169 protein-coding genes, 2 tRNA genes, 2 rRNA genes and 2 pseudogenes are annotated in these 209,200 nt (G+C 43.6%); 80 read left to right on the plus strand and 95 right to left on the minus strand.

Going from position 1 to position 209,200, the window contains the following annotated elements; all coding sequences use genetic code 11:
• Window positions 1–1,709: 1,709 nt before the first annotated feature.
• Together DV872_RS04245 and DV872_RS04250 are read right to left on the minus strand one after the other, a co-directional pair.
• On the minus strand, window positions 1,710–2,441 hold the full coding sequence (locus DV872_RS04245; RefSeq protein ID WP_114628614.1) for a LytTR family DNA-binding domain-containing protein: 732 nt from the start codon (window positions 2,439–2,441) through the stop codon (window positions 1,710–1,712).
• On the minus strand, window positions 2,423–3,412 hold the full coding sequence (locus tag DV872_RS04250; RefSeq protein ID WP_114628615.1) for a sensor histidine kinase: 990 nt from the start codon (window positions 3,410–3,412) through the stop codon (window positions 2,423–2,425). The genes DV872_RS04245 and DV872_RS04250 overlap by 19 nt, the downstream gene beginning before the upstream one ends.
• A 166-nt stretch (window positions 3,413–3,578) precedes the next feature.
• On the opposite strand from DV872_RS04250, the gene DV872_RS04255 reads away from it, so the two are divergent.
• Window positions 3,579–4,715: a polymer-forming cytoskeletal protein gene (locus DV872_RS04255; RefSeq protein WP_114628616.1), complete on the plus strand. Its 1,137-nt coding sequence runs from the start codon at window positions 3,579–3,581 to the stop codon at window positions 4,713–4,715.
• Between the two features lie 307 nt (window positions 4,716–5,022).
• Here the strand turns inward: DV872_RS04255 and DV872_RS04260 are convergent, their stop codons facing one another.
• From DV872_RS04260 to DV872_RS04295, 9 genes and pseudogenes are all read right to left on the minus strand, one after another.
• Complete coding sequence (locus tag DV872_RS04260; RefSeq protein ID WP_114628617.1) at window positions 5,023–5,652, minus strand: DUF4143 domain-containing protein; 630 nt, start codon at window positions 5,650–5,652, stop codon at window positions 5,023–5,025.
• 28 nt (window positions 5,653–5,680) lie between these two features.
• On the minus strand, window positions 5,681–6,061 hold the full coding sequence (locus tag DV872_RS27230) for an AAA family ATPase (protein ID WP_114628618.1): 381 nt from the start codon (window positions 6,059–6,061) through the stop codon (window positions 5,681–5,683).
• Between the two features lie 123 nt (window positions 6,062–6,184).
• On the minus strand, window positions 6,185–7,111 hold the full coding sequence (locus tag DV872_RS04270) for a metallophosphoesterase (RefSeq protein ID WP_114628619.1): 927 nt from the start codon (window positions 7,109–7,111) through the stop codon (window positions 6,185–6,187).
• A 127-nt stretch (window positions 7,112–7,238) separates the two neighbouring features.
• Entirely contained in the window at window positions 7,239–7,970 is a 732-nt protein-coding gene (locus tag DV872_RS26925; RefSeq protein ID WP_233516408.1) for an ATP-binding protein, read from the minus strand.
• Window positions 7,971–8,009: 39 nt separating this feature from the next.
• Window positions 8,010–8,396: pseudogene (locus DV872_RS27235) on the minus strand (ATP-binding protein); the annotation flags it as partial.
• Between the two features lie 60 nt (window positions 8,397–8,456).
• Window positions 8,457–9,842: an aminopeptidase P family protein gene (locus DV872_RS04280; protein WP_114628621.1), complete on the minus strand. Its 1,386-nt coding sequence runs from the start codon at window positions 9,840–9,842 to the stop codon at window positions 8,457–8,459.
• Between the two features lie 51 nt (window positions 9,843–9,893).
• Complete coding sequence (locus tag DV872_RS04285; protein ID WP_114628622.1) at window positions 9,894–10,973, minus strand: beta-propeller fold lactonase family protein; 1,080 nt, start codon at window positions 10,971–10,973, stop codon at window positions 9,894–9,896.
• Between the two features lie 66 nt (window positions 10,974–11,039).
• On the minus strand, window positions 11,040–12,035 hold the full coding sequence (locus DV872_RS04290) for an ABC transporter permease (RefSeq protein ID WP_114628623.1): 996 nt from the start codon (window positions 12,033–12,035) through the stop codon (window positions 11,040–11,042).
• A gap of 34 nt (window positions 12,036–12,069) precedes the next feature.
• Window positions 12,070–12,945 (minus strand): ABC transporter ATP-binding protein, encoded by an 876-nt coding sequence (locus DV872_RS04295; protein WP_114628624.1) that lies wholly within the window; start codon window positions 12,943–12,945, stop codon window positions 12,070–12,072.
• Between the two features lie 366 nt (window positions 12,946–13,311).
• On the opposite strand from DV872_RS04295, the gene DV872_RS04300 reads away from it, so the two are divergent.
• The 11 genes from DV872_RS04300 to DV872_RS04350 all read left to right on the plus strand — a co-directional run bounded on the left by DV872_RS04300 (window position 13,312) and on the right by DV872_RS04350 (window position 23,837).
• Window positions 13,312–14,481, plus strand: a complete 1,170-nt coding sequence (locus tag DV872_RS04300) for a molybdopterin molybdotransferase MoeA (RefSeq protein ID WP_158546825.1) — start codon at window positions 13,312–13,314, stop codon at window positions 14,479–14,481.
• The gene (locus DV872_RS04305) at window positions 14,465–15,268 is read left to right on the plus strand and encodes a GTP 3',8-cyclase MoaA (protein ID WP_114628626.1); all 804 of its coding nucleotides are present in this window, start codon (window positions 14,465–14,467) and stop codon (window positions 15,266–15,268) included. Before DV872_RS04300 ends, DV872_RS04305 begins: the two co-directional genes overlap by 17 nt.
• A gap of 4 nt (window positions 15,269–15,272) precedes the next feature.
• Complete coding sequence (gene moaC, locus DV872_RS04310; RefSeq protein WP_114628627.1) at window positions 15,273–15,731, plus strand: cyclic pyranopterin monophosphate synthase MoaC; 459 nt, start codon at window positions 15,273–15,275, stop codon at window positions 15,729–15,731.
• A 21-nt stretch (window positions 15,732–15,752) separates the two neighbouring features.
• A complete protein-coding gene (locus DV872_RS04315) occupies window positions 15,753–16,199 on the plus strand; it encodes an MOSC domain-containing protein (RefSeq protein ID WP_114628628.1) in 447 nt (148 codons plus the stop codon).
• Window positions 16,171–16,638 (plus strand): MogA/MoaB family molybdenum cofactor biosynthesis protein, encoded by a 468-nt coding sequence (locus DV872_RS04320; protein ID WP_114628629.1) that lies wholly within the window; start codon window positions 16,171–16,173, stop codon window positions 16,636–16,638. Before DV872_RS04315 ends, DV872_RS04320 begins: the two co-directional genes overlap by 29 nt.
• Before the next feature lie 25 nt (window positions 16,639–16,663).
• Window positions 16,664–17,095, plus strand: coding sequence for a hypothetical protein (locus DV872_RS04325; protein WP_114628630.1), 432 nt, complete (start codon window positions 16,664–16,666; stop codon window positions 17,093–17,095).
• Window positions 17,096–17,336: 241 nt separating this feature from the next.
• The gene (locus DV872_RS04330) at window positions 17,337–18,629 is read left to right on the plus strand and encodes an ABC transporter substrate-binding protein (protein WP_114628631.1); all 1,293 of its coding nucleotides are present in this window, start codon (window positions 17,337–17,339) and stop codon (window positions 18,627–18,629) included.
• A gap of 69 nt (window positions 18,630–18,698) precedes the next feature.
• Window positions 18,699–19,604, plus strand: coding sequence for a carbohydrate ABC transporter permease (locus DV872_RS04335; protein WP_158546826.1), 906 nt, complete (start codon window positions 18,699–18,701; stop codon window positions 19,602–19,604).
• Between the two features lie 10 nt (window positions 19,605–19,614).
• The gene (locus DV872_RS04340; RefSeq protein WP_114628633.1) at window positions 19,615–20,442 is read left to right on the plus strand and encodes a carbohydrate ABC transporter permease; all 828 of its coding nucleotides are present in this window, start codon (window positions 19,615–19,617) and stop codon (window positions 20,440–20,442) included.
• Between the two features lie 48 nt (window positions 20,443–20,490).
• Window positions 20,491–22,830, plus strand: a complete 2,340-nt coding sequence (locus DV872_RS04345) for a glycoside hydrolase N-terminal domain-containing protein (RefSeq protein ID WP_114628634.1) — start codon at window positions 20,491–20,493, stop codon at window positions 22,828–22,830.
• The gene (locus DV872_RS04350) at window positions 22,827–23,837 is read left to right on the plus strand and encodes a LacI family DNA-binding transcriptional regulator (protein ID WP_114628635.1); all 1,011 of its coding nucleotides are present in this window, start codon (window positions 22,827–22,829) and stop codon (window positions 23,835–23,837) included. The genes DV872_RS04345 and DV872_RS04350 overlap by 4 nt, the downstream gene beginning before the upstream one ends.
• A 31-nt stretch (window positions 23,838–23,868) precedes the next feature.
• On the opposite strand, the gene DV872_RS04355 is transcribed toward DV872_RS04350, so the two are convergent.
• Together DV872_RS04355 and DV872_RS04360 are read right to left on the minus strand one after the other, a co-directional pair.
• The gene (locus tag DV872_RS04355; RefSeq protein ID WP_158546827.1) at window positions 23,869–25,743 is read right to left on the minus strand and encodes an aldehyde ferredoxin oxidoreductase family protein; all 1,875 of its coding nucleotides are present in this window, start codon (window positions 25,741–25,743) and stop codon (window positions 23,869–23,871) included.
• A complete protein-coding gene (locus tag DV872_RS04360; RefSeq protein ID WP_114628637.1) occupies window positions 25,730–26,155 on the minus strand; it encodes a 4Fe-4S binding protein in 426 nt (141 codons plus the stop codon). The genes DV872_RS04355 and DV872_RS04360 overlap by 14 nt, the downstream gene beginning before the upstream one ends.
• A 462-nt stretch (window positions 26,156–26,617) precedes the next feature.
• On the opposite strand from DV872_RS04360, the gene DV872_RS04365 reads away from it, so the two are divergent.
• Window positions 26,618–27,916, plus strand: a complete 1,299-nt coding sequence (locus DV872_RS04365; protein ID WP_114628638.1) for an MFS transporter — start codon at window positions 26,618–26,620, stop codon at window positions 27,914–27,916.
• Between the two features lie 88 nt (window positions 27,917–28,004).
• Here the strand turns inward: DV872_RS04365 and DV872_RS04370 are convergent, their stop codons facing one another.
• Both DV872_RS04370 and DV872_RS04375 read right to left on the minus strand, forming a co-directional pair.
• Window positions 28,005–31,484, minus strand: a complete 3,480-nt coding sequence (locus DV872_RS04370; RefSeq protein ID WP_147283095.1) for a transporter substrate-binding domain-containing protein — start codon at window positions 31,482–31,484, stop codon at window positions 28,005–28,007.
• Window positions 31,485–31,693: 209 nt separating this feature from the next.
• Entirely contained in the window at window positions 31,694–32,371 is a 678-nt protein-coding gene (locus tag DV872_RS04375; RefSeq protein ID WP_114628640.1) for a hemolysin III family protein, read from the minus strand.
• A 266-nt stretch (window positions 32,372–32,637) separates the two neighbouring features.
• Here DV872_RS04375 and DV872_RS04380 point away from each other — a divergent pair, with 266 nt between their 5' ends.
• The 3 genes from DV872_RS04380 to DV872_RS04390 are packed head-to-tail and all read left to right on the plus strand — an operon-like array spanning window position 32,638 to window position 38,098.
• A complete protein-coding gene (locus DV872_RS04380; RefSeq protein WP_114628641.1) occupies window positions 32,638–34,515 on the plus strand; it encodes a hypothetical protein in 1,878 nt (625 codons plus the stop codon).
• Window positions 34,512–36,266, plus strand: a complete 1,755-nt coding sequence (locus DV872_RS04385) for a hypothetical protein (RefSeq protein ID WP_114628642.1) — start codon at window positions 34,512–34,514, stop codon at window positions 36,264–36,266. Before DV872_RS04380 ends, DV872_RS04385 begins: the two co-directional genes overlap by 4 nt.
• 2 nt (window positions 36,267–36,268) lie before the next feature.
• Entirely contained in the window at window positions 36,269–38,098 is a 1,830-nt protein-coding gene (locus DV872_RS04390) for an SUMF1/EgtB/PvdO family nonheme iron enzyme (protein ID WP_114628643.1), read from the plus strand.
• Between the two features lie 87 nt (window positions 38,099–38,185).
• Here the strand turns inward: DV872_RS04390 and DV872_RS04395 are convergent, their stop codons facing one another.
• The 4 genes from DV872_RS04395 to trxA form a co-directional block, all read right to left on the minus strand.
• Window positions 38,186–38,674 carry a flavodoxin family protein gene (locus DV872_RS04395; RefSeq protein WP_114628644.1) on the minus strand — a complete coding sequence of 163 codons (489 nt, stop codon included), beginning with the start codon at window positions 38,672–38,674 and terminating at the stop codon, window positions 38,186–38,188.
• Between the two features lie 73 nt (window positions 38,675–38,747).
• The gene (locus tag DV872_RS04400; RefSeq protein ID WP_114628645.1) at window positions 38,748–39,983 is read right to left on the minus strand and encodes an MFS transporter; all 1,236 of its coding nucleotides are present in this window, start codon (window positions 39,981–39,983) and stop codon (window positions 38,748–38,750) included.
• Window positions 39,983–40,396 (minus strand): response regulator, encoded by a 414-nt coding sequence (locus DV872_RS04405; protein WP_114628646.1) that lies wholly within the window; start codon window positions 40,394–40,396, stop codon window positions 39,983–39,985. Before DV872_RS04405 ends, DV872_RS04400 begins: the two co-directional genes overlap by 1 nt.
• Window positions 40,397–40,445: 49 nt before the next feature.
• Entirely contained in the window at window positions 40,446–40,763 is a 318-nt protein-coding gene (gene trxA, locus DV872_RS04410) for a thioredoxin (RefSeq protein ID WP_114628647.1), read from the minus strand.
• 156 nt (window positions 40,764–40,919) lie between these two features.
• Between trxA and DV872_RS04415 the strand changes: the two genes are divergently transcribed.
• Window positions 40,920–42,140 (plus strand): ATP-binding cassette domain-containing protein, encoded by a 1,221-nt coding sequence (locus DV872_RS04415; protein WP_114628648.1) that lies wholly within the window; start codon window positions 40,920–40,922, stop codon window positions 42,138–42,140.
• Here the strand turns inward: DV872_RS04415 and DV872_RS04420 are convergent.
• On the minus strand, window positions 42,091–43,305 hold the full coding sequence (locus DV872_RS04420) for an MFS transporter (RefSeq protein WP_114628649.1): 1,215 nt from the start codon (window positions 43,303–43,305) through the stop codon (window positions 42,091–42,093). The genes DV872_RS04415 and DV872_RS04420 overlap by 50 nt on opposite strands.
• A gap of 162 nt (window positions 43,306–43,467) precedes the next feature.
• Between DV872_RS04420 and DV872_RS04425 the strand changes: the two genes are divergently transcribed.
• Together DV872_RS04425 and DV872_RS04430 are read left to right on the plus strand one after the other, a co-directional pair.
• Window positions 43,468–44,463, plus strand: a complete 996-nt coding sequence (locus tag DV872_RS04425; RefSeq protein WP_114628650.1) for an arsenic resistance protein — start codon at window positions 43,468–43,470, stop codon at window positions 44,461–44,463.
• 194 nt (window positions 44,464–44,657) lie between these two features.
• A complete protein-coding gene (locus DV872_RS04430; protein ID WP_114628651.1) occupies window positions 44,658–46,613 on the plus strand; it encodes a long-chain fatty acid--CoA ligase in 1,956 nt (651 codons plus the stop codon).
• A 69-nt stretch (window positions 46,614–46,682) separates the two neighbouring features.
• Here DV872_RS04430 and DV872_RS04435 read toward each other — a convergent pair whose 3' ends face one another.
• The gene (locus tag DV872_RS04435) at window positions 46,683–48,050 is read right to left on the minus strand and encodes an MATE family efflux transporter (RefSeq protein WP_114628652.1); all 1,368 of its coding nucleotides are present in this window, start codon (window positions 48,048–48,050) and stop codon (window positions 46,683–46,685) included.
• Window positions 48,051–48,096: 46 nt separating this feature from the next.
• On the minus strand, window positions 48,097–48,909 hold the full coding sequence (locus DV872_RS04440; RefSeq protein ID WP_114628653.1) for a MerR family transcriptional regulator: 813 nt from the start codon (window positions 48,907–48,909) through the stop codon (window positions 48,097–48,099).
• A gap of 37 nt (window positions 48,910–48,946) precedes the next feature.
• On the opposite strand from DV872_RS04440, the gene DV872_RS04445 reads away from it, so the two are divergent.
• Window positions 48,947–49,834 carry a sulfatase/phosphatase domain-containing protein gene (locus tag DV872_RS04445; RefSeq protein ID WP_147283096.1) on the plus strand — a complete coding sequence of 296 codons (888 nt, stop codon included), beginning with the start codon at window positions 48,947–48,949 and terminating at the stop codon, window positions 49,832–49,834.
• 59 nt (window positions 49,835–49,893) lie between these two features.
• On the opposite strand, the gene DV872_RS04450 is transcribed toward DV872_RS04445, so the two are convergent.
• Window positions 49,894–50,775 (minus strand): ribokinase, encoded by an 882-nt coding sequence (locus DV872_RS04450; protein ID WP_114628655.1) that lies wholly within the window; start codon window positions 50,773–50,775, stop codon window positions 49,894–49,896.
• A gap of 21 nt (window positions 50,776–50,796) precedes the next feature.
• Window positions 50,797–51,816: a LacI family DNA-binding transcriptional regulator gene (locus tag DV872_RS04455; protein ID WP_114628656.1), complete on the minus strand. Its 1,020-nt coding sequence runs from the start codon at window positions 51,814–51,816 to the stop codon at window positions 50,797–50,799.
• Window positions 51,817–52,009: 193 nt separating this feature from the next.
• Between DV872_RS04455 and DV872_RS04460 the strand changes: the two genes are divergently transcribed.
• Window positions 52,010–52,342 carry a cupin domain-containing protein gene (locus DV872_RS04460; RefSeq protein ID WP_114628657.1) on the plus strand — a complete coding sequence of 111 codons (333 nt, stop codon included), beginning with the start codon at window positions 52,010–52,012 and terminating at the stop codon, window positions 52,340–52,342.
• A gap of 119 nt (window positions 52,343–52,461) precedes the next feature.
• Here DV872_RS04460 and DV872_RS04465 read toward each other — a convergent pair whose 3' ends face one another.
• From DV872_RS04465 to DV872_RS04475, 3 genes are read right to left on the minus strand one after another with little or no spacing between them, the layout of a single operon-like run.
• On the minus strand, window positions 52,462–53,397 hold the full coding sequence (locus DV872_RS04465) for a GGDEF domain-containing protein (protein ID WP_114628658.1): 936 nt from the start codon (window positions 53,395–53,397) through the stop codon (window positions 52,462–52,464).
• Between the two features lie 5 nt (window positions 53,398–53,402).
• Window positions 53,403–54,038: a chemotaxis protein CheC gene (locus DV872_RS04470; protein ID WP_158546828.1), complete on the minus strand. Its 636-nt coding sequence runs from the start codon at window positions 54,036–54,038 to the stop codon at window positions 53,403–53,405.
• Window positions 54,038–54,415 carry a response regulator gene (locus DV872_RS04475; protein WP_114628660.1) on the minus strand — a complete coding sequence of 126 codons (378 nt, stop codon included), beginning with the start codon at window positions 54,413–54,415 and terminating at the stop codon, window positions 54,038–54,040. Before DV872_RS04475 ends, DV872_RS04470 begins: the two co-directional genes overlap by 1 nt.
• 133 nt (window positions 54,416–54,548) lie before the next feature.
• Between DV872_RS04475 and DV872_RS04480 the strand changes: the two genes are divergently transcribed.
• Entirely contained in the window at window positions 54,549–55,196 is a 648-nt protein-coding gene (locus DV872_RS04480) for a histidine phosphatase family protein (protein ID WP_230391413.1), read from the plus strand.
• Here the strand turns inward: DV872_RS04480 and DV872_RS04485 are convergent, their stop codons facing one another.
• Both DV872_RS04485 and DV872_RS04490 read right to left on the minus strand, forming a co-directional pair.
• On the minus strand, window positions 55,197–56,792 hold the full coding sequence (locus DV872_RS04485; RefSeq protein ID WP_114628661.1) for a methyl-accepting chemotaxis protein: 1,596 nt from the start codon (window positions 56,790–56,792) through the stop codon (window positions 55,197–55,199).
• A 115-nt stretch (window positions 56,793–56,907) separates the two neighbouring features.
• Entirely contained in the window at window positions 56,908–59,142 is a 2,235-nt protein-coding gene (locus tag DV872_RS04490; protein ID WP_114628662.1) for an NADP-dependent isocitrate dehydrogenase, read from the minus strand.
• Window positions 59,143–59,322: 180 nt separating this feature from the next.
• On the opposite strand from DV872_RS04490, the gene DV872_RS04495 reads away from it, so the two are divergent.
• The 6 genes from DV872_RS04495 to DV872_RS04520 all read left to right on the plus strand — a co-directional run bounded on the left by DV872_RS04495 (window position 59,323) and on the right by DV872_RS04520 (window position 69,770).
• Window positions 59,323–60,999 (plus strand): EAL domain-containing protein, encoded by a 1,677-nt coding sequence (locus DV872_RS04495; RefSeq protein WP_158546829.1) that lies wholly within the window; start codon window positions 59,323–59,325, stop codon window positions 60,997–60,999.
• Between the two features lie 69 nt (window positions 61,000–61,068).
• The gene (locus DV872_RS04500; RefSeq protein ID WP_158546830.1) at window positions 61,069–63,843 is read left to right on the plus strand and encodes a response regulator; all 2,775 of its coding nucleotides are present in this window, start codon (window positions 61,069–61,071) and stop codon (window positions 63,841–63,843) included.
• Window positions 63,833–64,636 (plus strand): hypothetical protein, encoded by an 804-nt coding sequence (locus tag DV872_RS04505; protein ID WP_114628665.1) that lies wholly within the window; start codon window positions 63,833–63,835, stop codon window positions 64,634–64,636. The genes DV872_RS04500 and DV872_RS04505 overlap by 11 nt, the downstream gene beginning before the upstream one ends.
• Window positions 64,633–66,198 carry a response regulator gene (locus tag DV872_RS04510; RefSeq protein WP_114628666.1) on the plus strand — a complete coding sequence of 522 codons (1,566 nt, stop codon included), beginning with the start codon at window positions 64,633–64,635 and terminating at the stop codon, window positions 66,196–66,198. The genes DV872_RS04505 and DV872_RS04510 overlap by 4 nt, the downstream gene beginning before the upstream one ends.
• 203 nt (window positions 66,199–66,401) lie before the next feature.
• Window positions 66,402–68,324 (plus strand): methyl-accepting chemotaxis protein, encoded by a 1,923-nt coding sequence (locus tag DV872_RS04515; RefSeq protein WP_114628667.1) that lies wholly within the window; start codon window positions 66,402–66,404, stop codon window positions 68,322–68,324.
• Between the two features lie 105 nt (window positions 68,325–68,429).
• Window positions 68,430–69,770, plus strand: coding sequence for an APC family permease (locus tag DV872_RS04520; RefSeq protein WP_114628668.1), 1,341 nt, complete (start codon window positions 68,430–68,432; stop codon window positions 69,768–69,770).
• Between the two features lie 125 nt (window positions 69,771–69,895).
• Here DV872_RS04520 and DV872_RS04525 read toward each other — a convergent pair whose 3' ends face one another.
• Window positions 69,896–70,354, minus strand: a complete 459-nt coding sequence (locus DV872_RS04525) for a DUF4395 domain-containing protein (RefSeq protein WP_114628669.1) — start codon at window positions 70,352–70,354, stop codon at window positions 69,896–69,898.
• Window positions 70,355–70,418: 64 nt separating this feature from the next.
• Window positions 70,419–71,618 (minus strand): NAD(P)/FAD-dependent oxidoreductase, encoded by a 1,200-nt coding sequence (locus tag DV872_RS04530; protein ID WP_114628670.1) that lies wholly within the window; start codon window positions 71,616–71,618, stop codon window positions 70,419–70,421.
• Window positions 71,619–71,729: 111 nt separating this feature from the next.
• Here DV872_RS04530 and DV872_RS04535 point away from each other — a divergent pair, with 111 nt between their 5' ends.
• A complete protein-coding gene (locus DV872_RS04535; protein WP_114628671.1) occupies window positions 71,730–72,275 on the plus strand; it encodes a PadR family transcriptional regulator in 546 nt (181 codons plus the stop codon).
• Between the two features lie 56 nt (window positions 72,276–72,331).
• Here DV872_RS04535 and DV872_RS26480 read toward each other — a convergent pair whose 3' ends face one another.
• On the minus strand, window positions 72,332–72,553 hold the full coding sequence (locus DV872_RS26480; RefSeq protein WP_114628672.1) for a hypothetical protein: 222 nt from the start codon (window positions 72,551–72,553) through the stop codon (window positions 72,332–72,334).
• A gap of 168 nt (window positions 72,554–72,721) precedes the next feature.
• Between DV872_RS26480 and DV872_RS04545 the strand changes: the two genes are divergently transcribed.
• The 6 genes from DV872_RS04545 to DV872_RS04570 all read left to right on the plus strand — a co-directional run bounded on the left by DV872_RS04545 (window position 72,722) and on the right by DV872_RS04570 (window position 85,093).
• Window positions 72,722–78,214, plus strand: coding sequence for a carboxyl transferase domain-containing protein (locus DV872_RS04545; RefSeq protein ID WP_114628673.1), 5,493 nt, complete (start codon window positions 72,722–72,724; stop codon window positions 78,212–78,214).
• 467 nt (window positions 78,215–78,681) lie between these two features.
• Window positions 78,682–81,165 carry a CoA-disulfide reductase gene (locus DV872_RS04550; protein ID WP_114628674.1) on the plus strand — a complete coding sequence of 828 codons (2,484 nt, stop codon included), beginning with the start codon at window positions 78,682–78,684 and terminating at the stop codon, window positions 81,163–81,165.
• A 218-nt stretch (window positions 81,166–81,383) separates the two neighbouring features.
• Complete coding sequence (locus DV872_RS04555; RefSeq protein WP_114628675.1) at window positions 81,384–82,592, plus strand: iron-containing alcohol dehydrogenase; 1,209 nt, start codon at window positions 81,384–81,386, stop codon at window positions 82,590–82,592.
• 20 nt (window positions 82,593–82,612) lie between these two features.
• Window positions 82,613–82,846 (plus strand): MoaD/ThiS family protein, encoded by a 234-nt coding sequence (locus DV872_RS04560; RefSeq protein ID WP_114628676.1) that lies wholly within the window; start codon window positions 82,613–82,615, stop codon window positions 82,844–82,846.
• 35 nt (window positions 82,847–82,881) lie between these two features.
• The gene (locus tag DV872_RS04565) at window positions 82,882–84,855 is read left to right on the plus strand and encodes an aldehyde ferredoxin oxidoreductase family protein (RefSeq protein ID WP_114628677.1); all 1,974 of its coding nucleotides are present in this window, start codon (window positions 82,882–82,884) and stop codon (window positions 84,853–84,855) included.
• Between the two features lie 4 nt (window positions 84,856–84,859).
• Window positions 84,860–85,093 carry a 4Fe-4S binding protein gene (locus DV872_RS04570; protein WP_114628678.1) on the plus strand — a complete coding sequence of 78 codons (234 nt, stop codon included), beginning with the start codon at window positions 84,860–84,862 and terminating at the stop codon, window positions 85,091–85,093.
• A gap of 9 nt (window positions 85,094–85,102) precedes the next feature.
• Here the strand turns inward: DV872_RS04570 and DV872_RS04575 are convergent, their stop codons facing one another.
• On the minus strand, window positions 85,103–85,696 hold the full coding sequence (locus tag DV872_RS04575; protein WP_158546831.1) for a TetR/AcrR family transcriptional regulator: 594 nt from the start codon (window positions 85,694–85,696) through the stop codon (window positions 85,103–85,105).
• Window positions 85,697–85,831: 135 nt separating this feature from the next.
• Here DV872_RS04575 and DV872_RS04580 point away from each other — a divergent pair, with 135 nt between their 5' ends.
• Complete coding sequence (locus DV872_RS04580) at window positions 85,832–88,309, plus strand: Crp/Fnr family transcriptional regulator (protein ID WP_114628680.1); 2,478 nt, start codon at window positions 85,832–85,834, stop codon at window positions 88,307–88,309.
• Window positions 88,310–88,365: 56 nt separating this feature from the next.
• Here DV872_RS04580 and DV872_RS04585 read toward each other — a convergent pair whose 3' ends face one another.
• From DV872_RS04585 to DV872_RS04605, 5 genes are all read right to left on the minus strand, one after another.
• Window positions 88,366–91,251, minus strand: a complete 2,886-nt coding sequence (locus tag DV872_RS04585; RefSeq protein WP_114628681.1) for a molybdopterin-dependent oxidoreductase Mo/Fe-S-binding subunit — start codon at window positions 91,249–91,251, stop codon at window positions 88,366–88,368.
• Window positions 91,248–92,039: a xanthine dehydrogenase family protein subunit M gene (locus DV872_RS04590; RefSeq protein WP_158546832.1), complete on the minus strand. Its 792-nt coding sequence runs from the start codon at window positions 92,037–92,039 to the stop codon at window positions 91,248–91,250. The genes DV872_RS04585 and DV872_RS04590 overlap by 4 nt, the downstream gene beginning before the upstream one ends.
• Window positions 92,036–93,406, minus strand: a complete 1,371-nt coding sequence (locus DV872_RS04595) for an 8-oxoguanine deaminase (protein WP_114628683.1) — start codon at window positions 93,404–93,406, stop codon at window positions 92,036–92,038. Before DV872_RS04595 ends, DV872_RS04590 begins: the two co-directional genes overlap by 4 nt.
• A 169-nt stretch (window positions 93,407–93,575) precedes the next feature.
• On the minus strand, window positions 93,576–94,619 hold the full coding sequence (locus DV872_RS04600; RefSeq protein ID WP_158546833.1) for an asparaginase: 1,044 nt from the start codon (window positions 94,617–94,619) through the stop codon (window positions 93,576–93,578).
• Window positions 94,620–94,643: 24 nt separating this feature from the next.
• Complete coding sequence (locus DV872_RS04605) at window positions 94,644–95,078, minus strand: RbsD/FucU family protein (protein ID WP_114628685.1); 435 nt, start codon at window positions 95,076–95,078, stop codon at window positions 94,644–94,646.
• 142 nt (window positions 95,079–95,220) lie between these two features.
• On the opposite strand from DV872_RS04605, the gene DV872_RS04610 reads away from it, so the two are divergent.
• The 3 genes from DV872_RS04610 (at window position 95,221) to DV872_RS04620 (ending at window position 99,902) form a co-directional block, all read left to right on the plus strand.
• Window positions 95,221–95,619 carry a hypothetical protein gene (locus DV872_RS04610; protein ID WP_114628686.1) on the plus strand — a complete coding sequence of 133 codons (399 nt, stop codon included), beginning with the start codon at window positions 95,221–95,223 and terminating at the stop codon, window positions 95,617–95,619.
• 98 nt (window positions 95,620–95,717) lie between these two features.
• A complete protein-coding gene (locus DV872_RS04615; RefSeq protein WP_114628687.1) occupies window positions 95,718–97,886 on the plus strand; it encodes a hypothetical protein in 2,169 nt (722 codons plus the stop codon).
• A gap of 3 nt (window positions 97,887–97,889) precedes the next feature.
• Window positions 97,890–99,902: a hypothetical protein gene (locus tag DV872_RS04620; RefSeq protein WP_114628688.1), complete on the plus strand. Its 2,013-nt coding sequence runs from the start codon at window positions 97,890–97,892 to the stop codon at window positions 99,900–99,902.
• Window positions 99,903–99,957: 55 nt separating this feature from the next.
• Here the strand turns inward: DV872_RS04620 and DV872_RS04625 are convergent, their stop codons facing one another.
• The 4 genes from DV872_RS04625 to DV872_RS04640 are packed head-to-tail and all read right to left on the minus strand — an operon-like array spanning window position 99,958 to window position 105,467.
• Window positions 99,958–101,271, minus strand: coding sequence for a hypothetical protein (locus DV872_RS04625; protein ID WP_114628689.1), 1,314 nt, complete (start codon window positions 101,269–101,271; stop codon window positions 99,958–99,960).
• A 40-nt stretch (window positions 101,272–101,311) separates the two neighbouring features.
• Window positions 101,312–102,073: an outer membrane lipoprotein-sorting protein gene (locus tag DV872_RS04630; RefSeq protein WP_114628690.1), complete on the minus strand. Its 762-nt coding sequence runs from the start codon at window positions 102,071–102,073 to the stop codon at window positions 101,312–101,314.
• A gap of 2 nt (window positions 102,074–102,075) precedes the next feature.
• The gene (locus tag DV872_RS04635; protein WP_114628691.1) at window positions 102,076–104,829 is read right to left on the minus strand and encodes an RND family transporter; all 2,754 of its coding nucleotides are present in this window, start codon (window positions 104,827–104,829) and stop codon (window positions 102,076–102,078) included.
• Window positions 104,829–105,467: a TetR/AcrR family transcriptional regulator gene (locus DV872_RS04640; protein WP_114628692.1), complete on the minus strand. Its 639-nt coding sequence runs from the start codon at window positions 105,465–105,467 to the stop codon at window positions 104,829–104,831. The genes DV872_RS04635 and DV872_RS04640 overlap by 1 nt, the downstream gene beginning before the upstream one ends.
• A gap of 230 nt (window positions 105,468–105,697) precedes the next feature.
• On the opposite strand from DV872_RS04640, the gene eda reads away from it, so the two are divergent.
• Both eda and DV872_RS04650 read left to right on the plus strand, forming a co-directional pair.
• Window positions 105,698–106,357, plus strand: coding sequence for a bifunctional 4-hydroxy-2-oxoglutarate aldolase/2-dehydro-3-deoxy-phosphogluconate aldolase (gene eda, locus DV872_RS04645; RefSeq protein ID WP_114628693.1), 660 nt, complete (start codon window positions 105,698–105,700; stop codon window positions 106,355–106,357).
• 10 nt (window positions 106,358–106,367) lie between these two features.
• Window positions 106,368–107,465: a sugar kinase gene (locus DV872_RS04650; RefSeq protein ID WP_114628694.1), complete on the plus strand. Its 1,098-nt coding sequence runs from the start codon at window positions 106,368–106,370 to the stop codon at window positions 107,463–107,465.
• 120 nt (window positions 107,466–107,585) lie between these two features.
• Here DV872_RS04650 and DV872_RS04655 read toward each other — a convergent pair whose 3' ends face one another.
• Window positions 107,586–108,998: a nitronate monooxygenase gene (locus DV872_RS04655; RefSeq protein ID WP_114628695.1), complete on the minus strand. Its 1,413-nt coding sequence runs from the start codon at window positions 108,996–108,998 to the stop codon at window positions 107,586–107,588.
• A gap of 213 nt (window positions 108,999–109,211) precedes the next feature.
• Between DV872_RS04655 and fabF the strand changes: the two genes are divergently transcribed.
• Window positions 109,212–110,453: a beta-ketoacyl-ACP synthase II gene (fabF, locus tag DV872_RS04660; protein WP_114628696.1), complete on the plus strand. Its 1,242-nt coding sequence runs from the start codon at window positions 109,212–109,214 to the stop codon at window positions 110,451–110,453.
• A 72-nt stretch (window positions 110,454–110,525) separates the two neighbouring features.
• Window positions 110,526–111,692, plus strand: coding sequence for a zinc-binding dehydrogenase (locus tag DV872_RS04665; RefSeq protein WP_114628697.1), 1,167 nt, complete (start codon window positions 110,526–110,528; stop codon window positions 111,690–111,692).
• Window positions 111,693–111,928: 236 nt separating this feature from the next.
• Here DV872_RS04665 and DV872_RS04670 read toward each other — a convergent pair whose 3' ends face one another.
• Window positions 111,929–112,453, minus strand: a complete 525-nt coding sequence (locus DV872_RS04670; protein ID WP_114628698.1) for a cyclic nucleotide-binding domain-containing protein — start codon at window positions 112,451–112,453, stop codon at window positions 111,929–111,931.
• Window positions 112,454–112,761: 308 nt separating this feature from the next.
• On the opposite strand from DV872_RS04670, the gene DV872_RS04675 reads away from it, so the two are divergent.
• On the plus strand, window positions 112,762–113,007 hold the full coding sequence (locus DV872_RS04675; protein ID WP_114628699.1) for a hypothetical protein: 246 nt from the start codon (window positions 112,762–112,764) through the stop codon (window positions 113,005–113,007).
• An 85-nt stretch (window positions 113,008–113,092) separates the two neighbouring features.
• Here the strand turns inward: DV872_RS04675 and DV872_RS04680 are convergent, their stop codons facing one another.
• Together DV872_RS04680 and DV872_RS04685 are read right to left on the minus strand one after the other, a co-directional pair.
• Window positions 113,093–114,544: a sensor domain-containing diguanylate cyclase gene (locus tag DV872_RS04680; protein WP_158546834.1), complete on the minus strand. Its 1,452-nt coding sequence runs from the start codon at window positions 114,542–114,544 to the stop codon at window positions 113,093–113,095.
• Window positions 114,545–114,853: 309 nt separating this feature from the next.
• Window positions 114,854–115,189, minus strand: a pseudogene (locus DV872_RS04685) (ATP-binding protein); the annotation flags it as partial.
• Window positions 115,190–115,789: 600 nt separating this feature from the next.
• Between DV872_RS04685 and DV872_RS04690 the strand changes: the two are divergent.
• Window positions 115,790–117,058, plus strand: coding sequence for a hypothetical protein (locus DV872_RS04690; RefSeq protein WP_114628702.1), 1,269 nt, complete (start codon window positions 115,790–115,792; stop codon window positions 117,056–117,058).
• Between the two features lie 275 nt (window positions 117,059–117,333).
• Here DV872_RS04690 and DV872_RS04695 read toward each other — a convergent pair whose 3' ends face one another.
• The 10 genes from DV872_RS04695 to DV872_RS04740 form a co-directional block, all read right to left on the minus strand.
• Window positions 117,334–117,666 (minus strand): hypothetical protein, encoded by a 333-nt coding sequence (locus DV872_RS04695; RefSeq protein WP_114628703.1) that lies wholly within the window; start codon window positions 117,664–117,666, stop codon window positions 117,334–117,336.
• A gap of 78 nt (window positions 117,667–117,744) precedes the next feature.
• Window positions 117,745–119,064, minus strand: a complete 1,320-nt coding sequence (locus DV872_RS04700) for a D-tagatose-bisphosphate aldolase, class II, non-catalytic subunit (protein WP_114628704.1) — start codon at window positions 119,062–119,064, stop codon at window positions 117,745–117,747.
• 46 nt (window positions 119,065–119,110) lie between these two features.
• Complete coding sequence (locus DV872_RS04705) at window positions 119,111–120,157, minus strand: galactitol-1-phosphate 5-dehydrogenase (protein ID WP_114628705.1); 1,047 nt, start codon at window positions 120,155–120,157, stop codon at window positions 119,111–119,113.
• A 44-nt stretch (window positions 120,158–120,201) separates the two neighbouring features.
• Window positions 120,202–121,701: an FGGY-family carbohydrate kinase gene (locus DV872_RS04710; protein ID WP_158546835.1), complete on the minus strand. Its 1,500-nt coding sequence runs from the start codon at window positions 121,699–121,701 to the stop codon at window positions 120,202–120,204.
• A gap of 117 nt (window positions 121,702–121,818) precedes the next feature.
• The gene (locus tag DV872_RS04715; RefSeq protein ID WP_114628707.1) at window positions 121,819–122,838 is read right to left on the minus strand and encodes a LacI family DNA-binding transcriptional regulator; all 1,020 of its coding nucleotides are present in this window, start codon (window positions 122,836–122,838) and stop codon (window positions 121,819–121,821) included.
• 70 nt (window positions 122,839–122,908) lie between these two features.
• A complete protein-coding gene (locus tag DV872_RS04720) occupies window positions 122,909–123,742 on the minus strand; it encodes a carbohydrate ABC transporter permease (protein WP_114628708.1) in 834 nt (277 codons plus the stop codon).
• Window positions 123,739–124,638, minus strand: a complete 900-nt coding sequence (locus DV872_RS04725; protein WP_199563426.1) for a carbohydrate ABC transporter permease — start codon at window positions 124,636–124,638, stop codon at window positions 123,739–123,741. The genes DV872_RS04720 and DV872_RS04725 overlap by 4 nt, the downstream gene beginning before the upstream one ends.
• A 60-nt stretch (window positions 124,639–124,698) precedes the next feature.
• Window positions 124,699–125,949 carry an ABC transporter substrate-binding protein gene (locus DV872_RS04730; protein WP_114628709.1) on the minus strand — a complete coding sequence of 417 codons (1,251 nt, stop codon included), beginning with the start codon at window positions 125,947–125,949 and terminating at the stop codon, window positions 124,699–124,701.
• Window positions 125,950–126,018: 69 nt separating this feature from the next.
• Window positions 126,019–127,344 carry an alpha-glucosidase/alpha-galactosidase gene (locus DV872_RS04735; RefSeq protein WP_114628710.1) on the minus strand — a complete coding sequence of 442 codons (1,326 nt, stop codon included), beginning with the start codon at window positions 127,342–127,344 and terminating at the stop codon, window positions 126,019–126,021.
• 181 nt (window positions 127,345–127,525) lie between these two features.
• Window positions 127,526–128,596, minus strand: a complete 1,071-nt coding sequence (locus DV872_RS04740; RefSeq protein WP_114628711.1) for a GntR family transcriptional regulator — start codon at window positions 128,594–128,596, stop codon at window positions 127,526–127,528.
• Window positions 128,597–128,803: 207 nt separating this feature from the next.
• Here DV872_RS04740 and DV872_RS04745 point away from each other — a divergent pair, with 207 nt between their 5' ends.
• Window positions 128,804–129,607, plus strand: a complete 804-nt coding sequence (locus tag DV872_RS04745) for a DUF6675 family protein (RefSeq protein WP_147283098.1) — start codon at window positions 128,804–128,806, stop codon at window positions 129,605–129,607.
• A gap of 1 nt (window position 129,608) precedes the next feature.
• Here the strand turns inward: DV872_RS04745 and DV872_RS26485 are convergent, their stop codons facing one another.
• Window positions 129,609–129,833, minus strand: coding sequence for a SlyX family protein (locus DV872_RS26485; protein ID WP_158546836.1), 225 nt, complete (start codon window positions 129,831–129,833; stop codon window positions 129,609–129,611).
• 142 nt (window positions 129,834–129,975) lie between these two features.
• On the opposite strand from DV872_RS26485, the gene DV872_RS04755 reads away from it, so the two are divergent.
• A complete protein-coding gene (locus DV872_RS04755; protein WP_171832054.1) occupies window positions 129,976–130,860 on the plus strand; it encodes an NAD(P)-dependent oxidoreductase in 885 nt (294 codons plus the stop codon).
• Between the two features lie 243 nt (window positions 130,861–131,103).
• On the plus strand, window positions 131,104–131,397 hold the full coding sequence (locus DV872_RS04760; RefSeq protein WP_114628782.1) for a TIGR03905 family TSCPD domain-containing protein: 294 nt from the start codon (window positions 131,104–131,106) through the stop codon (window positions 131,395–131,397).
• On the opposite strand, the gene DV872_RS04765 is transcribed toward DV872_RS04760, so the two are convergent.
• The 4 genes from DV872_RS04765 to DV872_RS04780 all read right to left on the minus strand — a co-directional run bounded on the left by DV872_RS04765 (window position 131,367) and on the right by DV872_RS04780 (window position 135,292).
• Window positions 131,367–132,239 carry a xanthine dehydrogenase family protein subunit M gene (locus tag DV872_RS04765; RefSeq protein ID WP_114628714.1) on the minus strand — a complete coding sequence of 291 codons (873 nt, stop codon included), beginning with the start codon at window positions 132,237–132,239 and terminating at the stop codon, window positions 131,367–131,369. The genes DV872_RS04760 and DV872_RS04765 overlap by 31 nt on opposite strands.
• Entirely contained in the window at window positions 132,233–132,712 is a 480-nt protein-coding gene (locus DV872_RS04770) for a (2Fe-2S)-binding protein (RefSeq protein ID WP_114628715.1), read from the minus strand. Before DV872_RS04770 ends, DV872_RS04765 begins: the two co-directional genes overlap by 7 nt.
• Window positions 132,699–134,837, minus strand: a complete 2,139-nt coding sequence (locus DV872_RS04775) for a xanthine dehydrogenase family protein molybdopterin-binding subunit (protein WP_114628716.1) — start codon at window positions 134,835–134,837, stop codon at window positions 132,699–132,701. The genes DV872_RS04770 and DV872_RS04775 overlap by 14 nt, the downstream gene beginning before the upstream one ends.
• 269 nt (window positions 134,838–135,106) lie before the next feature.
• Window positions 135,107–135,292, minus strand: coding sequence for a histone-like protein (locus DV872_RS04780; RefSeq protein ID WP_114628717.1), 186 nt, complete (start codon window positions 135,290–135,292; stop codon window positions 135,107–135,109).
• A gap of 151 nt (window positions 135,293–135,443) precedes the next feature.
• On the opposite strand from DV872_RS04780, the gene DV872_RS04785 reads away from it, so the two are divergent.
• Window positions 135,444–136,640: a DUF4105 domain-containing protein gene (locus DV872_RS04785; protein ID WP_158546837.1), complete on the plus strand. Its 1,197-nt coding sequence runs from the start codon at window positions 135,444–135,446 to the stop codon at window positions 136,638–136,640.
• On the opposite strand, the gene DV872_RS04790 is transcribed toward DV872_RS04785, so the two are convergent.
• The 9 genes from DV872_RS04790 to recO form a co-directional block, all read right to left on the minus strand.
• Complete coding sequence (locus DV872_RS04790) at window positions 136,590–139,547, minus strand: insulinase family protein (RefSeq protein WP_114628719.1); 2,958 nt, start codon at window positions 139,545–139,547, stop codon at window positions 136,590–136,592. The two genes, DV872_RS04785 and DV872_RS04790, sit on opposite strands and share 51 nt — an antisense overlap.
• 124 nt (window positions 139,548–139,671) lie before the next feature.
• Complete coding sequence (locus DV872_RS04795) at window positions 139,672–140,130, minus strand: rhodanese-like domain-containing protein (protein WP_114628720.1); 459 nt, start codon at window positions 140,128–140,130, stop codon at window positions 139,672–139,674.
• A gap of 104 nt (window positions 140,131–140,234) precedes the next feature.
• On the minus strand, window positions 140,235–140,441 hold the full coding sequence (gene rpsU / locus DV872_RS04800) for a 30S ribosomal protein S21 (protein WP_114628721.1): 207 nt from the start codon (window positions 140,439–140,441) through the stop codon (window positions 140,235–140,237).
• Window positions 140,442–140,463: 22 nt separating this feature from the next.
• Entirely contained in the window at window positions 140,464–141,423 is a 960-nt protein-coding gene (locus DV872_RS04805; protein ID WP_114628722.1) for a M23 family metallopeptidase, read from the minus strand.
• Entirely contained in the window at window positions 141,420–143,543 is a 2,124-nt protein-coding gene (gene recJ, locus DV872_RS04810; RefSeq protein ID WP_114628723.1) for a single-stranded-DNA-specific exonuclease RecJ, read from the minus strand. Before recJ ends, DV872_RS04805 begins: the two co-directional genes overlap by 4 nt.
• Complete coding sequence (locus tag DV872_RS04815; protein WP_114628724.1) at window positions 143,533–144,840, minus strand: thymidine phosphorylase; 1,308 nt, start codon at window positions 144,838–144,840, stop codon at window positions 143,533–143,535. Before DV872_RS04815 ends, recJ begins: the two co-directional genes overlap by 11 nt.
• Before the next feature lie 117 nt (window positions 144,841–144,957).
• Window positions 144,958–145,530 carry an RNA 2',3'-cyclic phosphodiesterase gene (gene thpR, locus DV872_RS04820; protein WP_114628725.1) on the minus strand — a complete coding sequence of 191 codons (573 nt, stop codon included), beginning with the start codon at window positions 145,528–145,530 and terminating at the stop codon, window positions 144,958–144,960.
• Window positions 145,527–147,620, minus strand: coding sequence for a methyl-accepting chemotaxis protein (locus DV872_RS04825; protein WP_114628726.1), 2,094 nt, complete (start codon window positions 147,618–147,620; stop codon window positions 145,527–145,529). Before DV872_RS04825 ends, thpR begins: the two co-directional genes overlap by 4 nt.
• Before the next feature lie 75 nt (window positions 147,621–147,695).
• Entirely contained in the window at window positions 147,696–148,430 is a 735-nt protein-coding gene (gene recO, locus DV872_RS04830; RefSeq protein WP_114628727.1) for a DNA repair protein RecO, read from the minus strand.
• 180 nt (window positions 148,431–148,610) lie between these two features.
• On the opposite strand from recO, the gene lon reads away from it, so the two are divergent.
• Window positions 148,611–150,956 carry an endopeptidase La gene (gene lon, locus DV872_RS04835; protein ID WP_114628728.1) on the plus strand — a complete coding sequence of 782 codons (2,346 nt, stop codon included), beginning with the start codon at window positions 148,611–148,613 and terminating at the stop codon, window positions 150,954–150,956.
• Window positions 150,957–151,020: 64 nt separating this feature from the next.
• Here the strand turns inward: lon and DV872_RS04840 are convergent, their stop codons facing one another.
• The gene (locus DV872_RS04840; RefSeq protein WP_114628729.1) at window positions 151,021–152,136 is read right to left on the minus strand and encodes a plasmid pRiA4b ORF-3 family protein; all 1,116 of its coding nucleotides are present in this window, start codon (window positions 152,134–152,136) and stop codon (window positions 151,021–151,023) included.
• Window positions 152,137–152,283: 147 nt separating this feature from the next.
• Between DV872_RS04840 and DV872_RS04845 the strand changes: the two genes are divergently transcribed.
• Window positions 152,284–153,729: a M20/M25/M40 family metallo-hydrolase gene (locus DV872_RS04845; RefSeq protein ID WP_114628730.1), complete on the plus strand. Its 1,446-nt coding sequence runs from the start codon at window positions 152,284–152,286 to the stop codon at window positions 153,727–153,729.
• 48 nt (window positions 153,730–153,777) lie between these two features.
• Window positions 153,778–155,268, plus strand: coding sequence for a YfcC family protein (locus DV872_RS04850; RefSeq protein WP_114628731.1), 1,491 nt, complete (start codon window positions 153,778–153,780; stop codon window positions 155,266–155,268).
• 136 nt (window positions 155,269–155,404) lie between these two features.
• Here the strand turns inward: DV872_RS04850 and DV872_RS04855 are convergent, their stop codons facing one another.
• Window positions 155,405–156,346, minus strand: a complete 942-nt coding sequence (locus DV872_RS04855) for a tocopherol cyclase family protein (protein WP_114628732.1) — start codon at window positions 156,344–156,346, stop codon at window positions 155,405–155,407.
• A 134-nt stretch (window positions 156,347–156,480) separates the two neighbouring features.
• Between DV872_RS04855 and DV872_RS04860 the strand changes: the two genes are divergently transcribed.
• The 13 genes from DV872_RS04860 to DV872_RS04920 all read left to right on the plus strand — a co-directional run bounded on the left by DV872_RS04860 (window position 156,481) and on the right by DV872_RS04920 (window position 170,468).
• Complete coding sequence (locus DV872_RS04860) at window positions 156,481–157,284, plus strand: HTH domain-containing protein (RefSeq protein WP_114628733.1); 804 nt, start codon at window positions 156,481–156,483, stop codon at window positions 157,282–157,284.
• On the plus strand, window positions 157,271–157,831 hold the full coding sequence (locus DV872_RS04865; RefSeq protein WP_199563427.1) for a biotin transporter BioY: 561 nt from the start codon (window positions 157,271–157,273) through the stop codon (window positions 157,829–157,831). The genes DV872_RS04860 and DV872_RS04865 overlap by 14 nt, the downstream gene beginning before the upstream one ends.
• Window positions 157,832–157,851: 20 nt before the next feature.
• Entirely contained in the window at window positions 157,852–158,598 is a 747-nt protein-coding gene (locus tag DV872_RS04870; RefSeq protein WP_199563428.1) for an energy-coupling factor ABC transporter ATP-binding protein, read from the plus strand.
• Window positions 158,583–159,365, plus strand: a complete 783-nt coding sequence (locus tag DV872_RS04875) for an energy-coupling factor transporter transmembrane protein EcfT (protein ID WP_114628736.1) — start codon at window positions 158,583–158,585, stop codon at window positions 159,363–159,365. The genes DV872_RS04870 and DV872_RS04875 overlap by 16 nt, the downstream gene beginning before the upstream one ends.
• Before the next feature lie 67 nt (window positions 159,366–159,432).
• Window positions 159,433–160,992 carry a nif-specific transcriptional activator NifA gene (gene nifA / locus DV872_RS04880; protein WP_114628737.1) on the plus strand — a complete coding sequence of 520 codons (1,560 nt, stop codon included), beginning with the start codon at window positions 159,433–159,435 and terminating at the stop codon, window positions 160,990–160,992.
• 209 nt (window positions 160,993–161,201) lie between these two features.
• Window positions 161,202–162,515 (plus strand): ammonium transporter, encoded by a 1,314-nt coding sequence (locus DV872_RS04885; protein ID WP_114628738.1) that lies wholly within the window; start codon window positions 161,202–161,204, stop codon window positions 162,513–162,515.
• 18 nt (window positions 162,516–162,533) lie between these two features.
• Window positions 162,534–162,875, plus strand: a complete 342-nt coding sequence (locus DV872_RS04890) for a P-II family nitrogen regulator (RefSeq protein WP_114628739.1) — start codon at window positions 162,534–162,536, stop codon at window positions 162,873–162,875.
• A 100-nt stretch (window positions 162,876–162,975) separates the two neighbouring features.
• Window positions 162,976–163,320 (plus strand): MmcQ/YjbR family DNA-binding protein, encoded by a 345-nt coding sequence (locus DV872_RS04895; RefSeq protein WP_114628740.1) that lies wholly within the window; start codon window positions 162,976–162,978, stop codon window positions 163,318–163,320.
• A 61-nt stretch (window positions 163,321–163,381) separates the two neighbouring features.
• Complete coding sequence (locus DV872_RS04900; protein ID WP_114628741.1) at window positions 163,382–164,797, plus strand: diguanylate cyclase; 1,416 nt, start codon at window positions 163,382–163,384, stop codon at window positions 164,795–164,797.
• Window positions 164,798–164,956: 159 nt separating this feature from the next.
• Window positions 164,957–166,945, plus strand: a complete 1,989-nt coding sequence (locus DV872_RS04905) for a methyl-accepting chemotaxis protein (RefSeq protein ID WP_114628742.1) — start codon at window positions 164,957–164,959, stop codon at window positions 166,943–166,945.
• A 283-nt stretch (window positions 166,946–167,228) separates the two neighbouring features.
• Window positions 167,229–169,355 (plus strand): glutamine synthetase III, encoded by a 2,127-nt coding sequence (locus tag DV872_RS04910; protein ID WP_199563429.1) that lies wholly within the window; start codon window positions 167,229–167,231, stop codon window positions 169,353–169,355.
• Between the two features lie 175 nt (window positions 169,356–169,530).
• A tRNA-Asn gene (locus DV872_RS04915) sits at window positions 169,531–169,603 on the plus strand.
• A gap of 82 nt (window positions 169,604–169,685) precedes the next feature.
• Window positions 169,686–170,468 (plus strand): hypothetical protein, encoded by a 783-nt coding sequence (locus DV872_RS04920; protein ID WP_147283100.1) that lies wholly within the window; start codon window positions 169,686–169,688, stop codon window positions 170,466–170,468.
• 4 nt (window positions 170,469–170,472) lie between these two features.
• Here DV872_RS04920 and DV872_RS04925 read toward each other — a convergent pair whose 3' ends face one another.
• Window positions 170,473–170,682: a hypothetical protein gene (locus tag DV872_RS04925; RefSeq protein ID WP_114628745.1), complete on the minus strand. Its 210-nt coding sequence runs from the start codon at window positions 170,680–170,682 to the stop codon at window positions 170,473–170,475.
• 307 nt (window positions 170,683–170,989) lie between these two features.
• On the opposite strand from DV872_RS04925, the gene rbsD reads away from it, so the two are divergent.
• The 3 genes from rbsD to DV872_RS04940 all read left to right on the plus strand — a co-directional run bounded on the left by rbsD (window position 170,990) and on the right by DV872_RS04940 (window position 172,903).
• Window positions 170,990–171,409, plus strand: a complete 420-nt coding sequence (gene rbsD, locus DV872_RS04930; protein ID WP_114628746.1) for a D-ribose pyranase — start codon at window positions 170,990–170,992, stop codon at window positions 171,407–171,409.
• A gap of 71 nt (window positions 171,410–171,480) precedes the next feature.
• Complete coding sequence (locus DV872_RS04935; protein ID WP_114628747.1) at window positions 171,481–171,756, plus strand: HU family DNA-binding protein; 276 nt, start codon at window positions 171,481–171,483, stop codon at window positions 171,754–171,756.
• A complete protein-coding gene (locus DV872_RS04940) occupies window positions 171,749–172,903 on the plus strand; it encodes an HU family DNA-binding protein (RefSeq protein ID WP_114628748.1) in 1,155 nt (384 codons plus the stop codon). The genes DV872_RS04935 and DV872_RS04940 overlap by 8 nt, the downstream gene beginning before the upstream one ends.
• Window positions 172,904–172,907: 4 nt before the next feature.
• On the opposite strand, the gene DV872_RS04945 is transcribed toward DV872_RS04940, so the two are convergent.
• A complete protein-coding gene (locus tag DV872_RS04945) occupies window positions 172,908–174,761 on the minus strand; it encodes a BRCT domain-containing protein (protein ID WP_114628749.1) in 1,854 nt (617 codons plus the stop codon).
• A 158-nt stretch (window positions 174,762–174,919) separates the two neighbouring features.
• Between DV872_RS04945 and DV872_RS04950 the strand changes: the two genes are divergently transcribed.
• From DV872_RS04950 to DV872_RS04965, 4 genes are all read left to right on the plus strand, one after another.
• Window positions 174,920–174,992, plus strand: a tRNA-Cys gene (locus tag DV872_RS04950).
• Window positions 174,993–175,164: 172 nt separating this feature from the next.
• Window positions 175,165–175,602 (plus strand): CGGC domain-containing protein, encoded by a 438-nt coding sequence (locus DV872_RS04955; RefSeq protein ID WP_114628750.1) that lies wholly within the window; start codon window positions 175,165–175,167, stop codon window positions 175,600–175,602.
• 17 nt (window positions 175,603–175,619) lie between these two features.
• The gene (locus DV872_RS04960) at window positions 175,620–176,453 is read left to right on the plus strand and encodes a maleylpyruvate isomerase N-terminal domain-containing protein (RefSeq protein ID WP_147283101.1); all 834 of its coding nucleotides are present in this window, start codon (window positions 175,620–175,622) and stop codon (window positions 176,451–176,453) included.
• 21 nt (window positions 176,454–176,474) lie between these two features.
• Window positions 176,475–176,912: a GNAT family N-acetyltransferase gene (locus DV872_RS04965; protein WP_114628752.1), complete on the plus strand. Its 438-nt coding sequence runs from the start codon at window positions 176,475–176,477 to the stop codon at window positions 176,910–176,912.
• Between the two features lie 28 nt (window positions 176,913–176,940).
• On the opposite strand, the gene DV872_RS04970 is transcribed toward DV872_RS04965, so the two are convergent.
• Window positions 176,941–177,288, minus strand: coding sequence for a cupin domain-containing protein (locus tag DV872_RS04970; RefSeq protein ID WP_114628753.1), 348 nt, complete (start codon window positions 177,286–177,288; stop codon window positions 176,941–176,943).
• A gap of 86 nt (window positions 177,289–177,374) precedes the next feature.
• Here DV872_RS04970 and DV872_RS04975 point away from each other — a divergent pair, with 86 nt between their 5' ends.
• The 4 genes from DV872_RS04975 to DV872_RS04990 are packed head-to-tail and all read left to right on the plus strand — an operon-like array spanning window position 177,375 to window position 179,458.
• A complete protein-coding gene (locus tag DV872_RS04975; protein ID WP_114628754.1) occupies window positions 177,375–177,836 on the plus strand; it encodes a hypothetical protein in 462 nt (153 codons plus the stop codon).
• A 6-nt stretch (window positions 177,837–177,842) separates the two neighbouring features.
• Window positions 177,843–178,301: a DUF1284 domain-containing protein gene (locus tag DV872_RS04980; RefSeq protein WP_114628755.1), complete on the plus strand. Its 459-nt coding sequence runs from the start codon at window positions 177,843–177,845 to the stop codon at window positions 178,299–178,301.
• A gap of 24 nt (window positions 178,302–178,325) precedes the next feature.
• Window positions 178,326–179,135 carry an ornithine carbamoyltransferase gene (locus tag DV872_RS04985; RefSeq protein WP_114628756.1) on the plus strand — a complete coding sequence of 270 codons (810 nt, stop codon included), beginning with the start codon at window positions 178,326–178,328 and terminating at the stop codon, window positions 179,133–179,135.
• Window positions 179,132–179,458, plus strand: a complete 327-nt coding sequence (locus DV872_RS04990) for a YkvA family protein (protein WP_114628757.1) — start codon at window positions 179,132–179,134, stop codon at window positions 179,456–179,458. Before DV872_RS04985 ends, DV872_RS04990 begins: the two co-directional genes overlap by 4 nt.
• On the opposite strand, the gene DV872_RS04995 is transcribed toward DV872_RS04990, so the two are convergent.
• Window positions 179,455–180,027, minus strand: coding sequence for an NUDIX hydrolase (locus DV872_RS04995; protein ID WP_114628758.1), 573 nt, complete (start codon window positions 180,025–180,027; stop codon window positions 179,455–179,457). The two genes, DV872_RS04990 and DV872_RS04995, sit on opposite strands and share 4 nt — an antisense overlap.
• Complete coding sequence (locus DV872_RS05000; protein ID WP_114628759.1) at window positions 180,027–181,049, minus strand: KamA family radical SAM protein; 1,023 nt, start codon at window positions 181,047–181,049, stop codon at window positions 180,027–180,029. Before DV872_RS05000 ends, DV872_RS04995 begins: the two co-directional genes overlap by 1 nt.
• A 67-nt stretch (window positions 181,050–181,116) precedes the next feature.
• On the opposite strand from DV872_RS05000, the gene epsC reads away from it, so the two are divergent.
• On the plus strand, window positions 181,117–182,028 hold the full coding sequence (gene epsC / locus DV872_RS05005) for a serine O-acetyltransferase EpsC (RefSeq protein ID WP_114628760.1): 912 nt from the start codon (window positions 181,117–181,119) through the stop codon (window positions 182,026–182,028).
• 13 nt (window positions 182,029–182,041) lie between these two features.
• Here epsC and DV872_RS05010 read toward each other — a convergent pair whose 3' ends face one another.
• Window positions 182,042–184,537: a PQQ-binding-like beta-propeller repeat protein gene (locus DV872_RS05010; RefSeq protein ID WP_114628761.1), complete on the minus strand. Its 2,496-nt coding sequence runs from the start codon at window positions 184,535–184,537 to the stop codon at window positions 182,042–182,044.
• Window positions 184,538–184,717: 180 nt separating this feature from the next.
• Here DV872_RS05010 and DV872_RS05015 point away from each other — a divergent pair, with 180 nt between their 5' ends.
• Window positions 184,718–186,283 (plus strand): hypothetical protein, encoded by a 1,566-nt coding sequence (locus DV872_RS05015; protein ID WP_147283102.1) that lies wholly within the window; start codon window positions 184,718–184,720, stop codon window positions 186,281–186,283.
• A gap of 165 nt (window positions 186,284–186,448) precedes the next feature.
• Window positions 186,449–189,958: a pyruvate:ferredoxin (flavodoxin) oxidoreductase gene (gene nifJ / locus DV872_RS05020; RefSeq protein WP_114628763.1), complete on the plus strand. Its 3,510-nt coding sequence runs from the start codon at window positions 186,449–186,451 to the stop codon at window positions 189,956–189,958.
• A gap of 211 nt (window positions 189,959–190,169) precedes the next feature.
• Here nifJ and DV872_RS05025 read toward each other — a convergent pair whose 3' ends face one another.
• From DV872_RS05025 to DV872_RS05045, 5 genes are all read right to left on the minus strand, one after another.
• Window positions 190,170–190,880: a TrkA family potassium uptake protein gene (locus DV872_RS05025; RefSeq protein WP_114628764.1), complete on the minus strand. Its 711-nt coding sequence runs from the start codon at window positions 190,878–190,880 to the stop codon at window positions 190,170–190,172.
• Window positions 190,877–192,211: a TrkH family potassium uptake protein gene (locus tag DV872_RS05030; RefSeq protein ID WP_114628765.1), complete on the minus strand. Its 1,335-nt coding sequence runs from the start codon at window positions 192,209–192,211 to the stop codon at window positions 190,877–190,879. Before DV872_RS05030 ends, DV872_RS05025 begins: the two co-directional genes overlap by 4 nt.
• A 16-nt stretch (window positions 192,212–192,227) precedes the next feature.
• Window positions 192,228–192,731: a YtfJ family protein gene (locus DV872_RS05035; RefSeq protein WP_158546838.1), complete on the minus strand. Its 504-nt coding sequence runs from the start codon at window positions 192,729–192,731 to the stop codon at window positions 192,228–192,230.
• 63 nt (window positions 192,732–192,794) lie between these two features.
• The gene (locus DV872_RS05040; protein ID WP_158546839.1) at window positions 192,795–193,652 is read right to left on the minus strand and encodes an HU family DNA-binding protein; all 858 of its coding nucleotides are present in this window, start codon (window positions 193,650–193,652) and stop codon (window positions 192,795–192,797) included.
• Between the two features lie 4 nt (window positions 193,653–193,656).
• Complete coding sequence (locus DV872_RS05045) at window positions 193,657–194,376, minus strand: hypothetical protein (protein ID WP_114628768.1); 720 nt, start codon at window positions 194,374–194,376, stop codon at window positions 193,657–193,659.
• A gap of 93 nt (window positions 194,377–194,469) precedes the next feature.
• On the opposite strand from DV872_RS05045, the gene DV872_RS05050 reads away from it, so the two are divergent.
• Window positions 194,470–196,215 carry a substrate-binding domain-containing protein gene (locus DV872_RS05050; protein ID WP_114628769.1) on the plus strand — a complete coding sequence of 582 codons (1,746 nt, stop codon included), beginning with the start codon at window positions 194,470–194,472 and terminating at the stop codon, window positions 196,213–196,215.
• Between the two features lie 2 nt (window positions 196,216–196,217).
• On the opposite strand, the gene DV872_RS05055 is transcribed toward DV872_RS05050, so the two are convergent.
• The 12 genes from DV872_RS05055 to DV872_RS05110 form a co-directional block, all read right to left on the minus strand.
• The gene (locus DV872_RS05055; protein ID WP_114628770.1) at window positions 196,218–197,387 is read right to left on the minus strand and encodes a uroporphyrinogen decarboxylase family protein; all 1,170 of its coding nucleotides are present in this window, start codon (window positions 197,385–197,387) and stop codon (window positions 196,218–196,220) included.
• Between the two features lie 124 nt (window positions 197,388–197,511).
• Complete coding sequence (locus DV872_RS05060) at window positions 197,512–198,819, minus strand: hypothetical protein (RefSeq protein ID WP_114628771.1); 1,308 nt, start codon at window positions 198,817–198,819, stop codon at window positions 197,512–197,514.
• A gap of 53 nt (window positions 198,820–198,872) precedes the next feature.
• A complete protein-coding gene (locus tag DV872_RS05065; RefSeq protein ID WP_114628772.1) occupies window positions 198,873–199,196 on the minus strand; it encodes an L-rhamnose mutarotase in 324 nt (107 codons plus the stop codon).
• A 63-nt stretch (window positions 199,197–199,259) separates the two neighbouring features.
• Window positions 199,260–200,363, minus strand: a complete 1,104-nt coding sequence (locus tag DV872_RS05070) for an ABC transporter permease (RefSeq protein WP_158546840.1) — start codon at window positions 200,361–200,363, stop codon at window positions 199,260–199,262.
• Window positions 200,356–201,432, minus strand: a complete 1,077-nt coding sequence (locus tag DV872_RS05075) for an ABC transporter permease (protein WP_158546841.1) — start codon at window positions 201,430–201,432, stop codon at window positions 200,356–200,358. Before DV872_RS05075 ends, DV872_RS05070 begins: the two co-directional genes overlap by 8 nt.
• Entirely contained in the window at window positions 201,419–202,942 is a 1,524-nt protein-coding gene (locus tag DV872_RS05080) for a sugar ABC transporter ATP-binding protein (protein ID WP_233516409.1), read from the minus strand. Before DV872_RS05080 ends, DV872_RS05075 begins: the two co-directional genes overlap by 14 nt.
• A 181-nt stretch (window positions 202,943–203,123) precedes the next feature.
• Complete coding sequence (locus DV872_RS05085) at window positions 203,124–204,302, minus strand: sugar ABC transporter substrate-binding protein (RefSeq protein WP_114628775.1); 1,179 nt, start codon at window positions 204,300–204,302, stop codon at window positions 203,124–203,126.
• 188 nt (window positions 204,303–204,490) lie between these two features.
• Complete coding sequence (locus DV872_RS05090; RefSeq protein WP_114628776.1) at window positions 204,491–205,540, minus strand: uroporphyrinogen decarboxylase family protein; 1,050 nt, start codon at window positions 205,538–205,540, stop codon at window positions 204,491–204,493.
• A 98-nt stretch (window positions 205,541–205,638) separates the two neighbouring features.
• Window positions 205,639–207,216, minus strand: a complete 1,578-nt coding sequence (locus tag DV872_RS05095) for a helix-turn-helix domain-containing protein (RefSeq protein WP_114628777.1) — start codon at window positions 207,214–207,216, stop codon at window positions 205,639–205,641.
• Between the two features lie 189 nt (window positions 207,217–207,405).
• Window positions 207,406–208,653 (minus strand): uroporphyrinogen decarboxylase family protein, encoded by a 1,248-nt coding sequence (locus DV872_RS05100; protein ID WP_114628778.1) that lies wholly within the window; start codon window positions 208,651–208,653, stop codon window positions 207,406–207,408.
• Between the two features lie 237 nt (window positions 208,654–208,890).
• Window positions 208,891–208,999, minus strand: a 5S ribosomal RNA gene (gene rrf, locus DV872_RS05105).
• Window positions 209,000–209,089: 90 nt separating this feature from the next.
• A 23S ribosomal RNA gene (locus DV872_RS05110) occupies window positions 209,090–209,200 on the minus strand; the annotation flags it as partial.

The raw sequence follows: 209,200 nt of genomic DNA on the forward strand, positions 1-209,200 counted from the left end.
ATCTGAAATTGGTCTGTTGACCGGTGGTAAAACTTTCCTTAACTGTGATTCTCTGAATCCTAAACTGTATCTCATAATTGAATATCTCCTTAAAAAGTTGATGCTTCAACTATGTTGACACATAGGGAAAGCGACCCAGTCAGGAGAATAAAATACCGTACTGACAATAAATTTCCTCCAAAACAGAGTTCCGCATTATAAATGTTGTTCTAATATACGATTCTATAAAGATGTTGCTTCTAAAATCCAGATTCCACCTGCTTGAGTTTTGTCTCTTCAACATCATCAAAAAAAATTCATTGTCCCGATAAATGCTCTGATCCTTCCTAATTCCACCAGAGCTGGGCAGTTGTTTCCAAAAAAAAGGAACAAAATGATCCACCCCTTATCGTCTAATGGTTCCATTCAACCTTTCAACATAGGCATTCATAATAGGTGCTGAGGTACATATATTGACTCCCTTGATGCTGTTCCAGCTATAATCAATTGATGTGAATTGTAGGGTGTTGTCAAAGATTATGTCTTTTTCTCTTCAAGGCCCTCTGAAAACAAATCTATTCTTTATTTCGAAAATTCTATACAGGAATTTTCAGTTAAATCATACCGGATAATCCTCCGGGTTTTCAGTTCCATGATATTCAATAGATATAATCTCTTGCCAAACAAAGTATCAATTGTCATAAAATCCATTGCGAATAACGAATTTCAGTGTACTTTTATGAATCTGATCCATGAACCATTCGGTTGAATAAGGCCTTGCTTCCGGACAGTTCTGATTATTCTGTTTACTGCAATGTAATGAATATCAATATTGATTTTCTTTATTTCATCTGTAATCTTTTTTCAGCCCCTGAGGTTGTGATTCTGTTTCATTTCAAAATCAATTTTTTAACTTCTTTGATGACAGGATCACTACCAGATATTTTATGTTTAAAACTCCAGAAGCTCTTAATTAATTTGCGTTGCCAGTTAAGAAGAGTTTCGGTTTAACTATTGTCAGATGATTTATTACCTTCTATGACAAAGCTTTGATCATCGAGAGGCTGAACTTGTCGTTTTCCCTGAATTGCAGCTCTTTATTCTGGAGATTCAGATGCCGATGATAAATCTCGTTTTCTTTCTTAAGGCACAGTATTGTGAAGATGATATTTCTCCGTTTTCGAAACAAAGTACTGAATATCGAATTGAGTAGAGAGCAGAGGAAATTGAACATGATACTATCATAGTATGTACTTGGAATGAGGCAAATTTACCATATTGCAGCTATATTATGTTCGCGGATGTAAAAAAATAACTCACACTCACCACAATATAAATTTGGATGAAATCATTGATCTATTTAAATCTATTAATTCAAAAATTCATCAATTTTAGCTCCACTCTGATTTTATTGCTAACAATAGATATAAAAAACACGGGAATCCTTTTATTAAAAACAAAATTGAATAGTTCTCACTTTCTCTCCGTTATATAAATTTCATCAAAATTGAAGACTATATTAAATAAGCATATTCCAGAAGTTTGTATACATATTATAGATTTATGAATTCAATAAAGAAAAAGCAAGTAACTTCCCATGATATAGTTTATTCAGTCCTCTTTGAATGAAGGGAATCTAAGACGCAAGCTTCTATACATCGACCTCTTGAATCAAAGCTACACCACTTTGGAGATTTGAAACACTTTATCATTTATTATGTAAATAGGTTTTAACTGATCAGCTCTTTCAGCCCCTGGATTCGTCTCCTTGAAATGCTTATTTTGTCACCACCCTGCATCTCTACAATATACTGCCCCTTAAACATGGGATGCAGTTTATTGATGTATGTCAGATTGATTAAGTCTGTACGGCTTATGCGGTAAAAACCCTTCTCTTCCAGCAATTCCTCATAGGCATTAAGGGATTTATCGGAATACAGAGTCTCCCCTCCCGTGTGGATAAAACTGAATCCTTCTTCAAAACTGATCCGGGAAATTGTCTGAATTTTAATGATCCTGATGGATTCTCCTGATTTAACAGACAGAACATCCCTGGATGTGTGTTTTTGGGGTTCGAGTTGAACTGAGGGTTCCCGGTTCAGAATAATAAGAAGTTTATCAAGTGCCTGATTGAATCGTTCCTGACTCACCGGCTTCATCAGATAATCAATGGCATTGATATCAAAGGCTTTGACCCCATACTCGGAGTATGCCGTCTGAAAGACAATGAGGGGAGGATTTTTCAGGGAGGGAATAGTAGTAAAAACAGACGCTCCGGGCATATTAATATCCAGAAAGACTACATCCGGAGATTTCCCGATAATCTCTGTGAGAACCTGATCCCCGTTAACCGCTTCCGAAATAATTTTGAAACCTGGATATTCTGACAAGAGAGACTTCAATCTTTTTCTGGCATGAGCTTCATCATCGGCGATGAGTACAGTTATCTCATGGGTAGACATATTTGGATTCCCCCCTTCTCTATCCTGAAGTCACCACCAAAGAGTTCCACTCTTCTTCTTGTCAGTTCCAGTCCGGTGCCGACACCTATCATCTCACTTTTAAGCCCCCCTATTGAGTCTAGAACTGTGATATACAGCAGCTTGTTATCTTCCATGATAGAAATAGTGATCTCAATGGATTCACCATGATCGAGATTATGTTTTATCGAATTCTCAACAAGGGGTTGGAGCAGTAGAGGGGGAACCTCACAATGAGATTGACCCGTAATTTTATATTCAAGACGTTTTCCAAAGCGCTCTTTCTGAATAAAGAGATATTTTTCCACACTGTCGATCTCCTGAGTCAGAGGGATACTGACTTTCTTTGAAGCATCCAGATTATAGCGCAGCAGTTCGGACAGCCGAATCAGTACATCCTCGGCTTTCTCCTTATCATCTAATAGCGAGATCATAAGGTTCAGAGAGTTGAACAGAAAATGGGGATTGATTTTCGATGAAAACATCTGCCGCTCCATCTCCTCTCTCATCTTCTTTTCTGTTTCTTTATCTTTTCTTTCCCTATCAACTATTGTTTGATAATTGAAGAACCCGCTGCTGAATAGACTGAGAGAAGTGATGATGATAAAAATTATCAGGATATAGGAGATCAGCACCTCGATGCCATAAAGAAAAAACAGGGGATAATTGAGGGTAATGTAGATAAATCCACTGATGGAAAACCCTGCGGAAGTGAGAACAATAAGAAGGATTATGACAGAATTTCTAACCTTTCCTGACAATTGTCTGAATACGAAAATGTTAAGCAGCATGCCTCCGGTCATGATGAAACTGTTGACCAGACTCAAAGGGATCAGATCCGATGAGAAATCGCGCTTCACCAGTATGAACAGAAGAGGGAGGAGAAACAGGGTCATCAAAAAAACCGGAATGAATAGAGATCTCCATAATTGTGAACTGGTTTTCAGTTTCATACAAATAAAGAGTACTCTATCCCCAGAAAGGAGACAACGAAAAAATACCACTGAAAGGTCCTGAAGAACCGCTCAAGGGGATAAATCGTCCACTCAGTCTAATCCCTTTTGACTGGGTTCATTTTGGGTTTATATTTTAGGCAGAAACAAATCAAGGAGTAATATGATGAGAAAAACATTAATTACCAAATGCCTTTTAATGGCTTTATTTATCGGTTCAGCATCAATAGCAGCGGCAGAGGATCTTAATTTTGATGCCGGAAGCATATACATCTCTGCCAATGAAGAAGAAAAATCGGTTTTTGAATCCAGAAACTTCGATGGAGACTATTTTGCAGGTGGAAAAAATATCAGTTTTTCCGGAATTGCAGATGATCTCTATCTGATGGGAAAAAGTATTAATTTTGATGGAGAGTCCTCCGGGGGATTGCTGGCGTTCGGGGAAACCGTGGAGCTTAACGGCATCATTGCCAAGAATTTCCATAGTATCGGTAACTCGGTCAGAATTACAGGCCATGTTCTGGAGACTGCTTTTATAGGAGCTGAGACGATCATCATCGCCGAAAATGCCGTAATGGACGGGACCCTCCTGACTGGTGCCAGTAATCTCCATATTATGGGGCAGTTAAACAATGGCCTGTTAGCAGGAGCCGGTGAAATTATCATTGACGGTCCTGTTAAGGGAGATGTCAATGTCAGAACCGGAAAGCTGATCATTACTGAAAGGGGCTCCATCGACGGGAACCTGATCTACGGCAGTGGGAAAAAAATATCTGAAAAAGAGAGTGCCCGGGTGACTGGCTCTGTAAAATATGAGATTAAGGAAAAATTTAAGAATACGGGCTTCAGAACTTTCCGTATTGTTGCATCGATAATTTTCTTTCTGGCCATTGCTGTGAGCGGTCTGCTGCTCCTTCTGTTCCCCGGTGTGAAATCTTTATTCACACAGGAAAGAGATCCCGGAAGTTATGGAAAAACCCTGCTGTGGGGACTGATTCCTGTGTTTATCTTCCCCGTAGTCATAATGTTCACCATTCCCCTGCTTCCCTTATCAATTGCCCTGGGACTTTCGGTATTTCCTCTGATGGGACTGACAGTACTGTTGGGATTGGCTCTGGCAGGTCAGCTACTGTTCAAATTGTTTAAATGGACAAACAACAGCATCTACCTTCAGTTTCTAATGGCCTTTGTCTTCTTTGTCCTTCTGGTTCTTATACCCTTTGTTAATATTCTGGTTCTGATGGCTGTGACAGCAACGGGTGCTGGTCTCATTATCAGTAAGTTGTTTAAAACAGAGTTTTAGTAATCTAGAGTTGTGAATAGAAATCCATCAGTTTGTAAACTGGTGGATTTTTTTATTGACAATTGATCTGCAAACAGAAATGTTCAATCTACAGATATTGTAATCCTTACACCTTCTTCACTGAAACCTTCTTCACTGACAACTTCAATCTGGTCATCGCTAAATAAAGCGCATTTTAACGCTTTGTTTCTACTCATCGATAAGACGAGGACTCTGAGATCTCAGGGGGCTGACAAATAAAAAGCAAAACTCCGGCCAGATTCTATATGTCGACGGTGTGTGGATGTAATCCCTGTGCTTCAGAAGTTCATCTGAATAATTCATTTATACTGTATAAAGGAACAAAGCGTATTCCATCTGTTTCCCTGAGTTGTTCTCTGTTAAAACAATAACTAAGTTCAGGGGCTTTTTCGTTAATGAATATCTGCAGACTTTTCATTTTCCCTTTTAAGCCCGATTTGACTTCTATTGGGAGGATTCTGCCATCTGATTCGATTATATAATCGACCTCTGCATTACTTGATTTGGCTTCTCTATGCCAGTAGAACAAAAATCCTTTTTCCCGACAAGAGGAATAAGCCAGAAGTTCCTGCCCCATAAATTGTTCTGCCAGAGCACCTTCATTTACCTGGGTTATATCATCGTTAAGCAGCAGTTCTTTAATTGGGATTCGGAGAATCCGAAGAGCAAGACCTATATCGAAAAAGATAACTTTGAACTTTTTAAAATTCTTTTCATGTTCTAGTGGAATACCGTTTGCACTGGTATGATATACCGGAATTACAAGTCCGGCTTTTTCCAGAAGTTCAAAAGCTGTTCCCAATTCTCTGGCTTTGTAAAGATTTGAGATATTAGTGTATTTAAATTTCCGACCGAGCTGAAACGGTATTGCATTAAAAACAGTAGACAGATACTTTATCTGATTTTTTTTGCATATTTGGGAAAGTCAGCCTGAAAGGTCTCGATTATGGAAGATTGAATAATTTGACATTCAGCAATGTCTCCTGTTTCAACATATTCTTTAACAACCTGAGGCATACCTCCGAGAATAGTATAATCTCTGAGCAGGGATAATAACTGTTTATGAATAGCCTGTGGATATGTTTTATTATGAATTCTATAAAATTGAGAGGGTATAGATAATAGAAATCAATGCGGCCGACAGGAAAAGAGATAGATTCAAGTTCAAAATCAATGAGGGAACCGGCAGCAAGAAGATGTAATTCCGGACGTTTTTCAAAGAAATATCTGAGAGATAGTAAAGCTCTCGGACAGGCTTGAATCTCATCGAAAAACAAAAGAGTCTTACCATTTTCAATTGTTACATTCAAATAGTTCTGCAACATTGGAATAATATCATCGGGATTCAGACTCCCATCAAAAAAAGTTGCTAAATCAGGAGATTCTTCGAAATAGATTAAAAACCCAAAAGAGTGAATAAAACACTATATGAGCTAAAATCAGGCTGATTACAACTGTTCAAAATCCGTAAGTTCATATTGGGATGAAGAATAATTCAGGCGATAGGTATAGCACCAGAGACTGGTGTCATCCATAAGATAGAACATTAAAAAAGTACTTCTGGAACCTGTATCAGCTATCCCTCTGGCATGTCCTGCATCAATCTGCCAAACAGAATCCACTTTGGTTTTACTGTAATTGTGAGTGTGTCCGCAGATATAAGCCATTACATCATTGTCTCTTAACAGTGTCCAGAACCGATCCCTGTTCACAGGATATTTATCTAAAGAATCTCCAACATGTCTTATCCTTCCGCTCTCTTCATCAGCCAGGGGGAAAGCCGGTTCATGACCGATAACCAGGGTCACAGATTTACTATAAGTCGTCAGATCATTAACGAGCCAATCATACAGGGGATCGGTAATATCACCATCAGTAGCAATATCCGATGTACCATCATAGTATTCATTCAGAACAATAATGTGCAGATTACCATAATCAAAACTGTATGTTGTCTCCACACCATTGTCTGGCCCCAGGTGTACGATACCGGGCAGACTGTCTCCATTAGGATTGTGTTCTCTCAACCAGTTCATATCCGATACAGTTTCGGCTTCATGGTTGCCCACAACGGGATACCATATATAATTTTCTCCCAAATAATCTTGCAATGCTGAATAGGCCTGGTCGGGAGGATCAATATCTCCAGGGGAAATCATAAAATCCCCGGCACCTCCGAATGAAAGCCGCTCACAGACTCCCCTGAAATAATTGATATCGTTAGAGGTATATTCTCTCATGTCTGCTGTAACAGAAAATGATGTAAGGATATTTCCTTCGGGAACAGTAAAGGGAGATGTGATTTTCTCGGCGGGTGAACAGCCTATAAATAAGAAGGAAACAATAATGATGTTTAAAATATGATTCTTTTTCATAAGATCTCCACTACTTCAGCTACTGTCTCATCTTTCATTATAGCTAAAGTCATATTCCCCATCAAACAGAGTTTCAACCCAAGAGACTGGAAGCAGGATAATAAGTAATGAATGACACTTCAGGACTCTATGATTCAATGATCTCCTTGATATTAGCAGCAGGTAAAACCTTAACACCATCAACAGACATTACTTCATTCCCCGAGTACACAAGAAACAGTTCTACAGGAGTGGAAAATAGTTTTGCGGCTGTATGTAGATTTTTATGAAATTCCTTATTCCATGTTGCTGAAGATTTTATCTCTACGAGCTTAATTTTCCCCTGTTGTTCTATGAGAAAATCAATTTCAAATCCTTTTGAATCCCGTAGAAAGTATACTCGTGGGGTTATGCCCTTGTGATATAATTCTTTTAGCAAATCCATTATTACATAATTTTCGAATATGTTACCTCGTAATGGATCTCTCTTCAGTTGTTCCGGATTCTCTATTCCCAGCAGGCTGCAGAGTAACCCTGTATCTGAAATATATAACTTTGGTGACTTAACAAGCCGTTTCCGTATGTTTTTAAAATAAGGAGGTAGAGTGTAGATAATATAGGAAGCCTCAAGGATGGATAACCATTCCTTTATTGTGTTATTTGATACACCCGTATCTGCTGCAATGGAATTTAAATTAATCAATTGCCCGATTCTTCCAGATAGAAGCCCAATAAAAATCTGGAATTGCTTTGAATTCTTTAAATTTATAAGTTGGCGAACATCTCTTTCCAGATATGTTTGATAATAGTTGGGATAAAATAATGATGGAGGGATATTCTCAGAATAGATCACCGGATAAAAACCATTGAAGCAGCTCACAAAGGGATCCTTATTCAGGAGCCCGGATATTTCTGATTGTGTAAAAGGGTATAATCTTAAATTTCCCGATCGGCCGCTTAATGATTGAGAAATTGCCTGCACCAATAGAGGTTGATGACTGCCGGTCAGTATAAAGTCTGCTTTTTTCTTTCTCTGATCTACAATAGTCTGAATATATGACAGCAATGAAGGGACTCTCTGAATTTCATCAATGACTACCGAACTACTGTATTTATTCAGAAAATCCCTGGGATCAAACTCGGCAAAGCGTCTGGTATCTGGATCTTCAAGCGAGCAGTATTCATACTCTGGAAAGCACAATTTAGTAAGGGTTGTTTTTCCTGATTGACGAGGTCCTGTTATCGTAATGACTGGAAAGTACTTTGCCAGTTCAGCTATATAATGTTCTGCATTCCTACTAATCATGAATTCATTATACTATAGAACAATATTGAATACAAACTTCAATATTGTTCTATAGTATATTCACAAGCCTTTCTCTGCCTCCACATCTTCTCTGGTTTTAGGCTTCTGTTTTCCCAGCAGTCTGGCTCCATTATCCGTTATTACAAAATTCTCTTCATTACGGATTCCACCGAATTCTTTGTATGTTTCCACTCTATCATAGTTGATATAATCACTGAACTTATTTTCTGTTTTCCACAGATCAATCAGGGTCGGAATAAAATAGATTCCCGGCTCAATAGTTAATACAAAACCGGGTTTCAGCTCCTTGGCCAGCCTGAGTGATTTCAGGCCGAACTGCCTGCTTTTCGGCTGCCCGTCATACCCGACATACTCCTCCCCCAGGTCTTCCATATCATGAACATCCAGGCCCATCTGGTGGCCCAGTCCACAGGGAAAAAACAGGGCATGCGCCCCCTGTATCAGAGCCTCTTCTGTATCTCCTTTCATCAGACCAAGGTCTTTCAAGCCGTTCACAATCGTCCGGGCTGACTCATAATAGATATCTTTAAAGGGAATACCGGGTTTTAAGGCAGAAATTGCCGCTTCATGAGATGCCAGACTGATATCATAGATTTCACTCTGGCGCTGGGAAAAAGTGCTGCCTACAGGAATGGTACTGGAAAGATCACCGGCGTATCCCATGGCTGATTCGGCGCCGCTGTCCAGGAGAAATAACTGCCCCTCCTTAAGTTCGTTGCCATGATAATGGTTATGAAGAGTCTCTCCATGAACCGTAGCGATTGCCGGAAAAGAGAGGCGCCCACCTGCAGCAACGGCGATTTCCTGAACCCGGGCCGCCACCAGGGCCTCTGAGATTCCCGGACTGACCATATTCATGGCCGCCACATGCATATCCACACTGGTATTGACCGCTGTTTCAATTTCTGCCAGTTCTTCCTCTGTTTTCACTTCCCTCTGGAGGATCACCGCTTTTATCAACTCCAGAGAAGCAGAATCCTTAATATTATCAGGATCAATTCCCAGCCAACGCCACAGTTTTAGACTGTTTTCAGGCCTGTAGGGGGGAAGGAAATGAATCTGACGATTCTGAGACCGGGCTTTCTTTAGTAAATCATGGAGAGCCTGATTATTGCCTGTATTTGTCACCCCGGCCCGCTGGGCCCTCTCCTTCACAGTGGGCTGTATGCCCATCCAGACAATGTGATCAATTGTCAGATCATCTCCGAAGAGAAACTCTCTGTCTTCATCCACATCGATGATCCCGGTTAAACCGGCCTGATTGAGGCCGAAAAAATAGAGAAAGGAACTGTCCTGGCGGAATGGATAAGTATTATCCCCGAAATTCATGGAACTCTCTTCATTTCCTAGTAGTAAAATGAGTCCGGATCTGACCTTCTTTTTCAGGGTTTCTCTTCTTAGAGCATAGGTATTTGGTTGAAACAACAGAATCTCCTTATTTCCCCGGCTGAGGATTGTATTATAATATTTGTGACATCATAGAGGAACGAGACAAACCGGAGTCCCTATCTTTAAAGCAGGGGTCCACTCATTCAGGGACAGACCTGTCTCAGGATCGATCCGGCAACATTGGATATCACTTGAATCCTGATTGCCAATGAGAAGCCATTTCCCGTCGGGACTGAATGTAAAATCCCTGGGTGTCTTCCCGCGGCTGCTGAACTCATCCACTTTATGAACCGAAGCTGAATTATCAGACCGATCCAGGCTGAATACAGTAATGGAATCTACAAAGCGGTTGGAGACATAAAGAGTATTTCCAGAGGGGTGAATCTTAATGGCGGCAGGAGCCGCTTTTGCCCTGTCATCCACTGCGGCAGTATGATGCTCTTCAAGGATTTCCATCCTCCCCTTCTCTTCTCCATCTTCAAATATGTGGGCGACAAGGAGCTTAGGCTGTAATTCACAGAGAATGTAAGCCAGAGAAGACTGTCCATCCATCACCATATGACGGGGACCATAACCCTTCGGAACTTCCAGTGCAGTCTCCTGCTTCAAATCAGGAGACTTAAGATCATGCATCCAGATTCTGTCACTGCCAAGATCGCAGACATAGAGTTTATTCTCATAATTATCAGGACACAGCTGATGGGCATGGGGTCCTTCCTGTCTTTCAAGGTTCGGACCATTTCCTTTGTATTGAAAGATATGCTGCCGTCTTTCGGGGAGACTGTTCTTTAATTCAAAGCCCTCCAGAGTACCACTGATATAGGAAACAGTAAGAAGTAGATTCTGCTTTGAAAGGGTTAAAAGATGACAGACTGCATTGCCTGGTCCTCTCTGACGACTCAGCTCTGTCAATTGTTTTTCTGAATTGTAATTATAGCTGACAAGCTCTCCGTCATCACCGGAATTCTCGGTAGCGGCATAGAGTTTCTTTCTTCCGGAATCCCAATGTACCCAGCTTGGATTTTCAATGTCTGTCATTCTGGATTCAATGGATAAGAGTCCTGTTTCTCTATCCTGGCTAATTATATATATCCCTTCTCCGCAGGCATGTGGAGCATGACCCTGAACTTCTGTATAAGAACCAATGAAATAGATATTTTTTCCCAAGTTATCCTCTCCGACTGCTTTTGCTCGAACCCTATCTTTCTATGCTGAGTTATACACCAGACAATTCTATTCCCATTTAAAAAGGACTGAAGAGACCGCAAGAAATAAGAGTGTCATTCCAGCTAATACTATAAGATTCGGCAGGATCTGCATAAATCCGGCTCCATCTATCATAACAGCTCTGGATGCTTCTATAAAATGGGTTAATGGAAATACCCTGGAGGCTGTCTGCATAAATTGAGGAGTCCCTTCCAGAGAAAAGAAAACTCCGGAAAAAATGATCATAGGAAAGGTGAGCAGGTTCATCAGTCCACTTGCAAGTTCTTCACTTTTCAGTCGGGAAGCAAAGATAAGACCGAAAGATATCATACACAGTATCGCAAGAGCGGTGATCAGAATCAGAAGTAGATATGATCCGTTCACCACAAAATGGAGAAATATATTAGTCCCGCCGAATACTGCAATGGAAGTTAGCAGTACAATAATAAAACGGCTGGCCATCTGAGCTGTAATGAAAGTGAAGGGACTCACAGGAGTGGCCTTCATACGTTTCAACACACCATTTTTTCTGTAACGGACAATAACAAAGCCGACTCCGAACATGCAGCTGAAAAGCATATTCATCCCGATCACTCCAGGAACAAGCCAGTCAACATAACGGATTGCTTTACCGCTGATCTCGTTTTCAGTATATCCGGAAAAATCAGATACACTTAAAGTTCTTAAGAGCTCTGAAGAGGCGGATTCCTTATTAAGGTAATAGGACTTGGAATCAAAATCGACAATCATATCGATCTGATGCCGCCTGAGTTTTTCAAGACTCTCTTCAATTTCAATATCATAGGGGATGGTTTCGATTACATTCATCTCCAGAAATGTTCCATTGAGTGATGAGTCATCACCCATAATACCTACTTTGAACATGGAGTCATCTCCACCGCTGAAAGCGACAGAGAATCCAACAACCAACACAATTGGAAAGAGAAGATTCCAGAAAAAGGTTCCCCTGTCCCTTATAAATTCCATAGTTCTTGCATATACAATTGCTGTAAATTGATTCATTAAATATTCCTTGCTGTATGAGCCTGTTCTTGATTTATGAGCGTAACAAAGTTCCAGTTAACTTAAGAAAGAGATCTTCAAGATTTGGTTTTTTTATACTGAGCCCCTCCAGATTTAACTGAGAGGCGAGTAGTTCTCTCATTGTTTTATCCAGATTTTGTGTAGTGATCTCAAGAAGATCTCCCTTCAGGAGTCCCCCCTCAAGATCCAGATCTGTGCGTCCTGAATGAGGAACAGAGACCAGGGCTCCATCAAAATGATTAAGAAGCAGCTGCTCGGGAGTGTCGATCTCCATCAGTTTCCCATGATCCATAATAGCAATCTTATCACAGAGTATTTCTGCTTCTTCCATATAATGAGTCGTGAGGAGGACCGTCGTTTTCTCCGCCTTGATCCTCTTAATAAGATCCCAGAAATTTCGTCTTGCCTGAGGATCGAGACCCGTTGTGGGTTCATCAAGAAAAACCATCTCAGGTCTGGGAATAATCGCCAGCCCAAGGAGCATTCTCTGACGCTGCCCCCCCGAGAGTTTTCTGTTATCCCTGTCAATGATATCCGACAGAGAGCAGATCTCTATAACTTCGTCCATTGTTCTGGGATCAGGATATAGAGATCTGAACAGTTCAAGAGTCTCTTTAACAGTGATAAATTCAGGTAAAGCTGTGTTCTGAAACTGTATTCCAACTTTTTTCTTAAAATTCTGATCGATAATTTTATCTCTGAAATAAACTGTCCCGCTACTGGGAGATAAAATTCCCTCCATCATCTCAATAGTCGTAGTTTTTCCTGCACCGTTGGGACCGAGAAGCCCGAAGCAGATTCCTTCTTCTATGTCAAAACTGATACCGTCGACAGCCTGGACTGTGCCGTAGTTTTTCTTCAGATTATCAATATGCATTATTGTATTCATAGTTAGAAAATAAGCCTCCCGCTGCCCCAAGGCAACATAACTCTGATTTTTTCACAGAAGTCATCAGTTTAATTATTCTGACAATCTGCGAGGATCTTATAGCACATATATTAGTATTTTAATATTATATAAGATAATACTATTTTCACAGTGAAACAATTATTATTGATCGAATTTAATTACTACCCTGAAGACATCCAATTAATCTCTCCCGGGTAAGCTCAAGGAATGGTATAATTGCTGAAAATGAAATTCTGCTGAAAGGTTAAATTTTTATTATCCAAAGTCTTTTAAGAAGGCCGTTTTACCCTTAACATAGATTTCGGACTCATACTTAAAGTAATAATGCAAAAAAGGACTGAAAGAATGATCGGACTGCATGATATCTACAAAATTCTGGACGAGCAGGAAATGAAGGTAAAATGTGAAAAAGTACCCCTTCATAAGGCTGCCGGCCGTTTAATTAATAAAACTGTCTACTCAACTCTGGACTCTCCCCCCTTTGATAAGTCTGCCATGGACGGCTGGGCTGTCCCTACGGGTGATGAGAAAGGTCCCTGGAAGGTAATGGAGACTGTCGCCGCCGGAGACGTTTCTAACAGACCTGCCCTCAAAGTCGGAGAATGTGCCGCTATCATGACAGGGGCAAAAATTCCTGAAGGCTGCGGCAAGGTTATCAGAATAGAATATACCCGCAGGGAAGACGACACTGTTTACCTTGAAACTGATGAGCCTCTGGAAAACATCATATTACAAGGTGAGAATCTCAAAAACGGAGATGCCGTACTGAGCCCCCGCAGACTCTCTCCCGGAGATATCGGTATTCTCGCATCCCTGGGGATGGCAGAAGTAGAAGTAGCCCTTCCTCCCCGGATTGGAATCATTACAACTGGCTCTGAGATAAAAGAACCCGGAGAGCCTCTGGGAGATGGAGAGATCTACAACAGTAACGGCCCTCAGCTTATGGCCCAGACGGCTTCAGTAAACTGCCCCGTCCACTATTACGGAATTACAGTGGATGACCGGAAATCACTCTATGAAATAATCAGAAAGGGAGTTGAAGAAAATGATATTCTTCTTCTCTCAGGGGGAGTCTCCATGGGTGAATTCGACTTTATCCCCGAAACCCTTGAGAAGCTGGGAGTAAGAAAATTCTTCCACAAAGCAGCAATAAAACCGGGACGTCCCATATGGTTCGGCCGCAATGACAGCTGTTTTGTCTTCGGTCTGCCTGGAAATCCCGTCTCCACATATGTCCTTTTTGAAGTATTTGTAAAACATCTGATCTACAGATATTGCGGCCTCGATTACAAACCCGATGTATTAAGAGGAGTACTTGGTAAAGGGATAAGACGACGGACATTCGAAAGAACAGAATTTCTACCTGTCTGTTTCAAAGATGAAAAGGTCTATCCTGTCTCCTATCACGGCTCCTCTCACTTGAATGCCATGGGAGAGGCAGATGGCCTGATAATAGTGGATCAGGGGATCGAAATAGTGGACGAAGGAGCGGTGGTCAATGTTAGACTCCTTTGAACGTGAAATATCTTACTTAAGAATATCAGTTACAGACCGCTGCAATCTGCGATGTATCTACTGCATGCCCGAAGAAGGTGTGGAAAAGAAAAGACACGAAGACTGCCTCAGCTTTGAACAGATAACAGAAATTGCTAAAGAGGCAGTTGCTCTGGGAATCAGTAAAATCCGTCTCACTGGAGGGGAACCTCTTGTCCGGAAAGGTATCTGCGCTCTGGTAGCACAACTTAAGGGGATTGAAGGACTGAAGACTCTCGGTATGACCACAAACGGTCACTATCTGGAACAGTATGCCAAGGGGCTGAAAGAATCCGGACTGGACAGTCTGAATATATCTCTGGATACCCTGGACCCCGAACGCTACTCCTATCTGACCAGGGGTGGGAACATTGAAGAAGTATTGAAAGGAATCGATGCGGCACTGGCTCAGGGATTTCCCGTCAAACTCAATATGGTTGTCTCCGATGATACCGGCCGGGAAGAGATGGAGAGCATGAAGCAGTTCTGTCAGGACAAGGGGATCACTCTCCAGAGAATCAGAGAATATGACCTGAAAGACAACAAGTTCAAAGATGAGGAGATCATCTACCACCGCCCTCCCCCCTGTGCGGCCTGCAATCGTATCCGCCTCCTCTCCAACGGCAAGCTGAAGCCATGCCTTCATTCAGATAATGAAATTACAATTGATATGAACAATATAAAAGAGGGCCTCAAAAAGGCTATTACAGAAAAACCCCGCTGCGGCAGCAGCTGCTCCACCAGAAATATGGTGGAAATCGGAGGATAATAAAATGAAACTCAGTCATATAGATGATGCCGGTCAGGCTCGCATGGTGGATGTCTCGGCCAAGCCGATTATCCACAGAACAGCCACCGCCACTGGAAAAATATTCTGTGCTCCCGAAACTATGACACTGATCAAAGACAATCAGATAAAAAAGGGAGATGTTCTCACCACCGCGAATATTGCAGGAGTCATGGGAGCCAAGCAGACCTCGAGTCTGATTCCCCTCTGTCACAATATTGGGATGGATCAGGTAGTCCTGAATCTTGAAGTGGAAGAGGATGGTGTCAGGATTACAGCTAGAACTGTCTGTTCAGATAAAACCGGGATCGAGATGGAAGCTTTGACAGCGGTCTCTGTTGCGGCTTTAACAATATATGATATGTGCAAGGCCGCCGACAAAAAAATGAGAATAGGCGATATTCATTTGTTGGAAAAGACTAAAACCGAGCTGCCTAATCAATAATCACCAATTAGAGGAATACAAATGAGCGACATGACATCATTCAAAATAGTATCAATAAATATATCAACAAAAAAAGGGGAACAGAAAGTTCCCGTGGACAGTGCCGAACTTAAGGTGGATCACGGCATTGTGGGTGATGCCCATGCAGGAAACTGGCACCGTCAGATCTCCATGCTTGCAGACGAAGATGTTGAAACCATGCGCGGCAAGGGTGTGGAGCTGAACTTCGGCGACTTTGCAGAAAATATCACCACTGTGGGAATTGATCTTGCGGTTCTACCCGTTGGAACAAGAATCATGCTGGGAGACTGTGAAGTGGAAGTCACACAGATTGGAAAAGAGTGTCACCATGGCTGCGCCGTTTTTCAGGCGGTTGGAGACTGTGTCATGCCCCGGAAGGGTATCTTTGTTAAAGTAATAAGCGGAGGAAACATCAGCTGTGACAGTAACTGTACTTACCGTAAGTGACCGGGCAAGTCGGGGAGAATATGAAGATCTTTCCGGGCCTGAAATAGAATCTATTATCAAAGAGAGATATCCGGACTGCAGAGTCCGCCGCCGCATAGTCCCAGATGATAAAGAGCCTATAAAAAAAGCTCTGGAAGATTTCCTGGGGGACGATTACATTATAACGACCGGAGGCACCGGAATTTCTCCAAGAGACATCACCCCTGAAGTCTCTAAAGATTTCTGCAGAAAGGATCTTCCGGGCATTGCCGAAATATTAAGAAGTGAATCTTATAAAGAGACCCCCATGGCCATGTTGAGCCGTGGATATGCAGGATTCATAAATCAGACCATCGTGGTCAATTTCCCCGGTTCCGTAAAGGCTGTCAGACTCTGCACCAAAGTGCTGCTGCCCGTTATGGATCATAGCGGAAAGATGTTTCGAAGTGAGGGCCACTAGCCCCCCTATAAAAAGGAGTATATTCATGGGACATGTGAGTGCAATTTTCATCAAAAAAGACAGGGAATCGCCCCGCCAGGAAATAACTGAGGGAGAGTTTAAAGAGAACTATGGTCTTGTGGGAGATGTAAACTCTGCCGAAGGTCCCAGACAGGTCTGTCTCCTCCGCAAAGAAGACAGAGACCTGGTCACCTTAGACAGCCGCAACGGCCTTTGTTTCGGGCGATTCCTAGAGACTGTTCAGATAGAAGGGATTCCACTGGAGACTCTTACTAAAGACAGCTGGTTCCGCATCGGAGATGCGATCCTCAAGGTGACAGTCATAGGTAAAAAATGCTGGCCTGACTGTGAGATTATTCATAGCAAGTCGACATGTGCTCTCCCTAAGGCCGCCCGTTTTATGGGAGTTCTGGAATCTGGAATTATCCGTGTGGGCGATGAAGTAACCGCAATATAGAAGGGTATATGTTACTTTTCTAATTAAACGTGTTCATATTACTTTATTTCTAATAGCGATATATCATCCTATTACAAAGGATATCCCTTAAGGGTTTAAACACAAAGAAATGAAGACAAAGGACGTCAAAAGCTCAATAATGCCTTAATTTACACAATTACGACCTTTTTTCTTGACAGATATTTAATTCAACAATAACATCCTTAATTGAACATGTTCATTTTCTATTAAGGAGTTATTAATGAAGAAAGTTGTATTATCAGTTTTATGCCTGACTCTGGCCTCTGTTTTATCCTGGTCATCAGGGCAGAATGAAGAAGGACCTGTTGAATTGAATTTCTGGACCTGGCACCCTTCAGCCGAAATTCATCAACCAATCATTGAACAATTTGAAGCAGAAAATGAAGGTGTTACAGTTAATCTGACTGTAATGGAATCCACAGTCTTTCAGGAAAAGTTACCCATAGCTCTGGCCTCTGAAGAGGATCTTGATGTTATTGGTATTCAGGCTGGACTTATGCCCTCTCAGCTCAAAGGTTATATGACGCCTCTGGATGACTATTTTGCATCCGTAGCAGGAAGTGACTGGGAAAAAATATTTAATCCTCTGGATCTCGCAATATCTAAAAATCAGACTGAATCTGATGAACTTCTTTTTATCACCAATGGCCGATATGGTTCAGCAATAGGTCTCTACAATGTTGATATTTTCAATGAATTAGGACTGACAGTTCCAACAACTTATGAAGAGATGAAAGCTGTAGCAGCCGTAATTCAGGAAAAAAGACCTGATATACAGCCGGTTGTCTTCACAGGAGATACATGGTTTCTTGATGAGATGGTTCTGACTATTCTCAGCCAGGAGTCTGATCTTTTCAATGACATAAGATATGCCACAGGCGGTCGATGGGATGATCCCGCCTATGTACAGGCTCTAACAGATTTTAAAAAAATGTTTGATGACGGAGTATTCCAGAATATGAATGATGTCGGATACGGCAGAGCATCCGAACTCTTTGATACAGGTAAAGCAGCGATTTTTTATCAGGGTACATGGGAAGCTCCCAGACTATCCTCAAAATTCAGAAACGACAGGGGTATTGAGCTTAATAATGTGGGTGCCATGCCCATGCCTGTAATGCGAGCAGGTGGTAAAGCTACCCTCCGGGCCTTCCCCGATGGCGGTATGGCAATTCCCGAGTACAGTGAGCATAAATCAGCTGCTGCCAATTTTATATTTTATATGAATGGTGGCGATGGTTTTGACATGATGAATACTGATACCTTCCTTGTTCCCAACAAAGTGAACTCAAAACTACCCGCTGAATTGTTTAATTCTGCTGAAGGAAGAGAGGGATGGGACCTTGTAGTCAAACTGGTTTCGGAATCAACATCACACAGAAATAATATGTCTGCCTTCAGTTCTGTACTGGGCCAGTATATTCAAAAAGTAATCGGCGGTGATTACGGAGATGATATTCAGAGGGCCTGTGAAGAGATACAGAAAGAGTTCGCCACAGGAAAATACGAATAATTAAAACAGAATCTATTGATGGCGAAATACTCTTTCAGGGTATCCGCCATCATCAGGAGAATAACTGCAGTGAGAAGTAAAGAAGTATTAAAAAAAGAAACATCCATGAATGGCAGTAAAACAGCATTTCTATTTCTGTTACCCCTGATGCTGATCCTGGGTGTTTTCCTTATATTCAGTATTCTGTTCATCCTGAAAAACGGATTTTACAAATTGGATTTATCCTTTCGATCTCCCGTATTTGTGGGACTTCAAAATTATAGGATTCTAATCTCTGACTCTCATTTTTTCTTAAGTATTTTAAATAACATAATCTTTGCCAGTGTCGTAGTTCTTTCAGGAATTACACTGGGATTCCTCCTGGCAGTCTTATTGTCATTGAATATTCCTTTCAGTAAAACAATCTTTGCCCTGGTGTTCATCCCCTCTATTTTACCGAGAGCCCTTATAGCAACTGTGTTCAGACAGATGTTTGAACACCATACTGGAAGTGTAAACGGATTCATTTCATTCCTTGGTTTAAGTACCGAAAAACTCATGTGGCTCACCAGTCCCCCGCTTGCATACCTGACTGTTATGGGCCTGTTTGTATATATGATAGGTATCCCTCTTCTCTATTACAATGCCGATCTTGCTTCTATTCCACAGAGTATATTGGAATCAGCCCGTATTGATGGCGCCGGTTTATTTACAATAATGTTCAAAATTATCTATCCACTTGTCTCAAGCAGTCATAAAACAATAATAATTTCATCAGTTCTGGCAAGTTTCAGAATGTTTGAAGTTATCTTCCTCCTTACCCAGAGCGGGCCGGGATTCACGACAGAAATAAGCGGAACCTATATATATAGGTTTACCAGACAGGGTTCTCAGATAGGTTATGTATGTGCTGCATCAACAGTAGTTCTGTTCATCGCACTTCTCATCGCTATTGTACAGACATCCCTGCTTTATAAAAATAAGAAAAAACCATAAGGACTGAAGAATGAGTTCAAATAACGGAATATTAAAAGTAACAGGAATAACAAAACTTCTTGTAAGTATATTTCTTCTCACAATTACAGCTGTCTGGATATTTCCAATGGCTTCAGCCCTCTTCAACTCAATGAAGTTTTTCGGCTTAAAAAATTATGCTTACGTTTTGAGCAGCAAGATGAATGGAATTTACTTTATCCAGGCCCTGCTCAATTCTTTTATTATTGCAGGCATTGCAGTATTTCTGACAACATCTGTTTCCGCCCTTGCAGGATTCTGTTTCTCAAAGATAGATTTCCCTTTCAGAAATGTTCTTTATATTACAACATTGAGTCTTCTCTCTATTCCAGGAGTCACAATCCTGATACCCCTGTTCTTTACACTGAAAAAGATCGGTCTAAATAATACTTTTTTTGCGGTTGCCCTCCCCCAGGTTGCTCTTACACTCCCCTTCGGAGTTCTCTTGATGAGAAATGCCTTTGATGCAATCCATAATGACTATATGGCAGCAGCCTCTATCGACGGTGCGAATATATTTCAGGTCTTCTGGAAAATATACCTTCCCCTAAATGCACCGGCAGCTATTAATCTGGCTATCCTTCAATTTGTATGGTCCTTTCAGGACTTTTTACTTCCCTCTTTCATGTTGTCTAAAAGAAGACTGATGACCGCTACCCAGATGATAAGCAGCTTTAACAGAACCCAGACTATTTCCCCAAAAGACATTGGTGGTTACAACGCAGGAATTGTTTTATTAGCCATCCCGGTCATTATCATTTTCATTATCTTCAGCGGATATATAAAAAGAGGTCTCACTTCAGGCGGTCTGAAAGGATAGTTACGATTTCCCCGAAAATAAAGATTTTTCAAACAAGGAATAACAACAATGAGTAACATGCTATTCAATGCACCTGCAAAATATTGGGAAGAATCAATCCTCCTGGGAAACGGAACGATAGGGATATCAACCTGGGGTGGTTTAGGTCACGAAAAGATTCAGCTGAACCACGATTGTTTCTGGGCTGGAACAGATGATTTCGTTGAGAGTGAACTAAGCAGAGAATCTCTGAAAGCAGTGAGAGAGCTGATTCAGAACAAACAGTTTCTGGAAGCCGAAAAAATCCTCATCGATACAATCACAGGCCCGTTTACATCTCCCTATCAGCCCATGGGGGAGATCAGCTTTAATTATGATGTTTGTGACAAAACAGTAAAAAAAGAATCATACAGACGATCACTGGATCTGGATAATGCAATGTACTCACAGGAATTTTCATGTGGCTCAGGTTCTTTTCAAACTGAAGGGTTTGTAAGCTATCCGGCATCCATAGCTGTATTGAAATTCTCATCTGAGAATAATAGTAAGTATGATGGAAGACTGAAATATGACTCCCCTTATACACAATTTAAACAGACATGCATATTTCAGCAGGAAAATGATTGGCTGAGCTATTCCATAAGAGCACCCTATAAATATGATGGTTTTCTGGGTCAATCAGATCCTCAATTTTCTGATACAAAGGGAATAAAGGGCTTTATCAGAATCAGAATAAAAATGGATGATGGAAAATGTGTTTTCAAGGATGACTGTTTTGAAATTCAGGACTCCACGAGCTTCACAGTTTTTATTCAGACAGATACAGATTGGAATAACAGTGAGAATAATGGGGCAATGGATAAGTTCCTGGATCTTACAAATATTGGTTATCTCAAACTAAAAGAAGAGCATCTCTCTGACTATCATAAGCTTTACTTAAAAGTAGAATTATCACTGGGATCAGATAATGATGAGCACTTTGTTCTTCTGGACAGATTACTTACCAGGGATGGGATTCCGGACAAGGCTTTAGTTGAGCTGTTATTTAATTATGGACGATATCTGCTGATTTCATCTTCACGACCCGGTAGCCAGCCTGCCAATCTCCAGGGAATTTGGAATCCACATATCAACCCACCCTGGTGGTCAAATATGACCCTGAATATCAACACGGAAATGAACTATTGGGGAGCATGCCTTTCCGGACTTTCCGAATGTGCTCTTCCTCTCTATGACTTCATGATGAGGTTAATGGAGAACGGCAGGATTACTGCAGAGAAGAATTATCACTGTGACGGCTGGTGTGCCCATCATCAGTCAGACATCTGGGCGAAAAGCAATACAAGAGGAAAAACTGATATAGAAACAAGTCCTGAGAGTGCACAATATTCTCTCTGGCCTATGAGCGGCTTATGGTTGTCTCTTATGGCATGGGAACAATTTGAATTTACAAATGACTTGGATTTCCTCAATAATAAAGTCCTTCCTTTACTGGAAGGCAGTATACAGTTCCTCAGAGATTTCCTTATAGAGGATGCAGGTAAAAATCTGACAACCAATCCATCGACATCTCCAGAAAACAGATTTCTTTACAAGGAAGAATATCCGGCAGTGAGTCAAGGTTCCACTATGGATTTATCAATCTCTCTGGAAGCCGTTACGGCTTACTTGAAAATGAGTACGATCTGCCCATGCGATGCAAAACTGGTCAGCTGGTGTAAGGATGCACAAAGCAGAATTAAACCCTTCAATATAGGCAGACTGCATCAACTGCAGGAGTGGTCTGGAGACTGGGACAGAGAAGATGATGTGCATCGTCATGTTTCACATCTCTTCAGTCTGTTTCCTGGAAGTATCCTTATGAAACCCGAAATGGCAGATTTTCGGAAAGCTGCAGGCAAATCTCTTGAAATGCGCGGACTGGATGCAACCGGCTGGAGTACAGTCTGGAAAATTGCCTTGATGGCAAGGTTAAATAAAACCGATGGAATCAGAGATCTTTTCGGTAAACTACTCACTCTGGTTAAACCGGGAGACGAAGAGGTATATTTTACAGGAAGCGGAGTCTATCCGAATTTGATGTGTGCACACCCTCCGTTTCAGATAGATGGGAATCTCGGAATAGTGGCTGCTATTTCAGAAATACTGATACAACAGACCGGTGATACTATATCGATCCTGCCATCTCTGCCTGAAGACTGGGAAAATGGCTGCTTTAAGAATGTACACTGCAAGTCAGGAATCAATATCAGTCTTGAATGGGGACAAGGGAAACTTACATATGTTAAGATAAAGGCATCAAAATCAGGAACATTGGAATTATGCTATAAAGAGAAGCAGCAACTCGTACCTTATACTTCGGGTGAAACTCTGACCTTTGACAGCAACTTAATTCAAAAGAGAATATGAGTATTACATTAAGGGATCTATCCAGACATACAGGTGTCTCTCTAGGCACTGTCTCACGGTATATAAATGGTGAAACTGTTCGTGAGAAAACACGAGAGAAGCTCGAAGCCGCAATAAAAGAGCTTGGGTATAAAGAGAATATTGTCACCAAGGCCAAAAGAACGGGCTCTTCAATGACGATTGCTGTGGTGCTGTCAGCTCTAAATGCCGAGTTTGTAATGAAGATTGTTGAGGCTCTGGATAATGAATTGAGTCCTCATATGTTCAGCCTCCTTCTTGTAAACTTTCATGAAGATCCAGCATATCTTAAAAAACGTTTTGAAGAATTGCGGTTCAGAAAAATTGACGGACTGATATTCTTCCCTTCCGGTCTTGAGGGAGATATTGCAAATGAAATTAAGACATTTTTAGATGCAAAAATTCCAGTTGTTGCGATCGATGATTTTGTACACGGACTGGAAACAGATGCTGTTGTTGTAGATAACCGGAATTCAACATTCAGAGCCACTGAATATCTTATTCAACAGGGACATAGAAAAATTGGATTTCTGGCAGGACGAAAAAATTCATTTGTTGCTCAGAATAGATATAAAGGGTGCAGGGAAGCATTTGAGGCCTATGACATTCCATGGGATGAGTCACTGGTCAGATGGGCTGACTTTGAGATGAATAAGGCCCGTAAAATGTTTAATGAACTTATGAAAAGTCCCGATCCTCCAACAGCAGTATTTCCAACCAATTATGATATGACTATTGGGACCCTTCTTTCCATTGTGAATAAGAAGATATCCATTCCTGAAGATCTTTCTCTCTTCGGATATGACCAGTTTTCCGGAACAGAAGCTGTTTCTCCCAAATTATCCCTTGTAGTTCAGCCTGTGGATAAAATAGGAAAGACAGCTGCCGAAATCCTTCTGAAAAGAATCCGGGGGAACTGGGATGACTTCCCCAAAACAGTTGAATTGAATACAAAAATGATTATCAGAGATTCAATAAAGAAAATCTGATCACCGGGAAAAAAACTTTTCCCGGCAGATCTCAGGCATTCATTATTTTCTTAAGATCCTTATCCGAAGGGCCGCCGCTGCCATCGTAGCGCCGAATCTTATAATACTGCTTCACCATTTTATCAATAGGAACAACTGTATTCTTACCCTTGAAAGGGGTCTCTTTTTCTTTGGTAAAACGATCAGGCAGTGTATCGTCAGCAGCGATATGTCCCATCTGCACATTCATCCAGCGTTCGAGTTTGTTGATTCTTTCTCCAGCCTTGATAAATCCCCATTTCCCCATCTTGATACCAGTAATAGACCAGAAGTATTTACTTAAGATACTCCAGTCCATCAAAGCCATGGCAACCTTGGGCATGGTGATTGTGGCAATTTTCAAGAGGAAGGTTGGCAGATACTTGGGGATCGCCGGTTCTGTCATAATTCCGATAACAGAAAACAGACAGACCTGAAGAGAGTTGACTCCGCTGTACATATCTTCCATAAAGGCAACCCAGGATGCTTTCCCCATACTTACATGGGGAGGCATATATCCCAGAAGCTGCTCCAGGACGATCAGATAGGAACCCAGATGGCAGCCTCCCTTATTATGAACAGCATAACCTAAGCCATGTCCCCAGCTTGAACGGGGATCATAGGCGGCGACTTCGATCCCTTTTACCTGAATAGCAAAACCGGAACCGCCGTATTTACGGCTCAGATTACGGGAGCCAAGAGAAAGATCCTCCCCTTCTCCCTTTTTGACAGCAATATCTCTGAGAACTGATTCAATATTATCGAACCTGCCGAATTTCAATTCAGTTTTCCGAAGCCCCTTTTCACCGGCTTCCATAGCCCAGGCTAATGTACCTCCGGCGGAGATGGTATCCATCCCCAGCTCATTCATCACTTCATTCCACTGACCGACCAGATCGGGATCATAATTATCGATATTACTTCCAAACATTCCCATTGTTTCATACTCGGGAATTTGTCTCATCTTACCGTCGGGATAATGTCCTTTGTGGCCGCATAGAACAGAACAATGCCGGCAGGCTGAGTGGCGTGATTTGTATTTCTCAGCCATCAACTCTCCTGAATTTTTCACAACATCCGGATGAGTCCGGTCTCTGAAGTTATGAACAGGAGCAAAACCTTTTTCCATTCCTAGTTTGACATTGATATTTGTACCGTAGAGCCTGTAATCTTCAGTCATCTTATTTCGAAGAATATATTTTTTTGCCTTTTTGACTGTTGCTTCAAAGAGCTCAGGATTCACGGGCTCATAAGAAATTTCTTTACCTCTGGCCACAATTGCTTTGAGATTCTTTGAACCCATAACAGCACCGACTCCACCTCTTCCGGCAAAACGGTGACCCGAGCAGATATTAGCGAAAAGGACCTTATTTTCTCCGGCGGGGCCGATAACCGCAGCACCTTCCTTGGGAGTCAGTTTAAGTGATTCCTGAACCTCATGAGTTCCCTGTCCCCAGAGTGCCTGGGCCGATTCAAAACTTACACCGTCTTTATCAATCCTGAGAATCGTCGGAGCTTCCGCCTGACCCGAAATAATAACCCCGTCCCATCCGGCAGTCTTACAGGCCTCTCCAAAATACCCCCCACAGGAAGAACCCACCATCAGGCCGGTCAATGGGGAACGAGTGAGCACCTCAAAACGTCCTGTACAGGAGGCTCCGGATGTGAGCATGACCCCCATGGAAAAGATAAGCAAATTATCAGGTCCCAGAGGATCAATTGATCCAAGATCTTCTTTGGAAAAACGATCATGATAGATTTTCAGGGCAAGACCTTTCCCACCGATGTAGGCCCCAAGATCTTTCTTACTGACCTCATAGAGAGACCAGCTTTTATCATTCAGATTTATATCCAGATATTTATTAGATGTACCTTTAATTGTCTGCACCGGGGACCTCCATGGTAATGGCATCAAATTGGCAGTTATCAAAACACCAGCCGCAGGAAATACATTTTTCAGGATGGGCCAGAACGGCATAATTTTCCGTCAGGGGAAGATTCTCATCCTTCATGGCAAGGGCATCCACCGGACAGGCTACGACACAGTTTTCACAGGCATAACATTTTTCTGTATTTATTGACGGCTTAAGCCATTCAGCTTTTTTGAGTCTTCTAACAACAGTATTCTGTTCTGTGCGCACAGCTTCCTTGGGACAGACCCGACCGCATGAACCGCAGTCAATACAGAGTACTGGATTGATAATATAAAGTTCTTTCATTTCGCCTGAGATGGCGTTTGTCGGGCAGATCCTTTTACAGGCACCGCATCCAATACAGCCTGAGACAATTTGATGAGCCATGATTCCTCCTGGAATTCAGCAGCATTCTGCTGACAATGATAAGTACAAAAAATATATATTTATTTCTGCACTTCAGGTTCTGCGGTCCTCTCCTGACATTAAAAAGAGAGCATTCGCTCGCATTCATTGTAATAGGAGATTTGGATTCTTACAATGTAATAAAAATCTAATTTTAAAGATCCACTCAAATGAGAGATACAGGCTGGATCATACTGATTGTCGGCTATCCTCTCTCCCTGATCATAAGAGGATTGAGGGCTCTCGCAAAACATCATCTGAATCATTAGATCAAAAATTCGAAGTTCATCAAAATAACCATACATTTTTGATTTATTCGTTTATATAACAAGATTTATACACGTTTTTCGAATAATGATCGATTATTTTATCTATTTTAATTAATTTTGATTGCTTTATTCAGAAACTGGCTACTAGAATAAATCCAATCAAAAAGGAGAATAAATGGAACAGAATAAGGTTTATAAATATCGATGGGTTGTTCTTTTGGCCTATTCACTCATCAATATCACAATTCAGATTCAGTGGCTTACCTTTGCTCCCATTGCCAGGGCTGCAGGATTTTATTACAGGGCTCAACTCATTCCCGGATCTATTCTAAACATTGACCTCCTGTCAATGATCTATATGTTTGTATTTCTTATATTATGCATACCTGCCTCCTATATAATTGATACATACGGGATTAAAACAGGTATCAGCATCGGTGCTTTTCTGGCTGCATTTTCGGCCCTGGGGAAAGGATTTTTTGCCCATAACTTCATACTGGTCCTGATTTTCCAGGCAGGTCTGGCCATAGCACAGCCTTTTATACTGAACTCTGTTACGGCATTGTCGGTTCGCTGGTTTCCTTTGAGAGAGAGGGGAACAGCCGCGGGACTGTCTGCCCTGTCTCAGTATCTTGGAATCATTATCGTCATGATTGTGACTCCCCTTCTTATCACAGTATCTTTTGACAATGCAGGGAATATCAACTCGGTTACGGGAATCAAATCCATGTTGATGATCTATGGTATTCTCACATTTATTGCAGGTGTAGCATCTATTTTACTGATAAAAGAACGTCCCCCGACGGCGCCGTCATCAGAAAGTATGCATCGTCAGAAATTTACTGACGGGCTGAAAAGGATTCTGAAGCTCCGTGATATGCAGATACTTCTCCTTCTCTTTTTTATCGGTCTAGGGCTGTTTAATGCAGTCTCCACGGTCATTGATTCCATATGTGCATCAAAGGGCCTGACCATGGATCAAAGCGGATTGACCGGAGGAATCATGCTCTTCGGTGGAATCATCGGGGCAGTTGTCATGCCTCTTCTGTCCGATAAAATGAGAAAGAGGAAGGTTTTTCTACAGATCTGCATGGTGGGAATGATTCCATCCATAGCGGGTCTTGCTCTATTTACGGCTTTCACTCCTGTCCTGATCAGTTCCTTTTTTCTAGGATACTTTGTAATGAGCGCGGGCCCTCTTGGTTTTCAATATGCCGCCGAAATAAGTACTCCTGCCCCTGAATCCACTTCTCAGGGAATCATTCTCCTGGCCGGTCAGATCTCCGGCTTGATCTTTGTTGCACAGATGAACAGTGAGGCGGGAATGAAATTATGGATGATGATATTTATCGGCCTGTCTGTAGTGGCACTCTTTCTGACAATGATGATCAAAGAATCTCCCATGATCATAACGGAGGCTGAAAAATACAGCGAACAGAAAATTTCACCGGTTCCGACGGAACTGAAGGTTTAAAGAAAAATAATAGCTAAAGCTCCCTCCGTCTTCAGCCGGAGGGAGTCTATTCGGTCTCAAGCACCCTTTATCTACCCAAGATTTTTTCCTATAAAACTCGATTCAATAATGCACTCAGTGATTCTATCGTATAGGGCTTTTGGATCTCACCATTCAGCCCCATATCTCTCATTTCCAGAATATCCTTATTTTCATAAAAACCTGATGCCAGAATGATTTTACATTCAGCATTTATCTCTCTCAATTTTAAAAATGTTTCTTTACCGTTCATACCGGGCATCATGAAATCGAGTAAAACAAGATCAATCTTCTGGCGATTCTCCCTGTACAGATCTATGGCTTCTGATCCGCTGGAAGCCAGAAGAACTTCATAACCTATAGACTTAAGAACATCCCGACCCAAAAATCTATTCATCTCTTCATCATCAACAAAAAGGATAAAACCATTCCCGCTTTCAATTGAGATTTCTTTAACCGGGGTTTCATGTTCCTGAGTAATTGGGAAGAATAATCTGAATATAGTCCCCTTATTCTGGAGACTATCGACCTCAATCATCCCATGATGGTTCACCATAGACCCATATACGGCAGCTAAACCTAAGCCCGCACCCTCGTCCTTATTCTTAGTAGTAAAGAAAGGCTCAAAAATCTTGTCCAGATTCTTCTTTGGAATACCGATTCCTGTATCCGTAATTTCCAATATTATATAATCCCCGGGGGTTATTTCAAATAATGGATTCTGACAATTATCCTCGTTGATAAAACGATTTTCTGTTCGAATAAGCAGATTTCCTCCTGCCGGCATCGCCTGGGATGAATTGATACACAGATTTAGGAGACAATTGTGTAATTCTGTATCATTTCCCAGTATTTTTGAATCTTCAGAGTTCAGTTCTGTTATAATATTGATATTTTTATTCATTGTTTTATTAAGAATCTGAACTACATCCCTTATGGTGATGTGGGCATCCAATGGACTTAACTTCAGATCATTCATCCTGCTGAAGGAGAGTAATCTCGACACTAAATCTTTAGCCCGGTCGGAAGACTGCAGAATGATATCTAAATACTTCAGATTCTTGTCATTCAGCATTTCCGGTTCGCTTTTAATCAACTGAGCAGAACTGACTATACCGCTTAAAACATTATTGAAATCATGGGCGATGCCTCCGGCAAGCTGACCGACCACATCCATTTTACTTTTATGAAACAACTGCTCATGAAGCTTTCTATTTTCATCATTTTTCTTAAGAAGTAACGTAATATCCTGCTTCGAAGCAATGAAGTTGGTTATTTGATTATTTGAGTCTTTAATGGGAGAGATCTGAGCATCCTCCCAGTATGTCTCTCCATTTTTTTTCCTGTTTAAAAATCGTCCTTGCCATTCATTGCCGCTCTTGATAGTAGCCCATAATTCAGAATACACAGAACTATCGGTTTCCCTGCTTTGAAAGATACTGGTCTTCTCTCCTATCAGTTCGTTTTCAGAATATCCGGACATTGTACATGCCTTCTTGTTCACATATTCAATTGTGCCGTCCCAGTCAGTGATGACTATAGAAACAGAACTCTGATCAATCGCCTTGTTCAACTTGATAAGATCCTGATCCTGTCTTTTTTTATCAGTAATGTCAGTAGAGTTTCCAATGATAACAGGCTGATCAAACATCTTATCTTCAATCCTCTCAAGAGATGTGTGCAGCCACCGTTCTTTATGATCCTTATCCAGATATGGAATATCCTGTAATTGTATATTTTTCAAAGATGAATCTGAGAAAAAGGCATCGAGCTCAGAAGGATCAAGAATGTCTTGAAAAATCTGATGATTGTATGGTTTACCGATAAGATCCTCTTTCTGGACTCCCAGGTTTTCAATCATGGTTTCATTGACAGATAAAAAATTTCCCGTTGAGTCCAGGACATATACAAATGACGAGAGATTATTCATGATACCGTTTAATTTCTGCTCACTGAGCTGCAGCTCTTTAGTCCTTGATTGTACTAATTTTTGCAGGGAAAGAAACCAGATGAAAACAATTATGATTATGGAGAGAAATGGTATTATGATAATAAAATTAAAACGGATCATCTCCCAGATGCTCATTATGTTATCAGCTTCATACCTGCCAAGCCACTTGGAATAGATTTCCTGTTGCTGTCCATTGGCCATCAGAACTGACAATCCTTCCTGAAATGGCAACAATAGATTGCTATTCTGCTCCAGGACTCCATAATTATATTCGGGGCTCAGTAAAGAGTGTGTCCCGAAGACAAGATTATTCAGCTCAAATTTCGTTATCCAGTAGTTAGAAGGGATCTGAGCCAACAGAGCACAATCCCCTTCACCCGATGCTAAGCGTAACACAATGGTTTTAATACTATCTTCAGTAATTATGTTTGCATCCACTTTTTCTTCAATCAGGTAGCTATGGGTAACATCCTTTTCAACGACAAAGACATCCAGGCCCTTGAGATCGGCAAGCGAATCGATTGTTTTGGAACCCTCTCTTGTGACTACAACATTACTCACTACAGAATGTGCCTGAGAAAATGAAAATATCTTGTCTCTCTCCTGAGAATAAAAAATACCTTGCAGCAGATCGACATCCCCACTGATCAGTTTACCGTAGGCCTCATTCCAGGGACCCAGCTCAATACGAATATTCAAATCCATAAATTCGGCGATGGCCCTTGTCAGGTCTACAATATAACCTGCGGGATTCCCATCTTCATCAAGATATTCAAAGGGGGGGAAATTGTCATCCCCCCCGATGATCAACAGATCCCCCGACTTTCTCTGGGCTCCATCTGGAGTGAACCACTCTGAACGCAATCGATCAAATGTTCCATTGGAGATTACAATGGCAAGACCTTCATTAAGCTTTTCCAACAACGCCCTGTTTCCCTCGGTGACAGCAAAACAGAATGACTGTTTAAAATCCTGCAGGATCTGTTCATTTACATGCAGATTCTCCAGATTGAGTGAATTGATGATTTGATGTGCCACAAGTTTTTGTAAAATCACGGCATCCACATCACCTCGTGATAGGAGGAGAAGAGCCTCTTCAAAAGTGTCTGTCAGAACAAGATCCACTTCAGTTTCCTGATTAGTAACATACTCCTCTGCATTATCAGCTCTCATCACGGCAACTTTTTTATTTTCCAGGTCCTCAAAGCTATCAGCCGTAACACCTCCGGTTCTAAGGACAATGGTCCCATGCATGGTGAGATAGGGAAAAGTAAAATCATAAAGATCTTCACGCTCGGCCGTCCGTCCCACCAGGGGTAGGATATCTATGTCTCCATTCTCCAAGGCGGATCGGACCTCGGCCCAGGAAGCGATTTTATAATGATGCTCCAGATTCATAAGCTTGAGAACAGAGTTCAACAGTTCTACAGAAAAACCCGAAGCATTGCCCTTTGAATCTACAATGCAATAGGGAGGATAGGAATATTCAGAGCCGACTAAAAGGGATTCGATTTGTACCAGATTGTCCGCATGGACATTGATATTGATGCTGAGACATAGAAGGAGTAGAAAAACACATGTTAAATAAGATTTTTTCAATGAAAATATAACCAAAATGGACTTCCAGTAATTTAAAATTGATTATTGAAAAAGCAGCTTCAGAGTTCTCTCAAATCGAATGGCAGTATTCCTTTTAAACTCTTCTGAAGCCTTCCCTCATTATAGTCTTTCTACATGCATTTGTAATTAAAAAATATTATTTAGCAAAATGACTGTAAAGCAGAATATCTTGAATATACTGCTCCAGATCAGGAAAGCATTGGCAGAACGTAAAGATAGACTCCACCATAAAGGAAGGCACTACCGGCCAATACAAAGAGATGCCATACCGCATGATAATAGGGCATTTTTTTAGATGCATAGAAGATTGTCCCGATAGAATAGGAAAGACCGCCACCCAACAGCCAGAAAACAACCTGAACAGGAAGAACAACTCTGAAGTCTTTTATAAAGAATACAATCATCCATCCCATTGCAAGATAGATAAGGGTATGCAGAACCTGCACCTTACCCCAGAAAACCAATTTGAATACTGTTCCCAGGACGACTACTGACCATACGAGAATCAGCAGCCTGTTTCTCTGCTGTGGTGGTAGAATCATACAGTAGGGTGTATAGGTACCGGCAATTAAAATATAGATATTTACATGATCCAGTATCCGCAGAAAACGCTTCCAGCTGGAGGGCTTTATAAGATGATAGATTGAAGAGGATGTGTACATAAGGATCATTGAAACACCGAAGATCGTAAGGGCCAGAACAGCTCCGGAGGAGACTCCCCGGGACTTCAATAACAGTAGAATCAGCCCTATAAGGGACAGCACTGCACCTAACCCGTGAGTAATGCTGTTTGCCAGCTCCTCTTTCGGAGAATCATGAGAATGGAGAGTAATATGGGCTTCAAGCCAGGCTGAGATAGATGACATTATGGACCTCCGAAAAACCTCATATTAGACCGGATGAGAAAAAACAAACAGTCAGTATTCATTGAATATTGAAATATGATATTAAAACACATAAATCACCATCCCCACCCCACAATCCCATTGACTCATAAATGAACAATTAGAAGTAATCAATTGTTTTTTATCTGTGTTTTGATGTATAATTATAAACTCATGTAGACCAAAGACTACTGAAAGCAAATGAAAAAAGGCTTCAGAAAATTACTGAGGCCGCCAAGGGGAAGTAGATGAGAAAATTAGCAATATCCATTATTGCAGTGCTGATCTTATTAACATCCTGTACCAGCGTACAGCAGAATGAGATTTCCAGCTATTATTCAATGATATACGATATAGGGTTTGATGCATTCAATCCTATAGCAGAGCAGTATATCGAAACAGGTGACAGAGTCCTGATTGTAAATACCGGACAGGGATTTGACGGAACCATAGGAAGATACAGCTTCAAACAGAACAGCGAAGCCGAAGCATTCTCCCTTGATACATATCTGGATGACCGGCCCTTCTTTACCGAGTATTTTGAAAAAGGTCTTGTAAAGTCCGTTCTTCAGAATCAGGGGAGAGGTTTTGAAAGAATGAGCCTGGCGCCTTATATGAAAGGCTATTCAGATTGGCTGATCGAAACAGATTATATTTTTAACACCAGCCCTCTGGACTACAATACCTGGGAAGAACTGAAAGAAGATTTTAATGTAAACAAGGTTCTCACCTATACCATCAACAGAGTAGTTGATAAAGACAACGACTACATAGGTATTCAGATAGGGATGAAACTTCTTGATGTGGATGAGAAAGGACAGATTCTGCATGATTCAATCGAAAATGTAGTATCCCTTGATTTTCCCGATGATAAGATGGAGCTCCTTAACCGCTACTTCCTGGATATTCCTACCGACTCAATTACAGAATTTGAAACAAAGCTGTCTGAAGTCCTCAGTGATGAGGGAATCAATGGTGGTCTTGATGCAGTCATGATGAAGAATGACGATATCCAGACTCTGGGTAACTATCCTGTAACCATCGAAGATTTCATCCTTGAACAGAGCCTGACCAACAGACTCGGTTCAAGTGAATCCATTAATATTCTTGAAAAACTGTCTAAACGCCAGTACAAGAAAAACTGGCAGCTGAGCAATGCCATATTCAACATCAATCCCTTTATGGGTGGTGAGTACAGTGAGTTTGAAGGTTACTACAATACTCAGTACATGCTCTCTTATAAGACACTCTTTGCAGAACAGACTGGTGAGATTAAAGATATTACCATGGATAAGGTCAGTCTTAATAAGAAGATTCTGGGTGTTCACCTTAAACTGATCGATATGAATGATCATGGTAGAATTGTATTAAGCCATTTTCTACCCTTTGCTTCTCAGGGAGACCTTGATGCGAACTTCCTTTACAAGAGCTTCACACGTGTTAATCAGCTGGAAAATATTGTAGCTGCCGTTGATGAACAGAGTGTTATTTCAGATTCTGAAAAAACCGTTGTAATCAATGAAAGAATGGAGATATTCAAACACCATCTCCTGAACAATTACAGCGAGTATGAAGTGATGTTCAATCTGTTCCAGAATCCCAACAATTCAACAATACTCACACAGTATGATAAACTGTATAAACTTCTTGATTTTGATACAGCCAACCAGACCAAGGGTGATATCTACTACATCATGGCTACCCATATCATGAACAGCTGGTTTGAAGAAGGTCTGAATGATCTTCTTGTAAACAACGGCTATTATGTAGTTGATAAACTGGAATCCTTCTATTCCCGTTATCTTATTACAGAAAAATATAAAACCGGAAGCACAAGTACTAATATTTTCCTATCTCCCCTTCTGTTGGAAGACTGGGGATCTAACATCAAAGATGTCTATGATATTGACAAAATAATCTATTACATCCCGATGGAAAAAGCAGTCAGGGACGGTGACTTTGTTACACCTGAAACTGTGGCCAGCTCGACAACTTCAGGAGAAATATCACAGTACTATCCTATTCTCTCCTATGAACTGGAGAGGATGCTCTTTTCAATACTTGATATTCAGACTGGAGATTATCTCTTCAACAGAAACTTTGATCTGGAAGGAGGAAAAAAATGAAACGATTATTATTGATAACATTATTACTAAGTACGTTTATTTTTTCAACATTCGCCAAAGAATACAGCTATCTTGAGCCGCCATCAATTTCCATCATGGACTTTGATGTAAATATGGAGACATCTCAATACGTTATAAACGATGATGTCGTAAGATATGATCAGGATTACTATGGACAGCTTATCAATCAGACCTTGCTGACCATATTAATACAGAAAAACAGTGCCAACGATGTATATATTGCACAGGATAATATTGCTGGATTTCACTCTAATGATAAGAGATTTAATGAAGCCAGGTATTTCCCGACTCTTCTGAAGATCTATGATAAAAAATACGTTGAAACTGCACTGGGCAATAACAACTATACAGTCAATGATCTTTACTCCAGAAATGCAGCTGCCTTTGACTATGCAGACCTGGACTTTGTTGTACTGGGAAATGTCTACAGATCCTCTGATAAAATAATACTTAATGTCAGAGTGCTCAGTACGACAAGAGGAGAAGAGCTTTTCTCATATATCGGTACCATAAACAGTGATATGTCCAACCTTAACAGTGTATGTAATGCTATTGCCGGAAACATCATCACCGATCTTCTTAAAAACTACTGTTCCCAGTTTGTCATCAAAGTACAGGAAAAAGATGAGGACGGAAAAGATGTCAGAGTAGATGCAGATAAGCAGGCCTTTTATTTCTGTCAGTCCAGAGAGGAATATGATAATGAAAACGAAAAGGTCTCCTATAACGATACTTTCAAAAAAGATGTATATACTGACTACTACTACTGGATTCTGCCGGGAGACTATGTTTTCACTGTATACAGTAAAGTGAATCAGACAGTTCACGAAATACCTGTAACTATTGATCCCCGTGAAATCAAATTAGTTGAGATCACAGAAGATCATTTTGAAGTGGAAAAGGGATCTCTCACTGTGACCGGGATTTTCCCCACAGATGGTTACAACTTCAGCATCAAAGAAAAAGTCAAAGATGTAAAATATCTTTGGGAAATCAATCAGAATAATGATGACGCTACCAAAGAGTATAATTTTACATTCATAGATGGTGAAATCGAAGACAACGATGATTTTGACAGCTGGGATATAGAGAAAGAGAACGATGACGAACCCAAAATCAGTTATAATTCATTCACCAATGAAATAAAGATAAGAGATCTTAATATCTCTTCTTATGATGTAATTGTTACTCCTGTAGCTAAATCAATACAGAGAAAAGGTGTTACGGGTATCGTTTATATATCTTCCAGAGAGATTGAAACCAGTGATGAAGTTCTAGCCGACTTGAATACGGAGAAAGATGTAATCATAGATATCAAAGATTTTGGTATTAAAGAGTTTAACCCGGGTGATGCTTTTCAGCAGACAAGGCTGACCTTCCTCTTTGATAAGGCTTTTGATGATAAGACAGTCCATCTCTATGTAACAAATCAAGACGTCGAAGGATATGTTCCAATCAGAAATATTGAAAAACTGATTATTGAGGATGAATATTCTGAGGAAGAATGGGAAGCCCTGTCTGGACAGTCCTTTATGGTAACCATGATCAGAGAAGGGATTGTCTACTTCAGATATATCAGCTTCGAAGAGATTAAAGCGTCCAATGATAAGATAATCATTCTTGACCTTTCAAAGGCATCCGGTTCTGTTGAACTGAGTGCGGATTCATCTGATAAATCCGGCGGTGGTATTGGAGGATTCATGAGCAACCTCTTCAAGGGAGATAAATAGCCATGAAACAGTTTCCGGTGTTTCTATTGTTAATCGTCCTTCTGAGTCCTCTCGCAGGACAGAGTAATCAGTCCAGAGGACTGGGAATCATCAATCAGACGGAGATTAAGAATACCGCCGGAAACAATGGAAAACGCTATGCCATATGTATCGGTATCAACCAGTATGAGCATAGCATCATCCAGAATCTGAACAATGCCAGAAACGATGCTCTGGCATTGGGAAAGATTTTTGAAAGGGAGGGGCAGTTTGATCAGGTCTTTATAATGACCGATGATATTGACCCCCGTAATGATAAACAGAACAACTACCCCCGGCTGAGAAACATCGAAAGCCGTCTAGCCTACCTGAAAGACTTCATCAGGCCGGAAGATCTGGTGGTCGTCTCATTTTCCGGACATGGGATATCCAACGATGAGGGAGAGGGATTTCTGATTGTAGCCGATACGGATATCAATGATGTCTTCAATACAAGCTTTCCTGTAAAAGACCTGGTTAAATGGGTTGATGACCTGAAAGTCGAAAAATCACTTTTTCTCATTGATGCCTGCCGGGAGCAGATCTCCACCAATACAAGCCGGAGCCTTTCTAAAAATACATTGACCTCTCAGCGCTATACCTCCTCTAAACTGGGAGCCATATTCTACTCTACCAAGACAGGATGGCTCAGCTTTGAAGATCAGGAATCAGACTACGGTGTATTTACCCGCTTCCTCCTTGAAGGACTTAAAGGAAAAGCAGATTACCAATATGGTGACAGCGACAGCATAGTCACCTTCAGAGAGCTTTCTGTCTTTGTAGAAGAAGCAGTCAGCAACTACTCCATGACCCTCGGACTGAAACAGAAACCATACACCGACATCCACGGTGAACTGTCCGGAGATATAGCAATCAGCTCCTATTCTGCAAGTATTGATATGCAGACAAGGGCTAATGTGGATGAGTTTCAGGAAGTAAACAAAAATGCCTTCGGCTCTCTGTCTCTCTTCACAAATGTCAGTGGAACTGTTCTTATTGACGGTGCTGATATGGGTGAGATTGATACGGGTGAAACAAAAATTTTCGAAGACATATATGTGGGTATCCATTTTGTCGAAATAAAACACGAATACGGTCGTTACAGAAACGAATTCGGTATTAATGAAGACGAAACCAGTGAATTGGCAAATGTCATTGTGTTGAGTGATCAGGATATAAAAAGAGTCAACGGTATCAATTTCATCTACATAAAAGGCCGCGGCTCTATGGATGGCTTCTGGATGAGTGATACAGAACTGACACTGGGCCAATATGCAGAATTTATAGAGAAGAGTGAATATAAGACTGTAAATGCCTGGAACCAGTACTACAAACCCAATTATGACTACTACCCTGTCCATAATGTCAGTAAGATTGATGCTGTGGAGTTCTGTAAATGGTTCTCAAAGAAATACAGGGTATCCGTAACACTGCCTACCTTAAAGCAGTGGCAGTACGCTGCCGGCGGAAAATACAGCACGACCTATCCCTGGGGTAATTACTGGAATGTAAAAAACTGTCAGAATAAGAATTCCACACAGCCGGGGATTCTCCCCATCATCGGGACACAGGGTCCCATGCAGATTCAGGACTTTCAGAGAGATATAACTCTGGACGGCATCACAAACCTGGCGGGAAATATGAGGGAATGGTGTCTGGATGAATCAGTTAACAGCGAAGGGACAACCATTGCATCCATTGCCGGCGGCAGCTTTAAACTGTCCCGCTCTAAAAACTTCAAGTCCATGTATACCAGCAAAAAACCGGCACACCAGGCGGATGTGGATCTGGGATTCAGACTGATATTGAACTAACACTCATGATAAAACTGATCAGCAGATTCAGTGAATCAGCTGCCCATGGTATCCAGTAAGGTACCGTCTATATCAAAGAGCCGGGTTTTATATTCTTTCATTATGAACAGGAATCAGGCGGACCCATGCGGCGGCTCTCTCTTCCTCACCTTCTCTCAGAGGCCCCTCGGTATCATGCACAAAGAACCCTTCATGCTTCAGGATAAGGAGGGCACCCTTTTTTACAGACCAGGTTTCTATTTTCTCAGCGGCATAGCCCAGAATCCGCACAAGAAGCTCCAGAAATCTGGAGTTTGAATCTTCAATACACATCCTTGTGTCAAAGACAGCCAGCTCTTTCCCCTTCAATCCCTCTCTGGGTAAAGATTTCAACAGCTGCCTGATAGATTTGGTAGGATTAAACGCTCTTGTGGGGGAACCGATAATAATCAAATCCACTTCAGTCAGCTTTGCAGGAGTGACATCATTCACATGAAGAACAGAAGTCTGTCCTTTTTCTTTGAGGGTCTCTCCCATAATTTCAGCTATTTTCTTTGTATTGCCGAAAACAGAATCGTAAATAATCAGAGTATCCATAACAACTCTCCTCAATGAGGATTTTCTATTCTAATTATCCTATCATAAAACAGTTATGACTGCAGATGCTACTTCACTTTCCCTGAGTCCCGTCACCCCGTGCATCACTTATATCTATGAGTCGCATGCAGAGAGTTGCAATAAGACCGATCCCGGCAACCAGGAACCAGCTGAATGAGAATCCCCTTGAATCAAGAACAGAACCCATAATCACCGGCCCTGCTGCAAATCCGGCACCCATAATAATAGGCAGAATAGAGCTCATACGACCACGATGGGTGGCAGGAGTATGATTCATAATAAAAGGCATTACTGATATGGCTTCCAGAATCTCACCTAGAGTAAAGATCAAAACAGATATAAAAAAAGCTGTTTTAAAGGATACAAATCCCAGAAGGCCGAAACCCAGGGAAAAGAGTATACCTGCATAAAAGACTTTTCTGACATTGCTTCTATGGCTGAAAAAAGAGGTCAGAACGGGTGTCATGACTACAACAATTATTGCATTGAAGCTTCCAAGTATTCCGAATATTTTTGCACCCTCACCCGGAAAAAGGCTCTCAAGATGGAGGGGAATCATAAAAGGCCACTGTGAATAGAGAAATCTGTAGGCACAGATGGACAGGGAGAAGAACAGAAGAAGGGGTTTTGCTGCCAGTATGGCAAATACCGATTTCTCAGGAACCGCCCCACTCTCCTTAATCCTGGACTGAGAATCTCTATCAACTCCCGGTTCATGAACAAAAAAGGCAATAAGTGACAGACCGGCCAGAGCCGTCAGAGCATCAATGAGAAACATCAGCTCAAGGTGATTATGGAAGAGCATACCAGCCAGAACCTGAGCAAAGGCGAAGCCCATATTAAATCCAAGGTAATTAAGGGAATAGGCACCCTGCCTCTGATCTTTTGTTGTCAGGTCTGCGGTCAGGGCATCATGAGCCGGGCCTGCCATTCCAAAGAAGAATGAAGCCGCCATAAGCATATACACCATGGGCATGCCGGGAGTCATAAAAAAACAGATTAAATAGGCGGCAGCGGCTAAAATCTCTGCCGTAACCAGGACAATCTTCCGACTGTACATATCACAGAGTTTACCCCCGATAAGGCTGGCAGGGCCCCAGGCAAGACCGGTCATGGCCACATAGAAACCAGTATCCGATCCTGATAATCCTATTTTTGAACTAAGAAGAAGAGTCATAAACGGGAAGATCATTGCTCCCATGGCATTTATGGTTTTAGAGATGAAAATGATATAAATGTCCCGCTTCAGACCTCTGTATGGTTTAAGAAAATCCCTTTTCCCGTACATCAATCACTCTCTGCTAAAGCTGACTCAATAACTGCTGCAACTGCATATGCACGATAAGGCTTTATAAGAAAATTACGAATACCCAGATTATTCATTTCCCGGGTCTGGGATTTACTGAGGAGCCCGGAAGTCACTATAACTTTGGCAGAACCGTCAAAGTTAAGAATCTTTTTAATGGTCTCCTCTCCATCCAGAACAGGCATATTCATATCCATTATTATGAGATCAATTTCATCTGTCCGGGCTTTATACAGGTTTATTGCCTCCATCCCATTGGATGCGGTAATGGCTTCAAAACCGAGACGCTTTAAAACAGTTTGACCTACAACAAGATTAATATGCTCATCGTCAACAAAGAGAATTGTTCCCTTAACAGATAAAGGAGCATCATGTTTTATAGTATTTTCATTCATTCCAAAGTCTATTATAGACTCAAGAGCCCATATTGGAACAGTAAATAAATCAGTTAGGAAGAGCTCTTTCCAGTTCAGACTTCAGGGATTCATAGGGATGAGCCCCCTGCAGGCGCATAAGCTGCTTTCCTCTATGGAAAAGCATGATTGTCGGTATTGACTGAATGGCATAACGCCGGGCCACATCCTGTTTCTTTTCAGTATTGATCTTAACGGTAACCATTCGCCCCTTATACTCTTTGGCAAGCTGAGCAATCACAGGACTTACCATTTTACAGGGTGCGCACCAGTCGGCATAAAAATCAACAAGGACGGGCAGATCACTGCCATTAATTAATTCTTCAAAACTCGGGGGCAATACAGCCATGGTGTTCTCCTGATTCTGCAGTATGTCATCAAAAATAATATAAAATAGTTCCTGAGGCAAATTTAAGCTTAAAACCGAGTTATACAAGAAAAAATTTGACTTTATAGTATTCTGTTATAACATGTTATAACAGAGAGTATCTTAAGGAGAGCTGTTATGATTCATAAGGATAAATCACTGACCATCAAAGAAGTAGCTCAGTTTCTGAATATCTCAAATCAGATGGTTTACAACCTGATACGAGACAAGAAAATTGAAGCATTCAAGATTGGATCTGCCATACGGATTCTCTCCTCCGATCTTTATGCCTATATTGAACGGCAGAAAGAGCTTTTTCACTCTCCTGAAGAAAGTATTGAAAACTCCGATGAGAATATTTTTCTGGTTAAAAATATCTGTTTCAGAAGAGAACAGTTTCAACTGGAAAATATAAGCTTTGAAATCCCCAGGGGAAAGATACTTTCGGTCATAGGCCCCTCGGGATCAGGCAAGACCATGCTGCTGAAATCTCTTGCAGGATTAAATAAACCCGAAAAGGGAGCTATTTTCCTGGGCTCCAATCGTCTGGATACTATTTCACCAAGAGAGAGGAATATCGGTTTTGTCTTTGAAGACTATGCCCTTATGCCTAATAGAAAGGGCCGCGGCAATATTCGTTTCCCCCTTGAAATGATTAAAAAACTGAGAAAAGAGGATATTGACCCGGCAGTGACAGCCCTTGCTGAAGAACTTAATCTCAGCGATGAAAATCTGGATACGATCATATCAGAACTCCCCGAGGGAGTTAAACAAATGATAGCAATCGCCAAGGCGGATATTCGCAATATAGACTTACTGATTATGGATGAACCCCTTGCCCGGCTGGATGCCATGGTAAGGCTGCAGATGCGCAGCTTTCTGAAAGAACTGGTAATAAAACTTGGAAAAACAACAATCATAAGTCTCCATGATCCGGAAACGGCTCTGGCAATGAGTGATTACATCGCAGTACTGGATAAGGGGAGACTCGTACAGTTCGGCAGCGCACAGGAGGTGTACAAACATCCCGTATCAAAGATTGTCTTCGAAATGACATCCCGATATGCCATAAATGAAGTGGATATCAAAGTAAAAGATAAAAAAACTTATCCCTTTGAATTAGAAACAGAAAAAGAGGATGGGGATTACAGGCTCATTTTCAGAGCGGATGAACTCAAGATCTCTGACAGGGGAATGAAGCTGAGCATTAACAGGAAGCATATTCTTGACGGCAACAGAATACTTGCTGAATGCAGCAGTGAGAATGACGACCTGGAACTGGTACTGCCCTCTGAAACAGAAGATGAATTCAGATTTCTACCAACATCCTTTGGTCTTTTTTATCCAGAGAATTCATAGCCATAAAAAGAAAGAATCCCAGAAAAAGACAGAGCCCCCAGATATAGGAGATCCCGAGGCTTTCAAGGACAAGACCTGAAATCAGAGGTGCCAGAGAACGTCCGGCTCCCTTTGATATGAGAAAGAAACTGTTAAACCGCCCTCTATGATTCCTTGGGCTGTGGTTGGCAACAAATACTCCGGAGTTCGTCGCATCCAGAACTTCTCCGCAGGTCCATATGAAAGTTGAAAAGAAAAACCAGGATAATGTGTGAACCGGTACTATAAGCAGTCCAAACCCAAGTGAATAAAGAACCTGTCCCAGTGCAATACGTCTCAGGGGCCGGATATCTTTCATATAATAATTCTGCAATGGTGTGACGATCAGAACCACAACAGCATTAAAGGACATAATCAGTCCGAATAAGCGCGGTCCTTTCTCATCAAATACATGAAGCATCTGCAGAGGAAGAGTAAAAGTGGTTTGAGCATAGATTAGTGCTGAAAAGATACTGAGAATTGTGTATATCGCCAGGATAGGTCTTCCAAGAAGTGCTTTCAGGCTGCTTCCCTCTTCCACATGTTCCCCGGCCTCAGTCTTTCCGCTGCACTCTTCGGGTTCAGGTATAAGAATAAGGATAAGAAGGATAGTCAGAAGAGTAGTCAGACCATCTCCCCAGAATATCCAGCGTCTATAATTATTGAATAGAAATCCTGCGAGAATGGGTCCGGCGGAAATCCCGATATTGATCCCCAGATAAAGGAGTGAAAAAGCTGCTGCTCTGTTTTTCTGTGTTGTTAAATCGGTAAGCAGTGCCGTATTAACTGGACGGACAGCACCGTTAAAGAAAGTAAAAAGTATAAGGAGTCCCGGTAAAGCAGGACTGTCGGGGATAAATCCACAGATAAGCACCGATGCAGCAGCCATAGCCTGAAGCCCCAGCATTATCTTTTTTCTTCCTGCCAGATCAGTCAGCTTACCTCCGAGCAGAGCTCCGCTCATCATACTTAAACCAACAAGAGAAAGAATAAGACCGGTCTGTTTCTCAGAGAATCCAAGATAGCGGCTGAGATAGAGGGTCAGAAAAATGCTGACAAAGTCTCCCATCCTGTTGATGATTCTGGAAACAAAGAGTACATAGACAGGAACAGGAAGTCCCCGATAAGGGGCGATAATACCTTTCATGAGATTATTAAAACAGATATGTGAATCTGTGGATAGGTGAAGATCTATCTACTATATTTGGATTTATGAGAGTAGATGGAAAGAATACTTTTACAAGCACTGGACTTTAGTGAAAACTTTATATATATTTTCTAATATATATAGAATATATGGAGTTAAACTATGTGGAAACTACTTTCATCCCTTCAGAAGAATCTCAGCCTGGCTGTACCTGTCTTTATGGCAGCCGGCTTTATCACAGGGCTGATCCTTGATGACCCGACCCACCTTAAAAATCTTATCCTTCCATTAACATTCCTCATGGTCTATCCCATGATGGTAACCATGCAGTTCAGGAAAATATTTGAGACAGGTGACAGTAGACTTCAGATAGTTACACAGCTGATCAATTTTGCCCTTATCCCTTTTATCGCATTCCTCATTGGAAAGCTGTTCTTTGCTGAACAGCCTTATCTGGCTCTGGGCTTTCTTCTTGTGTCACTCCTGCCCACTTCCGGGATGACTATCTCCTGGACGGGGATGTCCAGGGGAAACATGGAAGCGGCGGTTAAGATGACAGTATTCGGCCTCCTGGCAGGTTCACTGCTGACACCTTTCTATATAAAAGGACTGATGGGTGCGACCATCTCCATCCCAATGGCTAAAATTTTTATTCAGATAGGGACAATCGTTCTGCTGCCGATGATTCTGGGTGCTCTGACACAACATCTCATAGTCAAAAACAAGGGAAAAGAAGCCTGGCAAAAAAATATCAAAAAGAGATTTCCCCCTGTCTCCACCCTTGGTGTTCTCTCCGTTGTATTTATTGCTATGGCCCTTAAAGCGAAATCCATAATGGCCGATCCTGTGGCATTTATCTCTTTAATACCGCCTCTTCTTATCCTTTATATAATCAATATTCTGATCAGTACCTTTGTGGGAAAGAAGTTCTTCAACCGAGCGGATGGTCTGGCCCTGGTCTATGGTACGGTTCTGAGAAATCTATCTATCGCCCTGGCTATAGCAATGACATCTTTTGGAAAAGAGGGTTCCGGAATAGCATTGATAATAGCTCTTGGTTACATTGTACAGATCCAGATATCAGCCTGGTATGTCAAGTTGTCAGATAGGATCTTCGGAGCTCCCGAGGAGCCTGTTGTAAATTGTAAATCAGCCTGAAACTGAATTAAATCAAAGCTGGAGAACCTGGGATCAGAATTGTAGGATATACAAGAAAAAGGAGAAAATGAAGATTTAAGACAACCATATAGGTTACAGATGGGATATAATTATACATAGAGAAAAACTTTTTGACTTTTCCAGCTCACCGTGTGAAGGTAAGCCGGAAGATATATAAAATAAAGGAATTGAATATGTATAAGTCCATTCTGGAAATACCTTTTGAAACAGCAAGGAAATTTCCCGATAGAATTTCTCATCAGTATATGACCCGTGATGGAGAGAAAACTCTTACTTTCAGAGAATTTGAACGCTATATAAGAGTACTCACTGCCGGTTTTGCCGAAGCCGGAATAGGGCGGAAAGATCATGTAGGATTCTTCATGAATAACCGATACGAATGGATTTCAACAGATATGGCCATCATGGCTCTGGGTGCAATCACTGTCCCCCGTGGTTCTGATACGACTCCCAAAGAACTCCATTTCATCTATGGGCATTCAGATTCAACATACCTGATTATTGAGAACATGAAACAACTCAATGATATTCTTCCCGTTTTCAGTGATGAAGACTGGAAAAGCTGTAAAAAAATATTCATTCTTGATCGGCCAAAGGAAGACACTCTTCCTGATAATATCAAAGACAAAACCTTCTTCTATGATCATATCCTTGAAGAGGGAGAAAAAAGACTGGCAAAAGAGCCGGATCAGATAGAAACCCTGATAAAAGAGATTAAGAAAGAAGATCTTCTGACCATAGTCTATACCTCAGGAACGACAGGAAATCCCAAGGGTGTAATGCTCACTCATAAAAACTTCCTGCAGAATGTAGTTGCCAATACTCCCCGACTTGAAATCGATTCATCAAGACAGGAGAGAACTGTTGTTATGCTCCCCTCCTGGCATGTTTATGAAAGAGCCTTTGAGTATTGTGCCATGGATTCGGCTCTGACCATTGTATATTCTTCCGCCGGGCGTTTTTCAGCGGATCTGCTCAGAATCAAACCGGAAATACTGATATCCGTACCACGGGTCTGGGAATCAATCTATCAGAAGCTGATCAGAGTTATCAGCAAGATGCCGGCCTTCAAACGCAACCTGATTTTCTTCTTTATTAAACTTAATCAAAGCTATTTAACATCAGGATTTTATATGAAGGGTTGTTACATCTCCCTGAAAAAACGTTCTGCCCTGCGCCGCGGGATTACCTGGTTCATACACATGCTGCGCTGGATATTCCTGATTCCGGGACACCTGCTGGCCAATGTCCTTTTTAAACCCTTCAGAGAAAAGGTCGGAGGACGCCTGAGAGGAGCCACATCAGCTGCCGGTTCTCTCCCTAAATATCTTGACGAACTGTTCAATGCCATAGGGATCACCATCGTCAACGCTTACGGAATGACCGAATGTGCACCGGGTATACTCTCCCGGACCTTCCCGCGGAATACCTTCGGTACCACGGGTATTCCATTTGATAATACGGAAGTTCAGATCAGAAGGGATGACGGAACTGAAACAGAAATTGGTGAAAAGGGAATTATCTTTGTTCGGGGTCCTCAGGTTATGCTGGGTTACTACAAGAATCCGGAGGCCACTGAAGCAGTTCTTGATTCTGAAGGGTGGATGAATACCGGAGACATAGCTGTCCGCTCTGAAAATGGAGAGGTTATCATAGCCGGAAGAGCCAAAGACACCATAGTCCTGATGAGTGGAGAGAATGTTGAACCCGAACCTATCGAAGACAAAATGAAAGAGAGTCTGTATATCGATCATGCCGTAGTTATAGGGCAGGACCAGAAACAGCTTTCTGCCATTGTAGCGGTCAATGAAGAGGAGCTGATGAAACTGGCCTCCGAACTGAAGCTTAAAGATTTTGATATTCAGATGTCAGGAAAAGATTCTATTGAGCACGATCATATATACGAAGTGATTATGAAGGAAGTGAATCAGCTTATCTCAAGGGAACAGGGATTCAAACCATTTGAGTTTATTACCAAGATCCTGCCTGTGAAGAATGATTTCTCAATCGGAAAGGAGTTAACTCAGACTCTCAAGGTCAAGCGAAAATTTATTGAAGAGAAATACAAGAACATGATAAGCCGCCTGATGGATGAAACAGACAAAATGAGGAAAAAAGACAAGAAGTGATATACGGTCCCCGGAGCAAAAGCTTCGGGGATTTTTCACTTATACAGGACCTGATCTTAGAAGTTTCAGTTATGAAGCTTTCTGAAGAGAGGACCTGAGACGGTTGACCTGATCTTCATTAAGGGGTCTGAACTTAACAAGCAGCAGAGCTGTTATCAGGGTAAGCGATTCAGCAAAAACAGTAGTCAGCCAGAGTCCGTTATCCCCGAAAAACATAGGTAGAACAAAAAGCCCCAATAGAAAAAACAGAAGGCTCCTGGAGAACGCAATTACTGCAGAATCCGCCGCACGATGTACTGCCGTAAAGAACATGGAAAGTACAAAGTTAGATCCTGTAACAAGCAATGAAAAGCTGTATAACAGAGCAATCTTTACGGTGAGCTCTACAACCTCTGTCTGATTTCCGGCAAAAAGAACAGCCAGAGGCCTGCGCAGTACCAGCATGGCAACAAAGGCAAGCACACCTGTAACCAGATTGACTCCCAGCCCAAGCTTCAGAAAGGCTTTAATCCGTTTCAGATTTCCAGCCCCCAGATTATAGCTGATCCCCGGCTGTACGGCCTGTGCAACACCTCCGAAGATCATCTTGGCCAGCATGGCTCCATAGCCCACAACACTATAGGCTGCGACTCCGATACTCCCCAGACGGCTTAATAGGATATAGTTGAAGACAAGGGTGGAAATCCCCAGAGAGAGTTCATTGATCAGCTCGGATGAACCGTTAAACAGCATCTTTCCCAGACGTCTTATTTCAAAGCGGGGGTGCACCAGCTTATACCTTGTCTTTCCTGAAATCATATAAGCCCAGAGGAATACCACGGCTATCAGCTGGCTGAATCCCGTAGCAAAGGCGGCACCTCTCAGTCCCCAGCCGAAACGGGCGACAAAAAAATAGTCCATAATAATATTCAGAACAGACGAGCCCAGAAGTATAGCAACTGAGAAGACAGGCGAACCGTCGCTGCGAATAAAGGAGTCCAGCAGAAAGCTGAGCATAAAGAAGAGAAAGAACAGGATAATAGATCCCAGGTACTCTTTCACATCAGCAGCAAGTGCACCCTCTGCCCCCAGCATACGGACAATAGGGTCGATAAAAATAAGACCCGCAACAGTAATAATCAGAGCAAGGACCGTAATCAGCAGTATAGTAACTGTATAACTGTTTCTGGCCCCTTTTACATTTCCGGCTCCCAGCTCAGCCGCCGCAGTTGTGGCACCTCCCACACCGATCATTATACTGAGACCGATAGCAAGGGAGGCAATGGGATTGATCAGATTCACAGCTGCCAATGCGCTAGTACCCACATATCGGCCGATAAAGATTCCATCTATAATTCCGGCCGCTGACATGGCCATCATTCCCAATACACCGGGGATGGCATATCCGGTAAATATCTTTCCTACGGGGTCTTTCCCCAGATCAAATGTCTTAGTCATACCCCAAAGATAAACCTTGAAGTAACTCCAAGGTCAAGAACAGGATTTAGCTTACAAGAAAAATCTGCATTTCATTGACCCAGTCTTCCCGGCGATGGGAATGAAAATCATCGATCTGCCAGAGCTGATAAACCGGACCTTCCACTTTCAGACCCTCTTTTTCAATCCAGCGGATCATTTTATCCCGCCTCTCACGGAAGCTGCTCTCTTCAACTCCTTTATACAGATAAGAGACATAGGAGCCCGGGGGAATATGACGATCTGCCCCGGGGAAATCTTCATAACAGTAATAGGCAAGATGATAATAACCGGAATCATCAGAACGAAACTCTGTCCCCAGATGACCTGAGATATACCAGTCTTCAGGAATCTGACCCTCGGCAGCCGATTCGAGGTAGTCTTTGACAAGAGCCATATCATCAATATCTTCACTGATGTGAAGATCCTTTTTTATAATAAAAACGGAATGGATTCTGTTGCTCTGCCGGATGGTGATCTGCCCTGCATTGTCCCGGTAATCCTTAAGATATGACATCTGATTGCTTACACTGTCCCGGACATATTTCAGCTCCTGAATCTGACGATCCAGCAGGACTTTGCGGGACTCCAGCATGGTCATGGTGTCATCAAAACCGTAATCCTCCAGAAAAGCGGCAATCTCGTTGAGGGGCACTTCCATCTTACGCAGGAGAAGTATGGCAGTCAGACGGGATACATCCTGATATGTATAGTAGCGGTAGTTATTGCCCCTGCGCTCGGAGGGAGTAAGTATGCCCTTCTTATCATAAAACCTGAGAGTATCAGTGCTGATATGAAAGAGCCGGGCCAGCTCACCGATCAAGAGACCTTTGCTTTTCATACCCTATGATAATAGAGAAACCCTGGAGTTGACAAGCTTGAGTATACGGGTTGATAATCAACAGATCCATGATAGACACACTATCAATATAAGGCAAACAAGGATCAGTCATGAGGGATTCAACACGGCATATATCGGGAAATATCATCTTGACGGAGGGGACTACTTCGGCTGTAACAGTTTTGTAGATGCCCAGATAGGAAGAGTTCTTGAGGCTGTGGAAAAGTATGCTCCCCATGCTCTTATTATCTACACCTCGGATCATGGAGACTCTCTCGGCTCACACGGCTTCATCAGCAAGGGACCCTCCATGTATGAGGAGACCACCAATATCCCGTTTATAGTTCGCTGGCCGGGAGAGAGCCCTGAGAATGAGAGCAGTGAAAGTCTGGTCTCTCATATTGATCTGGTCCCCACGGTTTTGGATTATGCCGGTCTGGCAGCGCCCAAAACTCTTGAGGGAAAGAGTCTTCTGAAACTTTTCAGAGATAAAGATGCTGCTGTGAATAATGAAGTATTTATAGAATATGGACGCTATGAAGTTGATTTGGATGGATTCGGAGGCTTTCAACCTATTCGCTGTGTTTTTGACGGTCGGTATAAACTGGTAATCAATCTTCTTGAGACAGATGAGCTTTATGATCTTTCAGAAGATTCTGCAGAAGAGATCAATCTGATTGAAAACAAACTACTGAAGGAGATAAGGAACAGCCTGCATGACCGCCTGCTTGAATGGATGAATGAAAGCAGAGACCCCTTCCGGGGGTATCACTGGGAATGCCGTCCCTGGAGGGATGATGCCCGGAAGCCCAGCTATATGTACACTGCGATGACCCGGCAGAAATTCCCGGAACATGGAGAAAAAATACAGCTGGACTATGCCCACAGGAATGGAGATCCTGGAGTATATCCGAAAGAGCATTAGCATCCTGTAAAAGGCACTTAGCTTGACAGAGGAGATGGACCCCTAGGTACACTGACAAGTTATTTCTCTAAAAGCTCCCTGATATAAGGAATTGATTCCATTGCCCCCGGACGGGAGACTGTGATGGAAGAGGCTTTTGTGGCCAGCTCCATGGCAGCTTTCACAGTCATCCCCTCCAGACGACCTGCCAGAAAATATCCGAAAAAGGTATCACCCGCAGCCGTTGTATCAACAACAGGAGAATCAAAGATGGGAACATATTCCCTCATCTTATCCTTGGCGAAATAGGCACCCTCTTTTCCTGCCGTCAGAAGGATACTCATCCCGGGATACATACGGGTCAGCTCAGTCAGAGTCTCTTCAAAACTACCTTCCAGACCTGTCAGATCCCGGCCTTCAATCTCATTCACAACTAAAAGGTCAAGCTTACTGAGAGGCCATGATTTAACCTCCTCTGTATAAGGAGCTGGATTCAGGCAGATTTTCATCCCCCTGGCATGGGCCTTTTCAATAATATAGGGAATAAGATTGACCTCATTCTGCAGAACAAGATAGTCACCTTCACCAAATTGAGACAGGGCATTATCTATAACTTCTTCAGTATTACTCTGATTTCCACCACCAAACAGGAAAATGGAATTCTGTCCTTCCTCTGAAACCTGAATGATCGCCTGACCTGAGGAACCCTCATAGTGACTGACAAGTTCTGTATGAACCGAGAATTTCTGAAGAAGATCCAGCAGCCATAATCCATCCTGTCCAATCGTTCCTGCATGCCAGACAGGAGCCCCTGCTTTAGCAAGAGCCACGGATTGATTGGCCCCTTTTCCACCTGCAAATTTCATCACATCAGTAGCTGATATGGTCTCTCCAGGTTTAACAATATGAGGAACCTGATAAACCATATCTATGTTGAGTGACCCGTAGTTTAATATTTTCATGTATACGTCCTTATCTGAAATTTATTTTATATCACCAAGACTGTCTCTTAAAATGAGTTCACTCCCGATCAGCACTTTCTCATATGGAAGTGTTCCAGGATCATTTATCCTTCTCAGCAGCAATTGGAAGGCCCGTCTTCCGATTCTGGACTTAGAGACTTTTACAGAACACAGAGGGGGATCCGATAGTTCACTGGAGGGAAGATTATCAAAACCGACAAGGGATATATCCTCCGGAATGGATAGTCCATGATTCTTCAATGCCTTCATGCAGCCCAATGCAATAATGTCACAAACACAGAAAAGGACTGATGGAAGCACAGGATCATCACTAAGAATTTTTTCCATATCCAGGAAGGATTGCTCAAATGTAGAATCTGTAGCAAATATCCAATCATCACGGATTTCAAGCCCATAGTATCTTAGAGCCGTATAGAAACTATCCTCCCGAGCCTTAAAATTTCTAGTTTCTATGGAAGACTTGATCAAACCTATTTCCCTGTGCCCTTTCTCTTTCAGTGTTTTAATAATTGAAAAGACGGCTCCCTCATTATCCATATCAATATAATCAAAAGGAGCTACAGGATGAGTTGCATCAATAAATGCCAGAGGAGTTGCCAGATTTTGAAAAGGTGGGATATCTTCCATATGCAACTCAGTAGCCAGAACGAGAGCTCCTGCAACTCCAGATCGTTCTAAATCCCGTATTAAGCTGTTATGATCAAGGCCTGCATAACTCTGAACTTCTAATGCATAACCATGAAGGCGAGCTTCCTGTTCAATACCGTCAATATAATCTGAAATAAAAACATTATGATCTCGATTAACAATATGCCCATGCCTGGCAATTTTAAGAAGCCTGATTGTTTTGTCATTCTTCCTGTTGCTTCTCCTTCCCCCTTTGTATTCCATTTCATCAGCAATTTTAAAAACCAGAGCCCTGGTCTCATCACCTACCCCGGATTTATTATTCAATACAAGAGATACTGTTGATGGAGAAACACCAGCTTTTTCAGCAATGTCACGAATTGTTACAGACATCTTAAGAGATTAAATTACATCTATTTCAAATGTCAACGACTTCCTCAATATTTTACTAAACAAACACCATATATTTAATAAATATTTTCACTCAAGATCTGAATTACCCGTTCAGAAGAATATAAATATATATCTTTGATTGACATGAAGAGTCATCTGACGAATAGTACAGAAAAACGATGAGGAAAAAATCATGAATAAAAAAGTTATCCGCTCAAACGAAACCAGAAATCTGCTTGAGGGTGAAGAATTCACAAAAGTCTATTTTCATACTGACAAGCTTATTTTTGCAGTCAGCACAATGCTGCCCGGGCAGAGAGCCTGCCTTGACAAAGGGCATGAGGATGCAGACGAAACATGCTATGTCATTGAAGGGCATGTGGCAGTTCATCTGACCTCTCTGGATGAAGTGCACGAGCTTCAGAAGGGAGACTGTATCCTGATTCCTCAGGGAGAGCCTCATTACACCGTGAATATCGGTGAGATAAAATCCGTAACAGCCTGGGCCTGTGCCCCCCATCTATAAACGAGTTCCCTATAAGTGAATCTTTTATTCTCTGGAGTGACACACGATGGCTCTCTATGTGGATCCCTTTTTTAATGGCCTTTTCGAACTGAATCCCGGTAGGATTCTTTTCAATCATATTACTTTAGAGAATTTTCATTATGAATTTCAGGATCGTAAACGGTCACACAGTTCTTACCGTTTTTCTTTGATGCATACAGAGCCTTATCCGCATTTTCAATCAATGAAACTGCCGATAATATATCATCCGAAACTGTTGCTGCACCGAGACTGACTGTCACCGAGAGGCTTACTCCCTCTTCGTTGGTCACAACCATCTTCTCTATTTCCCTACGGATACGCTCAGCAAAGATCATTGCTCCATCTACGGGTGTATCAAGGAGAACAACAGCAAATTCTTCACCACCGAACCGGGCGGCTATATCACTGCCTCTGATGATTCCGGAACACACAGATCCCAGATTTTTTAAAACATGATCTCCAAAGGGGTGTCCGAATTTATCATTAACCAGTTTAAAATTATCAATATCCAGCATCAGTAGACTGAAAACTCTCCGACTTCGTTGAAAACGTTTTAGCTCCTCATCAAGCCTGATGTCCAGATATCTTCTATTATATAAACCTGTCAGACCATCCTGTCGTGTCATAATCTTCAGGTTCTGTTCCAGATATACACTCTCTGTAACATTCTGCACAGTAAGGACAATTTTATCCTCTTCCCCTTCAATTTCAGAGGCAAGAGGAACGAGAGAACAGCTCTGCTGCATAAATTCAAACTGCTTTGCATAAATGCCTTTAGCCGGAAAAGGAAAGAGATAGGTGTGTAGTTTCTGTGAAAAGTAGACATAATTCCCGAATTTCAGGACAGATTTAATACTGCGGGTAAAAAAGGGGGTGTTCAGTTGGGGGAAATGATTAAAAAGATGAGTACCTTCAATTATCTCCTTTTCAACCTCACTATTGATTTCCATCCACTGATTCCAGAGAACAACATTGTAATGACTGTCCAGAATGACAATACCCGTATTCAGGACGTCCAGTATCTTTCGTTCCAACTTAATTATTCTCCAATAAACTGTGAAAGTGCTTTTTTAAGATGAGGAATGGAGCTCTGACTATTAATCAATATGAGATATCCCTTGGTGTTTCTGTCTTCAAAGCTGAAAAAGGTTTTCATGGTTATTGCCAGATCCCTGCTATCAAATTCTGAAGAAACATAGGTTCTGTCAAAATCACTACCAGAAATTATCTGGGGAGGTTGATAGCTGATACGGCTGTTCAGCATCTCGAAAATTCTTCCAATACAGGCTCCAATCAGGATATTACTGATCTCCAGCAGAACTTCTCTCTCAAGATCTATCAACTGATCCGATTGAAAGAAATCAGTTCCGGAACTCTGAAAATAGGATATCAGGTCCCTCTCATTACCGTAGGGGAAAATAAGAAAAGCCATACCCTCAAAATCGCCATAATATTTCTGCTGAACAACACTGCATGTGGCAAAATCTGAAATTTCCCTATTTATATAATCAGGGAGATCATGAATTTTCACAGAAGAGATATTCGGTACTGTCAGCTGAATAAAAATATCCATGATCTCAGCAAGATCTGCTGCGGCAGAGCCAAAAGAGATATTCATGGTTTCCTGAAGAGCATCCAGTTCCATTTCAGTTAAAAGGACCTGTTTCTCATTCATCATGCAGGACCCGAAATCATCTCTTTGATTTCATCAACAAGGGCATAGACAATCTTTTTATCAGGAAGTTTTTTCAGAACTCTAAAGGCTCCCAGTTCCATGCATCGATCAACAGATTTCTTCTGAATATCCGCAGTCAGAACAACGACAAGGGCCTTCGGATTTATCTCTATAATCTTCTCCAGAGCTCCATAACCGTCAAGAACCGGCATGGTTAAATCAAGAAAGACAAGATCCGGTCGTTTCTCAGTATAGAGCTCTACGGCAATAGCGCCGTTTTCAGCTTCAGATAAGTCAAGCTCAGCATCATAATCAAGGAGAATAGATTTTATCAGCATTCTAGCTGCCCGGGAGTCATCAACAATCAGTAGTTTCATGAACCGTCCTTACAGGGCGCTCCTCAATAAATCAGAGCAGTATCATATATTACTAATACTATGCGAGTATTCAAAGATTGTCAAAAGATCTCAGGGATTTTAGCTCTGGAACAGATTAATAATAATGTCTAAAATGTTGAAAAAAAACGGCGGTGATTTAATGAGTGAACTGTATCTGATCAGACATGCACAGAGCAAAGCTAACAGTCAGAGAATAATGGCAAGCCGTCAGGCTTTTCCCCTGACAGATGCGGGTAAGGCGGATGCAGATCTTATTGCCTCCCAGCTATACGAAACTATTCAGATTGACAGGATAATATCCTCTCCCCTTAACAGAGCCATGCAGACCGCTGCCTCATTTGCGGATCTATACAATCTTGAAATAGAAGTGGATGAGAGGATCTCGGAACAGGAACTTGGAAAGTATTCAGGAATGACATACGACCAGGTCAAGAAAGAAGAGCAGTACGAGACAGTGACATCCAGGCGCTGGGACTGGGTACCTGAAGGCGGAGGAGAATCCTACAGGATGATTGCCGACCGTGTACGGTCATTCTTTGATTCATTTTCAATGGATGCCCCTGATAAAATACTGATAGTCACCCATGCAGTTACATTCAGGCTTATCAGGGCTGTGCTGGAAAACACATTACCCGAGTATCCCGAGAGCTTTCCCAACAATGGAGAGATATGGAAGGTAGATTTTAAGGGTATTGGGCAGCATCACAGCATTGAATCCCTGCTGCTTGGAAACAGCAGAGACTTTGCTCATAATCCCTGATCAGAATTCCTTTTTTAGAATCTCTGACTGCTCAGCCAGTGAATTAGCCATGGTGAGAACCTTATCGGATGATAATTTAATCTCATCTGCATCCTTTTTGATTTCATGAGCGACCTGCTCAAGATCTGATGAAAGCTGCTGATTATTCCCCAGATTACTGTCTATGGTTCTCTTATCCTCATCAACCTCATTAACACTGTCCATAACATTGCTGGTCAGCTCATTCAGGCTGGTTGTGGAGCGGAGGATTTCTTCACTTCCTGTATTCAATTCTTCGGTGCTGTTATAGATATCATCCATTGCACGGGCTACAGTATCAACCTCTTCCCGAATCTCTTCAAAGGAGTGACCCGACTGTTTAACCTGGGCTCCCGTATTCTCAATGGAAGCGATCATGGTCTTCAGATTTTCAGAAATTTTCTTGGCATTTCCTGAACTGCTCTCTGCAAGTTTACGGATTTCATCGGCAACTACGGCAAATCCTCTACCGGCATCACCTGCATGGGCGGCCTCAATGGCGGCATTCATGGCAAGAAGGTTGGTCTGGGCGGCAATACTGCTTATAAGACTGGTCATATCCCGGATACTGCTGATCTGATCGATAACTTCATTAAAGGAGCTTTCTGTCTGTTTAATAACTTCTTCACCGTTTTTTGAAGTATGGATAAGACTCTCAACACTCTTTTTACGAACCTGAATTGTTGTAGAGACACTCTTTATGGAAGCAACCATCTCTTCGATAGCTGCACTGGACTCAGTCACATTGGCAGACTGATTCTGGGCATTATTTTTCAGTTCTTCCACACTTCCACCGATGGCATCCAAAGCTATTTTTGTGCTTGTAAATCCATTATTCAAATTCTTGATGGATTTCATAATTCCGTTGACTCTGTTTTCAATCAGAACGACAGCCATACCGGTCTCTTCGGCAGATTCTCGGAGTCCCAGAGCCTGATCAATCTGGTCTGAAACTGAACTTATCAGTGAGATCATCCTGCTGCTGTGAACCTCGCTCTCCTTATACTTATTCATTGAATCTTCAGTGACCATGTTGAATACGATTTTCTGTACTGTCACCAGAGCAAGTCCGATTAACATCAGAACGGTTCCTGTGACGAGCTGACCGGAGAGGGGCTTGGGATCAACCTTGTAGGCAGCAGTGATTATAATAAAAGCACAGAAGACAATATAGGAGAAAAGTGCTGCTGCAACAGTGATCTGTACATGTTTTTTATTTCTGATCTGGAAGGCAGCCACCTGACTGACAATAAGAAACATCAGGGCAGTCTGAGTGAAAGTATTGGCTCCGTGATATCCCCCGGAGAAGCGTTCGGCCAGTATCAATACAAACAGAGCAATGCTGAACATATAGGATGATAAATCATATTTGCCTTTTCTTAACAGAAACAGAGTTACCATAAAAAAGACATCCATCACCAGAATAGTAAAACCAATGACAGTTTCTCCCTGATTAAAGACAAGCAGAGTCAGGGGTATAAGCATTACAATTATAAACAGTTGTAAGAAAAAATTAAATCCAGCCTTTATACTCACCTCATAGCTGGCATCCTTATAGGCGCCCAATAACAGTTTCATATTATCTCCAATTCCGTTTTTTAATATTGATTATGATAATTAAAGCTCTAGAATAAACTCTGCCTCTGGAAAAAGCCAGTTTTTAAATCTGGTTTTCCCGGAATAAAGGTCAAAACTAGAGTGTTTGTCCGGCGATAGAGTCAATAAGATCGTTAAAAGTGGCAGAAGGCCGCATTGCATTATCAGCCAGTTTTTCGTCGGGAAAGTAGTATCCGCCGATGTCCACAGAACTGCCCTGGGCATCAAGGAGTTCTTTAAGAATCTTATCTTCCTGGGCTTCCATCTTTGAGGCAAGGGCAGCGAAAGTTTCTTTTAAAGGAATATCCAGATCCTGCTGTCCAAGGGCTTCAGCCCAGTACATGGCAAGGTAAAAATGACTGCCCCGGTTATCCAGTTCATTGACTTTTCTGGAAGGAGACTTTCTCTGATCAAGAAGTTTTGCTGTAGCCTGATCCAGAGTATCTGCCAGAATCTGAGCCCGCTTATTACCAAAAACTGAAGCAAGGTGTTCCAGAGAGACAGCCAGTGCCAGAAACTCACCAAGAGAATCCCAGCGGAGATGACCTTCCCTGTTAAACTGCTGCACATGTTTGGGTGCAGAACCTCCGGCTCCGGTCTCAAACAACCCACCTCCGTTCATCAGGGGAACTATGGAAAGCATTTTTGCACTTGTTCCCAGTTCCATGATGGGAAAAAGGTCTGTGAGATAATCACGCAGTACATTTCCGGTAACAGAAACTGCATCTCGTCCCTGACGGATCTCCTCCAGAGAGAAGAGAGTAGCCTCAATGGGAGACATGATTCTGATATCCAGTCCTTCTGTGTTATGAGAAGGGAGATACTTTTTTACCTTATTTATCATCTGTGCATCATGAGCACGGGCAGGGTCCAGCCAGAATACAGTAGGAACCATTGTGGCTGCGGCTCTCTTTACAGCAAGTTTAACCCAGTCACGAACAGGAGCATCCTTGACCTGACAGGCTCTGAAAATATCACCTGATTCCACATTTTGAGAGAGGAAAACAGTACCGTCTTCATCGCTTATTTCTATCACACCATCAGCAGGGGCACAGAAGGTCTTATCATGAGAACCATATTCTTCCGCCTTCTGAGCCATCAATCCTACATTGGAGACAGAGCCCATTTTAGAAGGATCGAAAGCTCCGTGTTCCCGGCAGAAATCGATGGTGCTGCTGTACACACCTGCATAGGAGCGGTCGGGAATAATAAATTTGGTATCCTGAAGCTTTCCCTCTTTATTCCACATACAGCCTGAAGTCCTGATCGCAGCAGGTAAGGAGGCGTCGATAATCACATCACTGGATACATGGAGGTTGGTAATGCCCTTATCAGAATTAACCATTGCCAGATCGGGACCTTCCTCCAGAGCCCGAGCAAGATCCTGTTCCACAGACGCTCTGATATCATCATCCAGACCTTCAATTTTATTGTATAGATCACCCAGCCCCATATTGGCATCGATACCGAGGGCAGAAAACTGATCCGAGTATTTATCAAAAACATCAGCAAAAAAAACAGATACGGCATGACCAAAAATGACAGGATCGGAGACCTTCATCATTGTTGCCTTCAGGTGTACAGAAAACAGAACTCCCTCGGCTTTTGCCTGATCAGCCTGTTTCTTAAGAAAACTGCGGAGGGCATTCCTGCTCATAACCGCAGCATCGATAATCTCGGATTCAAGAAGGGGGAAACTCTCTTTCAGAACGGTTTCACTGTCTTTCATGCCCCTGAAGATTATCCGCACTGAAGCAGCCTTTTCCATGGTCACTGATTTCTCACTGCCGTAAAAATCACCTTCACTCATACTGACTACATGGGATTTAGAATCGGAAGCCCAGGCACCCATGGAATGGGGATTATTTTTTGCATAGTTTTTAACAGAGCCGGGAGCCCTCCTGTCTGAGTTTCCTTCTCTTAAAACAGGGTTGACTGCACTTCCCTTAATTCTGTCATAACGGGCCTGTATTGCCTTGTCTTCGGAGCTTAGAGCCTCCTCCGGATAATCAGGAATGTCATAGCCTCGGGCCTGAAGTTCCAGGACAGCAGCTTTCAGCTGAGGAATAGAAGCTGAAATATTGGGAAGTTTGATAATATTGGCATCTTTCTGATGAACCATTTCACCAAGTTCTACCAGAGCATCAGAGATTTTCTGCCCATCCTTCAGATTTTCCGGAAATGAGGCGATGATTCTTCCGGCCAGTGAAATATCTCTGGTTTCTACCCTGATTCCCGCAGCTCCTGTAAATGCCGAAATGACGGGGAGAAGGGAGCGTGTAGCTAAAGCCGGTGCTTCGTCTGTTTTTGTATAAATTATTTTTTCTTGCATGATTATTCCTGATTTTTTCGCTGTGATTGATAATATAATATCAGCTATGTTTGAACTCATATTATCATATAGAACTAAACAATTTAAATAGGAGGCCGTAAAAAGAGAAATCATAAATAAATTCTATTTATTTTGCGTTTACTGTTCGCAATGGAAATGAATGCGTATATACTTATAAACATGCCTGGCAGAGAGAAAAAATATAAATACATAATCAACACTTCTTCCGATTTGATAACACTGATAAACAAGGACTACTGTTACGAAGTGGTCAACGAATCCTACTGCAATATGCTCGGTAAAAATCAGGATGAGATCCTGGATACTCCTGTATCCGTCGTTTGGGGTGAGGATAGATTCAAGAATGCAATTAAAAGTTATCTGGACCGCTGTTTTGAGGGTGAAGAGATTCACTATGTTGACCAGTTCAATTTTGGTGATTCAACCAGATATATGCATGTATCCTTTTACCCTTATAATGAAGAAGATAACGAGATTACCCATGCACTTGTTTTTTCCCACGACATCAGCAAACTGGGAGAAATCGAATCCAAACTTCTGAACTTTGAATTCCGAGATCCAGTCACAGGGCTCTTTAACGACCGTTCTCTTGATATTATTCTGGATATGGAGCTTGAAAAGGCCAAACGGTCACAGGCAGAGAACAAACGCTGTCTGCTAATACTCTCCATGGATAATTTTCAAAAGATCTGTCTGGAGCATAGTATAGCCACAGGCAATATGCTGCTGGAAAACACAGGTATCCGGGTTAAAGAATGTCTTAGAACCACCGACTATGTTTTCCGTTATAATGGAAATGAGCTGGCCGTTGTTTTAACTGGAATGGCCAGGGAGACGGAGCCCCTTATCGTAGCCCAGAAACTGATTAATGCGGTATCCATTCCCTACCGTAAAAGCGAAACCAATATCACCATGAACTGTACCATAGGAATTGCGGTCTTTCCCGAAGACGGGAGCAATTGTGATGATCTTATCCGCAATGCCTCCAAAGCACTCTCATCCGCTCTGAGCCAGGGAAAGGAATACCGCCTTTATGATCAGGATATTCAGAAGGTGTCCATGTCCAGGCTCGAACTTGAAAATGACCTGAACAGAGCCTTCGACCTGAATCAGTTTGAACTCTACTATCAGGCCATTGTGGATGAAAACAGAGTTATCAAGGGCTGCGAAACACTGATCCGCTGGAATCACCCGTCAAGAGGAATGGTTCCCCCCTCTTTGTTTATACCCATATCAGAACAGACCGGCATTATTTCAGCCATATCCAAATGGGTTCTTTTCAAAACAGCCCGTCAGATTAAAGAATGGAGTGATAAATACGGCATCTACACATCAGTCAATCTGACAGCCAGAGAATACGGCAATCCGGACCTCCCTGCCATATTGGCATCAGCCCTGAAACAGGCGGATAAATTATCTCCCCGGTTCCTCCATCTGGAAATCACAGAGTCCGAAACCATGGAGAATCCGGAAAACAGTATCAAACAGATGCAGGCTATCAGGGAAATGGGATTTGAAATTTTCATGGATGACTTCGGCACAGGGCATTCCAGTCTGAGCTACCTGAAAAATATTCCTGCAGACACCCTGAAACTGGATAAATCCTTTGTGGATAACATCACCACTGACAAAGACAGCCGTGACTTTCTTGAGTTAATCACTCATCTGGCCAGAAACAGGAAAAAATCACTGATAGTCGAAGGTGTGGAAACTGAAGAACAGCTTAAAATTCTTTTAGAAGCGGGCTGTAAAAAATTCCAGGGATATCTTTTTTCTGCTCCTATTCCACCGGCTCAGTTTGAAAATCTTTTGAAAAAAAATCAGAAAATCATTTAGCTCCTTTATAGCCTGAGACAGAATTAAAAAACAAACAAAAAAGAGAAATAAATGTGCTATATTTGGAAAATGAATTATAGACGAAGACTGATAACTCTATTACTTCTTTTACTCATCAGCTTTCAGCTGCAGTCACAGAACAGATCTGAAATCAATGTACGGAATGTAAAGATAGGGATCTTCTCTTTCAGCCCCATCAATTTTATTAATGATTTCGGTCACTCCGATGGCTTATACCCTTCCCTTGTTAACGGAATAACCAGGGAATCAAGATGGAAAGTAAGCTATATCGATGGAAGCTTCAGCCAGGGGCTGGAAAGACTTCAAAACGGTGAAATAGATCTGATGATGTCTGTAGCCTGGTCCGAAAGCAGAGCAGAAATCATGGACTACAGCAAAGAACCGGTCGTAGATTTATGGGGGCAGGTGTATATAAGTCCCGACAGCAATATTACAAATATCAATGATCTGCAGGGTAGAATAGTCGCAGTAATGAAAAGTGATATCACTGCTCAGAATCTTATAAAGACAGCAGAATCACTGGGAGTGTCCTTCACAGTTCATGAATACAGAGATTTTTTTGAGGCTTTTCAAGCCGTTGAAGACGGTGAGGCTCATGCAGCTGCAGCACCACAGCATTTCGGATTGCGTAATCTTTCAGCTTTCAATCTTGTGGGGAGTAATATTCTCTTCTCACCCTTTTCAATCTATTTCACAGTAAAAAAAGGCGCTAATCAGGATCTCCTGGAAGACATTGACAGGAATCTTTCAATATGGAAGAAAAACAAACAATCAATTTACTATAAAAATGTTCAATTCTGGATGACCCCCGAAGATTTGAGAGAGGAAAGAATTCCCCTGTGGATAAAGATTGTCATCTCCCTGTCACTTTTTCTGATCCTCCTTATCCTGGTAACAGGTTTTTTTATACGAAACACTCTGAAGAAAAAAATAACTCAGACCTTAAAAAAGGAGTACCGATACCGCAGCCTTGTACAAAAACTACAGGCCATTGTACTACGCCTTACTCCTGAGGGTTCTATCACAGTTGTTAATGAATATACCCTCTCTCTCCTGAATCAGAGCAGACAAACAGTCATGGAAGGCAGCGTTTTCGACCTGGGTATTCTGCCTGATGGAATAGGCAGAGATGAATTACAGAATATTGAGGCAGTTCAGCAGATAAATTTGATAAGTAAAATCAAAAATTCTGACTCGGAACAGTATTTCCAGTGGTATCTGAACAGAGTGAATACCGATGAATCTGATAATATAATCTGCATTGCTTTAAATGTAAGTGATAGAGTTGAGATAGAATCCGCCCTTCAGGAGAGTGATGAAAAATTTACTTCATTTATGAACAACATTCCGGCATTCGCTTTTATCAGTAATAAAAAAGAACAGATGATCTATGCCAATCCGGCAACACTAGCACTGCTGAAAGAACCTATAGAGAATCCAGTCTTTGAAGATTTCATAAAAGAAGAGGAAACACTAAACAGGATAAAGGAAGCTGAATCCAGGATTCTATACGAAGGTTCAGAAAAAGAGACTATAGAATTTGAAACACAGTTTCCCAGTGATAATCAGCCCAGAATTTTACATCAAATACAATTTCCAATAAATCTCTCGAAAAATGAGATATGGCTTGGAGGTTTCACTCTGGATATCACAGAAACCAGAACTATTGAAGAGCAGCTGAATCAATCCCGGAAGATGCAGGCTATCGGTGAACTGGCAGGAGGAATCGCCCACGATTTTAATAACCAGTTGGCCGGAATAATGGGGTATACCGATCTTTTGTGCCACGGAGTCACAGATGAACGGATGGAAAAATATGCAGCGAAGCTGAAAGCCTCAGTGGAAAGAGCCTCCGATGTGACCCGCCAGCTTCTCAGCTTCAGCAGAAAAGGGAAAAAGGAGAATATAGCCGTCAATATCAACAATATCATTGATGAACTTTCGAGTCTCCTTTCCCACAGCCTGAATAAACAGATACATATCCATTTCAATGAAAAAGCAGATAATTCTGTTATTCAGGGTGACCCCAACTTAATACAGAACGCCCTGCTCAACATATCCATCAATGCACGGGATGCCATGGATAATAAGGGAGATCTCTATTTTACAACACAGATTATAAATGTCGATGAAAAAATGAGTGCTCTTCAGGGTTATGTACTGACTCCGGGTCCCTACCTTAAAGTCTCTGTTGAAGATACGGGAAGCGGAATTCCAAAAGAGATAAGAGGCAAGATCTTTGAACCCTTCTTCACGACCAAAGAGGTAGGCAGGGGGACAGGAATGGGACTCTCCATGGTCTACGGAACCATGCAGGAGCATAAAGGAAATATCACCGTACAAAGTACCCAGAACAGGGGTACCGTATTCAGTCTCTATTTCCCTAAAGATGGAAGTGAAAATCAGGAACGGTCAGATGACACAGAAATTGTCGACGAGGGCGCAACATATAATATTGCAGTAGTGGATGACGAATCCATGATCAGAGAATTCCTGAATATAAGCCTAAAAGGGAAAGGTCATAAACTGGATCTATTTGAAGATGGTTCCCATTTTATTCAATCTCTTAAAGAGGAAGGAAAATCATACGATTTCGTAATACTCGATATGATAATGCCCGGGATGAACGGTATTGAATGCTATAGAGAACTTATGAAAATACATCGCAAGATCCGGGTACTTCTCTCCAGCGGATACAGCAAAAAGGATGACGTACAGGAGATAATGAAAAATTCGAATGTACTTTATATTCAGAAACCCTATAGTATAAATGAGCTGGGTAAAGCAATTCAAAAACTGATGGCAGGTTACGATGGTAGTTGAAGCTCCACAATATAATGAGAAGATAAGCAGAGAACTGAATAAGGTACTCACCCACTCCCTATTCAAAGGGGCCAGGCGTTCCTGCAGCTTTCTTCGTTATGTATGTGAAAAAACTCTTGCAGGAGAGAGCAACCAGATAAAAGAATTTTCCATCGCCGTAGATGCTTTCGGTCTTGAAATGACCTTTGATCAGCAGATTGATCCGAGAATCCGGGTTGAGGCCAAAAGACTGCGGGATAGACTCAGACAGTATTATGATGGACCAGGCTGTAAAGATCCTGTGATGATCCATATGGAAAAAGGATCTTATATCCCCTGCTTTCTGCTTCTCGATGAGGAACAGAATCAGGAAGCTCAGATACAGGAAAATGAGAAGACGGAGAAGAAGAGCGGGGAAATCGGACAGTCAGTATTAATGGATCAGCGTTTCCTGATTCAACTTGACCTACAGAGCCCTGCTGAAGAAGACACAGAGGGAATAAACCTGTTTTCCGACATTCTTACACATCAGCTCTTCAATCTGGGACAGAAAGATTCTGAGACAATTTCCCTGACTAAGCTCATAGAACTTCAAAACACAGCTTTTCCTCTGATCCTGACAATAAGACATCACAAAGTATCCGATAAAATTCATATTATCCTGAGACTGAAACTGAAGCAAAGCGGAACCCTGATCCGCATCGAAGAACTCAGTCTATCTATATCAGATCTTCAGAATGAACAGCTTGTAAAGACTACAGTACTCAGGGAAGCAGAAGGACTTCTGAAATTCTGCAGGAGTGTACAATTATGACCAAAGAAAAAGCAAAGATTCTTATTGTTGATGACAATGAAGTAATAAGAGAAGTTCTTGAGGATATACTGACCCTGGAAGAGTATGATGTAAAATGCTGCTCAAACGCTCTGGAGGGCCTTGAAGAGGGACTTAGCAATCCCCCGGATCTATTTCTATTAGATATTACAATGCCCGATATAGACGGGCTGGAACTCTGCCGCCGGTTGAAAGCCGAAGCCAAGACCGAAGCTATTCCGGTAATTTTTATCAGCGGGCTTTTGGGAATGGAAGAGAAAGTCGCAGGCTTCAAGGCAGGTGCTGTAGATTATATCACCAAACCCTTTCAGAATATTGATATACTTGTCCGTGTTGAAACTCATGTTCAGCTCAGAAAAAAAACTCTGATTCTGGAGTCAATGAATGAATGGCTTGAGGAGAAGGTTGAACAGAGAACAAGAGAACTCAGACTGGCCAAGGAATTTGCCGAAAAAGCAAATAATGCAAAATCTGAGTTCCTGGCAAATATCAATCATGAAATAAGAACCCCTCTCAATGGTGTACTAGGCATGTTGAAGCTGATGAAACATCAGGAAATGAATGATGATCTGGAGATGTATCACAATCTTGCCGATTTTTCAGCCCGTCATCTTTCAGCAGTCTTCTCAGATATACTGGACTACACACAGCTGGATTCGGACTCTATGAAGTTCAACTATGATTCACTGGATATTCCAAATATTGTTGAAAATGTCTGCCGTCTGCAGAAAGAGTATGCCGAGGCCAAAGGACTGGAACTGAGCTGGGAGCTTCCTGATAGTGACAGGAGATTTGTCACAGATGAGGTGAGACTCGTACAGATTCTGACAAACCTGATAGGCAATGCCGTAAAGTACTCCAATAAGGGAAAGATTAACGTCCGCTGCAGAATCTCTGACACCCTGGAAATTGAAGTGGAAGATACGGGTATTGGAATACCCGCAGGAAGGACGGAGGAGATCTTCACACCCTTTCTGCAGCTGGAATCACCATACACCAAAGTACACAGTGGAACAGGACTGGGTCTGGCCATCAGCAGAAATCTCTGTCAGGCCATGGATGGTTCAATAGCTGTCCGTTCAGAACCGGGAAAGGGCAGCTGTTTCAGCCTGACCCTGCCGGAGCACAAGGCCCGTTTCCCCCGTCCTTCACGCCTGGACAGTCCGGCAGAAAAGAACAAACTCAAGATACTGGTTGTGGAGGATAACACGATAAACCTTTTCCTCCTGGAAAATATTCTTGAATCGGCAGGATGGGAAGTTTTTCAGGCGGTAAATGGAGAGGAAGCCATTGAAGAGCTCGAACTGTCAGAACCTGATATTGTTCTGCTGGATATGGGACTCCCCAAGAAAAGCGGTCTGGAAGTGATGAAGGAAATACGAAAAAGAGATAAATTCAGAAATTTGCCTGTTATCGCAGTGACAGCCTACTCACATAAAGATGATCTGGAACGTTTCGAAAAAGCCGGAATCAATGCCGTAATAACCAAGCCTATAGCAGAAGATGTGCTTCTGGACACCATAATGCTTCATACCCGTGCCTGAAATGTAACCATTACACCTTATTATAAACTTCTCATCATTACTGAACAGCGATACTAAAGGTTCCTATATTTTACGATTGTTTCACAGAAACATTAACTAATCAGAATTTACTATTACATTTGAATATTATGTTCTGATGACCTATAATAAATGTTAATAAAGGTTTATTTTTTAACAGAAATTCTAACAATAGGAGATGGGTTGTGAAAGGTTGGAAAGATATAAAAATAATGGGAAAACTGCTAATAGGTTTTGGAACTGTAATGTTTCTTCTTATTATTGTCTCTGTATGGACCTTTATCGGAATATCCCAAATTGTTGAAAATGCTAAAGAAGTAATATTGGGAAACCAGCTCAACGGGAATCTTGCACAGCAAGAAGTCGATCACCTTAACTGGGCCAATGATGTCAACCGTCTCCTCACTGATGATGAAGTCACTGAAGTAAATGTCCAACTGGATGATCACCAGTGTGCCTTTGGAAAATGGCTCTATGGTCCCGAACGTGAAGCTGCAGAGACCCTGATGCCGACTCTTGCCCCCCTTTTTAAATCAATTGAAGAACCCCATATGCACCTCCATGAATCTGCTTCAGAAATACAGGATGTATTCGTCCAGGCTGATAATCAGCTTCCTGCTGAAATCAGTCGGAGAGAAATTGAACACCTCTACTGGGCCTCATCAATAAGAGACAGTCTTCTCATGGGAGAAAAAAGATTATCTGTTGAACTGAATCCAGATAACTGTAGTCTGGGCCGCTGGGTAACATCCCCCGAAGGACAGAATCTATATAACAGCAAAAACTCCGAATTCCAGGCTATCTGGGATGAGATGCTTAAGGATCATAGAGCACTTCACGAATCTGCTGCCGAGCTGAATACTATGATGAGCGGCAATCAGAGCCGAAGCCGGGCATTTTTCAGCAGTTCAGTTCTCCCCCATCTTTACAGCACTATAGGGGGACTTGATGATCTGAAAGAGATTGCCGAAGAGGATATACGCCAGATGGGAAAAGCCTTTAATATATACAGCCGGAAAACCAGCCCTGCCCTCTTTAAAGTACAGAAACTCCTGAATGAAATAAGGGGCGGTGCCGCCGCCATGATCATGACTGATGCTCAGATGCTGGAAGCCGCACAACGTACCAGACTGCTGATACTGATAATCAGTGCAATAGCTGTTATAACTGCAATTCTTCTTGCACTGATCATTTCCAAAGGTATAACCAATGCCATGACAAAGGGTATCAAATTTGCCGTCAGCCTCTCAGAGGGAGATCTCACAGCCACCATAGATATGGACCAGAAAGATGAAGTCGGACAGCTGGCCGAAGCCCTTAAGGAGATGCGGAACAGTCTGAACCATATTGTAACCCAGGTACTGATCAGTTCCAGCAATGTCAGTGCCGGCTGTCAACAGCTCAGTTCTACTTCCCAGCAGCTCTCACAGGGAGCCACAGAACAGGCGGCATCTGCTGAAGAAGTATCCTCCTCCATGGAAAAGATGATGTCCAACATTGAACAGTCTTCAGAGAATGCACATAAAACCGAACAGATCTCACAAAAGGCAGCCATTCAGATTGAAGATAGCGGTCAGGCTGTTATGAAGACTGTAGAAGCCATGAAAAATATTGCAGAAAAAATATCTATTATTCAGAATATTGCAAGTCAGACCAATATGCTCAGCCTAAATGCAGCCATCGAAGCTGCCAGAGCAGGAGAACAGGGTAAAGGTTTTGCCGTTGTAGCCGCAGAAGTGGGAAAACTAGCTGCAAGCAGTAAAAAAGCCGCAGAGGAGATATCGGAGCTCACTTTCAGCAGTGTATCCCAGGCGAACAGCAGCGGTGAACTGATGCAGGAGCTTGTACCTCAGATTAAAAACACAGCCAGTCTGATACAGGAAATATCCTCATCCAATAAGGAACAGCGCATCGGTGCTGAGCAGATATCCCTTGCTGTAACCCAGCTTGATACGGTTGTACAGCAGAATGCCTCTGCTGCTGAAGAATCTGCGGCCATGGCGGAAGAACTGTCATCTCAGGCAAGCCATCTGTCACAGCTTATCACTTTCTTCAAACTGGATGAGCAGGCCGGTTTAAACCCCGGAGGGACAAAACTTCTGGAATAAGACTGAGAAACGAGGGGCAGATATCAGACAAGAGAATACCTCTATTGCCAATATCGGGATCATACGTTACCTTTTTCACGATACTCGCTTACTAAGGATAACTGTATGAATGAAATTTCGGGAGATTCCATCCCAAAAAGATACGGATTCTGGACCGCCTCCGCCATGGTTGTGGGGATCACCATCGGCTCAGGAGTTTTTTTTAAGGCCGATGATGTCCTCTCCGCTGCCGGCGGCAGGCTGCCCATGGCACTCCTGGCCTGGCTCATAGGCGGATCAATCATGGTTATTACAGCCTATGTATTTTCCCGCATAGCTTCTCAGATTGAGAAAGTCAACGGCATGGTGGATTATTTCGAAGCCGCTTACGGTGAGAACGCAGCCTATCTTGTTGCCTGGTTTATGACTTTTATCTACTACCCGGCTCTCGTTGCCGTTCTATCCTGGGTTTCTGCCAATTATACGGTAGCCCTTATGGGTTGGGAACAGGGTCTATGGGGGCTGGCTCTTATTTATATGCTCCTGTTTTTCCTCCTGAGTATTCTCTCTCCTATGCTGGCAGGACGATGGCAGGTGAGTGCAACAATTATCAAACTGATTCCCCTGGCTCTTATCGGTATTACAGGTACCATCGGGGGGCTCATCAGCGGACAGACCTTTGACAGTTTTACAAGAACCGCGGGAACCCTGGCTGCAGATGGCGGAGGTCTGGCCCTGGCAACAGTATCAACTGCCTTTGCCTATGAGGGATGGATCATAGCCACCTCCATCAATGCTGAAATAAGGGATGCAAAAAAAACCCTTCCCCGGGCCCTTGTCACAGGTACAATAGCAATAATGCTGATCTATATGTTTTATTACATGGGTATTTCAGGAGTATTATCCAATGAAGCCATACTCCAGGCGGGAGACAATGCCCCTGTGCTGGTAATCTCAAAGATTTTCGGAAATATAGGAGGCTCTCTGCTGACAGCCTTTGTAGTTATTTCCTGTCTGGGAACTCTTAACGGACTTATCATGGCATCCGCGAGAGGAATGTACTCCATTGCAGCCAGAAACAGAGGGCCCGGAGTGAAGTTCTTCAGCAGCATCAACAGCAAAACAGGATCTACCCTTAATTCCGCTCTGGCCGGTCTTGCAATCTCCCTCTTCTGGCTGATGATCTGGTATGGGAATTTTCATGGCTGGTGGGGAGGATTTATGGATATTTCCGAACTGCCCATAGTATTCCTCTACTCTATCTATATATCTCTTTATGTCTGGTATATACGCCATTTCAAGGAGTTCTCACTCTTTCAGCGCTATGTTGCACCCACACTGGCGGGAATCGGCTCTGTCTACATAGTTATCGGTGGACTGAAAAAAGATATGGTTATTCCTTTTCTGATTCTTTCGTTATTTATCTTCGCAGCAGCCCTTATTCTTGATATCAAGAGGAAAAAATAGCCTTCAATAAAGAATTTATTGAACCCACTATTAATGCCATCGGGGACATGACGCCATCCGCTGAATCCTGATCTGAAAAATATAAAAACAGTCCCCCGGCTTAAAGCCTGCAGGACTGTTTTTAATTAATAGGCACAGTCGCTGCAGTACTTTGTGGGTATCCACCCTTTATGCATCAGAAAACCGAAGATTTTACATCCGGCACAAAAGTCGAAACCAGACTCAAGAAAAGAAAAGAGTCCAAGAACAGCAATAAATACCAGGGATGAGTCAGTCAAAGAGACAATTGATAGGATTAATGCTGTCAAAGAGAGTATCAGTCCTATAAGGGCTGCAAATCTTTTTGGTGCAAAGAATATTGGGCGATTTTTCAGGCCGAAAACTTTGCTGATAAGAATGGCAGTCTCTGCAAGCAAGCTGAATCGTGGGTATCCCGATGCTCTGATTGCAAAATCAATTGCCAGAAATGCAGGAATAAGAGCCCAGTCAGTCAGAATATATAACAGGGACAGGAGGAATACCTGGCCTCCAACCAGCCGTACAACGGTCGAATTTACTTTTTTTGGTATACTTATAGTTTTCATATACTAGTATTATGATAGTATTACTAGTATATGTCAATATTCATTCATCACACTGCCAATGATTTCATATAAAAGAAGAGGCCAGTGATTCCGCCGGCATCCCCTGATGTATCCCCTTTTCCAGGATTTTTGAATCATCTTTACTGAGACCTTCCATCAAAGCGGCAACACTACGTCCTTCCCTCTCAAAAATCTTAAGGTAGCCTCTCTTATCATCAAAGAACACAGTACTCTTATCATCTTCATTTACATCCGGCAGAGCCATTGAAAAGTAAAATTTGCCGAAGGGCTCACATTTAAGTCTGGTTGGAATATTCTCAATTTTCTGAGATTCACCACTCATATTCATCCCTGCGGTTCTGCCCTGATATTCCGCCCAGTGCCATAACCCCCGAGGCCATCCGGAAGGAACCTCAACCGCATCCCCTGCAGCATAAATATCCTGAATACGGGTTTGAAGAGAGGTATCACAGGCTATCCCTTTTTTGCCGTATATCCCGAGGGCTTCCGCCAGTGCCGGATTTCCCCTGATTCCTGTAGAGGCGAGTACAATATCAACCTCAAGGACCTCTCCGGGACTATGTACCCGGTAATGATCCCCCTCCTTTGTGATATTACTGACATCCCGGCTAAAGCTGCAGTGAACACCTTCGGATTTAAATAGACTCAGGAGTTTTCCAGACAGCCTCTGGTTCAGCCATCGCTGCATCAGACGACTGTCCCGGCCGGTCAGATGAACCTCCAGCCCCATCTTCCTGCATTGTTCGGCGATTTCAACACCTTCAACACCCTGCCCGATCACTGCAACCCGCCTGCAACTCAGCAGCTCGGCTCTGAGAATCTCAGTATCTGCAGCGGATCTCAGATGCTTAACAAACTCTCTTCCAGGTATGTCCACCTGAAAAGGGATGGCCCCTGTCGCTATAAGGAGCTTTCCCCAGACTGCGGTTCTACCGTCAGAACAGATCAGTTCATGCTTTTCCTTATCAATCTCAAGGACCCGGGTATTATTCCACAGCTCGATAGAATTATCTGAATACCACCCTTCATCTTTGAGGGAAAAATCATCGGGTGAAAAGCCTGAGGCCAGTTTTTTAGTCAACTGAGTTCTCTTATAAGGGAGTCTGTCTTCTCCGTTGATAAGGAGTATAGATGCTTCAGGAGCCCTTTCCCGCAGAGTCTCTACAGCAGTCAGTCCGGCCTTACATGCCCCTATCACCGCATAATCATATTTCATTGTTTTTGATCCAGTTATTTTACTCATGGATTTCAATTTTAAAATTTTCCTGAAGTGAATACCAGTTTTTCATTGACAGATATAATAACATAGGTTATTAATAACATAGTAACGACAGAGCTAAACAGGAGAACACATATGTCCATAGAATTAACCATACTGGGATTTCTCAGCTGGAACCCTCAAAGCGGATACGACCTGAAAAAGTGTTTTAACGGAGTGGATTTCATTCCCTGGTCCGGCAACAACAACCAGATATACAGAACCCTGATACGCCTCCACTCTGAAGGGCTTGTGATCTCAACTCTGGAACAGCCGAAGAGCGGCCCGGCAAAAAAGATATACAGTCTGACAGACAAAGGTTATACAGCACTGAAAACAGAACTGCTGGCACTGCCTGAACTGGAACAGGTAAAGAATACCTTTCTTGTACAACTGGCATTCACAGAAATACTGGAAACAAGACTGATTCTGCAGCTGCTGCAGGAATATGGAAATCTAATATCAGAAAGAGAAGTCATTCTGAGGGAGGAATTCCGCAGAAAAAAGGGCTTCCCCGAGCGCTCAGAACGGGAAAGACTGATATGGAAAAGCATCACAACCAGACGCTTAAAGGCTCTGAAAGAGGAAAAACTCTGGGCATCGGAACTAAAAACCACTTTGGAGGAGAGGTTCAATGAATAAGGTTAATCTGGGGGACAGTCTCTGGGAGCCTGGGCATCTCTTCGATTTGCGATGGATCATCTCCAAAAAGTAAAGACTGTTTTACTTATAAGTCCTTCAGGTCTGGCTGCTGTCAGAGGAGGATATCTCTTTAGACTGCTGTTCTCCCTGATAAAAGGAGACAGAGGCATCAAATCCCTGATCCGGAAGATGCACAACTCAATACCGGAAAAAGCGCTGACCGGCTGAAAAGACTCATCCCCGAAGCAGGGTGTATAATCTATCCGGAGGGAGGACATGCCCTGACATCCTGGATCAAAGACTTTTCAGTCTTTGATTGTTAGGTTATTGACAAATCTCCAAATATTGTCAAAATAAAGATTGGATAAAGAGTCCCACTACATAGATTATAGGGACTCTACGGCAGACTCGGACAGTCTGCCCTTATCAGAACCAAAGGACGGTATATGCAGAAGGTTATCCTTAAAGACAATGCACGAATCGGAATTATCAACAGAGGCGAAGCAGCCCTGCGTTTTATCAGGGCGGTTAGAGAGTACAACTCACTCCACGGAACAGAACTGACAACAGTAGCATTCTATATAGAAGCTGAAGAGGAAGCACCCTTTGTCAAAATGGCGGATGATGTACTCCTCCTTTCAGATCTGCCCGATTTTCCGGGTAAACAGAAATCGCCCTACCTTGATCATGAACTGATGATTCAGGGTATTCAGACAAAAAATTGTGATTCAATCTGGGTCGGCTGGGGATTCGTCTCCGAAGACGCACCCTTTATCGAAAAAATTGAGGCCCTGAATATCTCATTTATGGGTCCCTCCAGCGAGGCGATGGCTCTTCTGGGTGACAAGATCCAGGCAAAAGATCTGGCCGAAACAGCGGATGTACCCATCCTCCCCTGGAGCCGCAGAGCCGTAAAGGATATTGATGATGCTGAAAAAATCTCCCTTGAGATCGGTTATCCTGTAATAGTAAAGGCTTCAAATGCCGGAGGCGGCCGGGGTATCCGTTTTGTCAGAACCCCCGAAGAACTGGCATCCCAGTTCAAGTCGGCACAGGAAGAGACAATTCGTATAACCGGAAATGATATTGTATTTATAGAAGCTCTCGTAGTGAGAGGAAGACATCTTGAAGTTCAGTGTCTGGCTGACAGCCACGGCATAGTTAATACATTTGGAGTCAGAGACTGTTCGGTTCAGAGAAAAAACCAGAAAATAATAGAAGAGACTCCCCCCGTCGGACTCCCCTCAGAAGTTCTTAAAGAGATGGAAGAGGCCGCTCAGAGACTTATCAGGGCGGCAGACTATGTGGGTGCCGGTACGGTGGAGTACCTCTATGATCTGAACCGTAATGAATACTACTTCATGGAAGTAAATACACGTCTTCAGGTGGAACATCCCATTACAGAAACACTCTACTCTGTAGACCTCGTAAAGGGACAGATTGATGTGGCCAGGGGAAAGACAGTAGACCTGAGAGACAGAAAGCCTAACGGCGCTGTGGTCGAAGTGCGTCTGAATGCAGAAGATCCCGACAGGGATTTCAGCCCCGCTCCGGGACATGTAAAACTCTTTAAAGCTCCTTCAGGCCCCGGTATACGTGTGGACTCGGGAATTGAGGAAGGAAGTGAAATCCCCTCGGATTTTGACTCAATGGTTGCCAAGATCATTGCCCATGCCCCCACCCGCCCCGAAGCACTGGCCAGACTTGAACAGGCTCTTCACTCCCTGCGGATAAATATCCACAACGGAACCACAAACAGGGCCTTCCTTCTGGAACTGCTCAATATGAAGGAGATCAAGGAAGGCGGAGTTCATACCGGTTTTGTTGAGACACTTCTGGAAGACCGCATTGTAATATGTGAAGATAAAAATACACGAGCCGCACTCCTGGCAGGTGCCGTTGAACTCTATAATGAGCAGTTCAACACGGACTACCTGAATTTTGAAGAAGAGATCAACCGCATAGGCCGCCCCAGGACCCTGGCCGGAGCCAAAGGATATGATATAACCCTCTCCAACAGAGGAAACAGCTATAAATTCAAGGTCCGGAGTGTGGATAACGACAGGTACCACATTCAGTATGAAGGACAGGAAATCATCTGCAGCTACCGAAAAGGAAAACAGGAATCCCTGCTTATCTACAGAGGAAAGCGCTACAACATCCTGATGGTGAACAGAGCGGATATGCTTCAGTGCGAAGTGGATGGATATCCCGTCATGCTGGAAAGTGACTCCGGTGGTTATGTAAAATCACCCTCCCCTTCCATCGTTCTCTCTCTGCAGTGCAAAGAAGGGGATAAGGTTAAAAAAGGTGATGTTCTCGTTGTCCTTGAAGCCATGAAAATGGAAATGCTTGTTGAATCTCCGGGAGACGGAATCGTCAGTGAGATCTGTATTACAGACGGTGCCCAGATAACAGCGGGTCAGCCTCTGGTTCTTCTTGATATAAAAGAACAGAGTGAAGAAGAGGAAGAGAGCAGCTGTGAAGCCGTCAGCTTCCCCGTATGTGAAGAATCTGTTGATGAAAAGACAAATAGACTCCTTACCGAACTGGATGCCCTTTTCAGAGGTTATGACTACAGTGGTTCTATTGATGCAGCCTATGAAAATATTGTCTGTCACCTGGAAGAAAATCCTTCTCAGATGGAAAGGGTAATTGATCCTATAGTCAGGATTATCGGCAGCTTCAACGCCGTTGAAAAACTGTTTACCACAATTGAAATCAGCTCCGAAAGCTTTGCCCGTCCTGTTAGCTATCAGGAGATGCTGACCCATTACTTTCTCAGACACGATGATAAAAAGAAGGGTCTTCCCGAAGAATTTATCAAAGACCTTGAGAACTGTACTGCCTACTACCATAAGGATGATGCATCCAAAGATGAGAGCAATAGAGCCCTGTACAGGATTTTTCAATCCCATAACAAACTCAACAGCAAACTGGATGTTCTGAAAAATATACTCTTCTCTCTTCAGGATCTGAAGATTCCTCAGGAAAAACTTAGCGAACTGTCTGCATTGGTCAGTGCTATCGTTGAACTGACACAAACTAAAGATCCCTCTACCGCCGATGCCGCCCTCTATGCCAGGTATAAGATTATCGATGCCCATACCGTGACAAAGATGAGGGAAAAGCAGAGTCAGGCCATCGAGAGAATGCTTGCTGAGATGACAGAGACCGGAGCTTCAAAAAAGAAGATATCCGAAGATATGCGAACCATAATCGATTCATCCGCGGAGATAAAAGATCTTCTATGTAAACAGGCCCTGAGCTCTGATGAGAAGAGAAAAGCCCTGGGAGTAGAATCCTTGGGACGCAGGATGAACAGAGACAGAGAGTTCATAACCGGCCGGCTTCTGCAGAATGAACACTACAATGCCTATTACTGTGAGAGTAGAAACCTGGATCATGACCTGATTCATAAAAATATAACCACTGTCATCAGGGAAGAGGACCTCAGACTGAGCGTTGTAGAAGATCTTACTGATCTCTGCGGAGAAGAGGGAATCAAGATCAATTGTTTGATCATCTCTGATAAGGAAGCTGATATTGTCTACCTCAACAAGGCTCCCTGGAAGCTGGACCAGAGAGTAAAAGCTCTTCGCATAGGATGGTTATGTCCCGGGGAACCCAAGTTCTATAGAAGCTACGACAACAATGGCACAAGCTGGGAAGAGAATGTTCTGTATAGAGGATTCAGTCCCCTTGAGTTCAGAGAACTCAGAGTCATCCGCTTCAGCAATTTTGATAACAAAATTCTATACAAATCCGATACAGTGACTCTTCTGGAGTCCGTCGAAAAGAACAATCCCAAGGATAAGAGACTCTTTGCACTGGGAAGCTTTTCTGATCCTAAACCGGAATGGGAAGATAAGAGCATCAGCCGTATGATCATGTTCGAATCGGTCTTTATGGACTGTGTATTCGCAATGAGATCGGTTCAGGCACGTTACAAATTCCGTCTTCAGTGGAACAGAATTATCCTGCATAACAGATCTCTACAGAATCTCAAACTGATGCAGATGCAGGATTATGGAAAGAAGATTATTCCCCTGACTCATGACCTGGGTCTGGAAAAAGTAGTTGTCTATACAAGACGTAAACGTTGGAGTGAAGATGCTGTAAGAGAGCTGGAACTGAATATTTCCAATATCTCACAGGATCAGTTCACCATGCGTTCCAGAAAACCCCAGGATTCTCCTCTGCTGACTCAGAACAACTATACCAGCAAGGTAGTCCGGGCCCGTCAGAGGAATATGGTTTATCCCTATGAGTTTATCAGAATGATTACCTATGCCGGACTGCCCCTCTACAAAGGATTCCCCAGAGGTGATTTTGAAGAGTTTGATATAGAGGTTGATAAAGAGGGCTCTCAGAAAGTTGTTTCAGTTAAAAAAAGGGAGTACGGAGAGAACAAATCGAATGTTGTATTCGGTCTTATCCGCCACCCTCACCCCAATCAGAAGGCACAGCTTGAACGTGTTATCATACTCTCTGATCCCACAAAAGACCTGGGATCTCTGGCAGAACCTGAGTGCCGCCGTGTAATTGGAGCCCTGGATCTGGCAGAAGAGAGACAGATTCCCGTTGAATGGCTGCCCATTTCATCGGGTGCAAAAATTGACATGGAAACAGGTACTGAGAATCTGGACTGGACGGCATCAGCTCTGCAGCGGATAATCCATTTCACTCAGGCGGGGGGTGAGATAAACATCATCGTTCCCGGGGTCAATGTGGGTGCTCAGTCCTACTGGAATGCCGAAGCCACCATGCTGATGCATACAAAAGGTCTACTGATCATGACCGACGATGCCTCCCTCCTCCTTACAGGAAAGAGGGCTCTGGACTTTTCCGGTTCCGTATCGGGAGAGACAAATCTTGATATTGGCGGTGCCGAAAAAATCATGGGTCCCAACGGGCAGTCCCAGATCAGGGCACGCAACCTTGCAGAAGCCTATGAAATACTTCTGGATCACTACGGATATACCTACAGGGTTGCCGGAGAGACTTATCCTCCCCGTATGGAAACTTACGACCCCATAGACAGGGATGTAACAAAAGAGAGCTATAACGACTTCCTGGATCAGGGATTCAAGACAATCGGTGATATATTCAGTCATGAAAAAAATCCCGAAAGAAAGAAACCCTTCGATATACGTCAGGTTATGAAATCGGTTATCGACAGAGATGCCGGTTACTTCGAACGTTGGCAGAGAATGAAGGATGCTGACACCTCTATCATCTGGGAAACCAGAGTGGGAGGAATAGCAACAGGTATGATAGGTATAGAGAGCCGCCCCCTTAACAGAATGGGTGCGATCCCCCATGACGGACCCGAGATGTGGACCGGCGGAACCCTCTTCCCCCAGTCGTCCAAAAAGGTCGCCAGGGGTATAAATGCCTTCTCAGGAAGGATACCCCTAATTATCATGGCTAACCTTTCAGGATTCGACGGTTCTCCCGAGAGTCTGAGAAACCTGCAGCTGGAATACGGGGCGGAGATCGGAAGAGCCATCGTCAACTTCAAGGGACCCATAGCCTTCCTGGTTGTTGCACGCTACCACGGCGGAGCCTATGTGGTATTCTCTAAATCCCTGAACCCCAATCTCAGAGCCGCGGCTCTGGAAGGCTCATTTGCCTCGGTTCTGGGTGGAGCACCTGCAGCGGCAGTAGTATTCCCCCGGGAAGTGCAGAAGGAGACATACTCTGACAAGAGAATCACCTCAATGCTGGACTGTCTGAACAAGGGAAGCTGTTCCCAGAAGGAATACGATGAACTTGTAGGGAAGGTCTACAATGAAAAACAGACTGCTCTTGGTCAGAAGTTTGATCAGATCCACTCTGTAAACAGGGCAAAGGAAGTTGGTTCAATCGACGATATTGTCAAATCAAATGAAATTCGTCCTTATCTCATAAAGACGATAGAGAACGGAATGAAATAATTATTCCGGGAACGGTTCATCCCTTAAAATGCCGTTCCCGGTTTTTTCTGTCAAAATAAACGTAAAAATACACAAATTCGCCAATCCCCTTCAAAAGAACTCCATCTTTTTCTTAATTTCATGAAAGAAGAATGAAATCTCAATAATCATCAACTATAATTTTTTATAGATTAACCCTTTCTCCTTCGATTTATCAGCTTAGAGCTCATTCTTAGCATTTAGGAATAATCGCTTTAAAATTATTGATAAAAAATAATCGAAACCTATTGATCAGTATTAATGTATATAGTATTTTATATATTGATTAAAATATATCTATAATTTTAGAACGAATACAAAACAGGCCCTCAGGCCTCAACATAGGAAATACAGGGACTGCAAATCAGTTCCTGTAGAATAGGCCCTTAGGACTTAACAATAAACATGCAGGAATTGCTAATCAGTTTCTGTAGAATAGGAGACAATATATGAAAGTACTGATAATCGGTGGTGTTGCAGGGGGAGCTACTACGGCGGCCCGTCTCAGACGCCTGGACGAAAAAGCCGAAATAACTATCTTTGAGCGTGGAGCCTATATCTCCTACGCCAACTGCGGTCTTCCCTACTACATCGGAGGAACCATTGCCGAAAGAGATAGACTCTTTGTGCAGACTCCCGAAAGCTTCTCCGAGCTTCTTAATGTAAATGTAAAAGTAAGACATGATGTTATCGCCATTAACAAAGAGCGTAATACAATCACCGTAAAGAACCTTGATACCCAGGAGATCAATGAAGAAGCCTACGATAAGCTTGTCCTCTCTCCCGGAGCAGAACCTCTGAGACCCGGAATCCCCGGAATAGATTCAGAGAAGATATTCACTCTCAGAAATGTTCCCGACACAGATAAGATCAAGTCTTTTATTGAAAATAATAAACCCAAAAGAGCCGTAATTATCGGCGCAGGTTTCATCGGCCTGGAAATGGCGGAAAACCTCCACCAGCTGGGTATCTTTGTTACAATCGTTGAAGCTGCCGAACAGGTAATGAATATTCTGGACTATGAAATGGCCGCGGAAGTGCACCAGCACCTCAAGGTTAAGGGTGTGGAGTTCTATCTTAAAGACGGTGTCTCCTCATTTACAGAAAAAGACGGCGGTGTTCATATCGCCCTGCAGAGCGGCCGAGTTATCGAAGCAGACCTGATAATCCTGTCTATCGGTGTCAGGCCCGATGTCAAACTGGCAGCGGATGCAGGACTTGAAATTGGAAGCACCGGTGGTATTAAAATCAATAAAAATCTCCTGACCAATGATGAAAACATCTATGCTCTGGGAGATGCGACAGAGTATCCCAACCCCATTACAGGAGATCCTTTAAGAGTTCCCCTGGCAGGCCCCGCAAATAAACAGGGTAGAATGGTTGCGGACAACATAATAGAAGGCAATAAGAGAGAGTACAGAGGAACCATTGGAACAGGAATCGCCAAGGTTTTTGACCTGACTGTTGCCTCAACAGGGCTCTCTGAAAAACAGCTGGCCCGGATGGGTAAGGTAAAAGGTAAAGACTACAGATCTCTTGTAATCCATGCCACAAGTCATGCCGGATACTATCCCGATGCAGATCCTATGACCATCAAGACCATTTTCAATGATGACCGTAAACTTCTGGGCGCCCAGATTGTCGGTTACAGCGGTGTTGATAAGAGAATCGATCTCTTTGCTGTCATACTCGGCCACGCCGGAACTATTGATGATCTGCAGGAAATTGAACATGCCTACGCACCTCCCTTCTCATCTGCAAAAGATCCAATCAATATTGCCGGTTTCGTAGCTGAAAATATCCTGAACGGCTCATCCCGCCATCTGTGCTGGAATGAACTGAGGGATCTCAATAAGGAAGATCTATTTGCTATCGATGTCCGTACGGAAGATGAATTCGGTATCGACACCCTTGACGGCGCAGTGAACATTCCACTTCCCACGATTCGCAGCCGTATGACCGAAATCCCCAAAGACAAAAAGATCGTTGTTTTCTGCGGTGTCGGCAAGAGAGCCTATATGGCTGAACGTATTCTCCGTCAGAACGGCTTTGATGATGTGTACAATCTCTCTGGAGGTTTGAAAACCTACGAACTTTCCACACAGCAGCAGAGCAACGAAGACATCTTCGAAAAAGACTTTATCGGTCATGATGATAATATCTATCAGGCCGATCCCAATGCCCATAAGGAAGAGGGTCCCATTAAAACCATCCAGGTTGATGCCTGCGGTCTTCAGTGCCCCGGTCCTGTCCTTAAGCTGAAACAAGAGATGGATATTCTGAAACCAGGTGAAATGATTCAGGAAACTGCCACAGATCCCGGTTTTGCCAAGGATGTATACGCCTGGGCCAAGATGACCGGAAACTCTGTTGTCTCAGTTGAACAGAACGGCCCCAAGGTTGTTGCTGTCATCAAAAAAGGCGGTGCTCCCAAGGCTGCAAGTATGGGCCGTGGACCTCAGGATGGAACCAGTCTGATTATGTTCTCTGATGATATGGATAAGGCTCTGGCCACCATGGTCATCGCCAACGGTGCAATTTCCGCAGGTAAGAATGTAACTATATTTTTCACATTCTGGGGACTATCCTTCCTGAAAAAACATACAAAAACCAAGGGTGTCAAAAAAGACTTTATGGGTAAAATGTTCGGCATGATGCTCCCTGATCACAGCGGAAAACTTGGCCTCTCCAAGATGAATATGGGAGGCATGGGAGCCTGGATGATGAAGAAAAGAATGAAGGCTCTCGGCATCGACAGTATAGAAGAGATGCTGGCATCAGCAATGAAAAACGGCATCCGCCTTGTAGCCTGCCAGATGTCCATGGATGTTATGGGTATTCAGGAAGAGGAACTGATGGAAGGTGTAGAGATCGGAGGAGTAGCCTCCTTCCTTGGTGCCGCCGATGATTCCCAGAGCAATATGTTTATCTAGTTGTATCTGATTACTTAATCTTATATTCGAGGGCTGTCTTCCTTTTCGGTGGCAGCCCTTATTTGATTAATCAGAACCACCACAAAGAATTAAATATCGGAACTATTTGACAGCAGGTCTACTCAGGTTTATCATGCAAAACAGAACGCGTTCTATTTTATTATTTTACACAGTTAATTACAAAATGAAGTTAATATGATGTATCAAGGAGACCAATGATGAATGGAATTAAAGTCAGCGGGATAAAAGCCTATCAGAAAATAGTTAAAGTTCTGATTGCCGCACTCAATTTTGTAGAACCGGAAACTCTGACAGGACCCGGGTCCGTACTCAAAATATCTGATTATCTCAAGAAGAATAACTTTAAAAAGCCTCTTATCGTTACAGATGAGGGGATTGTAAGAGTCGGCCTCCTAAAGGGAATGCTGGATAACTTTAAAGAACAGGGTATCGAATATGCTGTGTATGATAAAATAATTCCCAATCCGACTATTCAGGTTATTGAAGAAGCCAGAGAGATGTTTATTGAGAAGAACTGTGATTGTTTTATCGGATTTGGTGGAGGGTCCTCCATGGACAGCGCCAAGGTGGCCTCGGCCAGAGTGACGAATCCCCGAACCAGCATTATGCAGATGACAGGGTATTTTAAAATTAGAAAAAAAATAAAACATCTCATAGCCGTACCGACCACTTCCGGAACAGGCTCAGAATGTACAGTTGCAGCAGTAATTACAAATCCGGAAACCAAAGCAAAATATGCAGTTGATTCACCCAAGCTGATCCCCTCCCTGGCGGTAATGGACCCTGAACTGTCTTACGGCCTCCCTCCCCATATTACATCCACTACCGGAATGGATGCACTGACCCATGCGGTTGAAGCCTATATCAGCACCATTCCAACAAAATTAACTGATGACTATGCCCGCAGGGCTGTAAAAATAATCTTTGAGGACCTTGAAACCTGCTTCAAAGATGGAAAAAATACTCAGGCGAGAGAGAACATGATGTGGGCCTCCTACTATGGAGGTGCTGCCTTTACGAGAGCCTTAGTTGGAAATGTACATGCCATAGCCCATAACTTCGGTGGTCTTTACCATGTTCCTCATGGACTTGCCAATGCAATTGTTCTGCCCCATGTTCTGGAAGCATCCATTGATAAATGCGATACACGTCTTGCCGAACTGGCAGAGGCAGCAGGATTGAAAAATGAGGGTAAATCAACTAGAGAAATGGCAGAGGCTTTTATACAGAAAATCAGAGATTTGAATAAGACCTTTGAGATTCCGGAAACAGTCAGGGAATTGAGGAAAGAGGATTTAACTTTACTGGCCGAACGTGCCAGTAAAGAAGCCTTCTATTTTTATGCTCCCCCCAAATACTTTTCAGCCGTAGAGATGGAGAAAGTACTTGAGCCGATGCTTGCCTGAAAAGGGTCTATAATTTAGAGATGAAAGTAAAAGTTTCTGTATCCGGCATTGCCGACTACTCAGTACTGGATGACGATGAAAATCTGGAACTCAATGAAAAGGCAACGATCTGGACTGTCTATTCCAGGCTGCGGATACCCATGCATTTAAGACCATTTTATAAATGCTATCTGAATTACAAGCCTGCCCGAATGAGAGATAAACTGAAAGACGGTGATGAAGTCTTCTTTATGACCCTTGCGGCGGGGGGTTAATGATTTTTGAATAACAAGCAAAGGAGCAATACTCTATGAAAGCTGTAATGGGAAAGATCCTGAAAGTCGATCTGACAACAAAGGAATGCACTGAAGAAGTCATGGAGGAACAAATTTATGATCAGTTCCTGGGAGGCATTGGACTTGCCAGCTACATCCTTCACAGAGATATAAAAAAGGGGGCCGATGCACTGGGTCCCGATAATGTTCTGGGCTTTGTACCGGGAGCTCTTACGGGTACGGGGAGTTTTGTTACAGGCCGCTTTCTGGTTACCGGTAAATCCCCTCTCACAGGAGGATGGGGTGATGCAAACTGCGGAGGCACATTCTCTCCCGGGATCAAGCAGGCAGGATATGACGGAATTTTCTTCAAGGGGATCAGCCCCGAACCCGTATATCTTTACATAGATAATAAGGGAGCTCAGCTCCTTGATGCTGCAGCTTACTGGGGCAGAACTGATGCCGTAGAGACAGAAAAACAGCTTATTGAGAAACACAATGTTAAGAAGAAACCCGTCTGTGTGACTATCGGTCAGGCAGCGGAAAATCTGTCTCTGATTTCAGGAATTGTCAACGACAAGGGGAGAATCGCGGCAAGAAGCGGTCTGGGTGCTGTAATGGGCTCCAAGAAACTGAAGGCCATTGTACTGGCGGGATCAAAGAACATCCCTGTGGCAGATCCTGATAAAATGAAGGAGATATCCATAGGCTATGCCAATAAAGTCAGGCTGATGAATCTTCCCGGCTTTGTGAAAGGAAACATGCTTCCCACAATAGGAAAAGCCATGGGCATGAATGTAAGAACCCCTATGAATGGAATAACCTTTGCTGCCATTTTTAAAAAATACGGCACCATATTTGCCAATCTCTCCGGCCTCAACGGTGACCTGCCTGTTAAAAACTGGGCAGTGAGTACCAGGCAGTTCAAAAAGAAAGCCAAAAAGACAAATCCTGATTTGATGCTGAAAAAGGAGACAAACAAATATCATTGTTCCTCCTGCAATATTGGATGCGGAGGAGAAGCTGATATTGCCGGGATCAGAGACGGAGCCTACAAAACGACTCATAAACCCGAGTATGAAACAGTTGCCGCCTTTGGAAGTCTGCTTCTAAATAATGACCTGGACGGAATCTATTATATAAACGAACTTTGCAACAGAGCTGGGCTGGATACCATCTCTGCCGGAAACACCATGGCCTATGCCTATGAGTGCTACGAAAAAGGGATTATCACAAAAGAGGACACCCGAGGTCTGGATCTGAAATGGGGACAGGTCGATACGGCTATAGAAGTTCTAAAACAGATGATCAACCGTGAGGGCTTCGGTGCCCTGTTGGCAGATGGGGTCAAGGTCGCTGTAACAAAGATTCCGGGATCTGAGGACTGTGCAATGCATGCCGGCGGTCAGGAACCTGGAATGCATGACCCCCGGTTTGAAAGTGGGATGGGCCTTCATATGTCTGTTGATCCAACCCCGGGTAAACATACTGTGGGTGCCGAAACCTACTATATGACTACAAATATCTGGAACTACTGTTCCTGGGCTCCCAAACAGAAACTTGAAACCAAGACTCATGAAAATGAAGCCACCGAGGAAGGGGCCTTGAAGAATGTTGCCATGTCGGCGATGAAACAGCTTGTAGACTGCTCAGGAGGCTGCCTTTTTGCAATGCTGACAGGATTTCAGAACTGGAAAATGTTTGACTGGCTGAATGCAGCGATGGGAACAGAAAAGAGCGGTGATGAGTTTATGGAAATAGGCCTGAGGGTTCAGACAATGAGGCAGATGTTCAATATCAGAGAGGGAGTTGATCCCTGGAAGAACAAGATGGCCGACAGAGTCATCGGAAGACCCCCTCTGACAGATGGACCGACAGCAGGCAATACCTTTGATCTGGAAGGTCAGATGCAGCTGTACTGGGAGAAAATCGGATGGGACCGGGAAAGCGGTATGCCTAAATCCGAAACCCTTGAAAAACTTAAAATTTCAGAATATGTAGGGGTATAAGAAAATGGCAAAGGTTAAAACAATTCCACATATAGATTATTCAAAATGTATGGCCTGCAAGGAGTGCATCACATTCTGCCCTTTCGGCTGTCTGGATCTGGTAGTCAAAGGCATTGATAAATACAATAAGGAATACCCCGGACTGACTGATAAAGGGTTGGCGGAGTGCACAAGCTGTGGAATCTGTGCAAAAAAATGCCCCATAGGCATCATTGAAATGAAAGAGCTCACCGGCTGAACAAGCTGATCAGCAGAGTAAAGTACTGATAAGAACCGACAAGTTCTTCCGGTACTGCTCAAGCTCTTCCTCACTTTTCCCTGAATCCCTGAGAGATGACCAGAACGAAAGATAACCGATAACCATGGTAGCCAGGATTTCACAGACATAATCCGGACTCTCAACACAACGGAACTGCCCTGCTGCTTCTCCGTCATGTAGAAGAGCTCTAAGGATTTCTCTGACATTATATACCTTGAAAATATTCTCAGGCTGGGGGTTTGTCATATTTTTGGCAAGAAAAGCAGCCATAAACTCCTTTCCCTTCAGTTCAATATACTTGAAGAGTATCTCGAGAAGCTTATTGATTTTTTTTATGAACGAGGGATCTTCATACTCGGTGATTTCTTTTAAAATCTCTTCCTGTTCAAAGGCAATAAACTCGTCGAGGATATCCTGTTTTGAACTGAAATAATGATAAAAAGTACCGACTCCCACAGCAGAAGCCCTGCAGATTTCCTTGATGGTGGTTTCTTTGTACCCCAGCTCTTCAAAGAGTTTAATGGAGTTATCCAGAATCTTAAGACGGGCGGCTTTGCCCTTTTTTGTAATGCTTCCTGCCATAGATCTGATCCTAGCTAAACAGAAATCTCCTGTCAATGAGTCTGGTTCTGTAATATAATGAGAATCAGTCATTCACTGTAGAATGTGGTATAAATAATCTCTGAATTGTAAATATGGAGATGGAAACAGCTTAGTATGGAAGTATTGAATTTAAATAAACAGATAATGAAAGAGACTGTCCCCGGCGGAACCCTCGTCTTCAGGCAGGGTGAAGAATGCAAGACCTTCACGGTTCTTCATTCAGGAATGGTGGAAGTTCTCTATACCGAGAGTGCAGATCCCGGCAGCTCTACCAGCGATATAATTGACAGCAGCCTCCGTATAGGCCTTGTAAAAGGGGAAGCCATGATCGGGAGCATGGGACTCCTGAGTGATCAAAATACTCATGAAATATCAATGCGGACCGTATCAGAGTGTAATATAAGCACCCGGCCCATGAAGAGAGAAGATCTGATCACTCAGATTCACAAAGACAATACTTTGAACTTCAAACTCCTGCGGGATCTATGTACCCGTGTGGATTCTGCTGTTTATCTTTATACGAATTATAAATATCTCTGGCATAAGTATGCTTCCATAACCGACTCCCTGGCTCTCGGTATCCCCGGTAAAGCCGGATCTCTCTACGATATTAAGAAGAGGACCATCTCCCCTATAGGAGAATATTCAGCCTATCTGAAGGCTATGATCAAAGAGGATGAACATGCTTCCGTTCCTGAGACATGGGATTACAATCTATTTCTGGGAAAGATTCAGGACAGTCTGAATCTCTATGATGACCACGACAAAATCAGGGTAGAAGATCTTATTGATCATCAGCAATACCTGTTTATCAAACGCCTTGTATCAAAAAATGATAAAATTCTGGCGGCAATATTTAATAAAGATGAACCTACAAACCAGTATATCTTCGATTTTCTGGGGCGGACCATCGACCTCCTGATTAAAGCCAATAAAAATATTGCACGGGAGATAAAGGTATTAATGGATATAATCTATTCCGACAGCGGCTGGGCTGTGCAGGTTATTTCCGGCTCAAAGAATGATAATCTAAAAAAGAAAAACTTTATCCATTTTCTGTCAAAATTCAGCTGGCGATGCCGTAAGGATACCATGACTCTTCTGGGAAAAGATCTCTTTACAGAATATAAAGTATTCTCTGCTCTAAAGCGTTTTCAGACTTTTATCGACCCCGAAGCTGAAAACAAAGAAGATTCATCTACTGCCGTAAAGACAGAGGATATGAAAAAAAGACTAGCCAAATACAAAGGGATTTTCCTGAAGATTCTGGACTTCTCATCTCTTGGGGATGAATTTAAAGAAGAGTTTAAAACCCTTATGGACAGTCTGTTGAAAATTGAGAATAAGCATGATATTGATCCGGCTGTATTAAAACTGAGGGAAGAGATCTCGGTAAAATACTGGCAGCTGTATGAAGACTGTTTTCTAAAGGTAATAGATTCGGACCTCAAAGGCTTTATTCCGGGAATCATGCTCCATTTCGGTGTTTTAGATGAGCGCTTTATCACAGAGGATGACCTCCTTGTGATCGATGATTATTACGCCGGAAACCTGATCAGCGATGAAGGGATTCCCGTCATGACCCTCCCCTACTTCCTTGAGAAAATTTACAAATCAGAGCTTAGCCCCTCCATGACCGAGATGGGAGACCTTTTCAAAACGGTGCTCAGAGCTCAGGACAAAATGACAAAAAAAGAGCGGGATGGAGCATATATATTTAAAGATACACCCGAGGACAAGATCCGTTTCGAAATAAGAAAGATTGCCGTAGAATTGAATAAAATGCTTTTCGGTAACAAGAAAAAGGCCCTCCCCTTTCTCTGCAGTGAATCTCTGACAGGCAGTCTGAACCGCATATTCATTGAACCTGATAATTTTGCCCGGACTATCCGGAAGTACAAATCCCGGGACTATTCTCTTTTCTACAGAGAAGTACTTCTGAAACATGGTCTGGGTTCTGATTTCATCCAGAGAGAAGTACCCCCCAATTTTATCTTCTATCCAGTTTACGGCTCCAGAGCCATTATGTGGCAGGAGATGGACGGTAACAACAAGAGCAGCCCGGGGCGTATTTTCTTCCCTCTCTATTTTGGGGAGAAGCTGCTTGAAACGACTCTTACTCAGCTTGCTTATTTCCGCTGGGAACTGCAGAAGAGTATTGCCGGTTACAACTGGACTGACCCCGTTGAAGGGGGACTTGTGGGCATATATTACGATTACATCCGTTATTTCAAGAAGAATCACGATATCACACCGGAAGCCAAAGTACGTCTGCAGGAATTTATCAAGAAGACAAAATCAGACAAAGACCGATTTGCCAGGGAATATGCCTTGTGGGTTGAGTTTGAATACGAAAATAAGATGCGACTGAACAGCTATGTACGGGATATATTTTACCGCTACTGCCCCTTTCCCGGAAAGAAGAGGGAAGAAATGTCGCAGAAACCGGACTTTAAGATTATGGAGAACAAATTACAGAATCGCAGGCAGAAGGAACTCATCAAAATGAAATCAAAGATGATAAAATTTGAAAAGAAGAAGATGAAATTCCCTGCCGAACTTCAGCATTACATCAAATTTCTGGAGATGTAAAAAAATCCCCGAAAGCTGAAAACTTCCGGGGATAATAATTACTGAGTATTCTTTAATTAGATCTTTCCAAGACCCTTGAGGATCTTTTCAGGAGTCAGCGGCCAGGTTCGAAGCCATACACCGCAGGCATCATGGATAGCGTTGGCAATAACCGGCGCTGCACCATTCACAGCAATTTCGGAAATTGATTTACCACCAAAGGGACCGAAGGGATCATCTGTCTGTATGAGGTGAACCTGAAAGTCTTCGGGAACATCACCCATCATGGGTACACCGTATGATCTCAGATCCGTATTGATACAGCGTCCCCGATCATCAAATACCATCTCTTCATACATGGTATGACCGATGGACTTCATCACTCCCCCGTATATCTGACCCATGGCCAGTTCAGGGTTGATGGGAGTTCCGCAATCCTGCAGAGCATAGTATTTCTGAAGCTTAATGGCTCCCGATTTAATATTAACAGCCACCTGACAGAAGTGAGCTCCATAGGGGAAAGCCGAATCCTCTGTTGTATAGGAGGCAGAGCCGATAAGCTGTCCCCGGCCTTCTCCGGTCAGGCAGTCCCGGGAAATATCTTCAAAACTGACAGAGCCTTTCCTTCCCTTCACCATTGAGGGAAGCTCCAGAACAAGATCGGACTCAGGTTCCTTCAGCATCTCTGATGCCGCTTTCAGAATCTTTTCTTTCAGATTTTCAGATGCCTTGACAACTGCATTACCTGAAAAGTAGGTACCACTTGAAGCATAGGCTCCTGTATCAAAACTTGTGGAGTCTGTATCACCCGAAACTATGGCAATCTCATTCATGGGAACAGTCAGGATTTCCGATGCAATTTTTACACACATTGTATCCAGTCCGGTTCCAAGATCGGCACCGCCGCTGCGAACAAGAAGAGTTCCATCAGTAAGCAGTTTGACCTCAGCATTGGAGTGATCCAGTCCAGGCAGTCCGGACCCCTGCTGTATGATGACAACACCCTTACCGATTTTTACATCGGGATCATGGGAGATCTCTTTCTTACCCCATTCGATAAGCTCGGCACCTTTCTCAAGAGCTCCATCCAGTCCGCAGCTTTCAACCCTTGCAGCAGATCCTTCACGTCCTTCTCCTAGACATTTCAGGATTTCCAGCATTGAGCCTTCACGGACCCTGTTCTTTTCAATCAATTCCAGAGGATCGATTCCAAGCTCTTCGGCCAGTTCCGCCACGGCCATCTGCAGGGCGTAGGAGCCCTTGGGAGCACCGTATCCCTGGTAGGCACCGGTAGGTGCGATATTGCTGTAGTAAGTGGTCACATCAAAGTGGAAATGATCACAGAGAAACAGCGGAAGAGACTTGGAACAGGCATTCATGGGCACTGTGAGACAATGGTTCCCGAAGGGGCCTGTATTAGCCTCAACTGTCATATCGATGGCAGTCATGGTACCGTCTTTCATGGCACCGATCTTCACCTTGATCCTCATCACATGGCGAGTAGAGTTAGAGGTAAACTCCTCCTTCCTGCTGTATCTGTAATAGACAGATTTCCCTGTCTGCCAGGTTACCCAGGAGGCAAGTTCTTCCAGAAGAATATCCTGCTTGGAGCCGTAACCTCCGCCCACTCTCTCTTTGATAACGTGTATATTACTCTCTTTAATACCGAGCACTCTGGCTACGATACGGCGTAGATGCCAGGGAACCTGGGTCGATGCATGGATAACCAGACGGTCACCCTCCATCTTTGTATAGACGCTGTGAGGCTCAAGAGGGGTGCACTGAATCTGTGATGATTCATATTCCCTTTCGAGAACAACATCTGAACCGGCAAAGCCTTTATCCACATCACCGATACCGCCCTCAACATAGGAAGCAATATTCTTATGAGGTTCGCCGCCGATGGGAAACTGATAAATAACTTCTCCGTCCCGTTCATCGGCATCCTTGTTCTGTGCATCAAGATCATCGGGAGCACCGGCCTCATATTTAATAACTCCGTTCTGAACAATGGGAGCATCAGGGGCCTTGGCCTCATCAATACTCATTACAACAGGAAGAGCTTCATATTCAACATGAATCAGGGCCAGGGCATCCAGAGCAATCTGCTCGGATTCTGCAACCACAGCCGCAATCCTGTCACCCGCATGCCTTATCTTTCTGTTGAACATTCTTTTGTCATAGGGAGAAGGTTCGGGGAATCCCTGACCCGCTGAGCCGTAATAGACATCAGGGCAGTTTTCATGAGTGATAATAGAGAGAACACCCGGAAGGCTTTTGGCCATGGATACATCGATACTTGTGATATAGGCATGGGCGAAGCTGCTCCTGAGAACTTTCATATGAAGAGCTTCAGGATCTACACGGTCCTCTACAAATGCTTTTCGTCCCATGATCAGCTGGGCTCCGTCCACCTTACGCCGGGGAGTTCCCACTTCTCTGAGATCTTTACGGAACTCGGGAGCAATTTCAACATCGGCATTGCCATGTGTATACTCAGGATCATCCATATAGGCCAGAGCCAGCTCTACTGCTTTGAAGAGAGCCATATAACCGAAGTCTCTGACAAAGAGTCCGGAATAGGCATCACGGATATCCTCTTCTGTAGGTTTCTCAACTCTTTCGAGAAGTTCCTTGAGAATCAGGGCGGCAGCACCGGCATTGTAACCGGACTGTACAGCACCTGCATCCACAAGAGCAGCCTGCAGATATCCCATTTTATTCCCTGTATTCAGAGACTCAACTGTTTCGACACTGTGACCGTCCAGCTGACCTGCAATAAGAAGACCCGCATTAATGGCTTTTCCGTCCAGGAGAATTGTATCGCTGCCTGTAAAACCGGCATGATCGTCACTGTCTCTGACAGAGAGGACCCCCTGTTCTTTCAGGAATTCCTGAACATTCTTAAAAGGATTTACTTCAGAAAAAAGAGCTTTACCGTTTAATGTCCATTCAATTGTCATGATGATGCCTCCAGAACGCGGCTGACACAGTCCTGTACAGTCACTCCACAGATGTATTTTTTATATTCGGCAGATCCCTTGAGATCATCTTTTGTACTTACTGCGTCTGCAACGGCTTTTTCAAGATCCTTTCCGGGTTTGATATCTCCTGAAACGAGTGCTTTTTCAATTTCTGTGAGACGGAAAACCCTCTCCCCCAGGCCGCTGACAGCAATGGCTGCTTTTTTAATTACATCCCCTTCCCTCTCTATGGATACCGCTGCGGAAAGGACAGAGAGTCCTCCTGAGCTGCGAAGTACATTCTTAACAGCAGTGACTCCGGAGTTATGAGCAAAACGGATATTGATAATAAGATTCTGTCTCTTCTCTTCCACATACCTGGTAACAGGAATAACCTCATCATTACCCAGCTCCAGGTCAGCATCCAGAACCATCAGGATAGGAAGCATATATGAATCAGGAAGATGAGCGCCGATATTTCCACCCAGGGTTGCCTGATTTCTTACATTTCTGGAAGAGAGAAACAGGGCCGCTTCTTTCAGTGATGCGGGACACTCATCCCAGCCTATAAGTTCCTGGAAGGTCGTGCAGCCTCCCAGTATGGTTGTATGTTTTCCTCTGACACATGCCTTAAGGTTCAGAGCTTCCAGTGAGATATATACATCCGAAACTGCCTTTGATGAGGGGTTGTTTAATTCGCTTCCTCCACCCAGATACAGACTCCCGGGATTCTCTTCTTTAAGCATTACCGCATTTTCAATTGTCAGGGGTTTTAAAAACTGACTCATATTTGAACTCCTCCTTTTTTCCATAGTTCAGCAGAGAGGCGCATGCATGAATTCTTCAATTCTACTTCATCCACACCCGTCAGCTGACCCTTATCTACAGCCACATGACCGTTGACAATGGTATATTCGGCTTCGTGATTATATCCCGAAAAAATCAGAGCCGCCACAGGATCGCTGAGGGCTCCGGCATATTCCAGTTTATCCATATTAAAGACTGCCATATCGGCGGCCATTCCCTCTTCCAGGCGTCCTACTTTCTCATAACCCAGAAGTCGGGCACCATTTTCAGTTCCCAGTTTGAGAACATCTGCAGTATTTACTGCCCCGGCACCGTATTGGACCCTCTGGAGCATCAGAGCATTCCTGACCTCACCCAGCATATCCGATGAATCATTGGAAGCTGAGCCATCCACTGCGAGTCCCACATTGATATTTTTCGGTATCATTTCGGTCACACGGCAGATCCCGGAACCCAGTCGCATATTGGATGTAGGGCAGTGAGCGATATGAGAGCCTGTTTCCGCCAGAATATCCAGCTCTTCATCATTAAAGTGAATACCGTGGGCAAAAAAAACATCCTCACCCAGAAAATCACAGTCCGCCATGACCTGTAACGGACGGCGTCCATATACTTTTAGGCAGAAATCATTCTCATCTCTAGTCTCAGCAAGATGTGTATGCAGGCGTACTCCATATTCCCTGGCCAGAGCGGCAGAATCCTTCATCAGGGCTTCTGTTACAGAGAAGGGGGAACAGGGTGCCAGAACAATCTTCTTCATAGAAAAATCGCTGCTGTCATGATAGGCCTTGATAACCCGTTCAGAGTCTTTAAGAATGGTCTGTTCATCCTGTACAACAGAATCAGGTGGAAGTCCTCCATCCTTCTTGCTCAATGACATTGATCCTCTGGTGGGAGAGAAACGCATGCCCAGGGCATCTGCCGCGGCAAACTGGGTAGCCATGATATCACCGTCAATATCCCGGGGATAGAGATAGTGGTGATCCGTAGAAGTAGTACAGCCGGTTTTTAACAGTTCTCCCATTGCCAGGAGGGAAGAATTATAAACAGATTCGATATCCAGATGTTTCCAGATATCATAAAGATAGATCAGCCATTCAAAAAGCTCGGCATTCTGAACAGCCGGTAGGTTTCTGGTAAATGTCTGATAAAAATGGTGATGAGAATTAACCAGACCCGGGATAACGACCCTGTTTCTGCCGTCAATAATCCTTTCGGCCTGAACATCAAGGTTCCTGCCGATCCGGGAAATAATATTTCCCTCAATAAATATGTCATGATCCTTCAAAACACCTTTTTCAGCACTTTGAAAGACACTCCCGCAATTCCTTATCAGAATTGATTCCATGGATACTCCTTGTTAAAAGAGACCCCGTTGTTTCTGGTTAAAAACTGTCTGTTGAACAGGATCGTGATTTGTTATTTAATTATATCACGGACAGCTGCAGATCATAAGAGATTCATTGACCAGGTCAGACATCTATGACTATTTAAGAGAAGTATTTCCGGGGACTTTTTTACTCAGAAACGCGCAGTGATTCATCCATATCCATGGAAACAGAAGCAGTCAAAAGATCATAAAGAGCCTGCTGTCTCGCAGGACCCTGCAGACCCGGTTTTTCATTCTCAATCCGTCCAAGAGCATACATCATCTTCTGAACGGCAGCCGAAGGAGTCAGATCAAGACCTTCCCTTGCTCCCGCGTTATAGACCTTCCGTCCTGAGGCATATAATGAAAGAATTGTATTCCCCTTCAGGCAGGTTGTAATCACCAGAACAGGAACTCCCCGGGCAAGAATCTTCTTAAGCGCCGGGAGCTCATGAGCCGGCAGATTTCCGGAACCGAAACAGCCCAGCACCAGACCTCTAAGATCAGCTGCACCCAGGAGTGATTCAAGAATAGAAACCGTAGTCCCCGATGTCAGGGTGACATAGAGAACTGAGGAATCAAGATGGGGATAAAGGGAGGGGCTGCTCTCTCGGCGGTGAATACGGTGATCCAGAAGCTGAACCGTCACTCCCAGCTCCCCCAGTGCAGGAACTCTGAATGAATGAAAAGCATTAAAACCGTGTACATTTTCCTTGAGACTGCGGTTTCCCCTGAGAATACGGTCACCAAAGCAGATGACCACTTCACCAAGATCCATGGAGGCGGTCTGTACTGAATAAAAAAGATTATTCAGTCCGTCAGGACCGGGTGCAAATATGGGAAGCTGGGCTCCTGTGAGAACAACAGGTTTACCAAGATCCTGAAGCATATAACTCAGAGCCGCCGCCGTATCAACCATGGTATCAGTACCGTGGATTACAACGAAGCCCTCATAATTATCATAGTTTTCATAGATAAGCCGGGCCATCTCCATCCGGAGGGCCGCGGTCATATCACTGCTGTCCATTCTCTCAAGACGCAGAACTTCCAGACGGGCAATTTCATGAAGACGGGGCACCATCTCAATATACTCTGTGGAACAGGGTACCAGAGAACCGTCGGCTCCTGCAGTCTGACTGATGGTTCCACCGGTATCCAGGATTAGTATCCTGGGTAATTCTGAAGATATCATCCCCATTCTCCTTGTATAGGAGTCCTAGTCTAGAACGACCCCTTTTCTAATAAGAATATTAGCATACAGAGCAGCTTCTCCGGTAGCAATAACTCCGTAGGCTTTTTTAGATCTTTCATAGAATTCGAATCTCTCAATAAAGTTGAATTCCCTGATATTGCTGTTATGCTTCAAAACGATATCCTTATACTCATCCCAGATAGGAGTTTCGACTTTATCTCCGGGAACTTTTTCCATCAGAGAAACAGGAATCTCATCTCCGTAGGGGTCCAGGGGAAAGAGTTCGAGAATGGCATCAAGAATTTCAGTTCCGCTATGGCCGTCTGCACGAACAAGTCTCTGAGAACATGTGGATGAGGGGAAATTTCCGTCAGCAATGATCACCTCATCACCGTGGCCCATTTCCATCAGAAATTTAACCAGTTCAGGTGAGAGAATTCTGGGTATTTTATTAAGCATAGCTTCCTCCGTTTTTTATTTGATTTTATGGGTCATTCACAATAGACCCCTTTAGTGTTTTAGAACACCAATGGCCGTTTGTCAACACTTTTCTTTACCCTGTCTGCTCTTTCGAAAATGGAAATAGACTATAATTTCTGTTATGAAGAAGTTATTAATCTATACAGTACTGATACTGTCAACTCTCAGTACCCTATATTCTGAAGAGGTATTTCAGGCTGATGACAATCTGGATTTCGCACAGGTCGTAAAAGCAAAAGCCATACAGAATTCGAATGGATCATGGACCTTCTCTGTAACTATCAGACATAAAGATGAGGGCTGGGATCACTATGCAGATATATGGATAATAGTGAATCCGGATACAGGAGAGATCCTGGGGTCAAGGATACTGGCTCATCCACATGATAACGAACAGCCCTTTACACGGTCCCTCTCGGGAGTCACCATCCCGGCAGATTTAAAGGAAGTGGAGATAAGAGCAAAGTGTACAGACCACGGCTATGAAGGAAAAAGATTCCTGCTTATTCTAAACTTCTAGACAAATCAATAAAGATCCAGTAAAAATATAAGTATACTGATAATATATCAACAGAACTTCAGTTTTAAAATAGGTATATTCAAAAAAGGTAGGATCTCATGAAAAGAATCTCAGCCTTCATTCTTATTATAGTATTATGTACAGGACTACTGTATGGAGAAAGTTCGAAAATCAATTATAACAGTTATTATCGCTCACCTCTCTCTCTAGGGGTCAGTTATACAAGTTTTAGTCCTCTGTCCGGATTTGATAGTGGAACACCCTATAGTATTTTTGATCTTTCAGCAAATGTGAGATACACCCCTCAGAGCATTCCCTGGCTTCAACCCGAAATCATAGGCGGAATGACAAAATTCGACAGTCAGAATAGTGTAGATGCCCTGACTTGGGATAGCAGCAACTACTTTGGAATGGCTGGTGTCAGATTTATCCGTAGAAGTTCTAAAACCTTTGAGTTCGGCTTCGGTCTAAATGCCGGTATAGCTCAGGGAGTCTATAAGAACCTGTCAGACGAAGCTGCCGGAACGATATATGCCCTGGGACAGGGGACAGTTTACCTGGGACTCAGCCCCAGCTACAATATGGCACTGGAACTGGCCCCTGCCATTCGATACCAGCACTCCACTGATCCCAAATTCACAGAAATGAACGGTTTTCTTTTGGGTATAGGAGGGACTCTCTCCTTCCGCTTCGGCAAAGATCCCGACTCTCCTGATGCAGCAGTAAAAAGCATCCGATTTAAAAATTTGCAGATTGATCCCCTCTTTGCAGCTATGCAAAATTATTATAGAAAGAATCCTCTTGGAACTGTTACCATTGAAAACACTGATAGGGTCGCTCTTAAAGATCTGACAGTTTCGTTCTATCAGTCAGGTTATATGGATGCACCCACAATTGTTCAGCAGATTGATGAACTTAAAAAAGGTGAGTCTATGGACGTTCCCCTTACAGCTCTTTTTAATAAAGAGATTTTTCTCACAGAGGGAATAACACCCCTGAGCGGAGAGATTAAGGTCTCCTACATGTACAATAACAGACCTGTTGAACAGAGTTATCCGGCCTCCTACGACCTTTATGATAAAACATCACTCATATGGGATGATGATAGAAAAGTTGCTTCTTTCATCACCCCTTCAGACAGTGCACTTCAAAATTACAGCAGTTTTATCCGTAAGAGTTGTAAGGATGATCTAATTCCCAATTACAACGATAGACTGCAGGGAGCCATTCAAATTTATCAGGCTCTGAAAGAGATCGGTATCATATATCAGGTTGATCCTCAGCAGCCATTCGCCACCGTATCAGACAGCAAAAGTATGGTAGTGGACTCCATCAGCCTCCCTCGTACAACTCTAAACAAGTTGACAGGAGACTGTGATGACCTGACAGTTCTCTACCTCAGCCTACTGGAAACAATCGGTATTGAGACAGCATTTATCACAATTCCGGGCCACATCTATACTGCATTTAATACAGGAGAAGATTCCAGGTCCTTTGGAAAAATCAATCCGGATAGAACAAAGACAATTGATATAGACGGAAAGCTCTGGATACCCCTGGAAATTACACTCATAGGAAAAAGCAGTTTTATGAATGCCTGGAATAAGGGGGCCGAAGAGTGGAAATCCCTGGAAGAAAGCCCTGAAAAAAGACAGATTTATATCACTGCCGATGCACGGCAAACATACCGCCCCATAGGCCTGACAGAGAAAGACCTGGGACTGCAATACGGTAACGCCGAATATATATCAAAAGCTTTTTCCGATGAAATGGAAGACATAAGCAACCTGATTCTCACAGCTTTTTACCAGAAAGTTGAAGCGAGACCAAGCAAACAGAACTACAACCGTCTTGGTATTGCTCTGGCAGGGTTCAATAAACTCTCCAAGGCTGAAAAAGCCTTTCGTGAAGCCATAAAACTGGACAAGAACTACCTCAGTCCAAGAGTGAATATCTCTAATCTCAAATATCTTAATAAAGATTATTCAGGTGCCGCCGGAGAGCTGGATTCGGTTAGATCCATTCTGGAAAAAAGTGGAAAGGGGAGAAGTAATTCTGCCATGGTAACAAACCTCAACCTCTCCAAGGTCTACTATGCCATGAAGGATTACACTAAGGCTGAAGATTACTATAAATTAGCTCAAAGCATCTCTCCTGAAAAAACTGAGGGATATGCCTATCTGGCATCTATTGCCTCAAATTCAGAAGGCAGTAGAGCCGCCGAAGTGATAGAAGATCAGATTATCTTCCTGGATGATGAGGAGTAAATCATGAAAAAGGCAAAATATATAAAACTATGTACCACCATTATGGTGGTGATTCTGTTCTCATCCTGTGTTCAAAGTATTTCTCAACAGATGCTCTCACAGGCTCATGATGATGTTCCACCGGAGTTTACAAACGTTACACCCGAAAACGGTTTTGCCTATGGGGCATACACTCAGATAAGCGGTACCGTAACTGACCTGGATAGTGACGGAGAGGCTGGAAGAGTAGACTCAGTGACCCTGGAAGTTGTTGGAATATCAGAAGCACTTGTGCTGGACGTCGATGAAGACGGCCGATTTGTAACAGAAATGCTGAAAACCTACGGCGATGCCTATGTGGGTCCGATCAATATCAAAATCACAGCCCTGGACTGGAAGGGAAACAGTAAAGAATACAATCTGAACTACTCCAAATCTGATGGGGAAATTACCAGTTTCAGCCTGGAGAGAGGAAATAAAGAGCTGACACTGCATTGGAGCGGGATACCCGGAGGTGGTGGAACAGTTTATGAAATTAGAGAACTTTTCTACGGTCTTGGTACTCAAAATATTGAATCCAGGGAATCTGAGGTCAGTTTAATATGGGATGGGCTTGAAAATGGTAAAAACTACAGCTTTATCATCTCAGCTGTATCTGCAGAAGAGAGTGAGAAAGTCTTCAGTTCCTCAATAAAAAGTATGATGCCCCTATCCCCCTTAAGCTGTACACCTGTTGTTACTGTAAATGAAAATAATATTGATTTATTATGGCCCCAACTGACAGATGTGGATAAGTATGTTGTTCAGAGATCAAGCTCTTTAGGTGGTTCCTGGGAAACCATCGGCATCACAGCCAATAATTTTCTCCGTTATAATGAAAGTTCTGAAACAATCTATTACTTTAGAGTGTATCCGTACAGCCCTGATGCACCCCTGGAAGAGGAACTGCTTAACAAACTGGCCGCAAGCAATATGAAAACCTATCATTGGAATACAGAACCGAATCCAAGTTCCGTAGGCACATATGCAGATAATTCAGGTTTCACAGGAATAAAAGAACAGGGAGACTTTGCCTATTTGACAAAGGATGACGGCAGTGTAGTGATTCTCAATATTTCCAATCCTGCCAGCCCGACTCTTGTAAGATCTTTTACTGACGTTGAGAGCGGAACTCCAGTCCACCTGACAGTACACGGAGACTATGGTTTTCTATCCTGTGAAACATCAGACCTGATAATCCTGGATCTCAGTGACCCGGGGAATCCTTTAAAACTAGGACAGCTGAAATTTACAGCCATGTACCCCAAGAAATCATATCTTTACGGATCTTATCTGTATCTCATATTGGAGGCTGACAGTTCACCTGGAAACACTGCCCTGGCCATTGTTGATGTATCTGATCCAGCGTATCCGGAATTGATTGCCAAAAACAGCACATTCTCTTCCTATTTATACGATATAATCTTTTTCAGACAATATAATCTGAATGAAAACCTTGCCATAGTAAGCTATTCTGATACAGAAAGCAGAATCAAAGTTTACGACCTCATCAGTCCAAATATTTTTAACAATTCCACCATATCAACGGATCAGGTCAATATTTATGAAAATTCCAGCAGCATCAGTGTAAAGAGTTTTTCATATACGAATTCAAAACTGTTTTGTTTAAGCAATACAAACGCCCTCACGGGAGATGCTGATAATATTGGTGCCTTTGACTTCTCACTGGCGATTCCCTTTCATACTCAAGGAGGGGGAGATGATCCTATCGGCGCCATGACTGCTTCCAAAGACTGGGCCTATGTCCCTAATAATATTATTGCCCTGGGAGATTATGCTATCTATAACAGCAGGCACGGCCTCTCCATATTTAACTATGGGGTGAGGACTACTTTGACTGTGAATGCAGGAGTCAACTCATTTGATCCAAGCGATACCCCGGGTAATAATGACATAACCACAGATATAGCGATCCAGGGAAATTACGCTTATCTGACCACATCAAAGGGATTGGAAGTTTTCAGTCTCATCCCCTAAAAAAAAGCGGAAGAGATATAAACCTTCCGCTTTTCAATCCATTGAAATCAACAGGCTAGTAATAATACCTCAAATTCAGCAGGATGCTATGATTCACAGGAGAGAGCCAGGCCTCGTTTTTTTTACTGTCATCCAGACTGTACTGACCGCTATACCAGATTTCTGAAACAAGGGTTCCCTCATAATTCAGATTGAAAACGGCTGAAGGAGTCACAAACAATGCCTGGGAGTCAGGAGAATAGATGAAGTTGGCATTGAAGCTGCTGTCCCTGGCATACCAGGGGAGCATCAGATTAAGAAGAATATAGTGCCTGGCAAAATACTGGGGAGTATAGAGCCCCATATAATCTCCATCGGGACCTGTGCTCAAAAGATCCAGAGCCGATGCATAATCATCCCTCTGATCATCATCCCAACCCTCTCCATTATAGAAGTACTCCACAGCTCCCACCAGACCGGAACTGAAGTAGTACTCCATCCCTGCCAGAGCTGAATACACGGCTTCATTCTCAAGCATAGAAGGAGCAGCCGATGCATGGGGAACATTCCTTCTGGATCGAGAGCGGACAACACCCTCCCCGTATACACCCAGACCAAAGAGATCAATAAAGAAGGCCGCCGCCCCTGCATGGGGATACAGATCATACTCATCTGAATCCTTCTCCACTCCTCCGTATAGACCAGACAGTTTAATCTCCAGGGCTGTTGCCTGAAAAGTCACTTCAGCCCCAGCCAGTAGTTCATCATAATTCCAGCTGAATCCCTGGGAAGGGAGAAGACCATAGGCTTTGATCCCCATCCAGGAGAGGGGATCAGCCTGAAAAGTCAGCCCATCCACACCGCGAAGGTAGGCCTGAGGATCTGTGGGGTCCTTGGGAGGGTTGGCCAGATCCGAGGGGTTCCAGCCATAACCGTAACCTGTAAGATAACTCTGCCGTCCGAAAGTAAATTTCAATTCCGATGCTGGCATCCATGAGGCGTTGGCTCTGAGGAGACTGGCGGTATAGAGGTATGAATCCGAGGCGTATGCAAGGTCCGCTACAGCAGAGCTTAATGCAGGACCGGCTGGATCAGTGGAAGAGAGAATAGCTGCTGTCCCTGCCAGCATATCGGCGATGGGATACTGCCCTATCTGAAGCCATAGATCCAGGGCGGCAGATTCACTGTGCTGATCAAGCTTCAGATGAATCTCGTTGCGGAACATTACATCTCCCATGCCCAGAGCATTTCCGGGATTCAGGGGAGATTCATAACCATCCTCTCCGGGGATATTGAAAATAACTTCCGGTTTCAACTCACCGCTGAAATTAACCTCAGCAAAGAGAGAAACAGTGATTGTCATTAATATAAATATTATCACTTTCTTCATTTATCTTATCCTTGTTTAATCATGCCTGAAGGCCTGAGGGTTAGCGAATTGATTCCAGGTAGGATGTAGAGAAGAAATTATCCTGAATCCTGTCACTGTTGTATTCAATAAACTGGGTCTCCATCACCGAAACAGAATTCCTGGTCAGACTGGTCATGGTGATCTTATTGGGATAATCCACAGCTCCGAGCTCTTTATAATCTTCCAGCATCATATATTTAATGGGAGAACCCTTGTCATGGTATTCCACTTTTATATACCGGGAATCAGCTTTGCTTACCCAGACAATCATCTTCTCGTATACAGCATCCTTCTTCTCGGGACTGAGAACAATACGGTGGCAATCCACAGCGTCAATCTTCTCGGAGCCATCCAGTTCAGGACTGTAATCACTTGTAAAACTGTCGCCCCCCTCACCCATATCCGCATAGGAGAAATCACTACCGGCGGCTGAGTTTTTCTTGGCAGAGGAACTCAGTTTGCGGATGCGTCCTGTTGATGCAAAACGGACCCACAGGTCATCACCCAGCATAAGATATGCAGTACCCGAAACCCGGGGGGGATCTTTAAAAATACTCAGAGAACGGGCAGTACCATCCGCTCCATCCAACTCATAACCCACCATCACCTGTGGTGCCTGGGGTTTTCCGTTCTTATAGACTGTGAGAGTGCTTTCTGAATACAGTCCGTTCAGCTCAAAACTCTTGTCAGCTTCATCCAGGATTGCCTGGGCATCCTGGGCCGAAAGAGTCGATGTGAAAGCAAAAAGTACCAAAGATATGATTAACATAGTTTTTTTCATGGTTATTTATCTCCTTTTTTCCATGGGTTCAGATTCCATCCCCACTTTTCATTGGCCAGAACAAGAACGGCCGGATGAAAACAGATTGAAAATACAAAAGCCAGGGCCATCGCAAGGGTCAGAACTATACCCGTACTCCTCATAGCCCGCATAATAGAGGGAATAAAGGATGCAAAACCGATCATGGTTGTCATTGTAGTCAGAGCAACAGCCGATCCGGTTTTAGCCAGAGCTGTGTGCATCTCACCTTTTCCTTCCAATAGATAACGGTGGTTGATATGCACCGAGTCATCTATCCCTATTCCAACCAGCAGAGGAATGGAAATGATATTAACAAAGTCGAATTTGATTCCAAAGATTGCCATCAGTCCATAGAGTGAAACAAAGGACAGTAAAAGGGGAACAAAGGTCAGTGCTGTCAATTTCAGGTTTCTAAAGTCAAAGAGCAGAATGATAAAGACAGCTATCAGAGCGGCAATCATGGCCCTTTTACCGTCACTGTCGGCAATCTGAATCAGCTGGTCCGCAGCCAGGATCATTCCTGTTCCACGGTCTGTCACAGTTCCTACCTGGGCAGAAAAGATATTTCTGAACTGTCCCTCCCAGGGATTCATGCGGGGGGAGATAGAAACCAGAGTAGAGGCATCTTCCATGGAGAGGAATGAATCCCGAGTCATCGCCGGCAGGTCTTCAAGTTCCACTTTATCCGAGGAAGCCATCCCATGTATCCGCTCAGCCAGGAGGGGTGAAAAATTCTTCTGAAAGGTCAGAAGATCGGCTTCATCATAAGATTCCGATTCCATAATCTCAAAAAGACGGTCAAATACAGAGTCTGCAATTTTATTCCCGTCATTATCCAGTCCGGTGACTCGGTTCAGAACATAGGCAAGACGTTCAGTACCTCCAAGAACAGCCATGTCTCCCATCTCAACCAGGTTGGCTTCCAGGCGGTAAAGTTCTTCCTGCAGCAGCCAGGCATCTGTCTCTCCTGAGCTTTCCCACTCTTCCAGTCCGGTCTGAATATTCTGCAGATGAGGGAGACGCTCATTTCTCTGGGAGTCAGTAGGCCACCACTGAGTTATGGCACTCACTTCTTTGACAGAATCCAGATCCTTCAGAGCCCTTACCATTTCTGGAAGCTCATCTCTGTCATCCGATATTACATAAAGGACATCCGGCGCAGCACCGAATTCATCGGTCATTACATCCTGGAGTTCCACAGACTCAAGACCTTCTGCCTCCATGTTCATAAGATTGTCTTCAAGTTTCACTTTGTGAGCCTGGGTTCCCAGAAGAACTCCAAGTACAAGAAGAGCAGCCATCCAGAGCCCCGGACGGCTGGTAATTTTTTTACCGAGCCCATCCGCAAAGTCCGAGCGTATTCTTGATTTCCTTACCAGCATGGGGTCTGTCTTTCCCTTCTTCTCCAGACGTTTCTGTCTCCAGCCGAGAAAAGCGGGAATAAGCATCATCATGGCAAGTAATTCACAGAGGATACCCGTACCTGCCACAACAGCAAGTTCCCTGACCAGATCACTCTCGGCCATAAAAAGGGCATAAAATGCTGCAGCAGTTGTCAGGCCACCTGTAATAACACCCTTACCGCCTTTAATAAAAGCAGACTGAAGAGCCGGGATAAAGTCCAGCCCCTGGTCACGTTCCTGAACATAGCCAGTCATCAGGTGGATGCCATAATCCACACCCAGTCCCATAAGAGCGACCATATACATGGCTGTCATAATATTCAGACGATGCAGAAGAAATCCCGTCATCCCGGTAGTCCATAAGAGTCCCAGGATCAGAGGAATACCTATCATCAGAGGAGTACTGCGGATTCGGAAAACAATGATCATCAGGGCCAGTATTAATACCATGGCCAATACCATGGAGAGGGCCAGTCCCTGTTCTGAGGTCACCATCTCATCCCGGCCCACAACCAGAATGCCTGTCAGTCCGGCAGTAACTCCATTGGCCTCGGCTATTGCCTTAACCCTCTGTTCAATTCTACCGGTCTCTTCCACCAGGGGGCCCAGGTCATTAATTGTATATGTGGGATTTAAAAACATGATTCCAAGGTTTTCTTCCCTGCTCAGGTAGTAGCTCTCGCCAAGAAGATAGGCATCCATTGCTTCCTGAACAGCCTTTAGATCCGGAGTAGTACCCTCCATCGATTCAGCAAGTTCTCCGAGTATCCGATCTAGACCATCCACCCATGCACTGAGCTGAGTCTCATCGTCATCCATGGCTTCACCATCCCCGGAGTATTCTCTCTCCAGATCATCATTAAGAGCTGTCAGAAAAGGAAGAATATCTGTATCTGCATACATATCTTCCATGCGCTTCAGATCTTTGGCCTCAGTAAGGAGAAAGCCATGCTCTCTGATGAAATTCTGATCAACCTTGCTGTAAACACCGCTTATGGCAGAGGAAAACTCATCCGACAGGAATACAGTTTCCATCTCATCAATGGTTTCCTTTACAGTGGCTTTGGCCTCTCCCTCAGGGAGTCCGCGTCCATCAATGACAACAATCATTGAAGAAGCAAAAGGATAGTTTTCGGTTATTCTTTTCAAATCCTGCACCTGATTTGACTTCTGGGGCATGATCGAATAAAAAGTCATCTCCATCTTCATATTAATGGTCCCGATGATCATCACAATTGTGATCAGCAGGACTGCCAGGAAGACCTTTCCCGGATTTCCACCGGCCCAGGCGGCCCAGCTGCCCAGATATGATTTGTTTATTGAATCACCCATTATTTCCTCCCCTCTATCGCAGCCACAGATTCAACAGCAATCCGTTCCCAGATTGACTGACAGACTCGTGGTCCCAGAACTATATAATCTTTCTTATTTGAAAAGGCTCCCAGAAGAAGGGCACCCTCATAGAATGCTGTTATTTCATAGGCTATGGCCTTGCTGTCCACATCCCTGCGTATTTCTCCCCTGACAATCCCGGCATTAAGCAGATCCTCCAGAGAATCTGTAAATCCGGAATACAGGGCATCTATGCGTTCCTGCAGATCTGGAAACTTCTTTATGCCTGTCAAAAAGAGGTAGAGAATATTTTTATACTCATTAAGGCCCTCTTCCAGACCCAATGATCTGCTGACCTCCACCATCATCTCTTCCATATGAAACAGATTATCCAGGAGGATATTGATAGGAATATCCCTGGGGAGTCCCTGGCCGAACATATCCATCATCATATCCAGCAGCTGATTAACAGCGGCCAGAAAGAGATCCTCTTTACTGCTGAAATAATGATAGATTGCTCCCTTGGTCACTCCCAGGGCTTTTGCGATATCATTGAGATTGGAACGTTCAAAATCGTTTCGGGCAAAAAACTGAAGGGCTTTCAGTTCAAGCTGCTTCTTTGTATCAGATGTACCCATTCTTAAAACCTACCTTAAGTATGTCTTTACATACCTAGAGTATGCAACCTTGATTCATTTGTCAAGGTTCCCTATATGAAAAAGGAGGAATTCACTATGAATTGCGATAAATCCTGATAAAATTGTTAAAAATTGGTTTTTGAAACCCTGTTTCATTTTATTAAAACATGATATAAAAAGTAGTCCAAAACACAATGAATACTAAAAAATAAGTCCATATAGGAGATATCATGAACGATTATAAGAAGAAATGTGATACCGTTGTAGAGGCATTAGCAAAAGTAAAAGTTGTTCCCGTTCTTGCCATTGAAAAGGTAGAAGACGGAATCAAAATGTGTGAGATTCTAAACGACTGCGGACTGAAAGCTGCAGAAATTACATTCAGAACCAAAGCCGCCGAAGGCATCATAAAGGAAGCTGCTATACGCTTTCCCGAACTTGTACTCGGTGCCGGAACCATTCTTACTCTCGATGAACTGCACAGAGCATTCAATGCTGGTGCACAGTTTGCAGTAGCCCCCGGACTCAACCCTGTAATTGTTGATGAAGCAGTTAAATCAGATTACCCCTTCTTCCCCGGATTCTGTACTCCCTCTGAACTGGAACAGATCATGCAGTATGGTATCAGAATGATGAAGTTCTTCCCTGCTGAAGCCATGGGCGGAACCAAAATGCTCGCCAACTTCATCGGTCCCTATAAACATATGGGAATAAAAATAATGCCCACGGGCGGTGTAAATACTGCTAACCTGGGTGATTATCTCTCAATCCCTCAGGTTCCCTGTGCCGGTGGTACCTGGGTAGGAAAGGCTGCTGATATTGAAGCCGGAGAATGGGACAAGATCGCCGGTATCGTAAAAGATGCCGTAACTCTGGCCGCAAAGTACTAGGAGGCAATATATGGCAAAATTAAACATTAAAACTGCAGAAGAGTGCAGATACGATATCCTTTCACTCGGTGAAGTCATGCTACGTCTTGATCCCGGTGAAGGAAGAATCCATACAACAAGAACTTTCGCAGCCTGGGAAGGGGGCGGAGAATACAATGTGGCCAGAGGACTGCGCCGCTGTTTCGGTAAGAGAGCCGTTGTAGTTACAGCACTCGCCGACAACCCCGTAGGACGTCTTGTAGAAGACCTTATTCTTCAGGGCGGAGTCGATACGTCCTATATTAAATGGGATAAATATGATGGTTGCGGGCGTGATGTCAGAAACGGTCTGAATTTCACTGAGCGCGGATTCGGAGTCAGAGGAGCCGTAGGCTGTTCTGACAGAGGAAACACAGCTGTCAGTCAGCTTAAAGAGGGCGATATTGACTGGGAAGGAATCTTCTCACAGGGTGTCCGCTGGTTTCACACCGGAGGAATCTTTGCAGCACTCTCCGAAACTTCACCTGCCGTAGTTATGGAAGCCATGAAGGCCGCCAAGAAATACGGAACAGTCATCTCCTACGACCTGAACTACCGCCCCTCCCTCTGGAAGGCCATCGGTGGAGAAGCCAAGGCCCGGGAAGTAAACAAAGAGATAGCAAAATATGTTGATGTAATGATCGGAAATGAAGAAGACTTCACAGCCTGTCTTGGATTTGAAGTTGAAGGAACTGATGAGAATCTGACAGATCTGGAAACTGACAGCTTCAAAAAAATGATCAATAAGGCCGTATCTGCATTCCCCAACTTCAAGGCCACTGCCACAACCTTAAGGGGTGTTAAATCAGCCACAGTCAATGACTGGGGCGCCATCTCCTGGTATGACGGAACTATCTATGAAGCTCAGCACAGACCCGGTCTGGAAATTATGGACCGTGTCGGTGGAGGAGACAGTTTTGCCTCAGGTCTAATCTACGGATTTCTGACCTACAACGATGCAGATAAAGCTGTTAATTACGGTGCTGCCCACGGCGCTCTTGCAATGACAACTCCCGGGGATACCACAATGGCTTCTCTGGCGGAAGTTGAGAAGATTGTCGGTGGCGGTGGAGCCAGAGTCGACCGCTGATCCTTTTACAAATGTAAGTATATTATAAATCAAAAAACCGGAAGCAGTCCCAGGGGAGCTTCCGGTTTTTTATTTACTATTCAGATACACCCTCACAACTCAGAGCGGGCATTTCTGATTTTATTTCATGATATAGTTGATTACATCTCTGGCAGTAAAATCCATTTTTTCCTGCACAAGCTGTTTCAATGACTCCATATGAGAACCAAGGGTAACCAGGGGCTTCTCCTGCTCAATATCAACTGTTGTGCCGGGCAGACCGACTGTCGCCAGAAGAGCATTACAGAGGCAGCATTTCTTACTCGCTGCTTCGGTGGGATTTCCTCCCTTCTGTACAAAAATCTCCTGCTTTTCGGCAGAACATCTGTAACCGATACTTCCATCGGCCTTCTTATACATGTCTCTCAGATAGCCCAGATTACATGTTTTCTTTCTCATTTCCAGGACTTTACGATCACCGATGGTATCTTTCAGTTTCATCACCTTAAAAGGAAATCCCGTAGGAGAAGCTTCAGCATCCGTAAATATTGAACTGTCTCCACGGCTTATGGCGGATACAATCTTTTTTCTGAGATCAGGGAAAATACCGGACTCTCTACAAAGAGCAAAGGCGGAACCCACCTGAATCCCTGCAGCTCCGGCCTTCAGAGCTGAGCGGAATCCCTCAGGACTTCCATAGGAACCGGCCAGCCAGAATGGAAGACCGATCTCTTTCAGCTTTTCTGTATCAACAGCATCCCTCTCTCCGTATACAGGCTCTCCGGACTCATCGAGTACCATCTTTCCACGGGGAGGTGCATTATGTCCGCCGGCCTCATGACTCTCAATAATCAGGCCGTCAATGGGCCCTGAAGCTTTCTTACTCATCAGTGTTGCCAGAAAGTTGGAAGAGACGATAGGCATAAAGCGTGGCATCTTCAATGCAGGAAGTTTACTGCCGAACAGGGCAGAAGGATCAAAGCTTGAAAAGAAGCTGTCATTCTTGTCCGAATCCTCAACATTAAGCTTGAGGTTTGTTTTCTCATTCTCAGTCAGTTTTTTAAGAATAGCGGGAATCTCCAGAGGAATACCGGCGCCCATGATGACATAATCGATTCCTGCAAGGAGTGCTCCGTATATGGAAGAGAGAGTTGGAAGCTGTACCTTGGCAAGATAGTTAACCCCTACCGTACCTTCATGTCCCTCTTTAGCCAGATAGGTTTCTGTAAAGTTGGCTGCAACCGAAAGCTCATCCAGGGTTTCATTGTTTTTGATTGTGAAGAAAGGGAGCTGAATATAGGGTTTGTTCAATCGTCCACCGGGGATAAAATACTTATCAACGATTCTCCTGGCTGTATCCTGAAACGGGAAGGCTGCAAGAGCTCTTCTCATATGACCGCCGGGATCTCCATCCTGAAGTCTTCTGGCAAGAACTGAATCCAGGCTTGTTCCGGATATAACTCCCAATTGACCGCTTGCCGATACTTCTCTGGCAAGGTTCCAATTGGATACTCCTATTCCCATTCCACCCTGAATTAATTGGGGCTGTGTCATATTAGACTCCTTTCTACCTTTCATATTAAATATCTATGTTAAATTCATTGATTTTTTTCTGCTGATAAAATTATATAAATATTAGGACATGCATTCAAAAGAGTAAACATTATTTTTGACAATATACCTATTAATGTCATAAATAGTACCTTTACACTAGAGCTTTTAGCTGACATTATTATGCGTAATGTCATAAAAGAGAGGAAAAACCCAATGAATCATCCCGAAGATATCGTCGTAACAGGAATAGGAACACTCACCCCCATCGGACTGAATAAGGATGATTTCTGGAATAATCTATTAAACGGAGTATCCGGAGCAGCAGCCATCGGTTCTTTTGACACAGAGGGTTTTGCTACTAAAATAGCCTGCGAACTCAAGGATTTCAAAGCTTCTGATTTTATGGATAAGAAGAATGCCCGTAAGATGTCCCGCTTTTCACAGCTGGCCGTATGCTCAGCCCTGGAAGCTGCCAAAGATGCCGGTCTGGATTCAGATAATATAGACCCACTTCGTACAGGATGCATTATGGGTTCTGCAGCCGGTGACTATGAGATACTGGAAAAACAGTTTGCCATCCTTAATGAAAGAGGTCCAGGTAAAGGACACCCCCTGGCTGTTCCCAGGATCATACCCAACATGGCAGCAGGAAATATCGCCATAGAACTGGGCATTCATGGTCCCAATATGGCTGCTCTCTCAGCCTGTGCCACAGGAATCCACTCCATAGCTTCCGCCATAAATATTCTTAGATGCTCCCAGGCCGATGTTATGATCGCAGGAGGAACAGAATCAACCATTACCCCACTGGTTGTTGATTCCTACAGCTGTATGAGAGTTCTTTCCACCAGAAACGATAATCCCGAGGCCGCAAGCCGTCCCTTCGATCAGGATAGAGACGGTTTTGTCATTGGCGAAGGTGCCTCCAGTCTTGTTATTGAAAAGAGATCCCATGCAGAGAAAAGAGGAGCCCGAATCTATGCGGTCCTTGCCGGTGTGGGTATGACAGCTGATGCATCCAGCATTGCAGCTCCCGATGAAAACGGAGAATGGTCGGGATATGCAATGGAACTGGCCATGAAAGAAGGCGGTCTGAACCCTGAAGATATCGGATATATCAATGCCCATGGAACATCCACAAAGGCTAATGACAGAACAGAAACAAAAGCCATCCAACGTATATTCGGCAAAGGCAGCATCCCTCCTGTCAGCTCCAGCAAATCAATGATAGGACACACCCTGGGTGCAGCCGGTGCCATTGAAGCAGCCGCGACTATTCTGAGTATCTATAATGGAGTACTACACCCCACTATAAATCAGGACACACCAGACCCCGAATGCCTCCTGGATACAATTCCCGGAGCAGCTAGAGAAGCTGATATAAAGGCAGCACTCACCAACTCATTCGGCTTTGGTGGACAGAACGCCGTACTTGCAATCAAAAAAAATAACTGAGTGCCGATTTGATTGACAGCTTATCCTGATGGGGATGATAATCTTATTATCACTCCCCTAAGGATAAATAAGATGCAGAAAACAGGTAAAGCAGCTGTCTGGAAAGGCCGATACGACATAGAAGTTCAGGATCTCCCCATACCCGAAGTCAAAAAAGACGGACTCCTTATCAAGGTTGAAGCCGCAGGGATCTGCGGAACTGACGGCCATCTGATCAAAGAAGTTCCACCCTACAATGCCATTATGTGCCATGAAGTCACAGGGACAATTGTCTCCATGGGCTCAGAGGCCAACAGCAGCCTCAATGTATTCGGCGGCCCCATCTCTGAAGGCGACAGAATTGTCCTCTACCCCTGGATAACCTGTGGAAAATGCGCCGGATGCCTGGCCAGCAGACCCGGTACCTGTACGGTCTGCGACAACTCTTTTGTCTACGGGGTTCCCTACTCCCAGCTGGGACTGGAAGGAAAAGAGACAATAAGCTCTGACATCTCCAACTGGCCCTACTTCATGGGCGGTTTTGCCGAATATGTTTATGTCTTTCCTGAAACATATGTGTGGAAAGTACCCGACACCATGCCCTCGGAAATAGCCGTACTTCTGGACCCCATGGCCGTGGCCATGAGAGCACTTGAATTAACCCTTACAGGCCCCGGAATAATGGAAGCTGGCCTCACGACCGATTCCAGAGTCGCAGTAATTGGATCAGGTCAGGTTGGTGTCCTCTCGGCCCTCCTCGCACGCCTGATGGGAGCCAGACAGGTAATAATGATAGGAAGCCGGGAAACCAGACTCCGTCTGTCAAAGGAGATAGCCGGTGTGGATCATCTTATCGATTATCATGAGTACAGCCGTCAGGAGAGGATAGATATGGTACGGGATCTGACATCGGGAGGAGCAGATGTTGTGATTCAGTGCTCCAACAATGTGGATACATTTATAGACGGTCTTGAAATGATGCGCCGCATGGGAACATTTGTAGAAGTGGGCAATATGGTTAACCAGGGAAAAGAGGTTTCCATTGATCCTGCACGCCTTATATGCAGCAAGCACGCAAGGATTCTGGGGATGAGCGCAAACCACCCTGCGGCCTTCAATAAGGCATTCGGAATACTGGAACGTCATGAGGCTCTCGGGCTTGGAAAAATGTTCACACACAAGACAGACCTTAACGGATTATTAGTAGTTTTAAAGAAAATGGGTGATCATGATTACCTCAAGGGATTGGTCATTCCTTAATAATTAAACATGTTTCATTATTTTGAAAATTAGGACTTGTCAGGAATCAAAATCGGGAGCACAATGAATCTTCCGGTTTCGATTCCCGGGAGTCTCCGTCGGTCCAGTTGATCATTCCTGCCCGACGGAGTTTTTTAGTACAAATGCACTATTAACTTACATTAACATAGTATAAGACAATGTAGCTCAAAGAGCAAATGCCACAGGTATGAAGCTATCCTTTTGATAAGGACAAATTATCCGAGCATATCCTGAACAAGAGAATCTATATCATCCTGACCAATATCTTCCTTTCTCTCATAAGCCAGTTCCTGGTTAACTTCCTTGAGTTTCCGCAGCAGACTGAAGATAATCATCATCAACACTCTATTACCATCTGAAGGGAATATTTTAATAAATTTGAGGAGATTGGGTCTTGTGATCATCACAACATCACTCTCATCAGCACAGATGATATTGGCAGTACGGGGAACCTTGAGAAACATCCCCGCTTCTCCGAAGATTTCCCCCTTTCCAATGGTACATATATAGCTTTCACCACCGTCAGAGCCTCTGTGTACGGTCACTTTGACACTTCCTTTCAGAATGCTGTAGAAGGACTGATTCATATCACCCTGGGTGATGATGGTTTCTCCTTCCTCAAAGCGGATAACATTGGAGAGCTCCAGAAGATCTGCGGCTCTCTTTTTTTCCAGAAACCGAAAGGGTAACACGGTTTGTATTGTATTTAAGGTATATTCACCTGATTTCAGCTCTGTCATTGCATTTACTCCTGAATCTGTCTCTCTATGAATAATAAATCGACAATGACTTTATATCCATCAAATTAAGTTTAAACTCATTTAGGAAATTCAATAGTTAAAAAATATTCATTGTGAATTTCACATTTCCGATGTATTTTTGAAAGACAATTATTTTAGGAGAAAAAATGAAAAAGATTCTTTGGCTTGCTTTAGCACTACTTATGTCCTTCGCTTTTATTGGATGTAGCGAAGATGGTGCATCTATGAATTAGGATTATGCTGGGACATGGTATTTTGACTTAAGTTTTAGTGCTATTCAATATGACATGACAGATACAAGCTATGTAACATCAACGTACACTGGCATATTTGGTTCAATAAATTTAACAAAAGGTACAATAAAAAAATTAACAGATACAACATTAGAAGCACAAGAAACTCACGAATGGAATGGATTATCCTGGGATGAAGTGGATGTCGAATCAGATGAAGTGACTTACTCCCTTTCATCTGACGGTCATACTCTGACATGGGACGGAATTAATTTAACTGATTCAGAACCATCATATTAATCTGAAACTTTAAAATAGAAATAACAATCCGGGTATTCGCCCGGATTTTTCATTTATAAGAATATGAAAGGCATTGGTCATATCATCAATCTGATAGGGTCACACAGTTTTTACCCTTTGCCTTAGAATGAAGCAAAGCTTTATCAGCTTTTTCTATTAATGATTTAAGACTGTCTCCTTCCTTGAATACTGCAACTCCGGCACTGATAGATACTGGCACTTCTTTCCCGTTATGTACTACATTTGACGGTTTATCAAAGGAATGAACCATCCTGTCGGCTTTAAGGGCGGCTTCATCTCTGGGAGCCTCAATCAAAATAACAAATTCATCTCCTCCCCAGCGAGCCAGAAGGTCTATCGGCCTTATGGATTTCTGCAGAGTGAATGTAACTTCCTTCAGAACCGTATCTCCGGCAATATGGCCATAGTTGTCATTGATGGATTTAAAATCATCTAAATCTATGAGTATCAAACTTAGATCAGAGTTGAATCTTTTGCTTCGATACTCAAGCAGTTTAAATTGTTTTTCCAGTTCCCTGCGGTTTGCAGCGTTCGTCAGGCTATCAGTACTGGCAAGAAGTTCCATTTGCTGTTCGAAAGATTTCAGGATTTTATAACTGGCAATGATAAGTAAAACTGTAATGGCCGCCGTCAATAATAAGTTGATGAAAAGACTTCTCTTAGCAAAAAAAGAACCCCTCTCTTCATTTTGCTCAACAATGACATGCCAGCCAATCTCAGGTATGGACTTCGAACTTACCAGAAAATGATCATTTTTCTTTTTATAGATTAAATCGATAGGAAACTCTTCCGTCTCCATTAATTGCTCAGCAACAGATGAAATACCTTCTTCTTTAAAAATATTGATTTTCTCAATTAAACTCAGATCAGAATGGACTTGAATAATTCCCTCTTCATCAACCAGATAAATATCTCTGTCATATTGAGTTTTCTTCTGCTTAAGTAAATCCGAAAGTTGATCCAGCCTTACACCTACTCCCACAACACCCAGAAAATTGCCTGAAAAATCTTCTAACCTGTAATTTATAAAAACAGTTAAAACTCCATTACTGGCCTGATCTGTATCTACATCCAGATCAAGCTCTTTTTGACTGTTGATAAAATCGTAATACCAGATATCATGACTGTCATAAGGGCTTATCTGTTTCAGGATTCCATCATAATAGTAATAATTACGGCTGCTGGAAGAAACAAAGAACGTTGAAAAAAAACCATATCTGCTTTTTAGATTCCCAAGATACAGTTTAATATCCTCAATCTCATTTTCACCATCCAGGACCCAATTCATTAAAAAGGAATCCCTGGCCATAGAAGATGATACGTTTATAGGTACAGAAAGCTCATGCCTGAGCTCTGAATATATATTCTCACTGAGAAGAGGAAGAGAAGAAGACAAAATTTCATCCCTTAAACTCTGTTTTGCCTGAAAATATGAAAATAAACTGGAGAAGAGAAAACTGCTGGTAATTACCATGATAAGAATCTTTATAGAAATTCTACTTTTTGTCATTGTCATCAAAAAAGATATTAACATATTAGTAGAAATGATGCATTTTATATTACTTTTACTAAATTTCATAAATAACCCATTAACCAAATTGAATTGAGACCCTTAAGCTGAAATATCATATTTTCTACAAAAGATCATTATGATTAAATAATGGAAAAAAATGAAGATATTATTACGGATGCCCCCCTTTTAAATTGGCTCCGAATATATGGTGCGGATTCCAGCGAAATCAGACACTCATTCCTGTGTTAACCGGACACTTCCGGTAGCATGAAAAATCTTCTGATTTAATACTGTGGGGTGTCCGGGGAAATGTCAATCAACAGAGTACATTTTCTTACGAACAGACTCTCCATTAAGCTCAATTCTATGTGATTTAAAGGCTATTCTATCCATGATGGCATCAGCAATTGTTGGATCACCAATAATTTCATGCCAGAGAGCTACAGGCATCTGAGAAACAATGATTGTAGACTTCCTATTATGCCTGTCTTCAAGTATTTCCATAAGAGCCATTCTTGCGGTCAGATCAAGAGGTTCAAGGCCAAAATCATCTAAGATAATGACACTGTTTTTCATCACTTTATATAAGTATTTCAAGTACAGTCCATCGCATTTGGCTCTATCTATTTCCTGGAATAATCTGGAGGATAAGTAGAAATTACTTGAAGAACAAAGCCGAGATCAGGGCACTGAGTACAATCCTGATGATTCCATACGTCTGTTATTTGAGAAAGATTCAAGCTCCCTGAATTTTAGCAAGCATATGGGCAGCAAGGCACAAAAAATCAACGGAAGAATAGCACTGAAGAAGAATAAATCTCTTTTCAAGGGCGGATTAATGTTTATATAAGGCCAAAAAGGCTGGTCGAGATAAAATATTGCATTGTACTCATTAATAAAACACCCAGACAGCCCACCAAGGATATTCATATATAAAAATGTAATTAAATTTAGTCTGAAATACTTTTATTAGTCAAAAATATGGTCCCAGCATTCTCTGGTGGAACATTGGAGATGTATTTATTCATGACTGTGAGACACAAAGAATCCTATTCTGAAGAGACAGTAGAGATCTTTGATCTTGGCTCCAACCTCTTCATAAATTCAAATTAGATATTTTTCATTAATTCCTATAAAATAAACGGGTGATTATATAATAAGTTTATTAATGAACATTAACAACCTTTACAAATATTCATCAACAGCTGTATTCTATTATAAAACTATCAATAGAAGAGGTTATATGATATGAAATTAACCAAATTGATGATGCCGGTTTTATTTGTATTACTGTGTATTTCTCTCCTGATTGTTTCCTGTGACGATGGATCAACAGATCCAGCTGCTGATGATCCCCCAACAGACACAGATGAACCGGACGTTATTCCCCCTCCTGAGAATCTAATGGGAACCATTGCTCTGGCAAATGGTGAATCTGCCATCATGGATATCCAATTTGATGATATGGCTGGTGGAGTAAGAAGTACAACTGTCGGAGTAAGTGGCACTATCCGATACGATGAAAAAAACTATATTGTTGGCGGTCTTTACGATTACTCTATTGGAGCCATTGATATTTTTGCGAAACATGAGGTTTCAGGGATGAAATTCATATTCTCAGGAATTTATACCAAAGGTGATGGTTTCTCGGGAACAGTAATACTCTATGAGTCAGATGGTGTTACACAAAATACATCTGGAACATTTTCTGCGATTGAAGCTGATGACGATGAAAGAAGTGGTATTAAATTTTATACTGGTATTTTTGGTGGCGATGCATGTGGTGTCTGGAATGGAACTCTTACTACAACAGAATTTTACGGTAACTATGCACATTATGGAGACAGCAGTATTTCGAGGAAGTTCTCAATGGATCGCTTAGAAACTGAATTAACAATGAATATTCACGAAGAAAATGCCTCAGGAATCGGAACTATAAGTGATGACGGCAGTTACATAAGCGGTTACTGGGGAGTATCTGGAGATCACGGCTATTGGAATGGTATGCTGGTAGATTCAAATTATGATACCCCAAAACTCAATGATGACAGCCCTCTTGGTCTTATTGCGAATACTTCTCTCCAGGCAATAGAAAATATCTATTCTATTGGAGAAGGTATACTAGAGGATAGTGATCCTACCGTTACAGGATTAGATTTTACAAACTCAACGGACGATGCAATGGTTGTTATCATCAATAACTTCACAGAACCTGTTACTGGGCTTAATGTAACAGGGCAAATGGTTGTTGTCTATGATGCAGATGGGGATGATGATGATACAGAATTTGATATCTCCATTTTGATAGACTCAGATGTTAGCGGATTAGAGACTAGTAGTTATTCAGAAGGAACTGGTCTAACAATAACATTCGAAGGAAGTAGTACAATTAGCCTATATGTTGATGTAACTTGGAATGAAAATACAGGGGTTTTTACTAGTGGTTTAGGAGGTACAACACAATGGAAACTCAATACTGATAGTGTTCTAAGCTCTGTACAACTAATTTACAATTAGTAATTTCAAAAAGATCAATTCTTTGAGTAAAATAAAATACCTGGTCTAATTCAGTCCAGGTATTTTATTGCAGGATACAATTTGAACTGCACCGGGTTTTCCGGAGACACAATTATGTGAGAGAATTGTGTTATGGAAAAGAGGTACAACAGAGAGCTATCAGATTAGTATTTGAGAGCTATGGAGAGTACGGTTCCCAATGGAAGCCAATTAGTTCGGTTGCATCAAAAATAGGATTTTAATCTAGAAAACAGATCCAGGATAAGATATTCTAATTAAGGATCACTATTTAGAATTCCTGGTCTAATATTAGGGTCAAATGAGAGAATACAAGAAGGAGAAATCAGCTTCATTACTTCCTGAGATATTAAATACATCTCCTTATTAAAGATTGATGATCCCATAATATGAAATGTACCAATATAATCATCTCCCACAGCAGAGAGTATTGTGGCAGGAGCATCGAGTTTTGCCACCTGATCAATAAAAATAACCGGGGCTCCACTGGCATAGGGACCAGAAAAATGACCTGTTGATAAAAATGATTGATCCATTTCATCTGCCTTAACTTCAACAAGGATTTCTCCAATAACGAGTACTTTCTTCACAGGGAGAATCCTTAGTTTCTGACTTAAAATAAAAAGACCCGAACACATGACCCGATTTATTCAAGAGTTATTTAGATATTAACAGCATTTCCCGAATCCGCAGGCCCGGGCATAGATCCCGGCCACGTCTCTAATGCGGCTGATAATAAGATCTTCTGCAGTCAATTTGATCTGTCCTTCCTGCAGGGCGTTGTACTGGTTGGGCATAGACTGACTTAAGAGACTCAAAGACATACCGTGATCATTGAGATTCCTCTTCAAAAGCTCTACAGATGCATTGAGGTTTTTATCGGGCCAGTAGTAACGGCTGCGGTCACTGAAGCTGTATTTCCGTTTGAAGAACTGCTGTGATTCATTGCCGGGATAATACTTCTGCCAGTACCCGGGCTTATCCAACATGGTCTTTTCAAGAATCTCTCTCAGGCCGGAAAGTTTGGTATCAGTTCCGCCAAGGAGTTCTTTCTCCATATCTTCAAGAGCAAAGAGTGCTTCCCTGTAGGCAAATGTCAGCCAGGGGCCTACTTTCAAAATACAATAGTGGTCCTTAACCAGCTGAGTCAGACCGGATTCGCTTTGGTAGTCAGTGGAGTGGGCTTCGTAAACAAACTGATCATTCCCTTCAATCATGGCACTGAGGTCGGCAGCAGCCTTGCTGTCGTAATGGAACACCTGATCGTCTCCAAACTCAACACCCGGCTGAACAACCAGTCCGATTACACGTTTCCAGGCGTCCTGCAGTCCCTGAGCATCAAAGGCTGCCCTGGTGAGGGCAATTGTGTTCTTTGCATTGGATGCGGGTGTGGGAGTAACTGTGTCCTCTTCTTCCTGCGCTCCTCCGGGGATGGGAACTTCTGTACCGATGACATAGATAATATCAGAGCTTCCGCCGAAGGATTCAGCATAGCTTTTTTCGGCTACAGCACAAAGCTCTGCGGCTCTTGCGGAAACTACTTCATCTGCCAGGGGCTGGTGACGGTCACCTTCATCGTCGGCACAGAACATGGAGGCATCCAGGTGGATCTTCTTGTATCCGGCCTTAACATAGGCAGCAATCAGGTCACGGGCTTTGGACATGGCCTCGGCTGCGGGTTCATTCTGCCAGGCATTGGGTCCCAGGTGGTCTCCGCCAAGGAGTACTTTCTCAAAGGGGAAGCCTGTTTCAGAGGAGAGTCCTTTAACATATTCTACAAATTCAGATGGAACCATGCCCGTATATCCGCCAAACTGGTCCACCTGATTACTTGTAGATTCAATTAGTACGATAGAACCGTCTGATTTTGCCTGAAGCATGCAGGCTCTGATAACATCCGCATGGGCGGAGCAGACTGAATACAGACCTGTTCCCCTACCGGCTTTGTTATCTTTCATTAGCTGTAAAAACTCGCTTGTTGCACTCATATTATTCACTCCTGGCGGTCAGCCTATCGGGGTAACCGCATAATTTCTATTTTTCGCAATCGAAAAGGATCTTTCCTTTCACGGCTCCCGGAACCAGTAGATCAGCAACTGCCGAAGCGGCCTGACTCAAGGGAATCTTCCGGTCAATCAGTTGGTCTGTTTTAACCATATCCTTGCTGAAAAGGTAGTTGGCCATTTCCCACTCCCATCCGGGGAAGGGTGCAGAGTAATTCATCCAGCTTCCTGTAACGATCAGTTCTTTACGGTTGATCCATTCAAATTCATCAGGCTGCATGGTCACGGGTTTATGGGGAGTTCCCACATACATAACAGTTCCCTTGGGAGCCGCAAGTTCCAGACAGAGTATCTCGGTGATGGGAACGCCGCCGGTTTCAAGACAGACTTCGTATCCATTGCCATCGGTAAAGGCCATGGCCTCATCTTTGAACCCTTCTTCCAGAGTGTTGAGGCAGAGGTCTGCACCAAGCTCTTTAGCCAGTTCAAGACGGCTGTTGTCGATATCAAATACTGTTATCTTACGGGCACCCATGGCACGGACACACTGCAGGGCAAGGAGACCGATGGTTCCCATACCTGTAATGGCAACATCTTTGCCGCCTTCGAAGTTCATAATATTGAGGGCATGAAGGGCTACAGTGATAGGCTCAAAAAAGGCTCCTTCCGTGTAGCTGACAGAATCGGGAAGAACTACTGCATTTTCCCAGGGCATGACCACATATTCCGCCCAGCCACCCTGAATACGGGAGCCGATAAACTTATAGCCCTTGGAGAGGGAGTAATTACCTTTCTGACTCTGAGGATCTTTCATATCGGGAATAAGGGGAACACAGGAGATGCGGTCTCCCACTTTACGCTGTGTGACGCCTTCACCAACTGCTGTGATTTCACCGGAAAACTCATGTCCCAGTACGATGGGGTAAAAATGGGCTCCGCTGTGAATGGTTCTGGGAATATCAGAACCGCATAGTCCCGATTCTTTAACCTTCACAAGGACTTCCCCCGCACCGGCTGTGGGTGTTTCCCAGTCCTCATATCTGATGTCGTTATCGCCGTATAATACTGCTGCTTTCATATGATCTCCTTCCTGCGGCCAGGCCGCTGCACCCATATCAGGGATTATTTTTGAAATTTGTCTCTTATATCATCCAGTTCTTTATATACAGGCCCTACGGCCTCATACAGATTAATAAATGCCTTTGACAGAGCGTTGTAGTAATCTGATTTTTCCTTATCGGGAAAGTGTGCGGCTCTGACTGACTGCACAGCAAGAGCGGAATCAAAATCGGGATAAAGGCCGATTCCCACGCCGGTCATAATGGCGGTTCCCAGGGGAGCCACATCCATTTCGCCGGGAAGAATAATGTCCTTGATCAGGATATCACTGAAGATCTGTGTCCAGATCGGGCTGTTGGCACAACCGCCGGTCATTACGATCTCTTCGATGGAATAGCCCTTCTCCTCCATCATACGGAAGACATTTCTGACACCCATGGCGATCCCTTCCATGATCATGCGAATCATAGCCTTACGGCTTGTGTCGGGATTCATTCCAAAGGCGGCGGCTCTGGAGTGGGGGTCCCAGAGAGGGGCTCTCTGTCCAACCATATAGGGGAGATAGAGGAGTACATCATCAAGATAGCCGGCTTCTTCGGCTAAACGGTCAATTTCTTCAAAATTCTCTTCTTCGATCAGCGCCTTGAACCAGCGCAGACCGGCTCCGCCGTAATCCACACCGCCGTTCACAAGATAGAGTCCCGGTACGGCATGATGATAGTTCAGCATACTGGGGTCTGAGGGGACCGAAGCCATACAGGCACCTGCATTGGTGGCCGTACCGGCAGAGATATAGGCCTGACCGTCATGACGGAGTCCCAGTCCCAGGGTGGCGGCTACATTGTCCATGGCTCCTGCAATTACGGGAGTCCCTTCCTTGAGTCCTGTGGCTGCGGCTGCGGCGGCAGTAATGCCTCCGACAACATCGGTACAGGCATATATTTCAGGAAGTTTGGATTTATCGATACCGCTTGCCTGGATCAGTTCATCCGACCACTGTCCTGTTCTGATATCACAGAGCTGGGACATTCCGGCTTCCGAGAGGTCCATGCTCATCTTGTCTGTCAGGCGATAGACAAGGTAGCTGTTGCAGTGAAGGAAAGCAGCAGTCTTTTCATATACTTCAGGTTCATTGTTTTTCATCCAGAGCACCTTGGGTGCAAAGTTGGAAGGGTCTGAATCGTTGGAGTTTATTTTTTTTTGAAGATCTCCATATGTGCCTCTGATCCAGTCAGATTCTTTCTGGGCACGGCGGTCAAGCCAGAGGAGACCGTTCCGGAGAGCTTTGCCTTCCTTATCCATGGGAAGAGCCATGCTGGACATGGCGTCCACACCAAGACCGGCAATTTCTGCAGGATCAATGCCTGATTCTTTAAGGATTTGTTCAGTTGTGGAGATCAACGCCTTCCACCAGTCTTCCGGGTCCTGTTCGGCCCATCCCTGTTTGGGATAAACAGTGGGGTATTCAGCCCTGGCAGAAGCAACCACTTTCATCTTTTCATCAAATAAAACAGTTTTTGTACTGGTGGTTCCGAGGTCCACAGATAAAATATATTTTGACATTCTAAACTCTCTCCCTTCAAATGTCCGTTTTGTAAATACTTCGAACATAAGAGTCGTGTGTTTTAGAACACTAGAATATCTTAGATATATTTATTTGTCAATTCTAAAAGTTGCCCATCAGATAGCCCGGCAACTTTCCCGAATAATTAATTCAGGATTAAATATAAGCTTTCGTGGATAGGGATTGTCATGTTTCAGAAGTTGAAGCATCATTTCAGCAGCCTCAAATCCCAGACGGGGAGGATTCAGATTAATTGTTGACATGGCGGGCTGAGAAATTTTGGAAATATAGGTATTGTCATGAGCCAGAAGAGAGAGATCACCGGGAATAGAGAGATTAAGCTTTCTGGCAGCATTAATAACACTCACTCCCATGAGTTCATTTGATGCAAACACGGCACTGGGCCTGTTTTCAGAATCCAGAATTGGTAAAATTAACTCTTCCGCCTTTTGAATTGCCGTAAAATGATCCGGATCAGCCAACTCCACTATTATAGCATTCTTCCGGGGTAATCCGGCTTCTTCCATTCTTCTGAGAAAAACCTTCTCTTTGACATCAAAGGAATTACTACCCAGGAGACCCCGGATAAAAGCAATTTTTTTATGATTCAAAGAGAGGAGATAATCCATAGCAATCTCCATTCCTCTCTTCTGATCAACCATTACCAGATTAGAATCATCCCGGTCAGGATTTCCATTGACAAGTACAACAGGTATAGATTTATTCAGGTCTCCATACACTCCCATATTCTCTTCTTTGCTGTTTACATCCACCATAATAAGACCATCAACACCGGAATCAAGATAGCGGTTGAGAATATCACGTTCACTCTGTCCACGGTTTATAGCGCTGGAAAAATAACAAAGATAGTCTGCCTCTCTCATCCGTATTTCCAATGTATTCATAATAGAACTGAAATAAGGATTTTCCATATAGGGGACAACCACCCCGATTCGGTTGGAAGTACCCTTTATCAGACCCCTGGCCGTGAGATTCGGACGGTAATCGAGGCGGGCTATGGTATCTTCCACATGGAGACGAGTCTTCTCTTTCACCGGATGATTATTCAAAACTCTCGAGACTGTAGCAATGGAGACACCGGCTTCCCGGGCGACATCTTCCAGTTTTATTTTCAAAAGAAACTCCTGTAGAAATCAGAGCCAGTGTATCACATGATGATATCTGACTCCATAATCTGATTTAAAACTACCCTTTTACGGCACTATCCACCATTCCCTGTATAAAAAATCTCTGTAGAAAAAGAAACATAAGTGCCACAGGCAATACAGCAATGATGGCAGAGGCTGCGGCGGCTCCCAGATTGGATGAGGACTGTGCGAAAAAGGAGGAGACAGCCAAAGTTACAACCTTCATCTTTGGAGACTGCAGAAGGAAAAGGGAAAACTGATAATCGTTCCAGATAGCCACACCTGTCAGGATAACAACGGTGGCAGTTACCGGCTTCAGCAGTGGGAGAATGATCTTATAAAAAATGGAAAACTTACTGCATCCGTCAATCAGGGCCGCTTCATCCAGCTCCCCCGGAATTGTGCGGATAAAATTGGTATAAAGAAAAATACTTATGGGCAGCTGAAAAGTCACCAGAACCACAATGATACCCCAATAGCTGCTCACGGCTCCCATACGGGTCATGATAGTGACCAGGGGGACGAGCATACTCAGGGGAGGAACCATCATGACAGCCAGAACAAACTGAAGGATTCTGTCATTGAAACGGGATCGGTTTCTAGCCAGAGGATAGGCCGCCATCCCCCCGATAAGAACGATCACAGTGATACTGAGGACCGTTATGATCAGACTGTTCTGGATGGCCAGGAATATTTTTGCCTTTTCTGCCGCAAAAATGAAATTATCAAGATACAGCTTAGTGGGAATCATCCATCGTGATGAGAGATCGGTCTTTGGTTTGAAGGCCACATTAATAGATATGTACAAAGGAATAAAATGAAATAGACCGATGAGGATAGTCAGAATTCCCCATAAAATCTTTGATGAAAGTGTTTTTTTACCTGCAATCATAGGATCACCTCCTGTCTGGCGGATAACTTCTGAATAATGAGAGTAAACACCAGAATCATGACAAAGAGAAGAATACCCATGGTAGCCGAATATCCGGCCGACTGAGATCTGAAATAGGTATAGTCAATCAATGTGGACAGGGAATGGGAAGCATAGCCGGGACCGCCGTTGGTCATGGCCTTGATGGCATCAAATAGCTTGAGTCCCCCGATCAGGTTCAATGTCACTGATGTAATAAAGGCGGGTCTCAGCAAGGGCATTGTTATATGCTTAAACTGTTTCACAGGGCTGGCACCGTCTATCTGACTGGCCTCATAATACATGGTCGGTATAGTCTGGAGTCCCGCCAGATAAATAACCATGGAGACACCGCAGAACTGAACAGTATTCACAAAGACGATAAGAGATATGGCCCGGCGCCCCTTAGCCAGCCAGTCCAGAGGATCCATTCCCACAAGAGCCAGGACATCATTGAGAGCCCCATAGCGGTACTGAAACATGAAGTACCACATATAACCCATAATAACGGGAGCGATAAGAACCGGAAGATAGATAAAGGTCCGTGCAAAATTCCTTCCGAATATCATCTTATTCAAAAGAAGAGCATAGAGCAGACCGAGGATCTGCTGGAACAAAGTACTGCCGAATCCATAGATCATGGTATTCCAGGATGCAGTGTACATATTTTTATCCTGGATTAGATAGATGAAATTCTTAAACCCCACATAGTCATAACTCTGGGAGAATCCATTCCAGTTGGTAAAGGCGATTCTGATCCCCTCCAGAAAAGGATATACGATAAAGACAGTAAAAAGCAGTACCGCCGGAATGTACATGAAATTGGTAAAGTGTGGATGCTTAGATAAGGCTCTGGCTTTATTCTGAATCAGATTCATTCATCATTTCCTTGAAATTGTTATTACCGGGAGATACAGGCTCCCCCGGTAAAGAATAGGTTATTTATACATCCTGGTGAAGTCTTCCTTCATTTTGGCTGCAGCGTCTTCGGTACTCATGTCACCCGAAAGTATTCCAGCTCCGGTAGAGCACATGGTGTCCCACATCCCGCTGGGGAGAAAGGCTCTGTCAAAGTAGGGAAAGGCGGAAGCATCGGCCCATTTAATATAGTCAGCCTTCAGTTTACCCGTATCGCTTTCCGCATCGATCAGGCCGGCAGGGATTCCATTTGATCCCGCAATTTTAGCCGCATTTTCGGCAATTGCCAGAAAGTCCAGGAATGTTTTACAGGCTTCTGCATTGGGAGTATCTTTCCAGATTCCGACAGTGCTTCGTTCACCGGAAATCAGACTGGGAGAATCACCTTCATAATAGGCGGGAACGGGGAAGAATCCCAGATCGGCCTTGGGATTAAAGGTCCAGGCTTCTGCCAGAACATAATTTCCAAGGAAGGTGAAAGCTGCATCACCCACGGCAAGGGCTCTTGCCGAATCACTGTAGGTGGATGTCAGGTTATCGACATTAAGGTAACCATTTTCATTCATTTCCTTCATCAGACCAGCCAGGATTTCCCATTTATCCGTATCAAAGCTTCCGTTGACCAGTTCATCACCACTGTAATTATTGGGGTCGGTAACATAGACCGCAGGAGCAGCCCAGTCAAAGAAGTTACCTACAGTCCAGGAATCTTTTCCACCGATATGAACAGGAGTAACACCCATGGCCTTGACCTTGTCCATGGCGGCATATAGATCTTTCCATGTTTTTAAATCTTCCACTTTTACTCCGGCATCAGCCAGAATTGTCTTATTATATGCCACACCGGCCATGTCTACATCGACAGGAAGAACATAAATATGTCCCTGATCATCAGTGACAACAGGTTTGATTGCGGGATGAAGCCTGGAGACCCACTCCTGATCTTCCAGAGGCATCAGGTATTCGCTGTAGCGGAGTACAGACCATCCATGAGTAGACCACATATCGGGCAGATCATTGGTGGCCATTTTGGACTTCATAAGTGCTTCATAGTCGGAAGTACCGGAGATCAGGTCAATTTTGATACTTGGATTGGCACTGTGGAAATCTGCAATCACTTCTTCAAAGGCCGCCGTTACGGCTTCGGTGGACTGAAAGTTCAGCATCAGAGTGAGAGTAGTTGCCTCTGAATCCTGCTGTCCTGCAGCAAATACGGTGCTTCCTGCCATCAGGCAAAGAGCAATAAGCAAACTTGTTTTCAATATCTTCATAGAAACTCCTTTTTCCGGTTAAACCGGATTATCTTCACCGGGTCGAAATATACCCGGTAGAATACTTAATTACTGATACTCAGGCATCCAGGGCCTATGAGCATCGAAGAGCTCGTCACAGAGATCAATGATTTTCTCCGGTGGCAGCTCCGCAGATGTATGAGGGTCCAGAAGAGCAGCCTGGTACACTGTCTCCTTTTTCCGGGTAAGAGCGGCTTCAATTGTTGTGAGGTGAACATTTATATTGCTCTGATTCAGGGCAGCACACTGTACAGGAAGTGCTCCCGATTCTACCGGCTGGATACCGTTTCCATCGATAAGACAGGGGACTTCGACAACTGCTTCAGCGGGAAGATTTGTAATATAATTCTTTTTGTTCAGAACATTCCCATGAATACATATGGCCTGGTCTGTAAGAACGGCATTCATTATGTCGGCCCCATATTCTGAGGTTTTCAGATGCTCAGGGGTTTTGCCGCTCAGGAGTTCACTCCTTCGTTCATTCCATTCTTCAATCTGAGTGATACAACGCCGTGGATATTCATCCAGAGGAATGTTGAAATCTTCAATAAACTCGGGGGATCCGGATCTGATCCAGTATGGAGTATATTCGCTGAAATGCTCTGAGGATTCTGTGATGTAATATCCGAAATATTTCATCATCTCAAATCGGATCATATCGTCATGGGTCTCATCCCTGTTTTTCTTCTCAGCCCTTGCTTTTATTTCAGGATAAAGATCTTTACTGCCATCCCGGATATCCAGAAGCCAGGCCATGTGATTGATCCCGGCGATCTTCCATCTGAGGTCATTTGCCTTCATACCCAACTCCTCAAGGAGATGAGAGGCACAGACCTGTACGGAATGACAGAGTCCCACAGTTTGAATTGTTGAAACTTTCTGTACAGCACCGGTGACGATACTCATGGGATTGGTATAATTCAGCAGTAATGCATCAGGGCAGACTTCTTCCATGTCACGGACAAAATCCAGCATAACAGGGATGGTTCTGAGTCCTCTGAAAATCCCACCGATGCCTATGGTGTCGGCAATTGTCTGACGGAGACCATATTTCCGTGGAATCTCAAAGTCGGCAATTGTAGCAGGATCATAACCGCCGACCTGTATGGCATTAAAGACAAAATCAGCCTGTGCCAGTGCTTCCTTTCTTTTAGCTTCCCCCAAATAAGTACGGACAGATGCCCTCCCATCATTGAGGCTGCGGTTCAAGGATTCGATAAGTATTCCTGATTCTTCAAGACGCTGTGCATTAATATCATAAAGGGAGATTTCGGCATCTTTCAGACTTTCAAACAAGAGAGCATCCCCAATCACATTTTTTACAAAGATTGTGCTGCCTGCTCCCATAAATGTTATTTTTGTTCTTTTATTCATATATTTTTCTCTTACTGTAATATTTCTGTAAACGTTTTAAGGTATTTTACATACCATTTAAAAATCTGTCAACATAAAGAATTTCAATGAGTATATAATCAATAGAACTCTGGATTGGAAATCAGGAAAAAGAGCTGTATAAACTTAAATATTTTATTTACGTGAAAGGAAATAGTATAAATCAGGTCTTGCGGCGAATAAATTCGGTGGCAACGATCTTCTGAAGGGGATTTTCTTTTTTTCCGGCCATATGCAAGACCATCTCCACAGCCTGACGGCCCATCTCTTCCAGATTTTGTTTTACAGTTGTCAGGGGAAAATAGATCGTTGTTTTATCTGTCATATCACCATAGCCGATAAGCTGTACGTCACGTCCGGGAAGAAGTCCATTCTCAGTCAGAGCACCGACAACACCGATGGCTTCATAATCATTGGCGCAGAAAATAGCGGCGGGGGCAGAATGTTCCTGCAGAAATGCAGAGACTGATTGATACCCTGAATAGGCGTCAAAGTCAGTATCCAGGAAAAAGAGAGACTCCCCTTCCTTCCATCCTGCTTCGGCGGAAGCTTTCTTAATCCCGGACAGCTTGAGATTGGCATTGTATTGATAATCCCGGCCCTTGAGGACCAGCAGAGAGCTGCAGTTCTTCTCCTGAGCAAGATAGCGTACAACTTCAGCGGTAGAGTGCTCATAATCATTAATAACAGCACAGGCACCGTCAAGCTGCCATTCAATAGTAACAAAGGGAATTTGCCTGGCGGCCCGCAAACAGGCGGTACGTACCGAGTCAAAGGCCTCTTCAATAAAGATGACCCCGTCCTGGCACTTAACAGCCTCTTCCAGGTCCTCTATGGTTTTCCAGTCCCACACCAGTTTATCAGTATTGAGACTGTGCATTTTAATTTCAATGGATTTTTCGGCCAGGGCTTCATAGATTCCATTCAGGATTTCCATAAAAAAGGAGAGCCTGGTTGATGGAAGAAAGATGTGTATGGCCTTGAGTCCGCTGTCCTCTCTGGGAGAGATAAAACTCCCCTTTCCCGGGAGGCTGTAGATCAGACCCTCATTTTTGAGTTCATTAAGAACACGCTGGGCAGTTGCCAGGGAGACTCCGGTAATAGATACAATTTCCCTGGCTGATGGAATAGGATCATTATCGGCGATATCGCCTCTGGTTATGCTTTCCCGCAGCTGTCTGACGATCTGCTGGTAGGGTGGAATGCTGATACTTCTGTCTACTTCCAGTTTCATGACCTGATCCCCGGGCGCTTTGAGCCCTGATTCAACATTTGTTGCTTCAATAATAATAAATTGTGTTCTAAAACACCAAATTAGATCATCCCGGAATAAATGTCAAATCTTATAACAAAGTGTGCCTAAGTTGTGATTTATGTGATTTTTTGGATTAACTAAGATTTTTTCCGGGAAATCCTTTTAATTATTAGTTATATTGTGGACATGAAAAGAACGATCTCAATACTTTTAACACTAATGATACTGGCCGTACTGCCCCTTTCCGCGGACAGTGATCTTTTATCCTTCGATGAGCTGACATCATTCCTCAGCCGTGACGATAAAACAACTCTCCTCAATGACGGAGAACTGACCCGTTTCCATTTTTCTACATTTGACCCCCTCCTCCTGCCTCCTGTGGACCTGAGTGATGATCTGAGAAAAAAAACCCTGGAAAATGATCTGAATATGGGAATAGAAGGTCTATTCCTGTTCAAAGATTTTGATGTTGATGCCTATAATGCAGATCCTGAAAAAGTAAAACTGAAACTCTATAATATACTGCGATCCGTAAGCACTCTTGAAGGGACACAGTACTATTCTGCATCCCGTGGCGAAATGCGCGATCTTTTTGTGGAATCCTGGATGATTCCCGATCTGAAATCTAAAAATAAAATGATGGATGACCCCATTGTCAGCACCATTCCTGCGAGTGACAGCATCTTTATCCATCAAAAAGATAAGAGTTTCGGTAAACATGAGTCTGAGATGGAGTATATCTATGACTCCCCGGTAATCTGGTCTGTCATTATCAACCAGACTCCCATGTACTATAAGGGATTTTTGAAAGCAATAAATCCGGAGAAGATGCAGATCCACCTTCTAGCCATGCCGACGGATGAGGGACTATTGTTTTATGGAATAACAGCAGCGGATACATTAAATATAAAAGCCTTCAGAGAGAAGGCGAACAACTCATTCTATAACAGGGTCAAAGCCCTGTATGCCTGGTATATTTCGAATCTCTAAATCAATAATGGGGAGGCCGTTCCTCAGAAGCATCAGCTGAGGCACGGTTCATCTTCCTCTCATCCATATCCTTAAGTTTATCTTCAAGGCTTGCTATTTTAAGCTGCATTATCTCTATAAGACGATCTTTCTTCATAAGCTGAAGACTCATCTGCTGTATACTGTCCTCAAGATACATTATCCGGCTGTCCAGATTGATCATCTTGTCATCATGCTCGTTATCCATCTGACACTCCTTAAGATAATTACGGCAAAACCAATCCAATATTAGCGCCGTCTCAGGCTTATCATATTGAATTAGCTGATAATCTCCAATAGTATAAATATTGATTAGTTCTATTTTTAAAAAATTACAGCCGGAGGAATAAATGAATATAAAGAATATCGCCTGGATTGGTACAGGAGTCATGGGACGTTCCATGTGTCTTCACCTTATGGATAAGGGTTATGAAATATCTGTCTATAACAGAACAAAATCCAAGGCAGACGATCTAATTGCCGCAGGGGCAAAGTGGTGTGATTCACCGGGAGAGGCTGCATCAGGTGCAGATGTTATTTTTACAATTGTAGGATATCCGAAGGATGTGGAAACCGTCATTCTCGGTGAAAACGGAGTCCTTGATAATGCAAAAAAGGGTGCTGTCATTGTAGATATGACCACCAGCGAACCTTCACTGGCTGTTAAAATTGCAGAGAAAGCTGCTGCCGTGAACGTAGGTTCAATTGATGCACCCGTCTCAGGCGGAGATCTGGGAGCCAGAAACGGAACCCTGGCTATCATGTGCGGCGGGGATAAGAATGTATTTGATACGGTCCTTCCCCTGATGGAAGCCTTCGGAAAAAATATAAAACTTATGGGTGCCGCCGGAGCCGGTCAGCATACAAAGATGTGCAACCAGATTCTGATTGCCACAAATATGATCGGTGTTGTTGAATCACTGCTTTACGGGCATAAGGCCGGAATGGATATGAATGAGATCATTGATGTTATCGGAAGCGGTGCAGCTGCATCCTGGTCCATAAACAATCTTGGACGCCGTATTGCCGATGGAAATTTTGATCCCGGTTTCTTTATCAAGCATTTTGTCAAAGATATGGGGATAGCACTCAAAGAAGCTCAGGCCATGAATCTCTCTCTACCCGGTCTTGCCATGGCCAACCAGTTCTATACTGCTGCCATGGCTCAGGGTCTCCAAGACATGGGAACTCAGGGGCTCTACAAGGTCTTTGAAGGCATGAACAGTCCCGGGTAGCATGGGCGAGCAGCAAGCGCAGCTTGTGACCAGCCCCCGGCAGCATGGGCGAGCAGCAAGCGCAGCTTGTGACCAGCCCCCGGCAGCATGGGCGAGCAGCAAGCGCAGCTTGTGACCAGCCCTGCCTGACAGAACAGATATTTGAAAAGATTTACCATATGACATATTTCTCTGTTGATCCTGTATGGTCTTGGTGATTATTATAACGCCAATATAAAAAGTAATGAGGAAAATATAATAATTATGGAAAAAATCGAGTATACCCCGGAAGGGACCTGCTCCAAGAAAATCAGTATCGTCCTTGAGGACGATCGGGTAACATCGCTTGATTTTAAAATGGGCTGTCCCGGCAACCTGCAGGCTGTTAAAGCCCTGGTTGAAGGGATGAAGAGAGAAGATGTCATAGCCAGACTGAAAGGGATCAACTGCTATGGAAAAGGGACATCCTGTCCCGACCAGCTGGCAATTGCCCTTTCAGGACAGGATGCAAAGGATGCTCAGAAAGATCAGGACACTGACGAATCAGAAGCCTGCTGAATAAAGGCATCCAATAACTTGAGGGCCGTACGTTTCCGATAGAAGGCAGTTGAACGCTGATCATCTATGGGCCGGACGGCCTTTTCAAATTCAAGGCGCACATCTTTCCACACAGAACCCAGTTCATCCAGGCTGACACCCTTTAGTTTATCTTCGGCATCCTTTAGACGGACAACAGTGGCTGCAACGGCACCCAGGGCCATACGGATATCCTTTAAACGGCCGTCTTCACACTCCGCCCAGAAACAGACAGAGAGCTTGGAAAGGGCGTTGGCCTTTCTTGTTCCGACTTTTCTATAACTCAGGATACCCTGCTTTTCTTTCTTAATAAAATCGAGAGGGATACGGACTGATTCAATCAGTTCATTATCTTTCAAATCTGTCTTACCGGGACCCGTAATAAAATCCCGTATAGACACAATCCGGCTGCCATTCTGAGAAATCAGATTCACTTCCGCATCCATAATCAAAAGAGGAGGGATGGAATCGGCAGCTGGAGAAGCATTCTGAATATTGCCCGCAAGTGTCGCCAGGTTCCTCAGTGAGGGAGCGGCAATTTCATCCAGAGCCAGGGCCAGACAGCGGGGGATTCTTTCATCCTCGATAACAGAGTTGAGAGGCAGAGCTCCGCCGATACAAAGATATCCCTCTTCTTCTCTTATATAGTGCAGATCTTTCAGCTGCTGCACTGACATTACAGATCCGGGAATATTTGCAGGAAGACTGCTCCAGTTCTCATATCGGACCATAAGATCTGTTCCACCCGCCAGAGGTATAGCATGATGCTCGGCTCTTAAAACAAGGGCTTCATCCACTGATTCAGGATAATAAAAATCTACCATAGTCCATCCCCTCTTTCTGAGGCCATTTTAACTGCATCCACAATCTGATCATAACCGGTACAACGGCAGAGGTTTCCGGAGATTCCTTTGCGAATGGCCTGTTCATCGGGTTTAGGATTCTGTCTGAGGAGAGCCTCTGAAGCCATAACCATACCGGGTGTACAAAAACCGCACTGAACAGCTCCTGCATCGGCAAAGGCTTCGACAATACACTTACCCCGCTCATTCTCTTTGAGACCTTCAATAGTCATCACTTCCTTTCCCTGTATGGTTCCCATGGCGACAACACAGCTGTTAACCAGTTTACCGTCCAGAAGAATACTGCAGGCACCGCATTCACCCTCTCCGCAGCCTTCTTTTGCTCCAGGCATCTCATAGTCTTCCCGCAGAACATCCAACAGCCGGCGAAGAGGATCACCGTCGTAAATTTTATTCTCTCCGTTTACCGTAAACTCTATTTTATTGTCCTTCATCTGTCAGCTCCATCAGGGTTTCCGGTAATACCGGGACCTCGTCAATTATTGCATCTACCGCCTGAGAAACAGCCGCTCCGAAAGCGGGAGCTGCTCCGTCAAACACCATCTCTCCGGCCCCTTTGGCACCGAAAGCTCCGTATTCAAAAGGATTATCCACAATATCACTCTGTGTGGAGGGAAAATCCATACTGGTTGGAATCATATAATCGGCCATGGTCGCCTGTTTAAAGCGGCCGTCAACACATTCAAGTTTTTCCAGGTGACTGTATCCCAGGGCTTGCACCATTCCGCCGATAATCTGTCCTTCAACAATCTGGCGGTCAATGGGAACACCCACTTCATAGACACCCCAGATCCCCTTTGTGTCAACTTCGCAGGTCAGAGGATCTACTTCAACCTCTACAATATTCACACCCCAGCTGTAGGCGGGATAGGCATCACCCTTGAGGGCATCCTGATCCCACTCAACCATACCTTCGGGCGGAGAATAATCCTGAGTGATTGACTGTGCCTCACCGGAGACCCACTCCTCCTTCAGCCTCTCTGCTGCTTTCTGCACCAGAAAACCGACCACAGAAATAGAACGGGAGGCAACGGTTGGTCCGGAGTCAGGAACAATGGATGTATCAGGGCCGACATAATCAACCTGCTCCAGGGGGATATCCAGAGATTTAGCTGCTACTTTACAGAAAGTTGTGCTCAGCCCCTGGCCCATCTCCACATTGGAAGCATAGATAAAGACCTGATCACTCTCATCCTTCTTCAGATAAATCCGGGCCTTGATAAGGTCTCTCTCACCGTTTCCGGTAAAACCGCATCCATGGAGGAAGTAGGAAAATCCGATCCCTTTACCCGGAACATTCTTATACTCTTCAAATTTTTCTTTATATCCTGACATCTCGAGAGCCCGTTTTGTCATCTCAGGAAGCATGACCTTTTCATGAACCACTCCGTCGGTGATTGTCGGGGATCCCTGTTTCAGCAGGTAGGGCTGTCTGAACTCAAGAGGATTTACTGCCAATTCATAGGCCAGATAGTTCATATGAGACTCAATGGCGAAAACCGCCTGGGGTGCACCGAATCCCCTGAATGCATCAGAAGGAACCTTGTTTGTGCAGTAAGCTCTTCCACAGACTTTCACATTGGGAAAATTGTAAACATTGGAAATCGTAAAAACGGCTCGTGCAAGTACAACGGCTGAGCAGCTTGAAAAAGCACCTCCATCAAGACGCAGATCAATATCATGGGCCAGGATTTTTCCTTTTTTATCAACTGCCGTTCTGATATTAACTGACGAGGGATGCCTTTTAATGGAATAGGCAAGATCCTCCTTTCTGTCCAGAACCAGTTTAATGGGTTTTCTTATCTTATAGACAGCCACTGCCAGTGGACCCGCCAGAACATCAGGAAAGTGTTCTTTCCCTCCGAAGGCGCCCCCCGTGGTACTTTGAATAATCCTGATTTTCTCAGGCTCCATCCCCAGGGCACCTACCAGGGATTTCCGGATATAGAAGGGACACTGCGCCGAAGCATGAAGTACAAAGGAATCATCCTCCCAGTATGCGAACATACTCTGGGGTTCCATATAAACATGTTCCTGATACCCGGTGTAGTACTCTTTTTCAAGAATCCGGTGAGCCTTTTCAAAGGGAACTTCAATATTTCCGTGATGGATATCATAGCGGGTATAAACATTGTCATCCTCATGCTGTGCTCCACCCACAAGAGTCATTGAATCCTCAAGAGTATAACAGGGAGTATCCTCTTTATATTCAATCTTAATCTGAGAATGAAGCTCAAGAACCTTCGCCTTGTCCGGACCGATTACCAGATAGACAATCTGTCCTAAATAACGGACATCCTTATCTGCAAAGACAGGCCAGTCCTCAATTATCATATGAAGGTTGTTTTTTCCGGGAATATCATCGGCACCGATGATGAAATAATCCTCCGGCAGATCAGGAAGTATTCTCGAAATTATTTGTCCTCTCGCGATGGAAGAGTAATAACATTTTGCATGAAGGGGAGAATGGAGAAACTGGTCCGACAGATATTCGGTGACTCCCGAAGCCTTTGCAACGGCATCTTTTCTACGTACTGTGGTACTTATTGAATGAGACATTATTGTAACTCCCGCGGTTCAAGGCCGGGTACAGCCCTGTTTATATTTAAATTATCCGGCGGGGTTATTTATTTGTCTACAAGGAATAGTAAAGGTCATACCTCAGGTCGGGCATGATTCTTAGCTTTTCTCTTGTTTTCCAGTGCTGTGACAGTGGATGATAAAGTACGGCCCTGCCTCTGGCTTGAGCAGATTTAGTCCAAAAAAAGTCCAAAAAAAAGCTGCCCCGGAAAAGGGCAGCATTTAATTGATTCTAAGAGAAACTTTTCTTAGAAATCTTTTTCTTGAACTGTTTTTCTTTTATCGTTTTTTGCATTTTCGATTGCAGCGTCACACATTTCTCTGATTTTGTCTGACAGTACATCAATTACTTTTGCGGAACATTTAAGATCCCCATTACCTTTGATGTAGTTCTTAACCTTTGATGATACCACCAGGGTTTCTTTTTCAGCCATAAAATCGCTCCTTATGCCAATTTGTTGATGCCTATTCTATCACGTTTTTACAAATCAATTAAATAGAATTTTGCAAAACGCTGGATAAAATAGGGTCCTTGGAATAATATTATACCGTTGTAAGGCCCATTTTATGCCTCGGAGGTTCGATTTGAGACGTTTTTCACTCATTCTGCTGTTTCTACTTACTATGCTGCTCCCCCTTGCAGGAGAAGAAAAAATGAACTGCTATCTACTGACAGTTGGTCCCGGTGAGGCTCTATATTCATGGTTCGGCCATACGGGGATTATCATTGAAGAGGGAGATGAAAGCCGTTTTTACGACTTCGGAAACTTTTCATTTGAATCGGAAAGCTTCTATAAAAACTTTGCCATGGGCCGGCTTATCTATCTGAAGATCGGAGTCTCCGGAAATGCCTACCTGAACTTCATAGTACGTGAAAACCGGGATGTAACTGTTCAGCAGCTCAATATACCCCAGGATAAAATCAGGGAGATGAGAGACAACCTGGAAAAAAATACACTCCCTGAAAATAATACCTATCTTTACCACCATTACCGGGATAACTGTTCGACAAGGCCCAGAGATATAATCAACAAGGCCCTGGACGGACAGCTAAAGACTGTCAGCAGTATCCCTTCCGGCGAAAGCTATCGTACAATGTTCAGAAGCCGGACAAGCCATAGTTTTTTCCCGGACTGGCTCCTCTCTATGCTTCAGGGACGAAGCATAGATGAAGGGATTACCTACTGGGATACAATGTTCCTTCCTGATGAGCTTATGAGGCAGCTGGATGAACTGACCGTTGATTTAGATGGAGTAACAGAGAGTGTTGTTTTAGAGAAAGCTGTGATTGCAGAGTCCAGCTCTCCGAGAGTAATACCTGATAAGGTACCTTCAAACGGATTCGAGGCACTCTTCTTCGGCCTTGCTGCAGGAGTTCTGTTTCTTATTCTGCAGTGGATGAGCGGGTCATCCTCACGGGCTGCTGTAATAAGCGGAAAAATAAGCTTTACCGTAATAATGACGGCAGTTTCACTGTTTGGACTGCTTTTCTACTTTATCACATTCTTCACAGATCATGATGTAGCCCGGCAGAATATCAATATTCTGCTGATACACCCTTTTTATATTATTCCTGCGGTCTCACTTATAAGAAACCGGATGAAAAACTTCTTTATTTTCTGGAAAGTTCAGCAGGTCCTCTGGCTGCTGATGCTGATTATCAATCTGATATTCTGGCATCAGGAAAACCTTCGGACCGCCGTCTTTTTTGAACTTATTATTCTTATTAATTTACTGGGGCAGTACCACCCTGTTTTCCTTAAATCCGGGAAAAGCAGCTGATGCCGAATCCAGCTTATCCGGATGTGCCATAACTGTGACTGCATCTTCATCCCATCGGGATAAGAGAATTTTACCGGAGTTGCGGATCTCTGCAGGACTGCAGTTCATAAGACTGTCCCGTTTATCCTGGCGCAGCTTGTCATTGATATCATAGAGATAACGTTTTAGTACGATCATGCTCTTTTCTGAGGGGCAGAGTGGTTTCATCTCCTTACCGACTACTGAAATAAGAGCTTTTTCCAACTCTTCCTCATCACTGAACTCAAGATATTCCTCAATACTCTCCTTAAAAGCATCAAGAGACTTCTCTATTTCGGGGTCCCTGTATGTCGCAAATGAGAATATTCTGTCCAGGCCGGAGAGATGACTGAAAGCACCGTAGGCACCACCCTTCATCCTGATTTTCTCCCAGAGGGGACCGGTTTTTAAAAGATGACTGAGAAGAGAATCTGAGGCATGCTCTTTATCCGCCAGAGAGCTTCCTCTCACAGCCTTGCCGACAAACCCCACTGATGTGGAAATGCTGAGCCCTTCGGCAATGGTTAGATCCGGAGCTCCTGAAGGCATTTCAATATCATCTGCCAGAGCAGAACTGATGGGACCTGAAACAGGAGATACAGGAAGTTTTTCCATCCAGAATTCAATCATACTCTCTCTGTGAGCATCCACAGCCTTATCATCCATTGTGAGACTGACAGTCAGATTACTGCTGCAGAATATTCTGGATCTCAGTTCATTCATCAGAGCGGAGAGTTCGGGGAGTCTTTCCTTATGGCTGAGCAGTTTTTCGAGAAACTGAATCTGACTGATGCCGAACATCTGATCTTCAAGCATGGCAGAACTGCTGAAACGGCTGCAGCCCCGTATGAGGACATAAGAGTGTCCTCCCGGAACCAGAGATGATTTCAGATCATTCCAGAGTTCAACCAATATCTGCTCCATACGGACAAGGTTGTCAAAATCGGCATTGAGGAGAAGTGATGAAGCCAGATCGAGGGCCTCCTGTCTCTGTCCTTCAAGCATCTTCAGACGGATGTAGAGAAAAACTTCGGGCTTTTCATCAGAGGCATCCCCTACTTTATGACCAGCTTCAAGATTAGCGCCAAAACCGCCTGTTTTAAGGGCGAGTTCACGGGTCACAACATCATAGGAGATTCCCGGCAGCCCGCATCCGGCCAGAAGTTTGGAAAACAGGGGAAGATAGGGATAATACCTGGAATCCAGATCCTTGAGCGAAAAAGCCATATCGTTATAGAGGATGCCGTTAGTAAATACCCCCTGCCCCAGAACAGTTCCCTGAGAGCTGGAAAGTTTTTCAAATGGAAGATTTTTAACTTTAACCGGGATATCCGATTTATGAAGAAAGGGAACCTCTCCCGTATCTTCCATATTCTGAAAGGCTTCAAGAGCCTTGTTCTTCTCTTCCATTGCCTTGGTATCATCTTTGGAGTAAGAGCTTTGCAGAGCATCCAGTTCGTCCCGGAGTGCCTTTTCCTGACGGCTTTGGCTCTGTGTGTCGGGACGGACAGTTACGAGGGACCAGTGACTGTTTTCAAGAATCCATTCCTTCAGAATCGACTCAAAATAGGCAGGTTTTTCAGATAGCTTTCTGATCTCCTCCATCACAGGAGCAAAACGGATGGATTGCTCAGGGTTAAAACCATAGTTCCAGCCTTTAAGCACCTTTCTCAACAGCCTCATTCCAAAGGGACCGCCCCCCTTGATCTCCCGCTCACGGAATTCCACAAGACGCAGGCAGCTCTCTTTCAGGTCTTCATCAAAACCCTTCTCTGCAAGATCACTGAGAGTTTTAAAGACAAGCTCCTTCAGGGCTTCCGCATTATCAGGATCAGTTCCACGGAGGGCTACTGTAAAAACGCCTTCATTCAGATCATAATCAACACCGCTCACAGGGGACAGATCATCACCCAGACCGGATTCAAGGAGTGCCTTGTAAAGAGGAGCTCCTGCATTTCCGATAAGCATCTCTGTCAGTATGGACATACTCTGCTGACGTACCGGATCACCATGACCGAAGATCTTCCAGTTCATGCTGATGGTACTTTTCCCCTCGGTACTGTCCCCTTCTCCCAGAGGCCATGTTTCCTCAAGGACCCTCGGGCTCTCCCAGGACTTCTGAAAAGCAACATCCGATGCTATTTCCTTCCTGCTGAACTCCTTAAGAAAACGGTCTTCAATAAAGTTCAGAGTCTTTTCAGAAGGTATATTCCCATAGAGAAAAATACGGCAATTGGAGGGGTGATACCAGCGGCTGTGAAAATCAACAAAGTCTTCATAACTGAGTGTGTGAATAAAGTCAGGATCTCCTCCTGAATCCACACTGTATGTGTTATCCGGAAAAAGGGACCTGATGGACCACTCAGAGGCGATTCCCTCTTGTGAAGAGTAATTTCCCTTCATCTCATTATAGACAATACCTGTTCTGACAAGCCTGCCCTGATCATCCAGTTCCAGGCGATGCCCCTCCTGACGGAAGACCTCTTCCTTAAGCTGAGGAAAGAATACAGCATCACCATAGACATCCATCAGATTGAAAAAATCCTTTTCCAGAACGCTGGCTGCAGGATATAGAGTCTTGTCCGGATAGGTCATGGCATTGAGAAAAGTATTTACACTCCCTTTCATCATCGAAAGAAAGGGATCTTTTACGGGGAAGTTTCTGGAACCGCATAAAACAGAATGCTCCAGAATATGGGCCACACCGCTGCTGTCTGAAGGGGGTGTACGGAAGTTAAAGGAGAAAACATTCTCCTCATCATCATTATGGACATGATAGATCTCACATCCGGTGACTTTATGTTTATAGAAATAACCTTTGCCTCTGTACTCATCCAGTTCATCCACAGAAAGCAGTTCGAAGGCAGAGGGATACTTGTGTTCTGACATTAATGTCTCCTATCTTGTTCCCGGGCATAAGGCCGAAGGGAATAGTACAAATATAATAATCTTTAAAGAGTGAGGACAGCATTAATTTTAAGGAGGCTCCCGGATGAAGGAAACAGTATTAAGTTCAGGCGGGAGAGGAGCTGCTGGAATCTTCTGATTTTTTGTCATTTCCCCCGCTCTTCCCTCGGCTTACGGGTCCTCTCCATTTGAAGATAGGCCCGAAACTGGTCACATTGAAATAACCCGCATCACTGAGAATAGCCGCCGCCCGGGAGGACTGCAGAGGAGAACGGCCGTAAACGACCATATTGGTAAAAAGTTTATCTGTAGGTAGAAAAGTACCGAGCAGACCATAGGGAACATTTATGGCTGTGGGAATATGACCCTTCCGGTATTCAGCTTCAGAGCGGACATCGATGAGATAATACTCATACTGATCCTGACTTATAAGTTTCTGTAATGTGCTGTTTAAAGAAAGGTTTTTTTGCTGTTCTCTATTCCGACGCATTCTATACACTCCGGCCAGAGTGGATAAACCAGCAATTCCAAGGACGATTATTATATACTGCAGCCACTGAATCATGGGCACATTCTAACATGGAAAGACAGCTAGGAAAAGAGAGTAACACCAATGAAAAAAAGAGGCTGATTCAAATAAATGAAACAGCCTCATAATTTTTTAAGTGATTATCTCCGGGTAGTCTCAGTTTTTCTGAGTTTCTTAGCCTGTTTTCTGATCATGGCTTTTTTCTTCCGGTTTTTGATCGTGGAGGGTTTTTCGAAGTATTCACGTTTTTTCCATTCGCGGATAATTCCTTCTTTTTCCACCATACGCTTGAACCTTTTGATTGCCTTTTCTAGGGGCTCGTCATCACTAATTCTTATGTTGGCGATATTAAATCACCTCCCTTGTTCTTTAGGATCGTTCTTTAGTATCGTTTATTATGGTCAATATTTCATCTTTGTCAATAAGGGGACGGGAAAGATATCTCTCCGGGTCAACAGGAATTGTGTTTACACGGAACTCCCAGTGTAGATGGGGTCCGGTCACCAGTCCTGTGCTCCCTACAGTACCCAGAAAATCACCCTGTGAAACCATATCTCCAAGCTTCACATTTACACTGTCCATATGATAATAGAGTGAATAAACCCCGGGCAGATGCTCCAGAACTACCGTATTTCCGGTTATAATTCTGTCTTCCACCATAACGACTGTTCCTTCCAGAGGAGTAAGGATCTCGGTACCCGTATCGGCGGCCATATCTATGCCGTTATGAAGGGAGGAGGCCTTTTCCCCTCCTGTATAAACATAAGTCCTTCTATCTCCATACCAGGAAGTCATTATGAATTCTTTAACAGGTGATAAAAATACACCTTTCGAGTGGACAGCAGCTTCAGAGCGTCTATTCAAAAGTGCCCATAAACGCCTGGCCTGATCCCTCCGTTCTTCAGAGTCATCAGTCCGAAGACTTGTCATCTCCTGATTCAGTGGTATATCTTCTGTTTTGAAATCTCGTGAACGGATAAGAACAGGACGTTCATAAACTGAAAGTCCCCCTGAGTTTCTGATTTCCGCTCTGAGTTTGTAATTGCCGGCTTTCAGATCTGAGTTCAGCCCCAATAAGCCGATATAACTGTTTCCGGGAACTTCTTCCATCTCAAAGTGAAGCCCCGGTGCATTCGAGCGGACAACCCCTTTCTCATCCTTGAGCATAAAAAGAATCTCATCTTCATCACTACCCTGATACACAACGGCCGTCAGAATATCCCCTGGAAAGGCATGAGGTGTTGAAAGGAGACTTTCCGCATTCAGATTGATGCTCAGGGAGCAGATAAAAAACAAGATCAGGATTCTGAGGATTATTCGCTTTTTCAATTTGCCGGCTCCATATCTAACACTGTAATCTGAAGGGTTTCCCTGTTCATATAACTGTTGCGGCTTACATGATACAGCAGATTGACCCTGTTGTCAGGATGCATGAATTCCTGAAATTTCTCTGCCGCATTCCAGTAGAGTGCAGGAAACTTACTGATTTCAGTACTCAATAAAAATTTTAAATGATTCTGCGGTTCCTTTCCTATCAATTCTGATTTTTCTATCAGAATATCCTTGCTGAAGAAGATCAATGGTCTGAATCCTTCACCGTATGGGCCCAGACGGCTCACCATATCCCAGAGTTCAGGTTTCAGATATTCAGCAGGGATCTCGGCATCAACCTGGGGAATATCTTCTGAGATTTCCGGCTTCCAACCCTTACAGTATTTCTTAAGCATCCGGAGAAATTCATTCTCCTTATCTCCTTCCATACTGAATCCCGCCGCACAGTCATGCCCGCCGTAATCCGTAAACAGTGCTGAGTGATACTTCAGAAGATCCTGAATAGGACAACCCCTGGGACTTCTGATAGAACCCGACAGACTGCCGTCTCCCTGGCGGGATAATATAAGTGAAGGTACAGAAAATGTATTCACCATTTTAGCAGCAAGAATTCCGGTTATTCCACGGGGAATTTCCTGGGAGCGGACTAGAGTCAGCTTATTATCCAGGTCTTCCATACTCTGCCGGCTCTCCTCGAGAGCAGACTCCCAGAGAGAGTCTCCCAGTTTTTTACGTTCCTGATTAAGATCATGAAGTTCATCTGCAAGGCTGGATCTTAAGGTCTCATCTTCGGTAATAAAGAGCTCAACAGCCTTATCGGCCTGCCCCATCCGTCCTGAAGAGTTTATCCAGGGGGAAATTGACCAGGAGATATCATGACTCTCCAGAGTCTTCCCTAAGAGACGCTGCCTTATAAACAACTCCCGCAGACCGGGCCTTACAGCCTTAGTCAGCAGGGGTACTCCCCGCTTTACTGCAATTCTGTTTTCATCAACCAGAGGCATCAGATCAGCCAGAGTTCCCAGAGCTACAAGATCCAGACAACGGTCATAGGACTCAAAGGATTTACTGTAACGCTTAAGCATCAGGCCGGAAAACAGATGGAGAAAAGCCTCCCCGTTATCCGGAACAGATTCACTGTATCTTGCCAGACGGCTTTTATCACGTAATGTTTGAAAATTCATTCCCTGGAGAGAGGGAAAATCCTGACAGATCTGAATTGCGATATCCGTAAGATGGAGATCCGCAGAGCTTCCGAAAAGCTGATCAAGGGCAGCCTTCTGTCCGGGTAGATCGTATGTAAAAAGAGGCCAGCCTCTGAGTGTTTCTGATAGTGCCTCCAGGGGAAGAGCCTCATTCAGGGAATAACTTTTTCTACCGGTCTCTACAAGATTGACATACTGGTAAATTTCCAGCTGCTCCTCTTCACTGTTTATATAGAAGAAACAGTATCCCTGGTTATAGAGTTCGGTACGGGCAAAACAGAGAGCCCAGATCAGTTTGGATACAACAGCACAGCCTGCCAGCCCCTCAAATGGATAATTATCCTCTTTCACCTTAGGGTTGATAATACACAGAGCATCGGGAAGTTCATCCCCCCGGGGATTATGATGATCAAGAACAATGACATCTATCCCTAACTCTCCTGCCAGACTGATCTCTTCAAAATCGGAGATTCCGCAGTCTACACAGAAGACAAGAGTACCGTCCCGGGAAGAAAAATCCCTGAGAACTTCGGGACTGAGACCGTAGGCATCCTCACCTGTGGGCACTTTCCACTCCGCCGTGATTCCGGCTTCCTTCAATGCTTCATACAGAAGGACGGTAGAGGTGATGCCGTCAACATCCCTGTCACCGCAGATAAGAACATGTTCCTCTTCCTCAGCAGCCGTATGAATACGGTCCACCACATCCACCATATGACGAAAGAGGAAGGGGTTATGCAGATAGCGCAGATCATCTTCACAGAAGAAGCGGCTTTCCTGAAGAGAAAAACCTCTCCGCAGCAGTATAGACGCCTGCAGCAGATCCATGCCGGTCCGCCCGGCCAGATCCCGCACCGGCTGATTATCGATAGCTTTTTTAGTCCATTTCATTATATTTTTATCAGGCTCCAAGTTCTTTAAGTATAAGGGAAGAGGATTTCAGCTCTTCCTGACTGATGGAAACGATGGATTCAAGGGATAAAAGGGCCTTCTCAGCATCCTTTTCATCTACAGCGAATATTTCACAGACTGTATCACCCTTTTTTACATCATCTCCCCGTTTTTTCAGAAAATGGATACCCGTATGAGGCTGAACCGGATCATCTGCCTTGTTTCGACCGACTCCCAGACCCAGAGCACACATACCCGTCTGAAAAGCATTTATTTCGCTGATATAACCGTCACTTGCAGCCCGGAATTCACCCTTAACAGGAGCTCTCCAGCTGCCGCAGCTTTTTATAAACCAATCCCAGTCAGCGCCTTGAGCTTCCATATTTTTTTTGAAAAAATCGGCACCTTCCCCGGAATCAATTTTTTTCTGACAGAGTACAAGGGCTTCTTCAGAATCTCTGCAGATCCCCGAGGCCATAAGCATCCGGGAACAGAGAGCCAATGTCACTTCCATCAGATCGGCAGCACCCTCTCCCTTAAGACAGTTCCAGGATTCTTCCACCTCGAGGAAATTCCCCACCATCCGACCGAGAGGTTCTTCCATGGCAGTTATCAGGGCGATGACTTTCCGCCCCATGCTCTCTCCGGTTCTGACCAGGGACTCTGCCAGGATTTCAGCCTGCTCCAGGGTTTTCATGAAGGCTCCGGACCCGCATTTCACATCAAACACAAGAGAATCCGCACCCTCCGCCAGTTTTTTACTTAAGATACTGGCAGTGATAAGGGGAATGGATTCCACCGTAGAGGTAACATCACGGAGTGCATACATCTTACGGTCCGCAGGGACAACCTCGGCAGTCTGCCCTATAACAGCATAACCTGCCACCCGGATTATACGCTTTAAATCATGCTCTGAGGCAGAGATATTATATCCTTTGACAGATTCCAGTTTATCAAGGGTCCCGCCGGTGTGGCCCAGAGCCCTTCCACTCATCATGGGAATCTGCGCCCCGCAGGCTGCAGCGAGAGGAGCCAGAATGAGAGATGTTTTATCCCCCACTCCACCGGTTGAATGTTTATCAACCAGGGGGCCTTTGAGATCACTGAGATCCATAACTTTTCCGGATTCCATCATCAGTCTGGTCAAAAGTCCTGTCTCTTCCGCATCCATACCCTGAAAATAGACTGCCATAAGCCAGGCAGAGGCCTGATAATCGGGAACGTCCCCCGAGACATAGCCATTGATAAAGAAACGGAGCTCCTCTTCCGACAACTTTCCGCCGTTACGTTTTTTCATAATGATATCTGCTGTTCGCATGACGACTCCCTTCCCTGATACATTTATCTGATGGGATTACTTCTTTGTATTATCCCGGCATTATCCCGATGAATTGTCTCTTATTAAAATACTCCTAAACGGCATGTTCTGTCAGCCCTAAAGTTTCACGCTGTACAGCGGGCTGTAGACGGCGCCATCAGGTCTCAGAACAGATTCAAACAGTACAAGATTCTCCAGAGTAAAGCTTATTTCATCGGAAACGTAAAATCCGCTCTCCCCATTAAATAAATCAATAACCGTATTTTTTGGATTCCCCCCGATACGAGCCGTTGTAATATGAGGCCTGAACCTGCGATTTCCCAGTTTATATCTGTCTTTCAGATTCAAGTAAAGATAATGCTGCAGCGAACTGAGCTGCCCCTGAGCAGTCGCCCCCTGTTCTATAAGATGCTCTATAAATACACGGGGGTGGCCCTTAAAAGGAAATTGTCCGGGTCCGTCTGTTTTTACTTTAAGAGAAGAATACAGCCGGGCGGCCTCATCCATCTGAGCACAAATCACGGGGATTTCAGACTTCTCAAGGTCTCCAAAGAATAGGACTGTGATGTGATATTGATCCGCCGGAGTCCAGCGGATGCGGGGAGAGGAGAAACGGGAGGGTTCCCATTTATTCCATAAAACCTGAGCCTCTCCCTCAGAAAGAGGAAGGGCCAGAAAAAGCCTGATCATACACTATATTTTGATGCATCCGTCCTGACGGCTTCAATATTATCTCTGTTTTTTTCTGACAAAGATGAAATATTATCCACTGAATGGTTGATCTCGCTAATACCGTTATTGATCTCCTCCATAGCCTGAAGAACCTGAATACTGATGTCACTGAGGGTATTTACTGAACCCTTTATAAGCTCATTCCCCTTTGTCATCTCCTGAGATTGATCCTTTACCTCCAGGGCAATACGCTTCATATCTTCCAGAGATCCAAGGACATCCTGTCCTCCTGCGGCCTGCTCTTCCATGGACGAACGGATCTCTCCGGTAATCCTGTTCATTCTGCCGATTCCGTTCTGAACAACTTCAAATGAAGAACCCGATTCCTGTGAGCCTTTTACAATATCCATGATACCTGTATTGATCAGAGAAATAGACTCTTTCACCTCTTTTGAACGCCTGGAGGACTGTTCGGCGAGTTTTCTGATCTCATCGGCAACAACCGCGAATCCCCGGCCCCTGTCCCCTGCATGGGCGGCTTCTATGGCTGCATTCATTGCCAGCAGGTTTGTCTGAGCAGCAATGTTGGAGATAAGTTTGTTGGCATCTTCCAGCTTATGAGAACCTTCCGAAATTTCATCTACCAGTGAGCCTACCTGATCCAGTTTTTCCTTACCTGTCCGGGAAGCAGAGACCAGTTCGTCCATACATTCTCTGGCCTCAGAGGTGGATTTGGAAATAGCGGAAATCTGAGCAATAAGCTCTTCAACTGAAGAGGAAGAATCCAGAACACTGACTCCCTGCCGGTCAATTGACTGCTCAAGGGATGCTATATTGCCGTCAAGCCGAGTCACAGCACTTGCTGTTTCCTTGACACTCTCATCCTGAGTCCGGATCTGTTTCATTGAACTGTTGATATTAGCTTTAATTTGATGAACAGACGCGGCAGTCTCTTCCATATTTGCGGCAAGGTCCGTACCACCCGAATCCATATCTGTCATTCTGATGTTGAGTCCTGTAAAAAAGCTGCCCAGGGATTCAATAAGATCGTTATAGCTCTTTGTAATACTGCTTACTTCATCATTTCCCTTTGATTCTCCCCTGTCCGTCAGAATACCTTCGGAGGCCTGTCCCATCAGAACTTCAAGAGGAAGAAGCCGGCTTGTAATTTTGCGTCTTACAACAAAACCGAGAAAGAAAACAAGAAAAACATCAGCAGCAATAAAAAGGAGAATCAACACCTGAGTGATCTTCGACGAAATCATAAAGACTTCACTATCCTCAATAGTTGTGACCACAAGCCAGTGGGGATTGTCCATCCATACAAATGCTGCCTGTCTCTCCACACCATTAAAACTGTAGGGGTGATAGATCTTCTCTTCCCCACTCTCCCGGACCTCATTAATAAAGTCCCATCGAAAGGAATTGTAAAAAAGATACTCTGGCTCCGGATGAATAAACACAACACCTTTGCTGTCTATGACATAAGGAAAGCCTGTGTCTCCAATTTTCCTGCTGACTATCAGTTCATCACCGAATTTCTGCATATTCATGGATATGACAAGTATACCTACGGTTGCACCGTTATAATGAATCGGAGCGGTAATCATAGATGAAGGATAAGCTGTAACACCCGCCTTCAGGATTACCGATTCAATACGAAAATGCTCAGTGGTCTTCATTGTTTCAAAGAAATAATCTGTATTGGAATAATCCTGATTTCTCAGTCTCTGATCTGTTGTTCCGATGACTTTTCCTTTTTCATCCATAAGATAAACAGCCTCAAAGAAATCATTCTGTTTCTTCAGCTTCATCAATGCCGTATCCACTTTGTAAAAATCACCCCGGGTCAGACTCTCCGCAAAAACAGGATTTATTGAATGGGCATAGGCGAGCTCACCAACACTGTCAATCTGCAGTGCCAGCATATCCGTAATGGAGTCTGACAGACGAACCAGATTTGCCTTCTGCTCCTTCATAATCAGGGAATAGGCGGTCTGTCTGATAAAATACCCTAGAACGCCGAAAATCATTGTCAAAAAGACAAGGAAATAAAGATTGAGGGTAAAGGCAAGGGTGCCTCTGAAACGTTTGTGTGTTTTTTTCATTTTTTCACCAGTAATTACTATTTTTAACTCCAGGAATTATATTAACACAGATATATTTAAACAATTACAGCTTTTTTATTTCAGAATAATTTTTAACGAATTTTTATCCATCTTTATACGGAATAATGATTTCAATACGGAGAGGAGGTATGAAGAGAGCTCTTCTGCGGTATGAGGGTCCAGTTCTTCACCGGACTCAAAACCCGACTCCAGCATACTCCGCCCCCGGGCACTGAGAACCGGCAGCGTATTCATCCTGCAGTCCGAGCAGACAGTCTGTCCCTCAGAGGAATAGCAGACTGCCTTTCTGGCCGGGGCCTTTCTGCCGCAGCGGGAACAAGTGGAAAGATCTGGACGAATTCCTTCAAATTCCAGATAACCCCAGAGAGCCTTCAGGAAAATCCGTGGAATCTGAGTATCTTCAGCATCATCAAGTGATTTGAAATAATCCCGGGACATAAGAAAGAAATCACGGCTGCCTCCGCCGGCATGACTCTGAATAATCAGATCGGCCCAGAACAGAGCGGCATAATATCTGTTCAGATACAGATGAAAGGAGTCGCGGCTCTCAAGAGATTCTCCCTCATCCAGACGCCATAGCTTTTTAACGGGATCGTAATAGAAATCTCCCCGGCAGAGAGAAAAGGGCTGAATTAATATCCGTTTGGGCCCGCCTTTTTTCCCCTTTGCGCCGAAAACAGCAGCTCTGATCAACCCCTGTTCGGGAGTCAGAACCAGAACCAGTTTATGGCTCTCTCCAAGGTCGGAGGCTTTTAGAGGGATGTAATTTTCTTTAATATGACGATTCATTCAGACTCCCCTTTCAGTATAGGGAAAAGCTTCATTGTGGAAAAGAGAGAAATGTCTTGCCTTTAAGGGCCTGAAATTTTAAATTCTATAGGAATACTCTTCTATCTATCTCTGATACAGTTGTATATATATCAGTAAAAGATTCTGAATAGAAGCAGGATAAGAAAATAGAGGTTATACATGTCAGAAAAAGAGATTATTGTTGCGGAACAGGCATTGCCAAATAAATTATTCATAGTGCCCCTCCTTGGAAAACCAATTTTCCCGGGAATCTTCACTCCCATCATGATCACCTCCAATGATGATATTGATATTGTGAATCAGGCCATGGATAACGATAAGGTCATCGGTCTTATTCTTTTAAAAGAGGAAGATGAGAATGCCACGGGTCCCGAAGATATCTACCAGGTGGGAACAGCCGCAAAAATAGTTAAGAAAATTAACCTGCCCGACGGCGGGGTCAATATATTTATCTCCACAGTAAAGCGCTTTAAGATCAGAAAATTTTTCACAAGCGATGCCCCTCTGATTGCAGCGGTGGAATATCTGGACGACATCATCGAAAGCGAACAGAAAGATGAGCTCAAGGCTCTGACCCGCTCAGTCATTTCAGAGATGAAGCAGATATCAGAAGACAATCCTCTCTTCTCAGAAGAGATGCGTCTGAATATGGTAAATATCGATAATCCCGGTAAGATTGCCGACTTTATCACCTCCATACTTAATATTGACAGAAAACAGCAGCAGCTGATTCTGGAACAGCTCGATGTAAGAGCCAGAATGGAACAGGTTCTGGTCTACATCAAGAAAGAGCAGGATCTCCTCAGAATTCAGAAAAAGATAGCCACACAGATCAACGAAAAGATCGAAAAGAGCCAGAGAGAATATTTCCTGAGGGAAGAGATCAAGGCCATTAAAAAAGAACTGGGCGAACCGGTGGATTCCAAATCCAGCGAATACCTCAAGTTCAAGGAGATGCTGGATAAACTTGACTTCGAAGGTGAAATCAAGGAGCAGGTGGACCGGGAAATGGAGAAATTTTCTCTGATGGACCCCTCCTCTTCAGAATATATTGTCACCAGAAACTATCTTGAAACCATTGTAAATCTCCCCTGGGAAGATCCCGAACCCGATGTCATCGATATAGTAAAGGGTGAAAAGATTCTGAACCAGGACCACTACGGTCTGGAAGATATTAAAGAGAGAATTATTGAATACCTTGCAGTAAGGAAACTTAAAGCAGATACCAAAGGGTCGATAATCGTACTGGTGGGACCTCCGGGAGTCGGTAAGACTTCAATCGGTAAATCTATAGCCAGGGCTCTGGGAAGAGAATTCTTCCGTTTCTCCGTAGGTGGAATGAGGGATGAAGCCGAAATAAAGGGTCACCGCCGTACATATGTGGGCGCCATGCCCGGTAAAATTATTCAGGGATTGAAGATTGTCAAAAACAAGGCCCCTGTATTTATGATCGATGAGATAGACAAACTGGGACAATCCTATCAGGGAGATCCTTCATCGGCTCTACTGGAAGTACTGGACCCCGAGCAGAATATAGCCTTCCGTGATCATTACCTCGACCTCCCTTACGATCTGTCCCACATACTTTTTATTGCCACAGCCAATACTCTGGACTCCATTCCCCGTCCCCTTCTGGACAGAATGGAGATAATCAGACTCTCGGGATATATCACTGATGAGAAGATTGAGATTGCCAAAAGATACCTGATCCCTAAGTCCCTGAAAAAACATGGTCTTAAAAAGGGTCAGATAATCTATAACAAAACAGCACTGAGAAGCATTGTGGACGGTTATGCCCGGGAAGCAGGTGTAAGAACATTTGAAAAATCCCTTGATAAGATTCATCGTAAGGCTGCCCGGAAAATAGTAATGGGGACAGAAGAACTCCCCATCCGTATAACAACAGTCAATCTGGAAGATTATCTGAAGAAACCGATTTTCAGAGATGATGAGATTAAAAAAGTAACCCTACCCGGTATGTCGGTGGGCCTTGCCTGGACAAGTATGGGCGGAGATACCCTGATCATCGAAGCCATCAGTGTCCCCGGTAAGGGAGGCCTTCAGCTGACAGGTCAGATGGGGGATGTAATGAAAGAATCCGCCAGCATCGCGTACAGCCATGTAAAACAGATTGCAGCTGAATACGGGATAAAACAGGAGTTCTTTGAAAAGAATGTCATCCACCTCCATATACCAGAAGGTGCCACACCAAAGGATGGTCCCTCTGCCGGAATAACCATGGCAACCGCACTGTTGTCACTGGCTATGGGTAAGGTGATGAAGAAGAACCTGGCCATGACAGGCGAGCTGTCACTGACCGGTAAGGTTCTGCCCATCGGCGGACTGAAAGAGAAAACAATTGCTGCAAGGCGCAACAAGATGAAGGAAATTATCATTCCCAAACAGAATGAGAGGGACCTTGATGAGATTCCCGAACATATCCGTAAAGGGATTAAATTCTATCCCGTGGAAACCATTAAAGACGTTCTGAAAATAGTCTTCTAAAATATTTAACTCAGTAATTACAGGCTTAACCCCAGAAGGGTTAAGCCCTTTTTTTATGATAGAATCAAAGCAGTGTTTTCAGCTCTTTATTAACCTCAATCACTGAGAAAACATCGGGATTAAAGTCTCCCACCCAGGCAAAGTCAGCCTTAAGATCGGAAGAGGCATCATCTTTCAAGGAGGCCAGCAGCATCCTGAATCCTTCAGGACCTCCGCAGTCTTCGGGAGGACAGGCCCCGGCGCCGTCCAGGCATTCCAGAATAAATCCTCTGGTCTCAGGGGCGGTGGCTGCAGTCTCGCTTACAGATTCAACATAAATTTTATGGTGCCAACCTTCGGGAAGATCATAATAGTAGTGAAGAAGATCATCCTCCTCTTCAAGAAGAGTCTGCACCAGACAACCCCCCTCATCTTCTATCTCTTTTTTCTCATCATCATCCTTTCCCCAGAACCGGCCGGCCTGTTCAAACTGATGGCCGTAAAGATCCCACCAGCCCATTGTCTTTTGCAGAACCAGATGAAACTGAGCCAGAGTTATCTGCCCCGAAACTTTAATCCGGCGCCATACGGGGCGGGAAAGATCAGGGAGGCTGACCTTGAGAGTCAGTATGGATTCTTTTCCGTCGGGATGTTCATGAGCCTGGGGAGGATTCAGTATCTCGTCAATTTTTTCCATAATCCGGATCAGAACCTCTTCGCTCTGCTGAGTAAGAAAGTCCAGTTCACCAAGGGATTCTCCATCCTCATCAGCAGGATGATTCACCCGGTTCAGCAGTCCCTGGCTGAAGTTAAGAAGTTCATCCATCTCTCTTACAATCTCTTCCCGCCCTCTTATTTCTGCCTGTTTATCATCATGGAGAAAATCCGTAAGGAGGGTCCAGCGGTCAAGGAGAGTCATAAGCCGCTCTCTCATAGGAGAAATCAGTTCATCATCATTCCGATCAAAAGCAGTTTTCTGTTCTTTAAAAAGGTCAAAGATCAGCTGCTCGAAAAGGAGTGAGGCCTCCTCTCCGGGAGGAACCGAATCGGATAGTTTATAGAGTCTGGCAGTAATATCTTCGGCATCTCCACTCCTGGCTGCCAGGCTGTTTCTGATGAGTGCCTCCACCAGGGGAAACTGAAAGGGCAGATCCATTGATTTGAGATATTCATTGAGTTGATTTAATTTTTTTTCTTCCATAGTTGCGTTCCTATTTGCTGCCGGAGTCCGTTTAAGGCTTCGGTGTTTTAACGGTTCAGAGCCCCATGGGCTTGCGAATTAACAGCGCTACAATATACACTGAACCTGTTCTATCACACAATTAAGGCACAAGTAAGGACTGAAAGTATGCCCCTAATAATTATTATTCTCTTTTTTCTTATTCTTTTCATACCATATTTAGTACAAAAATCAGGAAGCTCTCATCCTCAGAGACCTCCTGCAGAGTTTGAGTCGGGGGATTTCCCTGAAAAACTGGCCCAGCTGATACGCATCCCCACTGTATCCTGGACTGATTCAGAAAAAGTAGATGAATCCTCCCTGAAGGAATTTCAGGACACACTGGTAAAACTCTTTCCTCTTGTTCATGAAAAGATGGAGAGAGAAACACCCGATCCTTATCAGATAATGTATAAATGGCCCGGAAAAGATGCTGATAAAGAACCTGTACTGTTTCTTGCCCACTACGATGTAGTGCCAGCCGAAGAAGAGGGTGGTGAAAGCTGGAAAAAGCCCCCCTTCAGCGGACTTATCGAAGACGGTGTACTCTGGGGCCGGGGAACTCTTGATATTAAATCCCAGCTTGGAATGATGATGGAAGCAAGTGAAAGGCTGTTGAAAGAGGGTTTTCAACCTGAACGCTCACTCTATTTTGCCTTTGGGGGAGATGAAGAGGTTGCCGGAGCAAGAGGGGCTACAAAAATGTCGGCCTATTTCAAAAGCAAGGGGCTGAAATTTGCAATGGTCATGGACGAAGGCGGAGTGATAGCAGAAAACATGCTCAGCTTTCTCGGTGATAAACCCGTTGGTCTGATCGGTCTGGCCGAAAAAGGATTTGTCACCTTCAAACTGACTGCCCACGGAGACAGCGGTCATTCATCCATGCCCCCTGCGGAGGGAACCGTTGTCACCCGATTAGCCAGGGGAATTACCCGTATCGAAAAGAGAAGACAACCCTCACTGCTTACTACCCAGATAAAGGGGATGCTGAAAAGCTTCGTTCCCCATGTACCCCTCCCACTGGGTGTTGTGTTTGCCAATCTATGGCTCTTCAATCCCCTGATTCGCCTTATTTTTGCAGGCAGCAGAACAACAGACAGTCTGATCCGCTCCACCCAGGCCTTTACGGTCGCCAGGGCAGGAGAACAGGAAAATATCATACCAGGAGAAGCCAGCTGTATGGTAAACCACAGGATAGTTCCCGGAGACACAATTGAAGCCCTCAAAAAAAGACATGAGAAAAAACTGAAGGGTCTGAATATAAAGATCGAAGATGCAGGAAACTGGCCCTCAAACAATCCTATAGAGCCGGTTCATGGTGAGAACAGGGGATATAACTGGGTAAAGGAGACTCTGGCTGAAACTCACCCGGAAGTTATTCCGGCACCCTTTCTGGTCAATGGTTCCACCGACTCAAAATACTACAGAGATCTGACTGGTCAGATTATCCGTTTTACCCCGCTGATTCTCAGCAAAGAGAGTATAAATTCCATCCATGGAGTAAATGAGAAAGTCAGTTTGGAAAATCTGAACAGAGCTCTAGGCTTTTATTACAAACTCATTAAAAAGCTATAGGCCTCTCAGATACCGACCCTATTTTCATAACTAACAGGAGACAGAACAATGAGCACAGAAAGCGCAGAGACAGAAGAAAGAGGGAAAGATGATTCCATGCTGAAAATTGGCCTGAAACCTTTTTTAACGGCCTTTGCAATCCTCTTCGCCCTGATTATTTTTTCAGGATTCCTGACACTGTGGATTCCTGCGGGAAACTATGACAGGGTATTTGAAGAGGGCAGACAAAAGGTTGTTGCCGATTCTTTCACTTATATCTCATCCGTAGATTATCCGGTATGGCGCTGGTTTACATCTCCCATAGAAGTTATCTGGGGAGATAACTGGCTTATGGTTCTGGTTCTTTCACTCTTTATGATTTTCCTGGGAGGATCATTTACGGTTCTGGAAAAAGGCGGTGTCATGCAGGAAATGCTTGCTGTGGCCGTCCGGAAGTTTAAAAACAGAAAATACACCCTAATGGCGGTAATGATCTTTGTGATGATGTTTCTTGCTGCCTTCGTGGGAGTCTATGAGGGACTGGTTCCTCTGATCGTTATCATTGTCCCCCTGGCTCTGGCTCTGGGATGGGACTCCCTTACCGGTCTGGGAATGAGTCTCCTTGCCCTCAGCTTCGGTTTTGCTGCTGCCGTTACGAATCCCTTCACAATCGCCGTTGCACAGAAGCTTTCAGACCTGCCCCTCTTCTCCGGAGCCTGGTTCAGAATAATCTTTTTTATCGTTATCTACTTCCTCTGCTTCTTCTCTGTGAAGAAATACGCAATGAAGATAGAGAAGAACCCCGAACTCTCTCCGGTATACGAAGCCGACAAGGTGGTCAGGAATAAATTTTCACCTGAAAAAATTCTGGAAGCCGGTAATGAGGCTAATCCTGCCCAGGTTAAAGCAGCTCTCTTCTTCGGGATATGTCTTGGAATCGCTATCGTATTTATGATTCTGGCCGGACTGATCCCGGCCATCCCCTCTGATGCCGCCTTCCCCACTGTTGCCCTTCTCTTTCTTATCGGAGGAGCCGGAGCGGGGATTATCGTTGGATACAAGGGGACAGAACTGCTGAAAATACTCATTTCGGGAGCTCTGAATATGCTTCCCGGTATCATTCTTATTCTAATGGCAATGAGTGTCCCACACATAATGACCCGGGGAAAGGTGATGGACACCATCCTCTATCATGCCAGTGAAATAATCAGCGGAACAAATCCCTACCTTGCCGCTTTCTATATCTATGTTCTGACCCTGTTCCTTAACTTCTTTATCAGCAGTGCATCGGCCAAGGCATTCCTGGTAATGCCCATTATCGCACCCCTTGCAGATCTTGTGGGTCTGACAAGACAGACTGCTGTTTTTGCTTTTGATCTGGGAGACGGATTCTCCAATATGATCTTTCCCACAAATGCGCTCCTTCTGATCGGACTCAGTTTTACTGTTGTCAGCTATCCCAAATGGTTGAAATGGACCTGGAAGATGCAGGTCTCCATCGCACTCTTTTCCATGGTATTTCTGATGATAGCGGTGGGAATCGGTTTCGGTCCCTTCTAACCCTCCTCACTGAACTGCCGGGCAGGCCTCAGGCTGTCCGGCAGGCCTCAGGCTGTCCGGCAGGCCTCAGGCTGTCCGGCAGGCCTCAGGCGTCCGGCAGGAATACAGTGTCTTGCCTCTATAATCAATCCACTGATCAGTCTCGCCGCTCAAAAGCAGCAGGAGTCCCCCTGAACTCGTGTATCCCCCCGCTGGCATCATGGTACTCAAGATAAATAACAGAGTTGATACTCTCCTTAATAACCTTGCTCATGGCACCATGCTCCGGAGCCTTCAAAGCCCCACCCGGTTTGCCTTCAACTCTGCAGACAATGGACTCATCCCCACCCTTAAGTTCTATTCTTCCATTCAGGGTATCACCAAAACTAATATCCTTAACTTTCCAGCGGTTCCAGGTTCCGAAAACACGATGCACTCCATTCCAAGAGAAAAAACCGAGGAATCCTGTAAATTTGAAGGGACCCAGTGGAATTGTCGCAATGGCTACCAGGAAAGAAGTATCCCCATCATCAAAATGATTACAGTGAATCCAGCTATACTGCCTGGGAAAATTCCATCCCCAGTCTTTCTCAATATATCCCTTACCCCCGTCAAAAGAGATTTTCCCTCCATTAACTTCCAGGTCTCCTGACATATAATGACTCATGGAAAGAACATCATGACGACACTCCATACCCGGAATAAAAGAAAACCATCCCATAATACCGGGATGAGTCAGACTACGGGGATAGAGGGATGCATCTTTGTAATGGATGGTACCGGATATTTTCAGCTGAGGGCTGTCAATATTGACAGTACTGGAATCGGCGGAAAAAAAGGAGTCTCCCACCTGCACATTAAATGTCTTTTTATCAGCCTTGAATAATTCTAAAGGGTAGGAGATGTACCAGGTCTGCCCTGTAATTCCATTGATAACCTGTATAAAACAGTGTCTGTCTCCCGGGGAGAGTGAAATACCCGGTATAAAGGAATAAATACTGCTGTTATCTGCAGAGACATGCTTGAGATACCAGCCTTCAAAATATCTCTTCTTATTTAAATTCCCCTTAAAGGCGGAAGGATTCAGAATTGTTTTCATGGAGTATCCTTATATGCAACCTTAGAGATAATAACTGATTATTTCCGATATTTAAATCACAATATATTTCTTTCATGCCATCCCTGACAGGACTTGATCTTTCCTCCATCTTTCGTTAACCTCTAACTGAAATTATGGTTAACGATAAAAAAAGCACAAAACAGAAGATACTTGATCAGTTAAAAGAATCGCCCTCCTGGCTTTCAGGAGAAGAAATCAGCTTGAACATCGGCGTAAGCCGGGTGGCCGTATGGAAACAGATCAAGTCACTCCTTGAACAGGGATATCCTGTGGAATCCAGCTCCCGGGGTTACAGAATGACAGCAGAGGGAGATTACTTCACAGACCTGGAGTTCAGCAGTGATAAGGATATTCTGTTTTATAATGAGCTTAACTCAACCATGGATGAAGCAGTCAGACAGATAGGACTGCAGCCTGCGGAAAGCAGAACATTCACAATACTGGCCGAGCACCAGAGTGCCGGAATCAACAGAACTGATGGTCTCTGGGATTCTCCCAGCGGCGGAATCTATATGACCTTTGTAATAAGAGACAGTCTGCCTCTGGCGTCTGTAAAGCTTATGAAACAGAAGGGTATTCTGACAGCACTCCAAACCCTCACGGCCCTTGAAGGGGTACAGCAGGAGGCCCTCTCCTACTCAGAAGAAGGTGGACTGTTCCTGAACGATCGGAAGATCGGAGGACTCCTTGATGAGTATCAGGTAAGAGCTGATAAGCTTCTCTGGTATGCTCTGGGCCTTGGAATCCACCTCAACGACTCTCCCCCTCTGCCGTTGACTTCGGTAAAAATGCACTGCGGCAGGGAAATTAACCGTGTATCAATTATTAAAAATCTGAAACATGACTGGGAATTATCCCGGACAGCAGATAATAAAGAAATTATAGAAAAGTTGGAGAATAATTATGTCAAAAAATAAGATCAGAAGAACCGTACTCAGCGCTGTTTTCACGGCACTCATAGCAGCCAGTTCCTTTTTCACAATCCCTGTAGGCCCGGTACCCATAGTACTCACTACAATGTTTGTTGTTTTAAGCGGTATGCTGGGGGGGCCCGGGATTGGTCTCTCTTCTGTGGCAACCTATCTGATTCTTGGCATTATCGGTCTCCCCGTTTTTGCCGGAGGAACCGCCGGAATAGCCAAACTTATGGGCCCCACCGGAGGTTTCCTGGCAGGTTATCTCCTGGCGGCCCTTGCCGGTGGGCTTATGTTCAATCCAATTAAAGACAGTTCCAGAGGGAAGCGTATTCTACTGTCTGCTCTGACAGCCCTGGTTGCCGGTGCACTGATCTATCTTCCAGGACTCCCCTGGCTCAAATACAGTCTTTCCATGGAATGGTCCGCTGCTCTGCAGGCCGGACTGATACCTTTTATTCCCGGGTTTTTAATTAAATCCGCAGCTGCAGCCGCCTTGGGTTTCAGTCTGAAAGATAGATTTCAGGAATTCCTGAAATCAGAAGAATAATTAAAAATAGGGAGTGTGGAGTGCTTGAAGTAAAAGCCCTGAACCGGAGCTACGCCGAAGGTAAAAAAGTACTGGATGATATTAATCTCAGCTTTTCCGAAGGCAGTTTCACTATTATCGCAGGTCCAAACGGCTCGGGAAAAACCCAGCTGATGCGTCATCTCAACGGTCTTCTGAAGCCTCAGAGTGGAAAGATCCTTCTGGACGGCAGAGATATCAGAGAGGATCTGACTGCTGCCAGACGGCAGATCGGACTTGTGTTTCAGAACGCAGACAGCCAGATTGTCGGCCAGACAGTTGCATCGGACATCGCCTTCGGTGCAGAAAATCTGAAATGGCCCCGCAGCCTCATCAATGAAAAAATGGATTTACTCCTTAAAGAACTATCCCTAACAGAACTCAGAAACAGAAGACCCCATAGCCTGTCGGGAGGAGAAAAGCGGCGCTGCGTCCTGGCGGCTGTGCTTATAATGGAACCGAAAATCATTGTACTGGACGAACCATTCACCGGATTGGACCGGAATGGAGTTCAGGATGTTCTAAAAGACATCACCCGTCTTCACAATGAGGGAAAAACAATAATACTGATTACTCATGATCTTGAAAAATCACTGGCACATGCTGACAGACTGATTCTTATGGATAAGGGAAAGGTAGTAAAAAAGGGGAGCCCTGCAGACATTCTAAATGATGTTGAAGATTACGGAATCAGAAGACCCTGGGGTGATAATCGGAATATGGAGAGCATGACATGGCTGAAACTCTGATATTTCAATATCAACCGGGGACATCTATCCTGCACCGCACTGACATCCGGATCAAACTTGCAGCTATGATCACGGTAAGTCTCCTGCTGATTCAGGTCAGTATATTCAGACTGCTTTTCCTTCTGCCCTTTCTTCTTCTCCTGCACCTGGGAGTCCGGAAAAACCGTTCTACCCTATCCCTGCCGCTGTTGATACTAGTGATGCCGACAATTATTTTTGCAGGTAATTTTCTCTCACTCATACTGACCGAAACAGCAATTGTACAGGCATCACTGACCGCGGGACTCAGAAGTCTCCGCTTTATCTATATTTTATGGATGGCTCAGCTTTTTACCATGTCCAGTGACCCCATGTGCATCACGCCGGCATTTTATCAGGTTTTAAAACACATCCCCCTGTTACCTGCCGGAAGAATCAGTACACAGATGGGACTGTCCCTCACCCTCATTCCGATAATTCTTGAAGAGATGAATGAAATCAGGGATGCCATGGCCTCCCGCTGTGGATGGAGTGCCCGTAAACCTCTTAGAAACCTGATACATATGGGACTACCCCTGTTAAACGGAGTTTTGATAAAAGCCGAGGATCTCTCGGACGCCATGGAATCAAGACTGTTTACAGAAGATGCCACAGAACCTGAACTTCTCAGCACTTCACTGTTCCTCACTCCCCTGTTGTCTCTTTTGCTGATAATTGCCCTGCTTCTAATTTCCGAGCATCTGCTGCACCCAATTATGGCAGCTCAGTTACCCTTTCGATTTTATTAACAGATATCGAATAAATACTGTCCTGAACCACCTTGCATCAATTCCTACATATATGTATGATATTTTCATGTCAGAAGCAATGAATTCAAAACACTACCGTAGAAAAATTAAAGAACTTACACTTTTATTCGAAATCAGCCAGATTCTGGACCAGGATATGGATCTGAAGGAAGTTATTACTCCCCTTCTTGAGCCTCTGGCTGAAAATATCGGAATGGAGAGGGGAACCATAACCCTTCTAAATAGAAAAACAGGTGACATATCCATAGAAGCGGCATTTGGACTCTCCAGTGCAGAACAGGTGAAAGGCCGCTATAAGATTGGAGAAGGAATAACCGGTAAAGTTGTCCAGACTGGACAGCCTATGATTATTCCCGATATCGATGAAGAGCCATCCTTCCTGGATAAAACGGGTGCACGAAAGAAAAACCGAAAGACCTCATTTATCTGTGTACCCATTAAAAGCGGGAATGCGGTAATCGGAGCATTCAGTGTAGACAGACCCTACCAGGATTCAAGTCTTGATCTGGAAGACGATGTAAGACTTCTGACAATTGTAGCGAGTATGATTGCCAGGGCAGTAAAACTCAGACAACGTTCTGAAGAAGAAAAAGAAAAACTGCTTGAAGAAAACACACGGCTGCAGAATGAACTGAAAGACCGTTTCCAGCCGGATAATATGATAGGAAGCTCCCAGGCAATGCAGGAAGTTTTCGACCTTATCGCCCAGGTAACCAGGAGTGAAGCCACTGTTCTGATCAGAGGAGAAAGCGGTACGGGTAAGGAACTTGTAGCTCATGCCATCCATTACAACAGTCTGAGAGCAGAAAAACCTTTTATCAAGGTGAACTGCGCAGCCCTTCCCGAAAGTGTCATTGAGAGTGAACTCTTCGGCCATGAAAAAGGGGCATTCACCGGAGCTCTGGCGACCAGAAAAGGCCGTTTTGAAATGGCAGACGGTGGATCAATATTTCTGGATGAAATCGGGGAGCTCTCTCCTATGACCCAGGTCAAACTGCTCAGAGTCCTGCAGGAAAGAGAAATTGAACGGGTCGGCGGTTCTGAGACAATAAAGGTCAATGTCAGAATCATTGCCGCTACAAACAGAAATCTTGAAGAAGAAATTACACGTGGAACATTCAGAGAAGACCTATACTACAGATTAAATGTATTCCCCGTTCATATTCCCCCTCTACGTGAAAGAAAAACAGATGTCATGCTCCTGGCAGACTTCTTTATTGAAAAATACAGTAGAAAGAACCGCAAAACAGTTAAAAGGATATCAAGCTCAGCCATCGATCTGGTCATGAGTTATCACTGGCCCGGAAATGTACGTGAACTTGAAAACTGTATTGAGCGGGCCTCCCTCCTCAGTACAGACCAGGTGATTCATGCCTACCACCTGCCTCCAAGTCTCCAGTCCGCCGAATCCTCAGACACAGGATTACACTCAACCCTGCTGCAGGCAGTCGAGAATCTCGAGATCGAGCTGATAAAAGAAGCTTTGAAATCGAACAGGGGCAATATGGCAAAAGCAGCCCGCAAACTGGATATAACGGAACGGATAATGGGTTTGAGGGTCAAAAAGTATGACATAAATTATCGTAAATATCGTACAAATATGTAGGACATGAGCATTATAGCTACATAAATGTATCAAATAGTCAATTAATTATATTGGTAAAAAAGAGGTCCTCCCGGGGATCTCTTTTTATTTAAACTTCTATTTCCTTACAATGTATCAGTTTAAATTATTCATTTTTATATGTCCTCTTTTTTTGGCACAACTCCTGCGTTATAGGGAGTCAGAACACAAAACAGGAGAGGTATTTCCAAATGAAAAAGAGCAGGAAGATTTTGATCTTCACAATTCTGGCTTTATTACTGAGTGTCAGCGTTCATGCTGATGAACTCACAGACACACTGGATTTATATTCAGCAGCATTTGACGCCATATGGCTGATTATCTGCGGAGGCCTTGTATTTTTTATGCAGGCCGGATTCGCAATGGTGGAAACAGGACTTACAAGAGCAAAGAATGCCGGAAACATAATCATGAAAAACCTTATGGACTTTTCCGCCGGTGCCATCTTGTACTGGGCAGTCGGTTGGGGACTCATGTACGGTGAATCTGCGGGTGGGTTTATCGGAACAAGTGATTTCTTCCTTGCAAGCGGAGATTCACTGGGCTGGTTCTTCCAGGTTGTATTTGCTGCAACAGCAGCAACTATCGTATCTGGTGCCATGGCAGAAAGAACAAAGTTTTCTTCCTATCTCATCTACTCTGTAGTCATCTCAGGACTGATCTACCCCATTTCCGGTCACTGGATATGGAACGGCGGTTGGTTGAGTGCCATGGGATTCCATGACTTTGCCGGTTCCACCGTAGTTCACTCTGTAGGTGCATGGGCTGCTCTTATGGGTGCCATCATCATCGGACCCAGAGTCGGAAAATATGTCAAAATAAATGGAAAAGTAAATGTAAAAGCTATCATGGGTCACAACATGCCCTTAGCTGCCCTGGGTGTATTTATCCTTTGGTTCGGCTGGTATGGATTCAATGCCGGTTCTACACTGAGCGGTACAGATCCCTCCAGCATGGCTGCCGTTGCTGTTACAACAACTTTAGCTGCGGCTGCAGGTTCTATTGCAGCCATGTTCACCACATGGATTGCCTTCGGTAAACCTGATGTTTCAATGTCCCTCAATGGTGCTCTGGCCGGTCTGGTCGGTATTACTGCCGGATGTTGGGTTGTCGGACCCGGTGCTGCCATTATTATCGGTCTTATTGCGGGTATCCTGGTTGTCGCGTCTGTTGAGTTATTCGACAAGGTTCTGCACATTGATGATCCTGTCGGTGCCGTTTCAGTACACGGTGTCTGCGGTGTATGGGGAACTCTTGCCGTTGGTATCTTTGGAGATATTGAGATGATCGGTTCAGGCCTTTCGAGAGCCGGACAGATTGGAGTACAGGCTCTTGGTGCAGCCGCCGTATTTGTATGGGTCAGCGTTACAGCCGGACTGCTCTTCCTTGTTCTGAAAAAGACAATCGGTCTGAGAGTCAGTGAAGAAGAAGAGTTGAGAGGACTGGATATTGAAGAGCACGGAACCGAGTCTTATGCAGGATTCCAGATTTTCCAGAACATGTAAGGACAGGAGGCCATAAATATGAAATTAATCGTAGCATACATACAGCCTGAGAAACTGAATGCAGTTAAACAGGAGCTTTTTAAGGATGATATTCATAAAATATCAGTAACCAATGCCTTGGGCTGCGGACAGCAGATGGGTTATACAGAAACCTACCGTGGTGTAGATATGGAAGTGAACCTGCTGAAAAAGGTCAGAATAGAGATTGCAGTAACATCTCCCTTTGTACAGCCTACAGTGGATGCAATCATCCGCGGAGCACGTACGGGAGAGATCGGAGACGGTAAGATTTTCATCATGCCCATCGAAGATTCAATCCGCATCAGAAGCGGAGAAAGAGGTGAAGCCGCAATCGGCTGATCAGAACAGTCATTTGAAATAAGTAAAGACCCGGTATTGCCGGGTCTTTTTATGTTTTAAGACTCGCAGATATCCTTGGGAAGAGATAGAATATAAGCATATGAAACTAGAAGAATTTCAGCAGTACTGTGAATCGCTTAAAGCTGTAAAAGGAGATTTTCCTTTTGATGAGAAGACACTGGTCTATAAAGTAAAAGGGAAAATGTTCACTCTGACAGATTTTGAAAGCTTCAATTCATTCTCTGTAAAATGCGACCCGGAACTGGCTCAGGTCCTGAGGCTGGTCCATGAGGCCGTCACAGCCGGGTACCATTTGAATAAAAAACACTGGAACAGCATCCGCCTGGACGGTAGTATTGATGATGAAACCCTGAAAGGATTCATCAGGGATTCCTACGATCTTGTAGTGAAGGGACTTCCAAAAAAACTGAGAGAGACACTTTAATCTATACCTCTTATGAGATTTTTTATGTGTTTAGGGGTCCATCATAGGGAATAGAGTAAAAATGAACAAAAGATTTATCTATGTATTTGTTGTACTATTTACCCTACTCATATTCCTTCCTGATATGGCTCTCAGTCTGGAGTTCACCACAGAAGAACAGAACTGGCTCGATGATGTCGGTCAATTAAGTTTCAGTGAAGTGGACTGGGAACCTCTTTCCTATACAGACGAATATCCTATATATAAGGGAGTCATTGCTGATTACCTGCAAATCCTCGGGGAGAGCACAGGCCTCGAAATGGTTTTTATTCAAAGCAGCACATGGCAAGATGTTCTGGACAAGTTCACCACTGAGGATATCGATTTCATACCGGCCCTTAGTTCAGAAGATAATATCGGTAAAGAGGTCATTTTAACGGATCCGTATATATCATTTCCTTTGGTAATCGTGACCAGATCAAATATAGATTTTATCAGTGAAACTAAAGAACTTGAAGGTAAACGGGTTGGCGTGGGAAAAGGTTATACAAGTCACAGTTTTATCAAAAATAATTATCCGGAAATTGAGCTGGTGACTACTGAGAATGTCCAGGAGGGTCTGAAACTGCTCAATAAAGGTAAGATTGACGCCTTTGTCGGCCACTTAGCCATTATGAACGTTGCCATTAAGAAATCCCATTTTGACCTTCGAATAGCGGGAAAAACCGAGTTTGTCTTTGATCATCGAATAGGGTTTTCCACCGAACACGCCCGGACAGTTTTAATTTTCAACAAAGTTCTTTCACAGATAACAGCAGAAGAACATAACCGGATCTACAACAGATGGATCAGATTGAATACAGACAAAGCTGACTACTCGTTGATATGGAAGGTCCTGATTGCTTCCCTTATAATAATCTCCGGGTTTATATACTGGAACATGCGAATCCGCAGATTTCTGAGAGAGATGAACACATTGAAGAATGAACTGGAAGCAAAGAATCAAAGGCTTAATATACTGACCATAACCGATCAACTTACAGGACTGTATAACCGTCTCAAGCTGGATGAATCGCTTCAATATGAAGCCCTTCGCTTTGCTCGTTACAACCACCCTTTCGGTATCATCCTCATTGACATCGATCATTTCAAAAATATCAATGATACATTCGGGCATCCGACTGGGGACAAAGTACTGGAAAGTATTTCTAACCTGCTGCTGAAAAATATTCGCAAAGCCGATACCCTGGGTCGATGGGGCGGGGAGGAATTCCTGATTATCTGCCCGGAGACTGATGAACAAGACATAAAACAATTTGCAGAGAAACTGCGGAATAAGATAGATAGTTTTGATTTCCCGGAAGTTCATGTCTCCACAGCAAGCTTTGGAGCAACTATTTCCCGGAAGGGTGATGACATGACTCGTTTGATGAAACGAGTTGATGAGGCACTCTACTCAGCCAAAAAAAATGGACGAAACAGAGTTATCTTTAAATGATGCTTTAACAGGAACTTATATAGAAAATCTGGACAAATTATATTTCTTCATTTTCAGTATCCATTAGAAGCTCAGTGCAAGTAATAACTCTGTGTTACCTGTTTCAATAGTAATTCTCCATCACATTGCTTATACTTGAATAATGCAGGAGTAAATAAAATGAAGATCACAGGTAAACTACTTTTTCCCACGTCAGTAATGCTTATAATTGCAGTCTCTGTCGTTTCTTATATCGGTTATTCAAATATTGAAAAAGAACTGAATAATGTTATGGAATTGACTACACAGGCGACTCTTGACGACATGGTACTTCAAATGAAAACAAATGAAGAGGAAACTCAGGCATTAAAACAATCCCTTAACAAAAATTATCTCCGAATTGCCCGATCCCTTGCATACACGGTGGACAGATACCCTTCAGCACTTGAAACAAGCACATTACAGTCACTGGCTCAGGAAGTAGAAATTGATGAAATACACGTAGCCGATGAGAACGGGGTATTATTTGCAGGATCTATCCCTGGATTTTTCGGTTTTGATTTTAACAGCAGTGATCAGACAGTACCCTTTCTGAAAATGCTCAATGATAAAAACTTTGAACTCGCCCAGGACCCGCAGATCAGAGCTGTTGACGGAGTGCTTTTTCAATACATAGCTGTCCCTTTGAAATCTCAGGGCGGCCTGTTACAAATTGGTGTTCAGCCTAAAGAACTTCAGAATTTACTGGAAGCTAACAGTCTTCAGAAAGTCCTGGAACACTATCCATATAAATCCGGTGGTTATGCATATATCGCTTCACAGGAATCAGATGAAATTATCTTCCATAGTCTTTCAGACAGAGTGGGTCTGACACTTTCAGATTATGAATTTGGTAAACAGATCATAAAAATGAAAACCGGTAGTTTTGTTTATACATTTAACGATGTAGAAGTCTATACCAGTTTTAAAATCATAGATGAAGGGATTCTTATTACAGCAATACCAACGGCTTCTTATAAAGAGAGTCTCGGAACTGTCCTGCTGGCTCTGATAACGACATCAATACTATCACTTATTATCCTCATGGCAATCATGGTGTTTGTAGTCAAAAGAATTGTTTCTCCATTGTATATTGTCAGTGAATCTTTGAATAAAATTGCATCGGGAGACCTTATGATCGAGATTGATTCAAAGCTGATTAATCAGAAAGATGAGATTGGTCAACTGGCAGAATCACTTCAATATATGACAAAAAATCTGCAGAATATTGTTGGTAAAGTATCCGATGCCGCTGACTATATCGCATCAGGTAGTGTAGATATCAGGGAATCAAGTCAATTACTGTCGGACGGAGCGACTCAACAAGCCGCCAGTGCCGAAGAAGTCTCCAGTTCTATGGAAGAAATGAGTGCGAATATAAGCCAGAATGCTGAGAATTCGGGGGAGACTGAAAGGATAGCACATAAAGCGGCATCAGATGCACATGAGAGCGGAAAGACTGTAAAAGAAGCAGTAGAAGCCATGACAGAGATTGCTGACAAAATCAGTGTAATAGAAGACATATCACGAAATACCAATATGCTGGCATTAAATGCCGCCATAGAAGCCGCCAGGGCAGGTGAACACGGTAAAGGATTCGCAGTTGTGGCAGCAGAGGTCAGAAAACTTGCAGAACAAAGCCAGCGAGCTGCTGGAGAGATAACAGAACTTGCAGAAAAAACAGTCGTTCTGTCTAAGGGATCAGGTGAAAGATTATCCACTTTGGTACCGGATATTGAGAAAACAGCTGAATTGGTGGAAGAAATCAGTGTAGCCAGCAGAGAACAGCAGACCGGTGTAGGTCAGATTACAGAAGCTATAGTTCAATTGGATCAGATAATTCAGAACAATGCTTCATCATCAGAAAAGATGGCATTAACATCAGATGACCTGGCAACCCAGGCGGAAAAACTCAAGGAGACTATTAAATTCTTCAAAATTTCACAAAACCGGAAAGCAGATGTTCAACAGGAAGTTTCAAATAAAAAGAATCCCCCCGTAAAACGAGTTGCGGCCCCCCCTGTTAAGCACTTGATTAGTGAAGCACCCAAGGCAATTGAGAATCATGAGAAGGTTAAAAGCAGAAGTGATGATTATGAACAGCAGGATGATGATTTTGAATCATTCTAAACCAGGGCAAGTTCATACATTTATGTAACTCAATGTCTTTTTTTATACTTTTATGTAACTTAATTATGCATCTTTGTTTACCTCTATGCTCAAAACAATACAGGATAAGTTCTTATTTCCTTTTAGAATAAGAACTTATTTTATTTTTATACATTTGAGACTTAAATGGCACAGAATCTGCATATATATAATCAAAACTAGAAAACCATTTCAAAGGAAAACCCTGCGGCCTTGAGCTGATTCAGGCGTAATATTGACAGAATTATATGGGAATAGGAGAAGAATGATGAGCGTTGATTATTCAAAAACACCCCTTGTAAGCATTTACGGGGAAAACTGCTTCAGCGAAGCAGTAATGAAAGAAAGACTACCTAAAACTGTCTTTAAAGAATTCAAAAAAGTACAGCTTGGAGAGTGTGAACTCTCACTTGATGTAGCCGAAGTAATAGCTTCCGCCATGAAAGACTGGGCCATTGAAAAAGGAGCCACCCACTACACACACTGGTTCCAGCCCCTCACAGGTCTGACTGCAGAAAAACATGATTCCTTCATCTCACCTGAAGCAGACGGAACAGTAATGATGGAATTCTCCGGAAAAGAACTGATTCAGGGTGAACCTGATGCATCATCTTTTCCTAACGGTGGTTTGAGAGCAACTTTTGAGGCCCGCGGTTACACAGCATGGGATACAGCATCACCCGCCTTCCTTAAATCAGATAACACAGGCCTTACACTGACCATACCCACAGCCTTTGTTTCCTACACAGGAGAGGCTCTGGATAAAAAGACTCCCCTTCTCCGCTCCATGGATGCTATCAGCACTCAGGCCATGAGAATACTCAAGGCCATGGGAAACACAACATCTAAAAGAGTCATTTCTTCAGTAGGCCCCGAGCAGGAATATTTCCTGATCGATAAAGAATACTTTCTGGCAAGACCCGACCTCAAACTCACCGGAAGAACCGTATTCGGAACAATGAGTGCCAAGGGCCAGGAACTGGATGACCACTACTTTGGAGCCATCAAAGACAGAGTTGCCGATTTCATGAGAGATCTGAACACAGAACTCTGGAAACTGGGAATATCCGCCAAGACTCAGCACAACGAAGTAGCCCCCAACCAGTTTGAACTGGCACCCATCTATGCATCTGCCAATGTGGCCACTGATGGAAACCAGATCACCATGGAAATGATGAAAAAGATTGCTGATAAGCATGATCTGGCCTGTCTTCTTCATGAAAAACCCTTTGCCGGAATCAACGGAAACGGTAAACACAATAACTGGTCCATTGCAACAGACGACGGTATCAACCTGCTGAACCCCGGTGAAACACCTCACGACAATGCACAGTTCCTGCTGTTCACAGTGGCAACTATCAAGGCTGTTGATAAATTTGCTTCTATCCTGAGAGCATCTGCTGCGAGTCCTGGAAATGACCACAGACTGGGTGCCAACGAAGCTCCTCCCGCTGTTATTTCCATCTTCATGGGAGATCAGCTATCTGATATCCTGAAGAATATGTCCCAGGGAAAACCTGTTAAGGCCCTGAACGGCAAAATGATGGAGATCGGAGCCACGACTCTTCCTAAACTACCCCTGGATATGACAGACAGAAACAGAACTTCGCCCTTTGCCTTCACCGGAAACAAGTTTGAGTTCAGAATGGTTGGATCAACTCAGTCTACAGCTGGTCCCAATGTTGTATTAAACACCTCCGTTGCATATATTCTTGATGGGTTTGCCGACAGACTTGAGAAAGCCACTGATGTAAATGCAGAGATCCAGAAGATCATCTGTGAAACTTATGCTGCTCATGAAAGAATTGTTTTCAATGGAAACGGTTATTCAGAGGAATGGCTCGCAGAAGCGGAAAGACGTGGTCTGCCCAACCTTAAGTCCACAGTAGCGGCACTGCCGGTTTACAACTCAAAAGAGAGTGTGGAACTCTTTGGAAGGTATAATGTTCTCAGCAAGGAAGAGCTTGAATCAAGAGTAGATATCTACCTTGAAAACTACAGCAAACAGATCAACATCGAAGCCGGTGTTGCTCTGGAAATGGCTACCCGCCTGATCTTCCCCGTTGTTAACGAGTATGCCACATCTATTGCGGAGGGTATTACTTCCATCAAGTCAATACTTCCCAAGGCATCCACCGGAGCTCAGGAATCTCTTCTTGAAAAATTGAGTTCAAAAATGGAATTCCTGCTCAAAGCAAGCGATGTTCTGAGTGAAGCAATTGATGCAGCTCTAGAACTGGAAGATGATATTCTTGCTCAGGCTACTGCCTACAGAGAAAAGGTGATTCCCGCTATGGATGACTTAAGAGAATATGCCGATGCCCTTGAAAAAATCACAGACAAGCAAGCATGGCCCTATCCTTCTTATGAAGACATGCTGTTCAACCTTTAATTTCTTATATTAAAATAATTTAAAGAAGACCGTCCAAATCAGGGCGGTCTTTTTTCATCTCGTGATTTCCAAGAAAAAACAGCTGTTTTATGATGACGAAGGATATTGAAGATTTTCTTCCGGGATTCTGTTGACACTATTTCGAAAACAATTTATATTCATCAAGAATTAACTTTCCCCTGTAGCTCAGTTGGTAGAGCGGATGGCTGTTAACCATCATGTCAGCAGTTCGAGTCTGTTCGGGGGAGCTTAAGCGGAGTCCATATGGATTCCGCTTTTTTTTGCTATTTCAATTTTGATTAATGAACGTTTTTGGTGTATTATTCAGTTATGGGACTCAAGTATTTACTACTCCCATTTCTATTGATTACCTCCCTCTCGTGTGAGAGCAAATTATACCCTCCCACAGACCCGCCTGTTCTGTCCGACCTGATCCTGACCAGCAGCTCCTACAACTCCTCCACAACAAAGACCTACAGAGGTGATACTGTCTTCCTGGTAGTATCTGTAGAGGATCCTGAAGAAGATCCTGAAACATTGAACCTCAGCATCACATCAGACGGTACAGAGGTTGCCAGTGAAGAATACGGAGAATCCAGGATACATGACGGCATAAGCTGGGAAGGCTGGTTTGAAACAGTCAATCTTTCAGTGGGCAGCTACACCCTTAATTTCACAGCAACCGATAAAGAGGGGAATATAAGTGAAACCCTCAGCCAGAGCTTTACTATTGAAACAGATTTTAAGACCACTGTCACAACAGCGGATATTACAATAAGTGCTGTTTCAGTAGCGTTAAAAGATGAGGTTCCTGATGAACCTTTTACAATAAGTTTTTCTTTGACAAATAATTCACTTGTTAAATTAGATCTTGTATATGTTCCCTTTACTGTGATTATGGATTGGGATAATCCAACTGATGATCCTGATAATGGTGAAGAAGAATACGATTACAGCGGCACAGCGATAGTCTCTTCGATTGATCCTGGTGACACAGTTGAAGGTAAACTCAGATTGAGCATACTTAACGGCACATATGATAATACGAATCCTGTGAATGATGCGAATGAAAACAATTACGATGAAGCAAACTGCACAATAACAATATATTAAAGAATCAAAGGCCCGAAGCCGCAGATTCTTTGTGTTCATCCACTTCCCATTGATCATGATACTTATTCACTTGTGTTTGAGACAAAATATGCCTGAGAACCATTTCATCCATCAACTGACTCATATGTTCTTCGGCAATGCATGTGCGAAGCAGATTCAAACCCACCTGAAACGGTATATAATCTTTGTAAACAAGGTATGTAACAAAATCCATTTGTCTCTCCCTTTTTATATGTTCAACATAGATGCGGATCTGTCAGAAATTCTCCGGGCAGACTGTATTAAGTCATATATTGATTATCGGCCCCCCTTCGCTGCATGTATTAGGTTTTTCTCAAAATGAATGGTCTCATACCCCAGGGCAAGCCCTGAGACCATGCTTTCGCGGCATTCATTCGGCAATGCCCGCAAGCGGTCGCTGCCCTCATTTCATTTGCGAATCAATTTTCTTTAGAACTTTTCAATCCATATCATGAGAAAACCTGCAAACTTGGATTATACTGAAATAACAGGAGGGTAATATGAAAAAGAGTCTTCTTTTAAATTCAGAAATCTCATCAGTCATTGCCGGCATGGGACATACCGATTCTCTTACCATTGCCGATGCGGGACTGCCTGTACCGGATTCAGCAAAAAGAATTGACCTGGCTGTATCGAAAGGTATCCCATCCTTCAAGGATGTACTGGCTGCCGTACTGGATGAACTCTGTATTGAGAAAGTGGTTTTTGCAGAAGAGATAAGAAATGCCAACCCGGAAGGCCTTGATGAAATTCAGGATATGCTGGTCCAGTATGAGTCTAACACAGGCTTCAAACCGGCCATGGCATTCATACCCCATGAAGAGTTTAAGAAGCTCACAGCCGACTCTAAAGCAGTTGTCAGGACTGGAGAAGTACAGCCTTATGCCAATATAATCCTTTATTCCGGCGTGACTTTTTAGGGTTTCACTTTTTTAAAACGGATCAAAAATGTGATTGTTGCAGGATTGAATTCTTTGTATAATATAAAGATATGAACAAACAGGAACTTGTTAGAGAACTGTCTCAATCCCTCGATATCTCTCAGAAATCCGTCAGGAATACACTTGATGCATTATTGGAAGAGGTCGTACTTATATTGGAAGAGGGAGACAATTATACTCAAACAGGTTTTGGAACATTCAGAACAGAAGTGGCAAATGAGCGCGTCAGCTACAATCCGGCAATTCATAAAAAGATGCTTCTTCCCAAAAAGAAAAGAGTAAAATTTAAGGCATCAGCTAAATTCAAGGACAGGGTAAATGAATAAATTTCTGACCCCCCGTAAGATGGCTGACAGACTTGAGGAAAAAGTAGAGCTGGATAGAGAGACATGCGGAAGATTTACCTCTGAACTGTTTGAAATCATTATTCGGGAAATGCAGAACGACGATACATTCTCACTCTTCGGCTTCGGCTCCTTTAAAAAAATCTATGTAGCCCCCAATAAAGGCCGAAATCCTCATACAGGTGAAACCATTTATATACCGGCTCATTACCGGATCAAATTCTCTCCCGCAGGAAAGCTGGCCGACAGAATAAACTCAGATTATGCCCATCTTGAACCCATTATTCTGGAACAGGATGAAATGATACACGAAGGACTCCTCCTAAAAGCTGAACGTTACATCATGACTGCAGCACCCGAACCTGAAACCGCGGTTGATGAAGCCGTGTTGATAGAGGATACAGTCGTAAGCGGGCCTGAACTTATAGAAGAAAATTTTGAGACTGAACCAGAGGCTCCGGTGAACGAGTATGTGCATCATGAGCCGGACTTCGGATTTAAAAAAGATAGCCGCAACCGCACAGTAAAAATGGCTCTCATCAGCCTGATTGCTCTGTTAATTATCTTAGGACTGGGCTGGCTGATTTTCCGGAATGACAGCTCTGAATCTGCAAGTGAAATTGTTGTAACTGAAGAGGCTGCCGCCGAAGAATCACAGGCAGTGGAAGCCGAGCCTATCCCGGCATCGGTCCCGGAACCTGAACCGGCAGCTGTAGAAGAAGTACAAATTCTTCCCGAAACCAGCTACGACATTGCACCCGGAGACTCCTTCAGTCTTCTCGCACAGAAAAGCTGGGGAAATATCTACCTATGGCCCTATCTGTACAGAAGAAACAGCAGCACCTTCCCTGACCCCGACATGGTAAGACCAGGGGATAATATTGTAATACCACCTCAGCCGGATCAAGAAAACGATCAGATCCGAATTGAAGACAGTATCCTTTTTGCCTATCAACGGTACAGAACTCTCATATCTGAGCAGACTGAAAACCCCAGAAATCCCAACAGGGAACTCAGTGCGGGTTATGTTCTTCTAGGCGGAGAAAGGCTCTATCCCAGTTTCCTGGATAGAAAAAAAGCTGAAATTCGAATAGAAGATGTCCGCAAAGTCGAAGACCTGGATCTCTGATACTCTACTGATTAAGAAAATCCTCATATGAAATCAGCTGAATACCGTTCTTTCTTGCTTTCTGCAGCTTCGAGCTTATCCCTTCAGGATCTTCACAGAGAAGAATAATGGTCGACTTGGTAACCGTGGATGAAAACTCATACCCCCGCTCTTCAATAATCTTCTGAAGCTCCTTCCGTCCAAGAGGCCCCTTACCGGTCATACAGACCTGCCCTCTCGAATTAACAGATTCGACTTCTTTCATCTCAACAACTTCAAGAAGATTCTCAAGGAAGAGAAGATTATCCTCATTCTTCTTCCAGGCGATAATGTTCTGTCCGGTCACAAAACTGTCATCTTCAAAATCCTTGAACTCTTCCATTCTTTTGATACCAAGCTTCTTTAGAGCCTTCTGCTGCACCAGAGGTATTCCGAGCTTACTGATCAACTCCGGAGCCGTCATAGTACGCACCTTGTCCAGCTGCTGGAAGAAGTTACTGATCTTCTTCTCTGCAAAACCCTCGAGACCAACCAGTTCCTCTTTCTGGACTCTGTATAGATCACTCACATTGGCAATTATCTTTCTGTCATAAAGCTGACGGATTGTAGCCTCGGCAACCTGTTCCATACCAGACTCTTTTACCCAGTACAGGATTGTCTGAATCTGCCGCTCGGGACAGACCGGATTACTGCATTTAAGATGTACTCCCTCAGTATTCACAGCACTTCCACAGGCAGGACATTTATCAGGAGTCATGGTGGAAAAAAAGAGTTCTCCATCCCTCTTACGGGATGAAAGGTTTTCCTTTACATAAGGAATGACATCATTGGCCCTCTCAATCAGAAGCTCATCTCCCAGCTGTAAAGCCATGGATTCAACAAATGCATTGTTATGCAGTGAGGCTCTTGCCAGAGTTGCTCCGCCCAGCTGAATCGGCTCAAACAGAGCAACCGGTACCAGGGCACCCTGACGGCTAACCTGCCAGTCTACGCCCGTCAGATGGGTTTTCTTAGCAGCAGCAGGAGGTTTAATGGCAATGGCATAATGATGGTGATGATCCACCACCCAACGGCTGTCAATCTCCTCATGATTTGTATTATCATCAACAGTCAGAATCAGTCCATCCGTCTCGTACAGCCATTTATCTCTAAGGGATTCCAGATATTCATTGTAAAAGGATTCAATATCGGATCTGGATTTAATTGAAAAATACTCCACCGTATGAAAACCTGCTTTTGCAAGCCAGTCAATAATCCCGGCCTCACTCTCTGAAGGATTCCAACGGGCTGTCTGGTAGCATACAAAACGCACATACTTCAGGTCGTCTCTATTTTCCTTCCTGTTAACCAGACCTACACAATTATTCCTGAGGGGACGTCCACCCGTACCGTAATCTGTATTTTTGGGAAGGTATAACTCCCCTCTTATCTCAATATCATGCTCTTTTTCAGAGATCGTTTCTGGAATATCCTGGATGTAATCAGAGATGGTCGTCACATCCTGTCCCACAGTTCCGTCTCCACGGCTTGCCACATACTGAAGCTTGCCCTTTTTATAGTAACAACTGGCGGAAAGCCCGTCTATTTTAGGCTGCATGGTCCATTTCGTAGCGGGAGGCATGGCAAGCTTATCCAGCCACTTAAATACTTCCTGAGGAGACTTGGCCTTCCCCATGGAAAGCATGGGCTCGGCATGTGTGATTTTACCACTGCGGTCTGTTTCAGTTCCGACAATAGAAAAGTAGGAACTCCGGGGATTCAGAACACGAAGTTCATCCTCCAGATGATCAAATTCAGCATCCGACAGCAAGGGTGCATCTGTATTGTAATAAGCTTCTTTTGCTTCTGTCAGAAGCTTGATCAGGTCCTGTTCTTTCAAGTTGATTACCTCAGGGTTAATTTCAATTTCTATAATAATAGCAAAGCAGTATTATGCGAACAGAAAAGGCCCATATTTACAAAGAAATATAATTAGAAAACTTTTATTTACGGGTATGGACAAAGAATAAGGGTTCTGCTATATTTTTCCACACATTCGGCGCCGTACCCAAGCGGCTAAGGGAGTGGATTGCAAATCCATCATTCAGCGGTTCGAGTCCGCTCGGCGCCTTGATGTCATAAAGGATCAGCATTAGCTGGTCCTTTTTTAGTTATAAATCTTTTGACGTCACAATCGTACCTGAAAAATGTGAAATTTGTGTTCCTGTAAAGTCCTTGTAATGCTGAACCTCCCCGATCCATTTATTAATGATAATATGGTTAAAAACTGAGAGAGGTAATCCGTGAAAAAAATCAGCATAATCATCTGTGACCGTTACCATAACTGCGCCGGAGGCAAGTGTCTGCGTTCTCTGAAAAACAGAGAAGGGGCATTTGCCTTGTATAAGGGAGAAGAAGTGGAACTGGTCGGCTATACAACATGCGGAGGATGTCCCGGTGGAAATGTCGAATATTCCCCTGCCGAAATGAAAAAAAACGGAGCCCATGCTGTTCACCTTGCCACCGGCCTCCTTGTCGGTTATCCACCCTGTCCACGTCTGGGTGAATTTACTAAATTCATACCCGAAAAATTCGGACTCGATGTTGTTATCGGAACCCATCCCATCCCTCAGAATTACTATCTCACACATCAGAATATGGAGACATGGAAATCAGAAATTTGGCAGGAACGGATAAAACATGTTCTTTGTGATGAAAAGACCCGCCTGGCATATGATTGAAAAGAAGAGAAATAGATTTGAAAGTAATTGAGACATACAGCCTTTTTCATGAAATAACAGAAGAACTGATCTCCATGCTCCGCGGACTGAACACCGAACAATGGCTCGCTCCCACATGTTACCCGAGCTGGAAAGTCAAGGATATTGTCGCCCATCTCATACAGTCAGGTATGGGACGACTGTCAGTTCAGAGAGATCAGTTCTCCCTGCATGAAAACTCGGGGCCTGCACCGGAATTTGAAGATCTGTCAGTTATGATAGACAGGTTCAATACCAGCTGGACTGACTTGTTAAGACCTGCAAGTCCCAGGGTACTTCTTGATTTCATATCTGTAAGTGAAAGACAGCTGGCTGACTTCATACTGGAACAGGACCTGCATTCAGAAGCTCTTTATGCAGTGGGCTGGGCCGGAGAAACAGTTTCTGAAAACTGGTTTGATCTTGGAAGAGAGTATACAGAGCGCTGGCATCACCAGCAGCAGATCCGTGAAGCAGTTGCTGCAGCACCACTGACTGATAAAAAATATTTAAGCCCTGTAATCCGGCTTTTTATGTACTCAATCCCCTTTTGGTACCGGGACATTGATGCCCCTGACGGGTGCTCGCTGGATATTAATATAAAAGGTGAATCCGGCGGCAGCTGGTCATTACAGAGAATAAACTCTGAGTGGATATTGAAAGAAGAGATTACAGAATCTGATATGTATATCACCTTGAGTGAAGACACAGCCTGGCGTTTCTTTACCCGTTCAAGTTCTGTAGAATCATTCAGAAACAAGGTCGAGATGAGCACAGAGAATGAACTGCTTAAAAACTTTATGAATGTAAAGGCCATCATGATTAATGATTGAGCTGGAGCAACAGGCTGAGACATGAAAACAAATATACAGAAAATGATAATCGCTGATTACGAAGAAGCCTATCAGCTCTGGACAGAAACTGAGGGGATGGGACTTAGAGCCCTTGATGATTCAGAGTCCGGAATAAATAGATTCCTCAAGCGTAACCCCGACACAAATTTTATCTGCAGAGTGGATGGGAGACTATGCGGAGTTATTCTGTGCGGCCATGACGGCAGGAGAGGATATATTTATCATACAGCTGTCCATGAAGAATTCAGGAAACAGGGAATTGGCCGTAGACTGGTAGAAGCTGCAATGACATCTCTGGAAAAAGAAGGGATCAAGAAAGCAGCGCTGGTCGTGTTTAAAAATAATGACAGGGGTAACCGTTTCTGGGAGTCCATTGGTTTTAAAGAAAGAGATGATCTGAATTACAAAAACAGAGTTATTGATGAATTTAATATTTAGGAACCCTGATCAGTTCAAATAGAATAGATTACTTGTCGCCTTCTTCGGGTACGATACAGATAAAGGAAAAATCATCATTACCGGCATTTTTGAACTGATGCTCTTCTCCGCCTTTAACGTATGCGGTATCACCGGGTGAAACAGATTTTTCTTCACCATCTATAAAAAGGGTTCCTGAACCGCTGATAATATAATTGATATGGGGCCAGCCATGGGTATGAAAGGGTGTAAAACCGTCTTTTTTGAGTGTAAAAATCCGCATTGCCCAGCCGTCCCAGCCCTGGGCTCCGGTAATAGCAGTCTGTTTAAGTACATTTTTTACTGCTTCCATATTGATTTCAACAGCTTTCATCTCTTCATTTTTTAATATAGACATATTAAACTCCTTATGAGGGATGTTAGCACAGTATTTTAAATGATTACAATGAAGAAAAATTCCGTTCATATATGTTGGAGATTTAAATGAAGAGACTGTACAGATGGATTATAGGCTTACATATTTTTATAGGGACAGGAGCTTCCGCAGGAGGTATTGCCGCTGTAACTGATCCTGAATCACCCCTGGGAATGCCTGTTGAAATGCTGAAATCAAGTCCCTTTGAGAACTACATGATTCCGGGACTGTTTCTACTTATAATTCTTGGTTTCGGGAACATTGCAGTTTCTATCCTTACAATAAAGAAAACCAGTTACCATGGAGCAGCAAGCGGTATAATGGGAGTAATACTGATCCTGTGGATATTGATTCAATGTTATTTTCTGCAGGCTGTCGGAGGACTTCATATTTTATTTTTCTGTCTTGGGATAATTCAGGGTTTACTTGCATTCGTAATTTTATACAGGATGGATAAATTTCCGGTAAACCTGTTAAAAAAAATGATCCGCATTAAACCGTTATCAGATGATAAAAAGGTAAAAGGATAAGTTGATATGCAGGAACTGAGAATACACCATTTTTTTGACATGCTCAGAGATTACGGAGCCAAGAAAGAGATAAACCCTCACGATTACGGACATTCCTATCATCTGATAGCAGAAAAAATATACTCCAATAAACTGGATAAAATCAGACTTGTTATATCAAATGACGATGTCTGTAAAGACTGCAGCAAGTCGGAAGACGGTCACTGTATTGATACAATCAGCCACAGAACTGATTTTTCTCTTAAGGAAGATTTCAACAACCATATTGACCATAGAATAATGGAAAAGATGAAATTAAAAGAAAATGAAATCATCAGCTATGAGGAGCTTCTGGAAAAGGCCGAGTTTTATATAAATGAGATGGATTGGATATACGAAGGGAATGATCCGGATCATACAGAAAAAAGAAGAGAAAACGTAATTAAAGGTGTTCTGAAAACAAGATCTGAACTGAATCTTGTTTAATACAATTAGAAGGGCTGAAGCAGCATGAATTTACTATCAATATCCGATCTGAGTCCTGAAGAGTTAGATTCGATTTTCACATTAAGCAGAGAGATGGACAGTCAGGAAAATTTACAGCCTCTGAAGGGGAAAACTATCCTGCTGTTTTTTCCCGAATCCAGTATCCGTACCCGCATAACTTTTGAAATGGCAGTCAGGCAGCTGGGGGGAGAAGTGATTATGTTTCCACCCTCCTCACTGGATAAGAGAGAGTCTATAAAGGATGTAGCCGCTTATATAGAAAACTGGGTAGATGCTGTTATCCTTCGTCATCCGGATATAGAAGTGATTCAGAACCTTGCAAAAAACTGCGGGATTCCGGTGATCAATGCCATGAGCAGAGAAAATCATCCCTGTGAAATTATCTCAGATCTGTTCTCACTGTCTGAGATCAGACCGGAATACCTTGATCTCAATTACATTTTTGTAGGTGACGACGGGAATATCTGTACTTCATGGAAGAACGCCGCAGAGCTTCTGAATCTTAATCTGACACAGATAAAGCCTCCCCGGAACCTGGAAGAAGCACTCCCCTCTTCTGATATAATCTTATGCGATTCACTGCCCGAAAAATTCAGAAACGAGGACTATATTGCCTCATATCAGATCACAGAAGAAAGAATGGCTATGGCCCGTCCCGGTGCACTCTTAAATCCCTGTCCTCCATTTTCCAGAGGAGAAGAGGTTTCAGCTGAAGTAATTGATTCTCCATTTTTCGTCGGATATGAGTTCAAGAAAAATCTTTTGAAGGTACAGAAGGCAATTATTCTCTTCTGCCTGGATTCAATAGGGTGAGTTTTCTAGAGAAGGCAAAGTCCAAGGCAAAACTGCTTAAACAGAATATTACGGCTCTATACTATGCTTACAGAAATCCGGGAACAGGAATGCTCCCCAAGGCTGTCATTTTTATCACCTTATTCCTGGCTCTCAGTCCGATAGATCTGATACCGGATTTTATACCTGTTCTTGGATATCTGGATGACCTGATTATGATACCCCTTCTTCTTAAACTCTCTATCAAACTGATACCCGAAGACATAATGGCGGAATCCAGGCTCAAGGCTGAAAAAGAGCCCCGTATTCTGAATTTAAAAGAGATAAGAAAAAAAAGAGATTAAATCTGTTTTATATATTTCAGATACCAGTACCAGCACTGCACCATAATGGCACTGTTATACTCTCCGGTCCCCATATTCTCCAGGATATGAGAAAAGCTCTCCTCCTGCCGTTCAAGATATTCATTTTCATCCAGATCCAGATCATGGGTCTTTCTCAGGCCCCTGGCCAGATAAGTAGTCGATACATTGTCCATAAAGGCAGGATTCGGATTGATTGTCCCGATCTCGATCATTTCATCTGCTGTAAAGCCGGTTTCCTCTCTCAATTCCCTGACAGCAGCCTCAAGAGAGCCTTCACCGGGATCAACAACTCCCGCTGGAAACTCACATGAAAGGGCCCCGCTGCCGTGACGAAACTGCCGGACCAGAAGAAAGGTGACATCCTCTTTTCCGGCTTCAGGCGGAAGTTCGGGAATTACGGTTACCCAGTTTGGAGCCTTACAGACAATCATGGGGTGTTCACTCCCGTCTGGAGATTCCCTGTGAACCTTGTCTATGGAAAAGATAGGTCCCTTCCAGACTTCCTTTACCAGTCCTGTATCTTTCCAAAGAAGCTTCTTATCTTTCATTATTTCTCCCTGGGATATTCATATTCCCTGCCGTCTGCTTCGCAGTTTTCAAAGACATAGGCATTATCAGTTTTTCTGAGAAGAAGACTCCGGGTCAGGGGGATTTTCCCTCCTCCTCCCGGAAGATCAACGGCATAAGTGGGCATAGCAAGGCCTGAGACCTTCAGTCTGAGCTCATCCATTATCTGCCAGCCCCTTTCCAGAGGAACTCTGAAATGTGATGTACCCCGGGCGAGATCTCCCTGAAACAGGTAATAGGGTTTGACCCCTTCGGCCAGAAGCCCCTGAAAAAGATCAGCAAGAGTCTGGGAGTCATCATTGACGCCCCTCAGCAGTACAGACTGATTCACCATAGGTATTCCTGCCTCCCTGATCATCTTCAGGGCCTGACGGCTCTCTGAGGTCAGCTCATGGGGATGATTAAACTGTATCACCATCCAAAGGGGTGTATTATCACTCAATATCCTGAGTATCCCGGGAGTTATCCGGCTGGGAAGAACCGCAGGAAGACGGGTAGCCATCCGCAGAATAAGATTTTTATCCGAAGCATCAGACCGGAATCGCCGGAGGATCTTCTCCAGATGGGCTTCAGGCAGAGTAAGAGGATCGCCTCCTGTAAGAAGGACCTCCTTTATTTCAGGATGATTATTAAGATATGTAATTACATCATCACATTCATCAAGGCTGAGGTTATGATTCCCGGTCCCTGTGAAGGAACGTCTGAAACAGTGACGGCAGTGAATGGCGCAGTTATCCGTAAGGAGCAGGGCAATTCGATTCCTGTAGCGATGTACCATTCTTGGCAGAGGGGAATGCATCTCTTCGGCCAGAGGATCAGAACTCTCGTAATCCAGATACTCCAGCTCTGCCTCGCTGGGAATAAGCTGCCGCCTGAGAGCCTCTGAACCGGAGGCAAGCTGTAGATAATAGGGGTTGGACTTGAAGACAAGCTTATCCTCTGAGCGATCAAACCATGCCTGTTCATTTTGTCTGAGTTTAAATGACTCCAGAATATCCTTCATGGCCCTATCATACCCAAAGCTTGACTTTTGATAAACTGAATTCTATGGTTTAGCCAAGGATTAAACCATGATTAGAGAAATAGAACGTATCAGCCGCGATATTATAAATACTTTCAGAGCAAAGGAAGGGATCAACCACTTAAACGGTCCCAACCTTCCATCCCGACAAAGCATTATAGATTTAATTACAATACTCGAATCCATCATATTTCCAGGTTTTCAGGAGCATGAAGTTCTGGAAGAAGAATATCTCTCCTTTAATATTGGCGGGAAATTATTAAAAGCGGGTCAGCATCTGATCTGTGAAATCGGAAAAAGTCTCAACTGCCGGAACAATCCCTGTACAGAAGAGAGTGAGAGCGGCTCCCATGATTCCGAAGCTTCCGAGCTGGCATTTAAGTTTCTTAGCAAACTTCCGACCATCCGGGAGATGGCTGTCAAAGATGTAAATGCTGCTCTTGAAGGCGACCCGGCGGCAAAAAGCCGTGAAGAAGTGATACTCTCCTACCCCGGACTGGAAGCCATTACAGTTCACCGTATGGCCCATGAACTCTACCTTATGGATGTTCCCCTGATTCCAAGAATGATGAATGAACACATACACAGAAAGACCGGTATCGATATACATCCCGGGGCTTCAATTGATGAGTCTTTTTTCATTGACCACGGAACCGGTGTTGTAATCGGCGAGACCACCTGTATTGGAAAGAACTGTAAAGTATACCAGGGAGTGACCCTGGGAGCTCTCAGTGTAAAAAAAGAAGAGGCCAATGTAAAACGTCATCCCACTCTGGAAGATAATGTCACGATTTATTCGGGGGCTACAATTCTGGGGGGAGGTACCATAATAGGGAGCAATACTGTAATCGGGGGAAACCTGTGGATTACATCATCCATAGCCGCAGACAGTCTGGTGTATAACAGACCAGTCGAGTATGTACTTAAAAACAGATACGCCCATCAGGATAAGAAATCCTGAAAGGCTGTATCATTTATTTTACCATCCCTTCCATATTGATTCTGTAAAACTGTCCGCCTGAACCGACACCAACAATGATGCCGTCCCGGACTATGGGTCTGGCAGTAAATGAATCTTTCAGGTTCATCTGTCTCACTACGGCACCGCTGCCGGCATTGATCAGTTTAAGACTGCCTGCTTTATCGGTAACCACAAGCTGACCTCTGTCATATCCCGGAACCGAGGTAATATCCTTCAGCGGAGCAAAAAGATCCTCACCGGATATCCAGGAAAGTGCAAAGACTTCCTTCTTGGTTGAGTAGACATAGCAACCCTCATCACTGACAATAACATCCGCAAACACAGTTCTTCCCAGCTCTCTTTCCCAGAGAACAGTTCCGTTGTTCAGATCTACCGCGGCAACAATTCCCTTTCTGCTGCAGAAAACAGCCTTGTCTCCGAATATTGCGGGAGACTGGGCCACAGCCTGCACTGCGGATGTGGGTACGGATGAAAGCACTGATCCGTCAGAGGGATCAATTACCAGAAGAGCACCCTTCTTATCGGCAATTACAGCCTTACCCGCCCATATTGCAGGAGACATACTGGAACCGCTTCCTATAGGAATAGAACTGATATCGCCTCCATCCGAATCAATAAGGACCAATTCTCCATTGGCCGGCAGATAGAGATGATCCCCTGCCGGAACAACTCTGCGTCCATATATATGGGACCGTTCTTCCGGGAGGCTTACATTATTAATAACTGCACCGGTATCTCTGTTAAGAACAACCAGTTCTGATCCCCCGGAGAAATAGACTTTACCCTGATGTTCAACGGGAGATGAATTAGCATTGGGAGAGTTGGCACTGCTGTACTTCCACAGGACTTTGCCGTTAAGGTCAAAGGCTGTGAGTACGCCTTTGGAATCTGCTGTCAGGTAGAGATTACCCTTATTGAGAAGAACTCCCACAGGAGAACTGATTCCCAGATTGGAACTGGCTTCAATTGGTTTGGGAGCAAGACGAATTACATGATTTACAGTGGAGGCATCCAGGGTCAGCTGTTTCTTCACTGATTCATAACCTCTGCGTGAGGCTTCAACCATAATAACCGTTCCCTCTGTTTCTTCGCTCTTCCATGAACCGGAAACAGGGCTGCCGTTTATCTTCAGTTCAGCATCGCCGGGTTTTACAGAAACCGTGACATTGAGAATGGCGGCCCCCGCAGGTGCTTCAACAGGAGCTGCAGTCAACACAGGTTCCACCTCGGCCTGGGCAACAGGTTCTTCCTCAGCTATTTCTTCCTCAGCTATTTCTTCCAGAATAATTGAAAAATCACCAGAATTCATTTCATCAACAATCATATTCAGAGGCTGACTCTCATATCCCTCAAGACTGACTTCCATATTGAGTTCACTACCTTGGGTATACAGCTTTTCAAACGTTCCGCTGCTCAGGACATTACCGTTCTGAGTAATCAGAGCTTCAGCCGGAGATGCAGAGATCCTGATCCTGTACAGAACAGGAACCTTCTCTTTTTCAACAGCCGCTGCAACGGGAATAGCTATGACTTCCATGGTATCCGTAGTCTTTAGAACTTCTGCGGCTTCTTGGGAGATCTCCTTTATATCCAGCAGCCCGGGAGCCACTGCTTCAGGATCTGCTTCCAGGGAGACAAGAATAACTGCTACTTCATTCCGGACTTCCTCTAACAGAATCGCCAGCTCCTCTTTTCCTGAATCTGTCTCTTCTTCCTTAAATATAGCTTCAGCTTTCTTCTTCTCTTCAACTTTCAGAACTACGGCTTCCACGATTTTTGCCAGCTCTTCGGTATCCTTGAATGTATCCTGCTGAACAGTCAGCTCTTCAGAAGCTGAAACTACTACAGCAACTTCTTTAATTTTGGCAGCAATAGGAGCCAGGGCCTTCTCTTCAACAGCCAGCTCACTGACCTTATCCAGGGACCGGGGAGTTACAGCGACAGCGCCCTCTTTAACAGCCAGAAGAGTATCCGCATCCTGTTCTGCAGAGACGCTGAACTGAGTACCCCGGACACCACAGACAACTGTATTTGTTTTAACCTGAAATGAATCATCATCCAGGAGTTTCTTCACCTTGCAGAGAACGGTACCGCTTTCAAGATCTACACCCATCCGGCGTCCTTCGCTCCCTTTTATCAGAGTCTGAATCTGAAGAATAGAATTGGCATTCATACGGATAACGGCAATGTCACCAAGCTGGATTTCACAGTATCCATCCTCAGCTGTTTTTATTACATCACTCTGAGTGACAGAATCACCTATATTCAGGTATTCTTCCGACCCCTCTCTATTAAGGAAGACATCACCTGAAAGAAAGACAACAAGGCCCTGGGTATCATCACTTATTTCCACAGGACCAGTGGCTGACCGGGGCTCTTCTGCAACAGGCACTTCCTTCTGGGGAGCTACTGTTACAGGTTCCATCTGCTTCGGACCGCAGGACATGAGAAAAACAAAGAAAATAGATATGATAAGGGTCTTTTTCACGTTGCCCACCTTTAATCTTTTACTCTGGAATAAATAAATGCTGATTAACTTTATTATACTGGCAAAAAATCCAATAATCAACAAAGCTCTCTATTTTACACAGCTTTAAATAACAAGAGATTCTTGCGTTCCGACCCGTTCCATTCTATGATAATAAATATCAAGCCTTCGGAGACCTCTGTGAGCAAAAACCTGATCAGACTTATTATTTTCCACCACCACCTTCTTCCCGGGGGAGTCACTGATGTAATAAAACACTCCCTGAGCTGTTTTTGCAGTATGGATATGATCGAATCCATTACGGTTGTCTCTGGAAGAGCCGGTAACAGCGAAAAGATGAAAGCACATATGGAGAGTCTGAAGAGTTCGGGTACTGAACTTGGTATTGATATAATGCCTGAACTGGATTATCTAAGCACAGGGACAGGCTGCTCAGATACAGTAAAACTGAAAAGACTGTTATTGGAACGCTACTCTTCCGACAAAGCTGTATGGCTGATCCATAATTACCATCTTGGAAAAAACTGGGCCTTCACCAAGGCATTGAACAGCATCGCCGAAGACCGTACTCAACGGATGATCTATCAGATTCATGACTATCCGGAATGCGCCCGTTATGCCAATCTGAAAGAGCTCAAGACTCATATTGACCAATCTCTTTACCCCCGGTCTCCCACTCTCAGATACTGTGTAATCAATGTGAGAGATTATAAAATAATGAGACGGGCAGGTATGAATGAAAGAGTTATACACCTTCTGGAAAATCCTGTACCTGCGGGCGATAATCCAGCCAGTCTGCCTGCAGATAAAAAAAGAATAATAAAATCCCTTAACGAGTATAAAGGAAAAGAGGGGCGCCTGGACCCCGATGGTTCTCTCTGGCTCTATCCCGTTCGCAGCATACGAAGAAAGAATGTACTGGAAGGCGGTTTCCTGGCAGCCCTTCAGGATGACCCTGTCAATCTGATTCTCACCCTTCCGGGAGTATCGGCACAGGAAAAAGGCTACTCTGACTTATGTGAAGATGCTTTTAACCGGGGACTGATTCAGGGATTCTGGGGAACAGGAACTCTCCCAGATGAAGCCCGCATCTCTTATCAGGAAATGATAAGCAGTTCGGATCTTATTTTTTCATCTTCCGTACAGGAAGGCTTCGGCTATATGTATCTGAATGCACTGCTGTGGAAAAAACCTCTCATTGCCAGGTCTCTTGATATAATGGAAGGCTTCCTGCCTCTTATGAAAAACTATCCGGCACTCTTCTACAATGAGATATCAGTACCTGCAGATAAGGATTTAAAAAGTAAGGTAAAAGAACAATATGAAAAACGCTTTGCAGATCTTCAAGACTATCTGCCCCATGAACTGAAAAGCAAATTAGATGGCGAACTCCATGACTATTTAAAAGGGGACAGTCTGGAATTCTCATACCTGTCTCCCCCGGACCAGTGCAGCCTTCTGGAGAAACTTAAAAGTCCTCTGTTTATCAGCGAATGTAAGGCTATGAATGAAGCTACACTTAAAAGAATCAGAAAGCTTTACAGCATCACAGTGTCTGATAAGGAAACCGAACTCTACAGCTCTTATGGAGAGGAGTCCTACAGAAAAGACTTCACACAGATTCTCGATTCTTTTTCAGGGATGGAAGCTCCCGAATTTGACAATAAAAACGAGTCGGATCAAATAGATAAGACACTTCAGTTTGAGTTCTCAAAACTGGAGTTTCTACGGCTTATCTATGCCTGAGAGAGTCGGATTTGGACTAAATTTCACATAATTTTCATCATTCAAACGATTCGATAATTCAATACTTATTTTATCTTGAAAACCCCGGTGAACTATTGCGTTACCTTTCTATAAGCGATATTATATTGAGGTCAAAACTATTCTATTTTTTAAGGAATTTCTCATATGTCAAATAAAAAGAAAATGGTTACTATCGACGGAAATGCCGCAGCAGCACATGTTGCCTACGCATTCAGTGAAGTAGCCGCGATTTTCCCAATTACACCCTCCACACCGATGGGTGAGTACTCTGATTCCTGGGCCAGCCAGGGCAGAGAAAACGTCTTCGGCAAAAAAGTCGATGTCTTGGAAATGCAGTCTGAAGCCGGTGCAGCCGGGGCCGTTCACGGTGCTCTTTCTGCTGGTGCATTAACGACCACCTTTACTGCCTCACAGGGTCTTCTTCTGATGATCCCCAACATGCACAAGATTGCCGGTGAAATGATTCCGACAGTTTTCCATGTATCAGCCAGATCACTGGCCGCTCAGTCTCTCTCAATTTTTGGAGACCACTCAGACGTTATGTCCTGCCTGAATACAGGTTTTGCCATGACAGCCGCATCCTCCATCCAGGAAACAATGGATATGGCAGTTGTAGCTCATCTGGCGACTCTGAAAACAGAGGTTCCTTTCCTGGCTTTCTTTGACGGTTTCAGAACCTCTCACGAGATTCAGAAAGTTGAAGAAATCTCTTACGACACAATCAAAGAGATGATCGAACCTGAATATATCGAGCGTTTCCGTGCCAGAGCAATGAGACCGGAAAGCCCCATTGTAAAAGTTGCAGCTCAGAACCCCGACGTATACTTTCAGGGCCGTGAAACAACAAACAACATCTACGCTTCCGTACCCGGAATTGTTCAGGAATACATGGACGTACTGGCTAAACATGTTGGACGTCAGTACCACCTGTTTGATTATGTCGGTGCTGCAGATGCTGAAAAAGTACTCATTGTTATGGGTTCTGCCTGTGACACTGTTGATCAGACTGTTCAGTATCTGAATAAAAAAGGCGAAAAAGTCGGTGCTATCAAAGTAAGACTGTACAGACCTTTCTCTGCCAAGGCTTTTATTGATGCTGTTCCTGCAAGCTGTAAAAAGATTGCCGTTCTGGACAGAACAAAAGAACCCGGCTCACTGGGCGAACCTCTTTACAAAGATGTTGTAACTGTAATGCAGGGCAAGAATGTTGAAATCATCGGCGGACGTTATGGTCTGTCTTCTAAAGAATTCACACCTTCACATGTTAAAGCCATTTTCGATCACCAGGATGGAAAAGCGTTCCATAATTTCACTGTAGGAATCATCGACGATGTTTCCAATACCTCCATCGAAGTAAAAGAGCAGATCAATGTTGCTCCTGAAGACACCTTCAGCGGAATGTTCTGGGGTCTGGGTTCAGACGGTACTGTAGGTGCCAACAAGAACTCCATCAAGATTATCGGTGACAACACCGACATGAATGCTCAGGCTTATTTTGCATATGACTCCAAAAAATCAGGTGGTGTTACCACATCTCACCTGAGATTCGGTAAATCATCCGTAAATATGCCCTGGTTGATTGGCGCAGCAGACTTTGTTGCCTGTTCCAACTCTGCATACATCGGTCGTTACGATATGCTGGGCCCCATCAAAAAAGGTGGTGTATTCCTGCTGAACACCGAACTTCCCAGTGATGAAATCTTCAACAGCCTGACTGAAGAAGAACAGCAGATTATCATCGATAGAAAAGTTCGCTTCTATGCAATGAATGCCTTAAAGATTTCAGAAGAAGTAGGTCTGGGAAACAGAACAAACACTGTACTCCAGGCTGCTTTCTTTAAGATTTCAGGAGTACTTCCTGAAGCACAGGCCATTGAACTGATGAAGGGTGCAATTAAAAAGACCTTCAGCAGAAAGGGTGAAGACATCGTCAAGATGAACTGGAATGCAGTCGACAAAGCCGGAGAGGCTTTGATTGAAGTAAAAGTTCCTGCATCTATCACAAAATCTTTTAAACCTGCCAGACTGGTAGCCGATGATTCTGATGATTTCACTAAAAATATTATTGAAAAAATAATGCACCAGAAAGGTGATGACATCCCCGTATCTCACATGAGTTTCGACGGTGTACTCCCCACAGGAACCTCCAAACTTGAAAAACGTGGTGTTGCCCCCAGAGTTCCTCATTGGGAATCTGACAACTGTATCCAGTGTAACCAGTGTGTACAGTCCTGTCCTCACGCAGCGATCCGTGCTAAACAGATCAAACCCGAGGTACTGTCTGCAGCACCTGAAACTTTCAACACAGTTAAATACAAAGCTTCCAAGACCATGGAACTGCAGTACAAGATTCAGGTTTATACCGATGACTGTCAGGGATGCGGTGTTTGTATCGAAACCTGTCCTGCCAAAAGCAAAGCCCTGGTATGGTCTACTCTGGAAAAAGAGAGAGCCCTTGGTGAACATGAGAATGAAAAATTCTTCGAACCCCTCCCCTATGGTGTTCTGGACGGATCTTCCGAAGAGAATGTTAAGGGAATGCAGTTCAGAAGACCTCTGTTCGAATTCTCCGGAGCTTGTGCCGGTTGTGGTGAAACACCCTATGTTAAGCTGGTAACTCAGATTTGTGGTGATAACATGCTGGCAGCCAATGCTACAGGTTGTTCTTCCATCTACGGTGGAACCTTCCCCACAATCCCCTACTGTAAAAATGAAGCTGGAAGAGGACCCGCCTGGGGTAACTCACTCTTTGAAGACAACGCTGAATACGGTTTCGGAATGAGACTGGGTGTTGACTCCAACAGAACCCTGCTGAAAAGAAAAGTCAATGATCTGCTGACTGCAGGAACTACTCCTGAACTGACTTCAGCTCTGAAAGCTTCTCTTGAACTGTGGGATGATAAATCCCAGAAAGCCATGGACGCACAGGACGCCGTTAAAGCGCTTCTGCCGTCTGATACTTCCGGTGACGAAACTATGGCGAAAATTGTTGAACTGCAGGACTACTTTATAGATAAATCTATATGGATCATCGGTGGTGACGGTTGGGCTTACGACATCGGATTTGGTGGAGTTGACCATGTAATGGCAGCTGGTAAAAATGTAAACATCCTGGTTGTTGATACCGAGGTATACTCCAACACTGGTGGACAGGCTTCTAAAGCTACTCCCATCGCGGCTGTTGCCAAGTTTGCCAACGCCGGAATGAGACTGGGTAAAAAGAACTTGAACATCATGGCCATGAGTTATGGTTATGTATACGTTGCATCCATCGCTCTTGGTGCCAATAGAGCCCACGCTCAGAAAGCTATAATGGAAGCTGAAGCATACGATGGACCTTCTATCATTTTTGCCTACGCTCCCTGTATCGCTCACGGTATCGATATGTCTAAAACTCAGCTTGAAGAAAAAAGAGCTGTTGATTGTGGTTACTGGCCTCTGTACCGCTACAATCCCACTTTGGAAGAGGGAAAGAAGTTTACCTGGGACTGTAAAGAACCCACAGAAAGCTATCAGGACTTTATCCGCAGTGAAAGACGTTACACCGCGCTGCTTAAAACTGCACCCGACGAAGCCGAGGCACTCTACGCCGAAGCAGAAGCCGATGCAAAACATAGATGGAATTTCTTCAAGAAAATGGGAGAAATTATGTAAGAATCTGCCTTGTGCAGAATCGTGCAATCCGGAGGGAGGTATCCATAAGGGTATTTCCTTCTGTTTATATATAAAAAAAGCAGACCTCAGGGTCTGCTTTTTTTTGACTGTAACGTCCACATGCCAGCTGAAACTTATCAGCTGCAGACAATACGGTTCAGTTAAATTATCCGGAAATTAAAAACCGTCATTGAATTATTTATAAAAGGACTTACGGAAGGACTCCTTTCAAAAACCTGGAAATGGCTGATTTTTTTTTGACAATAGTCTTATCAGAAAAAGCCATCAGGTTCTTTTCATTCCCGGCCAATAGAAGTGTATCATTTTCAGAAAAGATATAATCCGGTGAGATAAAAGAGTACTCCTGCCCGGTTTTTTCACCACGGATAGCAACGACGTTGAGATTCAGAACATCCCTTATTCCTGATCCAATCAACTTTTTCCCCAGGATGGATTGTGGGGCTTTTACCTCAGCCAGCACCATCTCATTACTTAGAGGCATATAACTGATAAGGTGTGAAGCCATCAGAATCGGTGCCAGACGCTGAGCGGCCTCCTTATTGGGATACACTATATGTTCAGCCCCGATCAGACTCAATATTTCTCCATGCTCCTCAGTCTCGGCACGTACAAAAATCTTTTTAACACCCAGTTTCTTCAGATAGTTGGTTACAAGTATTGAAACCTCAATCCTGTCACCTGGATCAACAATTACGGCATCGATATCCGGTGGAATCAACTGTCCGATTGTAGCCTCATTCAGAACATCCGCAATATAGGAACGCTGTACTCTGTCCTTATAGGCATCTATGGTTTCAGGGTCTTTATCAATAAGAATAATCTCACACTCTTCTGTTTCAATCTGTTCCAGGATTCTTTTAGTGAAGGAACTCAGTCCGATAATTGCAAATTGCTTTTTCATCCTATTAATACCTCTGCTTCGGGATAACGAATATTATAAACAGTCTCAGCTGTCATCACAGGAATGATAATTGTAAAAAGACCTATACGGCCGGCAAACATGGTACAGATCAAAACCATCTGACTCATATCACTCAGATCAGCGGTGATACCCATACTCAAACCAACCGTACCCAGGGCGGAGACACATTCAAAAAGGATTTCCCGGAACCCTGCAATACTGTTCCAGCTGAAACTCTCAAATAAACTGACAAGAAAGACTGAAAGAAACAGGATGGCCAGGGCCTTCAGAAAGTAGAGACCTGCTCTGCTTAACAGGTCTCTGCTGATCCTGCGTCTAAGAAAAGCTATTTCACCATGATCATCAATGCCCTTTATAAAAATCAGAACAAGAAGAAACATGGTTGTAACTTTGATGCCTCCGGCAGTGGAGCCTGGGCCCCCTCCGATAAGCATGAGCAATAGATTTAGAAGATAGGAAGGTGTTGAAAATCCTCCCTGATCAACCGTATTAAAACCGGCAGTTCTTGTGGTTATGGATTGAAACAGGGCCGCCCCAACGGCTTCATTCAGCGGCATGTCGGCAAATAATCTATTACGTTCCATCAGGAAAAAGATAATGAAACCGAGAATCAGGAGGATAGCTGTAAAAAGAAACATGATTTTGCTGTGATAACGTAAGTTATATTTCTTTGGATGCTTAAGGACACGAAAAAGATTCCACAATACCATAAATCCCATTCCACCGCTGATAATTAGAAAAGAGAGACCAGTCATAACAACAGGATTGGATGAGAATCGGGTCAAGCTGTCAGGATATAGAGAAAATCCTGCATTACAGAATGCAGAAATACCATGAAAAACTGATGAAAAAATAGGTTTATCTACTCCCTGCTTCAGCATCCCCGGATATATAAAAAGCATACCAGCCAATTCAATCAGCAATGTAAATGCCAGTATCCGTCTGATAATGTTCTTAGGTTTTTGAATTTTCTCAGAGCCGTAATATTCCTGAATTATGGCGGAATCACTGAAGGAAAAACGACTACCCGGGAAAAAAAGATATAGTGTCGAGAAAGTAATAAAACCCAGTCCACCAGCCTGAATAAGGCTGAGAAGAATAATCTGACCGGAAAATGAAAAATTTTCTGTTGCAACAGTGGAAAGACCGGTAACACATACAGCGGAGACCGTAGTGAAGAGTGCATCCAGAACCCCCAGTCTTCCCTCATGATATGATGAGGGTAAGAGAAGTAGCCCTGTACCTAATACTATAAGAGTCAGAAAATAGAGGAGGAGAATCTGCTTATCCGAGAAGACCGGTTGTTTCACAGTATAATTATTCTACCTACTGAACGAGACTGCCGATACGGGAGAACTCAGAAGAAGCGACAACCCCTTCCCGGGCATAGATGACCTTACCGGCTTCATCAATAACCAGAAAAGCGTTTGAGTCATCCTTATAGTTAAACTTATTTTTCATTTTACCGTTCCAGTCGCCATATACAGGTATACCGGTTTTACGTGATTGATCAACAAGACGATCTTCCCAGATTTTTTTAAGCAGTCCCACATCGGAACAATTCACTACAGCAACAGTGAGAACACTGTTGTTATCCAGTGACAGAGAGTTGATATATTCCTTAAGGTCCTGATTCAAAGACATCTGAGAACGGTCTTCATAAAAGAGCATGATTTTCCTATCAGTCAGATCATCCCGTATCAATATCTGTCCTGAACCTGAAACGACAGAAAAACCGGGAACTTCATCCCCTGGCTGCAGTGCTGAAAGACTGCTGCTGAATATAATAATCAGAATAAAAATTATGGATGTTGAGCGGGGCGATTTCATCATTACTTCCTTAAAAAAGTTATATTCTATATTACCATATACCGGTATAAAGGGAATAGGAAATCAGCTTTCCTCATCTTCAGGAAGAGGCATGGCCTCAGCCTTATCCTTACTGCTTCCGGAAAACTTAAAATTAGGACTCCAGTGAGCCCCTCTGGCAGGAATAGTAATCTCCTCTCCTGTTTTAGGATTGCGTCCGATTCGAGCCTTCCTGCTTGGCTTCAGAGAGAGAGAAAAACGTCCCAATCTTCCAAAGGAGACAGTCTTACCCATAAGCATTCCAGTCTCCATCATGGACACATAGTCATCAGTGACTTCTCTGATCTTATCCTGGGTCAGACCGCTCTTCCTTGCCAGATAGGCAATAATGTTCTGTTTATTGAACTGCTCCGCATCCTGATCGCTGAACGGGAGGGTAAGATCACGGTTCAGATGTATAAATGAGTTCGTCAGAAAGACTGTCGCTTCCCGAACTCTTTTCTCCTGTTCAGACGGTGTGACGTCTTCCTTGCAGACAACGATTTTATAGAGGGCTGAGGTATGTTTTAAAGGACCGCTGCTGAACTCTGCGGCCTTACCATAGGCCGCAGGAGATGAAAGTGAGGTCGCTTCACAACGAACGATATCTGGAACATCCGTTCTTAAGGAGATGCTTGCATACTCAAGCCAGCGCTTTTCACCGGGCCCCAGACTGACCAGAGAACCGGAAAAGGTAAGAAGAAGAGCTGCCCGGGAATCACCGGCCTCCAATTCTGGAAGCTCATCCATATCCAGAAGTTTGATCTGCTGTGAAAAGAGTCTTTCCTTTTTTTCCCAACTGCTGCAGAGTTTATCAAAAGCACCCTCTTCTCCGCTCCACTCAGCTTCAGAATCCTTAAAGATTCTCTCCAGATGATCTTCAACCTGTTTTGGTATTGCCATATTCTTACCTCCCGATCTCATAAGACTCGACTTCCATAATTATCCTTTCAGAATCTCCCATCCCCCCGCTCCCCTCATATCTTAGAAGATAATGGGGCTTTTCAATGGAATACCAGAAGAATGTTTTAGGAACCATGCCGGAAAACATTGCCATTCCGCCGGTCATTTTAGCGGACAGCTGAAGCTTGTATGAATCATAGCTTTCGCTTCCGATATCAAGAGTCTCCTCTTTAATATACTTCACTCTGAATGTGATACTGTCCTTTTTATTATCTTTATTTTCCGGGTTATAAGGAAAAACGAGTTTAAGTGTTTTGGGATCTGAAAAGGGATACCCCCTCAGGATGTGACTCAGATCATTGAAATCCACCAGAAGAATCTCATCATCATTAACTGCCGGGGCGGATTGGATTTCTGAAAAAGTCGTATATTCGGTCCGTCCCGTTTTCTGAACTCTCCGTGAACGGTAGGGAACCAGGGTCCCGGTACGTATATCTACTTCAATATCCTGTACTGGAGAGCTCAGCAGAACTCTATACCAGGAGCTTCCGTCATCAGCCTTTATTTTGCTCACTGTCTGCAGAGCGTTACTGTACTCCTTACCCCTTAATACGGAGTAAGAAATACGCTCATTATCCGGAATAGAAGGATCAGACAGGGGATTATTAGAAAAAAGGACCCCTCCGATCAGCAGAAATGAAGAAACAAATAGAAATCTTTTCATACTACCTCTGTGTACTTATGTCTAACAGTATAAAGTATACTGCTGTTCTTATTAAATTCTTTTTTGCGAAACAGAATATGCTATAATCCAAAAATGCCGAAAATGCCAAAAAAAGCATCACCACGTATACAGTCAGTCAGTTTAAAACGCAGCTCAGAAGGACAATTGCTTCTCCTCTGGGGGGCAACAGAAAAGGAGATCCCCTCCCCCCCCGAGAAAGGGGCGGTTCTGACTCCTCAGGATAGCAAATACTGGTATGATACCGAATATGCCGGATGGAACATTGAAAAAATAAACATCCCCGATTCCCCCAGAGATGGTGCTTCAGGCAAAGAGCTTATCTATCTTCAGCCTGGAGATGATCATCCCTATATGCAGCAGTATGCCGCCACAATTGAAGAGAGATGTGCTGACGCCGGTCTGAAACTTCGGATACTTAATTCCAAGTGGGATGAAAAATTATTTGACGATAATGTAAATATGGCCATTTCCATGAAGCCGGATATGATACTTCTGAATCCCGAACACCAGAAGCAGAGCAGTTCCTGGTATAAGAGAATAAATGAGGCAGATATCCCGGTAATTGGGGGCAATTTTCTGGCGGAGAATGAAGGACACAAGTATCTTCTTGCCTGGACAGGTCCCGATGACTGGGGCCAAAGTCGTCTATTGGCAAAAACCATGGCCGATCAGATGAACCACAAGGGCGGCTATGCGATTATTCAACACCATAAGGGAAATTCCAGTTATTTTGCCAGAACATGGGGTCCCATTACAGAACTTAATAAATATACCCCGGATCTTATACATCTTGATTCCAGAATAGGTATGATCCCCTCGGAAGCCGCAGCAATAGTTGAGGAGTGGATAGATACACATGGTGATGGACTGAACGGTATTTTCAGTGCCGATGATGGAGAAGTGATGCAGGCAATATCAGAAGTACTGAAAAAAAGAGACCGGGAGGATATATGCTGTGTGGCTGCCGGCAGCAGCCGTATGGGTCTTGAGCATATTATGCAGGACAGACTATATGCCAACTCTTTTCAATCTCCGGAAATTGATGCAGAAACAGCTATTCAGACGATTATTGACTGGTTTGAGGGTCTGACCGTTGAACCAATCCGCTATCTTCCAAAATATATTGTGACCAAAGAGGACGCCTCTGAATTCATGTATAAACGCTTTCAGGTAAGTTCTTTGAATATGGAACATCTCTATAATTCAATCAGAGAATATAAGTGGAGAGCCTGCTATAATTTTTTCGGTGATCTTTATGAGAAGATACTTACAAGAAGAGTTATCCCTATTGGAATGTTTCAGGGGATCTGCCTTGAGATTCTCACAGGTATGATAGTAATTATGCAGGAGGATGGCCTATCTGTAGAGGAGAATCTTGGATCTTACAGCAGCCTGGCCAAACATTTAACTGAAGACCAGGAAATAACATCTGTACTGGAGTGGCTCAATGATCTTGCGCAGCAGGTAATAGCCTCAAAACTTTCAAAAATCAATAAGAAAACTCATATACAGGAAATTGTAGATTTCATAGATAAGAACTACAGCACACCCATGTCACTTAAATCTCTATCCTACGACTTTTCCATTTCACAGGCCTATCTCGGCCAGATATTCAGAAAAGAGACCGGATTGAAATTCAATGACTATATCAACGACAAAAGAATTGAAGAAGCTAAAAAACTGTTCAGGGGAGAAAATATAGTAATCAATAAAGTGGCTCTACAGCTTGGATATACCGACCCGGCCTACTTCTATAAATTATTCAAGAAGCGGACCGGTATGTCAGCAATGGAATATATTCAGAAACAGTCTGACTAAAACTACTTCATGTCAGGAATATCCCATTGTCCCAGATCAAGGGGATAAGTCCCGTTTTTCTTTACCAGATTATAGACAAACTCATATCGTTCGGCGCTTACATTGCTGGGTACAGAATGATCGGATTGCACAATGAATCCACCGCCCTTGGCGGCATTCATCTTCCTCATCACTTCTGCCTCGAGTTCATCCAGAGGAGCGTCTGCCCACTTCATTACATCGATATTTCCACAGAAGGCCATGTCATGTCCGAAGGTTTGACGCTTTTCAATAACATCCATTCCGGATTTTGCTTCCAGAGGGTTGTAACAGTCCAAACCGATATCGATAAGATCAGGCCAGATATCGGTGGAGTTTCCACATCCATGATAGATAACAGGGAGCCCCTGACTATGGCTGAAATCAATCATATTTTTTAATCCGGGCTTGAAGAATCGTCTCCATGTATCGGGTGAAAAAAGCATTCCGTTCACATAGGAAACATCCCCCCAGATGATAAAGCCATCCAGCATTCCATCGGCAGCTTTAAACTGGGCTTTCATCAATTCCAGATTGAAATCTGCCACCCGGTTGAGGAATATCTCAAGTTCATCAGGGTGGAGTGCAGACCATAGAAGAAGGTTCTCGGTCCCGATGATCCTCCACCCCTCTTCCATACCCTCACAGACTGAACCATAGAGTGGAAAATCAGGATGCAGCTCTTTAACACTATCTATCCAGGGAGGAGAGTTCCTTGTAATGACTTCCGAGACACCGGCTAACTGATTATCTCCGCCTTTGAAATATCGCCTTTCATCCCAGGGATCATTAAATTCAAATGCAAGCATTTTTTCAACTGTGTCAGTCTCAAATTTCTCAAAATAGGGCATCTGAGCGCCTTTTTTATGACGGACAATTGCTTCAAATCCTGTTCTGACAACCTCTTCATCATCTGTACTTTTTATTACTTCAAAATTCTTGATGTGAGGATCAAGATTGGGTGTAGCACAGATCCAGTCCAGATCATAATGAGAGTAGGGGCTGGCATCCTTGGGCAGATCCAGCTCTTCTCTCCAGCGGTCTATAAACGTAAGCCAGAAAAAGTCACTGATCGGTACACGGTCAGCTTCCTCATGACGAAGAGTTTTATTGATTCTATCCAGCTTTTTTAAACAATTTTCTGATCTATTCATACAAATACCCCTTTATTTATTTACATACATAGTAATAACTTAATAAAAGAATACCCTTGTACGAACCATGAAACAAGGGTAAAAAATATTGATCCATATGTAAAAAATCAGTCACAGATACTTATCATCGGCTGGGAAATTTATCCACTTCCTCCATGACAATTCTCTCCCAGTCCCAGAGTCTTTCGGGCATGTAATTTACTGTTGAAATATCCTTCATAATCAGCTCAATATGACAGTTCCCGTCAGCCTCAGTCAAAAACTCCCGGATCTGTTTTCTCGCTTCATCAGCATCCCATTCCTTTGTAGCAAATACAGCAGGATTAGGTTTACGGCTGATAACATAGTCATTCCGAATCTCTTTTATGGCACGTCTGGTGTCATTCCAGGGACTGCAGGATATTTTTCTCAAATTAGGGATTCGCCTGAGCTGTTTCATTTTACCGGCAAGGGGTTCACAGCAGCCGTAGTAAGTCATACCCCAGCGTTCAAGCCAGCGTAAATCATGCTCAATGGCAAATTCCCAATGCATCTCAGGAGACACATCTGAGAAAATCTGAGCATTCGAACAACCCCACATATTATGTGTTTTAATATTATCCGGATCAAAATTACTACCGGGAAGGGTAGAACAATAGCCGTATCCACCAGAACCGATCCTCGTATTATCATTATCAAGTGACAACAGATTCTGTTCGGCAAACTGATCCAGTTCAACCATCCAGGCATCCACCATTCTGTCTACGGCGGTATTCACCATATCTGGTCTGAGGACAAGATCCAGCATAGCCTCGGTAACACCCCACCAACGGATAAGATAATCCCAGGGAGTAAACCAGATATGACTCTGTCCTTTCAGCTTTATGGGAAGTATATCTCCCAGCACTTCCTGCATGGCTTCAAAACTGAGGCGGGTTGCCTCTTCATTATGAGTAACCACAGGCATCTTTATTTTTTCGATATCTTCGGGTTCAGTAATCTGTATTTTAAAATGGCGGGAAACAATATCATTGGATTCATCTGTTTTTGCGATATCAGTTTCTTCCACAATCCCGAAGTCGGTGCTGTGAATAACTTTTTCACAGTCAAACCAGGGATTCACAACCATATCACCGGGCATGTGTGTCCACTGATAAATAGTCTTTCTCAGTTTATCTTCCAGCTCTCTGGCCCATTTATTCTTACACTTCAGTGTGAGTTCATCATTAACATTCATCTCGTGCCAGGGGATTTCATTAATCCAGACCATAGCTCTCTTTGACTTGAGATCATTCAGATCAGTCCATAATGCCGCTTTTTCCTTATGAACGGATTCTGATGCAATATCAGCATAAGCTTCACCTAATTCTCTTAAAATATCCTGCTCCTCAGGATGCAGAATTATCTCCTCAGCGACTGGAACAGCTGATCGATGACTGGGATCATGTAACATAAACTCCTCCGGTTTATATAAAAAAAATTATATTTTATTAAATTGAACTGCATTCAGTCCAGGTGATATACCTCTTCCATATCTGACCACCATTCACCTTCTTTCCTGGTTTCAAGTGGTTCCTGCATGGGTTTCATCAATGCCCACCATTCCTGAGTTTTAGGATCGGCAGCCATTTTTGCCATATCAGCATCAAAATCATTTCCGATATACTCAAAGTAGGAAAATAGATATCCATCCTTATGGTAGATGCTGTAATTCGAGAGATTACATTCCCTGATTTTATCGTTGATCTCTTTCCAGGGATGAGCGTGATGATATTTATAGGACTCCAACTGCCCGTCTCTAACTTTAATAATTTGTCCATACCGTTTCATGAAATACTCCTATAACAACGCTAAACAGCTTCAGAGCCTGTAAGAACAGGCTCTAAATAATTTTTAAGCTTTATGTTTCAGCTTCAGCTCTTCTGCTTCGGGAAGCATCGCCGGACGCTCTCCTTTCCTCAGAGACTGCTTATAGAGAACAAACGCTTCATACAGAACAACAGAGCCTAAAAGAACACCCGCTGCCAGAACCTGTGAATCGAAGCCCAGTCCCATACCTATAAGGCCGTTGAATATAGCCTGGATTGCAATAACCGCTATAGCAGTTTTAACAACAGATCCACTGCCTCCAGTCATAACTGTACCTCCGATTATTGTGGATGCAAGAACAAGCATAAGAGGATTGATTCCCCTCTCTCCATAATTGGGAACTGCGGCATTCATGGATGTAGCAAAAAGGATTCCCCCCATGGCTGCAGTAAAACCGGAGATTATGAAGGTCAAGATCAGCTTTCGTTCCATATCAATACCGGCCTGCCAGGCGGCTTCCTTGTTACTTCCCACCATAAACAGGCCTCTACCCCAGCTGGTCTTTACCAGAAGGATTTCAAAGAAAACAAGGACAAGAATGGTAATAATGGAACGCATTGTAAAAAACTCAAGATAAGGAAGCTTCAAGAGGGGTTTTTCAATTATATCTACGAGTAGATAACTGTTTGCACTGATGGTATTTCCCTTGCTGTATGTATACACAAACCCACCCAGGGTGGTGAGCATACCAATTGTAACAATAAAGGAGTGCACCTTACCTTTGGCAACCAGAAGACCATTTATCAGTCCGAAGAATGAACCTGCACCAAGAGCAATAATTGAGGCTACAATCCATGCACCCACAACAGCACCCGTACCGGCAGCCTCTCCTCCGAAGATTAAAAAGAATCTATTAAACTCACCCATTACCATCAGGGCACCCACATTGATCATGGCTCCCACAGAGAGGTCAAAGTTTCCACCGATCATAACAAAAGTAAATCCGATTCCTACCAGAATCGGCAGTAGTGAAGTCTTAAGCAGGGGGGTCACATTGGAAGATCTCATAAAACCGGGAGCCCCGATGGACATAATAATAATAATAATAACCAGAAATACATAAATTCTGTTGTGGTTCAGTGTTCCAAGCAACTTCTCGCGATCAAAGTTTTTATTTATTTTAAGCATAGTCACGCCCCAGTTTTCTAAGGGATCTGGCATTTACCGCAACCACGGTAATGAAGATCACCCCTGTAATCATTTTCTGTGTAAACGTACCAACCCCGAAAAGAGTCAGTATATTGCTGATCAGTCCCAGTGTAAAAACACCACCGAAGACTCCGATCATGCTTCCACGACCACCGGAAAGACTCATACCACCGAGGATAATTGCAGTTACAGCCTGAAAGTCATATCCCTGACCGATATAAAAAGCCCCTACCTGGTTCAATGAGGTCATGAAAATACCAGCAATTGAAGCAAAAAGAGATGACATCATAAATGCAAACATAACAGTTCTTGTAGCATTGATACCGGACATTTTTCCGACTTCAAAACTGGAACCTACCACCTTAAGCTGATTACCGAAGGTTGACTTTGTCATGACGATGTAGCCGATAATCATTACGGCAAACATTATATACAGGACAAGAGGAACTCCTCCCGGATATGTGGTTGCCAAAGCATTAAACTCTGCAGCCCTGCTTACAAGGTCCAGTTCCATAATATGAGGATCAAGTTTTGCCATGAGAGGCAGAAAAAATCCTGTTGTGTATGTTTTCTCCGTAGCCATATCAGGATAGATCTGAGTTCCTTTATAAGAGAAGCGAACCAGACCTTCCAGAATGAAGTTCATAGCCAGAGTCCAGATAATGGCATTTACCCTCAGCTTTCCAATAACAAAACCATTAATAAGGCCGATTATTACTCCGCCGATCATACCGGCGAGTATACCGTACCAGAGACCATATCGCATAAATTCGACACAGAGAACTCCGGTTGTTGCCATCACCATGGGTGCAGACAGATCACCGTACTGACCGCAGAAAATTACAAATGAAATACCTGCGGCAACGATACCCAGGTAGGATACCGCATTCAATATATTCAGCAGATTGCTGCCGCTCAAAAAATGAGGAGAGACCATCATTCCGATTACAGCCAGCACCAGAATCATAAAGAATACACCAAACTTATTTATAATCAGTGTAATGTTATTGTGCCCGGTTTTTCTTATATCATTATTAGTATTCGACACTGAAAACTCCTCTTTCTCCATTGGCGGCGAGAAGGACCTTATTTTCATCAAATCCGTCTTCTTTACTCAATTCTCCGATAAGATGTCCCTGTTTCATAACAGCAACCCTGTCAGAAAGTACTACCAGCTCCGGCAGATCTGAAGAGAGAAGGATAACTGAAACACCATCTTCCGCAAGTTTCACAATAGTTTCATGGATCAGCTTCTTGGCACCTACATCCACACCTCTGGTGGGTTCGTCAAGAATCAGAACTTTAGGTTTTGTGGACAACCATTTTGCCAGAAGAATCTTCTGCTGGTTTCCCCCGGAAAGATTGGAAGTCGTAATCTCCGGATCATGTGGATAGATTGTCAGCTTTTCATACAGTTCTTCCAGAATGGGAGTTCCCCTCCTGGGGTCGAAGAAAAAGAATCTGGAAAGTCTTGATATAATTGAAGATAGAATATTGTTCCTGTTGGAAAGGCGTAATGCCAGTCCTTCAGTTTTTCTGTTCTCTGAAAGATATGCAACACCCTTATCGAGCATCTGGGACATACTTTTTATATCAATGCTTTCACCGTCCAGAACAACTTTTCCATAATCCACATTATCTGCACCCGAAAGGCAGCGTCCCAGCTCAGTTCTTCCGGAACCGGCCAGACCTACGATCCCGAGAATCTCCCCATGATTTAATTCAAAGGAAATATTATGAACAAAGCCGTAGTGAGTCAGATTCTCAACCTTGAGAATTGCCTCACCCAGATTTGAAGCTCCTGTACGGACAAAATCATCTATTTTTTCACCGATCATCATTTCGACGACAGTTTTATTATCAACATCTTTAATATTGCAGGTATCTATTTTTTTTCCATCCCGCAGAACAGTAACCCTGTCGGCCACTTCAAAGATTTCAGGGAGGTGGTGAGAGATATAGACAATAGCCACACCCTGTTTCTTTATATCTCTAATAATATCAAAAAGCATCTGTACTTCTTTACTGGAAAGTGCAGATGTCGGTTCGTCCATAACAAGAATTTTTGGTTTGTCATTAAGAACCTTAGCCATTTCAATCAGCTGTGACTCATGCTGTGAAATGTTTTTCATTTCTATACCCGGATCAATTCTATCGTCCAGATTAACACTGGCCAGAGAGGTCAGGGCCTGTTTCCGGAGTGTTTCATGATCAACGAAGAGCCCTTTTGTCGGGATTTTACCGGCAAACATGTTTTCTTCAACAGATCTGTTATATGCGATACTGAGCTCCTGATAAACCATTCCCACACCCTCGGCTTTAGCCTGATGGGGATTATGCAGTTTGACAGGTTTGCCATCGATAAGAATCTCACCGGTGTAATCTGCATAAGATCCGGCAAGTATTTTCATCAATGTTGATTTACCGGCTCCGTTTTCACCCATGAGAGCATGAACTTCCCCTGCTCGGACTTCAAAACTGACTTTGTTAACAGCCAGAGTCCCGGGAAACTGCTTACTTACCTCATTCATCTGCAATGCAATTGCCGATTCACCCACTTTATATTCTCCTAATTAAAACTTTTGGTTCACATCCCCGGAAGGATGTGAATCAAAGGACAAAAAACTACCAAAGCTGTTTTAAGCCTTGGTAATTTCCCTCGAAGGACCATAAGGCCCCTCTCGGGAATGTCCGGTTTATTATATTTTAAAATAATTCTAAAACGGTTTATCTATTAGATTACCACTGTGCAGGCATGAAACTGTCTACGTTTTCAGGAGTGATAACAGCCTGGGGCAGATAGAATGCTGCATTGGAACCAAGATCTACACCATTGAAGTAGTCAGCAGCAACCTTGATGGGAACAGCACCGTCAGCTTCAGCAGACTGAAATGTGATTGCATCAATTTTACCGGCTTTAACAAGGTCCATACCTACTTTAGAGTTTCCGGCGGCGATTACATAAACATCACTTCTACCAGCTTCTTCCAGAGCCTGAGATACACCGAGACCCTGTGCAGAGTCATCAGAAACTACGATACAAGTCAGTTCATCACCAAATCTGGTTACCCAGTCAGCAACAACCTGTTTTGTCTTGGGAGCATCAAATCCGGGAGACTGGATATCCAGAGTTTTCATGTCAGGATAGTTCTTTTTGTAGTACTCAACAACATTGGTTGTTCTTGCGTAATAAGGAGATCCACCGGGGATATGTGTGATGTAACCTACACCACCTTTTCCACCGACATCTTTAGCCATGTGCTCAGCAAGCATTTTAAACTGGCCGAAGTCATCGGGTGCAGTGATTGCAAGTACATATCTCATAGCGTCATCATTGGGAATCATATTGTATGCAATTGCGGGGATTCCTGCATCATAGAGTTTTTTGAACTGCTGAACACTGGCTTTGGCATCAAGAGAAGCCAGAAGAACGATATCCGCTTTTTCTGCAATTGCTCTATCTACATACTGATTCTGCTGATTAAGGTCACCATTAGGATTCCACATTTCGAACTCAGCCATATAAGCTTCACATGCAATTCTGGAACCGTTAGCTACGGCTGTCCAGTAAGGATGCTCAGACTGCATTATCATGATGATTTTCTTTCCGATAACACCGGTTCCAGCAGAGGGAATCATATCAACTTTTTTAGTCTGACGACCGGCATATTCCAGTTTCCACATATCAAGTGCTTCCTGATCAGCGGGTTTTGCAGGAACGGGTCTTGTATCACCATAAATCAGTAAAAGCTGTCCATCGCTTCCACGTACATCAGAAATATCAATTGCTTTTGATGCCTCAAGATTAGCCTTGGCATCAGCATCGCTGGCCGGGGCAGCTGCTTCCTGCTGTCCTGCAGCAAATACAGACCCTGCCATAAGAACAGTCATCAGTAACATTGTAAAGATTCTCTTCATAACTCATACTCCTTTAGTAACTTTTAAAAAATCTCCGCCCTTTCAGACGAATCTACAAAATTGTAAAAATAAATGAATAATTGTTCTTTTCCATTCATCTTTAATTCAGATTAAATCCGTTTTAGAACACCCGCAACAGGACAAATTATGCATAGAACTGGAATAATTTCGAAAATTGCGGGTATTTTTCAAAGATATTCATACTCATCAACCGCCTTGAACATTGCCAGTACATTTTCAACCGGAGTTTCTTCTAAAATAGTGTCATGACTGGCTCCGGCGATATATGAACCACCTTTTCCCATAATTTTCAGAACATCCATGGATCTACTCTTCACCAGTTCCGCTGTCTCCCCGCTGATAAGAATATGATGAGAATCAATGGCTCCGTTAAGGACAATATGAGAACCAAAATCTCTTTTGAGACCCGCCGGGTCCATACCGTGACAGTCAGGCTGCAGGGCATGAAGTCCGTCCATTCCTATTTCTATGAGTGAAGGGATGAGAGGGCGATAGCCTCCGCAGCAGTGGAGCATCACCTTGAGACCGTATTCATGTCCCAGATCAACCATACGTTTAATGGAGGGTAAGAGAAAGTCAGAAAACTGTTCGATACCCATAAGAGGACCGGACTGACTCCCCAGATCATTTCCGATAAAAAAGATATCCATCAGATCAGCAGCCTCTTCAAAACTCTTCCTGCTGCTCTCAATATAGTAATCAGTAATTCTTTCAAACAGAAGTTTTGCAACTTCCGGATAGTCAAACATCAGATAGTAGAGCTCTTCATGTCCGATGAGATCAATAGCATCATGCCAGAATGGAGACCAGTCTCCTCCCATAATTGCATATTCACCCTCATATTTTAAGATATTGTCTCTTAACCCCGAAGTGTCAACAACATCACAATCCGGCCAGACATGAGCTTCGACTTCTTCTATACTCGATATTCCCTGAAGGGGATGAGAAAGAGGCATCCCGAATCCGATACCCTTTCTTTCGACACCGAAAGGACTGCGCCATGTAGCACCCGGCATCATATCCTCCTGAGATCCCGTAAATACAGCACGGACGACTCTGAAGTCATCCCGTACATGACGTCGAACAGCTTCTTCATCCATTACCAGATGATTTTGAATTTTCAAATTGAACTCATCAGACATTCCCAACCATCTTGGTATCCGGTCCAGACGGGGGTCTTTATTAAATGCTGCTGCGACTCTTTCTTTCGATGTCATTTTACTTATTCTCTCCTTGATCTGAAATTCAGGATATCACCCCTGAGAAGGGAGAGAAATTGTAATTTTTTGCAATTACTGTTGAAAAATTATGGAATTCAACTCAAATGAAACTTTTCACGATACTCAGACGGATTCATTCCTGTCTGTTTTTTGAAGATTCTGAAGAAATAACTGGAGTCTGAATATCCCACTTCTTTAGCTATTTCATACTCTTTAAGAAGAGGATTACGAAGGAGAATTTTAGCCTGCTCCACTCTGATAACATTAAGATGACTTGAAAAATTATCTCCAGTCTCCTTTTTGTAAAGCTGCCCCAGATATGCCGCGGAAAGGTTAAATTGAAAAGACAATGTTTTAAGAGACAGCGGTTTCATCGAGTTATGCCTTACATATTCAACAATCTGTTCAATGGAGATCTTTGAGGGAAGTTCGGTCTTGATAAGATCACAATATTTTAGGGCAATCTTCTCCAGCCAATCCATAGTCCTATCAAAACTCTTCTGATGAAGAATCTGTTTTGTCAGCATGGCGGGATTATTACACCCTGTCAGGCTTCGGTTATTTATCCCCTTTTCTGCACTTACTGCAATAAAGCGGGATAGAATTTCAATAGCTACACCGCTGCAGTATTCGGCTGTGATGAGACTGCATTCCTGAAACTTTCTGATCAGATCCTGAAAATAGGATTCAATACCCGGGCTGTCCCCCAGTTTCAGTGAAACCGTAAAAGGATCATAATCAATAATGGGTAACTCATTCCTCTTGGTAAGAAACTGTTCAACATCATCCCTTGTAATAACATGTACAGGCATAAAACAGACTGGGGGGATCTCAAAACCGTTGAACCAGTCAACTGCTGTCTGCATGGACAATGTTCCGTCAATAATACCCGACTGATAGGTAGTTGCCATAAGCTTGTCATGCTTTATTAAATTAAGAGCTTCCGGAGGACTCCAGTGAGAGACACAGATAATATCAGCTCTCTTCATCCTGGAAAGGGCCCTGTTAATCCCATTCTGAACAATCAGACTGTCTGCAGAGACGATCCCTTTCAGCTCCTTTCCATATTTTTTCAACCAGATCTCCACAGCCTTCTCAGAAAGCTGCTGATTCATCTCGGTTGAACAATAATCCAGGCAGCGCATACGGGGAGCGATCCTCTTGAGTTCAGAAATAACACCCCAGGTTCTGGCTACATTGCAGGATGTTCCCTCAAGATGCTGAATGAGCGTATAACCACCCTCAAAGTTCATATAGCTGGCAAAATGACGAGCCAGTTCTCTGGACATCTCCCAGTCATGAGGACCCGTCCAGGATAGGATATAAGGGAGATCCTCCTGTGCCGGCATCAGGTTGCTGCAGATAATGGGGATACCTGCAGAGTATATCTTCTGATATAAACCCTTAACATGGCTGAACTCCGGCATGAGATGAATTGTCAGATCAGGCTTTCTATCAATAACGATATTTGCATAATCCACCTGAGCATTGTAATCCCGCTCTGTATCAATAATTTCAAGCTCAATATCATTTATTGCAGCCACCTGTTCCAGGCCGAATCTGAATTTGTCCATATAGGGGTGTTTCATGGGAATATTGCAGATAACCCTCTTTCCTTCAGGACCATCCATTGCACTTTCCGGCATGGGAAGTTTTTTGACCTGCCAGTGCATATGCTCCAGGTCATACCAATGCCTGGAATCATCCAGAGGATAATCCTCCTGATGCTCAGGTCTTGGTATAGAGGTAGATTCTATACTGTTTCCAATAAGAATAAGGGGTGTTGTATTTTTCAGTTACTGCCTCCGGGAAAAATAACAACTTTTATACTACCACAGTGTTACCGGGATAGGGATTTAAGCTTACTTATATTCCTGGACCGCATCGAACAGAGCAATAATATTTTCAGCTGAAACATCGGGCATAATATTATGAATATTATTAAACACAAAACCGCCGCCTGGATTAAGTATATCAAGACGCCGTTTCACTTCATCTTTAACCTGAGCAGGAGTTCCGGTATTCAGTATGACTCTGGGATCCATTCCGCCACCCCAGAAACATATATCAATCCCAAACTCACCTTTAACCTTTTCAGGTTCCATATCGAGACAATTTGTCTGCAGAGGATTTATAATATCGATTCCTTCATCAATAAGAGAAGGAATAAACTGATAGATTGAACCGCAGCTGTGAAGGAATGTTTTCATTGAACTGTTGTTGTGAACATATGAACACAATTTTTTCCGGTGTTCATGAAAAAGATCGGTATACACATCCAGTCCCATAAATGGTCCGGAATCCATTCCCAGGTCATCACCGAACCTGAGCACATCAACAATATCCCCCACCGAATCACAAACCTTTTCAAGGGTTTTCATATGTCTCTCCATCAGGAGTTCCATCAGTATTGCGACATTTTCCTTATCTATATACAGATCCATAAGGAAATTATCCATCCTTCTGAGAAAGGTTCCCCATTCAAAGAGATTACAGCCGCAGACAACCAACAGCGCCTTGTCACTCTCCTCCCTGAGTTTCAGGGTCCTCTTCCTTAGCTGACCCCAGAAATCAGGCTCTGCAGCATGATCCCAGGGACTATGTACCATGTTTGACCACAGAACTTTATCCATGGCCTCATCAATGCACTCCTCCATGGCTTTACGGCCTTCCGGATAGCCGTCAACCCAGGGGAAATGGGTTTGATCATAGAATGTAGCCCCTTCGGGCATTGCAGCGATGGGAGTTCCATCTTTATGGTAATTTACCCAACCCCCTTTTCCGTTGGCCTCGGGCTTAAACCAGGCAGGATTATATGCATCATATTTATCGTTTAATTTAATTTTGGTCCAGTCAGAATCTTTCTCATTGAAAACTCTTCCAATATCAAGAACATCAACACCCAGCCTGTCTATCAGCCTGTCACCTGGTTGTGCCAGCTGCTGAACAACATCATAAATAAGTGTCTTTTCATCCCAGCCCAGAGTTTGAATAAGTCTGGCATGAGCAATAGCAGAGATTCCTGAACTTGGTGTTGCACCAAGATCTATCGGGACTCTATCGGGTTCTTTATGGTTTATGGCAGCGAGGACGCGCTCTCTTGATGTCATTTAATTCTCCATTGGTATTTTGAGAAATAATAACACTCCTCTCTCAGGGCTAGCCATTGTAAATATTCAGGATTTATGTGGAATAATTACTACAAAGCTCAGAAATATTCATAATTTGTCATTTTGAAGTATAAAAACTAAATATCAGAAGAAGATTTTCCAACGTTAACTGCTTTTCTAATAGATTTAAACTTATAAAAGAAAAAAGCCCCAGTCCGAAGACTGGGGCTTTAATTAAACTGGCGACGACCTACTCTCCCACCTTGGCAGTACCATCGGCGCGATTGAGCTTGACTTCCGTGTTCGGGATGGGAACGGGTATAACCTCAATGCTAAAATCACCAGATTGCAGGGATAATTCATAAGAACTATCTCCTACAAACCACAACACTTTCATGTTGTAATCTATATAAATTACGTAGAGATAAATAATAATATGGTCAAGCCTCACGGAAAATTAGTACTGGTCGGCTCAATATGTTTCCACACTTAGACCGCCAGCCTATCAAACTCGTATTCTTCGAGATTCCTTCAGCTCCCTTAAAGG

Source organism: Oceanispirochaeta sp. M1 (assembly GCF_003346715.1).
Lineage (GTDB): Bacteria > Spirochaetota > Spirochaetia > DSM-2461 > DSM-2461 > Oceanispirochaeta.

What these genes read in the sequence shown, in the direction of transcription:
- DV872_RS04245 (WP_114628614.1), bottom strand. Translation starts at nt 2,441, where the DNA reads ATGTCTACCCATGAGATAACTGTACTCATCGCCGATGATGAAGCTCAT.
- DV872_RS04250 (WP_114628615.1), bottom strand. Translation starts at nt 3,412, where the DNA reads ATGAAACTGAAAACCAGTTCACAATTATGGAGATCTCTATTCATTCCG.
- DV872_RS04255 (WP_114628616.1), top strand. Translation starts at nt 3,579, where the DNA reads ATGAGAAAAACATTAATTACCAAATGCCTTTTAATGGCTTTATTTATC.
- DV872_RS27230 (WP_114628618.1), bottom strand. Translation starts at nt 6,061, where the DNA reads ATGTTGCAGAACTATTTGAATGTAACAATTGAAAATGGTAAGACTCTT.
- DV872_RS04270 (WP_114628619.1), bottom strand. Translation starts at nt 7,111, where the DNA reads ATGAAAAAGAATCATATTTTAAACATCATTATTGTTTCCTTCTTATTT.
- DV872_RS04290 (WP_114628623.1), bottom strand. Translation starts at nt 12,035, where the DNA reads ATGAATCAATTTACAGCAATTGTATATGCAAGAACTATGGAATTTATA.
- DV872_RS04295 (WP_114628624.1), bottom strand. Translation starts at nt 12,945, where the DNA reads ATGAATACAATAATGCATATTGATAATCTGAAGAAAAACTACGGCACA.
- DV872_RS04300 (WP_158546825.1), top strand. Translation starts at nt 13,312, where the DNA reads ATGATCGGACTGCATGATATCTACAAAATTCTGGACGAGCAGGAAATG.
- DV872_RS04305 (WP_114628626.1), top strand. Translation starts at nt 14,465, where the DNA reads ATGTTAGACTCCTTTGAACGTGAAATATCTTACTTAAGAATATCAGTT.
- moaC (WP_114628627.1), top strand. Translation starts at nt 15,273, where the DNA reads ATGAAACTCAGTCATATAGATGATGCCGGTCAGGCTCGCATGGTGGAT.
- DV872_RS04315 (WP_114628628.1), top strand. Translation starts at nt 15,753, where the DNA reads ATGAGCGACATGACATCATTCAAAATAGTATCAATAAATATATCAACA.
- DV872_RS04325 (WP_114628630.1), top strand. Translation starts at nt 16,664, where the DNA reads ATGGGACATGTGAGTGCAATTTTCATCAAAAAAGACAGGGAATCGCCC.
- DV872_RS04330 (WP_114628631.1), top strand. Translation starts at nt 17,337, where the DNA reads ATGAAGAAAGTTGTATTATCAGTTTTATGCCTGACTCTGGCCTCTGTT.
- DV872_RS04340 (WP_114628633.1), top strand. Translation starts at nt 19,615, where the DNA reads ATGAGTTCAAATAACGGAATATTAAAAGTAACAGGAATAACAAAACTT.
- DV872_RS04345 (WP_114628634.1), top strand. Translation starts at nt 20,491, where the DNA reads ATGAGTAACATGCTATTCAATGCACCTGCAAAATATTGGGAAGAATCA.
- DV872_RS04350 (WP_114628635.1), top strand. Translation starts at nt 22,827, where the DNA reads ATGAGTATTACATTAAGGGATCTATCCAGACATACAGGTGTCTCTCTA.
- DV872_RS04360 (WP_114628637.1), bottom strand. Translation starts at nt 26,155, where the DNA reads ATGGCTCATCAAATTGTCTCAGGCTGTATTGGATGCGGTGCCTGTAAA.
- DV872_RS04365 (WP_114628638.1), top strand. Translation starts at nt 26,618, where the DNA reads ATGGAACAGAATAAGGTTTATAAATATCGATGGGTTGTTCTTTTGGCC.
- DV872_RS04375 (WP_114628640.1), bottom strand. Translation starts at nt 32,371, where the DNA reads ATGTCATCTATCTCAGCCTGGCTTGAAGCCCATATTACTCTCCATTCT.
- DV872_RS04380 (WP_114628641.1), top strand. Translation starts at nt 32,638, where the DNA reads ATGAGAAAATTAGCAATATCCATTATTGCAGTGCTGATCTTATTAACA.
- DV872_RS04385 (WP_114628642.1), top strand. Translation starts at nt 34,512, where the DNA reads ATGAAACGATTATTATTGATAACATTATTACTAAGTACGTTTATTTTT.
- DV872_RS04390 (WP_114628643.1), top strand. Translation starts at nt 36,269, where the DNA reads ATGAAACAGTTTCCGGTGTTTCTATTGTTAATCGTCCTTCTGAGTCCT.
- DV872_RS04395 (WP_114628644.1), bottom strand. Translation starts at nt 38,674, where the DNA reads ATGGATACTCTGATTATTTACGATTCTGTTTTCGGCAATACAAAGAAA.
- DV872_RS04400 (WP_114628645.1), bottom strand. Translation starts at nt 39,983, where the DNA reads ATGTACGGGAAAAGGGATTTTCTTAAACCATACAGAGGTCTGAAGCGG.
- DV872_RS04405 (WP_114628646.1), bottom strand. Translation starts at nt 40,396, where the DNA reads ATGAATGAAAATACTATAAAACATGATGCTCCTTTATCTGTTAAGGGA.
- trxA (WP_114628647.1), bottom strand. Translation starts at nt 40,763, where the DNA reads ATGGCTGTATTGCCCCCGAGTTTTGAAGAATTAATTAATGGCAGTGAT.
- DV872_RS04415 (WP_114628648.1), top strand. Translation starts at nt 40,920, where the DNA reads ATGATTCATAAGGATAAATCACTGACCATCAAAGAAGTAGCTCAGTTT.
- DV872_RS04420 (WP_114628649.1), bottom strand. Translation starts at nt 43,305, where the DNA reads ATGAAAGGTATTATCGCCCCTTATCGGGGACTTCCTGTTCCTGTCTAT.
- DV872_RS04425 (WP_114628650.1), top strand. Translation starts at nt 43,468, where the DNA reads ATGTGGAAACTACTTTCATCCCTTCAGAAGAATCTCAGCCTGGCTGTA.
- DV872_RS04430 (WP_114628651.1), top strand. Translation starts at nt 44,658, where the DNA reads ATGTATAAGTCCATTCTGGAAATACCTTTTGAAACAGCAAGGAAATTT.
- DV872_RS04435 (WP_114628652.1), bottom strand. Translation starts at nt 48,050, where the DNA reads ATGACTAAGACATTTGATCTGGGGAAAGACCCCGTAGGAAAGATATTT.
- DV872_RS04440 (WP_114628653.1), bottom strand. Translation starts at nt 48,909, where the DNA reads ATGAAAAGCAAAGGTCTCTTGATCGGTGAGCTGGCCCGGCTCTTTCAT.
- DV872_RS04450 (WP_114628655.1), bottom strand. Translation starts at nt 50,775, where the DNA reads ATGAAAATATTAAACTACGGGTCACTCAACATAGATATGGTTTATCAG.
- DV872_RS04455 (WP_114628656.1), bottom strand. Translation starts at nt 51,816, where the DNA reads ATGTCTGTAACAATTCGTGACATTGCTGAAAAAGCTGGTGTTTCTCCA.
- DV872_RS04460 (WP_114628657.1), top strand. Translation starts at nt 52,010, where the DNA reads ATGAATAAAAAAGTTATCCGCTCAAACGAAACCAGAAATCTGCTTGAG.
- DV872_RS04470 (WP_158546828.1), bottom strand. Translation starts at nt 54,038, where the DNA reads ATGAATGAGAAACAGGTCCTTTTAACTGAAATGGAACTGGATGCTCTT.
- DV872_RS04475 (WP_114628660.1), bottom strand. Translation starts at nt 54,415, where the DNA reads ATGAAACTACTGATTGTTGATGACTCCCGGGCAGCTAGAATGCTGATA.
- DV872_RS04480 (WP_230391413.1), top strand. Translation starts at nt 54,549, where the DNA reads ATGTTGAAAAAAAACGGCGGTGATTTAATGAGTGAACTGTATCTGATC.
- DV872_RS04485 (WP_114628661.1), bottom strand. Translation starts at nt 56,792, where the DNA reads ATGAAACTGTTATTGGGCGCCTATAAGGATGCCAGCTATGAGGTGAGT.
- DV872_RS04490 (WP_114628662.1), bottom strand. Translation starts at nt 59,142, where the DNA reads ATGCAAGAAAAAATAATTTATACAAAAACAGACGAAGCACCGGCTTTA.
- DV872_RS04495 (WP_158546829.1), top strand. Translation starts at nt 59,323, where the DNA reads ATGCCTGGCAGAGAGAAAAAATATAAATACATAATCAACACTTCTTCC.
- DV872_RS04500 (WP_158546830.1), top strand. Translation starts at nt 61,069, where the DNA reads ATGAATTATAGACGAAGACTGATAACTCTATTACTTCTTTTACTCATC.
- DV872_RS04505 (WP_114628665.1), top strand. Translation starts at nt 63,833, where the DNA reads ATGGTAGTTGAAGCTCCACAATATAATGAGAAGATAAGCAGAGAACTG.
- DV872_RS04510 (WP_114628666.1), top strand. Translation starts at nt 64,633, where the DNA reads ATGACCAAAGAAAAAGCAAAGATTCTTATTGTTGATGACAATGAAGTA.
- DV872_RS04520 (WP_114628668.1), top strand. Translation starts at nt 68,430, where the DNA reads ATGAATGAAATTTCGGGAGATTCCATCCCAAAAAGATACGGATTCTGG.
- DV872_RS04525 (WP_114628669.1), bottom strand. Translation starts at nt 70,354, where the DNA reads ATGAAAACTATAAGTATACCAAAAAAAGTAAATTCGACCGTTGTACGG.
- DV872_RS04530 (WP_114628670.1), bottom strand. Translation starts at nt 71,618, where the DNA reads ATGAGTAAAATAACTGGATCAAAAACAATGAAATATGATTATGCGGTG.
- DV872_RS04535 (WP_114628671.1), top strand. Translation starts at nt 71,730, where the DNA reads ATGTCCATAGAATTAACCATACTGGGATTTCTCAGCTGGAACCCTCAA.
- DV872_RS26480 (WP_114628672.1), bottom strand. Translation starts at nt 72,553, where the DNA reads ATGTCCTCCCTCCGGATAGATTATACACCCTGCTTCGGGGATGAGTCT.
- DV872_RS04545 (WP_114628673.1), top strand. Translation starts at nt 72,722, where the DNA reads ATGCAGAAGGTTATCCTTAAAGACAATGCACGAATCGGAATTATCAAC.
- DV872_RS04550 (WP_114628674.1), top strand. Translation starts at nt 78,682, where the DNA reads ATGAAAGTACTGATAATCGGTGGTGTTGCAGGGGGAGCTACTACGGCG.
- DV872_RS04555 (WP_114628675.1), top strand. Translation starts at nt 81,384, where the DNA reads ATGAATGGAATTAAAGTCAGCGGGATAAAAGCCTATCAGAAAATAGTT.
- DV872_RS04560 (WP_114628676.1), top strand. Translation starts at nt 82,613, where the DNA reads ATGAAAGTAAAAGTTTCTGTATCCGGCATTGCCGACTACTCAGTACTG.
- DV872_RS04565 (WP_114628677.1), top strand. Translation starts at nt 82,882, where the DNA reads ATGAAAGCTGTAATGGGAAAGATCCTGAAAGTCGATCTGACAACAAAG.
- DV872_RS04570 (WP_114628678.1), top strand. Translation starts at nt 84,860, where the DNA reads ATGGCAAAGGTTAAAACAATTCCACATATAGATTATTCAAAATGTATG.
- DV872_RS04575 (WP_158546831.1), bottom strand. Translation starts at nt 85,696, where the DNA reads ATGGCAGGAAGCATTACAAAAAAGGGCAAAGCCGCCCGTCTTAAGATT.
- DV872_RS04580 (WP_114628680.1), top strand. Translation starts at nt 85,832, where the DNA reads ATGGAAGTATTGAATTTAAATAAACAGATAATGAAAGAGACTGTCCCC.
- DV872_RS04585 (WP_114628681.1), bottom strand. Translation starts at nt 91,251, where the DNA reads ATGACAATTGAATGGACATTAAACGGTAAAGCTCTTTTTTCTGAAGTA.
- DV872_RS04590 (WP_158546832.1), bottom strand. Translation starts at nt 92,039, where the DNA reads ATGAGTCAGTTTTTAAAACCCCTGACAATTGAAAATGCGGTAATGCTT.
- DV872_RS04595 (WP_114628683.1), bottom strand. Translation starts at nt 93,406, where the DNA reads ATGGAATCAATTCTGATAAGGAATTGCGGGAGTGTCTTTCAAAGTGCT.
- DV872_RS04600 (WP_158546833.1), bottom strand. Translation starts at nt 94,619, where the DNA reads ATGATATCTTCAGAATTACCCAGGATACTAATCCTGGATACCGGTGGA.
- DV872_RS04605 (WP_114628685.1), bottom strand. Translation starts at nt 95,078, where the DNA reads ATGCTTAATAAAATACCCAGAATTCTCTCACCTGAACTGGTTAAATTT.
- DV872_RS04610 (WP_114628686.1), top strand. Translation starts at nt 95,221, where the DNA reads ATGAAGAAGTTATTAATCTATACAGTACTGATACTGTCAACTCTCAGT.
- DV872_RS04615 (WP_114628687.1), top strand. Translation starts at nt 95,718, where the DNA reads ATGAAAAGAATCTCAGCCTTCATTCTTATTATAGTATTATGTACAGGA.
- DV872_RS04620 (WP_114628688.1), top strand. Translation starts at nt 97,890, where the DNA reads ATGAAAAAGGCAAAATATATAAAACTATGTACCACCATTATGGTGGTG.
- DV872_RS04625 (WP_114628689.1), bottom strand. Translation starts at nt 101,271, where the DNA reads ATGAAGAAAGTGATAATATTTATATTAATGACAATCACTGTTTCTCTC.
- DV872_RS04630 (WP_114628690.1), bottom strand. Translation starts at nt 102,073, where the DNA reads ATGAAAAAAACTATGTTAATCATATCTTTGGTACTTTTTGCTTTCACA.
- DV872_RS04635 (WP_114628691.1), bottom strand. Translation starts at nt 104,829, where the DNA reads ATGGGTGATTCAATAAACAAATCATATCTGGGCAGCTGGGCCGCCTGG.
- DV872_RS04640 (WP_114628692.1), bottom strand. Translation starts at nt 105,467, where the DNA reads ATGGGTACATCTGATACAAAGAAGCAGCTTGAACTGAAAGCCCTTCAG.
- eda (WP_114628693.1), top strand. Translation starts at nt 105,698, where the DNA reads ATGAACGATTATAAGAAGAAATGTGATACCGTTGTAGAGGCATTAGCA.
- DV872_RS04650 (WP_114628694.1), top strand. Translation starts at nt 106,368, where the DNA reads ATGGCAAAATTAAACATTAAAACTGCAGAAGAGTGCAGATACGATATC.
- DV872_RS04655 (WP_114628695.1), bottom strand. Translation starts at nt 108,998, where the DNA reads ATGACACAGCCCCAATTAATTCAGGGTGGAATGGGAATAGGAGTATCC.
- fabF (WP_114628696.1), top strand. Translation starts at nt 109,212, where the DNA reads ATGAATCATCCCGAAGATATCGTCGTAACAGGAATAGGAACACTCACC.
- DV872_RS04665 (WP_114628697.1), top strand. Translation starts at nt 110,526, where the DNA reads ATGCAGAAAACAGGTAAAGCAGCTGTCTGGAAAGGCCGATACGACATA.
- DV872_RS04670 (WP_114628698.1), bottom strand. Translation starts at nt 112,453, where the DNA reads ATGACAGAGCTGAAATCAGGTGAATATACCTTAAATACAATACAAACC.
- DV872_RS04675 (WP_114628699.1), top strand. Translation starts at nt 112,762, where the DNA reads ATGACAGATACAAGCTATGTAACATCAACGTACACTGGCATATTTGGT.
- DV872_RS04680 (WP_158546834.1), bottom strand. Translation starts at nt 114,544, where the DNA reads ATGACAATGACAAAAAGTAGAATTTCTATAAAGATTCTTATCATGGTA.
- DV872_RS04690 (WP_114628702.1), top strand. Translation starts at nt 115,790, where the DNA reads ATGAAATTAACCAAATTGATGATGCCGGTTTTATTTGTATTACTGTGT.
- DV872_RS04700 (WP_114628704.1), bottom strand. Translation starts at nt 119,064, where the DNA reads ATGAGTGCAACAAGCGAGTTTTTACAGCTAATGAAAGATAACAAAGCC.
- DV872_RS04705 (WP_114628705.1), bottom strand. Translation starts at nt 120,157, where the DNA reads ATGAAAGCAGCAGTATTATACGGCGATAACGACATCAGATATGAGGAC.
- DV872_RS04710 (WP_158546835.1), bottom strand. Translation starts at nt 121,701, where the DNA reads ATGTCAAAATATATTTTATCTGTGGACCTCGGAACCACCAGTACAAAA.
- DV872_RS04720 (WP_114628708.1), bottom strand. Translation starts at nt 123,742, where the DNA reads ATGATTGCAGGTAAAAAAACACTTTCATCAAAGATTTTATGGGGAATT.
- DV872_RS04725 (WP_199563426.1), bottom strand. Translation starts at nt 124,638, where the DNA reads ATGAATCTGATTCAGAATAAAGCCAGAGCCTTATCTAAGCATCCACAC.
- DV872_RS04730 (WP_114628709.1), bottom strand. Translation starts at nt 125,949, where the DNA reads ATGAAGATATTGAAAACAAGTTTGCTTATTGCTCTTTGCCTGATGGCA.
- DV872_RS04735 (WP_114628710.1), bottom strand. Translation starts at nt 127,344, where the DNA reads ATGAATAAAAGAACAAAAATAACATTTATGGGAGCAGGCAGCACAATC.
- DV872_RS04740 (WP_114628711.1), bottom strand. Translation starts at nt 128,596, where the DNA reads ATGAAACTGGAAGTAGACAGAAGTATCAGCATTCCACCCTACCAGCAG.
- DV872_RS04745 (WP_147283098.1), top strand. Translation starts at nt 128,804, where the DNA reads ATGAAAAGAACGATCTCAATACTTTTAACACTAATGATACTGGCCGTA.
- DV872_RS26485 (WP_158546836.1), bottom strand. Translation starts at nt 129,833, where the DNA reads ATGGATAACGAGCATGATGACAAGATGATCAATCTGGACAGCCGGATA.
- DV872_RS04755 (WP_171832054.1), top strand. Translation starts at nt 129,976, where the DNA reads ATGAATATAAAGAATATCGCCTGGATTGGTACAGGAGTCATGGGACGT.
- DV872_RS04760 (WP_114628782.1), top strand. Translation starts at nt 131,104, where the DNA reads ATGGAAAAAATCGAGTATACCCCGGAAGGGACCTGCTCCAAGAAAATC.
- DV872_RS04765 (WP_114628714.1), bottom strand. Translation starts at nt 132,239, where the DNA reads ATGGTAGATTTTTATTATCCTGAATCAGTGGATGAAGCCCTTGTTTTA.
- DV872_RS04770 (WP_114628715.1), bottom strand. Translation starts at nt 132,712, where the DNA reads ATGAAGGACAATAAAATAGAGTTTACGGTAAACGGAGAGAATAAAATT.
- DV872_RS04775 (WP_114628716.1), bottom strand. Translation starts at nt 134,837, where the DNA reads ATGTCTCATTCAATAAGTACCACAGTACGTAGAAAAGATGCCGTTGCA.
- DV872_RS04780 (WP_114628717.1), bottom strand. Translation starts at nt 135,292, where the DNA reads ATGGCTGAAAAAGAAACCCTGGTGGTATCATCAAAGGTTAAGAACTAC.
- DV872_RS04790 (WP_114628719.1), bottom strand. Translation starts at nt 139,547, where the DNA reads ATGTCAGAACACAAGTATCCCTCTGCCTTCGAACTGCTTTCTGTGGAT.
- DV872_RS04795 (WP_114628720.1), bottom strand. Translation starts at nt 140,130, where the DNA reads ATGATTCAGTGGCTGCAGTATATAATAATCGTCCTTGGAATTGCTGGT.
- DV872_RS04815 (WP_114628724.1), bottom strand. Translation starts at nt 144,840, where the DNA reads ATGCGAACAGCAGATATCATTATGAAAAAACGTAACGGCGGAAAGTTG.
- thpR (WP_114628725.1), bottom strand. Translation starts at nt 145,530, where the DNA reads ATGATCAGGCTTTTTCTGGCCCTTCCTCTTTCTGAGGGAGAGGCTCAG.
- DV872_RS04825 (WP_114628726.1), bottom strand. Translation starts at nt 147,620, where the DNA reads ATGAAAAAAACACACAAACGTTTCAGAGGCACCCTTGCCTTTACCCTC.
- recO (WP_114628727.1), bottom strand. Translation starts at nt 148,430, where the DNA reads ATGAATCGTCATATTAAAGAAAATTACATCCCTCTAAAAGCCTCCGAC.
- lon (WP_114628728.1), top strand. Translation starts at nt 148,611, where the DNA reads ATGTCAGAAAAAGAGATTATTGTTGCGGAACAGGCATTGCCAAATAAA.
- DV872_RS04840 (WP_114628729.1), bottom strand. Translation starts at nt 152,136, where the DNA reads ATGGAAGAAAAAAAATTAAATCAACTCAATGAATATCTCAAATCAATG.
- DV872_RS04845 (WP_114628730.1), top strand. Translation starts at nt 152,284, where the DNA reads ATGCCCCTAATAATTATTATTCTCTTTTTTCTTATTCTTTTCATACCA.
- DV872_RS04850 (WP_114628731.1), top strand. Translation starts at nt 153,778, where the DNA reads ATGAGCACAGAAAGCGCAGAGACAGAAGAAAGAGGGAAAGATGATTCC.
- DV872_RS04855 (WP_114628732.1), bottom strand. Translation starts at nt 156,346, where the DNA reads ATGAAAACAATTCTGAATCCTTCCGCCTTTAAGGGGAATTTAAATAAG.
- DV872_RS04860 (WP_114628733.1), top strand. Translation starts at nt 156,481, where the DNA reads ATGGTTAACGATAAAAAAAGCACAAAACAGAAGATACTTGATCAGTTA.
- DV872_RS04865 (WP_199563427.1), top strand. Translation starts at nt 157,271, where the DNA reads ATGTCAAAAAATAAGATCAGAAGAACCGTACTCAGCGCTGTTTTCACG.
- DV872_RS04875 (WP_114628736.1), top strand. Translation starts at nt 158,583, where the DNA reads ATGGCTGAAACTCTGATATTTCAATATCAACCGGGGACATCTATCCTG.
- nifA (WP_114628737.1), top strand. Translation starts at nt 159,433, where the DNA reads ATGTCAGAAGCAATGAATTCAAAACACTACCGTAGAAAAATTAAAGAA.
- DV872_RS04885 (WP_114628738.1), top strand. Translation starts at nt 161,202, where the DNA reads ATGAAAAAGAGCAGGAAGATTTTGATCTTCACAATTCTGGCTTTATTA.
- DV872_RS04890 (WP_114628739.1), top strand. Translation starts at nt 162,534, where the DNA reads ATGAAATTAATCGTAGCATACATACAGCCTGAGAAACTGAATGCAGTT.
- DV872_RS04895 (WP_114628740.1), top strand. Translation starts at nt 162,976, where the DNA reads ATGAAACTAGAAGAATTTCAGCAGTACTGTGAATCGCTTAAAGCTGTA.
- DV872_RS04900 (WP_114628741.1), top strand. Translation starts at nt 163,382, where the DNA reads ATGAACAAAAGATTTATCTATGTATTTGTTGTACTATTTACCCTACTC.
- DV872_RS04905 (WP_114628742.1), top strand. Translation starts at nt 164,957, where the DNA reads ATGAAGATCACAGGTAAACTACTTTTTCCCACGTCAGTAATGCTTATA.
- DV872_RS04910 (WP_199563429.1), top strand. Translation starts at nt 167,229, where the DNA reads ATGATGAGCGTTGATTATTCAAAAACACCCCTTGTAAGCATTTACGGG.
- DV872_RS04920 (WP_147283100.1), top strand. Translation starts at nt 169,686, where the DNA reads ATGGGACTCAAGTATTTACTACTCCCATTTCTATTGATTACCTCCCTC.
- DV872_RS04925 (WP_114628745.1), bottom strand. Translation starts at nt 170,682, where the DNA reads ATGGATTTTGTTACATACCTTGTTTACAAAGATTATATACCGTTTCAG.
- rbsD (WP_114628746.1), top strand. Translation starts at nt 170,990, where the DNA reads ATGAAAAAGAGTCTTCTTTTAAATTCAGAAATCTCATCAGTCATTGCC.
- DV872_RS04935 (WP_114628747.1), top strand. Translation starts at nt 171,481, where the DNA reads ATGAACAAACAGGAACTTGTTAGAGAACTGTCTCAATCCCTCGATATC.
- DV872_RS04940 (WP_114628748.1), top strand. Translation starts at nt 171,749, where the DNA reads ATGAATAAATTTCTGACCCCCCGTAAGATGGCTGACAGACTTGAGGAA.
- DV872_RS04965 (WP_114628752.1), top strand. Translation starts at nt 176,475, where the DNA reads ATGAAAACAAATATACAGAAAATGATAATCGCTGATTACGAAGAAGCC.
- DV872_RS04970 (WP_114628753.1), bottom strand. Translation starts at nt 177,288, where the DNA reads ATGTCTATATTAAAAAATGAAGAGATGAAAGCTGTTGAAATCAATATG.
- DV872_RS04975 (WP_114628754.1), top strand. Translation starts at nt 177,375, where the DNA reads ATGAAGAGACTGTACAGATGGATTATAGGCTTACATATTTTTATAGGG.
- DV872_RS04980 (WP_114628755.1), top strand. Translation starts at nt 177,843, where the DNA reads ATGCAGGAACTGAGAATACACCATTTTTTTGACATGCTCAGAGATTAC.
- DV872_RS04985 (WP_114628756.1), top strand. Translation starts at nt 178,326, where the DNA reads ATGAATTTACTATCAATATCCGATCTGAGTCCTGAAGAGTTAGATTCG.
- DV872_RS04995 (WP_114628758.1), bottom strand. Translation starts at nt 180,027, where the DNA reads ATGAAAGATAAGAAGCTTCTTTGGAAAGATACAGGACTGGTAAAGGAA.
- DV872_RS05000 (WP_114628759.1), bottom strand. Translation starts at nt 181,049, where the DNA reads ATGAAGGATATTCTGGAGTCATTTAAACTCAGACAAAATGAACAGGCA.
- epsC (WP_114628760.1), top strand. Translation starts at nt 181,117, where the DNA reads ATGATTAGAGAAATAGAACGTATCAGCCGCGATATTATAAATACTTTC.
- nifJ (WP_114628763.1), top strand. Translation starts at nt 186,449, where the DNA reads ATGTCAAATAAAAAGAAAATGGTTACTATCGACGGAAATGCCGCAGCA.
- DV872_RS05025 (WP_114628764.1), bottom strand. Translation starts at nt 190,880, where the DNA reads ATGAAAAAGCAATTTGCAATTATCGGACTGAGTTCCTTCACTAAAAGA.
- DV872_RS05035 (WP_158546838.1), bottom strand. Translation starts at nt 192,731, where the DNA reads ATGAAATCGCCCCGCTCAACATCCATAATTTTTATTCTGATTATTATA.
- DV872_RS05040 (WP_158546839.1), bottom strand. Translation starts at nt 193,652, where the DNA reads ATGGCAATACCAAAACAGGTTGAAGATCATCTGGAGAGAATCTTTAAG.
- DV872_RS05045 (WP_114628768.1), bottom strand. Translation starts at nt 194,376, where the DNA reads ATGAAAAGATTTCTATTTGTTTCTTCATTTCTGCTGATCGGAGGGGTC.
- DV872_RS05050 (WP_114628769.1), top strand. Translation starts at nt 194,470, where the DNA reads ATGCCGAAAATGCCAAAAAAAGCATCACCACGTATACAGTCAGTCAGT.
- DV872_RS05055 (WP_114628770.1), bottom strand. Translation starts at nt 197,387, where the DNA reads ATGAATAGATCAGAAAATTGTTTAAAAAAGCTGGATAGAATCAATAAA.
- DV872_RS05060 (WP_114628771.1), bottom strand. Translation starts at nt 198,819, where the DNA reads ATGTTACATGATCCCAGTCATCGATCAGCTGTTCCAGTCGCTGAGGAG.
- DV872_RS05065 (WP_114628772.1), bottom strand. Translation starts at nt 199,196, where the DNA reads ATGAAACGGTATGGACAAATTATTAAAGTTAGAGACGGGCAGTTGGAG.
- DV872_RS05070 (WP_158546840.1), bottom strand. Translation starts at nt 200,363, where the DNA reads ATGCTTAAAATAAATAAAAACTTTGATCGCGAGAAGTTGCTTGGAACA.
- DV872_RS05085 (WP_114628775.1), bottom strand. Translation starts at nt 204,302, where the DNA reads ATGAAGAGAATCTTTACAATGTTACTGATGACTGTTCTTATGGCAGGG.
- DV872_RS05090 (WP_114628776.1), bottom strand. Translation starts at nt 205,540, where the DNA reads ATGACATCGAAAGAAAGAGTCGCAGCAGCATTTAATAAAGACCCCCGT.
- DV872_RS05095 (WP_114628777.1), bottom strand. Translation starts at nt 207,216, where the DNA reads ATGCACTGGCAGGTCAAAAAACTTCCCATGCCGGAAAGTGCAATGGAT.
- DV872_RS05100 (WP_114628778.1), bottom strand. Translation starts at nt 208,653, where the DNA reads ATGACATCAAGAGAGCGCGTCCTCGCTGCCATAAACCATAAAGAACCC.